The following is a 230,686-nucleotide window of genomic DNA, read 5'->3' as shown; positions in this document are numbered from 1 at the left end:
TACGCATCGGACGCCACCCACCCCTCGCCCAAGGGATCGGCCGTGATCGGCCAATACCTCGCGCAAGGGATCAGGGCGAATTAAAGCATATCCAGTTTACCTTGAATCAAAGGGCATCGCCAATGTCCCGAGAAGGCCGCAGGCCTGGCAGGGTATTGGTGATGCAATAATAACTGGAAACGCTTTAAGGCCTCAGATCGCGGCCTTCAGGCTTTCTTCGATGTAAATCTCGCGCAACCGCTTGGCCACGGGCCCCGGTGTGCCATCGCCCAGCGTCGTGCCGTCGATCTCGACCACCGGCATCACGAAGGCACTGGCCGAGGTGATAAAGCCCTCGTCGGCCTCTTGCGCCTCGTCGATGGTGAAATTCCGTTCTTCCACTTCCATCTGCGCCTCTTGCGCAAACCGCAGCACCGCCGCCCGGGTGATCCCGTGCAGGATGTCGTTGGAAAGCGCCCGCGTGATGATCTTGCCGCCCTTCACGATATAGGCGTTGTTGCTGGTGCCTTCGGTGACATGGCCATCCTCGACCATCCAGGCATCGTCGCACCCGGCGGCCTTGGCCATCATCTTGCCCATCGAGGGGTACAGCAATTGCACCGTCTTGATATCCCGACGGCCCCAGCGCACATCGTCGATGCTGATGATCTTCAGGCCCTTTTCAGCCTGCGGACTATTGGCAAGGCCGGGCTTGGACTGGGTGAACAGCACCACGGTGGGCCGGGTGGTCTCGGCATCGGGGAACACGAAATCGCGGTCGCCATCGCTACCGCGCGTGACCTGAAGGTAAATCAAACCATCCTCGATCCCGTTGCGGGTCACCAACTCGCGGTGAATCTCAAGCAGATCGTCGAACTCGGGCGGGTGCGTCATGTCCAACGCGTTCAGCGAGCGTTCCAACCGCTTCGCATGGCCCGCGAAATCAATCAGCTTGCCCCCCAGCACGCTGGTCACCTCGTAAACCCCGTCGGCCATCAGGAACCCACGGTCGAAAATCGAAACCGTGGCCTCGGTTTCCGGCAGGTATTCGCCATTCACGTAAACGGTTCGGGTCATAATAATCTCTCCTCAGCCCCAGAGCACCGCTTTGGGCGGATGCACCCCGGCCTCATCGAATGTCAAAGCGTTGTCCCGGTCTTCTGCCAGAAGAAGCGGGCCGTCAAGGTCTGTCACCATGGCGCCCTGCGCCACCAATGTCGCAGGCGCCATCGCCAAAGAGCTGCCCACCATGCAGCCCACCATCACCTTGTAACCCTCGGCAAGGGCTGCCTCGCGCAGGGCCAAGGCCTCGGTCAGGCCCCCGGTCTTGTCCAGCTTGATGTTCACCACGTCATATTTGCCCTTGAGATGCGGCAGGCTTGCCCGGTCATGACAGGATTCATCGGCACAGACCGGCACCGGCCGCTCCATCCCGATCAGGGCCTCGTCCTCGCCTGCGGGCAAAGGCTGCTCCACAAGACTCACGCCCAGACGTACCAGATGCGGCGCCAGATCGGCGTAAACCTCCGCCGACCAGCCCTCGTTTGCATCCACGATGATCCGTGCCTCGGGCGCACCGGCGCGCACCGCTTCCAGTCGCGGCATGTCATCCGGCGTGCCCAGCTTGATCTTGAGCAATGGCCGATGCGCATGTTCCGCCGCCTGCGCGCGCATCGCCTCGGGCGCGTCCAGCGACAGGGTATAGGCCGTCACCTCCGGCCCGGGCGCGGCCAGCCCGGCCAAGTCCCAAACCCGCTTGCCCGCGCGCTTGGCCTCCAGGTCCCACAGGGCGCAATCCACCGCGTTGCGCGCGGCCCCGGCGGGCAGCAAATCCTGCAACGCCGCCCGGTCAAAGCTCTCGGGCAGCCCCTCGATCTCTGCCGTCACACTGTCCAATGTCTCGTCATAGCGCGCATAGGGCACACATTCGCCCCAGCCGGTCACGCCGCCGTCACTGATCTTTACCGTCACAACCTCGGTCTGCGTGCGTGATCCCCGGCTGATGGTAAAAACCTGCGCCAGCCGAAACACATCGCGCGTTACTGAAATATCCATGCCCTACCCCTTCTTCTAGCCCAAAATATCCCCGCCGGAGGCATCCGACGGGTCTCCATAGCGCAAAGATCGGATCACAGGGCGGCCAGCGCATCCACCAGCTTGCCCGACCCAAAGCGATAGGGGTCCGTCGCCGGCAGGCCCATGCGTGTTTCGACCTCGGCCAGATAGGCCTTTGCCTCATCTTCGGCCATATGCTGCGTGTTCACCGATACGCCGACCACCTCGCAAGCCGGGTTGGCGATCCGCGCCAAGGGCAGCGCGGTATCGCGCAGCTCTTCCAGCGTGGGCAGGGTATAGTCCGGCAGGCCCCGCATATGGGCGCGGGTCGGCTCATGGCACAGGATCAGGGCATCGGGCTGCCCGCCGTGGATCAGCGCCATGGTCACACCCGAGAAGGACACGTGGAACAGGCTCCCCTGCCCTTCGATCAGGTCCCAGTGATCCTCGTCGTTGTCGGGGCTCAGCCATTCCACCGATCCGGCCATGAAATCTGCAATCACCGCATCCAGCGGGACACCGTCGCCGGTGATCAGGATACCGGTTTGCCCGGTGGCGCGGAAGGTGGCCTTCATGCCACGCTCATGCATGTCCCGCTCCATCGCCATGGCGGTATACATCTTGCCCACCGAGCAATCGGTTCCCACCGGCAGGCAGCGCTTGCCGCGCCGCTTCTTGCCATCGGCAATCGGGTATTCCACTTCGGGCACCCGCACGTCGTGCAAGGTCCGGCCCGTCGCCTCGGCCACCGCCACAAGGTCCGGCTCATCACGCAGCAGGTTGTGCAGCCCGGCAGCAAGGTCAAAGCCGTCCTCAAGCGCCGCCACCAGCACCTTCTTCCACTCCTTGGAAATCACGCCGCCCCGGTTGGCCACGCCAATCACCAGCGTCTTGGCACCGGCGGCCTTGGCCTCTTCAAGCGTCATGTCCGCCAGGCCCAGGTCGGCCCCGCAGCCCTCAAGCCGCAACTGCCCCACGGCGTTGTCGGGCCGCCAATCGCGGATACCGATGGCCACCTTGGCCGCCAACATATCGGGCGCATCACCCAGGAACAGAAGATAGGGGGTCTCGATCATCGACATGGCAGCACCTTTCGAAGCAGGATTCACGGTTTCGCGCGCAGTTTGCGACGCCAAAGGCGCGAAATCCTGCGGAAATCCCCCCATAGTTGGCAATAATCACAAGAACCTTCGAGAATTAACAGACTATTGCGAAGATTCTTCATCCGTCTCGGCCTGATCCTCGACGGCCATGGTTTCAGCACTCCAATATGCCGTCTGCGGCTGACCGAAGTTGCCGACCGTCACAACCTTGCCGGTCTCCTCGGGGACCTGCCGCTGCACCCGGCGCACCGCCGTCACCAACAGCGTTATCGCGAACAGCGACAGCAGGTAGATCATCAGCCCGGTACGTCCTGTCAGGTCCATCACCGTCGGCCCCGAGAACACCCCGATGAACAAGCCGATATTCAAGGAAAACGCCATCGCGCCCCCGGCGGCCACCACCTGCGAGCGGCGCAACTGGTCGTTCGCATGGGCCAGACAGACCGAGTAGACCGGCACACAGGCTGCGGACATGATGGCAAACCGAAGGGTCAGGGCCCTCTCCTCGGCCAGGAAAAGCGAAACGAACGCCACCGCCGCACCGATCACGGCCAACCCGATCAAGGCGCCGCGCCGGTCAAAACGGTCCGCGACAAAGGCGGCCGGATACTGCGCCACCGCCCCCGCCAGCGTCAGCGCCACGGAAATTCCCGCCGCCTGCGCGCGCGACATCCCGATATCCAGCCCATACAGCGGCCCCGACGCAAACAGCGCCCCCATGGTCACACCGGACAGGACCGAGCCGATCACGGCGATGGGTGAAATCCTGAACAGGGCGCGCATCGGCATCCGTTCCGGGGCTTCGTATTCCGGCGGGTCCCCGGCCGTCAGCAGAAGCGGCACGATGGACAAGGAAATAAGGATCGAAACGGTCCCGAACAAAACCATGACAGGCGCCCCCGGCAGCCCGATCAACGAGGTGCCAAAGGCCTGCCCACCGAACTGGGCAAAGAAATAGACCGAAAGAACCTGCGCCCGCTGGTGGTTTTCGACCTGGCCGTTCAGCCAGCTTTCGGTGATCACGTAAAGCCCGGGAAAACAGAACCCCGCCAGAACCCGCATCGCCGTCCATGTATAAGGGTCTTCGGTCAACAGGTGCACGATCGCCGAGATCGAACATAACGAGGCCAGCGCCGCGAAGGCCCGCACATGCCCCGACCCTTCGATCATCCGCGGCGCTATCACCGTCCCGATCAGCGCCCCGGCCGGATACCCCGCCTGCATGATCCCCACCACGGTCGAGGAAAACCCCAGTTCCGATCCCCGGATCGTCAGCAAGGTCATCATCAGGCCGTTGGCCACCATCAACATCAGGATACCCGCGAACAGGGCCCAGTTATCAATCAGTGCACGTCGCATACCTCTGGGGTCACACGAACCACCCACGATAACCCCTCACTTTGCGACAAAGAATGTCGTTTACCGTGCAGATGTGCTGTTTGTGCGCCTTGTGCGTCGCGACGACGGTTATCCGGCACAATTGACCGCAGGGCCGGGGAGTACGCTGCGTCGCCGCATCAAGTACCGACCCGAATCCGACAGCATGCCGGCGACTCAAAAGAATCAATTAAATCGCGAAATCAGTATGTTAACCACAATCCACCCAACGGCTTGCGCTCTGGTCATGCTGCACTGCGTCACAAAACCGGGTTGCAGGCGGGCATGTAATTATATACCGCGGACACAACCGTTCTTGAAACTTTTGAAAAGGTGTATGACATGAGCTTCCGCCTCCAACCCCCTGCCCCCGCACGTCCCAACCGTTGCCAGTTGTTCGGCCCGGGCTCCAACACCAAGCTGTTCGAGAAGATGGCCGCCAGCGCCGCCGATGTGATCAACATCGACCTCGAAGATTCCGTCGCCCCCACCGACAAGGACGTGGCTCGCGAAAACACCATCCAGGCGATCAACGATGTCGACTGGGGCAACAAGTATCTCAGCGTCCGGATCAACGGGCTGGATACCCCTTATTGGTACCGCGACGTGGTCGACCTGCTTGAAAAGGCCGGCGACCGCCTTGATCAGATCATGATCCCCAAGGCAGGCTGCGCCGAAGATATCTATGCCGTCGACGCGCTTGTCACCGCGATCGAGGCCGCCAAGGGCCGCGCCAAGCGGATCAGCTTCGAGGCGATCATCGAATCCGCCGCTGGCATCGCCCATGTCGAAGCCATCGCCGCCGCCAGCCCCCGGATGCAGGCCCTCAGCCTCGGCGCGGCTGATTTTGCCGCCTCCATGGGCATGTCCACCACCGGCATCGGCGGGACGCAGGAAAACTACTACATGATCCGCGAAGGCGAGAAATACTGGTCCGACCCGTGGCACTGGGCGCAAACCGCCATTGTCGCGGCCTGCCGCACCCATGGCCTCCTGCCCGTCGATGGCCCCTTCGGCGACTTCTCGGACGATGACGGTTTCCGCGCGCAGGCGCTACGCTCCGCCACCCTCGGCATGGTTGGCAAATGGGCCATCCACCCCAAGCAGATCGCCCTTGCCAACGAGGTCTTCACCCCCACCGCCGAGGCCGTTCAGGAAGCCCGCGAAATCCTGCAGGCCATGGAAGAGGCCAAGGCCCGCGGCGAAGGGGCCACCACTTACAAGGGCCGCCTTGTCGATATCGCCTCGATCAAGCAGGCCGAGGTCATCGTCAAACAGGCCGAGATGATCGAAACCATGTAAGGCACGGAGATAGAACGGAAAAACCCGGTGAGTTCCCACTCACCGGGTTTTTTCATGTCTCGCCCCGGGCGTGACCCGGGGCCTCCCGGCTTGCAACGAGGTCCCGGGTCAAGCCCGGGACGCCCAGCGCATTATTATGCCGCGGTCGGCAGGATCACGATTTCGACCCGGCGGTTCTGGCGCTTGCCTTCATCCGTCAGGTTCGACGCCACGGGCTGGTTCTCGCCCCGGCCATAGGTCTGAATGCGCCCGAAGGCCACGCCGCCATTCATCAGGACATCGGCCACGGCATTCGCCCGGCGCTCGGACAGCGCCTGATTATAGCTGGCAGAACCGGAATTGTCGGTATGGCCAATCACCTGCACCGTCGAATCCGGGTAGGACCGCAGGTTCTCCGCCACCGTCAACAGATCCGAGCGCAGCCCCGGATAGACGGTCGAACTGTCGACATCGAACAGGATGTCCTGCGGCATGGTCACGATCAGGCGGTCACCCGTGTTGGTGATCTGCACGTTGTCGTTGTCCAGCTCTCGGCGCAGCTCGGCCTCTTGCTTGTCCAGCGCATTGCCGACAGCGGCCCCGCCAGCCGCGCCAACCGCACCACCGATGACCGCGCCCTTGGCCTTGTCATCGCTGACCAAAGCGCCCAGACCGGCCCCGATCACACCACCAAGAACCGCACCGCCCTTGGTGTTCTTCCGCTGATCATTGCCCAGGTGCGCCGGATCGGTACAGGCCGTCACGGCCAGAAGGGACAGGCCCGACAGGGCCAGAATGGATTTCTTCGCTCGCATAATGTTCGCCTCGTGAAAATGGTGCCCGAACGCTCGGGCTTATGCGCAAAATAAGCAATCATCGCGCGTTCCCCAAGGCGAAACAGAGGGGAAATCGGCAGCATTTCGCGCATTTTCCGGGGTCAGGCCTCGGCGCGGGCACTTTCCCAGGCCAGAATCGCCCGCTTGACCGGCAAACCCCAGTGATAGCCGCCCAAGGCCCCTGACTTGCGCAAGGCGCGGTGGCACGGGATCAGGAAACTCACCGGGTTACGCCCCACGGCCGTGCCCACCGCGCGCACAGCGCGCGGGTTGCCGATGGCCTCGGCAATATCGGAATAGGTGGTCACATGGCCCGACGGCACCTGCAACAGGGCCTCCCACACCTTGATCTGAAAAGGCGCGCCGATCATGTGCAACGCGGCCTCGCCTCGCCCGGCGAAACTGGCCTCCACCCAAGGGGCGATCGCCTCGGGCGCCGCCTCGTAGGCGGCGGCGGGCCAACGCCCGGCCATATTTTCCCATGCCCAATCGCGGCCGAACTCCTCGGTAAAGGCAATGCCGCACAACCCGCGATCCGTCCCCATGGCCAGGGCCTCGCCAAAGGGGCTGTCGAACCAGCCATAGCGGATGGTCAGGCCCGCCCCCCGCCGGGCAAACTCGCCCGGGCTCATCGCCTCCCACCGCAGGAACAGGTCATGCAACCGCCCGGTCCCCGAAAGCCCCGCCTCGTGCGCGGCCTCCAGAACGGTGTGCCGCTCGGTCAACAGCGCCTTGGCATGACCCAGGCGCAAGTACTGCTGATAGCGCTTGGGGCTGACGCCGACCCAGGCCGAGAACAGCCGCTGGAAATGCGCCGGGCTCATCCCCATCCGCGCCGCCAGGTCCTCAAGCGATAGCGGCGCGTCGGCCTCATCCATCACCGCAAGCGCCCGGCGCATGACGTTGTAATGGTAACTTTGCTCTGCTGATGCCTCTGACATGGCCGATCCTTATCTGTCCGACCTCCATATTAAGCCCCCCGCGCCGCAACCGCGACCCGAATGTTGCGCATACCCGTCTTTCGGGGCATACGGTTTCCCATGGCCAAGCAGCTTGATTACCATACGATCCGCGCGATATTCACCCGCTTCCACGAGGCCGAGCCCGAACCGAAAGGCGAGCTTGACCACGTCAACGCCTATACCCTTGTCGTGGCGGTCGCCCTTTCCGCACAGGCCACCGATGCGGGCGTCAACCGTGCCACGCGCGAGCTGTTCAAAATCGCCGACACCCCGCAGAAAATGCTGGACCTGGGCGAAGAGGGGCTGATCGAACATATCAAGACCATCGGCCTTTACCGCAACAAGGCCAAGAACGTGATGAAGCTGTCGAAAATCCTCGTCGAGGACTACGGCGGCATCGTTCCCAACTCCCGCGCCGCCCTGCAATCGCTGCCCGGCGTGGGCCGCAAAACCGCCAACGTGGTTCTCAACATGTGGTGGCACTATCCGGCGCAGGCCGTCGATACCCATATCTTCCGCGTCGGCAACCGCACCGGCATCTGCCCCGGTAAAAACGTCGACGCCGTGGAACGCGCCATCGAGGACAACATCCCGGTGGATTTTCAACAACACGCCCATCACTGGCTCATCCTGCATGGGCGCTATCACTGCAAGGCGCGCAAACCGATGTGCCCCACCTGCATCATCCGCGACCTGTGCCAATTCGAGGACAAAACCATATGAAGAAATACCAAGCCGTCGGGATCGGCAATGCCGTGGTCGACGTGATCTCCCAGGCCGGCGATCATTTCCTAACCCAAATGGGCATCGACAAGGGCGTCATGCAACTGGTCGAACAGGAACGCGGAGAGTTCCTGTTCGACCAAATGCAAGACCGCACCCAGATGCCCGGCGGTTCGGTCGCCAATACCATCGCGGGGCTGGGGGCCATGGGCCTCAAGACCGGCTTTATCGGGCGCGTGCATGACGATGAACTGGGCCACTACTATGCCAATGCGATGACCGACGAGGGCATTGATTTCGTCAATCCGCCCGTGCCCAACGGCGAATTGCCAACCTCGCGCTGCATGATCTTCGTGTCGCCCGACGGCGAACGCTCGATGAACACCTACCTCGGCATCTCCTCCGAACTCGGCACCGACGATGTGAACGATGATGTGGCAGGCGCCGCCGAACTGCTGTTCCTCGAAGGCTACCTGTTCGACAAATCCAAGGGCAAAGACGCCTTCCAAGCCGCGGCGCGCGCCTGTCGCGCCGGGGGCGGCAAGGCCGGGATTTCCCTGTCCGACCCCTTCTGCGTTGACCGCCACCGCGGCGATTTCCGCAAATTGCTGGGCGAACTGGATTTCGTCTTGGGCAACGAACACGAATGGAAATCGCTGTTTGAAACCGATGACCTGGGCGCGGCACTTGAACAGGCGGCCAGCGAAAGCGGCCTTATCGTCTGTACCCGCTCGGGCCATGACGTGGTGATCACCGAGGGCGACGACAGCATCAGTATCCCGGTCAGCCCGATTGCCCCGCTCGATACCACCGGCGCGGGCGATCAATTCGCCGCCGGCTTCCTCTTTGGCATGGCCAGCGGCGCGCCCCTGGCCGTGTCCGGGCGCATGGGCTGCATTGCCGCCGGCGAGGTCATCACCCACTACGGCGCACGCCCGCAGGCGGATGTGAAAGCCCTCTTTTCGGCGGAAGGGCTGATCTGAGCAATCTCAGTGCCCGAGGCACCTGTCGGATTCGGGTATTTTGACCAAGAAAAAACCAAAAGATGCGCCCTTGCCCCATGACAGGGGACAAAGGGCGCACCGTGAAAGCATGCCTCGCCCGGCGGCGTCGTTCGGACCTTTGCCGATGCAAACCGAACCAGGCGCGGCGGCTTTTCCTTGGGCGGTCATCGGCTCCCCAGCCTGTACCGCATCCCCAGCCTAACCCCAGCATGGTTAACAAAGCGTAAGTGGCTTTTGCTTGGTGAAAATACCCCGGGGGAGTCGTTGAAAGCCGCAGGGTTTCAACGGCGGGGGTAGCGCCCCCGAATTCGGCGGAGCAAGCCTTACTCGCCCAGCTTGGCATGCACCTCGTCAAGGTCGATCTCACCGATCGGCATCTTGTTCGAAGGGTCGTCGAAGTCGTATTTGAACAACTCAAAATCGCGGTGATAAATCTCTTTCACCAGGTGCATCGACAGGTCGTCGAAATAATCTTCCACCGGATGCGCGCGCTTGGGCCCGTGCCCTTCGCTTTCGTTGAAACGCGGGATCGCCTGCAGATCGACATCATGTTTGGTCTTGATCGCGCCCAGAACCTCGCCCATCCCGTCATTGAAGGCTTCGGTCCAGAAAATCTTGTCGTAGGTGCCGCCATTCGCAATGAAGGTCGAGACATGGCCCGACATCGCCGACCAGTGGATATCCGGGTCCATCGGGCGCCGCCAGCGGATGGTATCGCGCGCAAACAGCAAGAAGCGGCGGAAACTCTGGATCTGGTCGAACTCCTGCTTGCCATCCTCGCCGCCCACTTCGATCCCGTATTTCTGGATCAAAAGCGGCACCAGCTTCCCGCGATAGCGTTTGCCGTTCCGCTGGATCCCGCAGATCTTGTCGAAGAACGATGACAGGATCCGGGTATAGGGGTTGCGCACACAGGTGAAGGCATAGGAGGTATGGGTTTTCACATTCGCCTTGATCAAAGGCTGGCTGTCTTCCCGGGCCCATTTGTGAAGGCCGGTTTCGGCATCGTGAATGTCACCGTCGAAAAACGCGCCATGATCTGAATAATACATGATCTGGCCGATGGTCGAACAGGCGCACTTGGGCACCACGCGGTAGACCACGCTTTCACTTTCGGTCATCCATGTTCCGGGAAATCCCATGCTCGCTGCCTCCGCGATAAAATCCCTTTTTCCGGGTTGATTAGTGTTTAACCCTTTAAAAAATACAAAGAAACCCTGTTTCTTCAGGGTCCATTCAGGACTATCAATGTAAACAACAGCGCAAACTAGGGTAAATTGTTTCGATAATGGCGAAAATCGCGTTCATACTTCTGTGCCACAAGGATCCGGACGCGATCATCAAACAGGCCAATATGCTGACCGCTGCCGGGGATTACATGTCGATCCATTTCGATGCCCGCGCCAAGCCCGAGCATTTCACCAGGATCCGCGACAGCCTTGCCGAAAACCCCAACGTCACCTTCGCCAAGAAGCGCATCAAATGCGGCTGGGGGGAATGGTCGCTGGTGCAGGCCACGCTTAACGCGGTCGAGGCGGCTGTCGATCAATTCCCGCGCGCCACGCATTTCTACATGCTGTCGGGCGATTGCGCGGCCATCAAATCGGCCCGCTATGCCCATGATTTCCTTGATCGCAACGATGTCGACTACATCGAAAGCTTTGACTACTTCGAAAGTGACTGGATCAAGACCGGCATGAAGGAAGAGCGGTTGATTTACCGTCATTTCTTTAATGAACGCACCCAGAAACGGCGCTTTTACACATCCTACAACCTGCAAAGGCGCCTTGGGCTGACCCGCAAGATTCCCGGGGATATACAGGTTCAGATCGGCAGCCAATGGTGGTGCCTGCGCCGCCGCACCATCGAATGGATCATCGACTTCACCCGCAGCCGCCGCGACGTGATGCGGTTTTTCCGCACCACCTGGATTCCCGATGAAACCTTTTTCCAGACCTTGGTGCGCCACCTTGTCCCGGCGGATGAAATTCGCCCCCGCACCCTGACCTTCCTGATGTTCACCGATTACGGCATGCCGGTGACCTTCTACAACGATCACTACGACCTGCTGCGCAGTCAGGATTTCCTCTTTGCCCGCAAGATCAGCCCCGAGGCGACGGAACTCAAAACCCGGCTTGGCGCGCTTTACGCCGACGACGAGGCCGAGTTCCAGATCTCGAACGAAGGCCGCAGCCTGTTCAAGTTCCTCAGCGGCCGGGGCCGCATCGGCCGCCGCTTCGCCACCCGCTTTTGGGAAACCGAAAGCACCCTTGGCCGCGATCGCGAATTGATGATCGTGATCTGCAAGAAGTGGCACGTCGCCAAGCGGCTGCTCGATAGAATCCGACAGCTCACCAATATTCCCACCGTTGAATACCTGTTCAACGAGGAATCGACGGCGTTGCCCGACCTGGGGGGTATTCAGGCCACGCTTGGCAAGCGCACGCGCCACCGCCGCGCCCTGATGCGGATGTTGTTCGATTACTACGGCACCGACCGCCTGATCGTCTGCATGGACCCCGGCAACCTTGATCTTTTGCAGGATTTCTGCGGCGACCGGTCCACCGTCAAGCTTCTGGAAATTCAGACGCAGTTTTCCGACGACTACTTGATCGGCCATGCCATGCGCGTGGGCCTTGCCGGGGAACAGACCCCGGAAGAAACGCTTGAACGGCTGTTGCCCACGATCCGCGCCGACCTGGTTTTCGAATCCGACCGTATCCGCGACGCCGAGTTTGAGAACCATAACATCCTGCGCGAAGGCAACGACAGCGATCAACACGCCCGTGCCATCGCCCCCTTTCTTGATGTTCCCCACGACAAGGCGCTAAAGATCGCGCAAACCGAACATCTCTTTGCCGATTAAGGACAGCCCGATGCCCTATACCTACGACGATCAGAATATCTTTGCCAAAATCCTGCGCGGCGAGATTCCCAATGACACCGTGCTTGAAACCGAGCACAGCCTCGCCTTCAACGATATCCAACCGCAGGCCCCGGTGCATGTGCTGGTCATTCCCAAGGGGCCCTATGTGTCCTACGATCATTTCGCGCAAAACGCCTCGGATGCCGAGATCGCCGATTACACCCGCGCCATCGGCGAGGTCTGTAAACTCAAGGGCATCGAGGATGGCGGTTTTCGGATGATCTCGAACGCCGGTGAAAACGGTGTGCAGGAGGTGCCGCACCTGCACGTCCATATCCTTGCCGGGCGGCCGCTTGGCCGGATGCTGGACAAGGCCTGACGCGTCCGGGCCCCCTCACCACATCTTGCCCGATACCGTCGGGCAAGACATCGGGCCTCATGGGTCAGGCGGCGCGCTTCTGTTTCGACAGCTGCACCGCCAGAATACCGCCCATGATCACCGCCACGCCCAGACCCTCGCGCAGGCCCAGTTGCTCGCCAAGGATCACCGCGGCAATCGCCACCCCAAGGAACGGGTTGAGAAAGTGGAAGGTCGCCGCCTTCACCGCCCCGATCCGGTTGACCAGCATGAACCACACCAGTGTCGCGGCCAAACCGGGAACAAGGGTGGTATAGGCAAAGGCGGCGATCAACGGCCAGCTCCAGTCGACGACAACTGTCTCCAGACTCACCGCCGCCACGCCAAGCGCCGCACTGCCCACCAGCATCTGCAAGCCCACGATCATCAGGAAATTCCCCCCCGACGTGGCCCCGCGCACCGCCAATGTGGCAAAGGTCAGGGCGATCACCCCGGCCACACACAGCGTCAGCCCGTACATATCCACCCCGCCGCTCAAACGCGCGCCCATGATGATGACGACCCCCAGAACCCCGGCCAAAAGGCCGACCATGCCCAAGCCGCCGATGCGCTCACCGAAAATCAGCCACCCGGCCAGGCCCACCAACAAGGGCATGGTCGAGGCGATAATCGCCGCAAGCCCGGCTTCGATGGTCTGCATCGCGACGAAATTCAGGCCAAGGTAAAGGGCATTCTGGCAAATCCCGAAAATCACCGTCGCCCGCCATTGCGCCTTGGTCAGGCGCCAGCTTTGCCCAAGCATCCGGGCGATCAGCACCCCCAGAAGCCCCGAGATCAGGAACCGCAGGCTCAGCGCCGTCAAAGGCGGCGCGGCGGCCACGATGATCCGCGCCGAGGTAAAGGCGCTCGACCACATCACCGCAAATGCGACTCCCATAACGACTGCGCGAATATCCATTGCTTGCCCTCACGTCCCGTAAGACGGGCTTGCCACAGCAGTCAGGGAATGGAAAGCCGTCAAACCACGGCGCGCAGCGCCAGCACGGCAAGGATACCCGCCAGCATGGTCAGCGGCAGATTACGGGTCAGCAAGGCAATCAGAACCGCAATCAGCGCCGCACCCCATTCCGCCGGTCCGCCCTGCAAAAGCTGAACCGCCACAAGCGACAGGATCAGGCACCCCGGCAAGGCGCTCAAACCCTGCGCCCAACCGCCCGTAGCCGGCAACCGACGGCCCAGCCAATACCCGCCAAGCCGAATGGCGAATGTGCCCCCGGCCAACATCAAAAGGACCAACCCGAAATCAGGCATTACCGCGCACTCCTGCAAATCCGGCCCCCAGACCGGCGGCCAGAACCAAGGCCCATGACGGTTCGATCCGCACCACCGTCACCAGGACCACGACCGCACCACCGGATATCAGCCAAGGCAGCAGGTCCGCCCGTGGCCCGCGCCAAAGACCGCGCAGGATAGCGATGAATGCTGCCGTAAAGGCGAAATCCATGCCCAGCGCGCGCGGCTCGGGCATGGCTTGGGCCAAGACGGCACCAAGCGTTGTCGAAGAAACCCAAACAAGCAACAGGCACAGCCCACCGCCGACAAGATACCAATAGCCCACCGCATGGCCCTGCCTCCGCGTGGCATGCATCAAGGCCCAATTCTCGTCGCTGGTCAGGTGAACGCCCAGCATCACCTGCCACCACGGGCGCGCCGAAAGATCCTCTCGCAGGGCGGCCGTCATCATCAGCAATCGCAGGTTCAAGGCCAACCCGGCCAGCACGGCGGTCATCGCCCCGGCCCCCGCCACGATGCGCTCGACAACCACGATCTGTGATGCCCCGGCAAAAACCAAGGCCCCCATCATGCCGGTCTGCAATCCGTCCATGCGCGCCTGTGCGGCAAGCAGGCCAAAGGCAAGACCGTAAATCGCAACCCCCACGGCCAAAGGCGCGATATCGCGAAACCCTTGTTGAATATCACTTTTCCAAGGCATGGGTGTTCCTTTCGCTCAAGGTTGGCTTTTCAGCCTCGTACGATATAATGAACACCCGTTCGTTCGTCAAGCCGAACAAGTGTTCGTTAAAGTGGACCCATGCAACCAAACCAAATGATCGCCGCCGCCATCACCCGGGAACGCACCCGCGCGGGCCTCAGCCTTTCGGCGCTTGCCACCCGGGCCGGAATCGCCAAATCGACGCTTTCGCAACTGGAATCGGCGAAGGGCAATCCAAGTATCGAAACGCTGTGGTCCCTTGCCACGGCGCTGGATGTGCCCTTCAGTTGCCTTTTCGAAACCCCGCAACCCGCCACAAGGCTGATCCGGGCAAGCGAAGGCACGGCCCTGCCATCCGATCAGGCCAACATCGCGGCAACGCTTCTGTCGGCCAACCCGCATGCCGCCCGCCGCGATATCTATCGCATGGCGCTTGAACCGGGCGAGGCGCGGCATTCCTGCGGGCATCCGACAGGCAGCATTGAACATGCGGTTGTCTGCACAGGGCGCGCCCTGATCGGGCCAGAGGGCAACGAAGTCGATCTTGCGCCCGGCGATTACTATGCCTTTCCCGCCGATACCGCCCACAGTTACGCGGCCCGCGCCCCCGGAACGGTCATATGCCTGATCATGGAAACGCGCTGAACACGGGACCGCGCCACATGAAAAGGGCCACCCACCGGGTGACCCTTTCGAAAACTCTCATGAAAGAAAGATCAGCCGTTCACGCTGTCCTTCAGTGCCTTGGCGATGGTCATCTTCACCACCTTGTCGGCCTCTTTCTTGATCTGTTCGCCGGTGGCGGGGTTGCGCACCATGCGCTCGGGGCGCTCGCGGCAATAGATCTTGCCAACACCCGGCAGGGTCACGGCACCACCGCCCGACACTTCGCGGGTAATGATGTTTACGATCGAATCCAGCGCGCCGCCGGCGGTTTTCTTGTCAGTGCCCATTTCTTCGGCCAGGGCCGCAACAAGCTGGGTTTTGGTCATCGGTTTTGCCATTTTCTGGTCTCCTGTTTCTGCCCGTTTCTTGGGCCTCATGCGCGTGATTTAACTGTATCTAGCGATTAAACACAACGAATAGTGGGCAAAGGCAACCCGATTTCATGCATTTTGTCACGATTTTCTTGGGATTTTCCCCTATAAAAAGGCCGTTTCCTCGAAACTCCGCAGTTTCCGGCTGTGAATCCGCTCCAACGGCATGGTGGCCAAGGTCTCCATGGCGCGGATTCCGATCATCAGGTGCCGGGCCACCTGCGCCTTGTAAAAATCGCTCGCCATGCCCGGCAATTTCAACTCGCCATGCAGCGGCTTGTCGCTGACGCACAACAGTGTCCCATAAGGCACGCGAAAGCGAAACCCGTTGGCCGCTATCGTGGCGCTTTCCATGTCCAGCGCGATCGCCCGGCTCTGGCTCAAGCGCTGCACCGGGCCGGTATGCTCGCGCAATTCCCAGTTGCGGTTGTCGAAACTGGCCACGGTGCCGGTCCGCATGATCCGCTTCAGGTCATACCCCTCAAGCTCGGTCTCATGCGCCACCGCCTGCTCCAGCGCGATCTGGATTTCCGCCAAGGCCGGGATCGGCACCCAGGCGGGCAAATCGGCATCCAGCACCCGGTCCTCCCGCAAATAGGCATGCGCCAGAACGAAATCGCCCAACTGCTGCGAATTGCGCAGCCCCGCGCAATGCCCCACCATGACCCATGCATGCGGGCGCAACACCGCGATATGATCCGTCGCCGTCTTCGCGTTCGACGGCCCCACCCCGATATTGACCAGCGTAATCCCCGACCCGTCGGCGCGCTTCAGGTGATAGGTCGGCATTTGCGGCAGCTTGGCAGGCACCCGCAAATCCCCGTCCGGGGCGGCGATCTCGGCATTCCCGGTCCCCACGAAAGAGGTATAGCCACTGTCCGGATCGCCCAGCACCCGCCGGGCATAGGCCTCGAACTCGCTGACGTAGAACTGGTAATTGGTGAACAACACGTGGTTCTGGAAATGGCCGGGGTCGGTGGCCGTGTAATGCTCCAGCCGCGCCAGCGAATAATCCACCCGCTGCGCGGTAAAGGGCGCCAGTGGGCCCACACCATCCGGCGCCGCCTGGAATATACCGTTGACGATGTCATCATTCGTCGTCGCCAGGTCGGGCACGTCGAACACATCGCGTAGCGTGAATTGCGCCGCGCCCTCCTGCGGGACGGTCATGCCCGGCTCATTGGCCACCGCGAAATGCACCGGCATCGGCGTATCCGACACGCCGATCTCGACCGGCACACCGTGGTTTTTCACCAAAAGCGCGATCTGCTGCTCAAGGTAATTGCGGAAAAGCCCCGGTCGCGTCACCGTCGCCGCATGGGTGCCGGGGTTGGCCACATGGCCGAAACTCAACCGGCTGTCGACCTGCGCATGGCTTTGCGTGGTGATCCGTATCTCGGGGTAATAGGCCCGCACCCGGGCCTGCGGCACATCCCCGGCCAAGGCCTGACGAAAGGCTTGGCACAGATGCTCGACCGCGCGGGTATAAAGCAACTCCAACCGCGCCACCGCCGCGCCCGCATCGCTGAATCCCTCGCGCGCGGGCACCTCGGGCACCAAAACCTGTGGATCGTCGCTTGCCATTCGTTTTCCTCTCGAACCCTGTCGCAAACCCACGTTGACACGCCCCCAAGGCGCAATCAACCTGACCGCGACAGGACAGCGGAGATCGCCATGGATTATGACACCGTCAGCCCCGAGGATTTCGGCGCCTCCCTGCGCGGTTTTGGCTTCAACATCCTTGTCACCGATGTCCCCCGCAGCGCCCGGTTTCTGGAAACCGTCTTCGGCATGACGGCCCACCGCCTCAGCCCGGATTTCGCCATCATGACCCATGGTGCGAACATCCTGCAATTGCACGCCGATGGCACCTATGCCGAAAACCCCTTGCTGGGCCTTCTGCCGGAAAACCCGCCGCGCGGGGCAGGCATCGAAATCCGGCTCTACGATTGCGACCCCGAAAAGGCCGCCCAGAAGGCAGAAGACGCAGGCGGCACCATCCTGCAACCACCGACCGACAAACCCCACGGCCTGCGCGAATGCTTCATCCTGTGCCGGGACGGGTACTGCTGGGTGCCGTCACGGCCGAAGGCATAGCCGCGCCGGTCCCGGCACCAAGGCTCAGGCCCCATTGACTTCCCCCGCGCCCTCCCCGACCCTTTCGCCAAACCGCGAAAGGAAACACCCATGAACGCACCGAAACAAACGGCCAACCTCACCCACTGGAATGAACGGGTCGATCTGGCCGCCGCTTTCCGCTGGACGGCCCGCCTCAACATGCACGAAGGCGTCGCCAACCACTTCAGCCTGTCGATCAACGACGATGGCACCCGGTTCCTGATGAACCCCAACCAGATGCATTTTTCCCGCATCAAGGCCTCGGACCTGATCGAGGTCGACGCCAACGATCCCGACACGCTGGACAAACCCGGCGCGCCCGATCCCACCGCCTGGGGATTGCACGGCGGGCTGCACCGGCATTGCCCGCACGCCCGCTGCGCCATGCATGTGCATTCCATCCATGCCACGGTGCTGGCCACGCTGGCCGACAGCAACCTGCCCCCTATCGACCAGAATTGCGCCACCTTCTTCAACCGCTACGTGATCGACGATCACTATGGCGGGCTGGCCTTCGAGGATGAGGGCGAACGCTGTGCCCAGTTGTTCGACGACCCCAAGAAAAAGGTCATGATCATGGGCAACCACGGCATCATGATCATCGGCGACACCGTGGCCGAAACCTTCAACCGCCTGTATTATTTCGAACGCGCCGCCGAAACCTACATCCGCGCCCTGCAAACCGGGCAACCCCTGCGCGTCCTGTCGGATGAAGTGGCCGAGAAAACCGCGCAAGAGTTGGAAAGCTACCCTGAACAGGACGAACGGCACTTGGCCGAACTCAAGGCGATCCTGGACGAGGAAGGCGATAAATACGCCAGTTGAACGAACTGGGCTAGGAGCCGCGCCATGGGCGGGCCGCGGCGCGGCGATCCGACGAACGGTATATAGCACTTTATCCTCGAACTGGCGCGTGACTGTCAGGTCATACAACAAAAGGAACCCAATCGCCGGGCCGTGGGGGCGGCCCGCCGATGGCGCGGCGGCGCTGCGCGCCTTGATTCCACGCCGGCGCAATTCAGACTTGCCGCTTCCCCCTTGTCTTTCGCCGCCAACTGCCCAATTCATCGCCCATGACCAAAACACTTCTCTCCTTCGGCCATGGCTATTCCGCCCGCGCCCTTGCCCGCCGCCTTGTTCCGCAAGGCTGGCGCATCTACGGCACCACCCGCAGCGCGGAAAAGGCCGAGGCGCTGCGCGCCGAAGGCGTAACAGCCGTGCTCTGGCCCGATGGCGACCTCGGCCAAGCCTTCGATCAGGCGACCCACCTGCTGATCTCCGCCGGACCAAGCGAAGATGGCGATCCAACCCTTGCACAATACCGCGACAAGATCACCGAAATCGCCCCCCGGCTGGAATGGGCAGGCTACCTTTCCACCACCGGCGTCTACGGCGACCACCAAGGCGACTGGGTGGCCGAGGACACCCCCCTTACCCCGTCCACCAAGCGCGGCAACCTGCGGGTCAAGGCCGAGGCCGATTGGCAATCCATCCCCGGCCTGCCGCTGCATACCTTCCGTCTTGCCGGCATCTACGGCCCCGGTCGCGGCCCCTTCGCCAAGGTCCGCCAAGGCAAAGCGCGGCGCATCGTCAAACCGGGGCAAGTCTTTAGCCGGATTCACGTCGATGACATCGCACAGGTGCTTGAGGCCTCGATCATGCGCCCCAACCCCGGCGCGGCCTACAATGTCTGTGATAACGACCCGGCCCCGCCACAAGACGTCATAGGCTACGCCGCAAAGCTTCTGGGCGCGCCCCTGCCCCCCGAAGAAGATTTTGAAACCGCCGAAATGACGCCCATGGCCCGCAGCTTCTATGCTGAATCCAAACGCGTCGATAACACCCGGATGAAAGACGAACTGGGCGTTAACCTCATCTACCCGGATTACCGCGCAGGGCTAAAGGCCCTCCTCACCGCAACCGCCGAACCCTGAGCGAGAAAGCCCGTCAGGGCTGCCAAGCACGCCTTACCATAGCGCGTGGAAATGATGCACCGGCCCATGGCCGTGCCCCACGTCCAGACCATCCGCCGCGCCGATGGCGCCGCTGATGTAATCCTTGGCCTTGGCCGCCGCTTGGCGCAGGTCATCGCCCCGCCCCAACCACGTCGCCAAACCCGACGACAGGGTACAGCCCGTGCCATGGGTATTGCGAGTCTCGTGCCGGGGCGCGCGCAGGCGGGTCATCCCCTCGCCTTCGCACAACAGGTCAACGGCCTCGCTGTCGCCCATATGGCCACCCTTCAACAGAACCGCCCGCGCGCCCATATCCAACAGCGCCCGCGCTTGGCCTTCCATCGCCTCCAGATCCTGCGCCTCACCTTCGCCCAGCAAATCCGCCGCTTCCGGCAGGTTCGGGGTAATCACCGTGGCGCGCGGCAAAAGCACATCGCGCAGGGCCGCCACGGCTTCGGCATGCAACAACCGGTCACCGCCCTTGGCCACCATCACCGGGTCCAGCACCACGGGCGCCGCCAAGCCCTCCAGCGCCCCGGCCACCGCCTCGATAATCCCGGCGGTGCCCAGCATCCCGATCTTCACCGCGTCCACCCGGATATCATCGCGAATGGAATTGACCTGCGCCGCCACGAACTCGGGCGAGATCAGTTCAACCCCCTGCACGCCTTGGGTGTTCTGCGCCGTCAGCCCGGTCAAGGCCGCCATGCCATAGCCGCCATTGGCCGAAATCGCCTTCAAATCCGCCTGTATACCCGCGCCGCCCGACGGGTCCGACCCGGCAATCGACAGGATATTCGCCACACGCTCGCTCATGCTTGCTCCCATTCCTCCAAAAGGCTCCGCGCCGCCGCCTCGGGGTCGTCCGCCCGCGCGATGGCCGACACCACGGCCACGCCCTCGGCCCCGGCCAGTTTCACCTGCCCCGCATCGCCCGGCCCGATCCCGCCAATCGCCACGGCGGGCAGGCCCGCCGCGCCGATGATCCGCGCCAACCCGTCAAATCCGATGGGGGCCGCATGGTCCGGCTTGGTCGCCGTCGCCCGCACCGGCCCCACACCGATGTAATCCACATACCCCGTCGGGATCGCCGCCACCTGGCTTTCGCGCTCGATCGACAGGCCCAATATCCGATCCGGGCCCAGCCGCTTGCGGGCGGCCACCACATCGCCATCCCCCTGCCCGATATGCAGCCCGTCGCACCCCGACCAGACCGCCACATCGACCCGGTCGTTGACGATCAGCTTCACGGCCTCCGGCAATGCCTCACGCAAACCGCGCGCAAGCTCCAGCATCTCGTCGTCGCTGGCCGCCTTGTCGCGCAACTGCACCACGGCGGCCCCTCCCCGGGCCGCCGCCATGGCCTGTTCCTCAACCGGCAAACCCGCGCCGGGGTCGGTGATGAAATAAACCGGCCCGATCATGCCGCACGCACCCGCGCCCCGGCGCTCAAGCCTTCGGGCGTCATCCCGTGCAACTCGTCCAGAAAGGCCACGGCAAAGCTGCCCGGGCCATCCGTCCGCGCGCCCGCGCGCTCCCCGGCCAACCCGTAATAGGCCAGCGCCGCAACCGTGCCCTCCAAGGCGGGTTGCCCGGCCACGAAGGCCCCCACGACCCCCGTCAGGGAACAGCCCAGCGCGGTGACCTTCGGCATCACCGCATGGCCGTTGTCCACACGATAGGCCCGCGCGCCATCGGTCACGAAATCCACTTCGCCCGTCACGGCCACGACCCCGCCGGTCTGCTTGGCCAAACCGCGTGCGGCCTCCTCGGCGGCCTCTACCGCATCGCCTGCATCGGCCCCCTGGCCAGCAGCCTCGGCACCCGCAACCGCCATGATCTCCGAAGCATTGCCGCGAATGACCGTCGGCTTCAACGCGACCAAACGGGCAACCGCCTGACGCCGAAACCCCGTGGCAAACACCGCCACCGGGTCCAGAACCCAAGGCTTGCCCGCCGCGTTCATCACCTGCGCGGCCTCTTCCATCGCCGCCGCCCACTCGGGGTCCAACGTGCCGATATTCACGGTCAGGGCACTGGCGATCCCGGCAAATTCCGCCGCTTCCTCGCGCGCATGCACCATCGCGGGCGAGGCCCCAGCGGCCAACATCACGTTGGCCACCACGTTCATCGCAACATAATTGGTGATATTCTGCACAAGCGGCGGCGCGGCGCGCATGGCCTCAAGATAGGTGCCGATCTTTTCCATCGTCATTCTCCTCTCCGCCGGTGGACGGCGGGGCAGCAGAACGCGACACGCGAAAAAGGCTGATCGGTCCCGCAACTTCCTCCGCCGGTATAATCCGGGTCAGGTTCAAAGGGTCCATCTCAGCCCCGTCCGGGGCGCCCCTGCCGCATCTCTAACCTATGGGTCCTGCCCGCAGCGTCAACCGCAAAGGCGCGCGATCAAAAATCAATCGCAAGGCCCTTTTTCTCCCAATCGCCATAGCGCACAGGCTCCAGCCCCTCGCGCCGTCCGCCCAATTCCTTGGGCAATGCCTGCGCCTCGGCCTTTTGCCGCCGTTCCTCGGCCTCGGCCAAGGCCCGCTTGGCCGCCTCTGGAAGGTCCTTTTGCTCGTCTGTCATGGGTTCTTCCTTTGCATCTTTCCCCCTGATATACGCCGCGCCACGCCCATGTCCAAGGAGAACCCATGCCGCAGCCCGCGCCAAACGCCCGCCAAAGCGCGGTTTACCTTCTCGATCAGGTGATCGGCGAAGGGCGGCTCATGTCCGATCTCATCGCCGCCGGCAAACTTGACCGCCTCGACCCCGCCGACCGCGCCCGCGCCCAGCGCCTTGCCAACGATACCCTGCGCGGCATCGACCGGGCCGACCGCTTGCTTAACCGTCACCTGCGCAAGCCGCCGCCGCTGCATGTGTTCAACATCCTGCGTCTTGGCACGGTCGAACTTTGCATGGGCGGCGATGCCCATGGCGTGGTCAACGATCTGGTGGGCCTTGTCGGGCGCAACAAGCGCTATGGCAACCTCAAGGGGCTGGTGAACGCCGTGCTGCGCAAGGCGGCCGAGGATGGCGCCCGCTCATGGAATGACCTGCGCCTGCCGCGACTGCGCAAATGGCTGCGCGATCCGCTGGTCGCCGCTTGGGGGGCCGGGCGGGTCACCGCGATGGAGCGCGCCCATTTCAACGGCGCCCCGCTGGATATCACGCCCAAGGGCGACGGCGCCCTTTGGGCCGAGAAACTGGGCGGCGCCTTGCTGCCCACCGGTTCCATCCGCCTGACCGACGCGGCCCAGGTCTCAACCCTTCCCGGTTTCGACACCGGCGATTGGTGGGTGCAGGATGCCGCCGCCGCCCTGCCGGTCAAAATCCTCGCCCCGCAACCGGGCGAGAAAATCCTTGATCTGTGCGCCGCACCGGGCGGCAAGACCCTGCAACTCGCCGCCGCCGGGGCCGATGTCACGGCGCTTGATCTCTCGCCGCGCCGGATGGAACGTGTCACCGAAAACCTCGCCCGCTGTGGCCTCAGTGCAAATTGCATCACCGGCGATGCCCTCGAACACACCGGCGGCCCCTATGACGCCATCCTGCTCGATGCGCCCTGTTCGGCCACCGGCACCATTCGTCGCCACCCCGATTTGCCCTTCGCAAAGGACGGCTCGGAATTCGGCGAGCTTATCGCATTGCAATCGGCCATGCTCGATCATGCCCTGACCCTCCTCAAGCCCGGCGGGCGGTTGGTGTTTTGCACCTGCTCGCTTTTGCCGGACGAAGGTGAATGTCAGGTTGACGAAGCGTGCGCAAGTCACCCCGACCTTACCGTCGACCGCTCCGCACTCGACCGCCCGGGCATTGACCCCGACTGGATCACCGAAGAAGGGGGCCTTCGCCTGCGTCCCGATCTCTGGCCCGATCTGGGCGGGATGGACGGGTTCTATATCGCCTGCCTGCGGCGCTGAATGGGGCAGGTTTCGTACGACTCGTACGAAACACATTTGCCGCCCCCCGATTTTCGTACGAAAATACCGGGGTAAGCGTACGACTCGTACGAAAATCTACCGTCGATCCGGCAATGCCACCAATCCAGCGGTGACTTGCGCGGCTCTGCGCGGTATAGTCCCTGCCAAACAGCGCCAAGAAGAGCGTCCAGAGGCAAGGCATATGTCACACCCCGCAAACCTGTCTGCGCGGCTCTCGCGCATCCTTGATCGTATCGAAGCCAAGCGCGCCACGCTCTCGCGCCCGGCCACTGCCTTTACCTATAATCCTGATCCCCGGACCATCGGCAGCTTTGCCCGTGGCCGGCAGCTTTGCGCCGGTAACTTCTTGTTTTCGGGGCATCTTTTACAAGAGCCCGAGACCAATATATGGGATCTGGACGCCCCTGATATCGACTACGCCGAGGCACTGCACGGCTTTGGCTGGCTTGATGACCTGGCCGCCGTGGGCGACCTTCCGGCCCGCACCCGGGCGCAGGATTGGCTATGGACTTGGATCGCCCGTTTCGGCCCCGGCCGCGGCCCCGGCTGGACACCCGACCTCACCGGGCGCCGCCTGATCCGCTGGATTTCGCACGCCCTTTTCCTGCTTCAATCGCGTGACCGTGAATCCTCGGACGCATTCTATAAGTCCCTGGCGCAGCAGACAATTTTCCTCTCACGCCGCTGGAAAGGCGCGCATCCCGGCCTGCCCAGGTTCGAGGCGTTAACCGGTCTTGTCTACGCCGGACTGTCTCTTGAGGGAATGGAAAGCCATGTTGCCCCGGCCCTGCGTGCCCTGTCGCGCGAATGCGAGTCGCAAATCGACTCCGAAGGCGGCATTCCAACCCGTAACCCCGAGGAATTGTTGGAAGTTTTCACTTTGCTGACATGGGCCGCCATGGCCCTCAGCGAAGCGGGACGTGCAGCCAGCGATGCCCATTGGGCTGCCATCGAACGTATCGCCCCCACCCTGCGTACCCTGCGTCACACCGATGGCGGCCTTGCCCGGTTCCACGGCGGCGGCCGCGGGTTGGAGGGCCGGTTGGATACCGCGCTTGCCACAAGCGGCGTCAAATCCCGGAAAACGGGAAAATTATCAATGGGTTACGCCCGTATCGGCGCAGGTCGAACAAGCCTGATCATAGATGCGGCACCGCCTCCAACCGGCAGCGCCTCGATCAACGCCCATGCCTCTACCCTTGCATTTGAACTCACCTCCGGCCGCCGCCCCTTGATCGTGAACTGCGGTTCCGGCGTCAACTTTGGCAAAGAATGGCGCCGCGCAGGCCGCGCAACGCCGTCGCACTCCACCTTGATGCTGGACGGACGGTCAAGCGCGCGCTTGGGCCAATCACGTAAAGATTTGGATTTGCTGGCAAAAACACCCACCGAGGTTCCCATCCAAATGGTGAAAGCCAGCGATGGGTTACGATTTGAAGGCGGGCACAACGGCTATGTCGGGGCCTATGGCCTGACCCATGCGCGCATCATCGACTTGACCTTCGACGGACGGGCGGTAGCAGGCGAAGATATACTGGCCACGGTGTCCGCCAAGGATCAAAAGCAGTTTGATAAGGCCATGGATATCAAGCGCTTAGAGGGCCTGCCCTTCGAGATTCGCTTTCATCTTCATCCCGAAGTCGACGCCTCGCTCGACATGGCAGGCACCGCGGTGTCCCTGGTACTCAAAAGCGGTGAAATCTGGATTTTCCGAACCGATGGCCGAACCAGGATCGCCCTTCAATCCAGCGTCTATCTTGAACGCACACGCCTCAAACCACGTGCGACCAAACAAATCGTTCTATCCGGGCGCACAATGGAGTATGCGACGCGCATACGCTGGTCACTGGCCAAGGCTCAGGATACGCCAATCAGTATCCGTGACCTTGCTCAAGATGAGCTTGAGCCCGACCTGATGACCGCCGACGACTGAACAGACAACCAATGCCAAGGATCCGCTGCCGATGACCGATCTCGCCCCCGTACGCCGTGCCCTTCTTTCCGTTTCCGACAAGACCGGACTGGTCGACCTTGGCCGCGCCTTGTCAGAGCGGGGGGTCGAACTCCTGTCCACCGGCGGAAGCGCGAAAACCCTGCGCGATGCCGGGCTTACCGTGCGCGATGTAGCCGATGTCACGGGTTTTCCCGAAATGATGGATGGCCGCGTCAAAACCCTGCATCCCATGGTTCATGGCGGGCTTCTGGCGCTGCGTGACAACGACGATCACGTCAAGGCCATGACCGATCACGACATCAGCGCGATCGATCTTCTGGTGGTCAATCTCTATCCCTTCGAGGAAACCGTGGCAAAGGGTGCCGATTATGACACCTGCATCGAAAATATCGACATCGGCGGCCCCGCAATGATCCGTGCCGCGGCCAAGAACCACGCCTTTGTCAACGTGGTCGTCGATGTCGAGGACTATCAGCCGCTTCTCGAAGAACTGGCCAATAACGACGGTCAAACCACCTATGCCTTCCGTCAGCACCTTGCACTGACGGCCTATGCCCGCACAGGGGCCTATGACGCGGCTGTCTCGGGCTGGATGGCCAAGGCACTTGATGAGGCCGCTCCGCGCCGCCGTGCCGTTGCGGGCCAGCTTGCCCAAACCCTGCGTTACGGTGAAAATCCGCACCAATCGGCGGCGTTTTACACTGATGGCGCCGCCCGCCCCGGCGTGGCCACGGCCCAACAGCATCAAGGCAAGGAGTTGAGTTATAACAACATCAACGACACCGACGCGGCCTTTGAACTGGTCAGTGAGTTCGCAACTTCGGATGGCCCGGCCTGCGCCATCATCAAGCACGCCAACCCCTGTGGTGTGGCCCGTGGTGCGACCCTGCAAGAAGCCTACTCCAAAGCCTTTGATTGCGACCGCACCTCGGCCTTTGGCGGAATCATCGCGCTGAACCAGCCGCTTGACGGCCCCACTGCCGAGGAAATCTCGAAAATCTTTACCGAGGTGGTGATCGCCCCCGGTGCCGATACCGATGCCAAGGCCGTGTTCGCCGCCAAGAAAAACCTGCGGCTTCTGACGACCGAAGGTCTTGCCGATCCTGCCGAGGCGGCACTTATGCTCAAACAGGTCTCGGGTGGATTTCTTGTGCAGGACAAGGACAACGGGCACCTGACAAAAGATGATCTGAAGATTGTCACCAAACGTGCCCCGAGTGAGGCCGAGATGACCGATATGCTGTTTGCCTGGAAGGTCGCGAAGCATGTGAAATCCAACGCGATCGTCTACGTCAAGGATGGCGCGACCGTTGGTGTGGGTGCCGGTCAAATGAGCCGTGTCGATAGCTGCCGTATCGCCGCCCGCAAGGCACAGGACATGGCCGATGCCTTGGGCCTTCCCGCACCGCTGACCCAAGGCAGCGTCGTCGCCTCGGATGCTTTCTTCCCCTTCGCGGACGGTCTATTGACAGCAGCCGAGGCCGGAGCGACAGCGGTTATTCACCCCGGCGGCTCAATGCGCGACGACGAGGTGATCGCGGCAGCGGACGAGGCTGGGCTTGCCATGGTCTTGACCGGCATGCGCCATTTCCGTCACTAAGCGTCGCATCATAAGCATAAGCGCGGTGGCCGGTCCCGGCCACCAGAGGCAGGAGAGCACAATGCGCACGGTATTCTGGGTGGCGGTCGCCACCTTCTTGGCCGATCAGGTCGTGAAGTACATCGTTGTTCACATGCTCGATCTGCCGCGTGTCATGGCAATTGATGTCTGGCCACCGTATTTGAACCTGCGCATGGCTTGGAATTATGGTATAAATTTCGGCCTCATGGCGCAGGATAGCCCCCTGACCCGCTGGACTTTGATTATAGTGGCCTTGGTTATCTCTGCCGCGGTCATCTGGTGGGTTCGGGTGGACCCGGCGGGCCGCTGGCAAAAAATCGCCGCCGGTCTTTTGGTCGGTGGGGCACTTGGCAATGTCGTTGATCGCCTGATCTATGGGGCGGTCGCTGATTTCATCAACATGTCGTGCTGCGGTATCGACAATCCCTACGCCTTCAACATTGCCGACATTGCCGTTTTCGTCGGTGCATTCGGAATGGTGATCTTCAACAGCGACAGAAAAAACGCCTCGTGACCTTGCCGTTCGGATGCGTTAAGTCTGTCGCGTATTCTTTCGGAGAGGGACGATGGTCTTTTCGCGTGTAACAATATTGGTCGTTGTTCTTGGGGTTCTGGCTGGATGTTCGAACCGCGGTGACGATATTCAGCTAAGGCGGATCGACAAACCCGGCGAAGGTCCCGATGAATTTGCGATTCTACCGGGCAAGGAACTTCAGGCTCCCGAAGATTACGCTTCGCTTCCGGCCCCCACACCCGGGTCCGCGAACCTGTCGGACCAAAACCCAAAGGCTGACGGCGTCGCCGCCTTGGGCGGGAACCGTGCCGCGCTGGCGGTAGGTGCCGCCTCGCAACGTGATGCGGGGCTGGTGCAACATACATCGCGCTACGGCGTCCAATCGGGCATTCGCCAAACCCTTGCGCAAGAGGACAAGGAAGTGCGCCGCCGACATGGCCGCGTCAATATCCTGCGCCTTGGCCCGACCGATGACTATACAGATGCCTACAAGCGCCAATGGCTCAACAGTCACGCCGAGCAACGGCGCCTGCGCCGACTAGGCATTGAAACACCGAGCGCCCCGCCTCCGGCAACGGAATAAGCCGGGCGTTCACGGCTCCGTCAAGACGCTTGAAACTGGTCAGGTTGACCGTATTTTGATCACAAACCCCAGCTACGGAGTGTTTTCATGCGTCTGCTTCTTGCCGTGCTCATGGCAATGTCGACCTTCACCCTGCCATTACATGCCGATGACCAAGTGACCGCTTTCACCTTGGACAACGATATGGAGGTCGTGGTGATCGAAGATCACCGGGCACCTGTCGTCGTACATATGGTTTGGTACAAAGCCGGGTCCGCCGATGAAAAACCCGGTGTTTCGGGTGTTGCACACTTCTTGGAACATCTGCTTTTCAAGGGAACGGAAACGCTTGACCCCGGTGAACTATCCGCCACCGTCTCGCGCAATGGTGGCAGCGACAACGCCTTTACCAGCCACGATTATACCGCGTATTTTCAACGGGTAGCGGCAGACAGGTTGGAATTGATGATGCGGATGGAAAGCGACCGCATGGTCAACCTGCAACTTGATGAAAGCGATATCGCAACCGAACGCGATGTCATTATCGAAGAACGCAATCAGCGGGTTGAAAACAACCCCGGCGCATTGTTCAGAGAACAAAAAAGCGCTGCGCAGTATTTGAACCACAGGTATGGCGTACCCATCATCGGTTGGCAGCACGAGATGCAGCAGTTGGATCTTGCTGATGCGCTCGAGTACTACGAAACCTATTACGCGCCCAACAATGCCGTCCTTGTGGTCGCCGGTGATGTTCAGCCCGGCGAGGTCCGCAAACTTGCCGAGACCTACTATGGCGCGATTCCGGCCAACCCCGAATTGCCCGAGCGCAGCCGCGCAAAAGAACCAAGGCAAATGGCCGAACGGCGGCTGGCCTACGAAGATTCGCGTGTTGCACAGCCTTATGTCACCCGTAGCTATCTTGCCCCGGAACGTGACAGCGGTGCGCAGGAGAAAGCAGCGGCTCTCACATTGCTGGCTGATATCTTGGGTGGTGGCAGTACGTCGGTCATGGCTGAAAAGCTTCAATTCGATGACCAGATCGCCGTCCACACCTCCGCCTATTACCGGGGCAAATCACTCGACCAGACAACCTTGAATTTTTATGTCGTGCCAGCACCGGGTGTGACACTTGATCAGGCCGAAGACGGCTTGGACCGGGTCCTTACCGAGTTTCTGGAAACCGGCGTCGACCGGGCGCAATTGGACCGTATCAAGATGCAGGTGAAGGCTTCGCAAATTTACGCGCGCGACGACGTGAATGCGCTTGCCAACCGTTATGGTCGCGCCTTGACCCAAGGTTTGACGGTCGAGGATGTGCAGGCTTGGCCCGAGATTCTTCAAGCGGTCACGCCCGAGGACATCATGGCCGCAGCGCATGACGTTTTGGATCGAAAAAATTCCGTCACCGGCAGATTGATGGCCCCGGAGGTAACCCAATGATCCGTTATGTTTTCGCCATATGTCTGGCGCTCTTTGCGCTTCCCGCACAAGCTGAGCTTGACGTAGAAGAGATCACGACACCCAACGGCATTAACGCGTGGCTTGTCGAGGACCACAATATACCCTTCGTGTCTTTGGAGCTGCGGTTTCGCGGTGGTGCCTCGTTGGATGCACCGGAAAAACGCGGTGCTGTCAACTTGATGGTGGGCCTTTTGGAAGAAGGCGCCGGCGAGATGGATGCCCGGGCGTTTGCCAAGGCCACCGAAAGTATTGCCGCTTCATTCAACTACAGTGTGGATGATGACACTGTAAGTATCTCCGCGCGCTTCCTGACAGAAAACCGTGATCAGGCGGTGGACTTACTGCGCAAAAGCCTCGTTGATCCACGCTTCGATGATCAAGCAATTCAGCGCGTTCGCGCGCAGGTGCAATCCAACATTCGCTCTGCCCTCAAGGATCCACGTGATCTGGCCGGAATGGCGTTTGATAAGATTGTCTATGGGGACCATCCCTATGCCTCGTCTCTCATGGGGACGCTCGACAGCGTCGCAAACCTGACGCGCGATGATCTTGTTGCGGCACACGACGCCACTTTGGCCCTTGATCGCCTTCATGTAAGCGCCGTTGGCGATATCACGGCAGGGGAACTGAAAACGGTACTCGATACACTCCTTGCAGGATTGCCCGAACACGGGGCGCCGCTTCCCGGGCCGGCGAAGCCGAATCTTCCTGGGGGCGTCAAGATCGTTGATTTCGAGACACCTCAATCGGTCGCCATGTTTGCTCAGCCGGGAATCGATCGCGATGATCCTGATTTCTTTGCAGCTTATATTCTGAACCACATCTTGGGGGGCGGCTCTTTCGAAAGCCGTCTTATGAACGAGGTTCGGGAAAAACGCGGATTAACCTACGGTGTCTATTCCTATCTCGCTGACAAGGACGGCGCGCAACTTTGGATGGGTTCGGTGTCATCCGCCAATGATCGGATTGCCGAAGCCGTCTCCGTGATCCGGGACGAGTGGAGCCGCATTCGCGAAAACGGCGTAACTGACGAGGAACTGCAGGACGCCAAGACCTACCTGACCGGGGCGTATCCCTTGCGGTTCGACGGGAACGGACCAATCGCAAAGATCACCGTAGCGATGCAGATGGAAGACCTGCCTACCGACTATATCCTGAACCGCAACGATATGGTTGAGGCGGTCACCTTGGAAGATGTGAACCGCGTCGCCAAGGAACTGCTTGATCCTGAGCGCCTGACCTTTGTGATCGCGGGTCAACCCGAGGGCCTTGAAGGCACGATAAATTAGTGGAACGCCGCCCCAACGAAGGGAGGAGCGACCAGTTTCAGGACACCGCGTCGTTTGGTGCCGCCTCATGCGGTGGTTCTTGGCCGAGCGCGTCACCGTAAACGACTGGTGCAATCTACAGCCAGCATTTCAACAAAACCGGATCGGTGCATTTGCGTGATCGTGCCACGCAACACGGATGAGAGGATTCGCGCCATCATTCCCGGGCACCATACCTTGGCCTTCGAAGGCCGGCGCGGTTTTTCTGATGATTTCGGGATGCGATGCATCGCGATGGGTTGCAGCGTCAGTCGTATCAAACTAAAACAGTCAAGTAATTTGAGACAGCCACGCACCGCTTCTTACCGGGCGCAGCCATCGGACCACACTCCAAACTCCGAGGACGCCCATGACACAGCACCCCGCTGTCAGCCCTTTCGACATCCGTGCCTTTCAGGCTGAAAACCCCAAGATGCGTGCGCGCGATGCGTCGGATGCCCTCGGCATATCCGAGGCTCAACTGGTTGCTGCCAGTGTCGGCCATGGCGCCACGAGAATCGGCGCCCATCCCGACGGGATCATCCCCGCCGCCGAAGCGCTTGGCGAGGTCATGGCGCTGACGCGTGTCGGGGCCTGCGTACATGAAAAGATCGGTGAATACGGCAACTATCATCCCGGCGAGCATGCCGCGATGACCTTGACCGAGAATATCGACCTGCGCATTTTCCCGTCACATTGGGTCCATGCCTTTGCGGTCGAGTCCGAAACCGAGCAGGGTCCGCGTCGTTCGTTGCAGGTTTTCGATGCAGCGGGCGACGCGGTGCATAAGATTCACCTGCGAGACGCGTCAAACCATGACGCCTGGGCCGGGATTGTCGCAGATTTGGCCGTGGCGGACCAGTCAGACAGTCAGGCGGTCGAGGCGCGCAAACCGGTCGAAGGCCCTAAATCCCGAACCGACAAGGTGGATATACTGCGCGAGGAATGGGCCAAGCTGACTGATACGCACCAATTCCTGCGGCTGTGCTCGAAACTCAAGATGAACCGTCTGGGCGCCTATCGGATCGCAGGCGGCCCATGGGTGCGCCAGCTGGAGCCTGACGCCGCCGATGCGATGCTTCAGGCCATCCGCGATGCCGGGATCGAGGTCATGATCTTCGTCGGCAATCGTGGCTGCATCCAGATCCACACCGGACCAGTCCACACACTTAGGCCAATGGGGCCGTGGCAGAACGTGATGGACCCGGGGTTCAACCTGCACCTGCGCCTCGACAAGGTTGCCGAGGTTTGGGCCGTGGAAAAACCCACGCAACGCGGGCCTGCCGTATCGGTGGAAGCCTTCGATGCCGAGGGCGGGTTGATCTTCCAAGTCTTTGGCGTCGGCAAAGAAGGCCGGGATTCGCGCCCTGAATGGGGCCGGATCGTCGAAGCCCTGCCAACACTTGCGGAGGTCCCAGCATGAATTTCTGCCGCAAGAAATCCGGGGCCTACGTAGGTATATGGGCGGCAACGTTCAGTGCCATCCTCGCCCTGGCCGTCAGCGCACAGCAAAGCGCAGAGGTGCCGAACCCACATGCCGATGTCCTGTCGATCGGGGGATCCACGACGGAAATAGTTGCGGCCCTCGGTCAGCAGCACCGCCTGAAAGCCCGGGACACCACCTCGACCTACCCGCCCGAGGTGACCAACCTGCCCGATGTCGGCTACATGCGGTCCCTTTCACCTGAAGGCGTGTTGTCAGTTGGCCCGTCCCTGATCCTTTCACAGGAAGGGGCCGGACCACCCGAGGCACTGGAGGTCATCCGCGCGGCGGATGTGGAGTTTGTCGAAGTACCCGACGCGCTCAGCACCGAAGGCATCCTGCGCAAGATTGAAATCATCGGCACAGCGCTTGGCGTGCCGGAACGTGCCGATGCGTTGATCAACGAAGTCAAGGTAGACCTGTCCGGGGCGCTGGCCGATGCAGAGCGCCCGCAAGCCAACAAGACACGTGTGCTTTTCGTGCTGTCAACGAAAGGCGGGAAAATCAATGCGTCCGGCACCGGCACTGCCGCCGATGCGCTGATCCGCATGGCCGGCGGGGTGAATGCAATTACGGACTACGAGGGTTACAAGCAACTGTCCGACGAAGCCGTCGGCCTCGCCGCGCCTGAGGTTATCCTGATGATGGATCGAGGCGGCGATCATGACGTCGCAGATGACGAGTTGTTCGCGATGCCCGCGATAAAGCTGACACCGGCCGCGAAGACGCGTTCCGTGGTGCGCATGGACGGATTGCTGATGCTGGGCTTTGGGCCACGCACCGCCGAAGCCATACGCAAGCTGAACGACGAGCTTTATGATCAGGAAAGCTGAGTCTTGGCCGAGGCGGTAAATATCGAGGACGCCCCGAATGACCGGATGTCCCGCACGCGCGCGTTGCACTGGGGCCTTGCGGGCGCACTGGCGTTGGGCTGCATCGCAAGCCTTCAGGTAGGCGCAACGGACGTGACCTTGTCAGCGATGCTGGTAAAGCTGGTACAGGGCGAAGCGTTGAGCCAGATGGAACGCGTCGTGCTGTTCGATATCCGTCTGCCCCGACTTGCCATGGGTCTACTTGTGGGCGCGGCTCTGGCAGTTTCTGGTGCAGCGATGCAGGGGCTTTTCCGCAATCCGCTGGCCGATCCCGGCATCGTCGGTGTCGGTGCCGGTGCCGGCCTCGGCGCGATCCTGGCCATCGTGCTGGGCGCGCTTTTACCCTCTGCGATAATCAATATTGTGGGCAATCAGCTTGTTCCCTTTGCAGCGTTTCTCGGGGGCTGGGGATCGACCCTCCTGCTCTACCGTGTCTCAACCCGCCATGGTCGCACTTCGGTGGCCACGATGCTTTTGGCCGGGATCGCGCTTGGGGCACTCGCGGGTGCCCTGTCGGGCATCCTTGTCTACATTGCCGATGATCAGCAACTACGCGACCTGACGTTCTGGGGGCTTGGGTCGCTGGCCGGGGCAAGCTGGGCCAAGGTTCTGGCCTCCGGCCCGTTGATCCTGCTGTCCATCGGTGCGGCGCTGTTTCTGGGCCGTGGTCTCAACGGGCTCGCCCTAGGCGAAGCGACCGCCGCGCATATCGGCATCAATGTGCAGCGTATGAAATCCGTGGCCATCCTCGCCGTCGCCGGCGCCACCGGTGCGGCCGTCGCTGTTTCGGGCGGCATCGGCTTTATCGGCATTGTCGTGCCTCATCTATTGCGGCTTGCAACCGGCCCGGATCATCGCAGCTTACTGCTCAATTCTGCGCTGCTGGGTGCGCTCCTGCTGATCCTCGCGGATGTGATTGCCCGGGTGGTCATAACACCTGCGGAACTGCCCATCGGGATCGTAACGGCCGTGCTTGGTGCGCCCGTATTCCTGTGGATTCTATTGAAACGTCAGGGATTGGTCGAACTATGAGCCTGATCGCTGAAGACATCCGGGTCTTTTACGGCAAACACGAGGCCCTTCGCGGCGTAAGCCTGACGGCCCTGCCCGGAGAAGTCACCGCCATCGTCGGCCCGAATGGATCGGGCAAATCAACCCTGCTTGGGGCAATCACGGCCTCTCTGCCATTCAGGGGCAAAGTCAGCCTTAACGGGAAAGACATCGGCTCCATGAAGCCATGGGAGCTGGCCGCGCAACGCGCGGTCCTGCCACAAGCGTCGCGTCTGGCCTTCCCGTTCACCGTCATCGAAGTCATTCGTCTCGGATTGCAATCGGGGACCGCCGGGGACAGGCCCGAGGTGCCCATGCAGGCCTTGGCCCGGGTCGGACTGGCGCATTACGCAAACCGGACATTCCAGGAGCTGTCGGGCGGCGAAGCCCAAAGGGTCATGCTTGCCCGCGTCCTGGCGCAAGTCTGGGCCCCGGTCGAAGACGGTCAGCCGCGATGGCTTTTACTGGACGAACCGGTTTCCAGCCTTGATATTGCGCATCAGCTGCAAGTCATGGAAATCGCCCGAGACTTTGCCCGCGCAGGCGGCGGGGTGATCGCCGTCATGCATGACTTGAACCTTACCGCACTTTTTGCCGAACGTGTTGCAGTGCTGGCCGAAGGGCAGCGCCTTGCCTTAGGTGCGCCAGGCGATGTTCTGAACGACGACATCCTGTCGCGCGCCTATGGCTGCGCCTTGCGCGTTTCTGCCCCGCCGCCCTCGGGCATACCCTACATCCTGCCCCACGCGGCAACCATCTGAAAGGAAACCAATGCGACTTGTGAGCCTGTTCCTGGCCCTTGCCCTGCCCGCTTCAGCAGAACCCACGGCCGACATCGTCATTCTGGGCGAGGTACACGATAACGCGGACGCACATTTGGGGCAGGCCGCCGCTGTGCAGGATTTACGCCCCACAGCCGTCGTCTTCGAGATGCTTACCCGTGAGGAAGCGGAACGCGCCGATACTGACCGCAGCCAGACCGCCGCCGCATGGGAAGCCAGCGGCTGGCGCGATTTCCCGATCTACGCCCCGATCTTCGACGCCCTCGGAGACGCGCGCATCATCGGTGCGGCAGCCCCGCGCGAGGCGATCCGCGATGTTTATAGCGAAGGCGCCGCCGCCCTGTTCGGCACAGGAGCAGCGCGTTTCGATCTTGATAAGCCACTGGGAGAAAAGCAGCGGCAGAAACGTATGCAACTGCAGTTCGAGGCGCATTGCGAAGCCATGCCAATGGAGATGATGGTCGGCATGGTTGCTGTCCAACGCTATCGCGATGCGGTCTTCGCCCGCGCGGCACTCGAAGCGCTTGAAAACTACGGGCCGCCGGTTGCCATGATCGTCGGGAACGGGCATGCGCGCAACGATTGGGGTGTGCCCGCGATGATCGCCAGAGCCGCCCCCGAGATCACAACCCATTCCATCGGCTTTGTAGAAGCCGACACCGGTGTTCCTTTTGATGAAACTCGACTCGTCCCTCTGGCCGAGCGGGACGACCCCTGCCAATCGCTTGAATCCAACTGAGGAGCTGAAAATGTACCTTGCTATGAACCGTTTCAACGTACCTTTGGAACACGCCGCCGAGTTCGAAGAGCTTTGGCTGACTCGCGAAAGCAAGTTGCAGGACATGGATGGTTTCGTGTCCTTCCACATGCTGAAAGGTCCCGAGGAGGACGGGCGTATCCTCTATGCCTCACACACTGTTTGGCAGACCGAGGAGTGTTTTCGCGCCTGGACGACAAGCGAAGAATTCCGCGTATCCCATGCCCGTGCCGGTCAAAGCCGCAAGTTGCACGAAGGTGCACCGCGCTTTGAAGGTTTCAAAGCGATTCAAAAGATCGACGCCCTGCAATCGGCGTGACACCGGTTGCCAAGCGGACAGCGCCCGCCGCTCTATGCGTTTCTCGGGTTGGGTGGCTTTGAGGTGTCCCCGAGCGCGCAGCATGACAATGTCACGCCGGAATCAACAGTGATCATTTAATCGAGCGCTTGCAGGATTGGCACCGGCCCTTGTCGGCTTGTCCAAACATGCGGTCAAGATTCTTGACTGAATTTGTCGGATTGATGTAAGCAGATGGCATTATCCGACTCATTTGATCGGAATTTGCCAGTGCATCGTCTTGATGCCCGTCCAAGCCACCGTGAACGGCAGCCCGGATGTTAACCGAAAGGAGCAGACGTGATGACAGCCGAGTCCGAGGCACAAGACGGTAGGCACCTGCCAACCAGCCCCGCTTGGCGCGAGATCATTATGTCCGGCGCAGACAGCGGGCAGATCGAAAAAATCGCCTACAAGCATCTGCTCGACGTTCAGCGCGACCAAAAGAACGTATCCGGAAAGGGTAGATAAGGCTGATGCAGAAGAATCCGAAACCGTCATCTACGTATCAAAGCGATGACGCGGTCATCTATGACGCGCGTGACTTGATTCCGAATGGTGTCAAAGCCGACATCGTCCTGGATGGCCAAACCTACAACCTGCGCATCACCCGCGCCGGCAAATTGATCCTGACGAAATGACGAATGCACAGCACACCCCGGGAACCAGCGTGGTCGGCAAGCTGACAGACATTGCGCCGTGGGAAGCGGAATTGATTCTGTCGATGCGGTTCTGGATGGATGGCCCAGAAGGCCAAGCCGAAGTTTGGGGCGGCTTTGCCCGCTGTTTTGGTGCCGCCGAAGGGCGGGCTGAGATGCGTGGCTTTGAATCCCTCTTCACAAGCATTTGCACCCACGCCCGTCGACCACTTGTCCGGCACGGGCTCGGCTGTAACTGCATCGGATCGGACGAGGCGATCCTACGAACACTGGTACGAGAAGCAGCGCGCGGAGATCTGGCCGAGGCCGCCATGATCGCAAGCTTGCTTGTTCCCGCCTGCAACGCCGAGCAAATCGCGCTTCTGGCAGCACAGGTCGGCAGGGCGATGCAACGCATGGCACAACGGACACCCACCCAGAAACCGACCCGATCACAAACTGGAAGCCGCATCCTTCATTGAACAACGCAACCAAGCCAGAACAGGCTTCGTGCCCAGAACTCCAGCGAGGTAACATGCTCAAAGTACCCAGCCCCTGCATCAGCGTCTGCAAGTTCAAGCGCGAAGGCCATTGTATTGGCTGCTCCATGACCAAGGCGCAAAAATCAGCCTTCAAGAAACTGAAGAAGAACGCCCACCGCAAAGCCTTTGTCGAGCTGGTAATCGCACAGCAAGCCGTGATGGGGCACTACAAACACTGGGAACAGGCATATGAAAAGCGTTGCCGCAAGAAGAATGTGGCACCGACGGTGATAGATGGCGGCAAAGCTGCCTGAAGACAGGATGACCCGAATGCCAAGGAAAAGGATCAACTAAATATGACCGCAGCCCTGCGTCAGGTTTCAGATGAATATAGTTTCGGTACGACGGAAGCCGTCGACTCGGATTGCTTTCTTGAGCATCTGCGCCAAGTGTCGCGCGTCAATCGGTGCAAAAGTTATATAGACATGTTCGGCGCTTGCGCCGCCTTGTCGGGAAACAACCACGTCGCCACGCAGGCGGCTTCCGAAGTGCTCGTGCGGTGCCTGTCCCAGGCGCTGGGCCGTCGGCCGGTGCTTCTGCGCAGGGGCGAGCGAGAAACCTCCTTTGACGAAGACTGGCTGATCGCGGTGGCGCGCAGCCTGAAAACCGGTGACGACGCCAGCACCACCTTCCTTTTGAATTCGCGCGTACCAAAACACGCCCGCCGAAATCTGATCTTTCTCCTTCGCCACTTAGTTGACAACTTCTCTCGGATTTAGAATTATTCTAAAAAGACTTGCTCTTGCTTTTATTGGCTCATAAGCTGCTCCCGCAAGCCAGCCACATGCCAGCCAGCATATAAACGCTTGACGCAGGAGGCCCCCTTGACACAAACCGCCCAAACGCTCTCAATCGACGCAACCACGCAGATCGCCGAAGCGCTTAACCAGTGCGTTGCTGAAACAGCAGTAACCACCATGCTCGCCCAAAACTTTCACTGGAACGTAACCGGGATAGCTTTTGGCCCGCTGCACGATCTGTTCCAAAAAATCTACGAGGACCATTTTGTCGCGCAAGACGATCTGGCCGAACGGATCAAGGCACTTGATTCCCATGCGGAAGGCACCCTCGCCGGGATGCTGAAGCGGTCGAAAGTGACCGAGGTGGATGACGTACCCAGTGCCGAAGAGATGATCCGCCTCATGAAAGAAGCACAGGAAACGCTTGCTGAAACCATTGCGGGCGCCGGTGAACTCGCCGCTGGCCACGGCGACACCTTGACCGAGGATATGTGCATTGCCCGTGGTCAGGTTCACGAGAAATTCGCCTGGATACTGCGGGCGCATCTGGCCTGAAGCAACAGAACTGCGGGCCATCCTCCTGCGATCGCCAGAAAGACATACTGATTTAGTTAGGTATTGAAGCCAGACTTGCTGGGTGGTAACACGTTGCCGTCCAGCAAGGGATTATTTCCCCAGCCAGATGACGCCCCTAGAAATCGAAGGCTGGAGATATGTTCAAAATCAAACTGGATCGTGCAGCCATCTGTCTGGCTGCTTGCTTGATGGGTGCCCCTGTTCTCGCGCAAGAGGACCAAGGCGCTTATGTATCTATCGAACTCAATGCCGCGCAGCCTGTCGAAAATGGCTGCCGGATCAGTTTCTTGGTACAGAACGGACATAATCTCGACATCGAACAGGCGGTATACGAAGCGGTCCTCTTCGACACGGAGGGCCGTGTTGACCGGCTGACCCTCTTCGATTTCGGCGCCCTGCCATCTGCACGTCCACGTGTTCGCCAATTTGTCGTGCCCGGCCTCGCGTGCCCGTCGTTGAGTCGCCTGCTCATCAATGGCGCTGAAACTTGTGCCGGCGACAACGTACCGGACAGCGCTTGTAGTACAGATCTAGAACTGCGCAGCCGCACCGATATCGAGGTGCTGGGATGATCGTCAGCATTCAAGAAAGCATCCTGCGTATCGCCGAACTTGGTGGACCAGTCGTCTTGCTGCTTTGCGCGCTCTCTGTACTGGTTCTGACTGTTGTCCTTTACAAGCTCTGGCAGTTCAATGCTGCGGGCGTTGGACGCCACAAGGCCCTGCGGGATGCCATCTCGGCTTGGGATTCGGGGGATCGGACGGCCGCGCGCGATCACCTTGGACAATCACGCAGCTACCTTGCCCCCGTGGTTGCCATGGCGCTTGACGGCCAGACCGATGCCGCCCGCCTCGAAGCCGAGGCCGAGGCGCGTTTTGCCCGGTTGGAAAGCGGTTTCCGGCTACTCGACTCCGTGGCGCAGCTTGCGCCGCTGCTGGGTCTGTTCGGTACAGTTCTAGGTATGATCTCCGCGTTTCAGGCCCTTCAGGAAGCTGGCAGCCAGGTCGATCCGTCGATCCTCGCTGGTGGCATTTGGGTTGCCCTTTTGACCACTGCGGTCGGCCTTGCCGTGGCCATGCCTACTGCCGTGATCCTGAGTTGGTTCGAGGCACGCATGGACGCCGACCGCGTTCTGGCCCAGAAGGCCGTGCACACGGTGCTTTCGCCGGAAGGTCATAGCGCCACTACGAATCCGCAGGGAGCCCCCGTCCATGCGTAGCATGCGGCGGAGGCGCAGGCTGTCAATGACGTCCTTGATTGATGTCATCTTCCTTTTGCTCCTGTTCTTCATGCTGTCCTCGACCTTCACCCGTTTCGCCGAAGTCGAATTCATTTCAGCGCGCTCTGGCGGCGCCGCAACGACCGAGCGTCCCGTTTTCCTGTCACTTGCTGCGGAAACATTACGCGTGAATGGATCCGAAACGGCTTTCGACAGCTTACCGGGATCACTGGACGAGCACAGAAGCGGTGATGCGCCGCTTAAGGTTCTCGTCTCGACCGGGGCCAACGTCACCGCGCAGCGCCTGACCGACCTGCTTGTCGCGTTGCGCAAAATTCCGCAAGTCACCGTCACCGTGCTGGAGGCGACATGAGACGGCACCACCCAAGAGCCGAACGCGAACCGACCATCCCACTGATCAACATCGTTTTCCTGATGTTGATCTTCTTTCTTGTGGCGGGCACGCTGGCCGTCCCGCTCGACAAGGAGTTGCGGCTGGTCAGCACCGGTGACGTAGAGGGAGCCGCCCCCGCCGACGCGCTGTTGTTGCATGCCGACGGGCGCATGACAAACCGTGGAACTGAGGTCACCTCGGCCGGGGCATTCATCGAGGGTCTTCCCGAGAATATGCGCACCCGTATCCGGATCGTGCCCGACCGCGACCTGCCCGCGGCGTCATTGGTCGCACAGGGCCGCGCCCTGCGCGAGGCAGGCGCGGAAAGCGTGGTGATCGTCACCGAACGGGGGTTGGAATGATACGCCACGCCGGCCTCGCCAAGCTTGTAGCCCTGTCTGTTGCACTTGTACTGCACGGCGCCTTCGTCGTTGCGCTGGTATCGCGCGAATCGATTGAAATTGAAGGCGCCGATGGCGCCGCCGAGGTGCGGTTGGGCAACGCCTTTGCGGATATGTCTGCCGGAACGCTGAGCGCCGAACACCCAGAGAAGGCCGAGGTCGCCACATCACCTGAAACCACCGACTCTTTAGACGTGGACCCCGCCGAGACGACACCGCCCGAGAACGCCCAGGAAACGGTTCAACCCGAGCAATCCGAGAGCGCGCAGCCAGCGCAGGTGGAACGCCTGTCGTCTGAGCCGACCGCAGCAACTGTCGATAGTGAAACGCCCGAGCAGGTCACGACCGCACAAGCGGTGCCCGTTGCACGTGCAGAGGCATCCGCGCCGGATCAGGCAGCGGCCAGCGCGCCCTCGGAGGCAGAAGCCCTTAAACCGGCATCAGTTTCGGATCGGGTTGAGGGGGAAGCACCGAAAAGCGCTGCTGTGACTCGCTCGTTGCGGCCCAAACGGCGCAGCACGGAGTTCGAAGCCACGCACAAGCCGGTACGGGAGGCCAAACCCAAGCCGCAGCCTAAGACAAAACCCGCCGAAAAGGCGAAGTCCGCGCCCGGCAATGCCAAACGCAATGCCCGCGCAGGCGATGCGAAAGGAAAGCGCGACGCCGAAGCGCGGCAAAGCGGCACGCGCGGCCGCAAACAAGCCGTGGGCAATGCCGCCGCCAGCAATTACCCCGGTCTGGTCATGCGCAGACTGTCACGTGCGGGAAAACCGCGTGTGAACGCACGCGGTGCCTCTGTCGTCGCCTTCAGGATCAGCGCCAATGGCGCGCTTGGTTCAGTGTCACTGGCGCGCAGTTCCGGTTCTTCCGCCCTCGACAGGGCCGCACTGCGCCTGGTGCGCCGCGCAGCCCCATTCCCCAAACCGCCACAGGGGGCACGGCGAAGTTTCTCGATTCAGATCAAGGGAAGATGACCAACACAGGCGCCGCCCCAAATCCGACTATTTAAATCGAGAATTGCAAATCCCTACTGTATCTGTCAGAAATTCATCAAACGGTTTCGCACTCTCCTGCGCCGACCGCTGTCAATGATACCATCAGAAAGGAACTTGCATGGCTCGCTTTTTCATCACCACAACGGCGTTCGCGCTTGGCTTGGCGGGCGTGTCTCAGGCGCAAACCGCCAACGAAGTGCTCGAAACCTATGCGACCATCGCGGAAGCAAAGTACGAAGACAGCCTTATCGCCGCACAGGCACTGGAAAAGGCCATTGCCAACCTGACGGAAAACCCGTCGGCCGAGACGATGAATGCCGCGCGCGAGGCTTGGCTGGAATCTCGCGTCCCCTACCAGCAAACCGAGGTTTTCCGCTTCGGCAATGCCATTGTCGATGACTGGGAGGGCAAGGTGAACGCATGGCCATTGGATGAGGGGCTGATCGACTATGTCGACGGCGCTTATGGCGGGCCGACCGACGCAAACCAGCTTGCCGCGCTAAATGTCATCGCCAACCCGACCTTCACCCTGTCCGGCGAAGAGATCGACGCGTCCCGGATTACATCCGATCTGCTGGAAAACACCCTGCACGAAGTCGACGGTATCGAGGCAAACGTGGCAACCGGCTACCATGCGATTGAATTCCTGCTTTGGGGGCAGGACCTGAACGGGAACGGCGATGGAGCCGGCAACCGCCCCTGGACCGACTACGCGCAGGGCGATGCCTGTACCAATGGCAATTGCGACCGCCGGGCGCAATATCTGGAGGCGGCAACCAAGCTGCTGGTGTCGGATCTGGAATGGATGACCGCACAATGGGCGGAAGGCGGCGAGGCCCGTGCCAACCTGATGGCAGACGAAAAAGCAGGTCTTTCAGCGATCCTCACCGGTATGGGCAGCCTTTCTTATGGCGAGACAGCCGGCGAACGCATGCGCCTTGGCCTGATGCTGAACGATCCGGAAGAAGAGCACTCCTGCTTTGCCGACAACACCCACAATGACCACTACTACAACAGTGTCGGCATCCAGAGCGTTTATCTGGGCAGCTACACACGCACCGACGGCACCACCATCAGCGGCCCGTCCCTGTCGGATCTGGTCGCCGCCACGAACCCGGAACTGGACATGGAGATGCGGGTTCGTCTGGCGGACGCCGTCCTTGCACTCGGTCGAATCAAGACCGCCGCCGAGGCGGGCTTCGCTTATGATGAGATGCTGGCGCGAGGAAACGACGGCGGTGAAGCCCTCATCATGGGCGGCGTCGAGGGGCTGATTGCCCAGACCCGTTCCATCGAACGGGTGGTTACCGCGCTTGATCTTGGCGGAATCGAGATCGAAGGGTCCGACAGCCTCGACAATCCCTCCGCCGTGTTCCAGTAACACGGTCTCGCGGGAGGCGCCATTCGGTGCGCCTCCCGCGGTTTCGAAGAACCGGGTACTGCCATGAAAAAACTTGCTCTTCTGTCGCTGCCGCTTGCAGCGGCTTTTGCATTCCCGGGCACCGGCCTGACCGATAGCGATAGGGCCACGCCATGGGCAGAGCTTCGGGATATCCATCTTGATATCGTGCCCCGCACCGCTGACGAGAGCGCCCGCATCGCTGCGGTGACTGCCCTGCCAAGCGATTTTTCCGCCCCATGGGCCTTCGAGGAGAACGCAGGCGGCTCCCAGACCGTACGGGCGCGCGATACGGCAGATGCCTTTTCCCAACCAGCGGCGAACCTGACCTTCGAGCAAGAACTCGATTTCCGCGTCGGCAACGGGATGTTCCGCCGAATCTGGGTCTCGGCCCCCTCCTCCACGATTGCCTCTGACGGCCTCGGCCCACTCTACAACGCGCGTTCCTGCCAGCGTTGCCACTTGAAGGACGGCCGCGGCCATCCACCCGAGGGCCCGAGCGACACCGCCGTGTCGATGTTTCTGCGCATCTCGATCCCGGCACCCAACGCGGACGAGATCGAACGCTACATCGCCGGCACCCAGCACACCGCACCCGAGCCGACCTACGGCACACAGCTTCAGGACTTCAGCTTACCAGGGCACGCGCCCGAATACCGTCTGCAAATCGACTACGAGGAAGAAGTGATCCCGCTTTCGGGGGGCGAAACGGCAAGCCTGCGGCACCCCACCTACAACGCATCCGATCTTGGCTATGGGCCCCTGCACCCAGACGCCATGCTCTCCCCTCGTGTCGCACCACAGATGATCGGGATGGGTCTGCTGGAGGCAATCCCGACGGAGGACATACTCGCTTGGGCCGATCCCGACGATGCGGATGGCGACGGGGTTTCGGGCCGCCCACAGATCGTCCTGAGCCAAGTATATGATCGCCCAATGCTGGGGCGTTTCGGATTGAAGGCCGGGAAACCAACCGTTCAGGAACAAACGGCAAGCGCATTTGCAGGCGACATCGGCATTTCCAATCCCATCCACACTGCGGGATCGGGGGAGTGTACCGATGCGCAGACCGATTGCACCGCCGCGCTTGATGGAGGCGACGCCGAACAGGGCGGTTTCGAGATCGACCAGGTCGGGCTTGACCTTGTGACCTTCTACAGCCAGACGCTGGCTGTGCCCGCGCGTCGCGACGTGGACTCACCAGAGGTATTGCGCGGGCGCGAGGTCTTCTTCGAGACGGGTTGCGCCGCTTGCCATTGGCCCAACTACGTCACACACCGGTTGAAGGGGAATGACCCCGCCAGTTTCCAGTTGATCTGGCCCTACTCGGACCTGCTTTTGCACGATATGGGGCCGGGGCTTGCCGACAACCGCCCCGAAGGCCGCGCCAATGGACAGGAATGGCGCACGGCGCCGCTCTGGGGCATCGGGATGACCGAGACGGTTTCGGATCACACGTATTTCCTACATGATGGTCGCGCGCGGTCGCTGCTTGAAGCGGTGCTCTGGCATGGCGGCGAAGCGCAAGCCGCGCGTGACCGGGTCGTCGAGATGTCGCCGGGAGACCGCAGCACCCTGATCCGCTTTCTGGAGAGCCTATGAAACTGATTTCTGCCGCCTTACTGAGTTTCATCCTCGCTCCGCCGGCTATGGCCGCCGTGAATGACGCGCTCAACGATCATATCCTGCCAGGGTACGCGGGGTTTGCAGAGGCGACAGAGGATCTCGCACAGACCGCGAGGGAGGATTGCCGCGCGAAAGCCCTGAAACCTTCGTTCCACACGGCCTTCGACGCGTGGATGCCGGTAGCTGACTTGCGGCTCGGCCCTTCCGAGACCGGCGCGCTCTCCATAGCCTTCTGGCCTGATTCGCGCGGGTTCACCCCCCGCACGCTTGGGCGCTTCATCGCCGAGGAAGACGCGGTCGCAGGAGACGTGGACGGGTATGCCGACGTATCAATCGCGGCGCGTGGGCTCTTTGCGCTGGAGATGCTGGTTTTCGACTCGGAATTTTCCGGCTACGCTCGGGGCAGCTATACCTGCCAGCTCGTCGAGACCATTGCCGCTGATTTGGATCGACAGGCAAATGCACTCGCCACCGCGTGGAAGACCGCATATGCGGATACGCTCAACACGGCGGGCGAAGCGGGTAACGCCACCTACCTGACCGAGGAAGAGGCGGTCCGGGCGATCTATACCCAGACCCTCTCGTCGCTGGAATTCACCGCCGACCGGCGGCTTGGCGCACCGATGGGTACGTTTGACCGCCCGCACCCCACCCGCGCCGAGGCCCGGCGCTCTCAGCGCAGTCTGCGCAATGCGATTTTGGCCGCCGAGGCCGCCCGTGATCTGGCAAGCGCGCTCGTGGAATGGGACCTGCCCGAGACCGACGCGGCGCTGGACCACGTCCACGAAACCGCGACCCGAATCGAGGACCCGGCCTTTCAGGATGTGACCGACCCGCAGGCCCGTCTGCGTGTCGAGGTGCTGCAACAGGCAATTCGTTCTCTGAACGAGGCGATCCAGATCGAGGTCGGCGCACGGCTGGGCATCGCACCAGGCTTCAATTCACAGGACGGAGACTGAAACCATGATCCATCGCCGTGGCTTTCTTGCTTCTCTTCTCGCTGCCGGTGTCGCGCCGGGCCTTGGCTGGGCTGCGGCGGGCAACCCGTCATACCTTGCTGCGGCCCGGGAATCGGACGGCGGCTTCGCACTCCATGGCCTTGATGCACAAGGCGCATCGACCTTCCGTGTTCCTCTTCCGGCACGCGGCCACGCAGGGGCCGGCCACCCCTCCCGCGCTGAAGCGGTGGCCTTCGCGCGGAGGCCGGGATTGTTCGCCCTCATTCTGGATTGCACGCGCGGGGACGTGCTTCATCAACTCACGCCCCCTGATGGTCGACAGTTCAACGGTCACGGCGTCTTTTCAGACGATGGAGCCACACTCTTCACCAGCGAACAACGCAGCGACACAAGCGAGGGCATCATCGGTGTCTGGGATGTGGCACCGGGCTATAACCGCCGTGGTGAATTTCCAAGCGGCGGGATCGGTCCCCATGAGCTGCGCCTGATGCCAGATGGCAAAACACTGGTCGTCGCCAATGGCGGTATCGCCACAGATCCGACCGACCGCCGCAAACTGAACCTGTCAACCATGAGGCCGAACCTGACGTATCTGACATTGTCGGGACAGATCTTGGAACAGGTCGAACTGACGCCGGATCTTCGGCAAAATTCCATCCGACACCTCGCAGTACGTCACGATGGCCTCGTCGGCTTCGCAATGCAATGGCAGGGCGAGTCCGGCGCCGCGACACCATTGTTGGGATTGCACCGGATGGGCAATGCACCTGCCCTCGCACAAGCACCCCTCGCCGATGAACTCGCGATGCAAGGATATGCTGGCAGCGTCGCCTTCGGCGGCAACGGCAACGAGATTGCCATCACCTCACCCCGAGGCGGCCGGATGCACAGGTTCACTGACAAGGGCGACTTCCTGCAAGCCGTGTCTCGCGCAGAAATCTGCGGTCTTGCGCCGATGGGCCGCGGGTATCTTGCAAGCGACGGGCTGGGCGGAATTATATCAATCAATGCAACGGCTTCGGCGCCGCTCACAAAGGCCCATTGTGCATGGGACAATCATATCGTTTCGCTATGAGCCAACCGGGCTTTTCTGCGGCGCAGCTGCAGCGACCGTGGCAGGACCCCGTTTCCCGTGCGTTCATGCATAACGCCGCGCATACCTCATACTAGCCCTTTCAATCGTTGTATCTCATGCGCGTCTCATGGGTACGGCCAGTCTCTACCCAAGCAAGTGCTAATTGGAATGAAGCAGCTTCTGTCAGGATGATCCCCGCCCATTGCGGAAAGATGATAATTCACAAGCTCAACGAGTTTTCCCGCGTTCTTCATGTGTGGCCTTGTCAGCAGGTTTTGCACCACGACCGGATTGCCGAGACCGATTGCAATGAAGCGGACAGGCATGCGCATTGGCAACGCCTGTCAATCAATCGAATAGCTTCAGGCCCCGAACAATACTGCGTGCATGGTTCGTCCGGGGATCAGAGTGAAGGCACCTGCAAGCATCAGCGCCGTGATATAAAGGGCGAGCATCGCAGAGCGATGTGCTTTTATCCTGCAGGCCCGTGCCGCGCGGATTGCATACCAAAGCGTGACCAGCGTGATCACCGACAGAATGTGTATCGGCGAATAGGGTCCGATCATCTTGAACTCGTGAATCCAAAAGCTGGACCCGGCGACAAGGGCCATCACCCCTACCCAGCTATAACCAAGCACCAGATGGACCTTCGTGCCTTTCGGCATCGCGAACTGCACCGCGCCAGCGCCCATCGCAACGAGTGCAGCAAGAGCATGGGCGGAAACGATCAGCCCATCATTCCACAGCGGTTGCCAGGTCACTGCGGCTCCTTCCGTAGATGAACGAAAGCACCAGGCCTTCCGCGAGCACAACGAATGTCCAGAAGAAAAGCTCAAGGCCCACGAGGATGAGCGGTTCACGGAACATGTTGAAGGGTGTGTGAAACTCGAAGTAAAGCGCCATCAAAGCCCAGAGCACCAAGGCGAACCGCAGCCCGCGCTGCAGCCGGGTCTGACCCAGGGCCGGCTCGATCATCATGAAAACTAGCCCGTGGATCGCACCGACCACGAGACCATAGGCCATGTAGAGCAGCCCGTTTTCGAACATCAGCGGACGCGGCTTCATCTGAAAGAGCACATCGATAACCTTGGCGGACTGGATGTCCGGATCGAACAGGATAGGTGCGCCAAGCTGGAAAAACAGCAGGTTGCTCAGGACATTGGCGAGCGTGAAAGCAACCAGCCCGGCGATGGGGGCAAGAAGAATCTTGGGCATCTGGATTTCTCCTTTTCTGCATGCGAACACCAAAGACTGGCGGCAGTCAGGTCATCGCGCGGACCGGGCCTGTTGTGCAAGGCCACTTGTGGAGTGATTGAACCGTCAGCAGCGCAGAACTTGATGGAGAGGATGCCCCACTCCATCAAGATCAAGGCGAAGCGCTTTAGGCTGATCACACGGGCTGAACGGTCGGACGGAACAGGATTTCGTTCACGTCCACGTTCTCGGGCTGCGATACGGCAAACGAGACCATGTCGGCCATGGTGCTGGCAGGAACAGCGATCTGGCTGACAAAATCGCGCACATTGTCTCCGAGTTCGGGTTCGGTGATGTGCTGGGTCAATTCAGTGTCAACGGCGCCCGGCGAAATGACCGTAACACGCACGTTGTAATCCTTGACCTCTTGTCGCAACCCTTCGGACAGAGACCGGACAGCGTGCTTGGTCGCGCAATATACCGCACCGGAAGCAACAGTGATGTGGCCGTAAACAGACGACACATTGATCACTTGCCCCGATTTCTGTTCCTTGAAGATCGGCAGCGCCGCGGCGATACCATACAGCGTGCCTTTCATATTCACATCGATCATCTGGTCCCATTCATCGATCCGCAGGCTTTCCAGCGGTGAAAGCGGCATCAGACCCGCGTTGTTGAAGATCACATCAACCCGACCGAAGCTGTCCCTCGCAGTGTCGACAAGCGCCTGAACATCCTCACGCTTGGTAACATCCGTGGCGACGGCAATCGCTTCTCCGCCGGCATCGGTGATGTCTTTCACGATACCATCGAGCCGGTCCAAACGCCGTGCACCAAGTGCAACCTTCGCGCCTTTCGCAGCAAGATCGCGGGCGGTTGCCTCGCCCATGCCGCTGGAGGCGCCAGTGATGACGATGACTTTTCCTTTGATGTTTTCGGACATGGTTTTTCCTTTCGGATTGGACAAGGTTATTTGACGACGACCAATACCTGGTCACCTGAGAATCTGCCTGAAATCGGCGTTTCGGATCAGTCGACTGGCTCGATACGAACCCGAATGGACCCATCCTGAATCAAAGCGTCGATAGGCCCATCGAATTCACCCAGACGGACAAGGCCGCGAGAGGCCTGGAACGGCTTGTAGAAAATCGCGAGATTGCCCCACGGCGCGTATAACGTGATGTCGCCCGTCTCGGGCTTATAGCTGGCAGGCGCACCGGAGGTATCAAGTTTGCGCGGAAGGTCCGCGACCTTCTCGATCCCGTGGTAATCCGAAAGCGTCAAGTCCAGCGGAAGCATCGCGGCAAAGTCCTGCCCTGCAGTAGTGTCCTCAAGTGTGGCGAACAAGACGTCACCACCGACGATCATCTGGATTTTGGTCATGGCGGGTTGGTCCTTGGGTTTTGATATGGTTTCGGCCAGCGCCGGACTGATAAGGGAAAGTACTGACGATATCGCCAAAGCCATGATCTTGGTATTGGGCCGCTTCATCATCCAAATCCCCTCGGTCATAATTGAAATAACCCGATATGCCGTATCTTTAATCCACAGTTTCATACTACCTCTCATGAGGGGGATTCATCAATTCTCCCGTGATACCTGCGCTTTGCGCGTAAGAATCTGAACTCGATTGATGAATTGGGCTTATGGGCGCATCCCGGAAACCACCCATTTTCCGGTGATCGGGACATGTTATTTCCGGGTTTCGTCGGGGCAGGCCAACAGATGGTCGCCCGAAGGCTTCAAAGCAAGGAGACGACCTGACATGAAACAAACGCTTGGGTTCTCACTCATACTTACCTTGACCGCCCCTGCGGCACTTGCACAATCAATGGAAATCACCCGTTCCGCAGACCGGGAAGGGTTCATTGGCAGTGAGGAGGTTTTTACTGGAACCGCCTACATCGAGCCGGTTTTCCCGGCCAATGATCCTTTCGCCGTCAACGCCGGACAGGTGAGCTTTCTTCCAGGGGCCCGGTCGGCCTGGCACACGCACCCGGCAGGGCAGATGTTGATCGTGACGTCCGGCACAGGCTGGGTGCAGGAACGCGGCGAACAGAAAGAAATCATGCAAACTGGCGATGTCGTGTGGTGTCCGCCCGATGTCGAACATTGGCACGGCGCGACCGATACAACGGCGGTAACGCATGTCGCCGTGCAGCAGTTCAAAGGCGGCGAGAATGTCATCTGGGGTGAGCACGTCACGGATGCAGAGTACGGCGCAGACTGATTGACAAAACCGCGGCCCGCCCTGACGGGCTGCGTGAAACCACGCCCTCTCCTTAAGCAATTCGGCACAATCAATCGACACATGAGGTATACGCATATATCGTGAGCATGGCGCAATGATCCCAGTGCGGCAGATCAGGGGGTTCCACATGCTCAGAGAAAACATTCAAGACCTGATCGCACTTGCCGCGGTCGCAGAGGAACGCAGCTTCACCCGCGCCGCCGCACGCCTGAATGTTTCGCAATCCGCGTTGAGCCATACCATCAAGGCACTGGAACAACGGCTTGGATTGCGGCTTCTCACACGAACAACCCGATCGGTTGCGCCTACGCTGGAAGGCGAGGACCTTTTGGCAACTTTGAACCCGTGTTTCGCGAAAATCGAGTCACGACTGCAGGCTCTTAACGACTCTCAGGGCCCGCCTTCGGGAACAGTTCGGATCGCCGGTGTGGAATACGCGATCGAGTCTCTCCTGTGGCCCAAACTCTCGCCGATCCTGAAGCAATACCCGGACGTCAAGGTCGAGTTCGTCATGGACTACGGATATACCGACTTGGCCGAGGCGCAATGCGACGCGGGCGTGCGCTATGGCGACCAAGTGAGCGAAGGCATGATCGCCATGCGTATCGGACCTGACGAGCGCATGGTCTGCGTGGGCGCACCATCCTATTTCGAAACGTACGGGACACCCGATACACCACACCACCTTGTAAATCATCAATGTATCAATCTGCGCCTGTCGAACCATGGCGCGCTTTATGCGTGGGAGTTCGAGGATACCGACGGAAACGAAATCCGCGTGAAAGTACAAGGGCAGGCAATCTTCAACACGATCAATCCCGTGCTGAGGGCGGCGAAAGACGGCCACGGTCTTGCACTTGTCCCCGAAAGGCTGGCACAGGAGCTTCTGGACAAGAAAGGTTTGCGGATCTGTCTCGGCGATTACTCGCCCCATTTCCCCGGATTTCATCTCTATTATCCCAGTCGGCAGCGGCCCTCGTCGGCGTTCGGGGTGGTTCTGGATGCACTGCGAGAGCGGGGTTGAGCATTTATTAGCCTTGATCATCAATGTAGTGAGAATTTGGGCTATTATTCACGATACTGGGCAACATCATATTGGCGGTGATTGATTTGATCTCGCCAAAGGAGTTCCCGATGAAGACCTACATCACCGCCTCCGCTCTTGCCTTGATGGCCACCACTGCCACGGCGCAAGATGTTTCGCAAACATTGCCGGGCGCCGTTGGCCGTGTTGCCCCAGCGCTGGAAGCCTTGTCCAACGAGGATCTTTTCGGGTCGGTCTGGGCCGACGAGGCGCTGTCGATGCGCGATCGTGCGCTCGTGACCTTCGCCGCTCTGGTAACGCGCCACGAAACCGGAAACCTGGGTGCGCATGTTGCTCTTGCGTTGGACTCGGGCGTGTCGGCGGCGGAAATTTCCGAAACGATTACGCATCTTGCATTCTACACAGGCTGGGGAAATGCCACGGCAGCAGCCGAGGCCGCCGCCCCGATATTCGAGGAACGGGATATCAATATCGAGACGTTACCAACGGCGACTCCCGATTTGCTACCATATGACGAGCAAGCGGAAGCAAGCCGTCAAAAGTTTGTGCAAAGCACATATGGCAATGTAAATCAGGGCGTCGTCGACAATACAGAGCAACTTCTTTTCCTCGATCTTTGGCGCCGTCCGGCTCTGGAACCGCGCGACCGGAGCCTGATAACCGTTGCAGCCCTGATCGCCGCTGGACAGCCCGAGCAGATGACATTCCACCTGAACCGGGCGATGGACAATGGCATGACCCAAGGTGAGGCCGGGGCGATGCTCTCGCATCTGGCATTCTATGCCGGATGGCCCAAGGTTTTTTCGGCAATGCCGGTGGCAAAGGACGTATTCGAGAGCCGCGCAGAGTAAGATAAGACACCGGGGCCTTCGCGCCCCGGCCGAGATGCCGAAAAGGAGACAAGCATGAAGATCGGAATCCTTGGCTCGGGACTGATGGGGAGTAAGCTCGGTACGCTATGGGCACGAGAGTGTCACGAGGTAACCTTCTCATATTCTCGTAGCGCGCAGAAGCTCGAACGCCTCGCGCGGGAATGCGATGGCTTTCATGGTTCTGTTTCCCATGCTGTGGACACATCGGATGTTTTGTTGCTCTCCGTTCACTGGTCCCGAATCCAAGATGTTCTGGAGCAAGCGGGCGATCTGTCCGGAAAAGTCGTTCTGAACTGTTGTGTTCCCCTCAACGAGGCCAATAGCGAGATCATCGTGGGTACGACGACCTCGGGCGCCGAAGAACTGGCCCGGTTGCGGCCAAAGGCGCGTTGGGTGTCGTGTTTCAACACGGTTCCATCCGAAGCCTTCGGGCCGGTATATTCCCGCAAGAGTGGCAGCCGGCGCCCGCAGGTATTGATACATGGCGACGACACGGGCGCGAAAGACGTCGCAGGCGGCCTGATCCGAGAGATTGGCTTCGAGCCGCGTGAGGCAGGCCCCCTGCGAACGGCGCGCTTCGCCGAGCCCTTCGCCATGATCACCGCCGAGTTGGCCTATTCACAGCCCGGCGGCCCGGCCCTCACTTATCGTTTTGACAAACTGCGCTGACTGCGCGGGAAGGAATGACATGAAAATCACGCGATCCGGTGCAAACCCGTCCAATCCCGGTCCCGAGGACTATTTCACAGGCACCGTCCGCATCGACCCGTTGTTCACCGCCGAATCTCCGGGCCGCACCAGTGGCGCCCAGGTCACGTTCGAGCCCGGTGCGCGAACCGCATGGCATACGCACCCGGCGGGTCAGACGCTTATTGTCACGTTCGGAAGGGGCCGGGTTCAGCGAGACGGCGGCCCCGTCGAAGAGATTCGGCAGGGCGACGTTGTCTGGTTTCCAGCAGGCGAGAAACACTGGCACGGGGCCTCGCCGGATACGGCCATGAGCCATATCGCCATTCAGGAAAGCATTGATGGAACACCCGTCACCTGGATGGAGAAGGTTTCGGATGAAGACTACGGCGGTTGAAATCCGCCGTGGCTTTGCCGCAGCATGGCACTATCATTCTGGGAAACACATCGAAGCGCCGACGCGCCAGCCCCACCGCGCCACAATTCCGCAAGGAGGTCTTATGCAGCTTAATGTCAATGGATCGACCCATGAGGTCGATGTCGAGCCGGATACCCCGCTTTTGTGGGTCATCCGCGAAGAGATCGGTCTGACCGGCACGAAATTCGGCTGTGGGATCGCGCAATGCGGGGCCTGTACCGTTCTCGTCGACGGTCAGCCCACCCGGTCTTGCGTGACCCCGGCCGAGGGGCTGGAAGGGGCAAAAATCACCACGATCGAAACCGTTGAGGACGATCCGGTCGGCAAAAAGGTGGTCGAAGCCTGGGTCGATCAGCAAGTGCCCCAATGCGGCTATTGCCAATCCGGGCAGGTGATGGCCGCGACCGCACTTCTGACCCAAACCCCGAATCCAAGCGATGCCGACATCGACGCCGCGATGACCAACCTTTGCCGCTGCGGCACCTACAACAAGCTCCGCGCCGCCATTCGCAGCGCTTCGGAGGGCTGAACCATGAAGGACCTGACACCAGACCCCAACCGCCCGCTCAACGTCTCGCGCCGTGGCTTTCTGGCCGGAACGGGCGCGCTTGTCCTCTCGGTCAGTCTTCCTACACGGAACGCCCGCGCGCAAGGAGAGGCTGCGCCTGTCGACGCGTATCTGGCGTTGAACACCGATGGCACCGCCACCCTGCAAAGCCCCTTCATCGAAGGCGGGCAGGGCGTGTTCTCGGCACTGGCGCAGATCGTCGGTGAAGAACTCGATCTTGAGCCTTCGCAGATTGCCGTGGAATGTGCCCCGCCGGGCGACGCCTACAAGACGATAGACGGGGCCCGCTTTACCGGCGGCAGCTTGTCGATACGGTCCAGCTATACCCTTATGCGGACGCTCGGCGCCTCGGCCCGCACGATGCTGGTACAGGCAGCAGCCGACGCATGGGGCGTGGAGGCCGGCGAAGTCACTACCGAGCCGGGCACGATTTTACACGAGGCCAGCGGCCGCCAAGCTGGTTTCGGTGACTTTGCCGAAGCAGCGATGGATATGCCCGTGCCCACGGGTGTCAGCCTGCGTGACCCGGTCGAATTCCGCTGGATCCGCCAACCCCTGCCCCGTTACGATGTAAGGTCGAAGTCAACCGGGCAAGCGGAATACAGTATTGATGTCCAGATCGACGGGCTGCTGAACGCCGCTGTTCGCCACGCACCGCGCCTTGGCTTGACACCCAGCTCGGTGGAAAACCTCGACGAGGTCGAAGCGATGCGCGGCGTGCACTCCGTACATATGCTGGACGGTGCCGTCGCCGTAGTGGCCGATAAATTCTGGCAGGCCCGGCGCGCGGTCGAGTCCGCGAAGATCGCGTGGGAGGCAGGCGATTCCAACTACCCGATGCCCGCCGACTTCTCGTCGACGGAGTTTCGTGATGTCCTGCGGGCCGAGGCCGGACCCGGCGTCGAAGTAGAAGCCGAGGGCGATGCGCCTCAAGCGCTGGAAAACGCCGAGACCGTGATCGAAGCCGAGTATGATGCACCCTTCCTTGTCCATGGGCAGCTTGAGCCGCCCTCGACAACCGCGAGGTTCAACAAAGACGGGACGCTTGATCTGTGGCTGCCCAACCAGGCGCCGGAAATGTTCCAAGGTGCAGCGGCGGGCGCCGCCGGTATTCCCGCTGAAAACATCCGCATCCATTCCCAGCTTCTGGGTGGCTTTTTCGGGCGACATTTCCTTTACGCCGATGCAAGCCCCTTCCCGCAGGCGATCCAACTGGCCCGCGCCACGGGCCGTCCGGTCAAGGTGCTTTGGACCCGCGAGGAAGAGTTCCTGCGCGATGCGAACCGGCCCATGGCGGTTGCCCGGTTCCGCGGTGCGGTCGATGCGAACGGCCCCGCCGCACTGGCGATCGAGGCGGTCGGCGAAGCCCCCATCGGCCGCTGGTACGGGGCTTCGCCGGGTCAGGACGGCTCGGCACATGAAGGCCTTAGTGGCAAGCCCTACGCCATCGGCAACAGGCGGGTCGGACATGTCTTCGTACAGAACCCCGCGATGATCGGTTTCTGGCGCTCGGTCGGGCACTCGATGAACGATTTCTTTTATGAATCGTTCCTTGACGAATTGGCCGAAGCAGCGGGCCGCGATCCGTTCGAGATGCGGCATGACTTGCTGGAAGGGTCGAACCGGCACCGCACGTTGCTTGAGACCGTCGCGGACCTGTCCGGCGGCTGGCAGGGCACAGCCTTCGATGCCGAAGGCGGCGAGCGCCGGGCACGGGGTGTGGCCATGGCCTCGCCCTTCGGCTCGGAGACCGCGACCATCGCCGAGGTCTCGCTCGATGGCGGCGCGGTACGCGTGCATCAAGTCTGGGTCGCGATCGACCCCGGCCAGATCGTCAATCCGGCGGTCATCGAGGCACAGGTTCAATCCGCGGTCGCGCTTGGCGTGTCGCAGACACTGGTCGAGGAACTGGTCTACGATGACGGCGAACCGCAGGCGCGCAATTTCGATCTCTACCCCATCCTGCGACCGGATCAGATGCCCGAGGTCCATGTCAGGATCGTCGAAAGCGGCGCCACGATGGGCGGGGTCGGAGAGCCCGGTCTGCCCGGGGTCGCTCCGGCAATTGTTAATGCCGTGGCGAATCTGACGGGGCAACGCGTGCGTAGCTTGCCGTTGTCCAAGTACGATTTCGGATAGGCAGATCAACGAACAGCCGCCGCATTGATTGCGGCGGTGAGACCCGTTGGCAAGCCTAAACCTGCACAAGCATTAAGCCGGTGCGCCCCGAAAGGCCCCGGCTTTTTCGATGCCGATCACAGTTTAGAAATCAAGGTTCTCAACGCTAAGCGCGTTTTGCTGGATGAATTCACGCCGCGGCTCAACCACATCACCCATCAGCTTGGTGAACAGGTCGTCTGCCTCGGCCACGTCATCCACCTTTACTTGCAACAACGTGCGCGCTTCGGGATCCAAAGTGGTTTCCCAAAGTTGGTCCGGGTTCATCTCACCCAGACCCTTATATCGTTGAAGAGTCAGACCTTTTTCGCCTTCCTTGAGGATCGCATCCAGAAGGTCGAGGGGGCCGTATATCTGTTGCACGCGCTCTTTTCTGACAAGGGTGGCGGGCTCTTTGTAGGTGTCGCGCAGGCCTTCGGTCATCTGGCCCAGTTTGCGCGCCTCGCCACCGCGCAGGACGGGGCCATCAAGCGTGCGGACCTCTTCCACGCCACGCAGCATGCGGGTTAGGCGCATGCCTTGATCTTGGGTGGGGCGGCCTTGCCAGCCGCGTTCGTATTCAAGTGCAATAAGGTCAAGGCGGGTGGCCACAGCATTGGCGACGCCCTGCAAATCGGCATCCGCGCGCCCCGGCACAAATGCCTCGGCAATTGCGGCCTGCTCAAGGATGTGACGCGGGTAATGCGTTGGAAAGGCATGCAAAATTCGCTTTGCCTGCCGGGCCTCTTCGACCACGCGTACCAGATCCTGACCGACGATTTCTTCGCCCGAGCCAAGACGCAGAACCGCGTCAACAGTCCCCTGTTGGATCAAATAATCCTCAAGCGCGGGCTCATCCTTGAGGTAAACCTCTGATTTTCCTCGCATAACCTTGTATAGAGGGGGCTGCGCGATATAGAGGTAACCGCCTTCGATCAACTCGGGCATCTGCCGGTAGAAAAAGGTTAACAGCAGGGTCCGAATATGCGCGCCATCGACGTCGGCGTCGGTCATCAGAACAATCTTATGATAGCGCAGTTTGGAAATATCGAACTCATCGCGGCCAATGCCGGTGCCAAGCGCCATGACCAGATTGCCGATTTCCTGGCTTGAAAGCATCCGGTCAAAACGCGCGCGTTCAACGTTAAGAATTTTACCCTTGAGCGGCAGAATCGCCTGCGTGCCACGGTCGCGCCCGGTTTGGGCCGAGCCCCCGGCGCTGTCACCCTCGACGATAAAAAGTTCGGTCTTGGCCGGGTCTTTTTCCGAACAATCCTTGAGCTTCCCGGCGAGGTAATTCACATCCATCGCCGTCTTGCGGCGGGTCAGTTCGCGGGCCTTGCGGGCAGCCTCGCGCGCGAGGGCGGCTTCGATGATCTTGCCGACGATCTGCTTGGCCTCATTGGGGTTTTCTTCGAACCACTCGGACAGCTTTTCGTTAACCAACCCCTCGACCGCTGGCCGCACCTCGGAACTAACAAGCTTGTCCTTGGTTTGGCTGGAGAATTTCGGATCGGGCACCTTGACGGACAGAACACAAGTCAGGCCCTCACGCGCGTCGTCACCGGTGAAATTAACCTTTTCCTTCTTGGCGATCCCGCTTTCCTGCGCGTATTTCTGAATGGTCCGCGTCAGCGCCCCACGAAAGCCCGCCATATGGGTGCCGCCGTCCCGCTGCGGGATGTTGTTGGTGAAGGGCAAAACCGTCTCGTGGTAGCTGTCGTTCCACCACATCGCCACCTCGACACCGATGTCGTCACGTTCCCCGGTGACAAAGATCGGCTCTTCGAACATCGGGGCCTTGTGGCGATCGAGGTACTTGACGAATTCCTTAACGCCGCCCTCGTAATGCAGCTCGGTTTCAAGGGGTTCTTCGGGGCGTTCATCGCGCAGGATGATGCGCACACCCGAGTTCAGGAAGGCCAGTTCGCGCAGGCGTTTTTCGAGAATTTCGAAACTATAGTCGAGGTTCGAAAAAGTGTCTGTCGAGGCAAGAAACCGCACCTCGGTGCCCTTTTTGCCATTGGCATCACCGACGACTGTCAGGTGTTCCGATGTCTCGCCGCGTTCGAACTTGGCATAGTGTTCTTTGCCGTTGCGCCAGATGCGCAGCTCCAGCCAATCGGAGAGGGCGTTCACGACGGACACGCCGACACCGTGCAACCCCCCGGAAACCTTATAAGAATTGCTGTCGAACTTACCACCGGCATGCAGTTGGGTCATGATGACCTCGGCGGCGGAAACGCCTTCTTCCTCGTGCATGTCGACGGGGATACCACGGCCATTATCACTGACCGAAATGGAAGAATCCTTGTGAATCGAGACAGTTACGGCATCGGCATGACCGGCAAGCGCTTCGTCGATGCCGTTATCGACCACCTCATAGACCATATGGTGCAAACCAGAGCCATCATCGGTATCGCCGATATACATGCCCGGCCGCTTGCGGACAGCCTCTAACCCTTTGAGAACCTTGATAGAATCGGCGCCATAATCTTCGGGAGATGGGACTGCTTCGGCCATGCGTTTTTATCCTTGTCACGTTTGCGATTTTATACGCTTTTCTTGCGGCAATGTCACGTGATCACCACAACAGAATGTGGTTTTAGGCTCAATCGAGTCTTCCCTGAGAATCAAAGGGTTAACAGGGCGTGCGAACGTACGAGTCGTACGCAACACCCGCCATTTTCGTACGAAAATCCGGGGGTCTGGAAAGACTGTCGTACGAGTCGTACGAAACTTCGCTAACTGAGCACGATCAGGCCTGCCACAAGGATCAGCAAAACGCCCGACACGATGTTCGTCCGGCGCAGGGCCACAGGCGACGCCAGAAGGCGGCGCACACGGTCGATGAACAGCGCCATGGTCAGGTTTCCGGCCAAGGGCACCACGAAGGAAATCGTGACGATGGCCGCAATGTCGAGCGGGGTGACCGCGGTCAAATCAAAGAAGCCCGGCAACATACCCATGTAAAAGAGAATGGCCTTGGGGTTGCCAAGGATCACCGCCAACCCGGCCATGAACCCCGCCCAAGCGCCGGGGCGGGTGAGACGGCTGTCGGCAGCGATGGTGCGGTCAGCGTTTCGAATAAGCAAAACCCCCATGACGGCGAACATGACAACGGCGACATATTTCAGCACCACCATCAGGCCATCGAAGGTTGCGGCAACCCATGTGACACCAAGCACCGCCAAGAGCGGCCATAGAACATCACCCACGGCCACGCCAAGCGCGAGGGGCCATGCGGCGGGAAAGCCGCCGCTCAGCCCGCGCGCCATAAGCGCGAGCCAAACCGGGCCGGGCGTGAAGAACAACACCAGCATCGCGCCGGCATAAAGCCAGAGATCGAACGGCGTGAGGCTCATTCCGGGGGGTCCGGCAAAGTGAGGCTGCCATCTTGGGCCAAGGGCCAGAAGGGGTTCATCGCAACCTCCCAGACATGGCCATCCGGGTCGGCGTAATAGCCGGAATAGCCGCCCCAAAACACCTTTTCCGGGGCTTTGAGGGCGGTGGCCCCGGCGTCGAGCGCTTGGGCAAAGGCGGTATCAACCTCGGCCTCGGTTTCGAAGTTCTGGGCAAGGGTCATCGCGCCGGTACCAAGCGGGGCGTCAGGGCGGCCTTGGTCGGCGGCGAGGGCCGCGCGCCCGAAGAGGCCAAGAACCTGGCCGTTCAACTGGTAAAAGGCGATGCTTTCGGTTTCCTCTGCCGGGGTCCACCCGAGGGCGGCGTAAAAAACCTTGGCGCGGCTCAGGTCGTTTACGCCAAGGGTGATCAGGGTAACGCGCTGTGGGGTCATGGGGCGGGCCTTTCATGGGTTGTGCTGATGCCGTGGGTTTCGGTCACCTCAAGGTACTGCGCCCGCTCACCCAGTTCGGCGAAAAGTTCGGGGCCCGTGCCTGTCATCCAGGCCTGCGCACCAAGCGCGCAAATCTCGTCGTAAAGCGCGGCGCGGCGGGTGGCGTCGAGGTGGGCGGCGACCTCATCCAGAAGCAAGATCGGCGGGGCGCCGAAATCCTGTGTCAGGGCGCGGGCATTGGCAAGGATGAGCGAAACCAAAAGGGCCTTTTGTTCACCGGTGGAACAATCGCGGGCGGGCACGCCCTTGGCGGCATAGACGCCGTAAAGATCCGAACGATGCGGCCCCACCAAGGTTCGCCCGGCAGCCAGATCGCGAAAGCGGCTTTCCGAAAGGGCATCGCGCAGGTCCGAAACGGTTTCGGGCATTTCGCCCTCGGTCGTGGTCAGTTCCAGTTCCGCCGCCGGGAAGGCGGTTTCGGCCTGTGCCTGGGCGGCTTGCAACTGCTCAAGCGCGAAAAGGCGATTGGCGTGGATCGCCGCCCCCGCCTCGGCCATCTGCCGTTCAAGGGCGATGTACCAATGCCCGTCGCGCACCTGATCCTTGAGCAGGCGGTTGCGTTCGCGCATGGCTTTTTCATAGGCCAGCGTCACGTCAGCGTGGTCGGGCCGGAAACTGAGCGTCATGCGGTCAAGGAACCGGCGGCGGCCTTCGGTCCCTTCGATCCAAAGCCTGTCCATCGAGGGGATAAGCCAGAGGACACGGGCGATACGGCCAAGGGCGGTTTGGCTGGCGGTTTTGCCGTCGATCCGGGTTTGGCGGGCGGCCCCCTCCTCGGACCATGTTTCGACCTCGTGCAGCTGATGGAGGGAATGAAGATGGCCGGTAACCTTCCAGCCCAGGGCCTCGGGGCGGCGCGCCATGTCCTGTGCCGCGGCCCGGCGCAACCCGCGACCGGGCGAGATCAGCGAAACCGCCTCGATGACATTGGTCTTGCCCGCGCCGTTGGGGCCATGAATGGCCACGGGGCGGGCATCCAATGACAGCCGCGCGCCCTTGTGAGAACGGAAATGCGACAGTGTCAGGGAGGAGAGGTAGAGGCCGGGCATTCACGCCCTTTCATCTTTCCAAAAATACTCCCGCCGGGGGCGTCCTGCCCCATGTCACACGCGCATCGGCATGACCACATAGACGGCAGAGGTATCATTGCCTTCGCGCATCAGGGTTGGATCGCCCGAGGAGTTGAAGAGGAACACGGCGTTTTCGCGGTCGACTTGGCTGGCGATTTCAAGCAGGTACTTGGCGTTGAAACCGATCTCCAACCGCTCGTCGCCATAGGCCACGGCCAGTTCCTCCTCGGCGGCGCCGCTGTCGGGGGCGTTGACCGAAAGCACAAGGCGGTCTTCGTCCAGGGCCAGTTTCACCGCGCGGGAGCGTTCGGAGCTGACGGTGGCCACGCGATCCACGGCTTGGGCAAATTCGGCGGCGTCCACTTCCATCTTGCGGGTGTTTCCCTGCGGGATAACGCGGGTGTAATCGGGGAAGGTGCCGTCGATCACTTTGGACGTAAGCGTGATGTCGGGCGTTGCAAAGCGCACCTTGGTTTCCGAGACCGACACGGCGATTTTCATATCGTCGTCGTCCAGCAGCTTGCGCAGCTCACCCACGGTTTTGCGCGGCACGATCACGCCCGGCATGTCCTCGGCCCCGTCGGGCAGGTCGGCGTCGATCCGGGCAAGGCGGTGGCCATCGGTGGCCACGCAACGCAGGACTTTGCCGCCTTCGGACTCGGAGACATGCATGTAGACGCCGTTGAGGTAATAGCGGGTTTCCTCGGTCGAGATGGCGAATTTCGATTTGTCGAAAAGGCGGCGCAGGGTCGGCGCGGGCGCCGAGAAATTGGCGCTGTATTCCGACGAGGCCATGACCGGGAAGTCTTCTTTCGGCAGGGTCGCGAGGTTGAAGTTCGAGCGGCCCGCCTCGACCGTCAGGCGCCCTGATGCGCCATCGTCGGTCAGGGTGACAAGCGCGCCATCGGGCAGCTTGCGGACGATCTCGTGCAGGGTGACGGCGGATACCGTGGTGGCACCGGCGCGTTCGACCTGTGCCGGGGCCTTGTCGACCACTTCGATATCAAGGTCGGTGGCGCGGAAATGCACGGCGTCGCCTTCGGCTTCGATCAGCACGTTGGCGAGGATCGGAATGGTGTTGCGGCGCTCGACCACCGATTGGGCCTGTGCCACGGCCTTGAGCAGCGTTCCGCGTTCGATGCTGAGTTTCATAACCCTCGCTCCCTAGTCAGGTGCCGACCCTCTGGCCGGGGGAGCACGTTAGCAACTTCCCCTTTGGCCTCAAGCCTTTTGTTGTGTTTTCGGGTTTATTCACATGCGCGTCAAGAGCGGCCCTGAAGTTGTGGGCCGCTCTGACGCTTTGTGGCGCGAAAGGCGCTTAACCTTCGAGCGTACGGCGCAGCATTTCCAGATCGTCGGCAATCTGGGCATCCTGGTGGCGCAACTCGTCGATGCGTTTGACGCCGTGCATGACGGTGGTGTGATCACGCCCGCCAAAGCGGCGGCCGATTTCCGGCAACGAGCGGCTGGTCAGTTGCTTGCACAGGTACATGGCCACCTGTCGCGGGCGCGCGAAGCTGCGCAGGCGCTTGGGGCCGATCATGTCCGAAAGGCGGATGTTGTAGTGATCCGAGACCTGCCGCTGGATTTCTTCGACCGAAACCTTGCGTTCGGAGGCGCGCAGCACATCGGCAAGACAATCCTGTGTCAGTTCCAGCGTGATTTCGTGACCCACCAGCGAGGCGAAGGCGAACAGCCGGGTCAGCGCCCCTTCGAGCACCCGCACATTGGTGGAAATGCGGTGCGCGAGGAACTCAAGCACGCCATCGGCGATTTTCAGGCCCGGGTACTGGGCGCTGTATTGTTCGGTTTTCGATTGCAGGATGCCGAGACGCAATTCGTAATCGGTGGGGTGCAGATCGACGACAAGGCCGCATTGCAGGCGCGATTGAATGCGTTCCTCAAGGTTGGCGATTTCACCCGGGGCGCGGTCGGCCGAGATGATGATTTGCTTTTTCTGGTCGATCAGCGCGTTGAAGGTATGGAAAAACTCTTCTTGCGTGCTTTCCTTGCCAGCGATGAATTGCACATCATCCACCATCAGAACGTCGACCGAGCGGAACATTTCCTTGAAGTCCATGGTCTTGCGGTCGCGCAGGGCCTGCACGAAGCGGTACATGAACTGTTCGGCGGACAGGTAGATCACGCTGAGGTCGGGGCGCCGGGCCTGAAGTTCCCAGGCGATGGCGTGCATGAGGTGCGTTTTGCCAAGGCCGACACCGCCATAGAGAAACAGCGGGTTGAAGGTGACAGGGCCGCCTTCGGCCACACGTTTCGCCGCGGCATGGGCCAGTTCGTTGGGCTTGCCGACGATGAAGCTGTCGAATGTGAAACGGTCATCCAGAGGGGCGGTCGGGAAAAGACCTTCACTGGCCGTGGTTGTCTTGGCGGCGGGCGCGGGATCTGTGCCCTGATCGGCGGCCGCCGTTCCGCTGCCCGCGGACTCGGACATCGGGCGCGCGGCGCTGTTGGCCGCGACACTGAAGTTGATCCGGCGGACATCGCCGTTGATATGGCCCATCTGATACAGGATCAGATCGCCAAAGTTCTGCGATACGTAATTCCCCAGAAAGCTGGTGGGGGCCGCAAGGGTGGCAACCCCGTCTGAGACGCCCTGAAGCTCAAGCGGCTCAATCCATGTTTTGTAATTGTTACTGCCGACAGTCTTCAGAAGCTGTTGTTTGACTTGGCCCCATTGTTCTTGTGTCATGACATCCCGTTCCACAAATCCACATTCCGCAACCGCGACAAGCGGCGAATGCGACACAAGCCCAGAGGCGTTTTGGCATAGCCTTTTCGCGCCGCTGAAACATCAACGGAGGAAGGGCTGTCGCCAAATCAATACTCTCAATGCGTCAGCGGACCAGTTGGCGCAGAAATCCCCATAACTGCAAAATCAACAAAGCCTGCTGCGTGTCTACTTGTTGGACGACCGGGACATCAGCCCCGGATACAGCATCGCACACCCATGATGATCAAGTTGATCAAGCTGTGCCATGCTGCAATTGCCTGTCCCCCCAAGCGTGAATCGCAGGAACGAAGCTAGCAATTTGCAGGGTGCTGCGGCAACTGTTCTTAGCGCTTGACTCTGTGTTTGGTGAAAAAGAATCTCTATCCCTTTGGGTAGACCCGGACACGGAAAAAGACGCCACAGGAATGGGGCGTCTTTTGAATTCAATAGCTTAGGCTTGTATTTAGCCGAGGGCCTTCACGCGGGCCGCGAGACGCGAGATTTTGCGCGATGCGGTGTTCTTGTGAAAGACGCCTTTCGAGACGCCGCGCATCAGCTCGGGCTGTGCGACGCGCAGGGCGTTTTGGGCGGCGTCCTTATCGCCCGAGGCGATGGCCTCTTCGACATTGCGCAGGTAGGTACGGATGCGCGAACGGCGGGCTTTGTTGACGGCGAAGCGGCGTTCGTTCTGACGGGCGCGCTTTTTGGACTGGGGCGTATTTGCCATTTTGAATCAAACCTTTGTTTCGGGTTCTGTCTGTTAACTGTGGTGCACGTGGACAACCCGAACCGGCATTGCATCAACCGGGGTGATTCTGGCCAGAGCGGGCCGCACGCGCATGTATGACGCCCGCCTATACAACAGTTTGCCACGATTGCAAACGAGAATTGCCGAAGGGCGAAACATCGAATGTGAAAAAGGCGCGCGATGAACGCGCGCCTTTTGGGGTTTTCGATTCGTTGTGCGGCCTCCGGATCAGGATTTCATCGAATCCCAGAAGCTTTTGACCGAAGAGAAAAAGCTTTTGCTTTCGGGGTTGTTATCCTCCGACATCTGCTCGAACTCGCGCAGAAGCTCTTTCTGGCGGCCGGTCAGGTTAACCGGGGTTTCCACAGCCAGTTCGATGAACATATCGCCCGCACCACCGCCGCGCAGGGCGGGCATGCCCTTGTTGCGCAGGCGCATCTGGCGGCCCGATTGAGAGCCAGCGGGAATCTTCACCCGGCTGCGGCCACCGTCGATGGTGGGCACCTCGATATCGCCACCAAGGGCGGCGGTGGTCATCGAGACGGGAACGCGGCAGAACAGGTTGCTTTCCTCGCGTTCGAACAACTCGTGCGGCGAAACCTCGATGAAAATATAGAGGTCGCCCGGCGGACCGCCACGCATCCCGGCCTCACCCTCGCCGGCAAGGCGAATACGGGTGCCGGTTTCGACCCCGGCGGGGATGTTCACGCTGAGCGCGCGGTCTTTTTCAACGCGGCCTTGCCCATGGCAGGTTTTGCAGGGGTTCTTGATGATCTGGCCCAGCCCAGAGCAAGTGGGGCAAGTGCGTTCAACGGTAAAGAATCCTTGTTGCGCACGTACCTTGCCCATGCCCGAACAGGTGGGGCATGTGGTGGGTTCGGCACCGCCTTCGGCGCCTGAGCCGTCACAGGCATCGCATTGCACCGAAGTGGGTACGTTGATGGTTTTTTGCAGGCCGCCAAAAGCCTCTTCCAGAGTGACGCGCAGGTTGTAGCGCAGGTCCGAGCCACGCGCGGCGCGTTGCCGCCCGCCCGGGCCACGCCCGCCGCCCATGAAATCACCGAAGAGATCATCGAAAACATCCGAGAAGGCCGAGGCGAAATCGCCCTGACCGGGATGCCCGCCAAAGCCACCGCCCGGTCGCGCGCCCGCGCCGGTGCCCCCATCGAAAGCGGCATGACCATAGCGGTCATAGGCGGCTTTCTTTTCGGGATCCTTCAGAACATCATAGGCCTCGCCCGCTTCCTTGAACTGCGCCTCGGAGTCGGGGTTGTCCTTGTTGCGGTCGGGGTGAAGTTCCTTGGCCTTCTTGCGGTAGGCTTTCTTGATCTCGTCGGCCGAGGCGCCCTTGGAAAGCCCAAGCACTTCGTAATAGTCGCGTTTGGCCATCGGGGATCTCCTTTTTATGGAACACGCGGGGCCGGCCCAAGGATCGGACCGGCCCCGTTGGTCCCGTCAGGCGCCTTACGAGCGCTTGTCGTCGTCGAGGTCCTCGAAGTCGGCGTCGACGATATCATCGTCGGCCGGGCCAGCCGCGTCATCCGAAGCGGCGGGGCCGTCTTCGCCTTCCTCGGCTTGGGCCTTGTAGATCGCCTCGCCCAGTTTCATGGCGGCCTCGGTCACGTTCTGGATGCCACCTTTGATCTTGTCAGCGGTCGCATCATCCTTTTCGAGGTCATCCTTGAGCGCGGCCACGGCCAATTCGATGGCTTCAACCGTGGTCGGATCAACCTTGTCGCCGTGTTCTTCAAGCGATTTCTCGGTCGAGTGGACCAGGCTTTCGGCCTGGTTCTTGGCCTCGACCAGTTCCTTGCGCTCCTTGTCGGCCTCGGCGTTTTCCTCGGCTTCCTTGACCATGTTCTCGATGTCTTCGTCGCTCAGGCCACCGGAGGCTTGGATCGTGATCTTCTGCTCCTTGTTGGTGCCCTTGTCCTTGGCGGAAACCGAAACGATGCCGTTGGCGTCGATGTCGAAGGTCACCTCGATCTGGGGCATGCCGCGCGGTGCCGGCGGGATGTCTTCGAGGTTGAACTGACCCAGAAGCTTGTTATCGGCGGCCATCTCACGCTCACCCTGGAACACGCGGATCGTCACGGCGCCCTGGTTGTCTTCGGCGGTCGAGAAGATCTGGCTTTTGTTCGTCGGGATCGTGGTGTTGCGGTCGATCAGGCGGGTGAAGACACCGCCCAGAGTTTCGATACCAAGCGACAGCGGGGTCACGTCGAGCAGGACAACGTCCTTGACGTCGCCTTGCAGAACGCCGGCCTGAATGGCGGCACCCATGGCGACGACCTCATCGGGGTTGACGCCTTTGTGCGGCTCTTTCCCGAAGAACTTGGTCACTTCCTCGACCACTTTGGGCATACGGGTCATACCACCGACGAGAACGATCTCGTCGATTTCGTTGGCGGCAAGGCCCGCGTCCTTCAATGCGGCCTGGCAAGGCTTCATCGAGGATTTGATCAGGTCGCCCACAAGGCTTTCCAGCTTGGCGCGGGTCAGTTTGATGACCATGTGCAGCGGCTGACCGTCCGAACCCATCGAGATAAACGGCTGGTTGATCTCGGTTTGCGAGCTGCTGGACAGTTCGATCTTGGCTTTCTCGGCGGCTTCTTTCAGGCGCTGGAGGGCCATCTTGTCCTTGGTCAGGTCGACGCCGTTTTCCTTTTTGAATTCATCGGCGAGGTAGTTGACGATGCGCATGTCAAAGTCTTCACCGCCAAGGAAGGTGTCGCCGTTGGTCGACTTCACCTCGAAGAGGCCATCGTCGATCTCAAGGATGGTCACGTCGAAGGTACCGCCGCCAAGGTCATAGACCGCGATGGTGTGGGTATCTTCCTTGTCGAGGCCATAGGCCAGCGCGGCCGCGGTCGGCTCGTTGATGATGCGCAGCACTTCGAGGCCGGCGATTTTGCCGGCGTCCTTGGTGGCCTGACGCTGGGCGTCGTTGAAATAGGCGGGCACGGTGATGACGGCCTGCGTCACCTCTTCGCCAAGGTAAGACTCGGCGGTTTCTTTCATCTTGCCGAGGATGAAAGCCGAGATCTGGCTGGGCGAATATTTCTCGCCGCGGGCTTCGACCCATGCATCGCCGTTGCCGCCGTCGATGACGTTGAACGGCATGTTCTTCTTGTCCTTGGCAAGATCGCTGTCGTCATTGCGACGACCGATCAGGCGCTTGACGCCAAAGACGGTGTTCTCGGGGTTGGTCACGGCCTGCCGCTTGGCGGATTGGCCGACGAGGCGTTCATCTTCGGTGAAGGCCACGATGGAGGGCGTGGTACGCGCCCCTTCGGAGTTCTCGATCACCCGTGCCTGGCTACCGTCCATGATAGCAACGCAGGAGTTGGTGGTGCCGAGGTCAATACCAATGACTTTGGACATGTTTTTCGATCCCTTCTGTCTCAAGGCGATTGTGCGGACGCCCGACCCGTTTCGGCATCAGGCCCCCGGTTTCGAGGCGGAGGGCATCGCCCGTACCGCGCTTCGTGGCGTATATAGGCAGGGGTCACGGAGCCTGCAAGCGCTTGGGCTACCCGGAATTTGCAATTTTGCGGTTAATCGCGGGCGGATTTTAAGCGAATCTGGCATGGTGAGCGGCATGGATATTCTGGAAATACGTGGATTCCGCATTTATCGCGGGTTTTTGGACGCAGATGCGCAGGCGGGCCTGGTCGGGGATTTGCGCGCCGTTGCAGCGCAGGCACCGATGTTTTCGCCGATGACGCCTTATGGCAAGCCGATGCGGGTCAAGATGACATCGGCGGGCAAATATGGCTGGATGTCGGACAGGCGCGGCTATCGCTATGTCACGCAGCATCCCGATGGTGCCGATTGGCCACCGATTCCCGAGCGGGTTCAGGACATTTGGCGCAAGCTGGTGAGTGACGAACGCGCGCCCGATTGCTGCCTTGTGAACTACTATGGCGAGGGCGCGCGGATGGGCATGCACCAGGATCGCGACGAGGCGGATTTTTCCTGGCCGGTGCTGTCGGTGTCGCTTGGCGATGAGGGGCTTTTCCGGATCGGCAACCAGACGCGCGGCGGCAAGACCGAATCCATCTGGCTTCGGTCGGGCGACGTGGTGGTGATGGGGGGCGACGCGCGGCTGACCTATCACGGGGTGGATAAAATCAGGTCAGGATCCTCCAGCCTTTTGGAGAAGGGCGGACGAATCAACCTGACATGCCGGGTGGTGGATTGATCCTTTGGTGGGGGTCAGTTGGGCGCGAGAGTGCAACAGCCGGTGTAATGGGTCGGCTGCCCGATGAAGGGAAAGATCGTCAGGTCAGCGGCAAGGCCATAAGTGCGGTCGGACATCCCGTCAGAGCAGAGGCGCGTGCTGGCAAGAAGCAAGGCGCCGGTGCGCGATCGACCGGTGTAAAGCCGCGCGAATTTGCCCAGAACACCCGGTGTCGCCACGCTTTGGTAGCTGTCAAAGGTGATTGGGGCCTCGCCGATCCATTCAAATTGTGCCCCGTCGGGATGGATCGACATGCCCCAAAACGGTTCGGTCCCGAAGCAGCTAACCTGACCGGTCAAGGCATCGTCGGACTGCCCGGATTGTCGCGCAAGAAACGACAGCGACGCCCAACCCGACCGCTCATTCGTGTTGACCTGCGCCCAGTTCCCTTGCACGCGGATCACTTCGATATCCGTGGCGCCGGGGGCGAGGGTTCCGACCACCTTCCCCGAAGCAGCGGGTGCGTCGCGGACGTTGAGAACATCATCGGCCGCTACGCCAGACACATCGTAGAGTGCCGGGTAGGTTTGTGCCCAGGTCACAGCAGGCAGCAAGAGTGACAGCAGAAAGGTAAGGACGCGGATCATCGGCGGGCGTTCCAGCTGCTTGAGGCGTATTGCCGGGTATAGAATTCGCCCATCAACCCGATCATGAGCAAGGCAAGGCTTACGTAAAGCGGGTATTCCCATGAAGAATTGCGTGGAAAGTAGTTGCCGAACGTAAAGCCGCGGCATTGGTCGATGGTATGGAAAAGCGGATTCCAGTCGAACATGGCAAGCATGGAGGGCGGCAGGGAATTGGCCACGAACATCTTGCCCGAGGCGATCATGTTGACGCGCTGGTAGACGGTGGTGAAGATTCCCACGACCGTTGGAAACCACGGCTTGATCGCCAGCAGGCAAAGGCCGATCACCACACCCGCGAACCATGACAGCAAAAGCATGCCGATGGCCGCCAGGGGCTCGTCCACCTCGAACGGGGTGACAGCCACGTGGTAGACAAACAGGATCATCGCCATCGACAGGACCTGAATGTAAAGCGAGGCCAGTGCCGTGGAGGCGATCGCGATGATGGTGTTCATCGGCGCGTGCTGCATCATCGGCGATGACGGCCCTTCCGCCCCGACGACAGCCCCGAGCGCTTTCACATGGGTCATGAACAGGAAAATGCCGGACATCATGTAAAGCAGGAAGTCACCGCGCAGGCGCGCGCCCTTCAGGCCGAGGATCGAGAACATGACATAGAAGGCCATGACGAAAATAACCGCCTGCATCATGTTGCTGCCCAGCGCCCAAAGCGCGTTGCCATGGGATTTCCGAACGCTTCGAACGGTGGCGTGATAGATCAATTCGACCAGCGCGATGGCCGAATGAAGCTTGGATTTTGGCCTAACGTTCTGGAACATGTCGTCGCTGCCCGGCTGCCTGCTGGATTTATTGCACGGATTTCTTGCTGTCCGGTTACCCAAGTATCATAAGGGGCGGCAGGCAATCTCGCAATATGCGGAGTTTTTACCGCGCCATTAGACTATCGGAGAGTGACATTGGATTACGAAAAACTTGTGGCCGTGATGCGCCGCTTGGCCCTGGAGGCAGGCGACAGGATCATGGAAATTTACAATTCCGACGATTTCGACGTGAAGGTTAAATCGGATGACAGCCCGGTCACCGAGGCCGATGAGGCCGCCGATGCCCTGATCTCGGCGGGATTGCGCGCCGAATTTCCCGATGTGCTTTTGATCACCGAAGAGCAGGCCAATTCGCACAGCATGACCGGCGAGACCTTCCTGATTGTCGATCCTTTGGATGGCACCAAGGAATTCATCAACCGGCGCGGCGATTTCACGGTCAATATTGCTTATGTGGAAAACGGCGTGCCGACCCGGGGGGTTGTCTATGCCCCGGCGCGCGAGCGGATGTTCCTGACGCTGGCGGATGGCCGTTCGGCGGAAGAAGTGGCCCCCTTTGTTGCCGATACCATGGGGGTTGTGCACCCGATCGAGGTGTCGAATGCCGATAACAGCGCCCTGATGGTGGTGGCCAGCAAATCGCACCGCGATCAGGCCACCGAGGATTACATCAACAAATATGCCGTCAAGGACATGAAAAGCGCGGGGTCGTCGCTCAAGTTCTGTTTGATCGCGACAGGCGAGGCGGATGTCTATCCACGGGTCGGGCGCACGATGGAATGGGATACCGCCGCAGGCCATGCGGTGTTGCATGGCGCGGGCGGTCGCGTGGTGCGTTTCGATGATCACAGCCCGCTGACCTATGGCAAGGAAGGTTATGCCAACCCGTTCTTCATTGCCTATTCGCCTTCGGTGGAGTTGAAATCGGCGTAATGTCGGTTCTGGTTGTCATTCCCGCCCGCTATGCCTCGTCCCGCTATCCCGGCAAACCGCTTGCCGAGTTGCGCGGGGCAACCGGCGAGTCGAAAAGCCTGATCCGCCGTTCGTGGGAGGCCGCGCAGGGTGTTGCGGATGTGGAGCGTGTGGTTGTCGCCACCGACGACGCGCGTATCAAGACCGCCTGCGCGGCCTTTGGCGCCGAGGTTGTCATGACCTCGGAGGCCTGCGCCAACGGAACGGAACGCTGTGCCGAGGCGCATGAGGCGCTGGGCGGCGGGTATGAGATCGTGGTGAATTTGCAGGGCGATGCCCCGCTGACCCCGCATTGGTTTATCGAGGATCTTGTGCGCGGTCTTCGCGAGGACGACCAGGCCGACCTTGCCACACCGGTCTTGCGCTGTGACGGTCGGGCGCTGAACGGGTTCCTGGAAGATCGGGCGAATGGCCGTGTCGGCGGCACGACCGCCGTTTTCGGCACGGGGGGGCATGCGCTGTATTTCTCGAAAGAGGTCATCCCCTATACCGGGTCGTATTATGCAGATACCGATGAAACGCCCGTGTTCCATCACGTCGGCGTTTATGCGTATCGCCCCGATGCCCTGTCACACTATCCGACGTGGCAGGCCGGCCCGCTGGAGGGCCTTGAGGGGTTGGAGCAACTTCGCTTTCTTGAACGCGGGCGGCGTATCCTGTGTGTTGAAGTGCAATCGCGCGGACGACAGTTTTGGGAGTTGAACAACCCCGAAGACGTGCCGCGACTGGAGGCCATGATGTCAGAAATGGGCATGCCCTGAAGCGGTGCGCGAAATGCAGGTCAAAAGCCAAGCGATACACGCGCTTCGCCTTTCGCTGATGGACCGGGTTAAAGGCGGAACGCGTCAGTACAATCCAGAAGCGTGGTTTATGGGCCAATTTCCCCAAAAAAACTACAATTTGCACCTAAATTTCTTCACCTTTCGGTCCTAATCATTGAGGGTGAGGACAAAGATCTCCGTTAAACGGTATGTGAACGAGGAACAGGTAGAATGCGAAGCAAGGTAACGAAGGCGATCTTTCCCGTGGCGGGCTTGGGAACACGGTTCCTGCCGGCGACCAAATCGGTGCCCAAGGAAATCATGACCCTGGTCGATCGCCCCTTGGTGCAATATGCCATCGACGAGGCCCGCGAGGCAGGGATCAAGGAATTCATCTTTGTCACCTCGCGCGGCAAAGGCGCGCTTGAGGATTACTTTGACAGCGCGCCGCAGCTGGAACAGGAATTGCGCAAGAAGGGCAAGGATGAACTTCTTGAGATCCTGAAAAACACCAACATGGACAGCGGCGAAGTGGCTTATATGCGGCAGCACAAGCCCCTTGGCCTTGGACATGCGGTTTGGTGCGCGCGGCGCTTGATCGCGAATGAACCCTTTGCCGTGATCCTTCCCGACGATGTGATCGCCGCCGAGCAATCCTGTCTTGCGCAGATGGTCGAGGCCTACGAGGAGACCCAAAACAACATGGTTGCCGCGATGGAAGTTTCCGACGATCAGGCCTCATCCTATGGTGTGCTGGACATCAAGGAGGACATGGGCCGGATCGTTTCGACCAAGGGCATGGTCGAGAAGCCGCAGAAGGGGACCGCCCCGTCGAACCTTGCCGTGATCGGGCGCTATATCCTGACGCCGCAGATCCTGCGCAACCTCAACAAGAAGAAATCGGGGGCGGGTGGCGAAATCCAACTGACCGATGCCATCGACGAGGCCCGCGAAAGCGGCGAGGAAGTCTATGGCTTTCGCTTCGAGGGCCAGCGGTTCGATTGTGGCTCAAAGGCCGGGTTCCTGCAGGCGTCAGTTGCCTTCGCCCTGGACCGCGACGATCTGCGCGACGATCTTTGGGCCTATCTGAATGACGTGGTTCATGCACGGAAGGCAGCCCAATAAGCGCCAGCCGCAATCGGGGTGTTTTGCGTGAACGGGCCGAAGGCTGAACACGGAACACCATGGCGGTTTTGAACGATCCGATACTGGCTTACAGGCTGCGGTGGAAACGCCGCCGCCTGTTGTTTCGCGCGCTGCGCAAACGCCCTCAGCTTCGCAGCGTGATCAATCGCACCGACCAGATTGCCAAGGGGGATATCCTGGCGGCGGTGACGGTTCGAAACGAGATGGTTCGCCTGCCCTATTTCCTTGAGCATCACCGGCGTTTGGGCGTGGCGCATTTTTTGTTCGTGGACAATAACAGCAACGATGGCACGCCCGAGTTTCTGGCCCGGCAACCCGACGTCTCGCTTTGGGGCACGCCGCACAGTTACAAGCTGTCGCGGTTCGGGATGGATTGGTTGACCGCCCTTTTGGCGCGGCATGGTCATGGGCATTGGTGCCTGACCCTGGATGCCGACGAGATTTTCATCTATCCGCATCACGACACCCGGCCCTTACCCGCATTGACCGATTGGCTTGAGCGGGAGGGCCGGGATTCGTTCGGGGCGCTGATGCTGGATATGTATCCAAAGGGCCGATTGAGCGAGCATGCCTATCACCCGGGCGATGATCCGTTTTCGGCGCTGTGCTGGTTCGATGGCGGCAATTACATGATCCAACGCAAGCCGGATTTGCAAAACCTGTGGATTCAGGGCGGCGTGCGGGCGCGGTGTTTTTTTGGGGACGAGCCGCGCCGCGCACCGACCATGGGGAAAATACCGCTGGTCCGGTGGAACCGCAGGTTTGCCTATGTCAGTTCCACGCATTCCCTGCTGCCGCGCCGGTTGAACCATGTCTATGCCGAAGACGGTGGCGAGATGGCCTCGGGTATCTTGATGCACAGCAAGTTCCTGAATGTCATCGTGGACAAGTCTGCCGAAGAAAAACGACGCCGTGAGCATTTCGCGAACAGCGATCTTTACGACACCTACTACGACAGCCTTATCGAAGACCCCGATCTGTGGTGCGGGGCATCGACCAAGTACATCAGTTGGCGGCAGCTTGAAGCCATGGGGTTGATGTCAAAGGGAAATTGGATTTGACGGCAGGCGGTTTCAAAACGATAAACAATCCAGATCAAAAACAGGGTTTGTTTTCAATAGAGAACGAGATTGTGTTAAGGTTTGGCGGGGTAGAGTCGAGCATGACAAACATGGCGAAAGGCAGGGGGTAACCGGTGCGGCCGTTGCAATCATATCGCATGCGGCTGAAGCGTAGGCGCGCCAAGGTGCGCGCATGGCGAAAACATTTTTCGCTGTTGCCGGTGCAAAACCGCACCAGCAAGATCAAACCGGGCGATGTTCTTTTGTTCTCGACCTTCCGCGACGAATACGTGCGCCTGCCCTATTTCATGAAATACTACCGTGATCTGGGCGTGTCGCATTTCATTATGGTCGACAACAACAGCCAGGACGGCGGGCGCGAATACCTTGCGGGACAGGAGGATGTCTCGCTCTGGACGACTAAGGCCAGCTACAAGAAGGCGCGTTTCGGTGTTGATTGGCTGAACTGGCTTCAAGGGAAATACGGCCATGGACATTGGACGCTTGTTGTCGATCCGGATGAATTCTTTATCTACCCGTTCTGTGACACCCGCCCCATCCGGGCGTTGACCGATTGGCTGGATACCTCGCAGGTGCGATCCTTTGGCGCGATGTTGTTGGATATGTATCCCAAGGGCCGGATCGACGCGGTGCCCTATCGGCTTGGGCAAGACCCGCTTGAGATCGCGGCGTGGTTTGATCCGGGCAATTACGTGATCGAGAAGAACAAGGCCTTTGGCAACCTGTGGATTCAAGGTGGCCCGAGGGCGCGGGTTTTCTTTCGCGAAAATCCAAAGAAGGCCCCGGCCCTGAACAAGACACCGCTGATCAAATGGGACAAGCGAAACGCCTATGTCAGTTCGACCCACATGGTTTTGCCGCGTGGCCTGAACCTGACGTATGACGAATGGGGCGGCGAGAAAGCCAGCGGCATCCTTCTTCACACCAAGTTTCTGGATACCTTTACCGCCAAGGCGGAAGAAGAGTTGGAACGCGGACAGCATTACGCGGCAAGCATGGAATACAAGGCCTATGCCGAAAGTCTGCGCGACAACCCCGACCTTTGGTGCAAATGGTCGGAGAAATATATAAACTGGCGTCAATTGGAAATTCTTGGGCTGATGTCCAAGGGAAACTGGGCTTGAGGAAAGGGCGGTCACGGGTGAGTGTCGGGATTGTCATGCTGGTGCATACGGCCTTTGACAGGGCCGAGCAGGTGGCGCGCCATTGGGCCGCCGCCGGGTGCCCCTTGGTGATCCACGCGGATAAATCCGTACCCAAAGCCACCTATGATGCCTTTGTGAAATCACTGTCGAATTTGCCGGATGTTCGCTTTTCCAAGCGGCATCGCTGTGAGTGGGGCACTTGGGGCCTTGTGGCGGCGACGCAGAGTGCATCGCAATTGATGTTGGATCAATTTCCCGATGTGCGGCATGTTTACCTTGCCTCCGGTTCGTGCCTGCCGTTGCGCCCGGTGCAGGAATTGATCGATTACCTAGCCGAGCGGCCCCAAACCGATTTCATCGAATCCGCAACCACCGCGGATGTGCCTTGGACAATCGGCGGGCTTGACCAAGAAAGGTTCACCCTGCGGTTCCCGTTTTCATGGCGCAAGCATCGCTATCTGTTTGACCGCTACGTCGCGCTGCAACGTGCCGTCGGGTACAAGCGACGTATCCCGAATGGCATTGTCCCGCACATGGGAAGCCAATGGTGGTGCCTGACCCGGCAAACCCTGTCGGCCATTCTGTCGGACCCCGAACGCGAGACCTATGACCGTTATTTCAAAACGGTGTGGATTCCCGATGAAAGCTATTTCCAGACGCTGGCGCGACAATATTCGCGGCAGATCGAAAGCCGTTCCCTGACCCTGTCGAAGTTCGATTACCAGGGTAAACCGCATATCTTTTACGACGATCACCTACAGCTTTTGCGCCGGTCCGATTGTTTCGTGGCGCGCAAGATATGGCCTTTTGCCAACCGGCTTTACGATGCCTTCCTGACCGACAAGGCCGGCGCGATGAAGCAGACCGAACCGAACCCCGGCAAGATCGACCGCATTTTCGCAAAGGCGGTTGAACGGCGGACGCGCGGACGGCCCGGCCTTTTGATGCAAAGCCGCTTTCCGGTGGAAGGACGCGAGAACGGCCTGACCTGCGCGCAGTATTCGGTGTTCGAAGGCTTCAGTGACCTCTTTGAGAATTTCGAGACCTGGCTGGCGAAGGCCACAGGAACACGCGTACACGGCCATCTTTTTGCCCCCGGGCGCGCCGAGTTTTCGGAAAGACAGACGGTTATGAACGGGGCCCTCAGCGACAGTGCGAGCCTGCGCGATTACAACCCGCGGGCCTTTTTGACGAGCCTGATCTGGAACACACGCGGCGAAAGGCAATGCTTTCAAATGGGGCCGCGCGACCATGTCAAGAAGATCGAATGGTATATTGCAAAAGACCCCAATGCGCAAATCTCGGTGATTACCGGTGCTTGGGCCGTGCCGCTGTTCAAGTCCAACGCCAATTTCTCGGACATCCGGCAGGAGGCCGCGCGCCTGCAACAGACCGAAAGCAAGCATTTGGAGGTTCTGCGCTCGCCTTGGACGAAAGCGCGGGTGCGCATTTGGACCATGGCCGAATTCATCGAGGCCCCGATGGAGCCGTTGCAGACAATTATCGACGAGATCGGCCAGCAAAACCTGCGCGGGCTGTCCGAGGTTCCGCGCATGTCGGACCTGAGCGGGTTCGGGCAATTCCTTCAAAACCTCAAGAACCAAGGGATGCACCCCTATTTGATGGGCGATTTCCCGGTGGCGCACGACCCGCATGAACCGCAGCAAAACAAACCGAAACCCTATCTGGTGCAATGATCCCGCATGTCTGGCCCCTTTGACTATTTCGTGGTGTTCGCCGAAATGCGCACCGGATCGAACTTTCTGGAAAGCAACCTGAACGCCTTTGACGGCTTTCAATGCCATGGCGAGGCATTCAACCCGCATTTCATCGGCTATCCGAACAGAACCGAGATACTGGGCGTCACGCAGGATATGCGAGATGCCGATCCGGCCCGCCTGATCAACACTATCAAGGAACATTCCGACGGCATGGGCGGCTTTCGGTTTTTCAATAACCATGATCAGCGCGTTCTGGATATCACCTTGGACGATCCGCGCTGTGCCAAGATCGTGCTGACGCGCAATCCGGTGGACAGCTATGTGAGCTGGAAGATCGCGCAGGCCACGGGGCAATGGAAGCTGACCAACGTCAAGCGCCGCAAGGACAGCAAGATCGCCTTTGACGGCGAGGAGTTTCAAAAACATGTCGGGCGGCTTCAGGAATTTCAGGTGATGCTTTTGAACCGGCTGCAAACCACCGGTCAGACGGCGTTTTACGTGGCCTATGAAGATTTGCAGAACCTTGATGTGATCAATGGCCTGGCGCGGTTTCTGGGCAGCGATGAACAGCTTGAGACGCTGGATGGATCGCTCAAGAAACAAAACCCAAGCGGACTTGAGGACAAGGTTTCAAACTTTGACGAGATGGAGCGCAGCCTGTCAGGGTTGGACCCCTTCAACCTGACGCGGACCCCGAATTTCGAACCGCGCCGCGGCCCCGGTGTGCCGGGCTATGTGACGGGGGCCAAGGCCCCCATTCTATACATGCCGATGCGCGCCGGCCCCGAGGCCGAAGTGCGGGCGTGGATGGCGGCCTTGGATGGTGTGCCCGAGGAAACCCTGCCCACCAAGATGCAACAGAAGGGCCTGCGACAGTGGAAGCGGCGCAACCGCAAGCACCGCAGCTTTACCGTGTTGCGCCACCCCTTGGCGCGCGCGCATCACGTGTTTTGCACGCGGATATTGATGCGGGGGCCGGGCACCTTTTCGGATATCCGAAAGACCCTGCGCAATTTCCACAAGCTGCCGATTCCCGGTGGCAATCCCGAGGCCGATTACGACCGGCGCGCCCATCGCGCGGCTTTCGGTGCCTTTCTGGAGTTTCTGAAGGCCAATCTTGCCGGGCAGACCGGGATCAGGATCGACGCCCATTGGGCCTCGCAAACCTCGGTCATGCAGGGGATGGGGGAGTTTGCCCTGCCGGATATGATTATCCGCGAGGACGAAATGGACACACTTTTGCCAGTGCTTGCCAAGCAGGTGGGATATGCCAAGCCACCGCGCCCGGCCAAGGCGCAAGACGACATCCCCTTTGCCTTGTCCGAAATCTATGACGAGGACCTCGAAGCCCTGGCAAAAGGCGTTTACCAGCGCGATTACATGATGTTCGGATTTGGAAAATGGGGCGGTTGACCCGCTTTGTGACTCAGGCCGCCTGCACGGCCTGAGCTTCGGTAACGATGGTATAGAGCGTTGCCGGATCGCTGTTGGAGCGCAGTTTCGCACAGACCGAAGGATCGCGCAGGGTGCGCGAGACCAGCGCCAATGCCTTGAGGTGTTCAACACCCGCGTCCCGCGGCGCGAAAAGGGCGAACGCCAAGTCGACGGGCTGCCGATCGACGGCATCGAAATCCACCGGCTTTTCCAAGGTGACGAAGGCGCCGACGACCTCGTCGATGCCGTCGATCCGCGCGTGTGGAAGGGCGACACCATGGCCCACACCCGTGGGCCCAAGGCTTTCACGTTCCTGCAAGGCTTCGACAGCCGCGGCATGGTCGATACCGTAGGCGGCCTCGGCAATACCGCCAAGCTCATGGAGCAGGCGCTTTTTGCTGGATGCAGCAGACAGTACGCGGACGGCCTCAGGCTTGAGGATCATTGACATTTCCATCTGTTCAGCGTCGCTCCGACAGGTTGGCGCAGACGCGCCGTGCTTCCTGATTTACGGATCGATCCAGCCGATGTTTCCATCGTCGCGGCGGTACACCACGTTCAACCCGTTGTTTTTTTCGTTCCGAAAAACAAGAACGGGTGCCTCGGCCAGTTCCATCTGCATGACCGCCTCGCCAACCGAAAGAGAAGGAATTCTGGTTTCCATCTCGGCCACGATCACGGGTTGCAGGTTTTCAGGCTCTGATTCCGCATCCTCGCTTTCCGAGGCGAGGATATAAGAGGATGCGCCCAAGACTTCAACCGGCTGCGCGCGTTCGCGGTGGTGGTCTTTCAATCGGCGCTTGTACCGCCGAAGCTGCTTTTCCATTTTCTCGCAGCATTTGTCGAATGCGCCGTATATTTCATGCGCATGCGCCTTGGCCTGCGCGGTCAGACCCGTGGACAGGTGCACGATGGATTCACAGACATATTCACTGGCGCTTTTGGAAAAGATGACATGCGCGTCAGTGGGCCTTTCGGCATATTTGGCCACCGCTTCGCCCAGTTCCGTCTTGACGTGAGTTTGGAGGGCTTCGCCAACATCGATTTGCTTTCCACTGATTTGGTAACGCATCTTTTCTCCTTCATTTGAACACTCCGAATCCCTGCATAGACGCCTTGGTGCGCTTGCAAAATTCAGCTTCGGATGTGGAACCACGACATTTGATCAGTCTGCCACTGACTTGGCCCTGACAATGGAGCCATTTGCGAAGTCGGCACGGAGATATCAAATGTCATACCCCTATTTGAGGCCCTTTGGCGAGGTCTTGTCAATGACATTCGAATGACAGTTGTCGTGATCTGCCTCAGGAGATACGGAAACTATCACCAAGGTAGACGCGGCGCACGTTTTCGTTTTCCACCACCTCGGAGGGGCTGCCGGACATAAGCACCTTGCCGTCATGCAAAATATAGGCCCGGTCGACGATTTCGAGGGTCTCGCGAACGTTGTGATCGGTGATCAGGACCCCGATACCGCGCTTTTTCAGATCGGCAACAAGGTGCCGGATATCGCCCACCGAAATCGGATCGACCCCGGCAAAGGGTTCGTCCAACAATAGGTACTTCGGATCGGCGGCCAGACAGCGGGCAATTTCCACTCGGCGCCGTTCCCCCCCTGACAGGGCGAGGGCGGGGGCGCGGCGCAGGTGTTCAATCGAAAAATCCGACAGCAATTCTTCCAGTCGTTCGCGCCGCTTGTGGCGGTCGGGCTGCGAGATATCGAGGATCGCCATGATGTTATCTTCGACCGAGAGGCCGCGAAAGATCGACATTTCCTGCGGCAAGTACCCCACGCCCATCTTTGCACGGCGATACATCGGCAGGGTCGTCACGTCGCGCCCATCCAGAAGGACATGCCCGCCTTCGGGATAGATCAGCCCGGCGATGGCATAAAACGTGGTCGTCTTGCCCGAGCCGTTGGGGCCAAGAAGCGCCACGACTTCACCCTGTTGGAGGTCAAGCGAGACGTCGCGGATCACCACGCGCTTGTTATAGCTTTTGCGCAGGTTCTTGATCTGAAGCCCGTTGTTTTCATGGGCGATATGAAGCTCGGGCTTGGCCATCGTTCAATTCTCGGAGGGCTGAAGGATGGTTTTGACCCGGCCACTGACGCGGGCCGTTCCGGCGCGGGTATCGACATACATACGGTCACCTGTCAGGGCTTGCGGACCTTGAACTAACAAGACATCGCCCTGCATCTCGATCACGCCGTTGTCCATGTTGTAATCGGCCTGCCGCGCTTCGGCGGCGTCTTCGCCACTGACGAGGGTTACACCGCCGGTGGCCTCAAGCCGCCTGATGCGGCTTTGATCCTCGTTGTAGACGACCAGAACGCGAGGCGCCGAAAGGCGCATCTCGCCCTGCCCGATCAGCACATTTCCAGTGAAAACCGCCGTGCCATCGGCCTGATTGACGTCCAGGTTTTCGGCGGTCACCTCGACCGGCAGGTTTGAATTCTGCTGTGTATTGCCAAATGCCACTTGTGCGCCTTGGGCTGACAAATGCACCGGTAGCATGACAAACAACAGGAAGACGGCAAGCCGTGGAAATCGGGACACAGGGTTTATTCCTCAGGATTTTGCGGAGTGTATAACAGCTTGACCCCATCGGTGAAAAGTAAATGTGCCTCACCTGTCGTCTTGTCGGTGTCCAGACGCATGCGCCCGGCCTCGATCGTGCCGACAGGTGCCGCCCCCTGCACGGGGCCCGGTGTCTCGGCATAAAGGCTATCGAGCCGGGTATCGAGCTTCTGTGTCGTCAGATCATAGCCGTTGGTGGTGACCACATGCACATCACCCTCAAGATTGGCGGTAAGCCTGCCTTGATGCATTTCGGCGTGGTTCGATGTGATATCAATCACCGTGCCGGATGTCAGGCGTAACTTTGCAGTAACGGTTTCTGCCAACAGGTGTTCGGGATCTTGGGCATTGGGCTTGGCTTGCCTGGCGCGGATCGAGACCTGATCCCCCCGGTTGGTCACCCCGGCAAATGACGGGTTGGTCGCCCCCAGATCATCGGCCCGTTGTTCAAGGTCGATCCCGGTGATCGCGACATTCTTTGTTGGATCGACGTTGCGGGAGATCAGGAAAAGCGTCGACAACAGGCCAAGCGCGATCAATGGCAGGATGATTTTCATCCAGGCCACAAGGCGCGAATGGAAATTGTCGGCGCCCGTCATCATCAGTGCGCGAAAATATCGATCTCGGGCCAGCCGGCCAGATCGAGTTTGGCACGCATTGGCAGGAAATCGAAACAGGCCTGCGCCATTTCGCTGCGGCCTTCGCGGGCCAGCATGCGGTCAAGCTCATCGCGCAGGCGGTGCAGGTAAAGAACATCCGACGCCGCATAGTCAAGCTGTGCATCGGTCAGGTCAGGCGCACCCCAGTCCGAGGATTGTTGTTGCTTGGAAACATCCACGTTCAGCAGCTCTTGCAGCAGGTTCTTGAGGCCGTGCCGGTCGGTATAGGTGCGGACCAGTTTGCTGGCGATCTTGGTGCAATAGACCGGCGCGGTCAGTGCGCCAAAGGCGTTGTACATCGCCGCGATATCGAAGCGGCCAAAGTGAAACAGCTTCAGCACATCGGGGTTTTCCAGCATGGCGCAAAGGTTGGGCGCCTCGGTCTGGCCCTTTTCGACCTGAACAAGATGAGCGTTGCCATCGCCGCCAGACATCTGGATCACGCATAGCCGATCACGGTGCGGATTAAGGCCCATGGTTTCACAGTCGATTGCCACGACCGGCCCCAGGTCAAGCCCATCGGGAAGGTCATTCTTGTAAAGGTGGTTTGCCATGTTGTCTTTCCTTGGCGGGCCGCTTCTGTTGGCCCTTATCTTGGATCACGTCGTGTAGGGCCATGCCACAATGGGGCAAGTATGCCATGCGATTCGGGGTTCAAGGTGCTTTTTGCGGCAGGCAGGCGCGCAAATGAAGGGGGAATCTGCCCAATGTCAGGCCAACCGTATCATATGGCCCGCATCAGGCCTTGACCTTCCTGTAACTGGAACCCTTATGTGAGGGTGGACGATGAAGGAGGTCCACCATGTCGCGCCGTGTAACTTTGAATATCGAGGGCATGTCCTGTGCCAGTTGTACGGGCCGCGTCGAACGCGCCTTGACCGCCACGCCGGGGGTCGAAAACGTGTCGGTCAACCTTGCCAACGAGCGGGCACAGTTTGACCTGACCGAGGGGGGGCAGCTTTCGGATGCCGTCGCCGCCCTGGACGAGGCGGGTTATCCGGCGCGCACCGAAACTGTTGTATTGAATGTCGAGTCGATGTCCTGTGCCTCTTGCGTGGGGCGGGTGGACAAGGCGCTTGAGGCCGTGGACGGGGTCTTGGACGTCAACGTGAACCTTGCCTCGGAAACGGCAACAGTGCGATTTGTGCAAGGTGTGGCGACGGTGGGCGATTTTATGGCCGCCGCGCGCGAGGCGGGCTATCCGGCGACCGCGGCAAGTGAGGACCACGCCACCGAAGAGGCAAGCGAACGCAAAAGCACCGAAGCGCGGGATTTGTTCCGCAAAACCGCCATTGCGGCGGCGCTTACCCTGCCGGTCTTCATCATCGAAATGGGCGGGCATGTCTTTCCCGCGTTTCATCAGTTCGTCAACGCGACCATCGGCCAACAGACAAGTTGGATCTTGCAGTTTGTCCTGACCTCCCTTGTCCTGATCGGGCCGGGGCGAATTTTCTATGCCAAGGGCTTTCCCGCGCTTTTCAAGGGCGCGCCGGATATGAACAGCCTTGTGGCAGTCGGCACCTCGGCGGCCTTTCTGTATTCCTGTGTCGCGACTTTCCTGCCCGGGTTGCTGCCCGAAGGGATGCGCGCGGTGTATTTCGAGGCGGCGGCGGTGATTGTCGTGCTGATCCTTCTTGGCCGGTCGTTGGAGGCCCGTGCCAAGGGGCGTACCGGTGCGGCCATTCGCAAGCTCATGGGCTTGCAGGTGCGCACGGCGCGGGTGATCCGTGACGGCACGCCGAACGACGTCGATATTGCCGAGATCGCGGTCGGTGACGTGATTCTGGTCCGCCCGGGTGAGCGGATTGCCGTGGATGGCGAGGTGACCGAGGGCAGCGCCCACGTAGATGAAAGCATGATCACGGGTGAGCCGATCCCGGTGGAAAAATCCCCCGGCGACGAGGTGACAGGCGGCACCGTGAATGGCGCAGGCAGCTTGCAGTTCCGCGCCACGCGGGTGGGCCGCGATACCACGCTGGCCCAGATCATTCGCATGGTCGAAGAGGCGCAGGGTGCCAAACTTCCGATCCAAGGCATGGTGGACAAGATCACGCTTTGGTTCGTGCCTGCGGTTCTGGCCCTGGCCGTTCTGACGGTGGTTGTGTGGTTGATCCTTGGGCCTGATCCGGCGCTGACGCTGGCGCTTGTGGCCGGGGTTTCGGTTCTGATCATCGCCTGCCCCTGTGCCATGGGCTTGGCCACGCCTACCTCGATCATGGTGGGGACAGGGCGCGCGGCGGAACTGGGCGTGCTGTTCCGCAAGGGTGATGCGCTGCAGCAGTTGGCGACGGTCGATGTGGTGGCGCTGGACAAAACCGGCACGGTGACCGAAGGGCGGCCCGATCTGACCGATCTGGAATTGGTAGACGGGTTTGAGCGTGGCGAGGTCTTGCGCCTTGTCGGCGCGGTCGAGGCGCAATCGGAACATCCCATTGCACAGGCCATTGCCCGCGCAACCGAAGGCAAGGCCCTGCCCGGTGTCGAAACGTTTGAATCGATCACCGGCTATGGCGTGCGCGCCAAGGTGGCCGGGCACGACGTTCTGGTCGGCGCGCGGCGTTTGATGGAGCGGGAAGGTGTTGACCCTGCCCCGCTCGCCGAGACGGAAACTAGCCTGTCGGCCAAGGGCCGCACCGCGCTGTTCGCGGCAATCGACGGCCAGTTGGCCGCCCTTCTGGCGGTCTCGGACCCGGTGAAAGCCACCAGCGCCGCCGCCATCAAGGCCCTGCACGCCCGTGGCCTGCATGTGGCGATGATCACCGGTGACAAGGAAAGCACCGCCAAGGCGATTGCCAAGGATGTGGGTATTGATCAGGTGGTGGCCGATGTCCTGCCCGATGGCAAGGTCGCCGCGCTTGACCGTCTGCGTGAGGGCGGGCGGCGCGTGGCCTTCGTGGGTGACGGGATCAACGATGCCCCGGCCCTTACCCATGCCGATATTGGCGTGGCCATCGGCACCGGCACCGACGTGGCCATCGAAAGCGCCGATGTGGTCTTGATGTCGGGCGATTTGCAGGGGATCGTCAATGCCGTCGAAGTTTCGCGCCAGACGATGCGGAATATCAAACAGAACCTCTTTTGGGCCTTTGGCTATAACGCGGCGCTGATCCCCGTGGCCGCCGGGGCGCTTTATCCGGCCTTCGGTGTTTTGCTGTCACCGATGCTGGCGGCCGGGGCCATGGCGCTGTCTTCGGTCTTTGTTTTGTCCAATGCGCTGCGTCTCAAGCGCATGAAAGCGGTGCAGGAAACCGGGGCAGATGACGCCGGTAACACCACAGCCCTTGAACCTGCCCCAGCGGAATAGGAGGCCATCATGAATATCGGAGATGTCGCCAAGCACGCGGGGCTTCCGGCGAAAACCATCCGCTATTACGAGGATATCGGCCTGATTCAACCGGATCGCGGGACCAATGGCTATCGCGATTTTTCGGAGAATGACCTGCACAAACTGCGGTTCTTGGGGCAGGCGCGCTCACTGGGGTTTTCGATTGAGGATTGCCGGGACCTGCTTGCCCTTTACGAAGACAAGGACCGCGCAAGCGCCGACGTCAAACACATCACCGAGGAACATCTGGAAAAGATCGACTCGAAGATAACCGAGCTTCAGGCGATGCGACGAACTTTGGCGCATCTTGTCCAGGCCTGCGCCGGGGATGACCGGCCCGACTGCCCGATACTGGCCGATCTGGCAACCGCACGCGCCGATCCGGCCTAGCGGACCTGGCGCCAGAATATCGGGTAAGTAATGCCCGGAAGAAACATGAGACCATTGCCTTTTGGTTTTCCAGTTTGTTCTTGTACGGTCTTTCCCCTGGCTTTCTTGCACGAAGCCTTCCGCCGCTAGCCATGCTCGCGCCCGGCGAAGGCCATGGCGCGGGCCTCGTGGGTTTCGGCGGCCACGGTATCGCGCCGCCGGGCGGCTGCCGTACGGTCGGCGCGCCATTGCATCGCCCGCCGCAAGAGGGCAACCGCCATACGGTCGGGCAGCGGACGCAACACCGCCTGAAGGCGCGGCACCAACCGCGCGAAAAGCGGGTCGTCGCGGGCCACGATATCCTCGGTCGAACCCGGGTCGCCCTGTCGTCCGGCGCGGCCATAAAGTTGCCGGTCGATGCGCCGACTTTCGTGATACCCGGTCAGGATCACGTGCAACCCGCCCGCCTTGGCCACGCCCGGCCCCAAGGGAATATCGGTGCCGCGCCCGGCCATGTTTGTGGCCACGGTGACGCGGCCCGCCTGACCGGCCTCGGCGATCAACTCTGCCTCGCCTGCATCCTGCCGGGCATTGAGCACCCGGTGCGCCACGCCCTGTTGGCCCAAGACCTTTGACAAGGATTCGGACGCGGCCACCGTGCGCGTGCCGATCAAAACCGCGCGCCCCCGCGCGGCCATGTCGGCGGCGCGCGCCCCCACCGCCCGATGTGCCGCCTTTTCATCAGGCAGGCAGCGCAGGCCCAGATGGCGCCGCCGCGATGGACGGTGCGGCGGCACCGGAACGGTCGTCAGATCAAAGAACGTGTGCATTTCGGGCGCAATTTCGAGGCCCGTGCCCGTCATCCCCGAAAGCCGAAGGTACTGACGGAAGAAGCGCTGATAGGTGATGCGCGCGATGGTTTGCCTCGGGGCGGTCGGCACCAGCCCTTCCTTGACCTCGATCATCTGGTGCAGTCCGCCTTCCCAACTGCGGTCGGGCATCGTGCGGCCGGTGAATTCATCGACGATATGGATGGCCGGGCCATCCTCTGTCTCGGCGACGATGTAATGCGTATCGCGAAGATAAAGGTATCGTGCGGCCAGCGCTTGTCGCACGCGGTCTTCGCGCGCTCTGGCCACTTGCCAGATCCCGGTGAACGGGGCGCAGGCCTTGGCCAGACGGGCCTTGCCAGCCGGTGTCAGCCGGGCCCGACGTTCGTCTTCGACCAAGACGAAATCTTGCAGCGCCGTCAGACGGCTGGCCAGATCGAGCGCGCGCAGGTACTGCTCGGGGTCCTCGGGGCCGGAGGTGGCCGAGATGATCAGCGGGGTGCCCGCCTCGTCGGCGAAAATGCTGTCGGCCTCGTCCACTATAGCAAAGCGCAGCCCGTCAAGGATCGGTGGCGCCACCAGCGCGCCCGGATCGTCGGCAGCACCATAGGCCCGGCGCAGGGTGCTGCGGGCGGCAGACCGCGCGCGCCCCGCCGCAAGCCGATCCTTGAGGTAGTCGAAGGCCACCTCCTTGTTGTCCACCCAGGTGACATCCGCCGCGTAGGCGACACGCCGCGCCTCGGGCGACAGGTCCCCGGTGACCAGCCCCGCACTAAGCCCGAGCCGGTCCAGAACCGGGACAAAGGCATCACGGTCGCGCCGCGCCAAATAGGCGTTCACCGTGATGACATGCGGCGAGAGCCCAGCCAAGGCCGCCACGCTTGCGGCAAGCAGTGCCGTAGCACTTTTGCCTTCGCCGGTGCCCATTTCCAATAGCCGACCGCGCAACAACAAAACCGCGCCCAGCACCTGAACCGGGCGATGCGCGATGCCCAGTTCCCGCGTCGTGGCCACCCGCGCCAACGCCAAAGCGCGGATCAGGGAACCGCCACCCAGCCCTTCACGCAAGAGCCTGGGGCGGAGCGCCTGCGCGGCATCGCGCAACGCACCGTCCTCAAGCGCCTCGCAATCGGCCACCTCGCGCGCGACTGCCGCGATCAGCCGCCGTTCACTCAGGCGGCGCGGGCGCAGGGCCAGGGCCAACCGCGCCGCACCTGCCCGCAGGACACGGTCGGTCCAGTTCATCACCGGCACGCGGCGTTGCGGGTACGGCTGGAACAGCCAATCGCCGCGCATCGCCCCCCGCCCCAGCACCCGGTCAGACATCGAAGCCCCCCAGAAAACCGCGGCGCAAGGCATCAAGCGCCTGCAGCCCCAAGGGCCTTGCGTCGTGGATCAGGCGCAGGTGAACGCGTTGTCCGAAGGGGGCGTCATTCTCTGGCGGCAGGTCGGTCTCGTACTGGAAAAGCCGGGTCATGCTGCGCAGGCCCTCGCGGTCGGACGGGTCCGTGGCGATGGACCCGCCCGCGCCCAGCCCCAAGGCCGGCGACGGCAGGCGAAAGGCCCCAGCCTCGACCGGCCGTGGCAGCGTTCCAGGCATCGCATCACCGCCGGTTCCGGGCAAAACGATCTCGACGGCGCGAACCCCGCGCTCCACCGCGTCGACATCGGCCTGTGTCACCACAAGCCGCACCTTTCGCGCCCGGGCCGGCAGCACATGACCCAGCAATTCGCCGGCTTTGACGTAACGCCCGGGCATGTCTTCGACCGGGCGCACCGGCCGGAAATACCCAGTTCGCCCTGCCCTCAGCAGCGCCGCATCGTGCTTTTGCCGCTCGCGGGTGAGGTTGCGACGGGCGGCCTCAAGCTCCAGCCGGGCAATGACGACGGCGGCGGGCTCTGACACCTCGTAGCGGCGCACGCTCTGGCGCAATTCCTCAACCCGCCAGCGCAGCGCCTCCAACCGGGTTTCGGCCAGGGGATTGTCAAGCATCACGATCGGCGCGGCCTTCCGCACCCGGGCACCGGCGGCGGCCAAGACCCTGTCAATACGACCGGGTTCTTCCGCGCGCAGCGCAGCGTCGGGCGGCATCCAGACAACGCCCGTGGCGCGGGTCACATCCGGGGTCGGCCACAGGAAAAGCCCCCCGAGGATCAGGGCAGTAACGCCCCCCGTGACCGCCAATGCACGGCCCCGCACCGGACGCAGGACAGGCGCGGTGAAAAGGTGCCAAAGCGCCTTGCCCACGGGCCGCCCCAGAGACAGGGTCAACGACCAGATGGCAAGGATCACACCGACGATGAACAGCATCGACGACACCAGCAAGGCGATGGTGATGGACAGGACCACGCGATACGCAAAGGCCAGTGGCGCATAGATCGCGAAAACCACCCGTTCATAGGGGGTCGAGGGCGACCGGCGCACCCCTTCGGCGCCGAAAAGCCGTGCCTGCACCATTTCGCCCCACCACTTGGTTGCCCGCTGGGCCAGATTGGGCACGCCGATCACATCCGAGAACACAAAGTACCCGTCGAATTTCAACAGCGGGTTACCGTTGACAAAGAGCGTCGAGATACCGCCGATCAGCATCACGTTGTAAAGGGCGGCGCGCAGCGGCCCCGGTTCCATGTCGCGCCACAGGAAAAATGCCAGCGCGGCCAGCGTCGTCTCGACCACGATCCCGGCCAGCGCCACCGCCGCGCGCTGCCACCGCGACGGTAACGCCGCCGAGGCCGAGGCATCGACGTAAGGCACGGGCATGAAGACGAGGAACATGATCCCGAACTCGTGCACCGGGGTGCCGAAGCGGCGCGCGGTCCAGCCGTGCCCGAACTCGTGCAGTATCTTCATAAGGACGTAGGTCACGGCGATAATCGCGAAGCTGGAGGCGGTCCAGACCATATCGGCAAAGGCGGAACTCAAGGTCTGCCACTCGGCAAGTGCGCCGGCGCCGGCCCATGTGATCAGCACCAGCCACGCCACGAAACCCGCCGCCGAAACCAATGGCCGCACCAACGGCAACGTCGCCCGGATCAATGCATCGGGATCAAAAAGCGGAATGCGAAACGACATCGGCCCCATGACGTTCTGACGTAGCAACGCGCGGTCCTGCTTGCCCCGCCGTTCGGCCAGTTCGGCAAGGTCCGGCGCCTCGTGGGAATCCAGAAGGTCGGCATGGTGCAAGGCCGCCAGAAGGTCGACCACGTCCTCCTGCGACGGGGCCTCGGATTCCAACCGGTCCATCAGTTCATCCCAGATGTCGGCCACGCTGCGGCGGCCATTGAGAAACCGCAGGAACAATGCGCCCGCCGGATCGACACGGTGGGTCCGGCCGGTCAGCGGGTCGGACAGGACATAGAAAACCAGCCCGCCGATGCGCTGTCGTTCAATGCGCAACCCGTCGCGCAGCCGAGGGGCGAGATCGGCCACACGATACCAGCGATCCGAGAAGAACCGCTCCATCTCAGGGGCTCCACCGCCAGATGGTCAGGCCCGCCCAGTCCCGCAAGCGCCGGGTCAGGATCGCGGCATAACTTGCCTCGCCGACGGTGACGCGCGCCACGCCCTCCATTCCGGGCAGAAGTTCGGCCTCGCCCGGCTGGAGCCGCGCCTCGGCGCGAAAGCCCGTTCCGTCAGGCCGCGCCTCGGCGACGGGCACCACCGCCGAAACCTCGAGCGGCAGGCGAAGCCCGGGGCGCGCCGCAAGCGCCAGCGTTCCCTCTTGCCCGGCCTCGACCAGCGCCACGTCGCGTTCGTCCACGCGCAGGGCCGCGCGCACCGCGTCTTCAGGCGCGATCTCGTACATCAGTTCGCCCTGCTCGACCGGTGCACCGATACGGCCCGCATGATCGCCCGACAGGATCACGCCCGAGATCGGCGCGTTGATGCGCGTGCGTTCAAGCTGTGCCGCGGCCAGCGCCAGTTGCGCTTCGGCCTGGGCGACCTGCGCGGCGATCAGGGTGCTTTCGGCCCGTTCGCCCCCGGCCAGTGCCTGACGCTCCTGCTGGCGCAGCTGCGCCAGTTCGCTGCGCCAGCGTTGCGCCTCGAGCCGCAGGTCACGGTCGTCAAGCTGCAGCAACAGATCGCCTTTTTGCACCTTGTCGCCCGCCCGTAGCGGGGCCTCGGCGATAAAGCCCGCAACCGGCGCGGTCGCCGCCTGCTGACCAATGCCTTCGAGAACGGCGTCGGCTGTCACCCGCAGCGGTCCATGGATCACGAAGGGCGCGATGAGCAGAGCCAGAATCACCACCGCAGCAAGGCGATAAGACGGCCGGTGCCGCCCGAAAAGCGCCCTCAGGCCCCGCCCGGCCATGTCGGCCCCGCGCCCGGCGATCCAGGCATTCTGCCGCCGTTTGAGACCCAGAACCGGCCCGGCGAGTGCGGCCACCGCTTCGATACGGGTCAGCGTTTCATCGTTCAACGGCGCGTCGGCCTCGACGGTGATGGCCCCGGCCGGGATATCGCCGTCGTACAACAAGACCGTCGCCAGCCCTGCCGCGCCGGTTTCATCACGCAGGTCGCCATGGGCCGCATCGACCATGGTGCGCCGGTTATCGGGTTGCGGCAGCACCACCGACTCGAACTGTTGCAGGGCCTCCTCCATGGCGTTTTCGAAACTGCGGGCCAACTTGCCCCGCCGACGGAACCACGCGGCGCGCGAGACAGCCGCAAGCTTTAGCCGCGCGGTTTTGCCCGGACGCCCACGCACGAAGGCGATACTGGCGCGGGTGAGGTCAAAACGCGAGACGAGCTCGTTGACCAAGGCCGCCGCCGCATCGGGCGCACGTCGCTCGGCGGCCAGCACGGCCAGCGAATCGAGTGCCACCACCGCCTGCCCATGCCGCGCGCCAAGATCGCGCGCGCGCCCTTCCCAAAGCCGCGCCGCCAGCCAGCCCGCGGCCATCTCCAGGACGGGGGTAAGCGCGCGGACCTCCTTGGCGGTTTCTCCGGCAACGATGGCGGCAAGGCCGTTTTCGAAATGCACCGGAACCGCCACGCAGGGTGCGCCACTGGCTGCGATTACCGCGCCTTCGGCATCCGCCGCCGCGATGATCACCTCGCTCAGCCCCGAAATATCGGCATCTTCCTCGGGCCAGACCGAGACCGGACGAAACGCACCGCCGCCTTCATCCTCGGCCATGACCACCAGACGGCGCAGACCGGGATGGGCCTCGGCCACGAAGGCCGACCATCCGCGCAGGAAAGCCGCCTGATCCGTCGCGCGGTAAAACGCGCCACGCGCGCCGTCGCGCCCGGCATGGTCGGACAAGGCCGCCTCGGTCGTCTTCTGAAAATTTCCGTCAGACATCGGGTGGTGCCGACCCCCGGGATGTGGGTACCCGTAGCATGGCCGCCCGACCGCTCAGACCGGCGGCAGCCTGCGCCTTTTTCTGCGGTGCCCTCCGTAGCGCAGGCCCATCGCGCAACGCGAACCGGCCCATGGCCGGGGCAAGCGCAGCGAAGGTCAGCAGCGCGTCGTCCATTCCTTGCATCTGTACGCCAAGAGTGGCCGGGGTAAGCGACAGCCCCTCTGGCGGTGTGGCGGCAACCTCGACCTCGGCACCGGCGTTGACCGCCATTTCGATCGCACCATCCCCGCGCGGGAGGGCCAATGCCCCATCGGCCCGCGCGTGGCGCAACACCGTCCCGCTGGCCTCGACACGCAGGACACCGTCCCCGGGCGCGGCAAAGCGGAAGGTTCCCGGCGCTGGCGCCTCGGCCTCTGCGACGCCTTCCAACGAAACCTCGGGCGCCATCGCCGTGTCCGACACCGGCAATTCAACCGAGAAAGTCCCGCCGGGCCGACCGTCGCCATCGCCATCGAGACGGCAGCCCAGTATATCCTCGACCGCGCCCGATGACCCGATCCTGAGACGGGCCCCCGGTTGCAGCATCGTATCGGTATCGGAGGGGAAGAATGTCAGCGTGTCGCGCGTCGGGCCTGGTTTGAGATTCCCGGGCACCGGCACGCCTTGCGGATCGACAAGCACGACAGCGTCTTCTGCAAAGGCGGCCATGAGGTCGAGATCATGCGAGAAGCGGATCAAGAAGCTGTCCGATTGTGCCGTAACATCCGCCACCGTCAAAGGTGGCCGTGGACCGACCACGACCATCAACACGGTGGACATGATGCCCTCATCCGTCATCAGCCGCACGCGGACGCGGTAAATCCCGTCCGAGTCATAGGTATGATCCACCGACCTTGCCCCCGGCTCAAAGTTTTCCGGGGTGCTGCCATCGCCCCAATCGACCACCACGCCGCTGATACGCGGCGCGCTGCCATGCACAGGTGAAAGCGAAAGTGTCATCGGCGCGCCGGCGTCGGTTTGCGCGGGCAGCGACACCGCGTAGCCCGCGGCACGCCCGACCGAGCGCGCGCCACAGCCGTCGGGCGGGATATCCGCGATGCCAAGGGCGTTGAGGCCCAGATCGCCAGCGATAACCGCACCGCCCGTGGGCGCGCGCGGCTGGCTGGCCTGTGGCGACAGCGAGACCTGTGGCAACGATGCCTGCGGCGCGCGGGCAGCGGGGGCGCCGCCGCCTCCGCCACCACGCGCAGGGGGCGCGACCGGTGGCGCAACCGTCACGGCGATCTCGGCGGGGGCGCTTTCGCCTTCCCCGTCGCTGGCCACGTAGGTAAAGCGCGCGGTGCCCGTGAACCCCTGCCGGGGCGTGAATGTAAGCGTGCCATCCGCATTTTGGGCAACCGTCCCGTTCTGGGGCCGCGAGGTCAGCCGCATGCTCAGCGCGTCACCGCCCGGGTCACTGTCATTGTCGAGCGGTGACAGGGTGACCGGCGTGTCATGCGCGGTGCGCACCGCATCGGGCTGCGCCTGTGGCGGGGTCATCCCGGCGGTGATGCGCAGGGGCAAGACCGCGTCGCCACCAGCAACGCCATTGCCATCGCCGTCCAGTGCCACGCCCGCATCCGAAAGGATCACAGGTGCCGCCGGGGATTGCGCGCCGTCCACGCCCCCCGAAAGTGTCAGTGCATACCGCCCGGCGCCCAGCGCGCTATCGGGCCGGAACTCCAATGACAGGCCATCCGCCGCGAGGGAAACCGCGCCATCCACCACCGCGCCACCCTGACGCAGGATCACGCTCTGGCCAGTCACCGACGCCGGGTCGATCGCCCGATCGAACCGCACGGTCAGCGCATCGGGCGCCGATTCGAAGCCGGTGATCTGGGGTGCGTTTGCCGCCGGTTGACGCACCAGCACGGCAAGCGGCGCGGCGTCATGAACGCCATCCTCGTCTTGCAGGGTCACGCCAACCTCGAACGCGCCGGGCGCGGTATATACATGCTGTGCGCTGCGCCGGTCACCCGGCAGGGTTTCGGGCGGTGTTCCATCGCCCCAATCCACGACGATCTGTTGCGGTGTGTCGTCACCGGGGTCGGCGTGGGTGATGTCGATGCTGTAGGTTTCCCCCGGCCGCACCGTATCCGGGCCGGTGACGCCAATATCCGGTGCCACGTTGCGAACCTCGACAGCAAAATCGAGAAGATCGCGGTTGCCGTCCGGGTCCGTCACCGAGACTTTTACGTCATGCCGCGCCGGGCCGTCCGGGGCCATCCAGTCAATCGCGCCGGTGGCGGCATCCACCTGCATCCCCGTCGGGCCATCGACAAGCGCAAACCGCAAATCCTCTGGCGGCGTATCCGGATCGGTGGCCGCGAGGCGCAACGCAAGCCTGTCGCCCTCCCGCAGGCGCACCTCGGGTTGTTGTTGGAACTCGGGTTGCGCGGCAGCCATGCTGACCAAGAGCGGCGCGGCGTCAAAACGTCCATCCTCGTTCACCGCGGTGAGGGTAATACTGCGCGCCGAAGTGCCGGAATAGACATGGCTGGCCCGGCTTGCGTTACCCGGCAGCATTTCCAATGCGCTGCCATCCCCCCAGTCGATGAGATAATCCTGAATCGTGTCGGCCCCCGGGTCGGTGACGCCGAAGCGCACCTCGTAGGGCTGTCCGGCGGTGGCCGTGGCCGGCCCGGTGAGCATCACCCGGGGCGCCACGTCGGTGACGCTGACCCGGAAACTCTGCTCAGAGGAAGCCCCCGCCGCGTCGGTCACACGCACGGTCACGTCATGGCTTGCCGGTCCGTCGGGCGCGGTCCAACTCAGCGCGCCGGTGGCGGCATCGGCCTGCATCCCCGCCGGGCCACTGACCACTCCGTACCGTAGATCGGCAGGCGCATCGTCCACATCCGAGGCAGCCAGCCCGAGGTTGAGCGTTTCGCCTTCGGCGAGGGTCTGATCCGCGACGGCGGTCAACTGTGGCGCATCATTGCGTGGGGCCACGTCGATCACGACCCGCGCCGGGGCCGAAACATCCGTGCCATCCGACACGGTATATTCGAAATCGACCTGTCCCGAGAAGTCGGGCGCGGGGACAAAGCGCAGCGTGCCATCGGCCAGCGGCGTCAGGGTGCCGGACCCCGGCGCCCGGGTCACGGTAATGGACAGAGCGTCGCCGTCGGCATCGGTATCGTTGACGCGCGGATCGAATTCGAGCGGTGTATCCTCGACCGCCGCGATCCGGTCATCCACGGCCACCGGCACAGCGTTGTCAGGCAAGACAACCTGCACATCGTCCACCCGATAGGAACTGTCCTGCGCGCCGAAACCCAAGAGGTCGAACCCGAGGTGAAGGGCATTGCCCACCGGCACCGAGGAAAGGTCGACCGTGACCTCCAGCGGTTGGGACAGATCGGCCATATCGCCCGATGCCGCCACCCCCGAAACACTGACGCCCGGCCCGAAGAACACCCGTCCGTCGACCTGGACCGACAATAGCGCGTCGGTTCCGCCCAGGCCCTGCACCTGCGATACGACCGCCGCCGCGGTATCGTCGCGCAGCATCACCTCAAGCGCGTCGGGCGCCCGGCCCGCCTGCGCGCCCAGCGTGATATCCGAAAGCGTGAAGGCGATGCTGTCTGCCCCGGCGGCACGCAGGACCGACTGTGAAAGCCCCGAGAAGCCACCCGACCCCTCGTCGACCACCCCCGTGCCGTTGTCGATGCGCGCAGCACCGGCCAGGTCCCAGCCTGCCGAAACACCAGCGGGCACCGAGAAATCGCCATTTACAAAATCCATGTTGGTCGGTGCCCCGCGCGCCGCCTGCAATCCGGTCGCGGTGAGATCAGGCATCACGCCCTGCGCGAAATCCGCCACTGAGGGCAGGCGCCGGGTGCCTGTCTCGATCACGCCCGACATCAACCGCTCAGGCGCCTCTGCCAAAGGTATGTCGGGCAGGCCAAGGGCATGGCCCATCTCGTGCGCCAGAACGGTCAGAAGGTCATGGCCCATCCCCGCCTCGCCGCGCATGAGCCAGTCATCCGCGTCGCTGGTGAACTCCTCGTGCGCTTGCGGCGTGGGATCGACGAACCAGCCCGCCCCCGCGCCATCGCTGTCGATTGTCAGAACCTCGCCCTCGACCTGTGCCAGAAGCGTACCCGGCAGATCGGCCACCACGAGGCGCAGGTCATCTAGCGCCGAAAGCGCGGTATCGGTGGTCAACCCGCTGTCTGCCCACAGATCGCGGGCCCAGCCGGCCAAGACCTGCGCCTCGGTCTGCGTGACCGTCCTACCGGTTCCCGCACCGGCGCGCGCGGCCTGTTGCGCGGCTTCCGCCGCTGTCCCCAGAAGCGTGATGTCGTCGAGGAAGAAAATCTGGCTGATCGTGTCGGCGGCGGTCTCGACGGCATCGCTGGCGTTTTGCACGAACTGCGTGATGGCATCGGATTCCGCCGAGCCATCCTGCGGTGGCAGAACCGAGGCAGAGCCGTCGGGCGCCTCGAAGCCGACTTGCCGGAACATGAGCGTATAGACGCCTTCATCGACCGCCGAGGACAACTGAACGATATGCTGCTCACGGGAGAAGACACCGGGATCAAGCGTCACCGTATCGTGGTCCACCACCCCGGGGCTGTTGCCATCCACAACACTGTCGGGGTCCGTGCCCTGCTCAATCAGGAAATACTCAAGCTTGGCGTCGGTCAGGATCAGCGGCGCAACGGTCTCGAAACTGATGTAGTTCGCGCCGGAGGGCGGCACGTAGAAGCGGTTGTGCACGATCCGGTCAAACTCTGCGACCTTGTCCACCACGGCATCAATCAGCTTGTCGGTGTCGAAGAAATTGCCGAATAGCTGCGCCACGGGGTTGAAATCGTCAAACGATTTGAGCGCCGTCTTGAGGATCGTCTGTCCACCCATCAAGAGCGCCTTGTCCGACTGGCCAAAGATCGACCCCTTGCCAGTGGTGTAATACTTGATCGCCTCCTTGACATAGGCACGCGCCGCTTCCACGCCGAAGGGGTTGGCCTTGCCATTTTCACCGATCTTGACCAAATCCTCGAGGCTGACCTCCTTGGACGGGTCGACGTAATCCGGGAAGACCTTGTTCTTGAGGAACGCATCCTTCAGCCCCGGTTGTTGCAACAACCCATCGACCAGTTTGTAGGCATCGCCCAAGGCCTTGGCCCGCTTGTTGGCCACCGTACCCTCATCATTGGCCTGTTGGACCAGGGCCTGATAACTGGCCCAGTTGGGATCGTTGGGAATGTCGTAGTCGCGCAGGACAAGACGTGTCTGGATTTGTTTGAAGGCCGCGTCGAACAGTTTGTCGGCCAGCACGTCGCCGACCTTGTTCATCAGTTGGCCGAAGACCGCCCCGGCCGAGGTTTCGGTAACGAACAGCCCGGCCACGTCCGCCGACAGGTCGAAGGGCACATCCTCCAGCTCGCCCAGGCCGATGGTAAAGCCTTCGCCGCCATGGAAGGACCAGCCCGGAAGCTCATAGGACAAGGGGAACCGGCCGAACCCGCTAGCCGTCCCGCTGACCAATGCCTTGAGCTGTGCACGTTTGCCGGGGTCGTCGCCCGCGCGCTCGTCGAGGAAGCTTTGCAGGTCGATCTTGGACAGGAAAAGGTTGAAGAGCGACTGCTTGGTGCCGTGCTCGAAATTGCCGTTGAAGACATCCGGCACCGGCTCACCGACGATCTTGCCTTGCTCGGAATTGTCGTTGGTCACCGGTTCACGGACGGCGGAACGGGTACCGGGTCGCCAGACGTCGCCGCCGCCGGAGACCGAATAGAACCAGCCTTGCCCGGTGCCCTCCTGAATGACGCCGGGCACCGTGGTGTTGTCGGGGGCTGCGCGCACCACTTCGTTGCGCATTCCCGAAAGCGCCGTGCTGTTGGACAAGGATACGGGGCGCACCGCGTACCAGCCCTTGGCATCGAACCGCTGATCGGTGACATAGCCCATCGAGGTGATGCGCTGCCCGATCGACCTGTCGGTGCGGGGGATGGCGCTATCGCCAAAGCGGGTGATCCCGGTGTGGATCGTGCCCGCGTACCACGACAACACCCGGTCGGTGGGTCCGCCGAAGCCAAAGGAAATCCCGCCTGGCAGGGTGATGTCGTCCTTGTCAAAGCCGGTGGCCCCCTTGGTCAGGTCAAGGTCGAAATTCCAGTTCTGGCCCGTGCCGCGCCCGTTGGCCGAAAAGGTGAAGGGGCCCGGCACTTTCAACTTGTCGAGAATATTGTTGATGACCGTGCTGCCGGTGCCCACGATATCGAAGTCCGCATTGGGATCGAAAGAGGTATCACGCTTCACCTTGGCGGCCGTCTGGTAATAGTTGTCCGCAAAGCCTACGTTGCCCCAGCGCTTGATATCGGGGTCCTTGAAATCGTCCCAGTCGATAGTGCTGATCTTGATGCCGAGGGTATCGGCGACATCGATCACCTTTTCGATGGCTTTGGACAAGGCGCGCTGCTTGACGATGGCCGTCAGGCCCGCACCCGCCGTGACCGCGCCGCCGCCCGCGACAGTCGACACGGCGGTCGCCGCGGCAGTGGCGGCGGTAATCGCGTCATTGATGTTCTTGCCAAGCAGGACAATGTCCTTGAAGGGAATCTTCAGGCTCGCCTGTTTCTGGTCGAACGGGTCGAGCGTCGTCATGTGGATGTCGGTCACATCGGGCCGATGCACGCCCAGCCGCTGGATCATCTCGCTGTTGACGACCGCGCCACGGTTGTGGCCGATGAAGTGCAGCGGACTCTTGAGCAGCTCGCCATTGGTTTCCAGATCAAGCGCCATCAGCGATGCAAAGATCGAATCCGCCGCCGCCTCGGCAAACCCCTCGTCGGTGATGTCGGCCTCCTTGACCCAGTCCGACAACAGGATCACCGGCTTGCCGGGCTCAAGCGCGTCGCTGTTGCGCTTGCCCGTCACGCGATTCACCCAATCGCCACTTGCCTTGTCATAGGCAAGGATCGTCGCCCCACCCGAGGACCGCGCGATAAGCCGGGCAAGGTTCTCGATCTCCTCGGGCTGTTCCAGCGCGCCGTCGAGGAAGGTATCGAGCGACGAGGGCCAGAATTGGAACCCGTGGCTCAGCACTGTGACTGGCCCATAGGTACCCTCGGCCGGGCGCGCCGCAGTCTGGAAGGTGCTTGAGGCGCGCTCGGTCGAGTTGGCGATCTGCACACCCCAGTAATACACCTGCCCCGAGGTCAGCACCTCGTTGAAACGTGCGTCGAAGGTCACCTCGACGCGGGTGTCGTCAATACGCCCGGTCTCAACCAGCTTGCCCAGTTGGTTCACCCGGTAACTGTATCCGGCTTTCAGTGGATCGCCTTCGGGCGTGGTGAAAATGCGGCCCGGGTTCCAATCCGGGACTTGCTCGTCGAATTCCCCCTCGCGGTCGACAAGCGAAGGCGCGTCGATTGGAAAAAGCCCCTGACCATTCGTCAACTGGCTCAGGAAAAGCCGGGCCGTACGTTTGTCCAGTGGCAGGTCGCGGGCATTGAATTCAAACCCCAGCGTCAGTTCCTCGGAATTGTCGCCATGCACAACAATCGGCTGTGGCGGTTCGTCAAGCGTGAGCGTGGCGCGCTTGTTCAGTGCGATCTGCCCCGGCTTGTTGCTGTCGATCCCCGGCAGGTTGACCTGCACCCCTGCCAAGGGATTGCCAGCGTTGTCCTGATGATCGACCGGGAAGCGCCGCAGGTCGATGTCATTGCCGGAATTGTTGGCCGCAAGGATCAGGTTGGCAACATCGTAGACCAGCACGTTGTCGGCATTGGTAACCGAGACATAAAGCCGTGTGCCATCGTCTGACAGGGCGATCTCGCGCAGCCACTGGCGGGGCAGCGGCGTGGTCGAACCAAGGAACCGTGGCCCGGCATTCAAGCCCAGCGGATCCTGAATGATACCGATCTTGCCACCGACCTGTGTCTGGTTCTCGATCTGGATTTGCAGCTCATTCGAATACCAAGGCCGCGTGCCCGCATCGGCCACGAAAGCATAGGAGGCATCCGGCAGGATCACCATGTCCGTCGCCGTCTGGATATCGAGGTCGAAGGGCTGGCGCGATGTACCGACTGTCGGGAAGAAGCGGAACACGCCCTCGGCGTTCCAGCCCCATGCGTTGAACTGGTTGCGGACGAGCCCGCGGTTCATCTCCTCGAGTTCCTGGTCCTGATACGGCTCGATCGTGGCCATGACCCGCTCCAGCCGAAGCTGGAAATTCTCGGGGTCGTTCTCGACGATCCGCAGCCGCTTGAGCCCGTCGGTGGAATTTCCGAAGGCGGTCATCAGCATCACGTCGTTCTCGCCGGTCCGCCCAAGGTATTTCGGGTTCCATTGCACCACGAGGTTGCCGCGCTCGGAAAGATAACCGCCCTCTGTCCGCTGACCCCCGTCGGGCGGCAGGGCCTCCATTTGCAAGCGGCGACCGAACGCCGGCAACTGGGCTCCGTCAACTTCGACCATCTCGCCCATTTTCGCGGGATCGACGTCAAAGACATAGATTTCGCCTTCGGTCTCGCGGTCCGTGAGGTTGGGCGACGCGCCCTCGGGATAAATCGGCGCCAAGGCGAAAAGGCGCGTACCATCCGCGTTCAACTCGATCTCGTGGATCTGGTTGAACGGTTGCAAGCCAACGTTTTGGAACAGGGAATCAAGATCGCTGTAAGACGCGTTGACGCTGCCGATGGCCTTGGCCTGCAGGTAATCGGGCTGCCCGCGCCGCAGCTCGATCCGGTACACCTTGTCGCGCGCCGCAGCATAAAGCGCCGAGCCGTCCGGCGCCGCGGTGAAATCCGCAACCCGCCCACCGGGGATACCGACGAAATCGAAGGGGCCGTCACTGCCATCCAGATCGACAAAGCGCATGGCGATGGTATCGAAAATCCGCACCCCCGAAGGTGTCAGCACGTAAAGCGCCGCGTCGCCCTGCGACGCCACCATATCAATGATCCGGTCGCCCTCGATATTGCCGGGCAACGGCACGCGGCTCACCACACGGTCCGCCGTGCCTTGGGTGATCGAGCCACGCTCGATCACGTCGATATAGGCCGAGGCCGCCTCGCCCGGGCGAGGGCGCGAACTGACAAAGGCCAAGCCCCCCGCGCTCGACAGGCGCACCGGGTGCGAGCTGACGTATTGCGCGTCCTCGGGCCATGGCCCTTCCGGCGGGTAGCGCCCAGGATTGACCAGCCGCTCGACATAGATCGAGGTTTGACCGATCAGGATGTCGGTGGGCAGCTTGGCCTCGATCACATTGGTGAAACGTTGGCTGTTACTTGCCGCCGTGAGGGCCACATCGACGAAGTCCGCGCCATAAATGAACCTATCCTCGCCCTGGAACCGCAGGCGGATACGCGAATCGCGGATATCCTCGGCCGAGAATTCGCCGTCGCGCGCCTCCAGTTGGACGTCGTCCATGAACAGCGTGCCTTCCAGTCGAATGGAACTGAACAGGTTGGTCGAATCCACCAGCCCGGCCTCGGTTATCTCGGGGCGCTGCGCGTTGGTGAAGGGCCCGGCGGCCACCTGATCGTCTATCACCCGGGGCTCCAAGGGGTCGTCGACCGTATCGAATTCCACGAAGGTGGGGCCAAAACCGGGGTCAAGCTCGGTGTATTGCGGCACCGACGTGATCTCGCGGTTCGCGAATTCCTGATAAATCTCGTAATTCGCCGCCTGCGCCGCCGCCGGAACGAGCACCGCACTGGCCGAAAGCGTGCCCGCGACCGCAAGGCCGACCATCAACCCGGGCAGGCCCAGCGCGGCAAAGGGCACGGCCATGGCCAGAAGCCCGATGGCATCGGCGGCAACCGCCGGCTGCAGGACAATGGGTTTCATCGGCATGCCCTGCCGGGCCGCCAGAACCTGGCCGCGGTCGGTGAGTCCCGGGAACGGCGGCGAGGCCGAGCGCGCCACGCCATCGGCGCCGACGCGGCCGGTGTCGAAGACCCCCCAATGCACCTCCATCTCACCGTTGGGGCCGGTGGGCAACTCGATCTTCTGGAAGAAGGCGACCTCGTCGCCTTCTTCCAGGCCGGGCGCTTCGACGGCGATCTGCACCGGCGCGCCCGGATCGGCGTTCAGATTCCCGTCATAGTCGAAATCGAAGGCGGCGAAGGGTTCGAACACGTCCGGGATTTGCGCGGTGGGCGCGGTCGCCGTGGCATCGAGCGCCTGAACCGTCACGTCGGTTTCTTCGGCAAAGGCCCCCGGCGCAAAGCCGAGGCTGACACCGCCCGGCGCTTCGACGATACCGCCCTCTTCATCCACCTTGGCCTCGGCCAGCGGGGCGGCGACACGCACCGTCAGGGTTTCCTCACCGTAGGCATGGATCACCGTCACGGTCGTCTCGCCGGGGGCCAGCGCCGTCATCAGGCCATCTTCGTCAACCGACAGAATGCGCGCATCACCCACCTGATAGCGGGTTCCCTCTGCAGCATCGCCGACAAACCGGCGGCCAAGTGTGCCCAAGGAGGTCACGATCTGTCGCGTGCCGCCCGAAGGCAGCAGCGTCACCGCGTCCGGGTAGGCATCAATCCCGCCGACAAAGGTGATAAGCGCCTCGCTGTCCTGCGGGTCAAGCAGCCCCACCGCCGTGGCCGCGCCGATATCACCACGCTGCGCGCGCAGCACGTCATGGCCAGGCGCCACCGCTGTCAGGCGCCCATCTTCCAATGTCACGGTATCGCCGTCATCCAGCGTCAGACCAGCCCATCCGCCAGACACGCGTATATCCTCGGCATCGGCGAAATCGGCCAGAAGCGAGATATCGGCAAATTGGCCTTCGGCGTCGAAAACAATCTCGCGATCCTCGAAATCCAGCGACAATAGCGCCGCATCGGATATCTCCACCGGCAAGGCCAGTTCCCGCAGTGGACCATAGCCGTCGGTCACGCCAAGCCGGATCGTCGCCGTCTGGGTCCGTCCGGTTTCGGGGGTGAAAACCACCCCGTTCGATCCCGTCATTTCCAGTGCACCGCCCTCGGCCCCGAGCACGGTGAAATAGACCGCGTCGCCGTCAGGGTCTGAAATCTGCCCCGAAAGATCGATATCAACCGGCAGGTCCACCCATGTCTTGAGCGCATCGCGCGCCGGGTCGAGACTGGGCGCGCTGTTGGCGGCCAGCCCGAACATCGCGTTGAACGCCGCACGGTCCGCACGGTCGACCGCGCCGTCGCCATTCACATCCCGGCCCGCACCGAAGGCGGCACTGTCATCACCGTCAACATCGCGGTCACCGTCGATGTCGCCCACCGGCGCCAGTTGCAGGGTCACGTCCCCGTTTCCGTCCAGCCGCAGCGCCGACAGGCCAGCGCGTGTTACCTCGAACATGACGGTCCGGCCCGAGGCGGTGACGGTCTCGGCCACCGGAACACGGCCATTGAGCGTCATCGTGGCCTGCCCTTCAAGTTCAGCCCGCAGGAAAACAGAACCCGAGGCGGTCGACTCCAGTTCCCCGGGCGTGAGCGACAGCGCCACCACGCCACCGCCATCCAGCGTCAGGCTCCGGGGAGCCAGATCGCTCAACCCGCCCAGATCGGTCAGAATCGGCTCGGGAGCACCGTTTAGCCAATGGGTGCCGGTGCCGTCGCCCGCGACACTCAGGATCATCCTGCCCTCGGCGTCATAGCCATAGCGCGCCGCCTGCCCGGTTTCGAGATCGAAGGCCAAGTCAAGCCTGCCCCCGGCGCCGAAGCGGTGGACGCGTGACACGCCTGCCCCCTCGATCCGCTCGATGCGGTCGGCGGCATCCCGGGTAAACTGAACGGAACTGCCATCAGATCCATAAAGCCCGCCATCGGACACATAGAGCACCTGGCCATCCGGTCGCTCAATGCGCGTCACGCCGCGCGACGAATCGATGCTCCATTGCGTGCCATCCGGGCCGGTCAGGCGATAATCGTCGCCATCGCTGCCGGGGGCGGCGGGGTTATAGGGCACGTTGCTGCCGCCCACATAGAACCGCCCGCCCTTTTCAATCAGCCGCGCCTCGGCCGTCTCGAGGCTCCAGCCCTGTGCCGCCGGGTCGGGACGCCACTCGGGGCGCAATACGTCCTGACCGGCCAGCGTTTCGACCCTAGGGACAAAGGTAAACCCGGCCCGCGTGCCGTCCGGTAGATCAACCTGCACCCGCGTCCCGCGCGGCAGCGGCGCGAAGAGGCCATTGCTTTCCTGCCCGGTGGTCGGTGCCTCACTGACCAGCCGCAGGTCAACTCCGCGCAAGCGCCAACCCTGCGCAACACGGTCCTTGGCCGGATCCGTGCCAAGGTCCAAAGCGTCGTAGGCCTGCACCAGATCGAAATCGAAGCCATCCAGATCGACCTGCCCCAGCGGCACGGTAAGTTGCGGGCGCGCAGCCTTGTCCGGGGCCAGAACCTCCAGCGCCGCTTCACGGATCGCGCGGCGCCCGCCCATGTCGGTTGCCGTGACGCGCAACGCGTGGAAACCGTCGGGCAGGCTGGACGGGTCAATGCGGGCCAAGGTGCCATTCGCCGGCCCCGTGCCCTCGGCCAGGCGCCGTACCGCGCCGGAGGCCCGGTCGATCAACTCGATCCGCCAGGTATCTAGGTTGCTATCGTCGATGCGGCCCGTCAGGTCGAAAGCCTCGGTCACCAAGCCACCGCGCGGCAACGGGTCAAGCGCCACCTCGGGCGCAGCCTTGTCCGCCGGGTCACGCACCTTGAGGACATGCTCCAACCGCGTCTCGCGCCCGGCCTCGTCCACAACGCGCACCTGCGCGGTGAAACGGCCCGGCGTCTCGGGCGTCCAGACGAACCGGCCCAGCGCATCACGCTCCAGCGTCTCGCCCTCCACGGTGATTTCCGATAGCGCGACAGGGTCCAGCCCCGAGACCACCGGCCGGATCAGCACCGGCAAGCCCGGCTGCGCCGGGAAGCCCGGTGTCACCTCGACCCGAACTTGCGGCGTGACCGGAAGCGCGGCCACCCGATAAACCGCCGCCACCTGCGTGGTGGCCTGTCCATCGGTCACGGTGAACACGGCAAGATGCTCACCCGCCTGTCCGGGTACCGGTGTCCAACTGATTTCGCCCGTCGCGGGGTCAAGCGTCATCCCCGCGGGCCCGTCGCTCAACTCGTAACTCAGGGTATCCCCGTCCGGATCAGTAGCCTCGAGGTTAAGCACGCGCGCCTCACCCACGGCGAATGTTCCGTCAGGAGCATCCAGCGTCGGCGCACGGTTGACGTCCGTCACGGTTAGCGGCAGCGTCAGATCGGCGCTCAGCCCCGCCGCATCGGTGGCGCGGAAGCGTAGTGTATAATTGCCGGCATCCTCGAAACCCGTCAACCACTCGACCAAGCCGGCATCGGGGTCAAAGCTTACCCCCTCTGGCGCGTTCAGCATCTCCAGACGTAGCGGATCGCCCTCGGGGTCAGCCGCCGAAACCAGTGCGCGCAGTTCGTTCCCCTCGCGCACAACCTGTGGCAGCACCGGCGTAAAGACCGGCGCGCTATTGGGCGCCGTAACAGTCAATGTCACGGTCTCGCTGGCCGCCTTCAGCCCGTCCGACGCGGTAAACGTCACGCCATGCGGCCCCGATTGCGACCGGTCGGGTGTCCAGCGGAACACCCCGGACTGCCGGTCAAAGTGCGCCCCGTCCGGTAGGTTCGAGGCCATGAAATTCAAAATATCGCCGTCAAGATCCTGTGCCGGAACTTCAAAGCGCAGCTCGCTTCCTGCCGCGACCTCCCTGTCGCCGATAGGGCCGATCACTGGCGCGTCGTTGGCCGCGCGCACCTTGAGATGGAAACTGCCACGCGCCTCAAGGCCATCGCCGTCACGGGTCAGAATTTCGACGTCGTAATCCCCCGCATCCCCGGCGCCCGGTGTCCAGTTCAGCGCATACTGGCCCGGCCCCGCCGCGTCGAGCGTGGCGGCGGCAGGCAGGCCAGAGAGTGTCAGATCCGGGATCTCGCCATCCGGGTCCGAGATGGGCAGCAACAGCGACAACGGGTCGCCCGTGGTGGCCACCGCATCGAACAGCGGGCCGATCCGCGGCGCAAGGTTGTCTGCCGTAACTTCGATCCCGAATACGGTGTCGGCATAACCACCCTCGGCATCCTCGGCCACGAGGCGAAGCTGGATCACACCACGATCCTCGGGCGCGGGGGCAAGCGTGATCCGGCCGGTGCCATCACCATTATCGACCAGCGTCACGAAATCGGGCGGCGGTCGTCCGGTGAAGGAATCGGCAAGATAGAGCGTCACCGCGCCACCCTCGGGGTCGGGCGCCGCGATATCTATGCTACGGGTCGTGCCCCCCGCCAGCGTCGTGCGCGCAGGCGCTTGCGGCACCGGCGCGACATTCGCCTCGGTCACGACCAGCGTCAGGGTATCGCGCACCGTGATCGGCTGTGGCCCGCCGGTATCCACCGCCTCAAGCACGATTTCGTATTCCCCGGCCTGCAAATGCCCCGGCGTCCAGCGCAATTCCATCGCCTCGGTATCCAGCACCGCCCCCTGAGGCAGGCCCGACACGGCCCGCACTTCGACCGTTGGTGGGATATCCACCTCGCTCAGGCTGCCGTCGGGCTGCCGGTCGGGCGGGCGATAAAGCGGATTGTCGGGATCGTAGGCGAATACCGGAATGGCAATTGGCTGCCCTTCCGCGACTTGCCAGCCATCAAGATCAAGAAACACCGGTGGCGCCTCCGCTGCGGCGACGGTCACCGTCATCTCGCGCCGCACCGTCGCCGTACCGTCCGTCAGGCCCAGGACAACATCGTAGGCGCCCGCCTGATCATAGCCCGGCGTCCATTCCAGAACCCCTGTCCGCGGGTTGAGTTGTGCGCCACTGGGCAGCGAGTTCTCCAGCGCGAGGAAACGAAGCGTCTCGCCCGCGCCGCCACTGCCACCAAGCCGGATGGCGACTTTGCGCCCTTCCTCGGCGGCCACGTCGCGCGGCGCGGTCAGTTCGGGCGGCGCCGCCCCGACAGTCACCCGGATCGGCAACCGGTGGATCGTGCGCCCTGCCCCGTCCTCGGCGATCAGACGCAGATCGCCGTAAAAGCCGCGCTGACCCTCCTCGGGTGTCCAGCGCAACTCACGCGTGGCGGCATTCCATTCGGCACCCGGCGGCAGGCCATCCGCAACCACGGTGACCCGGTCGCCGTCGGCGTCATTGACCGGCACCTGCAGGCCAAAAGGCTGCCCCTCGCGCAGTACAACCTCGTCCGGGAGTGTTCCGAAGACCGGCGCGCAATTGCCGTCGGCAACCTCAAGCGTGAAACGGTGCAGGGTGGTGGCGCCCAACGGATCAACCACCTGAACGATGACCGGGGTTTCGGCCAGCGCCTCGGCCCCGGGCGTCCATGACATGGCGCCGGTCACCGGGTCGATTTCCATGCCCTCCGGCCCTCGGAAAAGGGCGTGCAGCACCGGCTTGCCCTCAGGGTCCGAAGCGGAAAGATCATAGGACCATGCCTCGCCCACCCGCGTCACAAGCGGCGGGTCGGAGGTGATCACCGGCGCATCGTTCGGTCCGGCATCGCCAGCAGCACCTACCCGGAAATCCTCGCGCTGGCGGCCATTCGTCGATAGCGAGATCGTGCGCGCCGTGGTGGTTTCACCGGGGTCAAGAATACCCGACTGCGGCAGCGCGCCCGACAGGTCGACAAGATAACGACCATCCTCGGTGCTGCCCGGCGTGGCAACGGGCAGGGCGCTGCCATCCTCGGGGTCAAGCGTCAGCAACAGCGGCAAGCGCAATGCCCGATCCGAGATGTTGTGGATCGAAACATCGAAACTCACCTCGCCAGTGGCCCGGTCCCAGCGGGTATTGGTGGTTTCGATGTCCAACAGGGCCCCAAGGTCGACAACAAGGTCGAAGGGGACGGTCTCGGGCGCCTCCATCGGCACACGATAGACGTTTTCCAACCTATCCGAGACCTCAAGGGTAAAGGCCCCGTTGACCAAGGAACCAAAGGCAAGATGCGCGGTGCGCGTCTCTTCCGACCAAACCACGAAATCGGGCGAAATCGCATTGCCGTCCTGATCGGTAAGGGTGTAATTTGCCGGGTTCAGCACCGAGCCCGGCTCGCTTGCATCCATGGCCAGCATACGTTGATCGAAGGTCAGTTCCACGAAGGCCAAGGGCGCCACCGCAACACCCTGCGCCGCCGGCCGCGTTTCCTCCAGAACCGGTGGGAACACAGGCTCGACCCGGTCCACTTGCCCCGATTGGCTGACAAGGATCTCGCCCTCGGCGGTCGTGGTCACGGCATCGCCCCGCGTGCCTTCACCGGCCACCGGCGCGACGCGTCCGGACCCCGGATCAAGCAGCAGAAGTTGCCCGCCCCCGTCCGCGCCATCGTCATTCGTGCTGATCACCAACAGGTTTTCCAGCGCGGTCCCCTCCTGCCCGAAGGCTAGCGAATCCAGCGCCTTGGCCGATTGATACACCGTTTCGGCCCGCCCATCGTCAGCCAGACGCACGACGCGGCCACGGTCGGGGTAACTGATCGCCCATAGAGTGCCCTGATCATCGTAATCAAGCGAGGTGGCGCGCAGGTCCAGATCGCGGCTCAGGCGGGTAAACTCACCGCTTTCCGGATCAAAGCGATAGATGCCGTCGGGGCCGGCCACGGCCAAGGTACCATCGGTGGGATGCACCGCCAGCGCGGTACCCAGCCCCGCACCATGGCGTGCGATGATCTCGCCGCTTTGCGGATCGAGTTCCACAAGCTCCTCGCCGGTCATGCCCCAGACGCGCCCCTCGGGCCCTTCAGCAAGGGAAAAGAGCGGCGCATCGAGGGTGCTCAGCGGCGCGCCCGGTGCGCCTCCTCCGTGATCGGGATCAAGCGCCCAGAGACGGTTACGCGCCTCGCCCCCCGAGACCCAGATCGTGCCATCCACCCTCTCAAGCAGCGCCAGGGGGCCCAAACCGCTTCCGGACCCTGCAAAACCCGTCGCCACCGCCTCGGCGGCGAAGGGCGCGTTGATACGCCCATATTCCGAGGCCGCCAGATCGGTGAGGAAGGGCGTTTCGCGCCCTTCCAGCGCGGTCAGGAACAACGGGTTCGTCGGCGGTGGACCAGGCGGAACAACAGGCAGATCGGTAGAAGTCTGCTCCTGTTCGGTGAGCGCGCCCAGATCGACCGCGCCGCCATCCAAGGGCGCCTGCGCGCCCAGTGGCGGCGTCTCGCGGTTGCCCGCGCGGTCGGTGGCCAAGGCCAGAAACTCGTAAGTGGCGCCTTCGTCACCTTGGAAGAACAGCGTGCCTTCGGCCTCGGGTGTGCGGCCTTCGATGATACGGAAAGCGCCGCCATCCTGCGCCGCGTAAAGCGTGACATGCGCAAGCTCAAGATCGTCCGAGGCTTGCCAATCGAGGCGATAGCGGTCACCGTCCAGCGCGGTCACATCCAGCACCGTGTCGGGCGCGCGTGCATCCAGTCGCGTGGTCAGCGCCGTTGCGTCCTGCGGCACGCGATCGTTCATCAATACGCGGGCACTGGCCTCGATATCGGCGCCCGACAGGTCGGCCGGTGCCGCCCGCAGGCTCCAGTCCATTTCGGCGGTCTCGCCGGGCAAAAGAAAGCCGATATCGGCATCCTGGGTGACTTCGCCAGTTGCCGGATCGATTGCCTGAAAAAGCCATGTCGCCGCGGTCGACGTGTCATCGGCCAGGTCCACGGCGGCGCTGACCCGCAGGATGAAGCCGCGGCTTTGCGTGAAATCATAATCCCGCTGGAAGTTGCTGCGCCCGGTCGGCAGGTCAAGCGACAGGCTGCCCAGACGAATATCGCCCAAGGCAAGGCTTGCCGGATCAAGGGCCGCGTCAACCGGCGCCACGACACGCATTTCACGGACCGCCTTGCCATCGTTGACGATCCCAAGACGATAGGGCAGCGCCCTGTCCGCAGGCACAAGCCCCCCGGTCTGTGACCTGTCCGGCCCGTTCAGTACCACCTGCCCTGTCGACAGTCCCGCCTCGACGAGGAATTCGCGCAGGTCCAACGCCTGCTGGCTGTCTCCGGCCAACGACCCCGGGCCCAGACGGTTGACCAGTGCCTCTTGCTCTTCGGTCAACGCGCCGCTGCCGGAGCCGTTCAGATCAATGCCTGTTAGGCTGTCCGGCCGCATGAAGAAATTTACAACACGTAAGGCCGCGTCGGCCGATGTCCCAAGGTCGTATTCCGACGCATCAGGCTTGGGCGGTTCAAAAGGCTCGTCATCGACCTCTTGCACGACAGGGCCGGGATCTCGGGCATTTTCGAGCGCGGCCTGCACACCCTCATCACCACCGTAATAGCGCAGCAGGTCGTCGAAAAAGCCCCGCGCGCCGCCTTCTGTCACCGCCCCGGCGCCATAACTGTCGCCCACCGGGCCAGCAATCGCGCCTCCGGCCACCACCGCCAACAGCGAGGCGACCAAGGGATTCTCACGCGCTTGCGGTACCTCGCCTTCGGGGCGCAACAAACCGGCCTCTTCCAAACCGGCAAGGTAGACCTGCGTGAATAGATCCTCATCGCCCGCCAGTGCGGCCAGCCCCGGATCGGCGGTGTCGTCGGCCACGATCGCCTCGGCCAAAGCGCGCGCCACACCGGTTTGGTATTCGACAAATTCCGCCCGGGTAAGCGGCGTGGCCGAGATACCCAGCCATGAATCGAACGGCATGGCGGCGATTTCACCCTCCGTGGGGTTCATCACGTCCTCGTAAACGACGAGGGACGTGCCAAAAGCCGCGCTTTCACCCGGAGCCAGACCATAAACCATCCCGGTGGCGACATGCCGCCCCTTGTGCAGAACATCGGGGTCGAGAACCGGCCAAGCCAGATCATCGGGCCCCGGTTGCCCGCGCACCCCGGTCTCGGGCGTGAAATATCGTTTGCCTTGCACCTCGCTATTCGTTCCCATCTCGGGCGCAAAGGTCTGGAAGACGACATAGGGCGCATCCAGATTGGACAGGTTGCGCACCCGCATGCTGAAATCATAGGCCGTATCCCAAGCCGGAAGAACCCGCGCACCCGAGATACCGGCGGCAACCTCGGGCTCGATCGCCCGCTCGATCAGCACCCGGTAAGGCACCGAGGCGCGCGCGCCGTCCGGGTTGGTCACGCTGAGATCATAAAGACCATGCGGCGCATCCTGCAAATCGAAGGTGGCGGTGATGCGTCCCGAATCCGGACGGCTGATCGCCACCGGCTCGAAGGCGGCAAACCCCGGCCGCGTCAGCCGCACGGTCGCACCCTCGGCCAGTTGCGCGCCCTCTATACGCGTCGTGACATAACGCCCGGCACCCAGCCGATCGGTGGTCACGCGGTCGATGGAGAGTGGCACCAACCGCGCGGAAAGCTCGACCTGCTCGGCCCCGCCCTCAACACCACGCAGCAAGACATAGTAACTGCCCGGCTCGGTCCCATCGACGCGCGCTGCCGCCCGGCCCTCAACGCGACGCTGGTCGGCAGCGTCGAACTGCGCGGTGTCCGGCGCCTTGAGATGGCGCAGGAAAAGATCGCCCGCGGGCTTGCCCTGCTCCCCTTCCATGGTCACGTCGAGCGTCTGGCCAAAGGGCGCATCGACCCTGAACAACCGCTCTTGCCCCGGTTCCAGATTGACCGTCACAGGTTGATCCAGCGTCAGCACGTCCACATCGACCCGCAGCGCGTCGGCCCCGATTGCAAGATTGTTGGTCTCACCCGCCTCTTCGCTGATTTCGCCAAATATGTCGCTACGGACCAGGATGCGCCACTGTCCGGCGTCCAGCCCCGGAAGCGTCGCATCAAGTTGCGAGGCGCGTGTATCGCCCGGTTCTAGCGCGCCGGTCTGGCGCACCTTGCCCAGAAGCACGTCCTCAGCCGGGTCAAATATGCTGTCGCGCGAAAGATAAACCGCATCGGTCCAACCGGCACGCCGCGTGGTCGAGCCGCCCAGACCCGAGATCACGATAACGCTGCCGTCGGGCGAGGTGACAGTGACGGAATCCTCGTCGCGCCCCTGCAACTGCTCGGGCGTGCCGCTTGCCCCCTCGTTGCGGGTTGTCCAGCGGATCGTCACCGGATCGCCGACGCGCGAGGTGGTTGGCCCGGTGATGTCATCCGCCGTAAGATCGGCGGGCGGCTGCGGCTCGATCACCACATCGCGGCGCGCGATGTTGTTGGTCTCGCCCGCCGGTGTCTCGATCACGCCGCCATCTGTATCGCCGGTGCGCGCGTAATCGGCGGTCGCGATCAGGGTCCAGCCACCCTCGGCCAGATCGGGCGGTATACGCCGCACGCCCTCAAGCCGCAGCTTTTGACCAGCATCAAGCGGCTTGCGCGTCATGTTGGCCAAAAATACGTCTTGGCTTTCGTCCAACACCCCGTCGCGCGACAGATAAACCCGTGCCGTCCAGTCGACCTGCTGCGGGTCCATGTCGCCGCCTTGGTTGGTGACTTCGAAATCCAGCGCGAACTCCCGGCCCGCGACGATCCGGTCCGGCGCGTTCAAATCGGTGACCACCAGATCGGGGCGCGGCACCGGCGTGACATTCAGGGGGGCGGCCCCCACGTTGTCGGCCTCGCCGGTATATTCGTTGACGCGTCCCGACATATCACCGGGAAACACCCCCTTGAGCGAGGGGTGGATGAAGGACTCGCCACCCACCCTGAAGCCCTCGAAATACTCGCCCCGCGCGTCTGTGAGCACCAGCAGTTGCATCGGCCCCTCGGCCAGCGCCGGCATCCGGACCCGCACCGAGGCGCGATAGCTTTCGCCCGGTGCCAATGGGTCTTTGCGTAGATATCCGGCGAGGCCCAATACCCGGTCCGGTCCGCGCGGTGCATAATCGCCACGATCCAGCGTGACATCGGGCGACAATACCAGACGGTCGATCCACGTCAGATCCTCGGGCGTCGGATCGACCCCGGTGTTGGTCACCGTATAGCTGACGATGAAATCCTCGCCCGCGTTGACGTCGGCGGGCACGTCTATGTCGGAAATACTCAGGTTCGGTCCGCGCACCACCAAAGGCAATGGCGCGCGCGCCTCGTTGACCGGGAATGGCTCGTAGGCGCTGCTGAAATAGTTTTGTGCCAGTCCTGACGGCAGTCCCCGCTGTGAAGGTACCGGATCGCCGGTTTGCGGATCGAAGTAACCGACCGTGTCACGGTTGAGCGGCTTGGACGGGCCGCGATTGGAAAGAACGGTCACATAGTAATCGCCCGGCAGAAGCTCGGGGACGTCAAAAGTCACTTCCTTGGTGTAGCTTTCACCGGGGGCCAGCGGCGCGTCAAGCGCGTGCACCGCGCGGCCCAAGGCCACCTCCAGCCGCGAAGGATCACCCGGGGTGGCCGTGTCGGTCAGGCCGAACTGATCATAGAGGAATTCGGTCGCGGTCCCGGTGGATTCACTGCCCTGATTGGTGACGGTATAGCGGATCGTCAGTTCACCACCCACGACACCTTCGGGCGGCAGGGTGATATCGGTGACCTCAAGGTCGGCGACCTGCGGCACCACGGTGTCCTGAACACGGGCGGCATTGTCGATCGGTGTGGGGTCGCCCTCGGGGATGGTGGCGCGCAGCACGAAATGACTGCCGTTTGCATGCGGGCCCAACACCACGCGGCGCTCGAAATCGTAACTCTCGCCGGCGGCAAGATCGGGCGAGGTATCGGTAGCGAAATACCCGCCCACGGAATAGAGGTCAAAGGCGCTCTGCGTGCCGGTCGGCCCTTCCGACAGGGTGATGTCAAAGCCCCACTTGCCGCTTTCGAAATCCTCTTGTCCGGCATTGGTCACCCGTCCCGACAGGATGTAGGTACGGTCTTCTCCCGCCACCGGCGTGGCGGCAAAATCATCGACCCGCAGGTCGGTGACACCTTCCACCCGGCCCACCACGGACACCGGGGCCGAGGCACGGTAGTTGTTGCCATCCAGTTCCGCCGGATCGTCCGGATTGACGTTGTCGGACAGCGTCACCTCGCGCTCGACATCGAACACATCGACCCATGGCATAACATACCACACGCCGCTTTCGATCTGCTCAGGCACGGTGAAGGTGACGCTGCGGTCATAACCCGCCAATTCGCCCAGTTGCTCACCGCTGCGCGTCAGCGTCTTGACAAGGATATCGCCCTCGGCACCGGGGCGCGGGCGGTTCTTGTCTCGGGTCAGCCAAACCTGCTCGGTCCAGTCGCCGCCATCAGTTGGACCGTCGCCAAGGTTGGTGACAGTATAATCCACGTTGGCCGAAGCCCCCCAGACCAGTTGCGACGGGGCCGAAACCTCGGACACCACCAGATCGGCGGCGGGCAAGGGCGCCACCTCGATGGGTACAACGAGGGCATTGTTGACCTGTCCCGCGTCGCCCTCGTCCAGCTTGTCGCCGGTATCGGCCTCGGCGATCAGGTAGAGCGTCCCGCCTGCGTTGCGCGGAATGGTCAATTCCATGGGCCCCGTGCGGTAGCTCTCGCCGGGGTCAAGCGCGGTCACGTTCTGGGATTGCGCCGACACGACCCTTCGTTGGTCGGGGTCGTCACTCGCCGAAAGCGAAACCCGGTCGATCCAGCGATCGTTGCCGAATTTCGTCGCCAGTTCGGCGGCAGCGACACCAAGGTTCGCCACGTCGAACTCCACTTGGATCGTATCGCCCGCCGTGGCCGTGTCGGGGGCGACGATATCAGTGACTTGCAAGTCAGACCGTGGGCGCGCCGTGATCTCCAGTGGTGCCGTCGTCACATTGTCGGCAAGCGTGGCATCGGCCTCGTAGACCAGATTACTGCGGCCACTCGAAAATTCATACGTTTGCGCCTCAAGCAAAGCGGTGACGGGGCCGGTCAACCTATCGGGCAAGGTCACCGTCTCGCGCCGCACGACGCTTTCGCCCGGATCAAGGTCGATTGAAAGTATGTTTTTCAGGCTCTGGCCTGATGTGCCGTCGGGCGCCTCGAACCGCAGGATTTCGCGGATCTCACCCTCGGCGCGCACCGGGCCATTGTTGCTCAGCGTCCATTCGACGTTGACCGTACCCTCCTCCTCGGCCTCCTGCGGCAGGATCAGGCCGCTAACGGCAAGGTCGGGCGCGGGCACCGCGGCCACATCCAATGACAGCGCGCGCTTGTTGTTGGCCGTCGCGGTATGCTCATAGGCGTCGCTTTGGATTTCCGCCTCGACCCGGATATTGCCGCTGATCTGTACCGGCAGGTCAAAGGCCACCTGCCGCTGCTCACGCGCCCCGGCATCCAATGCACCGCCGAGCGGAAACAGTCGACCGCTCAAAGGCACGCGCGAGCCCGAGGCCGCGTCGTACAGTCTGACATAGATGCTTGCGGAACTGCTTGGATCGGCGTTCTGCGCCCCGGTCAGCGGGATCACCGTTTCGCCGACATTGGCCACCTCCATCGAAAGCTCAAGCCGCCCGCCGGCCTCCACCTGCGCCGGTCCCTCCAGCCGCGTCAGAGCATAATCGCCATGCGGGCGAAGTTTTACTGCCAGATCCGCATATCCATTGTTGGGCGCGACATCATCCCCTTCAAAGACCGCATCCTCGGCATCGATCACCACCTCCACACGGTAATCGCCCCAACGCAGGTCCAGGTTGAAGGATTCCGTGCGGGTGGCGCTTTCGCCCACGGCCAAGGTGCCCTGACGTTCGAAACGGCCCAGGTCCTGGATCACCCTGCCTTCGGCATCGACGATCCGCACTGTCTCAACGCCGGGTTGCGCCGCCTCGGCGGCACCATCGTTGCGCACCGTCCACGAAACAGTAAGCGGCGCTGTCTCACCGAAGACGATCTCCGGCACACTGATATCGGCGACCGTCAGGTCAGGCGTGGCCGCCGGGCTGACATCCAGCCCGCGCGAGGCCGTATTGTCACCGTGGAAGGTATCCGGCGTATCGAGGTCGCTATCGATTTCGACAAAGAGCGTATAGCTGCCATCCAGTTCCAGCGGCAGGGCGATATCCGCCCCGCGCGTGACCGAGCCACCACCCGCCAATTCCGTCACATCATCACGGGTGATATCGGCCAGACGGATGTCATCCTCGGGATCCAGACTGTCGTCACGGCTCAGCCATATCGTGTCGGTCCAGCCGCCGGCGACCCGGGCGGTACCGTTGTTGGCAACGTCCCATTCGACGCGCAGCGTCTCACCCGCCGTTGCACTGTCCGGCGCGCGCAATCCATCCGGTTCCAGCCGCACCTGTCCCACCCGGCTGACGTTCTGCGCTTTGCCAAGGTTGTTCGCTTCCAGTCCCGCCTCGAACACCGCGTCACCGGCATCGCTACGCACCGCGATGCGCAACCGGTCGTCGCCCAGCGCCCGCGAAGTGGCGACTGTCAGGGTCCCGGTATAGCTTTCGCCCGGCAACAGGTCGAAATTACGCCGCACCACGGGGTCCAGATCATCGCGCACATCGCCGGTATCCGCGTCCAGAAGTTCCACCCGGTCAAACCATGGCGCGCGTGCCGCCACCGACCCGGCATTGGTGACGGTGTAACTGACCGTGAAGGGCTCACCATAAGCGAATTGCGCCGGGCCTTGCACTTCCGACACCACCAGATCGGCCCCCGAACGCGCGGCGATCTGCAGCGGCTCGGCGGCAAGCTGTGTATTGTCGGCCTCATTACCGTCCTCGAACACCACGCCATCGGCATCAGTCACGACGATGATACTGTATTGGCCAGTCAACTGCCCCGGTAGGTCGATCGCGATCTGTCTCTGCGCCGTCGTCCCGGCGGCCAGTGCCCCTTGCTGCGCCACCGCCGCCACTTCGATTGCATCGGCATCCAGCACCCCGGACGCGCTGAGGAACACGCGGTCGGTGAAGCCCTGCGCCGCGTCCGGGCCGGCATTGCTCACGCTCCAGGCGATATCGACCGTGCCCCCTGCAAACAGTCTTGTCGGCGTGCCGGTAATCGGCCCCAGCGACAAATCGGATTGCGGCGCACTGACCGACAACGACGCCGACGGTCCGGTGTTGTCGGCGCGGGTGCCCGGCTCGTCCAGCGTGGCATCGGCATCGGTGACGACATAGACATGATAGGTGCCGTCCAACGCGGCGGGAAGGGTCACCGTTGCCTGGCCCTCATAGCTTTCCCCGGGGCCAAGTGCCGCGCTGCGCGGCACATCGGCCAACACCACCTCGTCCGGGCCACCCGGCGTGGCATCGGGCGACAGCACGATACGATCCACCCAAGCGTCGTTACGCGTTTCAACCGGACCCGCGTTCGTGACCGTCCAATTCAGCGTCACCGGCGCACCCGCGATGGCATCAGACGGAAGGATAGGCGCACCAACATTCAGATCGGCGCGCATCGGCGGCAGGGCCATCTCGGTCAGACGCGCATCGTCATAACGACCAGCGCCGCCGTTCTGGGCGATCTCGTCAAATCCACTCTGACCCGCCGCATCGCGGTTGAGGTCAAGCTCGAACTCCAGCTCACCCGCGGCATTCAGTGGCAGGTCGATTGTCACGCTGCGCTCTGCGCTTTGACCAGCGGCCAGTGCCGCACCCGGCACCTCGGTCACCAGCAGGTCGTTGCCCGCGGCATCCTCTACCACCAGCCGGTCGGTATAGGCCGGCGCATCGGTCGACCCGACGTTGCGCACCGTCCAGCGCAGGGTCACAGGATCGCCCGCCCGCAGTTCTCCGTCGATGCGGAAATCCTCGGGCAAAATATCGGGGGCATAGATGCGCCCGGTGCTGCCGGTATTGTTGGTCTCCCCGGTGCCGCCGGAGTTGACCTCTTGGATCACCCCGCCGACATCGGTAAGCACCTCGAAACTATACTCGCCCGTCGCCGGGTCCGGGACGGTCAGGCTGGCGCTACGCATGGCGCTGCCATCGACCGGCAGCGGCTGACTCACCGCGATATCCGAACTGCTGACAGTGCGCCCGCGATCGTCTTTGAGGATCACCCGCTCGGTCCATGGCGCGTGGGTCTCCGCCAACCCCGCGTTTCGGCTGCGCCATGTCACGGTGACGGTCTGGCCCGCCTGCCAATCGACAGGGTCGGGGGCGGTCACCTGATCGACCACCAGGTCGGCAAAGCGCGGCAACGCCGAAGTGACGGTGACCATCGCGCTATTGTTCTGTTCGGCCTGCCCGTCCGGTGCCACCTCGGCGATGGCATTGGCCTCGTCCGTGGTCAGCACAAACTCCAATTCACCCGCCCCCGCGTCTCCTTCTGGAAGGACGACTGTCAGGCTACGCGACATGGTACCGCCCGCCGCCAGCCCCGTCGACAAATCAAGCGCCAGCGACTGGTCAAGCACAAGCGCGCCGGTATCCGCGTTGCGCACCACCAAACGGTCAGCCGCCTGCCCCGAGGCGGGTTCAGTGCCACGGTTGCGCAGGGTCCAGCGCAGGGTCGCGGATGCGCCCGCCGTCAGGTTGGCCGGATCATCAAGCGCAAGGTTTTCGACCACCAGATCGGGGCCGTCCGTCGCGCCCGCCTCGGGTATCGGCACCGGCGCGGAATCAAGCGCCGCATACAGCGCCAACCGCGCCGAGCGGGTCTCCTCGGCGGCATCGCTCGGCCCCCGGATCACCAGCGTATAGCGCCCGTCCTGCGGCAGCACGATTCGCCCGCTGTCCTCCAGCTGGCTGGCCGTGATACGCTCGCGGTCGGGACCGTATATTTCGTAGAACAGGTCGTTCGGGGCCTGCACCACGTCGAGGGTCACCGCCTCCCCGGCGCTTCCGTCGAAACCGTAGAGCAACGCCCCGCTGCCCGGATCCAGACGTTCGTCGCGCACCACTCCGGTGGGCAGTTCCGGCGCCGTATCGGCATCGTGCAGGCGGAAGGCCACATCGCCGCCCGTGGTCCCGCCGGTGACCCGCAGACGGTACTCCCCCGCCGGCAACGGCAGCCACGTGGCCGAATTGCGGAAACTGCCCGTGCCTATCTCGCCCGCAGGCCCTTCGATACTCCAGCCCGCACCAGTCAAGTCGCGCTGACTGTCCAGCACAAGGGCCGTCGCCTCATCCAAAGTGAAACTGTAGTCACGCACCGACCCCGCGGCCAGGGTCGCGGAAACGGGATCACCCGGCGCGATCTGGATGGCTGGCGCACGGGAGGTCATCAGAACTTCGCGCGTGTCGGTGCTGTTACCGAAAACCGAGTCGTCCGGCTCGATCAGCAGGTAGTGTGCGTCCGCATCCGGCGCCTCGATCCCGGTCAACACCTCGTCAAGGTCCTGCGACCGGGCCACGATCCTCCCGCGCGCGTCGAGCAGCATCCTGTAACCGTCAGCATTCAAAGTCGACAAGTCGATTTCATGCGTCCGTCCCGGCACCGGGTCGAGCCTGAGAAGCGTGGCCTCCAACGGGTCCGCGGGTGTCACGGTCAGGGCTGCATCCGCGCTAAGCACGGGCGCATCGGCGAAATCCAGCAACCGGATACGCGCAGTGCCCGCGTCAGGGTCTTCGCTGACCAGGTCGAGCGAATAGTCACCGGCCGCCAGGCGCAAACTCGCCGGATCACGGCCAAAACCCGCCGAGGTGTCGCGAAACTCGCGCGTCATCAGCGCGCCCTGCGCGTCACGCAATGTCCAACGCCCCGAGAGGTCGGTTTCCAGCGCATCGACAAGAACCGTCGTCGGCGCATCGATTGTAAAGTCATAGCGATGGACACGACCTTCAAGAGCCAAAGCGGCCTCGATGGTCTCTCCAAGGGTCAGGTCCGACTCGACGGGTGAGGCATCCCGCACCCTGTAATCGAAGGTGGCGGGCTCGGCTCGGCTGATCGGCCCTTCGGACAAGAGAATGTATGTCCCGGTATGGGTCACGGTATGATAGCCGATGTCGCGGTCGATCCGGGAACTTGTGCCAAGGATCGGTTGGCCAAAGGGGTCCAGCAGACGCAAGACGGTGCTTGTATCGCTGGTCGCCGTGGTATCGACGTAAATCTGCTGCCCCTCGGTCAGGGTGATCTTGCGCGCGACCGCCGCGCTACCGGGGTCAAGCGTGACCTGTACATCCTCCTCCAGCGCGATCTCCGGCGCGGCCTGCAGATCGTGCAGCCGAAATTCGTAAGAGCCAGTGCCGGAATAGGGACTCTCGATGGTAAACTCGTAAGCCCCCGGTCCCAGCGCCAGAACCGGCCCCCGGTCGGTCGAGCCGTAGTTGAACGAACTGTAATCGGTCGACCGCAGGTCTTTGCCATTGTGCTGCAGGCCCGGGCCACTGATCCGCCAATCCAGCCCGCTCACCCCCGCAGTGATATCGACGAAAACCAGCCTCTCCTCGGTCAACTCGAAACGGTAGCGATCCGCGCCGCCCGCTTGGGTGATGGCACCGCTGACCAGATCGCCCAGCGCGAAACTGTCGCTGCCGGGCGTTCCGGTCAGCGAGATATTGTCAAGGTCGATATCCAGCGTGTCACTATCGCTGCTGCCGTAAAAGGCCATGCGGCTGTCGCCCGGCGCATACCCCGGCACATAAACATCATCCAGCACCGTTACCGCCGCGCCCCCTTGCGGGGTTACCGTCAAGCTCAGGCGCGAGCCCCCCTCGGATGCGGTCAGGCTCAGGACGGCGGTTTGGAAATCTTCCTGCGTGAGGTCGACACCGGGGCTATCAACACGCGCAATAACGTCAGAACCCACCCGCAACACCACGCCGTTATCGCCGACATCATTGCGAAAGTCGGACTTGGCATCGAAGGTCAGCGATAGCGTGTTGTCATCCACATCGAACGGTGAGAAAAACTCCGCCGGTCCCCCATCTCCATAGCTTCGCGCGGGCAGCAGTGCGAACACCATCTCATCACCCTGCCCCGGCGCGCCCGTTTGCGGGCGCATGCGGAAATCAAAGGCGATCTCCTGTGTGGCCAAACCGGCGGCCTGCGTCCTGTCAAAGAAGATCGCGTTCCGGCTGTTGGGCGAGGTGCCGTTGATCAGGCGCATGAAACGGTCGCCACCGCCCCGGTCCACCAGCGCCGATGGCAACCCTTCGTCGTTCAGCGTCACGTAAGGAATGCCGGGGGTGTCGAAATCTACCGCGGTTTCGCCCAGTGACGGCCCCTCGCTCAGATCCTCGACGACCACCTCGTAATCGCCGCGCGTGACGGGATCGCCGGTCTCGAAATTCGACCCTGCAAAGATCAGGCGATAGGTGCCCGGATGTTCGAGGACCAAGGGGGCATACCGCCCAGAAGCATTCTCTTCCGAAAGCACCTCCACGCCGCCGGGACCGATGAGAGAGACATCGCCGGCAAACCCGTCGCCACTGGATGTGTCGAAATCCAGCGCCACGGTCTTGCGCCCCGTCGTGGTAAAGCTGCGCACGGCAATCCCGTAACCCGCCTCCGGAACACTGCCCGTCACGGTCTGATCCAGCAGGATACCGGTTTCCACGGTCGCCACATCGCGCAACACGAAATTGTAGTCCAACGCAGAATCGTCGGCGCGAAACTTTTCAATTTGAAGCAGGTAGTCGCCCGCCGGCAGGTCCAGCAGCCGCTCGGCCCCGCGCCCTTCGATCCCCGAAAGCGAGCGTTGCAGCACCTCGCCCTGCAGCCCCGTCAGGGTCATGCGGCCCGAGCCATGTTGCGCCAAAAGGTCAAACGCATAAAGCCCCCGCGCGTTCAGCGTGAAGGCATGGCTGTGCGTGGCTCCGTTCGCCTCCGGAACGGTCCCCGTGACTGGCTCGCCGGGTGTCAGATCGAACCGCGTATCGGTGCCACGCCGCAGATTGACGTCAAGGCTGCGCGCCCCCGTCCTGTCAAGCCGCCCGTCGATATAGATGTAATAGGTGCCATCCGTGGGCAAGGCACCCTCCACCGGCACACGGCCCAGCGGCCCGTCGGCTGGCCCTTCCGAGAACACCGTTACACGCGGGTTGCCGCCCGTCACATCGACTATCGGATCGTCCCCCGCACGGCCTTCGAACTTCAGTAGCGCCCCGGCCCGCGCATCCGGCAGTGTAACCGTGGCCGGGGTGCCCGGTACGATATCGGTCGCGTCCTCAAGCGTCAGCATCCGCATATGTACCGGCCCCAAGGCGCTGAACCCGGATACCTCGACCGTGTAATCCCCGGCCGGTAAATGGCGGGCAATGTCGTCGTAACCGTCGGCACCCCAGAAATACTCGGCCACCTCACCGCCCGCGCCCCGCAAGGAAATGCGCGCATTGCGGCTTAGCAAAGGTTCCAGAAAAACGAACTGCGGGCTGTCCAGCGTAAAGCTGAACTCTGCCATGTCGCCCTGCGCCGTGATCCGCGCGCTCGCCGCACCCGGTAGGACGCGCCGGATGTCATGGGCGGTCCCGCCCGCATCCGTCGTCGTGGGGCCACCAGACTCCAGCATCGGAAGGCTCAGCGCCAGGCCCGGCGTGCTTGCCACGGCAGTTCCGGCCAGCTCTCCGGGTAACAGTGTACGCGACCATACCCGCGCCTCCTGCATCCGGCCCTCGAAACCGGCGCTTGCCCCTGTCGGTAAGCCGACTGTCAGCGGCCCGTCAAGCGCAAAAGCCGCCGCGGCTACGGCCTCCCGATCAGTCTCACGGCCATCCAGATAAAGCCGCATCTCACCTTCGGTCCGGTCCAGCATCACCGCCACGTGATGCCAGCGCCCCGCCTCCAGTTGACCGCCCGCGACGCTGTCCTCCATGCCGCCGGGTTCAGTCAGTTCGGCCCGCAGCGTCTGGCCCCCCAAATTGAGCGTCAGTGCGCCACCGCCCTGCCCCCGCAGCGTCATCAGGTTCGCAGGCCGCTCAGGCTCCTGCGCAATCCGCACCCATGTCTCCAAGGTCACCGCATCGCCCGAAAGCGCACCAATATCGGCGCCGGGAATATTGACCCCCGACAATCCGTCGAACTGCAAGGCACGCTGCCCATCGCCGCGCCCCTGCCCGCGCTGCGGCGCAAAGGGTTCTGGCGCGTCAAGGTCAGCACCGGCCACGGGCCGCGCCCCGGTACGCAGCCGCGCACCCAGAACCGGACCCTCAAATATCAGGTAAAATCGCCCGTCGCTCGGCACCTCGACATCTGTCAATTCGTCACCCGAATCGGCCCTGGCAACGAAACCGCCCTCTGCATCGCGCAGTACCCAACTGGCCCGGTCGGCGCTGTCGCGATCAAGCGTCCAATCAAGGTTCAGACGCATGCCAGCCGTCAGATCCAGGGCATGGACCAAGGGCGCGCTTCCCGGTGGCACTACCGCCTCCAGAACATCGCCCGGCTGCACCACCGGCGCCAGCTCGTAGTCCTGCAGGCGCACGGCATAGTACCCGGTCGACAAGTTGGAATTCGAGAACGACAGCGTGTAATCCCCGGCCTCCAAATGGGGCCCCGAGACGAAGTTCCCCTCGGCGTCAGTCAGCCGAACGCCAACACCGTTGACGCGCAACCGCTCAAGGTTCAACAGGCGCGGTCGGTCCAGCGTGAAGTGATAGCGATCAATGCTTCCGGTCGCGGACACGGCCCCGGTGATCAGGCCCGGCTGTGCGGGAAGTGGATCAGCGAAGGCCGCCATAGCGCCATTGCCACCCGAAAGCCAATCGACCCCGTCAAACCCGAAATCAGCGCCCAGCCCCGTCGCACCGTCCGCCGACTGGGACAGGCCGGCGGCCATATCCGTATCACCGCGCGCCACACTCCACAGACGCAGCGCATCGATCGCCCCGATAAGGCCATTCCCGTTCGTCGATACCCGACGTCCGATCTCGATCCGCTCGGTCCGGCCTGTCACCGCCCCCGTTGCAAGGCTGTCGCGCGACGCCACCTCGACACCATCGAGGAAAAGTTTCATCGCCCCGTTGTCACGGTCCACGACCATGCCGATCTCGATCCATTCGCCGCGCCGCATCGCGTCGTCCGACGTGAAGATCGACCAGCTCGAACTACCGAAATCCGCCTCGAGTCGTAGCTGCCCATCCTCGTCCAACCGCAGCCTCTCGGTGCCGCTGTTGTAAAGCCAGACATTGGTTCTTTCGTTGAAACTGTCGACAATACGGTCGGCCCGCAGGCGCATCTCGATCGTTACGCTGCCGGTGTGATCCTCCAGCGCCGGAACATCCAGTTCCAGATGCGTCTGCCCGGTCAGGGCCGCCGCTTCGCCGCTCACCCCGCGCGCCTGCTGGCGGCCATCCCCGGCCCCGGCGGCCACGTCGAGGGCGAAATCGCGGTCCGGCAAATCCGTCAGGCTGGCAGTCACGTCCCCGGCGGTGTCATCTTGGCTCCACGCCATGACGAAAAGCGGCCCCTCCGTGGGCTCGACGCGCCACGCGCCATCACCGATCCGGTCGGTTTTGTCGAAATTGCCCTCGATGTCCCGGATACTCGTAAGAACGTCATGCCCCTCAAGGCTCAGAAACCGTGCCTTGTCGGAGGCGGGTAGACGCAACAAGATCGGCGAAATCGCCGGGATACTGACGACTGAGCCGCTTTCGGACGGCATGGGCATGGCATTGGCCTGAAAAACCGTGAGGCTTTCATTCAGCGCCCGGGTGGTTTGCGATGTAATGGTGACGTAATGGCGCCCGGGCGCCAATGTCACGACTTCAGGCCGGGTCTGAAAACTGGTTTCGGCCACGGTCACGCCATCGGACCCCTGTACTCGCCAGTGCATCGAGTACTGTCGGTCCGACGCACCAATCACATAGGTACCCGCCTCCGTCACATCCAAGGCAAAGGTCTTGCTGTCCTGCCCGGCGAAGTCCACTTCCATCGGCTGGCCCAGAGTCGCCGTTTCGGGTGCAGGCAGGCTTTCGGAGGCAAGCAGCAACGTCCCGCTGTTCTCGCTTGAGCCAGAAGACCTGTCCAGCACAACAAGGTACGTCCCATCCGCGAAGGCATCTACAACCGTCTGGCCCGATCCGCTTCCGCGAGCGACTTCCACGCCATCCGGCCCAATCACCCGCATATCCACCGAGTATCGACTGCCGTCGAAATCGGGCATCGACAGGATATGTCGGGTTTGCGCTTGCGCGGTAAACGAGAAAAGCTGCGCCTGCTCCTCGTCTGCAGGCAAGGTCACGGGGCTCGCACTGCCGGGCGTCAATGCCGTTGCCTCCGCTTCACTTGCAAGCCGCAACGCCCAGTCGCTGCCCTCCGGCGCGTCGACAAGCAACCGCCAGTCACCTGCCTTCAATCTCAGCCCGGCAAGCCCATCGAAATTGACATCCTGTCCCGACCGGTCCGTAATGATCTCCCCGGTCGGACCTTCCAGCGACCAACGCAGCTGCGAAGGCACATTCAAACGGTCGTAGACCACCGTTGTATCTGTGTTAAGCGTGAACTCCAGCACGTCGATCACATCGGCACCGGCATCGGTTCCGCGGGCCGTGTCGCCCAGAGTATAGGACCGTTGTTGTTCGCTCACGCCGCGCAGCGCGAAACTCAGGGATTTATCCGCGGTGGCGTCTTCCTCCCCTTCGATCAGAAGGGTATGTGTCCCATCCATTGCCAGCGACGGAATCGCAACATCCTGAAACCGTTCGGCAGAAAGCAGAATGTCGCCCGCCGGATCGATCACGGTTACCCGTGCATCCAGCAGCGTCCCGGCCTCGGCATCGAGCCAAAGCCTCTCCCCCGCCTGCCCCTCGAACGAGAACACCTCGGTCGCCCGACCCTGTGCGCCCAGCACGGTATCTTGCACAGTGTCCAGCGTCAGGCCGGTACCGGTTTCAAGGTCGATGAGGCGGAAGCCGTAGGCCCCGGTTTCCGTGCCACCCTCGACTACGAATTCATGCTCACCGGCCTCCAACTCGATGACCGGGGCGCGGTTCCACCTGCCATCGGATCTCTCGAAATCGCGCCAGTCGGGGGCCGCATCGCCCGGCTCGTCGATAAACCAGCGCGCCCCGGATGGTGCGCCGTGATTGTCGAAAACGAATTGGCGCGTCTCATCGAGTGTAAACTGATAGACATCGCGCTCTCCGGGCAAATCAAGACGCGCCTCAACCAGCGCGAAGTCCGCCGAGAGAAGGATACGTTGCTCGAAAGTGTCCAGACGGAACCCGTTGGTCAACGCGGAACTGCCGAGGAAACGGGCACGCTTCCGCTTGGCCGGTGTGGCCGTGGGGTCGCAAACAAAAAGCGCCCAAGGGTTAGGCCCATTATCGAAAGGAGGTCCCATCTGTAGTAGGTTAACTACACGTAAGGGAGTATTGCCAAATGATTCTTTTCCGAAAAACACCGATAACTCGAGTTTTTTGGCGTAAGACTCTCATGCGGCTAAGGCGGGTCACAACCGTGGCTTGTACCAGCCTGACCATGGCCTTGCCCCTTTGCGCACAGCAATCTGATGCGGGCGAATCGGTGCCTTGTCTCATAAAGGCGTCAAAGCAAATCGACGTTGCGGTCGAAGTCGCTGGCCGGGTCGAAGAGGTCTCGGTCGAACCCGGGCAAACTGTGGACAAAGGCGACCTTCTGGTACGCCAGAGCGCCGCGCCCGAACGCGCCGCGCTGGCGCTGGCCGAACGGGCGGCCGCCGACACCTCGACCATCGAGGCCGCCGAAGCACGACTCGACCTGCTGAATGCGCAGGAGTCGCGCATGTCTCAACTGATCGGCAAGGACCTTGTCGCCCAAAACACCTATGACAGCCTGCTGGCCGAGCAGGTGACCGCGCAGGAACAGTTACAGCGCGCACGCGAAGACCACATCCGCGCCACCCTTGAACGCGACAGGGTTAAGGCCGAATTGGCTCAGCGCGTTATCAAGGCCCCGATATCGGGCCTTGTCACAGAAGTCGATATCGAGGCCGGCGAACTGGGCGATCCGCAGGTGCCACTGCTTCGGCTTGCGGTGCTTGATCCGCTGCTGATTGCCGCTTATTTACCGATCCGCTTGCACGGGACGCTTACACCCGGGCGTGAACTGACGGTCAAGCCCGAGCCGCCGGTAGGTGGCACGTATCAAGCGCGCATCGAAGTGATCGACAAGGTCTACGATCCCGCCTCGGGCACGTTCGGTATCCGACTGTACATGGACAATCCGCAAAACACCCTGCCCGCGGGCATCCATTGCACCCTCGAAGTTCCCGGCTGACCAGTCTCGGGACATTTGTCTGCAAGGCAGCTTGAAGACCACAACCCCTGCAAAATCCCGAAAAATTTGGACTGTTGAACATAACTGGGGTTGGCTCGAACATATGAGCGAAGCACCTGCAAACACCCCTCAGAGTATAGGGAGGATATCTGCCTTAAAACCGATGTTCTAGAAAGGGGAATGGTGCCCAGGAGAGGACTCGAACCTCCACGTCCATACGGACACTAGCACCTGAAGCTAGCGCGTCTACCAATTCCGCCACCTGGGCAGGTGTCGTGAGGCAGGCGTTTATCCCTGCCCCATCGCACTGTCAACGGAGATTTTACAACAAACCCCGCATTCGTCATATCGTCTTGTCCAATCGGCACTTCAAGGGTAGGAAAGTGGGCGAAAACGCACCAAGCGCCGGAGGCCACCCATGTCGAAACTTGTCACCATCTATGGCGGATCGGGATTTGTGGGACGCTACATCGCGCGGCGGATGGCACAGGCGGGGTGGCGGGTTCGCGTGGCTGTACGCCGCCCGAACGAGTCGATGCACGTCAGAACCTACGGCGTTGTCGGCCAGGTCGAGCCGGTATTCTGCAATATCCGTGACGATGAAAGCGTCCGTTCGGTGATGCTGGGCGCGGATGCGGTTGTGAACTGCGTCGGCACCTTTGATCGCAAGGGTCGCAACAACTTCGATGCCGTGCAGCACGAAGGCGCCGAGCGGATCGCCCGCCTTGCGACCGAAGAAGGCGTTGAAAGCTTGGTTCATATTTCGGCCATCGGGGCCGATGCCGAATCCGACAGCATCTATGCCCAGACCAAGGCACAAGGCGAGGCAGGTATTCTTGAAGCCTTCCCGAAGGCCGTAATCCTGCGCCCCTCGGTCATCTTTGGGCCCGAGGACAACTTCTTTAACCGCTTTGCGGGCATGACCCGGTTCAGCCCCTTCCTGCCGGTCGTGGGCGGCAACACGAAGTTCCAGACAGTTTACGTGGATGACGTAGCCCATGCCGCCGCCAAGGGTGTGATGGGTGAGGCCGCACCGGGTATTTACGAACTGGGTGGCCCGGATGTGAACACCTTCCGCGAGTTGATGCAACAGATGCTGCAAGTGATCCGTCGTCGCCGGATCATCGTCAACCTGCCTTTCTGGATGGCCAGTATCATGGCCGGGGTCATGGAGTTTGTCCAAACCATCAGCCTTGGTCTGATTCCGCCGCAGATCACCCGTGATCAGGTGCGTAGCCTGAAGGTGGATAACGTGGTGTCCGACGACGCCAAGGACTTTGCCGACCTAGGGATCGAACCCACGTCGCTTGAAGCGGTGCTGGAAGATTACCTGTGGCGTTTCCGCCCGGCGGGCCAATACGAGGCGATCAAGGAATCGGCCAGTAATCTGCGCGCCAATTAACTGTAGGCAATAAACAAAAGCACCACGCCCAGCACGATGCGGTAGATCACGTAGGGCGTGAAGCTGACGCTGCGCAACAGCCGCATCATCAGGGTCAAAGCCAAAAGCGCCGAGACAAAGGCAAACCCGGCTGCGATTGCGCCATCGCGCATGACAGCTGCGTTGGCTTGCAATGCAGCCTCCCCTGCCAAAAGCGTACCGCTTTCGATAATCACCGGGATCGACATCAGCATCGACAGGCGCGCGGCATCCGACCGGGCATAGCCCATGAAGCGCGCACCGGTGATGGTGATGCCCGAGCGCGAGGTGCCGGGTATCAGGGCTATCGCCTGCCAGACGCCCATGACCATCGCATCGCGCATCGACCAATCCTTGGCCTCGCGCGTCGTCTCACCGGCTTGATCAGACCAATAAAGCACGATGCCAAAGACAAGCATCGTCCATCCGATCACCGCGATTGAACGCATCTGATCATCCAGGCCCGTCATCTTGAGCAGCAGGCCAAAGGCAACGACCGGGATCGACGAAACGATCATCAAGAAGGCAAGCTTGGACCCTTCGGTGTCCACACGCCCTGCAAGCGCCCGTGGCAGACCTGTCAAAGCCAGCTTCACGTCGCGCCAGAAATACAGGATGACAGCAAATAATGTGCCGACGTGAACCGCCACATCAATCGCCTGTCCCTGATCTTCAAGGCCCGTGAGGTTCGGTAAAAGAATCAGGTGGCCAGAGGACGAAACCGGCAAGAATTCGGTCACGCCCTGAATGATGGCAACCAGCAATAGATGGAACAGGGGCATTGACCAGATCCCGCAAGTAAAGCTGAAGTAGCTATAACCGATTGAGTTTATGAGAAAAGTCATCATTTATGTCCGATTCGGACCTAAGTTTTTAAGATTTCCCTACCACGTCGTTCTCGGGTGATGGAAATTTTTAACATTAGGTAACTCTTTCTGACTTTAATTTCACAGAGGCTTGCTTTAGACAGACTCGGCACAAGTCAATTCCGGAGGCCATGCCGTGGCAAAGCAACCGATGCTGAAATTCGTGAAAGTTGAGCGCGTCATGCCCGAGAAACGGGCGGCGGACGCGCGCAACAAGGATTTCCATGAAATTTACGCTGAATACGCCGACGAAAAGGCCAAAGAGCAGGCCAGCCGGTGTAGCCAATGCGGCGTGCCCTATTGCCAAAGCCATTGCCCGCTGCACAACAACATCCCCGATTGGCTGCGTCTGACAGCGGAGGGGCGTTTGCAGGAGGCCTATGAGGTCTCTCAGGCGACCAACACCTTCCCGGAAATCTGTGGTCGCATCTGCCCGCAGGACCGTTTGTGCGAAGGCAACTGCGTGATCGAACAATCGGGCCACGGCACCGTGACGATCGGCGCGGTCGAGAAGTATATCACCGATACAGCCTGGGAAGAGGGATGGGTTCAGGCCATCGCGCCCAAGGCGGAACGTATTGAATCCGTTGGTATAATCGGCGCTGGCCCCGGTGGTCTTGCCGCCGCTGACGTGCTGCGCCGCGAGGGCGTGCAGGTGACGGTTTATGACCGTTACGATCGCGGTGGCGGGTTGATGACCTACGGGATTCCGGGGTTCAAGCTGGAAAAAGACGTGGTCATGCGGCGGATGGAGCAGCTTGAGAAAGGCGGCGTTGAGTTCGTGATGAATTGCAACGTGGGCGAGGACATCTCGTTCGAGGACATCCGCAACAAGCACAACGCCGTGCTGATCGCCACGGGCGTTTACAAAAGCCGCGATTTGCAGGGGCCCGGCTCGGGTGCCGATGGCATCGTGCGAGCCTTGGACTACCTAACTGCAAGTAATCGCTTGTCTTTTGGCGACAGCGTCCCCGAGTACGACAGCGGCGAGTTGAACGCCGAAGGCAAGAACGTGGTGGTTGTCGGCGGTGGTGATACCGCGATGGATTGTGTGCGGACGGCCATTCGCCAAGGGGCGAAATCGGTCAAATGCCTGTATCGTCGGGACCGGGACAACATGCCGGGGAGCCAGCGCGAAGTGCAAAACGCCGAGGAAGAAGGCGTTGTTTTTGAATGGCTTAGCGCGCCCAAGGGCTTTGTTGGCAACCCGGTGAGCGCAGTCAAGGTGCAGCAGATGCGCCTTGGACAACCCGACGCCACAGGCCGCCAAAGCCCCGAACCCATCGAAGGCGCAGAGCATGACGAGCCTGCCGATCTGGTGATCAAGGCGTTGGGCTTTGAGCCGGAAGAGCTGCCAACCCTTTGGAATCAAAAGGAATTGGAGGTCACCCGCTGGGGCACCGTCAAGGCCGATTTCGGCACCGGCAAGACCGCGATGGAGGGCGTTTACGCCGTGGGCGACATCGTGCGCGGGGCATCCCTGGTGGTTTGGGCCATCCGCGATGGGCGCGACAGTGCCGCGGCGATCCTTGACCATCTGAACGCGGCGCAGACCGTCGCGGCGGAGTAACAAAACGTACAACTTGTACAGAATGTACGCGAGTTTTGTACGAAAATCGGGGGTCACCCCGAGAGAAACGTACAAGTTGTACGAAACGCGCCCCAAGCGGCGCAAAGAACAGCAAACAGGGCAACAACCCTGACCCACCGAATGAAGGAAGGGTTAACGATGACGAAACTGGATCTGAACTGGAAAGCCGCCGAAGAAGCCAAGCGCCAATGGCTGGCCGAGAACGGCATGTACCACGAAAGCGAGGAACATTCCTCCTGCGGGGTGGGTCTTGTCGTGTCGGTGGATGGCAAGCCCAGCCGCAAGGTCGTGGATGCCGGGATCGAAGCGCTGAAAGCGATCTGGCACCGCGGCGCCGTGGACGCCGACGGCAAGACCGGCGATGGCGCGGGTATCCATGTGCAGATTCCGGTGTCGTTCTTCTATGATCAGATTCGCCGCACGGGCCACGAGCCGCATCAGGATCAGTTGATGGCGGTTGGCCAGGTGTTCCTGCCGCGCACCGATTTCGGCGCGCAGGAAACCTGCCGGACCATCGTTGAAACCGAAGTGCTGCGCATGGGGCATTCGATCTATGGCTGGCGACATGTGCCGGTGGATGTGTCCTGCCTTGGGGAAAAGGCCAATGCGACGCGCCCCGAGATCGAACAGATCCTGATTTCGAATGCCAAGGATATCGAGGAAGAAGAATTCGAGCGCGAACTTTACGTGATTCGCCGCCGGATCGAGAAAGCCGCCGCCGCGCAGGGCATCAACGAGCTTTATATCGCGTCGCTGTCGTGCCGCAGCATCATCTACAAGGGCATGATGCTGGCCGAGCAGGTGGCGGTGTTCTATCCCGATTTGCAGGACGAGCGGTTCAAAAGCGCCTTCGCGATTTATCACCAGCGCTATTCGACAAACACTTTCCCGCAGTGGTGGTTGGCACAGCCGTTCCGGATGTTGGCCCATAACGGCGAGATCAACACCCTGAAGGGCAACGTCAACTGGATGAAAAGCCATGAGATTCGCATGGCCTCCAGCGCCTTTGGCGACATGGCCGAGGATATCAAACCCATTGTGCCGGGCGGGTCGAGCGACTCGGCCGCCCTGGATTCGGTGTTCGAAGTTCTGGTCAGGGCCGGGCGCAGTGCGCCGATGGCCAAAACCATGCTGGTGCCTGAAAGCTGGTCCAAGCAGGCCGAGGAACTGCCCGTTGCCTGGCGCGATATGTATTCCTATTGCAACTCGGTCATGGAACCGTGGGACGGCCCCGCCGCCCTTGCGATGACCGATGGCCGCTGGGTTTGTGCCGGGCTGGACCGGAACGGGTTGCGCCCGATGCGGTACGTGGTGACGGGCGATGGTTTGGTCATTGCCGGGTCCGAGGCCGGGATGGTTTACGTGGACGAGGCCAGCATCGTCGAGAAAGGCGCGCTTGGCCCCGGCCAGATGCTGGCCGTGGACATGAAAAAAGGCATGTTGTTCCACGACACCGAGATCAAGGACAAGCTGGCCCGCGCGCTGCCCTTTGGCGATTGGGTTGGCAAGATCAACGATCTTGACGAGAAGCTATCGGGCATCGCCGAGATGCCCTTGTTTACGGGCGCCGACCTGCGCCGCCGCCAGATCGCGGCGGGCTATTCGGTGGAGGAACTGGAACAGATACTTGCGCCCATGGCCGAGGACGGCAAGGAAGCGATTGCCAGCATGGGTGACGACACGCCCAGCGCGGTTTTGTCGAAAACCTATCGTCCGCTGAGCCATTATTTCCGCCAGAACTTTAGCCAGGTCACGAACCCGCCGATCGACTCGCTTCGCGAATTCCGGGTGATGAGCCTGAAAACGCGGTTCGGCAACCTGAAGAACGTGCTGGATGAATCAAGCGCGCAGACCGAGATCCTTGTGCTGGAAAGCCCCTTTGTGGGCAATGCCCAGTGGGACGAGTTGATGCGCCAGTTCCAAGGCGACGTGGTTGAGATAGATTGCTCGTTCGAGCCGGGCGAAAGCGCGCTGAAAGCCGGGCTTGAGCGTATCCGGGCCGAGGCCGAGGACGCCGTGCGCAGCGGCGCGGGGCATCTGGTGCTGACCGATCAGCATTTGGGCGAGACCCGCGTGGGCATGCCGATGATCCTGGCCACCAGTGCCGTGCACAGCCACCTGACCCGCAAGGGGCTGCGCACCTTCACCAGCCTGAACGTGCGCAGCGCCGAATGCATTGACCCGCATTATTTCGCCGTGCTGATCGGGGCGGGCGCGACCGTGGTCAACGCCTATCTGGCCGAAGACAGCCTTGCCGACCGGATTGATCGGGGCCTGCTGGACGGCACCCTGACCGAGAATGTCGCGCGTTTCCGCACCGCGATTGATCAGGGTCTGCTGAAGATCATGTCGAAGATGGGGATTTCGGTGATCTCGTCCTATCGCGGTGGTTTGAATTTCGAGGCCGTGGGCCTGAGCCGGGCGATGTGCAACGAGTATTTCCCGGGCCTGACCAGCCGGATCAGCGGCATCGGCGTGAGCGGCATTCAAGGCAAGTTGGAAGAGGTTCACAAACAGGCCTTCCAAGGCGGCAAGGATGTGCTGCCGATCGGCGGCTTTTACAAGATGCGCAAAAGCGGTGAGACCCACGCGTGGGGCGCGCAGACGATGCATATGATGCAGATGGCCTGTAACAATGCCTCTTACGAGCTGTGGAAACGCTATTCGACAGCAATGCAGGCCAATCCGCCGATTCACCTGCGTGATCTGATGGCGATCAAGCCGATGGGCGATGCGATCCCCTTGGAAGAGGTGGAAAGCGTCACCGCGATCCGCAAGCGGTTCGTGACACCGGGCATGAGCCTTGGCGCGCTTAGCCCCGAGGCGCACAAGACGCTGAACGTGGCGATGAACCGGATTGGTGCGCGCTCGGACAGTGGCGAAGGCGGGGAAGACCCGGCGCATTTCGTGCCGGAACCCAATGGCGACAACCCCAGCGCCAAGATCAAGCAGGTGGCAAGCGGCCGGTTCGGCGTGACCGCCGAGTACCTGAACCAGTGCGAAGAGCTTGAGATCAAGGTGGCGCAGGGTGCCAAGCCCGGTGAGGGCGGGCAGTTGCCGGGGATGAAGGTGACCGACCTGATCGCGCGGCTGCGCCATTCGACCAAGGGCGTGACCCTGATTTCACCGCCGCCGCACCACGATATCTATTCGATCGAGGATCTGGCGCAGCTGATCTATGACCTCAAGCAGATCAACCCGACGGTGAAGGTTACCGTGAAACTGGTGGCGCAATCGGGCGTGGGCACGATTGCCGCCGGCGTGGCCAAGGCCAAGGCCGACGTGATCCTGATTTCGGGGCACAATGGCGGCACGGGGGCCAGCCCGGCCACCTCGATCAAATATGCCGGTCTGCCGTGGGAGATGGGCATCACCGAGGCGCATCAGGTTCTGTCGATGAACAAGCTGCGGGATCGGATCACCCTGCGGACCGATGGCGGTTTGCGCACCGGGCGCGATATCGTGATGGCGGCAATGATGGGGGCCGAGGAATACGGTATCGGCACCGCCGCGTTGATCGCCATGGGTTGTATCATGGTGCGTCAGTGCCAATCGAACACCTGCCCCGTGGGCGTATGCACGCAGGACGAAAGCCTGCGCGCCAAGTTCACCGGCAATGCCGACAAGGTTGTGAACCTGATCACCTTCTACGCGCAGGAAGTGCGCGAAGTGCTGGCCAGCATCGGCGCGCGGAGCCTGGACGACGTGATCGGGCGGGCCGACCTGTTGACACAGGTCAGCCGCGGCTCGGCGCATCTGGACGATCTGGACCTCAACCCGATGCTGATCACCGTGGATGGGGCCAAGGACATCACATATGACCGGGATCGCCCACGTAACCCGGTGCCCGATACGCTGGACGCGGAAATCGTGCGCGATGCGCAACGCTTCCTTGAGGACGGCGAGAAGATGCAGTTGCACTACGCGGTGCAGAACACGCACCGGACGGTGGGCACCCGCCTGTCGAGCCACATCGTGCAAAACTTTGGCATGCGCAACAACCTGCAACCCAACCACCTGACGGTGAAACTGTCGGGGAGCGCCGGGCAATCACTGGGCGCCTTTGCGGCACCGGGCCTGAAGATCGAGGTCAGCGGCGACGCCAACGACTATGTCGGCAAGGGCCTGTCGGGGGGCACCATCGTGGTGCGCCCGCAGCAATCCAGCCCGCTTGTGGCATCCGAGAACACGATCATCGGCAACACGGTACTTTACGGCGCGACCGGTGGCTACCTGTTCGCCGCAGGCCGCGCAGGCGAGCGTTTCGCGGTGCGAAACTCGGGCGCGAAAGTGGTGGTCGAGGGCTGTGGCTCGAACGGGTGTGAATACACGACCGGGGGCGTTGCCGTGATCCTTGGCAGCATCGGGGCCAACTTTGGCGCGGGCATGACCGGCGGCATGGCTTACCTTTATGACCCAGAAGGCGCCGCGGCGAACCTGATCAACATGGAATCGCTTGTTACCTGCCCGGTGACACAGGCCCATTGGCTGGCCGAGCTGGAGGAACTGGTAGAGCGCCACGCCGCCGAAACCGGCAGCCGCAAGGCACAGGAAATCCTGCAATACTGGGATATCGAAAAGGGGAACTTCCTGCAGGTCTGCCCCAAGGAAATGCTGGATAAACTGGCGCATCCGCTGGGTATTGAAGAGGGTGCCATCCCGGCCGAGTAAGACACTCCCCCGCGCGGCAACCACAGGCCGCGCGGGAACTTTGACGGATGCGGCGCGTTTTCCAAGAGCAACATTGCCGGAAAACCACCCATGTCCGATCTGTTCATCATCGCCTTTGACGATAAGGACGCCGCGTTCGCAATGCATAACCACCTGGGGGCATTGCGCGCCGAACAACGTCTTGAAACGCAGGACACCACCATCGTCACCCGCGATGGTGAGGGTACGCCCACCATGCACCGGCCCCTGAACGTGCCACTGGCGCAAACACTGGGCGGTACGATCTGGGGGCTGGTTCTGGGTGCGGCCTTCGTTGCGCCGGTTGCCGGGGCCGCGGTGGGCGCCGCCACGGGCGCGCTTTTGGGCCGTAACCGCGACCCTGGCGTGGACAGCGGTTTTCTGGAACGTATCGCCGAAAGCCTGCCGCCGGGCGGCTCGGCCCTGTGCCTTCTGGTGCGTGACCTGGACCATGACGCGGTAATGCAGACCATCGCCGATTTTCCCAAGCGCGGCACGCTGATCCAATCCCCGATGGACGACGCCGAGGAAGCCCGATTGCGTGCCCTGGTGAATTCAGAACCGACCGAGTGAGCGCATAGACCCTTTTGCAAAAGCCGCGCCAAGGCTATAGCTGAGCGGGATGGCAAAGGGCAGGCGCAAATCCACCAAACGCCGCACCGACGGGTTTCGACCGCTGCGCTGGTTGCGGCGGTGGGTGTTGCGCCTGTTTCTGGGTTTTGCGGTTTTCGTGCTTCTTGCGGTGATCGGTTATCGCCTGCTGAACCCGCCCACGACCTATTACATGCAGCAGGAAAAATGGCGGCTGGGACAGGTTGATCACCAATGGGTGCCCCTGGATGCGGTGGCCCCGGTCATGGCGCGGTCGGTCGTGGCCGCCGAGGACGCCAATTTCTGCAATCACTGGGGATTCGACATGTCGGCCATTCGCAATGCGATTGCCGATGGCGGCAACCGGGGGGCATCGACCCTGAGCCAGCAGGTGGTCAAGAACGTCTATCTCTGGCATGGTCGGTCATGGCCGCGCAAAGCCTTGGAGGCGGCGATTACGCCGCTGGTCGAGGCGGTTTGGCCCAAGCGGCGGATCATCGAGGTTTACCTGAACGTGGCCGAGTTCGACGAAGGGATTTTCGGGGTGGAAGCCGCCGCGCGGCATTACTTTGGCATCGGCCCCGAGGCCCTGAGCCCGGTGCAGGCGGCGCGATTGGCCGCCGTTTTGCCCAACCCGAAGGAGCGCAATGCGGCCAAGCCCTCAAGCTGGTTGCGCAAGCGGGCGGCGGGAATCATGGATGGGGCGGCCACCATTCGCCGGGACGGGCGCGCGGATTGTTTTGAGTGACAAAGCCAAGCGGAACATCCACGATGGGTTTGATTGACCTTTCGATACGATTTTCAGCATGAATGATTCCGACCCTGCATCCCCGAAACAAACGCAGCCCTTGCGTAGGCTAATAGGCTCTATTCTTGCTGGACTGGGTGGATTGCTAACCATTTTGGCGGGGTATGAATTGATCGTGAAAGACCGCGCGCTGCCCTATGCCTCGGCCAATTTTAACATGTGCGGTGCCGATCAAGTCGCCGCCTACGGCGACCAGGGCTTCGCCTCATTTCAAGAGTTTTTCAGCGCACTGCATGAAACACGCGAAGGGGTTATTTTTCTTGATGTCACCTTTTCCCATCTCTGCCTTGATGAATTGATGAGCCTTCGCGAGATAGACTATGACGATGGCGGATATCAGAACCTTGATCTTGTCCAACAGGTCGTCTGGTCCGGTTTTCATGGGCCACGAAAACCCGGTGTTGGTTTCGAACTGAACGAGGGTGAACGGCGAGCTACTCTTTACAAGGACCCGGAACTTTTGATGTTGTCGCTCAGCGAGGGGGCTTTGAACATCGGAACCGAGATCAAGTTTTCCCACCTCCGCGACAAGGCGCTGTCACGCTACTATGTGGCGGAAACCGAAACCTCGGTTGAGCGATTGCGGGGGGTGTTTTTCGTCTCAAGCGTGCGGGACGCGGGCTATGACCAAACGCGGCTGTTGCCGGTGGGGTATAGTGATGGCCTTTGGGCGAAATACAATTGTTCGCACGGCTTGTCGCGGGGTGACGGAACGCTGGACCTTATCGGGCGGTATTGGCGGCATTGCCTGCGCGGAGTGCAGGTTCCATTCCTACCAGAGTAAATGAGGGACGCGCGTTCCCTTGCCGAGAGGTCGCCAGATGGGTCGAAGCACAGTTGAAACCCGCGCGCTTTCGCGGCATGGAGGGGTATCCCTTTAATCGCGCAAGGTTTCACTGACGCATGGCCAAGCTCTATCACGTCCCGTTGTCTCCGTTCTGTCGCAAGGTGCGGTTGAGCCTTGCCGAGAAGAAGATCGAATGCGAGTTGGTGGAAGAGCGGTATTGGGAGGCACACCCCGATTTCCTGCGTCGTAACCCGGCGGGCAAGGTGCCGGTCCTGAAGATCGACGGCAAGACCATGGCCGAGAGTGCCGCGATTTGCGAATACCTTGAAGAGAAATACCCCGAGCCGAGCCTGATGCCCAAAAGCGCCGATTCGCGCTACGAGGTGCGGCGGCTGGTATCGTGGTTCGACGACAAGTTTCATCACGAGGTCACCTCGAAACTGCTGTACGAGCGGGTGAACAAGAAGGTGATGAAACAGGGGTTCCCGGACAGCACCAACGTCAAGGCCGGGGCCAAGGCGATCAAGTACCACCTGGATTACATGGCGTGGCTGCTGGACCATCGCCGGTGGCTGGCCGGGGACGTGATGACGCTGGCCGATTTTGCCGCCGCGGCGCATCTGAGTTCGCTGGATTATATCCGGGACGTGGATTGGAACCGCAGTGATACGGTCAAAGACTGGTACGCCAAGATCAAATCGCGCCCGGCGTTCCGGGGGATTTTGGCCGACCAGGTGCCCGGGTTCCCGCAACCGCCGCATTATGCCGATCTGGATTTCTGAGTTAGGGGGCGTTGCCCCCCGGCCTGCGGCCTCCCCCCAGAGTATTTCGGGAAAGATGAAATGGACGGGTTGAAGGACAGATTGGTGGCGCGCGCCCTTGAGGAAGGGTTCGATGCCTGCCGCATCTGTCGTCCCTGGGACGTGGGGCATGTGCCGCCGCGGTTGGCGGATTTTCTGGACAAGGGGTATCACGGGCAGATGGGATGGCTGGCCGAGCGGAGCCATTGGCGCGGCGATCCCAGTGTTCTGTGGCCCGAGGCGCGATCGGTCATCGTGTTGGGTGAAAGCTATACCCCCGAGGATGACCCGATGGCGACGCTGGATCGCGGGGATCTGGCGACCATCTCGGTTTATGCGCGCAACAAGGATTATCACGACACGGTCAAGAAGCGGCTGAAGCGGCTGGCGCGGTGGTTGATTGCGGAAGCCGGCGGCGAGGTGAAGGTGTTCGTGGATACGGCACCTGTGCCGGAAAAGCCGCTGGGGCAGGCGGCGGGGTTGGGATGGCAGGGCAAGCATACCAACCTGGTGAGTCGTCAGCTGGGCAGTTGGTTTTTCATCGGATCGGTCTTTACGACGCTGGAAATAGACACTGATCCAGCGGAAATTGACCATTGCGGCTCGTGCCGGGCCTGTCTGGACATCTGCCCGACGGAGGCCTTTCCGGCGCCGTATCAGTTGGATGCAAGGCGCTGTATTTCCTATCTGACGATCGAGCATAAGGGGCCGGTGGACGAGGAATTGCGTTCCAAGATGGGCAACCGGATTTATGGCTGTGACGATTGTCTGGCGGTTTGCCCGTGGAACAAGTTTGCCCAAGAGGCCCGCGAGGTGAAGTACCATGCGCGCGAAGATCTCAAGGCGCCGAAGCTGGCGGAACTGGCCGCGCTGGACGATGCGGGGTTTCGGGCGCGGTTCTCCGGCAGCCCGATCAAGCGGATCGGGCGGGACAGGTTCGTGCGCAATGTGCTGTATGCGATTGGCAATTCTGGTGATCCCGCATTGATGCCTGTAGCGCAGGAATTGTGCGACGATCCCGACGCCACCGTCGCGGATGCGGCGCGTTGGGCGGCCCTGCGACTGCGCCATGCCGCAAACGGGATGGAATAGGCCCTGAAACACGCTAAACCCGTGCGGAACGCAATGAGGAGTGGCGCGCATGGCTTTGCTGTTGGGGGTGGATACCGGGGGCACCTATACCGACGCGGTGTTGATCCGTGACGAACGGGAGGTGGTGGCAAGCGCGAAATCCCTGACCACGCGGCACGATTTGGCCGAAGGCATCGGCAAGGCGGTGGAGGCCGTGTTGCAGACCAGCGGCGTGGACGTGGGCCAGATCGGCATGGCCTCGCTTTCCACCACTTTGGCCACCAATGCGCTTGTCGAAGGGCAAGGCGGGCGGGCCGGGTTGGTCTATATCGGGTTTCGTGAGGGCGATTTGGTCGCGCATGGCTTGCAGGAGGTTTTGGCGGGCGACCCGGCGCTGGTGATTGCGGGCGGGCATGGCCATGCCGGGGCAGAGGCAGCGCCTCTGGACGAAGAGGCACTTTTGGCATGGTTAGAGTCTAAACCGGAGGCATCAGCCTATGCCGTGGCGAGCCAGTTCGCGACCCGCAACCCGGCCCATGAACAACGCGTGGCCGAGGTGATCCGCGAGGTGACGGGGCGGCCGGTGTCGTGTTCTCATCACCTGTCGGCCAAGTTGAACGGGCCGAAACGGGCGCTGACGGCGCTTCTGAACGCACGGCTGATCGGGATGATCGCAAGACTGATCGAGAAAGCCGAGGGCAAGCTGAGGGAGTTGGGGATCGACGCGCCGCTGATGGTGGTGCGGGGCGATGGCGCGCTGATTTCGGCGGAACAGGCCCGCGAAAAGCCCATCGAAACCATCCTGAGCGGCCCGGCGGCCAGTATCGTTGGCGCACGCTGGATGACCGGGGCGGATCATGCATTGGTTTCGGACATTGGCGGGACGACGACGGATGTGGCCGTGCTGCGCGATGGGCGGCCAATGATCGACCCGGCAGGCGCGCAGGTGGGGCCGTGGCGCACCATGGTCGAGGCGGTGGCGATGCGCACCACGGGCCTTGGCGGCGACAGCGAGGTGCATGTGAACGACGAGGGGCTGCAAGGCGGGGTCACGCTTGGCCCGCGCCGGGTGGTTCCGGTGAGCCTGATGGCGCAGGAGGCACCGGGCGTGGTGCATGCCATGCTGGACGAACAGCTGCGCAACTCGGCGCCGGGCGAATATGACACGCGGTTCGTACGCGCCGTGCCGGGGATGGAGGCCGGGGGCCTGCAACCCCGTGATGCGGCGCTTTTGGAGCGGATTGGCGATGCGGTGCAGCCGCTTGGCAAGGTGCTCAAGACCCGGATGGAGGCGGCGGCGCTGAAACGCTTGGTGGCGCGGGGCTTGGTGCAGGTGTCGGGCGTCACGCCGTCGGACGCGGCGCATGTTCTGGGGCGGCTGGACGCCTGGGATGCCGAGGCCGCGCATAAGGCGCTGGAGTTGATCAGGCGCAAGCGGACGGGCGCGGGGACGCGGCTATGCCCCGAGCCGCGCGACATGGCGCAGATGATCGTGGATCAACTGACACAGCAGACGAGTTTGGCCTTGTTAGAGACTGCTTTTTCCGAGGAAGACAGCGATTTTGGCCTGCCGCCTGCCGATCTGGCGCGGCATGTTCTGATGCAACGCGGGCTGGAGGGGCATCGCGGTTTGGTGCGGCTTGAAACCGGGTTGAGTGTACCGGTGGTGGGGCTTGGCGCCTCGGCGCCCAGTTATTATCCGGCGGTGGGTAAGCGCCTTGGATGCAAGATGATCCTGCCGGAACATGCGGGCGTGGCCAATGCCATTGGTGCGGTTGTCGGGCGCGTTACGATCCGGCGGACCGGCACGGTGACCTGCCCCGCCGAAGGCACGTTCCGGGTGCATACCGATGGGGAACCCAGCGATTTCGCCGATGCAGAGATTGCCATGGGGTTCCTGCGCATGGTGCTGGAGGATGAAGCCCGCACCGGGGCCACGACAGCGGGGGCCGAGGACGTGCAAGTGAGCATCGCGGAAGACATCAAATCGGCGCAGACGGAGGCGCGCGAGGTGTTCCTTGAAGCGGTGATCACGGTTGAGGCCACGGGGCGGCCAAGGATCGCCGGATAGACACGAAAAAGGGGGCCGTATGGCCCCCTTTTTATTCCTGTGACGGTTACGCGATCAGTCGAGCTTGCGCTCGATCTCCTCGCGCTCGAAAATCTCGATGACATCGCCCGGGCGGATATCTTCGTAGTTCTCGAAGGCCATGCCGCATTCCTGACCGGACTGCACTTCGCTGACTTCGTCCTTGAAGCGCTTGAGGGTCTTCAGGGTGCCTTCGTGGATCACCACATCGTCACGCAGCAAGCGCACGCCAGCCGAACGGCGGGCGATACCTTCGGTGACCAGACAGCCGGCCACCTTGCCGACACCGGTAACCTTGAAGACTTCGCGGATTTCGGCGTAGCCGATGAATTTCTCGCGGATCTCGGCACCCAAAAGGCCGCTGGCCGCCGCTTTGACGTCATCCACGAGGTCGTAGATCACGCTATAATAGCGAATCTCGACACTCTTCTGGTTGGCGCTGTTGCGGGCGGGGGCGTTGGCCCGAACGTTGAAGCCCAGAACCGGCGCGCCGGAAGCTTCGGCAAGGCCCACGTCGGATTCGGTGATGGCACCGACGCCCGAGTGCAGCACGCGCACGCGCACCTCGTCGTTGCCGATCTTTTCCATCGCCTGAACGATGGCTTCGGCAGAGCCCTGAACGTCGGCCTTGACCAGAACCGGCAGTTCCTTGACGTTCTCGTCTTCCTTGGCCTTCGCCAGAAGCTGTTCCAGCGAGGTGCCGGCACCGGCAGCCGCGCGTTTTTCCTTGGCCGCTTTTTCGCGGTACTCGGCGATTTCGCGCGCCTGACCTTCGGATTTGACCACGTTCAAAACGTCGCCCGCTTCGGGTGTGCCGTTCAGGCCCAGAACCTCGACCGGGACCGAGGGGCCAGCCTCTTTCACGCGTTCGCCACGGTCGTTGATCAAAGCGCGGACCTTACCGTATTGTTCCCCCACGACGAAAATATCGCCTTGGTGAAGCGTGCCGCGTTGCACCAGAACGGTTGCAACCGGGCCACGGCCAACATCAAGCTGTGCCTCGATCACGGCGCCTTCGGCGGCGCGGTCGGGGTTGGCCTTGAGTTCGAGGATCTCGGCCTGAAGCGCGATGGCCTCAAGCAGTTCATCAAGGCCGTCGCCGGTGACGGCAGAGACTTCGACATCCTGCACATCGCCCGACATCGCCTCGACGATAACCTCGTGGCGCAGCAGATCGGCACGCACCTGATCGGGGTCGGCCGCGGGCAGATCGCACTTGTTGATGGCGACGATCATCGGCACTTCGGCGGCCTTGGCGTGGTTAATCGCCTCGATGGTCTGCGGCATCACCGCGTCATCGGCGGCGACCACAAGCACGACGATATCCGTGACATGGGCACCACGCGACCGCATCGAGGTAAAGGCGGCGTGGCCGGGTGTATCGAGGAACGACAGAACCGAGCCGCTATCGGTGGTCACCTGGTAGGCGCCGATATGCTGGGTAATTCCCCCGGCCTCACCGGAGACAACCTTGGCGTCGCGGATCGCATCCAGAAGCGAGGTTTTACCGTGGTCGACGTGGCCCATGATGGTGATCACCGGCGGACGCGGTTTCAGGTCTTCTTCCTTGTCCTCGACCTGATCGATCACATCCTCGACGTCCGAGTCGGAGACGCGCACAACCTTGTGGCCGAACTCTTCGATGATGAGTTCGGCGGTATCGGCGTCAATCGTCTGATTCTGGGTGACCATCATGCCGTTGTTCATCAGCGCCTTGACGACATCGCCCACGCGCTCGGCCATACGATTGGCCAGTTCGGAGACGACGATCGCCTCGGGCAGTTGCACGTCGCGCACGACCTTTTCGCGCTGTTCAGTGCCGCCCATGGCCTTTTGGCGGGCGCGCTCTTGCTTGCGCTTCATCGCGGCCATGGATTTCTGACGGCCGCCTTCGCCGCCCGAAAGCGCCTGATTGAGGGTCAGCTTGCCCGAACGGCGGCCATCGTCACCCCCACGGCCGCGGCCCTTGCCACCGCGCGGTTGCTGTTGCTCGCGCTCTTTTTCCTTGCGCGGCGCAGCTTTGGGGGCGGCGCGCTCGGGTTCGGGCGCGGGCGCTGCCGCCGCTTTTTGGGCGGCTTCCTCGGCCTCGCGGCGCTTGCGTTCTTCTTCTTCGGCCTTGGCCTTGGCGCGTTCCTCGGCCTCGCGTTGTTCGCGTTCCTTGGCCTCGGCCTCTTCGCGGCGGCGCTGGCGCTCTTCCTCGCGGGCCTTTTCCTCGGCGGCGCGCTTGGCGGCTTCTTCGGCCTCGCGTTCCTTGGCGGCCTGAAGTGCCTTCATCCGGCGCTCCATCTCGGAGTCGGAGATACCGGCGGGCCGCTTGGAGGGGTCGCCCACGGGGGTATTCGGCTTGTTGCCCGAAGCCCCAGCCGCACCATGTTTAGCGCCCGGTTTCACGATGCGCTTGCGTTTCGTCTCCACGACGACGTTCTTGGTCCGGCCATGGCTGAAGCTTTGCTTCACGTTCCCAGACCGGGGACCGCCACGCACACCCAATGTTTTCTTACCGTCGTTGTCGCTCATCAGCTTCTACTTCCTTTCCGGCGGGTCTTTTCGCCGTTCAAGACGCGCAGGCCCTTCAACCTTGCCGCCTCCTCTACAACACGTTGGGCCAAACCTCCAGCGTGCAGTGCCGCGTGCACTGCAGTTTGTCGCCCAAAAGCCCGCCCCAGTTCTTCTGCTGTCAGCCAGCCGATGAAAGAACCGCCATAAGGCGTGCTCAATTTCGATTTTCCACGCTCTGATCCATCACTTGCCTGGATCAGAATTTCGGCCTCGTCCTTGGCAAGCCAATCCTTGACCTTTTCATACCCCGACACCGCGTGCCCGCCTTTGCGGGCAAGGCTGATCAGGTTCACAACACGCGCGGCCAACTGCCGTTCGACAAATGCGGGCAGATCATCGGGCACCTTGACCGCCTGTTTCGCCGCGCGAGAGAACAGGCCCTTGCCCGCCGCCTTGGCCAGTGCCGCCGGATCCGCCGAGACCCAGATACCACGACCCGGCAGTTTGCCCGCGATGTCGGGGGCGATCTGCCCGTCGGGTCCGACCACGAAGCGGATCAGCCCCGACACAGGCCGTACGTCACCCGTGGCAATGCACTTGCGTTCGGGACCATCCGCGCGGTCCTTGGGTTGCCCAGCGCGACCCATCAGGTGCCTCTCGGGGCCTGACGGATCAGGCCCCGGCCTCCTCGGATGCGAAGACGGTTTCGGCCTCGTCGGCCTCGACCTCTTCTTCGGGTTCCAGCTCGGACGGATCGACCCAACCCAGCATGACACGTGCGGTCATGACCATGTTCTGGGCCTCGTCCAGCGAAACGTCGAAGGGTTCAAGCAGGCCTTCGTCCTTGACGCGTTCGCCATCGACAGTCGTCCAGCCGCCGGCAAGCTCCCAGTCGGCGCAGGTGGCGAAATCTTCCAGCGTTTTGACGCCATCTTCGGCCAGTGCCTGTACCATCTGGGGTGTCAGGCCCTCGAAATCAATAAGGCTGTCCTCGGCCCCCAGTTCACGGGCCTTTTCAAGCGCTGCGGTGGCCTGCGCTTCGATCACGTCACGGGCGCGGGCCTGCAATTCGTTGGCCGTGTCCTCATCCACACCGTCAATCACCAGCAGCTCGTCGATCTCGACGTAAGCCACCTCTTCGAGGTTGGTGAACCCTTCGGAGACCAGAAGCTGGGCAAAGAATTCATCAAGGTCCAGGGTATCCATGAACAGCTTGGTGCGGGTTTCGAACTCTTTCTGGCGGCGCTCGGAATCTTCGGCCTCGGTCATGATGTCGATGTCGAGATTGGTCAACTGGCTGGCCAGGCGCACGTTCTGGCCCCGGCGACCGATGGCCAGCGAAAGCTGTTCTTCGGGCACGACCACCTCGATACGCTCGGCTTCTTCGTCCAGAACCACCTTGGCGACCTCGGCAGGTTGCAGGGCGTTCACAAGGAAGGTCGGCTGATCTTCGTTCCAGGGGATGATGTCGATCTTTTCGCCCTGAAGCTCGTTCACCACGGCCTGCACGCGGCTGCCGCGCATACCCACGCAGGCGCCCACCGGGTCAATCGAGCCGTCGTGCGAAATGACGGCAATCTTGGCGCGGCTGCCCGGATCGCGGGCCACGGCCTTGATCTCGATGATGCCGTCATAGATTTCCGGCACTTCCATCTTGAACAGTTCGGCCATGAATTCCGGCGCGGTGCGGCTCAGGAAAATCTGCGGGCCGCGGGCCTCGCGGCGCACGTCCTTGATGTAGCAGCGGATACGATCGTTCGGGCGATAGCTTTCGCGGCCGATTTTCTCGTTCCGGCGCAGGATGGCTTCGCCACGGCCCACATCGACGATGACGTTGCCGTATTCCTCGCGCTTGACCACGCCGTTGATGATGGTGCCGACACGATCCTGGAATTCTTCGAACTGGCGGTCACGCTCGGCCTCGCGGACCTTTTGCAGGATCACCTGCTTGGCCGATTGCGCGGCGATCCGGCCCATATCGACGGGCGGCACTTCTTCGACGAACTGATCGCCGACCTTGGGATCGTCGAGGTATTGCTTGGCCTGTTCGACGGTCATCTCGGCCTGATAATTCTCAACCTCGTCATCCTCGACCACGGTGCGCACGCGGGTAAAGGTGGCGCGGCCTGTCTTGCGGTCGATGCTGACGTGAATATCCATCTCGGCGCCGTAGCGGGATTTCGCGGCGCGGGCGAGGCTTTCTTCCATCGCTTCGATGACGAGCGACGGATCGATCATCTTTTCGCGGGCCACGGCCTCGGCGGTTTGCAACAGCTCAAGCTGGTTTGCAGAGGTAATTGCCATTTTCAGTCCTCCTCAGACTCGGACCCTGCGGTCTCGATCTCGTCAAATTGGTCTTCGTTCAAAGTGCCGGCTTCCTTGCGGGCCTTCAGCATGTCCTTGATCAGTTCGTCGGTCAGCACCAGCTTGGCGTCGGCCAGCCAATCGAATTGCAGGCCGACGGTGCCTTCCTCGATGTTGATCAGCACGTCACTGTCTTCGACCCCGGCCAGAACGCCCTTGAAGCGCTTGCGCCCGTCGATCATCTCGGATGTTTCCAGCTTGGCCTCGTAGCCCTCGAACTCTTCGAAATCCTTGAGGCGGGTCAGGGGCCGGTCGATCCCGGGGCTGGAGACCTCCAGCGTATAGGCATCGGTCAGCGGGTCTTCGACATCCAGAACCGCGCTGACGGCGTTGGAGATATCGGCACAATCATCCACCTCGATACCGCCCTCGGGCTTCTCGGCCATGATCTGAAGCGTGTTGGTCTTGCCACCCATCAGGCGCACGCGCACCAGTTCATACCCCAAGTCCTCGATGACAGGGGTGATGATCTCGGCCATGCGGCGATCAATGGCTGTCTTGGCGATCAGGTCGTTGCTCATCAGTCTTTCAAACACAAAAAAACGGGCGCGCGGCCCGTCGATATTTCCCGGTGGAGCGCCGGGTTTGGACCCCAACGCGCCGCTGTTGAAAAGGGATATACGCCTTGCCGGGTGAGTCTGCAAGGGGCCTATTTTTTCCCACGCGTTTTCGGCAACGATTTTGCCTGTTTGGCCAGTTCCGAAATCTTCTGGTCTGCCTCTTGATGACGCTCCAGCTTTTTTACTTCCTTGAACTTCTCGTACTCCGTATGTGCCTTTGAATCCGCGATGGTCTTTTTGACGCGCCCACCATCGCGCAACACCACCCGCCCAAGATTGGATAGCTGCTGATCCAAGAGTTTTTCGGCATCTGACATAACGATCAGTCGACCTAGGTCCAGTTGGTCTTCGAAAATATCCAGCAAGATGGTTGTCAGACGGTTCAGCTCTTTCAGTTCAACCTTGGTCAGGTAGTTTTTCGAAACTGTGGTGTCGGCCTTGCGAATATTGTCGTTCGGCCATGTTTGCAGGCCCATGTTTGGCTCCGAGCTATCCGCCCGCGAGTGTACGACTTCGGCTGGTGTCATCGACACAACGGCATGGATCAGTTTGGCCTGCGTATGTTGATAGAATTGCTGGGCAACTGTCGATCCAGGCTCGTAATCCTGACACATTGCACAAATATTTTTCAGTTCTCTGAAAACATTGGCTTCGTCGGACCGGATGTCGCGAATGATCTCGCGCAGTTCACGAACCCGGTCGGCGTTTTCAGGGTCTTTCAGCCGGACCTTGTCTACGACAAAGCCGCTTTTTGCATATTGGACCAAAACACTTGTTGCCCAGCGCCTGAACGTGGTGGCTTGAACAGAGGACACCCGATAGCCCACCGAAATTATCAGGTCCAAACTGAAGATCGAAACAGGCTTGGCCGATTGAGCAATGTGCATTTTTTGCACATTGCTATTTTCGTCCAGCTCCCCCTCGGCAAAGACATTGCCAATATGTTTGGAAACCACGCTGCGATCGCGGCCAAAAAGCTCTGCAATTTGTGCCTGGGTCATCCAAAGCGTGTCGCCTGCAAATTTGATATCGAGGCGCATCCCGTCTTGTGAGCCATAGACCAAAAACCGGTCACCGGTTTCGCCATCTTCAACCAATTGAATTGGTTGTACATCCGTTTCTTTCATATGAAAGCACCTCAAGAACCCCGGAACATTCTAGCAACATTTAGATTGATGAAAAGATCGAAAGGTTGAAACTGCATCGACGTTGTGCAGGCGAGGTTTCCGGCGGCCTAACCGCCACGCCCCAAACGGTTCATGACCTTGACAAGTTCCGAGCTGATTCCCGGTTCGGACAGGGCATGGCCGGCCACGGGGATCATGCGCAGGCTGGCTTTGGGCCAATGCTGTGCCAGGCGCCACGCCGAGGCGGGCGGGCAGATCATATCGTAGCGGCCTTGCACGATCGTGCCCGGGATATGGGCGATCTTGTGCATATCCTCGTGGATTTGCCCATCGCGTTCGAGGAACCCGCCATTGAGGAAATAGTGGTTCTCCAGCCGCGCGAAAGCATGGGCATATTCGGCGGGGCTGTCGATTGTGGCGCCGTTGGAATGCACCGTGGCCAGCGCGTTTTCCCAGGCCGACCACGCCTTGGCATGGCGGATTTCCTCGAGGCGGTTGCCGGAAAAGAGGCGTCGGTGATAGGCGGCGATCATATCGTCGCGCTCGTCTTCCGGGATCAACTCGCAAAACCGCGCCCATGTTTCGGGCCAGAATCGCCCGGCCCCGCCGCCATAGAACCAGTCCAGCTCGGCCTGCGTCATGGTAAAGACCCCGCGCAGCACCAGATGCCGCACCGGGCCGGGATGCGCCTGCGCATAGACCAGGGCAAGCGTTGCCCCCCAACTGCCGCCGAAAACGATCCAGTCATCTATTTTCAGGGTTTTGCGGATGCGTTCGATATCCGCGACCAGATCCCAGGTGGTATTCGCCTCGACGCTGGCATGCGGTTTGGAGCGGCCACAGCCGCGTTGATCGAACAGGATGATTCGATAGACGTTGGGATCAAAATAGCGCCGCATCGCCGGGCTGCATCCGCCGCCCGGACCGCCATGCAGCACGACCACGGGCACGCCATCGGTGCGACCCGATTGTTCAACATACACTTCGTGACCATCGCCCACATCCAACATACACCGATCAAAAGGCTCGATCGGGGGGTAAAGATACTGGACTGCGCTCTTTTGGCCTGAGAATTTATCCATGACCGTCCTATATAAAGGGGCCGGACCACATGAGCATATGGAGAGCAGAATGCAAGCCGCTCAAACCACGATCGACCCAACCGAGGTTGCCAAATTCGAGGCCATGGCCGCCGAATGGTGGGACCCCAACGGCAAATTCAAGCCGCTGCACATGCTCAACCCCTGTCGTCTGGACTATATCACATCACAGATCGCTGCCGAGTTCGAGCGTGACTTGACCGGCGAAAAACCGTTCACCGGCCTGCGCATTCTCGATATCGGCTGTGGCGGTGGGTTGCTGTCAGAGCCGATGGCGCGGCTTGGGGCCGAGGTGGTGGGCGCCGATGCCGCCGAACGCAATATCCCGGTGGCGCAAGTTCATGCCGAACAATCCGGCCTGACCATTGATTACCGTCACACCACGGCCGAAGCCATGGCCGAGGCCGGTGAACGATTTGACGTGGTGTTGAACATGGAGGTGGTGGAACATGTGGCCGACCCGCTGGCCTACCTGACCGCCTGTCAGACGCTTTTGAAGCCCGGTGGGCTGCATATCTGTTCCACGATCAACCGCAACGCCAAGAGTTTTGCCATGGCCATCGTGGGCGCGGAATATGTTATGCGGTGGCTTCCCAAGGGCACCCATGAATGGAACAAGTTCATCACGCCGGATGAGCTTTATTCACTGATCGAGAACGCGGGCCTGACACCGGTGGATCGCAAGGGGTTCGTCTTTAACCCTGTGACATGGCAATGGTCTTTGTCGTCCAAGGATCTTAGCGTCAACTACGTCACCGCCAGTGTGAAACCAGCCTAAAGCGTTCCGCCTTTAACCTGATGCATCAGCGAAAGGCGGAACGCGTGCAACGATTGAGCGGAGCACTGCGTTTCGCGAAACGCTTTAGTCGGTTTCCAGCTTCGCGCGCAACTCTCGCAACACGGGCAGCGTGGTGCGCACCTTGTCTTCGCCCACTTCGCGGACAAGTTCGGTAATCATCGGGGTAATTGCCGCAATGGCCGCTTCGCGGGCCTGCCGTCCTGCGGGGCTGATCGCCACCATCTTGCGGCGGGCATCGTCCCAATCGGGGCGGATATGCACGTAGCCCGCCCATTCCAGTTTATTCAGGGTGTTGGTCATTGCGCCGCGGGTGACGTGAAAACTTTTGGCCAATTGTGCCGGGCTGCGTTCGCCGCCCGCGCGGGCCAGTTGGTTGAGCACCGAAAAATGCGAAATTTCCATGCCTTTGGGCAACACACGGCTAAGCCGGTTCCTGATCAATTGCTCATCTGCCAGAATCTCGCTGAACAAGGCGACGGCAAGGGAATTGATCGAAGAGTCATTCATTCACGGACCATGGAATTGCGGGGCTTGTTGCAACGACGGGATGCGTTGACGAGCTTGTGCCACTTTACCTAGGTCAAGATCAACGTAAATGACACCCGGATCGGTGCCGCCCTCGGCAATCACCTCGCCCCACGGGGCCACGGCCATGGAATAACCATAGGTTTCGCGAGACTTGCCCCGACTGGCCTTATGCGTCCCGGTTTGCGCCGGGGCCAAGACGTAAGCGCCGGTTTCAATCGCCCGGGCGCGCAGCAATACCTCCCAATGCGCCGCCCCCGTCACCGGGGAAAAGGCCGATGGTACAGTAAGTATGTCAGCCCCGGCTTGGGCAAGGGCGCGGTAGAGGTAGGGAAAGCGGATGTCGTAACAGACGGTCATGCCGATGGGCGCGAAATCCGTTTGCGCCAATATCGCCGCCTGCCCCGGCCTGTATCCTGCGGATTCGCGGTAGGTTTCAGCCTCGGACACCTGCACGTCGAACATATGGATCTTGTCATACCGCGCGGCGATCTGACCCTTGGGATCAATCAGGAAAGACCGGTTGGCAAAGCGCCCGTCGGCATCGTCGGTCTTGAGTGCAAGCGAGCCGATGAGAAGCCAAACCCTGTGCTGTCTGGCCCGGTCGCGCAGACCCGCAAGGGTTGGATCATCGGCCTCGTGATGCAGCACGTCCTTTTGACGTGTGCGACTGGCCGAGACACAATTTGTCACCTCGGGCGTCAGGATGAACCCCGCGCCGCCCTTGGCGGCCTGATCCACGTAATCGCAGGTGGCCGGCAGGTTTTCTGCCGGATCATCGGTGCTGTTCAATTGTATCAGGGCCGCTTTCATCGCTTCTATCCTTGCAAGAGCGGGTCCAGCTTTCCGGCCCGTTCAAGCGCGTGAAGCTCATCACAGCCGCCGACATGGGTGTCGCCGATGAAGATTTGCGGCACGGTGCGCCCGCCGTTGGCCCTTTGGATCATCTCGGGCTTGCGGTTTGGATCGGTCAGCACGTCGATTTCCGAAAAGTTCACGCCCTTTTGCTTCAACAGGCGCTTGGCCGCGTGGCAAAAGCCGCAAAGCGGCGAGGTATAGATTTCAACAGGTTGCATTCGTTCGTTCCCCTTACTCTTTGCAGGGAACTTAGGCGTCCTTGGCGACGCGTGCCAGTGTCAGAACGTTCACAGTGGCGGCACCGCCGGAAAGACAGGCCTGCGCCGCCGCCGAAAGGGTGGCCCCGGATGTCATGACATCGTCCACGATCAGCACCTTGCGCGCCGCCATCCGGTGGCGGCGCCGGGGATGCGGCGCGATGGCCTGACCGACCGTGGCATGGCGTGCGTCAAAGCCCAGCCCCTCGAGGCTTTGGGTTCGGCGGCGACGGATCAAGAGATCGGGGCAATACTCAAGGCCCAACTCGCGCGACAAAGCCTCGGCCAGCAGGGCGGCCTGGTTGAACCGGCGTTTTAGCATGCGGGTCCAGTGCAGGGGGACCGGGGCGACCACCATGCGCCTGTCGAACAACGGTGCAGCCGCCCGCGCCATCCAAAGCGCCGCAGGCCGCACGATATCGTGGCGATCCCCGTGTTTGAGCGAGAGAACGAGTTTGCGCCCGTGGTCCTTGTAAAGAAGCGCGGCACGGCCCCTTTCCCAGGGCCGGGCAAACCGCAGGCAATCGTCGCAATATTCGGCCTCTCCTTGATCGTCGCCGGGCAAGGGCACGCCGCAGGCATCGCAACACAGGCCCGAGATAAAGGGCGTTTCGCGCCAACAGGGGCCGCAAAGGCCGAAATCGCTGTCCACATGATCGCCGCAGAGGGTACAGCGTGGCGGATAAACCAAGCGCAAGGCGGTTTGAAAAGCCCGCGCGCTCATCCTATTGTTCCTTGCATGAATACCTCCCTCACCGACCGCCCTGCCCTGCTTCGCAACCGTGCCCGTGCCATGGCGGCACCGGCCCTCTTTCTGCACGAAGCGGCGGCGGATGAGATCAAGGATCGGCTGGGGATGGTTAATAAATCCTTTAACGCGCCCGCCGTGGTAAGCGGTTTTTCCGATACGTGGCAGGAATGGTTCCCCGATGCGACCTGTGTTGCCGATGAAGATACCTTGGCCCTTGAAGAAGGTGCGCATGATCTGGTGATCCATGCCATGTGCCTGCATTGGGCCAATGACCCGGTTGGCCAACTGATTCAGGCGCGGCGGGCCTTGAGGCCAGACGGTTTGTTTCTGGGCATCTTCTTTGGCGGTGAAACCCTGCATGAATTACGCGCGTCATTGGCGCAGGCAGAGGTGGACATGACGGGCGGCCTGTCGCCTCGTGTGGCGCCCATGGGTGAAATCCGCGATCTTGGCGCGCTGTTGCAACGGGCCGGTTTTGCCCTTCCGGTGGCGGATTACCTGCCGCTGAAAACCAGTTACGAGTCGCCCTTGCACCTGATGCGGGAATTGCGGGCCATGGGCGAAGCCTCGGCCCTGGCCGCACGACCACGGCATGCCACCCGGCGCAGTGTGATCCTGCGTGCCTGGGAGCTTTATACCGAGACCTTCGGCACCGATGACGGGCGGGTGCCTGCCAGTTTCGACTTGATGGTCCTGACGGGCTGGGCCCCGGACGAAAGCCAACCCCAACCCCTGCGCCCCGGATCGGCCACGGCGCGCTTGGCCGATGCGCTTGGGACGACTGAAAGCCCTTTGAAAGATTGACGGCAGGAACAGAGCCGTTATCTCACACAATGAAACATGAATATAAAAACGAGATTGCCCATGCAGGACGCTAGCCCGACTTCGAAAGTTCCCGAGCACGCCAATGCCGATCATCCCGCGATTCCCAAGGCGAAAACCGGGGTTCTTCTGGCCAATCTCGGCACGCCGGACCACTACGATTATTGGCCGATGCGCCGGTATCTGAACGAATTCCTGTCGGATCGCCGGGTGATTGATTACAGCCCTTGGAAATGGCAGCCGTTATTACAATTGATCATTCTGACCAAGCGCCCCTTTTCCAGCGGCGAGGCCTATAAATCCATCTGGAACGAGGACAGGAACGAAAGCCCGTTGATGACCATCACGCGGGATCAGACCGCCAAGATGGCCGAGCATATGAAAGATCGGTATGGCGATCAGGTCATGGTGGATTTCTGCATGCGCTATGGCAATCCTTCGACCAAGTCGAAGGTGCGCGAGATGGTCAAGGCCGGCTGTACCCGGATCCTGTTTTTCCCGCTTTACCCGCATTATGCAGGGGCCACATCGGCCACGGCGAACGATCAGTTTTTCCGCGCCTTGATGGATGAAACCTGGCAGCCGACCGCACGTGTAGTGGAGCCCTATTTCGAGAATCCTGCCTATATCGAGGCCCTGGCGCAATCGGTTGAGAAAGCCTATGCCGATGTAAAAGAGCGGCCCGATATCCTTGTGGTCAGCTATCACGGCATGCCCAAGCGTTACCTGATGCAGGGCGATCCGTACCATTGCCAATGCCAGAAAACCACGCGCCTGTTGAAAGAGCGGCTTGGCTGGGACGACACGCAGATCACCACGACATTCCAGTCGGTTTTCGGCCCCGAAGAGTGGTTAAAGCCCTACACGGTGGATCACGTGGCCGATCTGGCCCGTGAGGGTAAAAAGAAGATCGCCGTGATGGCGCCTGCGTTTTCGGCCGATTGCATCGAAACGCTGGAAGAGATCAACGAGGAAATTCGCGAAAGCTTTGAGGAAGCGGGGGGTGAGCAGTTCACCTATATTCCGTGCCTCAATGACGACGAGGCCCATATGAAGGCCTTGGCCGGTGTTGTCGAAAACAACCTGAAAGGCTGGCTGGATTAAGCAGAAGCGTCATAGGGCATAAAAAAAGGCAGTGGTCAGACCACTGCCTTTTCTTTTGTTTGTCGGGCGACCGAATTAGTCGGCTGCGACAACTGCTGCAACGATGGCCAGCAGCACCAGCGGAACCCAAACGCCAGCTGCGGACGAGCTTGCGGTGGTTTCTTCAACAACGACGGGTGCTTCCATTACGGGCTCTTCAATGGTGCCAGCAGAAGCGGTCGAAGCGGCGGCTGTCAGGGCAGCGGCGAGAACGAGTTTTTTCATAGTATCCTCCAGATGTTGGCCTGCCGTCATGAAAGCGACGACAAGCACCCAAGACTTACCTCGTGGCGTTTTCTAAGCAGCAATCCGGAGCGATTGCAAACTCATCTTGCAACATCTGGAGCATGATCAGACCAAATTTCGTCAAATTAGCAACACTTGGGTGCCGACTTTGGCCATCGCGAAAAGCTCGGCGATATGTTCGTTGTAGAGACCGATGCAGCCATTCGACGAACGACGCCCGATTTTGCGCGTGTCATGGGTGCCGTGAATCCGGTAATAGGTCCAGCTTAGGTAAAGCGCATGGGTACCAAGCGGGTTATCCGGGCCAGGCGGAACGTAGGGCGGCCAATCGGGGTTTCGCTTGAGCATCGAGGGTGTCGGACGCCAATCGGGGCCTTCGACCTTGCGAATGACGCGGGTCCGGCCACGGCGTGTCAGATCCTCGGTCAGCGGAACGCTGGAGGGATACAGCTTGTAGGTTTCGCCATCTTCCGACCAGTAATGCAGCGCGCGTGAATCGATATCCACGAGAATCGCACCGTTTTTCAGGTTCGAGAAATAGGGCTGCCAGTCCAGCGTGCGGAAGCTGGAAATATTGCGGCGCACGGTGGTGGTAACATCGCGCTCAATCTCAACGGTATCTTCGCCGGTGACACTTTGAGCGAGGGCAGGCGTGCCGACAGCGGCCGCCGTTGCCGCCATAAAGGCCCGTCGGCTCATGCCATTTGAATACTTGATGGCCATGGTCGAACTCCAATCTTGGCTATCTCACTTGGCGCTCAATATATGGCGCGAATGTCGCAGTCGCAATTCAAAGAAACGTCAATTGGCAAAGTCACGCAGATGTGGGTTTGAATCGCCACGACGCTTTGGTTACTTCTGGGGCGCACGAAACAAAACGGGTGGCAGGCTATTATGACACGTATTTTCGGACTTCTTCTTTCGGCGCTGATGGTGCTTTCGGCCTGCGCCACCACCCCACCTGAACCCACACTTGGGCCCGATGGCAAACCTTTGCCCAAGGTATACCGCATCCGGTCCGGGGATACGGCAAAGATTCAATACCGCATGTTGGATTCGGTCAATGCCCTGCGCGAAGCGGCAGGTGTTCCATCGGTTCAGTTGAATGCCAAACTCAATGCCGCCGCCGCCACCCATTCGCGCGATATGTCGATGCAGAATCGTCCGTGGCATTTCGGATCAGACGGATCGTCACCGATCGACCGTGTACGCCGTGTCGGATACTCGGGGCAGCTTGTGGGCGAAACGATTTCGGAAACCTACGAGACCGAAACCGAAACCCTGGCCGCGTGGATGGAGCAGGAAACGACCCGTAATGTCATATTGTCGCCGGACGCGCGAAACCTTGGGTTCGCGTGGCTTCAGGAGGACAACGGGAAAATCTGGTGGACAATGGTTCTGGGCAATTAACCACGAAGGTCACGGATAGATGGTGATGGGCGTGCCGTTTTTCACCATCGCGTAGATATCTTCGATCTCGCGGTTTTTGACCGAAATACACCCGGCAGTCCAATCAGGGTCGGACCGTTCCAGGAAGCCCTTTGCATTGGGCTGTCCGTGAATGAAAATATCGCCCCCCGGGCTTTTGCCTTGTGACGTTGCAAAGGCGATATCCTTGGGATTGGGATAGGAAATGCCGACCGAAAGGTGGAATTCGCTGTTGGGATTGCGGCGGTCGATGACATAACTGCCTTCGGGGGTTTTCCCATCGCCTTCAAATTGCTTGTGCCCGGACGGGGCGAACCCAAGGTCGATGTCGTAATTCTTGAGAACCCGGTTGTGGTGCAAGAGGAACATTTGACGCTCGCCCTTGTCGATGATGACCTGCGTGACCTCGGGGCCATTGTAGGTTTTGAATTTTGAGCTACAGGCGGCAAGGCCAAGGCACAAAACACCCGCCAAAACCAGTTTCACTATCCGCATATCGTCAATCCGTTGTCCCGTTCCATACTGATTCTAACCCGCCGGTCGCGAAATCGAAAACAAAAATCGCGTCCCGAATCAGCCTCGGTGAAAGGCAGCCACCAATTCGACATGTGCCGACCAGCGGAATTGATCGACAACCTGCACTGGCCCCATTTCAAACCCCGCATCCAGCAACCTGCGCGCATCACGGGCAAAGCTTGCAGGGCTGCACGAGACATAGGCAATGACCGGTATATCGGATTGGCATAGCTCGGAGATTTGTGCCTCGGCACCGGCGCGCGGGGGGTCGATGACCGCAGCCTGGAATTTGCCAAGTTCATCGGGCATCAAGGGCCTGCGGAACAAATCCCGTGCTTCATGGGTAACGGCCTTGAGGCCCGCGCCATGCCGCCAACCCGCATCCAAGGCCGCCATCATGGCGGGGTCCCCTTCAACGGCGTGCACTTCGGCGTCTTGGGCCAGCGGCAAGGCAAAGGTACCGGTGCCTGCGAAAAGATCGACGACGCGCTTGGCCCCTTGGGTGATGCGCTTGACCTCATCCCTGAGTTTGGTTTCGCCATCCAGCGTTGCCTGCAAGAACGCGCCGGGCGGGGGAACAACCTTTACCCCGTCGAAATCCTGTTCGGGCGGCAGGCGGGTGGCGATGACTTCATCCTCCCAGGCAAGGCGCGCCAGATCATGCGCCTCGGCCAGCTGTGCCAATTCCATGCGAAGCGGCCCATCCAAGGGTTTACCGCCGCGCACCGCCACATCCAGGCCGTTGCCGGACAATGTAATCGCCACATCAAGGCTGTGTTTGCGGCTGGCCCCGGCCACGGCAAGTGCCTCGGCCACCGGGCGGGCGGCCAAAAGATCCGGGTGCAGAAGCTGACAATCGGGGATTTCGACAATCACGTCCGAGGCCTTGGCATGAAAGCCCGCCATGGCCCCCTTTTTCGTGCGGCGCGCGGCAAAGGTGGCGCGGCGGCGCGATTGCGGCGGTGACACATGGATCGGGGCAAAGGCGGCCTCAATCCCTTGGGCTGTCAGGGCCGTGCGCACGACATCCACTTTCCAATCGGCAAGATAGGCGTCCGAGGCATGTTGAAGCTGACATCCGCCACAGGATTTGAAGTGCCGGCAGGGCGGTGAGACACGGTGTTCCGACGGGGTTACGATTTTCACATCGCGCAGCTGATCCCCCTCACGCCGGGCTTGCACCACCTCGCCCGGAAGAGTCAGCGGCGCAAAGAGGGGGCCTTCGGCGATGCCGTCGCCCAGATGGCCCAAACGTATGATCTGGTAGTTTTCCATCGCCCTATTCCGCCAAAAGATCGTCGCGGGTCAAACGAAACCCGGATTCGATCCAACGCTTTTCCAGTGCCTTCAGTCGCCTGCCCAATTCCGGGCCTTGGTACCTTGGCATAAGATCGCCTGCCTTGAGGGGGAACGTGGCCGCCGCGCCATCGCGGATTTGCCCAAGGTCCGAATTATCCCATGGCTGTTCCAACAGTGCCGCGCGCAAAAGCAAGATATCGCATGCATCAGCTTTGCCGAAGCGATAGCCCAGTTCGGCAGGCCCGCGCATATCCGCCGCCTCGGTGCGTAACAGGTCGGCGCGACGTGCCTGTGATTTGCTCAGGCGCAAACGCTCTTGCAGATGATCCCCGCCCAGCGCGGCAAGGCGGCGCATGCCGTCGGGTGCGGCGGAAATCATGCGTTCCAAATGCACCAAAGGCGCAAGGGCACGATCATCCGCCCCCGGAAGCACCATGTTCAAGACACCAGTGGCCCGCATGGCGGCAACGGCGGGGGCGGGATCGGCGGCGGACAAAAGCTTGACGATCTCGGCCCCGACCCGTTCTTTCGAAAGCCCCGAAAGCCCATCGAGATGCGTGGCAATGGCGCCGATACCTTCAGGGTCCAAGCCGGCATCGGGATCACCATACCAGGCATGAAACCGAAAGAAGCGCAGGATGCGAAGGTAATCTTCGCGAATTCGCTGGTCGGGGTTTTCGATGAACCGGACACGCCGCGCCTTCAGGTCATCCAACCCCCCCAAAGGGTCGATCACAGACCCGTCGGAACGCGCATAAAGCGCGTTCATGGTAAAATCGCGGCGCCGCGCATCTTGGGCAACATCCGTGGAAAACGCCACGGTCGCGTGACGCCCGAAGGTTTCCACATCTTCGCGGAACGTTGTCACCTCATGCGGCAAGCCATCGGAAACAACGGTGATCGTGCCATGATCAATCCCGGTTGGAACGGGTTTGAGGCCCGCGTGTTCGGCAAGCTGAACCACCTTTTCCGGCGTGGCATCGGTGGCGATGTCGATGTCAGCCACCGGCGCACCAAGCAACGCGTTACGCACGCATCCCCCGACGAAAAGCGCCTGATACCCGGCGATTTCCAGCATCTGGCAGACCGCTTGGGTGGGTTTGGCCAATATCCAATCACCGGTGATTTTCATGTCGCCCTCGCCGCATCCGCCAAGGAACGCAGGATACGCGCAGTTGCCCCCCAGATGTAATAGGGCCCGAAAGGAACGGTGTAGTAGAGCCGCGAACGCCCGCGCCACCGGCGCGATTCAACGGTAAAGTTCTCCGGGCGCAAAAGATGCGACAGGGGAACGGTAAACACCTCTTCGACTTCGCCGGGTTCAGGGATGGGATTGAAGGCGGCATGCACACGGGCCACCACCGGGGTTACGGTGAAGCTGGTCACGGTTTCATGGCTGGGAAGCGTGCCCATGACATCGACATTGTCAGGTTCAAGACCGATTTCTTCCCATGCCTCCCGCAGGGCGGCGGCCGTCACATCGGCATCGCCCTTGTCCTGCTTACCGCCCGGAAAGGCAATCTGCCCCGGGTGGTGCTTGAGCGCCGAAGACCGTTTCGTCAGGTAAACCTGTGGGCCTGTCTTGGCTTCGGCAATCGCGACAAGAACGCCCGCAGGCCGAAGCGTCCGGCCCTCGGGCAGCACGATATCGGGGTTCAGATCATAGTCCGAGGTATCAAGGCGCGCCTTTTCCAAGGCGCGCTTCACGTTTGTGATCAGGTCAGCCATCATCACCCGGCGGATTTCCCGCATCGAAGCCCAATGTGCTGGGGTCCATCCGGTAATGCGCCCCGCAGAACTGGCAATCGGCGGTCAGCACGCCTTCGTCCGTGGTCATCTTCTCGATGTCCTTGGCCGAGTAGATCGACAGGCTGTTGCGAACCCGCTCTTCCGAGCAGGTACAGCCAAAGCGCACGGGTTGCATATCAAAGACGCGCGGGGCTTCTTCGTGGAAAAGGCGCACGAGAAGGTCAGTGGGCGCGACGGAAGGGCCGATCAGTTCAAGATCGTCCACCGTATCAAGAAGCATGTTGGCGCGGTTCCAGTTCTCGGCGTCATCGCCATCGACCACATCCGTTGCGGTCAAAAGGCCTTCTTCACCCGACCCGCCCCCTTGGGCGAAGGGCGAGGCCTTGGGCATGTGTTGCAGCATGACGCCACCCGCGCGCCAATGTTCCTGCCCGCCTGCCTCGGTCGATTTGCCGAAGGACAGCGAGAACCGCGTTGGCAGTTGTTCGGACTGCGCAAAGTAGGATTCGGCGCAGGCGCTTAGCCCATCCGCCGTGAGCGGCGTAATGCCCTGATAGGGCGTGGTGCCTTCGCCCTGATCCATCAACACGGCGAAATACCCTTCGCCCACCTGATCGAAAGGCGCGCCCGAGATCCGGTCAGGGTCAAAACTGGCGTAGGCGCGGATGCGCGCGGGCTCTCCTTCGGCCTCGGGCGCGTAGTAATCGGTGGCGATCATGCGCACCGGGCCATTCGATTGCACCTGCAAAGACAGCTTCCAGCGCAGTTTGATGGTTTGTCCGATCAAAGCCGTCAGCAGAGCCATTTCGGCGACCAGGGCCTCAACCGGGGCGGGGTAGTCGTGCTGCTTGAGGATGCCGTCAAGCACACCATCAAGACGCGCGACGCGTCCGCGAATATCCGCATTGTCCAGCTGGAACGGCAGGATCGTGTCGTCCCAAGCGATTTTTTGTCCGAGAGTCATGGGGTTTCCTTGTCTGCCGGAAGTTGGCATATCGCGTCTATATATGACCATCAAGGCAAGGTCCAAGGGGGAGGTGTGGCATGATCCGGCGCTTTGGCGAGGCACCCCGTTCAGATGTGCGATATACGCGGCGGCCAGGCGTCTATGCGATATTGCCAAAAGGCAGGCAGCTTTTATTGACGCATCAGGCCGCGCCAATCCCGGAGTTGCAGTTGCCCGGTGGAGGCGTGGACCCCGGCGAGGGGCCAATCCGGGCGCTGCATCGGGAGGTCTTCGAAGAAACCGGGTGGAAGATTGCGGCGCCGCGCCGTTTGGGGGCCTTTCGGCGGTTCACCTATATGCCGGAATACGACCTGTGGGCCGAAAAGCTTTGCGTGATCTACATGGCCTGGCCCGTGCGCCCGCTTGGCCCGCCATCCGAAAGCGGCCATACCGCCGTTTGGGCCGACCCGAAAATCGCCGCCCGCGATTTGGGCAACTCGGGCGACAGGCATTTCGTCAGCCAACTATTGGGCTTGGCTTGAATTCCAAAAGGACGGCCGAAACATCATCAGTGAAATCGTCGGTCTGCGCATGTTCCACCAGCTTCCAGACAAGCGATTCAAGGCATGCGGTGCCGCGTGTCTGGCGCAACTCTTCAAGGATGCGGCAAAGCCCGCGATCATCCAGCAAGGTGCCCTCCGGATCGGCACATTCGACAACCCCGTCGGAATGGATCATAAGCCGGTCCCCGGGTGACATTGTCACCTCGAAATCCTGATACTCGGCCCCGTCGATCAACCCGACAGGCAAGCCGCCGATACCGATCATCTCGACCTGTCCGGAGGCACGTTGCAACGCCGGATAGGGATGGCCCGCCTGCGCCATTTTCACCTTGCCCGTCGACATGTTCACATCTGCCAGAAGCAGGGTGAAGTAATGCTCGGTCTCCATTTCATTGAGGATCACTTGATTGAGGGCGGCGATGGTTTCCCCCGGGGGTTTTGGGGCAAACTCCCCATTCGGCATGCGGTAAAGCGCCACGTTCTGGTCGGGAGTCACGGCAGAGAGATATCCCGCCAAACGCGCCGTCATCAAGGCAGAGCTGATTCCATGGCCCGACACGTCGATTCCGTAAAGGCCGACGCGCGTTGCGCTGATTGGGAAAAATCCGACAAGATCGCCTCCGACATGGCCACGGGAGCGGAGTAGAAGCGAGACCTCGGCCGTGCCAAAATCGCGAGACCTGTCACTGACCAAAGACTGTTGCAGCTTCTTGGCCTCGATCAGGTCACTATCAAGCGCGTCGTAGAGCGATTGCAACTCATCCAGTGTGGATTTGACCAGCCTGTTCTTCTCGGTCAGTTCCCGCTCCATCCTCAGGATACGGTCACCTGCGGCAATGCGGGCGCGGAGTTCAGAGGCATTGACGGGTTTGGTCAAGAAATCATCGGCCCCGGCGTCAAGGCCATGGGCGATGTCTTGCTTTCCGCTTTTGGAGGTCAAAAGGATGAAATAGCCATAGCTTTCGCGCGGCATGGCCCGGAATTCACGGCAAAAGTCCAAACCATCCATACCCGGCATCATCCAGTCGCTCATGACCAGATCGGGGGGATGGTCACGGCAAACATCCAAAGCTTCGAGACCTGATTCCGCCTCGCGCACCGCGAAACCCCAGCGTTGCAGGGACGCACAGAGAATCCGCCTTTGTACGCGGCTATCGTCAACGATCAGAATATTCCGGATCGCGGAATTTCCGTGCCGCGTCGCGATATGTTCTGCGGTTAGACTGCCCACTTGCACCATCCATTCACACCGGGGTGCCCGAAGCATGGCCTATGGTGATTAACCCGTTATGAAGCCTAAAAGTTTATTATTTCCAATTGCTTGCGCTTAGGTTTCATTAACCGGCCGATGCCAGTCTTCACAGGACTAAAGCGGGACGGTGAAGCATGATCGACTGGGCCAGAGTGCGCGAATTACGCGATGAGATCGGTGCCGACAGTTTCGGTGAGGTGGTAGAGCTTTTTCTTGATGAGGTCGAAGCGGAAATTGCGGTTTTGCGCGCAGGTGTCCCGACAGACAATCTTGAGTCGCGCTTGCATTTCCTGAAGGGCAGCGCACTGAACCTCGGGTTTGCCGCGTTTACAGAAAAGTGCCAAGCGGGAGAAACAGCAGCCGCGAACGGGGCAGGGGAAGCCGTTGATGTCATGGATATCCTCGCCAGTTACGATGCTTCGAAAATCGCGTTTTTGGCTGAAATAGAGACGCTGTCAGTGGCCTAGATCAAGAATTCGGCCAGAACCTCGTCATTGGTAATATCGCGATAATCGAATCCAGCAGCTTCAAGCTTGGTCTGAATATGCTCGAAATTCTCGGGCAGGCTGGTTTCGATCCCGATCAGGACCGACCCAAAGTTACGGGCCGATTTCTTGAGGTATTCAAACCGCGCGATATCGTCTTCGGGGCCAAGGATGTTCAGGAAATCCTTCAAGGCACCGGGGCGTTGCGGCATGCGCAGGATGAAGTACTTTTTGACACCCGAATAACGTTGCGCCCGTTCCTTGACTTCGGGCAGGCGTTCGAAATCGAAATTGCCGCCGGATGTCACGCAAACCACTGATTTTCCGCGAATTTCCTGCGCCATGTCCTTCAACGCATCCACCGCGAGCGCGCCAGCGGGTTCAAGAACGATGCCTTCGACATTGAGCATCTCAAGCATCGTGGTGCAAAGCCGATCTTCGTCAATCGCCAACATGCTGGAGGGGTCGATATGCGAAAGGCGCGCAAAGGTCTTGGCCCCGATCTGCGCCACGGCAGCGCCATCGGCGAAATTATCTATATGATTCAAGCGGGTAGGCTGACCCGCCCTGAGAGCCGCCGCCAAGCAGGCGCCGCCCTCGGGCTCGACCAGCGTAAAGGCGGTACGATCCTCAAGATAGCTGCACACACCAGAAGACAGGCCACCGCCACCAACCGGCATGATGATCCGGTCCGGCATGTGAGACATCTGCTTTTCAATCTCGACACCAACCGAGGCCTGACCTTCGATGACATCCTCATCATCGAAGGGGGACAGGAAATGCCCTTTGATTTCAGTGCAATAAGCCTGTGCGGCGGCGAGCGTGTCGTCGAAGTAATCCCCTGTCAGGCGAATTGAGACCGCATCACCCCCGAACTTCTCGGTTTTGCCAACCTTTTGTTGTGGCGTCGTGACAGGCATGAAGATCACACCCTTGACCCCGAAATGCCGGCACATGAAAGCCACGCCCTGGGCATGGTTGCCGGCACTGGCGCAAACAAACCGCGTAGATTCCGGGTTTTTTTCCAGTACCTTACGCATGGCGTTGAAGGCCCCGCGCAGCTTGTAGGACCGCACCGGCGTCAGATCCTCACGCTTGAGCCAGATATCGGCATGATAGCGATCGGACAGATGATCATTGCGTTGCAACGGCGTGAGGTCGAACACGTCGCGCATCGCGGCTTCGGCGGCTTGGGCAAGGGGGCGAAAATCACTCATAACCCCTTGATTGACGGAATGTTTCGCCCGGGGCAAGGCCTCTGGCCAAAACATACATAAGAATACCGCAAACCTGTCTTATCTTGCCCCTGACGCGAAAACCCGATAAGCGCCGGGCGCATATCCGTAGAGAGGGAAAAGTGATGTCCGCGCCCAAGAAAGTCGTACTGGCCTATTCCGGGGGGCTTGATACCTCGATCATTCTGAAATGGTTGCAAACCGAATATGACTGCGAGGTGGTGACCTTTACCGCCGATCTGGGCCAGGGCGAGGAGTTGGAACCCGCGCGCCAAAAGGCGGAACTTCTTGGAATCAAACCAGAAAACATCTTTATCGAAGACATCCGCGAAGAATTCGTCCGCGATTTCGTCTTCCCGATGTTCCGGGCCAATGCGGTGTACGAAGGGCTGTACCTTCTGGGCACCTCGATCGCCAGGCCGTTGATTTCAAAGCGTCTTGTGGAGATCGCGGAAGAGACCGGGGCCGATGCGGTGTCGCATGGCGCGACCGGCAAGGGCAACGATCAGGTGCGGTTCGAACTGGCCGCCTATGCCCTGAACCCCGATATCAAGGTGATCGCGCCGTGGCGCGAGTGGGACCTGTCCAGCCGCACGAAACTTCTTGATTTTGCTGAGAAAAATCAAATTCCCATTGCCAAGGACAAACGCGGCGAAGCGCCGTTTTCGGTGGATGCGAACCTGCTGCACACCTCAAGCGAAGGCAAGGTTCTGGAAGACCCCGCAGAGATGGCGCCGGATTACGTGTATCAGCGGACAGTGCACCCCGAGGATGCACCGAATGAGCCCGAGATCATCGAAGTGGGCTTTGAAAAAGGCGATGCGGTGAGCATCAACGGTGAGGCGCTTAGCCCTGCTAACCTGTTGACAAAGCTGAATGAATTGGGTGGCAAGCATGGTATCGGGCGGCTTGACCTGGTGGAAGGCCGGTTCGTGGGCATGAAGAGCCGCGGGATTTACGAAACCCCCGGTGGCACGATCCTTCTGGAGGCCCATCGCGGAATTGAGCAAATCACGCTGGACCGGGGCGCCGCGCACCTGAAAGATGAGCTGATGCCGCGTTATGCAGAGCTGATCTACAACGGGTTCTGGTACAGCCCCGAACGCGAGATGTTGCAGGCGGCGATTGACGCCTCACAACATCATGTGACCGGGACCGTGAAACTGAAGCTTTACAAAGGCGCGGTCCGGACGGTTGGCCGCTGGTCGGAGCATAGCCTGTATTCCGAAGCGCATGTGACGTTCGAGGACGATGCGGGCGCCTATGATCAGAAGGACGCGGCCGGGTTCATTCAGTTGAACGCGCTGCGCCTGAAGCTTTTGGCAGCGCGGGAGCGTCGGCTGAAGGGATAAACGTACGGGTCGTACGTTTTACCCCCGAGTTTCGTACGAAAATCCGGGGGTGCGGAAAACCTTTCGTACGAGTCGTACGAAATACGACAGACAAGGCCCGGCCCAGCGCCGGGCCTTACGTTTGCGCGCGGCGCATTAATTCAAATGCAAGGATTGGCGGTCTAACCTTCCCCTACGGCGCGGGCCAATAGGACCGGGCGGTCAACACGGCCTGGGCGGCCTGTTCAAATGACTCTTGCGGAAGGATGACAAGCATCTTGGGCGACGTAACAGAAACCTCGACCGGGCCAAGCGCGGTATTGGAAGTACCGACCCGACCGTCCGGCGCGAAATTCAACCCGTCAATCGGATGCTTCAACCCGTCCGACAACCCCTCGACCGCGCCCATCGGGAAAAGCGACACCGGCGTGCCGCTTTCCAAATCAAGGCGAATGGACGGCGGACAGAGAAAGACAAGTTCCTCAACACCCAGAAGAAGGCAAGGGCGATCGGGATGACGGACAAGGGTATTGTAAGCAGCCAACTGATGATCAAGGCGATTGCCGGAAAACCCCACACCGATCACCAAGGGTGCGTTGATGTTCCCCAGGCATTTGTCAAAATCGGTTGTATCCTGTTCGCTGATAAGGTGCAGGGCATTATCCGGGATCTGATCGCGCGCCCAATCGGTGAGCGAGTCGAAATCGCCAATCACCGCCTCGGGGACAACACCGTTTTCAAGCGCCGCATCCGCCCCGCCATCCGCAGCCACGACAAGAGACCCAAGGGACCGTGCGCGATTCAGCATTTTTTTCGAGATTTCGGCCCCGCCGACCAAGGTTACGGGTTTGTCATGCGATACAATCATGTTCAAATTTTCCGGATTAATCCCTATTTTGGAAACAGATCACATTCTGACCACGAAATGATACGGTAAAATTCTAAGAATCGAACATCTTTGGTCTTGGCTGTGGTGGTAGGTTTACTCCTTAGCATGTAATGCGGAGCGAGCGGAATAATGGTTAGCACAAGTAAAATACTCACAGTCTCATACGGCACCTTTTCGTGCACCCTTGAGGGATTCGACGATTCCTTCGACACGATGAAGGCCATCGCGGAGTATTTTCGCGATCTGGCGGCGGACGACCGGTATTTTGGGGCCGAACCGCCGACACCCGATGCAGAGATGCTGGCCCGGATCGCAGAGCGCGAAGTCGCCCGGCGCGTGGATGCCCACGAGCAGGAAGGCAATATCGTTTTACGTGCCGCAGAGGATTCATCCCTGTCCGCCCCGGCAGACGAGCCGGCAGAGCAGGAGCCAGCCGAACAAGCCGAAGAACAGGCCAAGGATGAGGCCCCCGCCGAGGAAGCCGCTTCGCCCGAGAGTGCCTTGGAAGGGGCACCCGAAGTTGCACAAACGCCCGAGCAAGACAATTCGGCAGATATGCCGCAAACCGAGGTCGAAGCCGCCACGGGTGAGCCCGCAACCGATGAGGCAGAAGAGCCTGTTGCCGCTGCTTGGGACGAAACAGGATCGGATTTGGCCATTACCGGTATCATGGCGCAGGCCGATAATGATGCCGATGCGCCAGCCGAAACCGACACCGCGCAAGAACCCGAGGCCGAAACAGGCCAGGAGCAGCCCGTCGAAGACCTGGCCGTGACCGAGGATCTGGCCCCACAAGATGCGCCCGAGACCAAGGCAGACCCCGTTGCCGACAGCACGGAAGATCACGCCGAGGAAGCACCGGCACCCGCCGAGGCCGCAGAAGAGGGTGACAGTGTGGCCGACCGCCTGCGGCGTATTCGATCGCTTGTGGACGGATCCGAAGCCGGGTTCGAAGACACGGTGTATTCCGAGGACGAGCACGCGCAGGATTTCCTGAGCGAAACGGCCGCCGAACTGGATGATGCCCTGAGCGAGGACGACGCGGCAGAAAGTGCCGCACAAGCCGAAGCGGATGAGCCTGATTTGTCGTCGATTATCGACGCGGCGCAGGGTGACGCGCCACAGCAGGACGCCGGGCAAGCGCCCGAACCCGAGACCGCCCAGAAAACGGCAAAGGCCGAGCCGGTTGACCTGGCCGAGGATACCCTGGCGCAGTTGCTGGCCGATGCGATGCCCGAGGATGCGGTTCAGGCCGAAACCGAGGCTGCGCCTACTGAGGCCGCGGAAGATCGCCCCGAAGACCGCCCTGTGGTTCAGGCCCGCGTGGTCAAGATGAAGCGGAGCGAGTTCGAGGCGGCCCTTTCGGAAGGGTATTTCGAAGAGGACGACGACAAGAGCGTTGACGATAACCTTTTCGGCGATGATTCGGGCCTGAGCGCCGAGGAAGAAGCCGAGCTGCAACGCGAGCTGGCCGAAGTGGAGGCCGAGTTTGGCCAATCCGAGGTCGAGGACTCGACCAAGCCGGAGTTTGAGGCCGAGGAAAGCGTGCCGCTGCGCCTGACCGACGCGGATCAGGTTGAGAACGAGGCCACAGCCGACACGCCCGAAAAGGACGGTACCGCCGAGGCAGCGATCCTGGACACCCCCGAGCCCGAGGCGGACAGCGCCGAAGACGAACAATCGCGGCGTGGGGCTTCGAAACTTCAACGCGCCGAACGTCAGGCCGACTTGGCACGGATTTTCGAAGAAGCGGATACACAGCTTGATGCGCCGGAAACCAACAAGCGGCGCAACGCGATCCAGCATTTGCGCGCCGCGGTTGCCGCGACCCGCGCCGAGAAAAAGGCCGGTGCGACGCTGAAGGAAGATGTCGATGATTCGCCTTACCGGAGCGATCTGGCCAGCGTGGTGCGCCCGCGCCGCCCGGAACCCAGTGAAGGCCGGCCACGCGCCACCCGGCCCAGCGTTGCATCCAGCGGGCCCGCGCCCCTGAAACTGGTGGCCGAGCAACGCGTGGATGTACAAAACGAGCCGGTGCGGCCCCGCCGCGTATCAGCCGCAGTCGTGGAAGAACCCGAGGCAAACGCAGATGGCAGCAATTTTACCGAGTTTGCCGAGGAAATGGGCGCCCGCGACCTGCCCGAACTGCTTGAGGCAGCGGCGGCTTACATGTCGGATATCGAGGGCCGCGCGCAATTCTCGCGCCCGATGCTGATGGGCAAGCTGAAGGAAGTCGAAGGCCACGATTTCAGCCGTGAAGACGGGCTGCGCACCTTTGGCCAGTTGCTGCGTCAGGGCAAGCTGCAGAAGTTGAAGGGCGGACGGTTTTGCGTGACCGACAATACCGACTTTCGGGCCGAGGCCCGCAACGTGGGCTAACCCCTGACGACCCCTATGACTTAAAGCCCCCGGCCGTTTGGCCGGGGTTTTTGCGTTAAAGGGCCACGGCGCGGAGCTTTTCATAGGCGGGCATGGCGGCCTTGGCGAGGTCCGCGCGCTGGCCGTCAAGCGCGGGCAAGGGCCCTTCGGCAGCGGCAAATCCGCTGGAGCCATGCACCGAGGCATACCAATGCGCGGCCCAGACGCCATCGTCAGGATGGCCACCCTTGGGCCAGTGGAGCATGCCGGGATCCCAAGGCAGATCAATCGCGGCACAAAGCCGTTTCAGCATGGTTTCGGGCGCGCGGCGGATATCGGCGGAATCGATCACTACGGGGGTTTGGCCCTGTTCTGTGAGATGATCGTAGAGTTCCGCCTGTTGGATAAAACCGATATCGGCCAGCGTGGGGTTGTCGTATTTCGCCGAGAAACTGGCCGCGACGCGGGCGGGGTGACGGATGAGAAAGACATTGGTGACCTGCGCCACCCAATCGCGCGGCACCCCGTCAATCATGTGCTGCGCCATGTGCTTTTGGTAGAAATGCGGCTTTTGCGCGGGAACAGGGCCTATTAATTGATCCACAACCTTTTGTGGATCGGTCGGCTGCGAGGCGATGATTTCATCGCGCATCGGATGCTGTAGCCCCGTGAGCGCGAGATAGGCGGCATAGAAGGGCTCATCAACCACGGCGAAATCCGACCGCGCGCCGAAGGAATACATCATCGCCGTCGAAAGGTTGCGGGGGCCGGACCACATTGCAAGGCGCATGGGCAGTCTCCTGAAAATAGGGATTTAGGCGCAGTTACGCTGAATCAGAGACTTGTATAGTTCCCTGATCCGGGTTGTGACGGGCCCCATTTCGCCGGTGCCGATGGGGCGGCCATCAATCTCGCCCACGGGGGTTTGCGCACCGAAAGTCCCCGTCAAGAACGCCTCGTCGGCGCCATAGGCATCGACAAGGGAGTAATTCCGCTCAAAAACCGGGATTCCATCCTCGCGGCAGAGGTCGATCACCTTTTGCCGGGTGATGCCGTTCATGCAATAGTCACCCGTCGAGGTCCAAACCTCGCCCTTGCGGACGATGAAGAAATTGCAGGCATTGGTGGTGTTCACGAAGCCATGGACATCCAGCATCAAGCCTTCGTCGGCCCCGGCCTTTTCGGCGGCGATACAGGCAAGGATGCAATTCAGCTTGGAATGCGAGTTCAGCTTGGGGTCTTGCGTCATGGGCAGGCCACGCAGATGCGGCACGGTGGCCAGACGGATCGGCCGGGCGATCCTGGGCTTGGAGTGTTCCATGATGATGGTCATGGTCGGCCCCTGTTGCGACAGCGACGGATGCTGAAACGGGCGCGTTTTAACCCCGCGCGTCACCATAAGGCGGGCGTGCGCATCGGTTTCCATGTCGTTGGCCTTTTGCGTGTCTAACACGGCCTGAAACACCTGATCCCGGGTCATGCCGATATCAAGGTCAATAGCTTTGGCCGCCTCGAACAGCCGGTCGAGATGCTCATCGATAAAGGCCCAGGTGCCATTATAAAGGCGCAGCCCTTCCCACACGCCATCGCCCAGCATGAAACCGCTGTCATAAACGCTGACCTTGGCCTCGTGCTTGGGCACGATGTCACCGTTGAGCCAGATCTTGATGGTTTCGTTCCGCGCATCTTCCTGCGCCTGATGGGTGGTTTGGTGATCTGCCATATGGCCCCCTGTTTGCCGTTCGAGGCGAGGCTAGGCCCGACGGTTTCAAGTTCCAAGCGGTAAATTCAGATCACCACTGCGTGAGATCACACCGGGTTGAATTGGCGGCCGCGTTGAAGACGGGCAAGGTGAGGGCATCGAATTGGAGGGCTTGGCCATGAAACGGCAAATGCGAAACCTGAAAGCGGGGCTTTTAGCGGTTTTGATCACCATTGGATTTGGCGCGCATGTGAAAACCGCCCAAGCCGCCGGTACCGAGGTCATCACCGTTGCGGGGGGCTGTTTCTGGTGCGTCGAGGCGGATTTTGAAAAGGTCAGGGGCGTGCGTGAAGCCGTTTCCGGCTATACCGGCGGGGACGTGGCGAACCCCACCTACAAGCAAGTGGTGCGCGGTGGAACCGGGCATTACGAGGCGGTTGAGATCAAGTACGACCCTGCCAAGGTATCAGCCCGGCAGCTTTACGACATGTTCTTCCGTTCGGTCGATCCGACCGATGCGGGCGGGCAATTCTGTGATCGCGGGATGAGTTATAGCACGGCGATATTCGTTTCTAACCCGGCGCAAAAGCGGGCGGCAGAGGCTGCCAAAGCGGAGGCGGAGAAAACCCTGGGCCAGAAAATCGTGACGCCGGTCTTGCAAGCCAAGGAGTTCTACGAGGCCGAGGATTATCATCAGGACTATTACAAGGGTGACAAAATCGTGCTGACCCGCTTTGGCCCGAAAAGGCAATCGGCGGCTTACAAGCGCTATCGCGATGCCTGTGGCCGGGATCAGCGGGTAAAGGCCCTGTGGGGCGGGGCCGCGCCGTTCGTGAACTGAATAAGGTTCGTTAAAGAGTTTGGGCCGGTCCATCAGGGCCGGCCCGTTTTCTTTGGGTTAGCCCACCTTGCAAGCCGCCAGTACCGCCATGTTCAACACATCGCTGGCGGTGGAGGTGGACGAACAAATCTGAATCGATTTGTCGATGCCTGACAGGATCGGGCCGATGACGGTGGCGCCGGCCATTTCCTGCATCAGTTTCACCGAGATCGAGGCCGAGTGGCGCGCGGGCACCACGAGGATGTTGGCCGGGCCGGTGAGGCGCTGAAACGGATAGCTTTCCTGTGCCAGTTTGTTGAGCGCGACATCGACCGTCATTTCGCCTTCGTATTCGAAATCCACGCCGCGACGCTTGAGCACCTCGGGCGTGAGATGCATTTTCTCGGCCCGTTCGGATTTGGGATAGCCGAAGGTTGAGAAGCTGACGAAAGCGACGCGTGGCTCAAGCCCGAGGTGCCGGGCGACACCGGCGGCACGGGTGGCGATATTGGCGAGGTCTTCCTCATCCGGCCATTCATGCACCAATGTGTCGGCAATCAACACGATACGGCCCTTGTGCAAAAGGGCGGTGACCCCTGCCACGCCGTTTTCGGCGTTGACGTCAAAGACGTGATTGATCCGCTCCATCACATGGGCGGATTTGCGGGTGGCCCCGGTGACAAGGCCATCGCCATGGCCATGGGCCAGCATGAGCGCCGCGAAAACATGCCGGTCGCGGGCGGCCATGCGGTGGATATCCTGCCGGTCGTGGCCCTTGCGTTGCAGGCGTTGGTAAAGGAATTCCTTGTAGTCATCCAAACGGTCGGTTTTCGCGGCGTTGGTGACTTCCAGCTCACGCACGGCATCGCCGAGGCCTGCGGCCTCAAGCTTGGCTTTCACGTCATCGTCGCGGCCGACAACGATGGCCTTGCCCAGGCCCGAGCGCTGATATTGCACGGCGGCACGCAGAACGCGGGGGTCATCGCCTTCGGCAAAGATCATCCGGGCCTGTGCATTGCGGGCGCGGGCGTTGATCGAGCGCAGGATCGAGGCCGTGGGATCCATCCGGGCGGCAAGGGTTTGCTCATACGCATCCATATCCACGATGGGGCGGCGCGCGGCGCCGGTATCCATGCAGGCCTTGGCGACGGCGGGCGGCACGGTGTGGATCAGGCGCGGATCGAAGGGGGTGGGAATGATGTAATCGCGCCCGAAGGCCAGTTTGCGGCCATAGGCCATGGCAACCTCGTCGGGCACATCGGCGCGGGCCAGTTCGGCCAAAGCCTCGGCGCAGGCGATTTTCATTTCGTCGTTGATCGCGCGGGCATGCACATCGAGCGCGCCACGGAACAGGTAGGGAAAACCAAGGACGTTGTTCACCTGGTTAGGATAATCGCTACGCCCGGTGGCGACGATGGCATCGGGGCGGACCTCGTGGGCTTCTTCGGGGGTGATTTCCGGGTCGGGGTTCGCCATGGCGAAGATCACCGGGTTATCGGCCATGGAGGCGACCATATCCTGGGTCACGGCGCCCTTGACCGATACGCCAAGGAAAACATCGGTCTGTTTCATCGCCTCTTCCAATGTGCGCAGGTCCGTGGCGACGGCGTGGGCCGATTTCCATTGGTTCATGCCCTCGGTGCGGCCCTGATAGATCACGCCCTTGGTATCACAGACGATACAGTTTTCGTGCCGCGCGCCCATGGCCTTGAGCAGTTCGATACAGGCGATGCCGGCAGCCCCCGCACCGTTCAGCACGATCTTGCAATCCTCGATTTTCTTGCCCGAGAGGTGCAGCGCGTTGATCAGGCCCGCGGCACAGATCACGGCGGTGCCGTGCTGATCGTCGTGGAAAACGGGGATGTCCATCCGCTCTTTGAGGGTTTGCTCGATGATGAAACACTCGGGCGCCTTGATGTCTTCGAGGTTGATGCCGCCGAAGGTCGGCCCCATGAGTTCCACCGCCTTGATGAATTCCTCGGGGTCTTCGGTATCGAGTTCGATGTCGATGGAATTCACATCGGCAAAGCGTTTGAAGAGGACCGATTTGCCCTCCATCACCGGTTTGGAGCCCAGCGCGCCAAGGTTGCCAAGGCCCAGAACGGCGGTGCCGTTCGAGATGACCGCCACGAGGTTGCCCTTGTTGGTGTAGTCATAGGCCAGACCGGGGTTTTCCGCGATCTCCTCGCAAGGCACGGCGACGCCGGGGGAATAGGCCAGCGACAGGTCGCGTTGGGTGGTCATCGGGACGGTGGCCGTGATCTCGAACTTGCCGGGGGTGGGTTCAAGATGGAAGGCAAGCGCCTCTTCACGGGTGAACTTGGGTTTGGACATGTCGCGGCCTTATTGGGATCAGTCGGATTTGATACTCCATAGCGGGGGTTTGCATAAGCCTCAACCGCAAGCGGGTTTTCGGGTTTCATGCGCGCCCTTGGCTTTGTAATGTCGGCGGCAATCAACGCCGGGGGCAGAGTGACATCCATGAAATCCACCGTGACGCCGATGATGGCGCAATACCTAGAGATCAAGGCGGAGTATCCGGGGGCTTTGCTGTTCTACCGGATGGGGGATTTTTACGAGCTGTTTTTTGACGATGCGGTATCGGCCGCCGAGGCCTTGGATATTGCCCTGACCAAGCGGGGCAAGCATCTGGGCGAGGATATCCCGATGTGCGGGGTGCCGGTGCATGCGGCCGAGAGTTACCTTTTGACGCTTATTCGCAAAGGGTTTCGCGTGGCTGTCTGTGAGCAGATGGAAAGCCCGGAGGAGGCGAAAAAGCGCGGCTCGAAATCCGTGGTCAAGCGGGGGGTTGTGCGGCTGGTGACACCCGGAACGCTGACCGAGGAAAGTTTGCTTGAGGCGCGGCGGCACAATTACCTTGCCAGTTTCGCACAGGTGCGGGGCGAGGGGGCCTTGGCCTGGGTGGATATTTCGACGGGCGCGTTTCACGTGATGCCCTTGGCGCAGGTACGGCTTGGCCCGGAGCTGGCGCGGCTGGCGCCGTCCGAGGTGATCCTAGCCAATGAGGGTGACGCCGATTTGGGTGAAATAGTGACTGAATCCGGGGCCTCGGTTACCGAATTGGGTCGGGCGGCCTTTGACAGTACCGGCGGAGAAAAGCGCCTGTGCGATTTGTTCGACGTTGGTACGCTGGAGGCATTCGGGGCCTTCAACCGGCCCGAAGTGGCCGCCATGGGGGCCATCGTTGAATACCTTGAGATCACGCAGAAGGGCAAACTGCCGCTTTTGCAGGTGCCACAACGCGAGGCGCAGGCGCGGGTGATGCAGATTGATGCCGCCACGCGGCGCAACCTTGAGATCACCCAAGCGATGAATGGCGGGCGCGCCGGATCGCTTTTGGCCTCGGTCGATCGGACGGTGACGGCGGGGGGAGGCCGGTTGTTGGAACGGCGGCTATCCAGCCCCAGCCGGGTGTTGGAGGTGGTGCAAGACCGCCTGCAAGCAGTGGCTTTTGCGGTGGAACAGTCTCGATTCTCCGAAGGTTTGCGTGGGGCATTGCGGAAGGTGCCGGACCTTGACCGCGCACTATCACGGCTTGGTCTTGATCGTGGCGGGCCGCGGGATTTGGCGGCCATTCGCAATGGTCTGACCCAAGCCGCCGAGATTGCCGGGATGGTCGAAAGCGTGGACTTGCCCAAAACCCTGGCCAATGCGGCAGGGGATTTGGCCGGACATGACGCATTGCTTGACCTGTTGGATCAAGCCCTGATCGCCGAGCCGCCGCTTTTGGCGCGCGATGGCGGGTTCATCGCGCCGGGGTATGACGCGGAGTTGGACGAGGTGCGCCAGCTTCGCGATGAAGGGCGCGGCGTGATCGCGGCAATGCAAAGCGAATATCAGGAATTGACGGGGATTCAGAGCCTGAAGGTCAAGCATAACAATGTGCTGGGCTATTTCGTGGAAGTGACCAGCACCCATGCCGACAAGATGTTGTCGGAACCGTTGAACGAGACCTTCAAGCATCGGCAGACCACGGCCAACCAAGTGCGGTTTACCACCGTGCCGCTAAGCGAGATGGAAACCAAGATTTTGAACGCCGGAGGCCGGGCGCTTGAGATTGAAAAGCGGCTCTATGACAGCCTGAAAACTGCGATTTTGGAAAACTCGGCAGAGGTTTCACAGGCCGCGCGGGCCTTGGCCGAAATGGATTTGACCACCGGCTTGGCCGATCTGGCGCGGGGCGAAAACTGGTGTCAGCCGCAGGTGGACGACAGCCGCGCACTTGAAATCGACGCAGGGCGGCATCCGGTTGTGGAACAGGCGCTTCGCAAGGCGGGTGAGCCATTCATCGCCAATGATTGCGCCCTTGGCGGTGACAGCGATATTTGGCTGCTGACCGGGCCGAACATGGCGGGTAAATCGACGTTTCTTCGGCAAAACGCTTTGATTGCGCTTTTGGCGCAATCGGGGAGTTTCGTGCCCGCCGCAAGCGCGCATGTGGGGTTGGTCAGCCAATTGTTCAGCCGGGTTGGCGCGAGTGACGACCTAGCGCGCGGGCGCTCGACCTTCATGGTAGAGATGGTCGAAACCGCCGCGATTTTGAACCAGGCGGACGATCATGCGCTGGTGATCCTGGACGAGATTGGGCGCGGCACGGCCACCTATGACGGGTTGAGCATCGCCTGGGCCACATTGGAGCATTTGCATGATGTAAATGGCTGCCGGGCCTTGTTTGCCACGCATTACCACGAGTTGACCAACCTGAGTGACAAGTTGGGTCGGGTGGATAATGCCACGGTGAGCGTCAAGGAACATGAAGGCGAGGTTATTTTCCTGCACGAGGTCAAGCGTGGGGCCGCCGACCGGAGCTATGGCGTGCAGGTGGCCAAACTGGCCGGGTTGCCATCGGCCGTGGTTGAACGGGCGCGCGTTGTTCTGGATGCTTTGGAGAAGGGAGAGCGAGAAGGCGGCACGGCGCAAAAGGCGTTGATTGATGATCTGCCACTGTTTTCGGCCACGCCGCCGCCACCGCCCGCGCCGGTGAAGGACTCGGATCTGGACAAGCGCATGGCCGAGATCCTGCCCGATGACCTGACCCCGCGCGAGGCGCTGAACTTGATTTACGAATTGAAAGGGTTGGCGGATAAGCCGGGGTGACCCCGGCCTATCGTTAGCCTTGGAAGGACGACACGCCGACCTGCGCGGGGCGCAGGATACGATCATGCAGCATGAAGCCTTGGGCAGAGACCTGAATGATCTCGCCCTGCTTTGTGCCGGGCAAGGGGGCCTCGAACATCGCCTCGTGGTGGTTGGGGTCGAATTTATCGCCTACCTCGGGCGAGATCAGGGTGATTCCGTGCTTGGAAAAGACATTGAGCAATTCGCGCATCGTAAGCTCGATCCCTTCGATGAGGGCAGCGGAAACCTCTTTCTGCTCATCGGTGGCGGCCTCGAGCGCGCGCTTCAAGTTGTCGTAGACAGGCAGCATATCGCGGGCGAGCTTTGAGCCGCCGTAGTTTTCCGCCTCGCGGCGGTCTTTCTCACTCCGCTTGCGGGCATTCTCGGCGTCGGCGAGGGCGCGCATGAACTTATCCTGAAAGGCATCACGTTCAGCGCGCAGGGACTCGATCTCGGCCTCTGTGTCGTCGATGTCATCCGCGTGATGGGCTTGTTCCTCGGCCTCGGCCTGTTCGAGGTCATCAAGGAAGTCGTCGTTTTTCGGCTCTGCCATAATTCACCTTTAGCTGCGGTCAGCAATCAGCTTTCCAACAAGTTGTGCCGTGTAGTCCACAATCGGCACGATACGTCCATAGTTCAGGCGGGTCGGGCCAATCACGCCCACCGCGCCAATGATCTTTCGGTCTGCGTTCATATAAGGAGAGACCACCAGAGAGGAACCCGAAAGTGAGAAAAGTTTGTTCTCGGAGCCAATAAAAATGCGCACACCTTCGCCTTCGTCGGCCAGTTCAAGGAATTCGGCGATGTCACGCTTGCGTTCGAGATCGTCAAAGAGCGTGCGGATGCGATCAAACTCTTCTTCCTCGGTGTCCGAGTTCAAAAGATTCGCGCGGCCACGGACGATGAGGCGTTCGTAATTGTCGCTGTCACCGTCCCAGACGGCCAGCCCGCTTTCGACAAGCTGGTGGGCCAGTTGATCAATCTCTTGCCGGCGGTCGCTGATCTGCCGCGCGATCACGGTTTGCAGGTCAGAGATGGTTTTGCCTTCGATCAAAGCGTTCAAAAAATTGGCCGCCTCGCGCATCGAGCTGGGCGTCTGGCCCGGGGGCGGGTGGAAGATGCGGTTTTCCACGTGGCCATCGGCAAAGACCAAGACCACGAGCGCGCGATCGTGCGACAGGCTGACAAACTCGATATGTTTGATCGGGGCCTCGTGCTTGGGCGCAAGGACAAGCGACGCGCCCTGCGTTACACCCGACAACGCGGAACCGATACGATCCAGCGCGCCGGTCATATCGTCGGAGTTTGACCCAAGGGTCGCATCAATCATCTTGCGATCGGTATTTTCAAGATCGCCCACTTCGAGAAGGCCATCGACGAACATACGCAGGCCTTCCTGCGTTGGAATGCGGCCCGCGCTGATGTGTGGGCTATCCAGCAGACCGAGGTACTCAAGATCCTGCATCACGTTACGGACGGTGGCAGCCGAGACCTTTTCGCTCATGTCGCGGGTCAGGGTGCGGGAGCCGACAGGATCGCCCGATGCAAGATAGGATTCGACCACGCGGCGAAACACCTCGCGCGAGCGGTCGTTCATCTGTTCCAGAATTTTACCGGCGTTGCTCATATTTCCCATATATCCCGTATGATCCGCCATTAAAGACGCTAAGCGGAAAAGGTCAATCGGGGTTGCTATCCGACCGGCGGCGCATGTATCCCCGGCACAAACAAAATGAGGAATACACCATGCGTCCGTCGGGTAGAGATTTAAGCGAAATGCGCGCCGTTTCAATCGAAACGAATGTCACGAAACATGCCGAAGGGTCGTGCATGATCAAAGTGGGCGACACGCATGTTTTGTGTACCGCCACGATCGAAGATCGCGTGCCGCCATTCATCAAGGGTTCGGGCCTTGGCTGGGTAACAGCGGAATACGGGATGCTGCCCCGCTCCACCACGAGCCGCATGCGCCGGGAGGCCACGGCGGGCAAGCAAGGCGGGCGGACTGTTGAGATTCAACGGCTGATTGGCCGGTCGTTGCGTGCCGGGGTTGACCGCGTGGCCCTGGGCGAACGTCAAATCACCGTCGATTGTGACGTTATTCAGGCCGATGGCGGGACGCGCTGTGCCTCGATCACCGGGGGTTGGGTGGCCCTGCGGCTTGCGGTTCAGAAACTGATGAAAATCGGTGACGTGATCAGTGACCCGATGGCTGATCCTGTGGCCGCTGTCAGCTGTGGCATTTACGCGGGGCAGCCTGTGCTGGATCTGGATTACCCCGAGGACAGCGAAGCGGGCGTTGATGGAAATTTCATCATGACCGGATCAAAACAACTGATCGAAGTGCAGATGAGCGCCGAAGGATCGACCTATAGCCGTGATCAAATGAACCAGCTTATGGATTTGGCCGAAAAGGGCGTTTCCGAACTGGTTGATGCACAGAAGGCGGCGGTTAATGCGTAAGTTCGAAGGCGACACGCTTTTGGTGGCGACGCATAACGCCGGAAAACTGGAAGAAATCGCCAACTTGATGGAGCCGTTCGGCGTGCGCGTGGTAGGCGCCGCCGAGAAGGGCCTTGTCGAACCGGAAGAAACCGAAACCACCTTTGTCGGAAATGCGCGGATCAAGGCCCACGCCGCCGCGAAGGCCACCGGGCTTCCGGCGTTGTCGGATGATTCAGGCATCGAGATTGATGCGCTTGATGGGGCGCCCGGGGTTTTTACCGCGAACTGGGCGGAAACCGACAAGGGCCGCGATTTTATCATGGCCATGGGCAAGGCGCATGACAGGCTTTTGGAAAGTGAAAGCCCCAAGCCCTGGACGGCGCGGTTTTGCTGTACCCTGGTTCTGGCATGGCCCGATGGGCATGACGAAGTATTTCCCGGCACCGTCGAAGGGCAAATCGTCTGGCCCATGCGGGGGCATGAGGGGCATGGGTATGATCCGATTTTTCAGCCCGAGGGCCATGATCAGACCTTTGGCGAAATGGATCGTTGGGAAAAGAACAAGATCAGCCATCGCGCCGATGCCTTCGACAAGCTGGTGAAGGGCTGTTTTGGCTGAGGATTGGCAAAACGGGGGCTTCGGCCTTTATATCCATTGGCCGTTTTGCGAGGCCAAATGCCCCTATTGCGATTTCAATTCCCACGTTGCGCGCAAGATCGACCAAGATGCATGGCGCGAGGCTTACCTTTCAGAATTGGATCGTTACGCGGAACGAGTGCCTGATCGCGTTGTGAATTCGGTTTTCTTTGGCGGCGGTACACCCAGTTTGATGGAGCCCGACACCGTCGCCGCAATCCTTGAACGTGTGCGTGAACTGTGGCCCGCTGCCAACGATCTTGAGGTGACATTAGAGGCCAACCCCGGATCTGTGGAGGCTGGACGGTTTCGAGATTTTGCGCAGGGCGGTGTTTCAAGGGTGTCGATGGGCATTCAGGCGCTCAATGACGCGGACCTTCGGCGGCTTGGGCGTATTCACACGGTAGAGGAAGCAAAGCAAGCCTTTGATATTGCACGAAAAAACTTTGATCGGGTGAGTTTTGACCTGATTTACGCCCGGCAAGACCAGACACTCGCAGCATGGCGCAACGAACTTTCCGAAGCCTTGACCATGGCAGTGGACCACCTGTCATTGTACCAACTGACGATCGAGCCCGGAACAGCCTTTGGCGACCGCTATGACAGGGGCAAGTTGCGCGGCCTGCCCGAAGAGGATTTGGCCGCCGATATGTACGAAGCAACACAAGAGCTTTGCCAAGCTGCTGGCCTTGGGGCTTATGAAGTCTCTAATCATGCCAAACCGGGGGCTGAATCGCGGCATAACCTGATTTATTGGCGCTATGGGGATTATGTGGGGATCGGGCCCGGCGCGCATGGGCGAGTGACGCTGAATGGCCGGCGATATGCAACCGAAGCTTGGTCAAATCCCGACCGATGGTTGCAGGCTGTCGCGGAGGGGCGCCCCGAAAAGCGATATGATGCCATTCTACCGAAAGATCAGGCGGGTGAATACCTTATGATGGGCCTACGCGTTCAAGATGGGATTGACCCGGATCGCTATGCCCAATTGGCGGGTAAACCCTTGCCGCAGGATCGGTTGCACTATCTTCAGGACTTGGGGTTGATCGAGTTTTCCACAAGGTTGGTCAGGGCCACAGAGCAGGGGCGGATTGTTCTAAACTCGGTGCTTGTTGAGTTGATAGGGGATTAAGTCGTGCGCTTTCTTTGGGCATCCTTGGGACTTGTCTGTGTCGGCCTGGGGATGCTTGGTGTGGTCCTACCTTTACTTCCGACAATGCCTTTCATGCTCTTGGCGGCATTTTTCTTTGCCCGATCATCCGAGCGTTTGCATAATTGGCTACTATCTCATCGCCAGTTTGGCCCCGCCATTGCCGATTGGCACGAACGTGGCGCAATAAATCCGCGCGTCAAACGGATATCGACCATCGCAATTGTCGCGGTTTTCACCCTGTCGGTTGCGATGGGCATTAAACCACTGGTTCTGGTGATTCAGGCACTGGTTCTTGCCTGTGTTCTTGTGTTTATCTGGACTAGGCCGAACTGCTAGACGTCAGAATGCGGCACAAACTGTCCAGTTGATCCAAGGTGTCGTAGCTGATCGTGATCTGGCCATTTTCGCGGCCCGGCTTGTGATTCAACGAAACCTTCATCCCCAAATTCGCGGCCAGATCGCCCTCCAACGCCTTGGTGTCGGCATCTTTCGCGGGCGCCGATTGCTTCTTGGCCTTGCCGTCATTGGAAACGGCATTGCCCATCGGTTTCTTCGCGAGCTTTTCAGTCTCGCGGACCGAAAGGCCCTTTTTGATCACTTCACGGGCAAGCTTTGCAGGGTCGTCAGACGTGATGAGCGCGCGCGCGTGGCCCGCAGAAAGCTTGCCTTGCCCAAGATATGTCTGCACCTCGTCAGGCAGGCCCAACAAACGCATGGAATTGGCAATGTGACTACGGCTTTTACCAAGGGCTTCGGCGAGTTTTTCCTGCGTATGGCCGAATTTATCCATCAATTGCTGGTATCCAGCCGCCTCTTCAACCGGGTTGAGATCTGCGCGCTGAATGTTTTCGATGATCGCAACTTCGAGAACCTCGGTATCGTCGAAATCACGAATAAGCACGGGAATCTCGTGAAGCTTGGCCTTTTGGGCCGCACGCCAGCGGCGTTCGCCTGCAACAATCTCGAATTCACCGTCACTGTTGGGCTTGGGCCGTACGATCAACGGCTGAATGATGCCCTTTTCCTTAATCGAGGCCGCCAGATCATCCAGTTTTTCAGCATCAAAGCTTCGGCGCGGTTGGTCCGGGTTAGGAGAAATCAATTCGATCGGAACCGCACGGTCGGCCGGTTTGGCAATCTCGCCGGCAGGCGCACTATCTTCGGCCACATCCGCCATCAAGGCCGACAGCCCCCGGCCAAGCCCGCGTTGTTTTGATTTTTTCTCGGCCATTCCCGATTCCTTTCGTTAAGCGGCTACGCGCGCCTGATTTTGCATGAGTTCCTGTGCCAACTCACGATAGGCCTGTGCCCCTTTAGAGGTGGTATCATACTCAAGAACCGAGGTGGAGTAAGACGGTGCCTCGCTGACGCGAACGTTTCGGGGAATTCGCGTTTGGAAGACAAGATCGCCAAGATTATCGCGGGCGTCCTGTTCAACCTGTGACGATAGGTTGTTGCGAGCGTCGTACATCGTCAGGACAATCCCCTCGATCCGCAAATTGGGATTGGCGGATTGGCGCACCTCGCGGATGGTCAGCATGAGCTGCGAAAGGCCTTCAAGTGCAAAAAACTCGCTTTGAAGCGGCACCAGGACAGAATGAGAGGCCACCATGGCGTTCACTGTCAAAAGATTGAGCGAGGGCGGGCAATCGATCAGGATATAGTCAAGCGCATAGGTATCCATCGCATGCTGTCGCAGGGCATCATGCAAAAGGAAACTCCGCTTTTCATTGGAGATAAGTTCGATATCGGCGGAACTCAGATCAACGGTCGCGGGGATAATCATGAGGTTTTCAGGATTCGCGGGGCGAATGACTTCTGAAAGGTCAATATCCTCCAAAAGCAACTCATATGTCGTGAATTCGCGCTCATCCGGTTCAACCCCAAGACCCGTGGAGGCGTTTCCTTGAGGATCAAGATCGACGATCAGAACACGCTGCCCCGCTTCGGCCAAGGCCGCACCGAGATTGATCGTTGTGGTCGTTTTCCCAACTCCGCCTTTCTGGTTTGCGACGGCAATGATTTTCGGGCCGCGAGGGCGCGTGGGATCAGACACGGGAGACTCCTGTTATTGCAAGAATGGCGGGGCCGTCTTCTGTTTTGCTTTTAGCAACACGGTATCCAAAGTTCCACTGACTTTGAGCATCTTGCAGCTCTTTCTCCCATGACGCGCCCTTTGGAAACAGGGCGGTGCCCGAAGCAGACAGATGCCGATCAGTAAATGCCAAAAGTTTTGGCAGATCTGCAAGGGCGCGGGCCGAAAGAACATCGGCTTCCAGCGGGGGAATGTTTTCGATTCGATCATTTACAACCTCGGCAGGTGCGCCGGTTTCGCGAATAACCGTTCGAAGGAATGCAGATTTCCTGACATCGCTTTCAACAAGGGTAACTTTTCTTGGCGACTCCCGTTCTAAACCAAGCATTGCAATGACAAGGCCCGGAAACCCACCACCGGCGCCAAGGTCAACCCAATGGTTCACAGGGTGGGGGGCAAGCTCATAAATTTGTGCAGAATCAAGGATGTGCCGCGCCCAAACATCATCCAGGCTATTACGCGAAACCAAATTGATCCTTGGGTTCCACTTCAACAGAAGGTCGGCAAAATACTTTAGCTTTTCCAATGTTTCACGTGAAACATCAGAGGGCAGCCCCGCACGCATCATGCGGATTTTTCCCGTTTATCCCTACGCAAGCGCGCTAAAATGAGTGTCAGCGCCGCGGGCGTTACGCCGTCGACTCGCGCTGCTTGAGCAAGGTTCGATGGTTTTGTCGCGGTAAGTTTGTTCTTGAGTTCGTTTGACAGGCCTTCGATGCTTTGAAACGGGAAATCCTTTGGGATTTCCTGTGCCTCGTCGCGTTTCATCATCTCGACATCCTGCTTTTGGCGCGTGATGTAGTTGGCGTAAAGCGCATCTTTCTCAAGCTGTGTGCGGGTTTCGGAATCCACTTCGCCCAAGGCTTCGTTCAGACGCACCAAGGTGTCAAAATCAACATCGGGGAACGCCAAAAGCTGAAACCCTGTCCTTTTCGTTCCATCCTGATTGATCTTCAGCCCGCAGGACGCCAGATACTTTGGCGTATACTCTTCAGATGTAAGCAGATTTCTGGCCACATCGAGGCGCTCCATCTTGTCTTCAAAGGCCCTCTGACGGTCTGCACCAACACATCCGGCCGCTATTCCAATAGGGGTAAGCCGCTGGTCCGCGTTGTCCGCACGAAGAGAAAGGCGAAATTCGGCGCGCGAGGTAAACATGCGATAGGGTTCGGATACACCACGGGTGATAAGATCATCAATCATCACGCCGATATAACTATCGGCGCGGCTAAAGATTACCGGGTCTTTTCCCTGCACGGCCCGGGCCGCGTTCAAACCGGCAACAAGCCCTTGGGCCGCAGCCTCTTCATAGCCTGTTGTTCCATTGATCTGCCCCGCAAGATATAGCCCGGACACGGATTTCACCGCGAGCGTTGCATCGAGGTTCCTCGGATCAACATAGTCATATTCAATCGCATAGCCGGGCTGTAGGATCACCGCGTTTTCCAGGCCGTGGATAGAACGAACGTAATCTTCCTGCACTTCCTCGGGGAGAGATGTTGATATGCCATTCGGATAGATCACGCTATCCGATAGGCTTTCCGGCTCAAGAAAAATCTGATGCGACGTCTTATCGGCAAACCGGACGATTTTATCTTCGATCGATGGGCAATAGCGTGGCCCAACTCCATCGATATGCCCGCCATACATTGCCGAACGATCCAGATTCTCCCGGATAATGTCGTGGGTTTTTTCATTGGTATGGGTGATCCCGCAGGACACCTGCGCCGCACTGACGCCTTTCGAAAGAAAGGAAAACAGAACCGGATCATCGTCACCCGGTTGTTCATCCAGGCCATCCCAAGAAATCGTATTTCCATCCAGCCGCGGAGGTGTACCCGTTTTCAAACGGCCAAGCGTCAGGCCGAAGGAATCTACGCGCTCTGCCAGTTTAACCGATGGCTTATCCCCCATGCGGCCGCCAGCACGAGAGACATCACCAATATGAATAACACCGCGCAGAAATGTGCCGGTCGTCAGAACAACCGCTTTCGCGGATATTTCCGATCCATCCAGTAGGCGGATACCGGTGACACGCCCGCCGTCCATCAGGAAATCTGCGGCCTCACCCTCGATGATTGAAAGGTTCGGCTGGCGCTCGATCTCCTGAAGCATCGCCTCGCGGTAAATTTTCCGATCTGCCTGTGCACGGGGGCCTTGAACCGCTGGACCTTTGCGGCGGTTCAATAGACGAAACTGAATCCCAGCCTTATCCGCCACCCGGGCCATTACCCCGTCGAGCGCATCGATTTCACGCACAAGATGGCCTTTGCCAAGGCCACCAATCGCCGGGTTACAGGACATCACCCCAATATCGCGACGCGACAAAGTAACCAGCGCAGTTTGTGCGCCGGCGCGGGCCGCCGCATGCGCGGCATCAGCGCCCGCGTGACCACCCCCGATAACGATGACATCAAAATGTTTCACGTGAAACACTCCTCATTTGCCCAGGCAAAAGCTGCTGAAGATTTCGTCGAGCACGTTCTCGACATCTATGCGTCCTACCAAAGAATCAAGGGCACGAATAGCTGTTCGAATTTCTTCGGCGGTAATGTCCGCCGTTTCTTCGCCACCCGGCAAAAGGTTTTTCGCCGACTGCAAGGCATCGAGCCCCTTGGCCATTGAAATACGATGTCTTTCGCGCGTCGCAACCGCCGCATGAGAGGCCCGATCTGACAGGATTTCCGTGATTCGGCCAATCAATGCTGCAAGGCCATGGCCTGACACTCCTGAAACGGCATTGACGGGATCGTCCAAAAGATCGGCCTTGGCCTTGACCACGATGTCATCTGTTCGCGGCGCCATATCTGGTGTTTCATCACCTTCAACAAGGAAAACGCGCAGGTCTGCCAGTTCAGCCCGCTGTTTGGCGCGGTCGATACCGATTGATTCGACCTTGTCATCGGTTTCCCGCAGGCCAGCCGTATCAAGTATGGTCACCGGTAAACCCTTCAAATCCATGCGAACCTCGATCACATCCCGTGTCGTTCCTGCGAACTCGGATGTTATCGCGGCATCCCGGCCTGCAATGGCATTGAGCAGGGTAGATTTTCCGACATTCGGCGCCCCGACAATAGCAACTTCGAACCCCGTTCTGATCCGCTCGGAGATTCCCACGCCCTCGATTTGGTGCTCCAAGGCGGAAATGACGCGTTCAACAAGCTCTGTCACCTCGGGCGCAACATTGACTGGAACCTCTTCATCCGCGAAATCAATCGTCGCTTCAAGCAGGGCTGCCGCACGGATCAAATCGCGGCGCCAGCTTTCAGCCAGATTTCCAAGATCACCTGACAGGACGCGCAGGGCCTGACGCCTTTGTGCCTCGGTTTCGGACTCGATGAGATCGGCCAAACCTTCGACCTGTGCCAGCGAAAGCTGCCCGTTTTCCATAGCCCGGCGCGTGAACTCCCCTGGTTCCGCCGCGCGAAGCCCCTTGATGTTGCCAAGGCTGCGCAAAATCGAGGCGATGATTGCCGTGCTTCCATGGCTTTGAAACTCGACCACGTCCTCACCAGTAAAACTGGCATTCTGCGAAAACGTCAGGACAAGTGCATCGTCAAGATGAACCCCCTCGGAATCCCGCAAGGTCCGCAATGCGGCCTGACGGCGTTTCGGAACATCGCCCGACAAAGTCTTGCACGCCTGGAATGCAAGCGGGCCAGACACACGGATCACGGCGACGCCCGCTTTGCCTTGCGCCGTCGAAAGAGCATAGATCGTGTCCATGGGAATGGCCCCGCGCGATGCCCTTTAGGTGTTCATTGAATCGAAAAACTCGGCATTCGTCTTGGTCTGCTTGAGTTTCGACAACAGGAACTCGATGGCATCGGTTGTCCCCATCGGATTCAGGATACGGCGCAGGACATAGGTTTTCTGAAGGTCCATCTTGTCGATAAGAAGATCCTCTTTCCGGGTGCCGGACTTGAGGATGTCGATGGCCGGGAAAACGCGCTTATCCGCGATCTTGCGATCAAGGACGAGTTCAGAGTTACCTGTGCCTTTGAATTCTTCAAAGATCACTTCATCCATCCGGCTGCCGGTATCTATCAGGGCCGTCGACACGATGGTGAGAGAGCCACCCTCTTCGATATTCCGCGCCGCACCGAAGAACCGCTTGGGACGTTGCAGCGCATTCGCATCCACACCACCTGTCAGAACTTTACCCGAGGAAGGAACAGTTGTGTTGTAAGCCCTACCAAGTCTTGTGATTGAATCGAGAAGAATTACCACATCTCGTTTATGTTCGACCAAACGCTTGGCTTTTTCGATGACCATCTCGGCGACGGCCACATGTCGCGCGGCAGGTTCGTCGAAAGTTGAGCTGATAACCTCACCTTTCACGCTGCGCTTCATGTCTGTCACCTCTTCTGGGCGTTCGTCGATGAGCAAGACGATAAGGTAACACTCGGGGTGGTTTTTCTCGATGCTGCTGGCAATGTTTTGCAGGATGACGGTTTTACCCGTCCGCGGCGGGGCCACGATCAAAGACCGCTGGCCTTTTCCGATAGGCGCCACAAGGTCGATCACACGCGCCGAACGATCCTTGATCGTCGGGTCATCGACTTCCATGTTCAGTCGTTCGTCAGGGTAGAGAGGCGTCAGGTTGTCGAATGCAATCTTGTGGCGCGCGCGCTCGGGATCTTCATAGTTGATCTGAGTGACGGAGGTTAGCGCAAAATACCGTTCGTTATCGTCGGGTGCCTTGATTTGCCCTTCGACGGTATCTCCAGTGCGCAAAGAGTGTTGGCGGATGGTGTCAGGCGAGACGTAAATGTCATCGGGCCCGGGCAGGTAGTTTGCCTCGGACGACCGCAGGAACCCGAACCCATCTTGCAGGACTTCGAGAACACCGTCGCCATAGACTGTCCAGCCCTCGTCAGCGCGTTCGCGCAGAATCTGGAACATCATCTCGCCCTTGCGCATGGTCGAGGCGTTCTCGATCTCAAGCTCTTCAGCCATGGCAAGAAGGTCTTTGGCGCTACGCGCCTTGAGATCGGACAGGTTCAAGCGATCATCGGACATGGGGGTACCTCGGGACAAAGCGGCGGTTGCGCCGTGTCGATATGTGTCTCAGGAGAAATAACCACCCGGACGGGTGTTTGCGCGGTCATACTTGGCCAGCCCGCACGAGTCAATGTCTCTCAGAAACGAACGACAACCGACAAGACGATGACGACCATGAGAACCGTGGGAACCTCGTTCATCATCCTGAACTGCCGACCCGACAGGGTATTCGAACCCGAAGCGAAATCTTTTCGTCTCAGGGCAAGCCAGTGGTGGAACCATGTCATAGCCAGAATCGAAGCCCCCTTGGTGTAGGGCCATATGGCTGCCCAATCGACAATCCCAGGGGTAAACACCAGGGCAAGCCCAAAGATCCATGTCGCGATCATTGCTGGCGTCATGATCACGCGAAGCAGTTTTTCTTCCATGGTTTTGAAAACTTCATCGCGGCTGTCGCCAGGTTCGGATTGCTCGGTGTGATAGACGTACAGGCGGGGCAGATAAAAGATCCCTGCCATCCAAGAAATAACGGCCATGATATGTATGGCCTTGTTCCATGGATAAAGCGTGATCAGGATATCAGTCATTCAGCGCCCCTTCTGGTTTCCTTCTCTATAAATAAAAAAGAAATTAAGAAAGATGATGATGATTTAGGAGAGCGCCTTGGTTGTGGATTAACCGCCTGTCTACAGTGTTTTCAACACGCAAATGAACATGTTGATAAGGTTGTAGATAAAAATGGAATTATCAGTGGCTATCTAAAATTTCTTATATAAAACAGATACTTAAAATCTGTTTCCTTAAATGAAAGGTGTTGATTGATTTCCGTGTCTATCAGGGATTGAATGATTTTTTCTCTGCGTGGATTTTTCCTTTTCCACCATTGGACATTCTTAGAAAACCATTGGATTTATCCCTGTGTCCAAGTCGTGTCCCAAGGACACTGGAAATTTCGTTGAAGGGTTCATAGAACGTTAACAAACTTATGCCGCGAGTTGTCCACATGACACAGCAAATCATTTTGGCGTCTGGCTCGGACATTCGGGCAACCCTCTTGCGGAATGCAGGGGTGAAATTTGATGTCAGCGCTCCGCGCGTCGATGAGGTGATGGTGCGCGACGCTCTTTTGTCGGATGGCGCGCCCGCGCGGGATATTGCAGATGCCCTCGCCGAGTTGAAAGCTCAGAAAGTCAGCGCGAAACAGCCCGGCGCGCTTGTGATTGGCTGCGATCAGGTGCTGAGTTTCGACAAAGCCCTTTTATCCAAACCCGCAACACAGGACGAAGCGCGCGAGCAGCTAAGGCGGTTACGCGGAAATCGACATGAACTTTTGTCAGCGGCCGTGATCTGTGAGGGTGGAAAGCCAATATGGCGGCACATCGGGATCGTTCGGATGGCGATGCGGGATTTCTCGGATGATTATCTTGACGCTTATCTGGATCGTAACTGGAACAGTATTCAGCACTCCGTCGGAGGATATAAGCTTGAGGAAGAGGGGGTTCGGCTTTTCACCCAGGTGCAGGGCGACTATTTTACGGTTCTCGGGCTGCCTTTGTTGGAACTGTTGAACTACCTGACGGTGAGAGGAGATCTTCCTGCATGAGTGAAAACCGCATTCCCCTTGCCGGTGTCATCGGGTCGCCGATTGCGCATTCCAAATCCCCGCAACTTCATGGGCATTGGCTCAAGACATATGGTCTGAGGGGTCATTACATCCCGATGGATGTCAGCACAGACAACCTTGGTCAGGTATTGGATGCCCTGCCGAAAATGGGGTTTGTTGGTGTCAACATAACGGTTCCGCACAAGGAAAAGGTTATGGAATTTGCAGATCTGGTGACGGATCGTGCAACGCTTATTGGCGCGGCGAATACCCTGACCTTTCAGAAAGACGGGAAACTGCGTGCTGATAACACTGACGGGTATGGCTTTTTTGAAAACCTTCGGCAGAATGCACCGAATTGGAACGTAAAGGCGGGCCCGGCGGCGGTTTTGGGGGCTGGCGGCGCGGCGCGTGCGGTGATTGCATCGCTTCTTGATGCGGGTGTTCCTCAAATTCTTTTGTCGAACCGGACTCGTGTTCGTGCCGAGGCTTTGCAATCCGAATTCGGCAAGCGGATCGAAGTGGTAGAGTGGGTTCAGGCCGGGAACATGCTGGAAGAGGCAACGACGGTGGTAAATACCACCTTTCTTGGTATGCTTGGAAAGCCGCCCCTCCGGGTGCCATTGGATGGATTGCGCAAAGATGCTGTTGTGACCGACCTGGTCTATGCGCCATTGAAAACCCACCTTTTGGCCGAGGCCGAAAAGATGGGATGCACAACGGTTGATGGGCTTGGGATGCTTTTGCATCAGGCCGTGCCGGCATTCGAGCGTTGGTTTGGCGTTCGTCCCGAAGTGGATAGCGCCACGCGCGCCGCGGCCTTGAGATGAGCTTTCTACTCGGGCTGACCGGCTCAATCGGAATGGGCAAATCCACCACGGCCGAAATGTTTGCTCAGGAAGGGTGTGCCGTCTGGGATGCGGATGCTGCGGTGCATCGGCTTTATGCCAAGGGGGGCGCGGCGGTAGAGCCTGTGGCCTCGGTGTTTCCGGAGGCGATCGAGGAGGGCGCGGTATCGCGTATGCGCTTAAAGGAGATCATTGCGCGTGATCCGGCCGCGCTAAGTATCATTGAAAGCATTGTGCATCCCCGTGTTGCCCAGGATCGGGAGGCGTTCATCGAAGCCTCTGCCAATGCGATCATTGTTCTCGATATCCCGCTTTTGTTCGAGAATGGGTTTGAAAAGAAAGTGGATGCCGTGGCCTGTGTTACAGTTTCACCAGAAGTGCAAAAACAAAGGGTCTTAAAGCGCGGTACAATGACCGAAGAGCAGTTCAAGGGCATCTTATCCCGTCAAATGCCGAACGAGGATAAAGCCGCGAGGGCGGACTTCGTTATTGAAACGGATACGCTTGAGCATGCCCGCGCGCAGGTTCATGATATCGTGGAACAGGTCAAAAGCAGGCTGGCCAATGCGTGAGATCGTACTTGATACAGAAACCACGGGATTCGACCCCGAACAAGGTGACCGGATTGTCGAGATCGGGGCAATCGAGCTTTATAATCACATGCCCACAGGGCGGACGTTTCATGAGTACATCAATCCGAAACGCGGGATGCCGCAAGACGCTTTTGAGATACATGGAATCGGGCCTGATCTATTGGATGTGCCACGCCCGCCAAAAGACGGCGAAGTCACACTGAAAGACAAGCCCCTTTTTGACCAGGTCGCACAAGCCTTCGTGGATTTCGTAGCCGACGCGAAACTGGTCATTCACAATGCAGCCTTTGACATGAAATTCCTGAATGCGGAATTGAGATGGCTGAATTATCCGCAACTTCCGTGGGAACAGGCCGTGGATACGCTGGCAATTGCACGCAAAAAGTTTCCGGGGTCCCCGGCGTCATTGGATGCCTTGTGCCGACGGTTCAGTATCGACAACACCACGCGGACGCTGCACGGGGCTTTGCTCGACTCCGAAATCTTGGCCGAGGTCTATCTTGAACTGATTGGTGGGCGGCAGCCTGACTTTGCGTTGAAGGTGTCGTCGAACACCGGATCAGAGCAGGCCAATACCGCGGAATCCGCGTGGCGCCCACAGCCAAGGCCAACGCCGCTCCCGCCGCGTTTGAGCGAAAAAGAAGCCGCCGCCCATGCCGAGTTTGTCGAGGCGATGGGCGACGGCGCGCTTTGGAAGAAACTGGGCTGACTCAGGCGTCAGGGGTTTCTTTTTTCTCGGCTTCTGCGGCGGCTTGGCGGCGTGCAATTTCGTTGCGATAAAGCTGAACGAAATCGATGTTTTCAAGGTTCAGCGGTGGGAAGCCACCATCGCGGGTTACGTCGCTGACAATACGGCGGATGAAAGGGAACATCATCCGCGGGCATTCAATCAGAAGGAAAGGATGCAATTGATCGTCGGGAACGCCCTCGACGTGGAACACGCCAACATATTCCATTTCGAGTAAAAACAGAGATTCTTCATTCTCTTTATTCTTGGAATTAACCGAGAGTTTCGCGACCACTTCATACTGATGTTCTGTTGATCGCTTCTTTGCGTCAAGGTTCACACCAACCTGCACGTCAGGTTGGACGTCGCCACTGCCGCCGCGTTGCGAAAGAATATTTTCAAAAGACAGATCTCGCACGAACTGGGTGAGAGCGTTCATCTTGATCTGTTGCTGGTCTTGTGCGCCGGCTGTTTCTTCGGCCATTTTTCGATCTCCAGAAAGGTCAATATTGTTGCTAAGTGGCTTAGCAGCATGGTTCGAGTGTCTCAATGCCTTGTCCAGCCGGAATCACCCCTGGAGTGTGAATCCTTTGCATCAACCTCATGATAGTCGGTTTCGATGATGTCGGGGTGTCGTGGACGGCGTGGGTTTTCCGGGCCCATCTCAAACTTTTGAACATGAACACGCTTGCGAAGATAATTGTAAACCGCATGTCTTACCGGCGGTGCGAGCAAGGCAAAACCAATACCATCCGTGAAAAACCCCGGTGTCAGAAGCAATGCACCTGCGATCAGGATCATCGCACCGTGCGCCAGGGGTTCTGTCGGGTCGTCCAGCTCTGAAAAGGACCGACGCAGATTTCCCATGGCCATTAAGCCCTGTGTCCGCACCAACCAAGTGCCGAGGATAGCTGTCAAAATAACGATCCCCAAGGTCGGCCAAAGACCGATTGCGCCGCCGACTTGAATGAAAAGCGCGATCTCGATCAGCGGAACAAGTAGAAATGCCGCGAAAAGCCACATTGGCGAAACTCCGTTATCACTTGGCCCTTGTGGTAGACTTGGGCCGGTCAGTCACCTACATAAGTGCGGAATGGTTTTCATACCATGCCCTGCACAAAAAGAGGTGCCCATGAATTCGCCCATCATTCAGCTTCTGGTACTGGCTGGTATCGCGATTTTTCTCATTCTGAGGCTGAAAAGCGTTCTGGGAACGCGCGACGGTTTCGAAGGTTCATCGCAGGATACGCGCCGCGAAGGCCCATCTGATACACGTCGTCAGGACTTCGAGGTCATCGAGGGCGGCCCGGATTACGACATCATCGACAACGTCCCCGAAGGATCCGACAGCGCCAAGGCCCTGGCCGAAATGAAGCGGGTCGAGACATCTTTTGGTGTCGGAGATTTTCTGCAAGGTGCGCGTGGTGCCTATGAGATGATCCTGATGGCTTTCGAGAATGCAAAACTTGAAGAGGTCGCGCCATTCCTTTCGGAAGACGTTTTCGAAGCCTTTGCCCAGGTCGTGGACACACGCGAGGAACAAGGCCTGTCGGTCGAAGCCGAGTTTATCGGCGTGCGGGAGACCGTGTTGAAGGAGGCCAGATTTGATACCGAAACCCGCCGTGCGGAATTGACCGTGCGCTTTGTGGGGGAGCTTGTGTCCGTCGTACGGGACAAGGATGGTGAGATTATCGAGGGCAAGCCGGGACAGCCCAAGCGCCAGAAGGACAGTTGGACCTTCGAGCGTATCATGGGATCGGATGATCCCAATTGGCGGCTTGTTGCAACGGGCGAATGATCCGCGCGCTGCGGTTTTTTCTGTGTCTGTTGCCGTGGTTGGCCCTGCCCGCCACGGCCGAGGAGGTTACGCGCAAGGTTTTGCGCTTTGAGGATTTGCAAGGCTGGCAGAAGGACGATCACGCCGCCGCCTTGCAGACCTTCGTGAATACTTGTGCGGATATGAATGACCCGGATTGGCGATCGCTTTGTGCATTGGCCGGGCAGGGGCCTGATGCAAAAACGTTTTTCGAATTGTTTTTTCGCCCCGTGCTGATCGAGAATGGGTCTCGTCCTCTTTTCACCGGCTATTTCGAGCCCGAGTTGAATGGCTCTTTGGAGCCGTCGGCGCGCTATCGCTACCCACTTTATCGCGAACCGAATGTATCGAAGGTGTCCAATCCGTGGTTGACCCGGCGCGAGATCGAAACCGGGGATTTCATGGCCGACAAGGGCCTTGAGATCGCTTGGGTCGACGACCCGGTCGAATTGTTTTTCCTGCAAATTCAAGGTTCGGGGCGTATACAATTGCCGGATGGTCGGATGATACGTGTCGGTTATGGCGGGTCGAATGGCCATGACTACAGGTCCATCGGGGTCGAATTGGTGCGACGGGGTATCTACAAGGCGCATCAAGTGTCGGCACAGGTGATCAAGAACTGGGTAAGGCGCAATCCCGACGCGGGCCGCGAACTGTTGTTTCATAACCCGGCCTATGTCTTTTTTCGACGTTTGGATAAGGTGCCGGCCCATGCCGGGCCGCTTGGAGCGATGAACAGGTCGATCACGACAATGCGTACGGTTGCCGTTGATCCGAAATACACGCCTCTTGGTGCGCCGGTGTGGATTGAGAAGGGCGGCAAGACCCCCATGCGTCGCCTGATGGTGGCGCAGGATACGGGCTCGGCGATCAAGGGGCCGCAGCGGGCCGATATTTTCTTTGGAACCGGTGATGCCGCGGGGCGTGCCGCCGGAAAACTGCGCGACCCTGGCCGGCTGGTTGTACTGATGCCTATTCAACGTGCCTTTGCCATGGCGACGGATCTTTTACCGTGACCCGCAGGCGCCTGAAGCCCGAGGAGCTTGAGCTGTGGCGTAAGGTTGCGCAAACGACCGAGAAGCTTCATCCCGAGGGAAGGCATGTGGATACCCCCCTTCCCAAACCGTCGCCGCGAAAAACGCCCAAGGCGCGGATTGATGGGTTCGATCTGGGTCAGGATTCGAAATTCAAAGGCAATGATCACGATATTGCCCCCAGTGTGTCAGAGCGGATCAAGTCTGCGCCGGTCCATATGGATCGTAAGACCTTTGGCAGGCTAAAGCGTGGTAAACTGGTCCCGGAAGGGAAGCTGGACCTACACGGGATGACGATGGATCGGGCGCACCCGGCGCTGACGGCTTTTATTCTGCGGGCGCATTCGCAAGGCAAGCGCCTTGTTCTGGTGATCACGGGAAAGGGCAAGGACCGTGATCAGGATGGGCCGATCCCGGTGCGCCGTGGTGTCCTGCGCCATAATGTGCCGCATTGGTTATCGACGCCGCCCTTGGCGCAGGTGGTGCTGCAGGTCAGCGAAGCACACCTGAAACATGGTGGCGGTGGGGCCTATTACGTGTATTTACGTCGCGCCCGATAAGCTAGGGCGGGCGCGGGTAATCCCGATGCCCATCATGACAGAGGTGAAGACGAAATAGACGGCGACAAGCAGGTATTGCGACTCGATCCCGAGGCCAAGGTCGATGCCCAGCCCTGTCAGACCGGGGCCAATGGCCGACCCGAAAACCATGATCGCCGCTGCCATGGCCTTGATCGATCCTATATGTCCCGTGCCATAAAACTCGGCCCAGAAGGCATTGGGCAGGGTGGTGTTTGCCCCTGTCGTGATGCCGAGAAAAACAAAGCCGAGTAGGGTGGTGATCGGCCCGTTGGCAATGGAAAATAGGACGAATGCGATGACCATCGGCAATTGCATGTAGGGGATCAGGCGGGCGGTGCCCAAACGATCCAGCGCCCAGCCGGACAAGACCATCGAGCCGATGCTGACGCCCGTATAAAGCGGGAACATCGCCACCAGTTCCACATGCGCGATCTCCTTTACCTCGGCAAAGTGAACTTGGTGAAAGAAGAACGCGGTATTGAAGGCGGCAGGCCCCAGAAGGGCCGGGACCATGAACCAGAAAAGGAAATGTCCTAGCGTCTGCTTCCGGGTCCAATGGCGGGACAGCATGCCAAGGGATTGGTCGGATTTGGCCCAGGATTGCGGGGTGCGTTCCTGACGTAAAAGCAACAATAGAACGGGGATTCCGACTACTGCGATCATGGCTGCCAAGATCCACAATGCCCGCCAGTCCCATGTCAGCATGAGGGCCACAAAGATCAGCGGCAAAAGCGCCTCACCCCCGGCGAACCCAAGAGTTGCGATGGACAGCGCCTTGCCCCGTGTGGCGATGAACCAGCGCGACATGGCAACGACGGCGATGTGACTGGTCATGCCCTGACCGGTAAAACGCAGGGCAAAGACCACCGCGGGCAAAAGCCACCACACGGGGTTTAATGCCATGAAAAGGCAGGCGCCCATGAGCATCAACAGGATCACGGTGCCAAGGGCACGGACGCGAAAACGGTCGGTCAGTCCTCCGGCCCAGACCATGAGTGCGGCCGAGGCTGTGGTGCCCAAGGTGTATATCCCGCCCCATTGCCCGTGGCTGAGGCCGAAATCTTCCATGATCCTGCCGGCAAAGATCGAAATGAAAAACGTCTGGCCAAAGCTGCTGAGGAAGGTCAGCAGGACACCGGCGGCAAGCCAAGGTGCGTTGTCACGAAGAAAGGCGAGAATCGGCATATGCCTTTGGTCGGATGAAATGACGAGGAAGGAAAGGGTTTTTCATCAACGCCGCGTGCGGGTGCGCGCGGCCTTGTTTCCGAAAACCTTTCGAATCGCCTTGTGAACAAGGCCGAACTGCGAACTTCGGCGCATCGGTAAAACATCGGCGGACAAGTGGCCAACAGGACGCGTGGCACGTTTTCGGTACAAGGGGCCGCCCTTATGACGGGCGCGGTTTTTCCATGACGAGGAAGGTCATCATGCCCACCGGCGGGAGCGAGTTTTTCTGGGTCACGTCAAGATCGTCGCGCAGGACCGTGTCGATCCGGAAATCCGAATGCCAGCCAAGCACATTGGCAAAAGGTGCGGCGACCCTTTCGAGGAAGGCCATGAAGCCCTTCTCGCGGACGAAATGGTTGGTAATGATCACACGCCCACCCGGTGCACAGACGCGGGCGATCTCGGCCATGACGCGCTCGGGTTCGGGGACGACGGAAAGCACATGCATCGCCGCGACGGTTTCGAAACTGTTGTCAGGGAAATCAAGGTTGCGCGCATCCATCTGGCGCAGGGCCTTGACGTGCGACAGGTCATTCTCGGCCACGCGGCGGCGGGACTTTTCAAGCATGTCTTCGCTGAAGTCGATGCCGGTCACCTGGCAATCTGGGGCATAATAGGGAAGGGCAAGGCCGGTGCCGACACCGACCTCCAAAACCGTGCCGGGGTTCTGGTTTATCAGGGACACGGCGCGACGACGCCCGACATTAGTGATCCTGCCGAAAGTCGCATCATATACCGGCGCCCAGCGGGCGTAGGACGATTCAATCGCTTTGAGATCCATTTTCGTTACTCGTTGTCTTGGATTTGCAATCCGTATGTCATCATGGATTTGATCACCATGGCCAAATAAACAGCTGCGATCGCCACCAGCGTCACCCATTCAAACATAACTAGCGAAACTATCAGGAGGATGACACCAGAGATCAAAACCGCCTTGTTCTCGGGTGATATCTTGAACGCTTTCAATGAAATGGTCGGTATGCGACTGATCATGAGCAGGCCGACAAACAGCATGTAAAGGCAAATGATGACGCCGGGCAAAACTGGCCTGTCCGAGAAGGAGAAAGACAGGAACATGGGCGCCAGGGCAAGGAAGGCACCAGCGGGGGCAGGGACGCCGGTGAAATGAACGCCGCACTGACCCGAGGTGTCCTGCCGGGATGAGACATTGAACCGGGCAAGTCTTATGACGCAGCAAAGCGCAAAAACCAGAACCGTGCTCCAACCAAAGGCACCCATGCCTTCGAGTGCCCAGAAATAAAGGATCAGTGCGGGCGCCACGCCAAAGTTGATGGCATCAGCGAGAGAGTCGAGTTCGGCACCTAGTTCGCTGTCACATCCCACGCGGCGGGCGAGACGCCCGTCGAGTCCGTCGAGAACAGCAGCGAACAGGACCAAAAGAACGGCGGCGGTGTGATGATCCTGAATGGCAAAACGTATAGCGGTAAGACCCGCACAAATCGCGGCAAGGGTTACGGCGTTGGGCAGAACCCTCAAGACAGGAGAGAGGGATTCTGATTTATCGCGGTAGTCAGCCATGCGCTTACGCTTGATCATCCTTTGCCAATTCGGCGATCACCGTTTCCCCGGCGATCATGGTTTGCCCGACGCGAACATGAGGTTTCACACCATCGGGCAGGTAGACATCGAGGCGCGATCCAAAGCGGATCAGCCCGAACCTGCCCCCCGCTTGTACATGATCACCCTGCTTTACGAAACAGACAATCCTCCGGGCGACTAGGCCGGCGATCTGAACGACTGCGATATCCTGTCCATCGTCCATGCGGATCACAAGACTGTTTCGTTCATTATCCTTGCTGGCCTTGTCGAGCGAGGCATTGAAAAACTTGCCCGGACGGTAAGCGATGGCAGTGACCCTGCCCGGAACCGGGGCGCGATTCACGTGGCAATTGAACACCGACATGAAGACACTGACCCGCGTGAGCGGCGCATCGGGCAGGCCCAGTTCCGCAGGGGGGGTGGCGGGTTCGATCAGTGAAACGATGCCATCCGCGGGGCTGAGAACAAGGCCATCGCGGGCGGGGGCGAAACGCTCGGGATCGCGGAAAAAGTAGTAGCACCAGATGGTCAGGCCAACACCAACCCACCCCAAGACATCCCAGATCAGGAAAAGAACAAGAGTGATCGCGGCAAAAACGGCCACGAACTTGCGGCCCTCGGGGTGCATCGGTTTGACGAAGGTGGAAAGCATGTTCATGAGAGGCCCCGCTTGGCTTGGATTACGCGGGAATACGTCATAACCCATGCTTTGCAAAGAGTGATGACTCGAGACTGGTTGCGACGCTTCCGCCATCTCAGTTTCATCATCTCTTCTCTGAAGGCTTCAGTCGGGGTTCGCCATCCGAGGCACTTTCTGGGTGGGCGCCGTTCAGGCGGTCTATGTGGGTCATTGATAACTCGGATTAAACCAACTATCAGTCCTTCAAGCAAATAAACCCGGCTGTTGGGGCGAGTAAGTTCATTTGTTTGCAAAGGTATATTTCATATGAAAATCGCAATGATCGGAACCGGGTACGTAGGCCTTGTATCCGGAGTGTGTTTCTCGGATTTCGGTCATGATGTGACTTGTGTCGACAAGGATCTGGACAAGATCGCATTGCTCGAACGCGGGGAGGTTCCGATATTCGAGCCGGGGCTGGACAGGCTTATGGCCAAGAACGTTGAGGCCGGGCGCCTGAACTTCACGACCGATCTGGAACAGGCTATCGATGGTGCCGGAGCGATCTTTATTGCCGTTGGCACGCCGACGCGGCGCGGGGATGGGCACGCTGACCTGACTTATGTGATGGCTGCCGCCGAGGAAATTGCCCGGGTGGCCAAGGACTATGTGGTGATCGTCACCAAATCGACCGTGCCAGTGGGCACCAATCGTCAAGTAAAACAGGTAGTTAAGAAGGCCAACCCGGATCTGGAATTCGACGTGGCCTCGAACCCCGAGTTCCTGCGCGAAGGGGCGGCAATTGATGACTTCATGAAGCCTGACCGCGTGGTTGTGGGGGTTCAGACAGAGCGCGCGGCGGATGTCATGGCAGACATCTACAGGCCCTTGTATTTGCGGGATTTTCCGATCGTGACAACCGATCTGGAAAGCGCCGAGATGATCAAATACGCGGCCAATGCCTTCTTGGCGACCAAGATCACCTTTATCAACGAGATCGCCGCATTATGCGAACGCACTGGCGCGGATGTGAAGAAAGTGGCCCAAGGCATGGGTCTTGACGGGCGCATCGGCAACAAGTTTCTGCACGCCGGGCCGGGATATGGCGGATCATGTTTTCCAAAGGATACCAAGGCCTTGGCCCGCATCGGGCAGGATCACAGCCTGCCCTTGCAGATCGTTGAAAAGGTCATCACCGTCAATGAAGAGGTCAAGCGGCGGATGATCGACAAGCTGCTGGATCTTTGTGAAGGAAGTTTTAACGGCAAGACGATTGCGGTGTTGGGGGTGACGTTCAAACCCAATACGGACGATATGCGCGATGCGCCCAGCTTGACGATCATTCCCGCGCTTGTGGGTGGGGGGGCCAAGGTGCGGGTGGCGGACCCGCAAGGGCGCCACGAGGGCGAGGCCCTGTTGCCCGGTGTCGTCTGGCAAGAGGACCCTTATAAATGCGTTAACAACGCGGATTTATTGGTTATTTTGACCGAATGGAACGAATTCCGCGCGCTGGATTTGAAGCGTCTGGCCAAGAAAATGGCGGTGCCCAGACTGGCGGACTTGCGCAACATCTATTCCGTCAAAGACGCCAAACAGGCCGGGTTCGAGGCCTACGAAAGCATCGGTCGCGCGGGGTTTACCCGCCAAAACACCACCTGACCGGTTTCGGTGCGAACTTACCTGACGCCACCTAGGGCCTTGCCAAATGCTCTGTCAGGAAGTTTTTAACTTCTGGGTATATGATCTTGAGTTGCAGCTCGTTCTTGACCAAGCGGTGACCGGCATTCGGACGCACGAGCAGTTGGCTATCTGGCTGTGATTTCTTTGCGAAATCCATAAACAGCTTGGCCCGTGCCAGTGGCGTGGTCTCGTCCTTGCCGCCTTGGACCAGAAAAACAGGTGCCAAGAGTGATTTTAGTTGTTGGCTAAGGGCGTGGAGCGGTGAAAGGTCTGGCCGGGGCTTGCCCCGCATCGCGCGGTTGCAAAAGCCCTTTGGGCCAAGGTCGACCACCGGAGACACGAAAACCATGCCTTTCAACCGACCTTTTGCAAGATCCTGAGCCCAAAATGCAAGCGGCGCCCCGGCACTGAAGGCACAAAGGACGACGGGCCCGGTTCGGTGTCGTTCGAGAATCTTGGAAACGGCCAGCTGTCCCCTTTCCATGACGGCTTCAAGTGGCTCGGGCATTGTCATGCGATACTCAGGCAAGGCAAAACGGCAGGCCAGCGGGGAAAGAGTTTCAACCAATGGCGACAGTTGATCGGGCTTACCACCGCCGAAACCGCCACCGTGAAAACATATGAAAAGCGGCCCGTTTTCATTCTGGCCCCGGCGCTCAATGATTTGGCGGCCGCCTTGATATTCATAAACAGTATCGGGCATGAAAGGCGCCTCTTTCAAATATGCGCATTCTTCGACCAGACTATCGCGCCGCAATCGTCAAGAAATGTTTTTGACGGGTGACACTCTGGAATGTCGTTGCTATCCAGACGGCAAGTTTGGTTCATCCGGGGTATAGACTTATGCAGATTGAACATACAGCGCTTGAGGGCGTTTTTTTGATCACGCCACCACGATTTGGCGATCATCGGGGGTTCTTCTCGGAAAGTTACAGCCGTCAAAAATTGGCCGATCACGGTATCGATCTGGAGTTTGTTCAGGACAACCATTCATTGTCGCGCGAAGTCGGCACGGTGCGCGGCTTGCATTTTCAGGCCCCGCCGCACGCTCAGGACAAGCTGGTGCGCTGTGGTCGTGGTGCGCTTTTCGATGTGGCGGTGGATATCCGCAAGGGAAGCCCGACCTATGGTCAATGGGTGGGGTATGAGCTGAGCTTTGAAAACGGTCGGCAGCTTTTGGTGCCAGCAGGTTTTGCGCATGGGTTCATGACGCTGCAACCTGATACCGAGATCGTCTATAAATGCTCGGATTACTATGCGGCGGAAACCGAAGGTGCCTTGCTTTGGAATGACCCGGACATCGGGATTGAATGGCCACTGTCGGGGATCACGCCGGTGATCTCGGACAAGGATGCCAATGCACCCGGTGTCGGGGGATACGACAGCCCTTTTGCTTGGGAGGCGGCACAGTGAAACTTTTGGTAACAGGTGGGGCCGGATTTATCGGATCGGCCGTGGTACGGGCCGCGATCGCGCAGGGCCATGAGGTGGTTAATCTTGATGCGTTGACCTATGCGGCCTGCCTTGAGAATGTTGCCTCGGTGGCAGATGACCCGAAATACAGCTTTGTGAAGGCTGACATTCGGGATCGTGCGGCATTGGATCAGGCGTTTGCCGAGCATCAGCCGGATATCGTGATGCATCTGGCTGCAGAAAGCCATGTGGACCGGTCGATTGATGGGCCGGGTGATTTCATCGAAACCAATATCACCGGCACCTACAACATGTTGGAAGCCGCACGCAGTTATTGGGTGAATGCGGGCAAGCCGGAGGGATTTCGGTTTCACCATATCTCGACCGATGAGGTTTTCGGATCGCTTCCGGCGGATCCTTCGGTGCAGTTTACCGAAGATACGCCGTATGACCCGCGCAGCCCGTATTCGGCCTCCAAGGCCAGTTCCGACCACTTGGTACGGGCGTGGCACGAAACCTATGGCTTGCCGGTGGTCCTTAGCAATTGTTCAAACAACTACGGGCCGTACCACTTCCCGGAAAAGCTTATCCCGGTGGTGATCCTGAATGCCTTGGCCGGTAAAGATATCCCGATTTACGGCGATGGCTCGAATGTGCGCGATTGGCTGTACGTGGAAGATCACGCTGACGCGCTTTTGGTGGTGGCCGCGAAAGGCGAGCTTGGCCGCTCATACAACATTGGCGGCGAGAACGAGCGCACGAACCTTGAACTTGTGAAAACCATTTGTGCGATCCTGGATGAAAAAGCGCCGCGTGAGGCGGGTTCATACACTGATTTGATCACCTATGTGACGGATCGCCCGGGTCACGATGCCCGCTATGCTATTGATCCCACGCGCATTCGCGAGGAACTGGGCTGGAGGCCTTCGGTGACGGTCGAGGAAGGGCTTGAAAAAACTGTGCATTGGTATCTGGACAATAAGCCGTGGTGGCAGGCGCTCCAGAACCGCCAAGGTGTTGGTGAGCGTTTGGGGAAAGTTTGATCTACGATGGATAGCCCCTATGAGAATTCGGATTTCGTACGCTCTAAATTGAATTCAGGTGAGCATCGCGATGTTATCGGTGGCTTGTGGGATGAGGTTGGCAAGTGGCAGTTCAACTTATTGAAGAAAGCTGGCTTGAAACCTCGGCATCGACTGGTGGATGTTGGATGCGGATCATTGCGGGGCGGAGTTCATTTCATCCCTTACCTTGAACGTGGTAATTACTTCGGTACCGATATCAATGGATCTCTCGTCGAGGCTGGTTTGAACAATGAGTTAAGCCCAGACGATAGAAACCGGGTTCCATCAGAAAATTTTTGCGTAAGCGATGATTTCAGTTTTAATTTTGAAGACGTCAATTTCGACTATGCAATAGCGGTTTCCTTATTCACGCATTTGTCACGCAATAAGATCGAAATGTGTCTTTCGCAATTGCGCCCCAAAATGAACGCATCACATGGGAGGTTTCTGGCGACATTCTTCTTACCCAAAGAAGGCGCGCCTACTTTTGGCCGGCATCCCCAGAAGAGCGGAATTCACACTTTTTCTTGGCATGATCCCTTTCACTATACGGTTCAGACGATTGAAGACATGGCGTCAAACACGGGGTGGAAGGTTGAGTCTGTTGAGGATTTAGGTCATCCGCGTGGTCAGATTGTTGTAATGTTTTCGGTTAACCAGAAAGTTGGAGAGGGCATGATGAAACCAGAAATTGACCCTTCGGGAACCCGCCGACGGTTCGACAAGCTCTTTTTAAGTGTGGGATCCATGAAGGCGGGTACGACTTGGCTTCATCAACAATTGGCCGGTCATCCGGAGATTTATTTTTCGCCGGAAAAAGAGATCCATTACTTCGCTGACCCGCACGCCAAGAGTTACATGTCTTTAGAGGGACGTATTTCACGTTATCAGCGCGTTGTCGGTAACCTGAAAGCTGAGCGTATGAATCCGCATGTCCAGCGCAACCTGGCATGGTATGCGACGCGCTATCTTGCCCCGGTTGTTGACGATGACTGGTATTACAGCCTTTTCGACGACCGACCACCGCAGAAGAAAAACGCATCTTATCCTGCTGATTTTAGTAATCTTTATGCAGTAATGGATGATGCGGATTGGTCGCGAGTCCTTGGTCTGGCAGATGATGTTCGAGTGATTTACACGATGCGCCACCCGGGCAAACGGCTGTGGAGCAATTTCAAATTTTCCTATGAGTTTTCAGGCCAGGGGCATGTTCTGGAAAGTTTGTCAGAAGCTGACTACGCAGCTTTTTTCGATGACCCGGGAACCAAATCACATGCGGATTATGCAAGCATTATCGAAAGTCTTCATCGCAATTTGTCCGATGCCGCCGTTCAGCTGCTCTTCTTTGAAAATATGAGGCAGGAGCCTTTGCAGACACTCAGGTTGATTGAGAGCTTTCTGGAAATTCCGGAGCATAGTTATCGCGAGCAAGCCCTGCAGAGAAAAGTAAACCCATCAAGTGCGATAGAGGTCCCGGCGTATTTCGCTGAAAGGGCGGATGAAATTTGCGTCAACCAAATTGCCCAACTTCAAAAGTTGGGTGTTTCGGTGCCTGAAGACTGGCATAAGCCTTTGTCTTCCGCTCTGGGAAATTGAGGCCGCTTGGCCTCAGAAAATAAGGGTGCAGTAAATGAGAATCTTGGTTTTTGGGACGTCGGGTCAAGTCGCCACGGAGTTGCAAGACCTCGCCGATGTCATGGCGGTGGGCCGCGATGTGGCTGATCTTGGCAAGCCGGAAACATGTCGTGCGGCGATTGTGGAACGTCAGCCGGATGTTGTGATCAACGCGGCAGCCTATACCGCCGTTGACAAGGCCGAGGAAGAAGAAGACCTGGCCAATTTGGTCAATGGAGAAGCGCCTGGTGTTATGGCGCAGACTTGTGCTGAGCTTGGCATTCCTTTCGTGCATATTTCCACTGACTATGTCTTTGATGGTAGTGGCGTCGCGGCTTGGCGGCCCGATGACGATGTTGGGCCGCTTGGCGTATATGGTCGTTCGAAACTGCTTGGTGAGAAGAAAATCGCCGAGGCGGGGGGCACGTGGGCGGTTTTGCGTACTTCCTGGGTGTTTTCGCCGCATGGTGCGAACTTTGTCAAAACCATGCTTCGGTTGGGCAAGGAGCGTGACAAGCTGACCATTGTGGCCGATCAGATTGGTGGCCCGACCCCGGCCCGCAAGATTGCCGAGGCGTGTCTGCAAATGGCCAAGTCATTGAAAGAAAAATCGAATCTTGGCGGGATTTACCATTTTTCGGGTGCGCCCGATGTAAGTTGGGCTGATTTTGCACGCGAGATTTTCGCGCAGGCCGGATTAGAGGTTGAGGTCGAGGATATCCCGACATCCGCCTTTCCCACCGCGGCAAAGCGGCCCGCAAATTCGCGCATGGACTGTTCTGCGACGGAGGCGGCCTTTGGCATCAATCGGCCGGATTGGCGCGAGGAGCTGCCGCGTATTCTGGGCTGACAGTGTTTTTCGATCTTGGGACTCGCATTTCAAGGTGCGGTCTGGTTTAGGCAACTTCAAGTAATTTGGACGATGGGGGCATTTCAAAATGACCGAACGTAAGGGTATAATTCTGGCTGGTGGATCGGGGACGCGGCTTTATCCGATTACCCTTGGCGTATCGAAGCAGCTTTTGCCGATCTACGATAAGCCCATGGTTTATTACCCTTTGTCGGTTTTGATGCTGGCCGGTATTCGGGAAATCGCGGTGATCACGACGCCGCATGATCAAGAGCAGTTCAAGCGCACCCTGGGGGATGGTAGCCAGTGGGGTCTGGACCTGACGTTCATCGAGCAGCCTTCGCCGGATGGCTTGGCGCAAGCCTATGTTCTTGCAGAAGAATTTCTTGATGGTGCGCCTTCGGCGATGGTCTTGGGGGACAATATCTTTTTCGGGCATGCCTTGCCCAAGATGCTGGCCGAATCGAGTGCGCAGACCGAGGGTGGCACGGTCTTTGGCTACCATGTGTCGGACCCTGAGCGATATGGTGTGGTGGGCTTCGACGAAAGCGGCAATGCCACGCAAATCATTGAAAAACCTGAAGTTCCACCATCGAACTATGCGGTAACCGGACTTTATTTCCTCGACGGTAGCGCACCCGAACGGGCGCGCAACGTGACCCCATCGGCGCGGGGTGAGCTGGAGATCACCAGCCTTTTGGAAAGTTACCTTGACGAAGGTAGTTTGAGCGTGAAGCGCATGGGGCGTGGGTATGCCTGGCTGGATACAGGGACGCATGAAAGCCTGTTGGATGCAGGTAACTTCGTGAGAACATTGGAAAAACGCCAAGGCATGCAAACCGGATGCCCGGATGAGATTGCCTTTGAGCAAGGGTGGATCAGCCGCGAGGACCTGATTGCGCGGTCCGAGAAGTTTGCCAAAAACCGCTATGGCACGTATCTGGCCGGGCTTTTGAAATAAGCCGGTCAGATTTTTGTACAACTTGTACATCTACCCCGGCAGTTTTGTACAAAAATCCGGGATGCGTTGAAGGATTCTGTACAGATTGTACAAAACGGCCAACCGATAAGGGCGCTGCAACGTGGTTAACGCCGACTAACGGGCAACGCGCGGTCCACTTTCCAATCGTTAACTTTCATTGGTCAGGTTCTCCCGGCGAAACAATGCTTGGGGGACCAGCCGATGTCAGACCAATCAGCGATCTTGTCGCTGCCCTATATCCTGCCGTCGCAGGCACAAAAACATGTCACGCATAACGAGGCGCTGCGCCTGTTGGACCTTGTGGTGCAACTGAGCGTCAAGGACCGCGACCGCACAGCCCCGCCCGCAGCACCGGAGGCTGGCGACCGCCATATCGTGGCCAGCGGTGGCAGCGGCGACTGGGCCGGGCAAGACGGTGCCGTGGCGCTTTATGCCGTTGGCGAGGGTTGGGTCTTTATGCCGCCCTTGCCGGGATGGCGGGCCTATGTGGAGGCCGAGGCCGCCATGGCGGTGTGGGATGGCAGCGCTTGGCAGAGCCTTGCGCCGGAGTTCCAGAATCTGGATGGTGTCGGGGTCAACACCGGGTCCGATGCGGTCAACCGATTGGCTGTGGCCTCGGAGGCGAGTTTGTTCAGCCACGAGGGCGCCGGCCACCAGATGAAGGTGAACAAGGCGGCGGCGGCCGATACGGCCAGTTTGTTGTTTCAGACCGGTTGGTCGGGGCGGGCCGAGATGGGCACCGCCGGAAGCGATGGTTTTTCGATCAAGGTCAGTGCCGACGGCGCGACGTGGCATACTGGTCTGTCGGTATCTGGAACCTCGGGGGTGGTCACCGCGCCGCAGGGGCTTTCCGCGGACTCTGTGACAGGGCTGGCGGTGCAGCAAGACCCATTTGACGCGACCCCTGGACGGTTGATGACATCGGGTGCCTTTGGCTTGGGAGGGACGCTTGCTATCTGTCCAGGCGACGACCTTGATCAAGCGCCGCCAGGTTCATTTTGCCGTTTTGGCGTTTCGAGCATCAACAAGCCGGGGCCGGCAAACTCGGCGGGTGTGGTGATTACAAGCGAGTGGTCATCCGGGGTAAGATCGCAAATTTCCCATCTGTTTTATCCAGCGCCTTACCGGAACCATGTGTTCACGCGTGTCATGGATGGGGGTTCATGGCTGCCGTGGCGTGCGCAGTTGGGGCAACTGAATCTTGTCGGTGCCGTCACGCAAGACGCCGGGATACCGACCGGGGCAGTGATCGAACGTGATGTGAATGCCAACGGTGAATATGTCCGGTTTGCGGATGGTACCCAGATTTGCAGCCATGCCGTGACAGTACAAAGCACGGGCGCGACCGTGTGGAATTTTCCGGCGGGTTTTGGAGCATCGCCGCGTGTTTCTGCAACCCCGAATGCCTTGGATCCTCGGTGTGTATCAGTTGCGGGCATTGGCCCCAGCGGCGGGTCGTTTCGCGTTTGGGATCTTGGCGGTTCGCGCGTGGCCGCGAGTGTTGAAATCTCTGCTATTGGCCGCTGGTTCTGACAAGGAGGTGCATGATGAAAATTCGATTTTCCCCTATTCGATCGGATGAGCAACTTTGGCTAAGCAAGTCCGGTGATGCCGTCACGGTCAACGATTTAACGTTGGATTTCACCAGTTTGCCTGACGACAGCCTGCTGCCGCGTGATTCCATCGACTGCCCGTGGATCGCCGGTGACGTTAGCCGTATCGACGGTGTCGTGCACCTTGCGTTGTTTCTTCCGCATGGTGCGAATGCGCCCACGGACCGCCGGTTTCCACCGGAGGTGTCGGTCAGTGAAGATGGCCCAATTGCCCTACCAATTGCAGAGGAGGAGGTTAACGAATGACCGCGATTGATTTCAGCCGGGTGATTACATCCGACGACAAGCAGGACGCCGAAAATCGCAAGCATGCGCAACTGGTCAGGGAGGAGGCAAGGCGGCGTATTCTCGAAGCTTTGCCTTTCGAGGAGCAGCTTAATATGGTGCGCGCCTTGAGTGTGGCCGCCTTGCGCGCGGTGATTGACGAATCGGAAACGAAGGTTGCCGGGTTGACGCCCCTTGCCGGTGATGAATTGAAATCGATCCTGGGTGCATGTGATTGGATTGATCAAATGCGCGATACTTGCCACGAGAAGATCAAGCAGGGCGCAAGCCGGGACGTTCTGACACAGGATTGGCCACCCTTGCCCACCGAAATCACGCGCTTGAAAAGGTGATGTTGCGGGCGCTGTTTGCGAGGATCGTCAGCTTATGGTGCCGAAGATTTCCTTGGCGCCATATGCAACTTTTCAGGCCCGGGGCAATCTTGGCTTTTCGAAAGGAAAATTGCCGATTGCACAAGAGCTTTCCCGCTTAGTATACCCGGGGTATCTAGATAGGGGCTTTGCATTGCTTTTTCCGTTTTTAAGGCCAGTCGTTCCTCAGCCGGACACATGGGTTGACCGGTTGGCAACGTGTTATGAACACCGGTATTTTTCCAACTTTGGCGCGCTTGCGACAAGTTTGGCGTCGCGCATGTCGAAAGCCTATTTGCAGGATGGCTATGCGGGTGCTTTGTGCTCTAGCAATACGGCAGGGCTTGTGGCTGTTATTCAGGCTTTGGACCTTTATGGCAAAAAGATCGTCCTTCCGGATTTTACATTTGCGGCGACTGTTCAGGCGGCATTTGCCGCGGGTGCCAAGCCGGTTATCTGCGATATTCGTGCCGACACCTGGGAATTGTGCCCCGATAGTTTGAAGGCGGCGTTGGCGGAGCATCCGGATATTGCCGCCGTGGTGCATGTGCGTCCCTTCGGCCTGCACCGTGATCTGAGCCCCATACGTGATATTTGCGATGATCGAGGGCTGCCTTTGATCGTTGATGCGGCCGCTGCTTTGGGCGCGCCGGAAAACAGCATGCGTTTTGGTTCGGATAGCGGGGAGATCGAGGTTTTTTCGTTGCACGCCACCAAGACTTTCGCAATCGGAGAAGGTGGCCTTATTGCAGCGCCAGAGGAAATGCTGCCCAAGATAAAATCCGCCATGAATTTCGGATTCAATTCGGACCGTACATATGGCGAAGGGCAGAATGCAAAACTCGACGAGTTTCGCGCGGCGATTGGGCATGCTGCAATGGACAGCATGCAGGAGGTTACAGAAGGCCGTATTCGGCACGCCGAGTTCTATTATGATTTGTTCAAGAGTTTCCCCTTTCTAACTCTTACCGAGTCGCCCGGCAGCACGCCTTGGTCCACCTTTCCAGTTGTCTTTCCAGAACCGGTGACGTCCAATGTTCTGGGGGCGTTTTCGGATCAAGGGATTGAGATAAAACGGTATTATTGGCCCGGTGTCATCAAGGGCTACACTGGTCCACGCGAGATTTTGAGTGTCGAGACACCCAACAGTTTTGACCTTCAAGACCGCTGTGCCTGCTTCCCGGTCTATTCTGATTTTGAGCAGATAAACGTATCGCTGCTGAAAGAGCGCATTCATATGGCGTTGGGCCAATTGTTTTCCTGAATGGTGGAGAAATATTTATGCCCCCATTGGGCTTGGCAAAAGTTAAGGTGGCTCAGTAGCGGAGAGTTTCATACCACCCTGGCTTTAGTGACTGAAGATGAGAACTGTTGACCTGCGCTAGCAATTTTATTTGCCCTAGGCCCCTATCGTTTAAGCGCCTTTAAAATTTTGGAAGCGGATGTGCTCTTTCAGATAAAAGAGCCTTTTCTTGCTCCAGAAGATCTCTTTTTCTATCCTTTAGCCTTTTGGCAGGTACGCCCGAATACACCCCCCAAGCGTCTAAGTTTTTGCTGACAAGTGATAGGGCGCCAACAGAAGAGCCCTCATTGATTGTTACGCCAGGTAGAATTACACTACCGGACCCGACTATTACATGTCGGCCAATTTGTACTAACGCCTCGTTCACATTGAGAAATTTAGATGGGACGGTTGGATTTGTAAGCGATGAGCCTGAATAATCATCCGAAGTGGAATAAATTTTAACGCCTTGAGATAAGCCACTAAAGTCATGCAGTTGAATACCAGCACCACAGGCGAGATAGCAATGAGCACCGATGTGTACGTAGCTTCCAATGTGGAGTTGACCATTTGCGCAGGCGAGCGTTGTACCTCCGTCAATCCGAACGTTGTCGCCAATGGAAATATTCTCTAGGCCGATAATCGTGCAATTTTTGGCAACCTGAACGCTTTGTCCAACGAAAGCGAAGCCCATTTCACTGAGCTCATGTGAATCATAATAACCAGCTGTGAATACGTTTGTTTTTTTCACTTCAGTCTCCAACCTAGGTTCGGACTCAATGGGAGTTTGGGTGCAAATATGGTTTACTCAAGTCATACTAGACCTTGCCACTTTACTTCAAAATCCCATTATAAATTTTTACCAAATCCTCGACCTGTTCATTTACCGAACGCAGCTGTGGTATTTCCTGCGGGCTCTCCAGGTATTTTTCAGCGTTGTCATTCACCTGCCAAAGGCAATTGGCCAAGCCTTCATAGGTGGATACATCAACGAGATGCCCATTCACGCCTTCTTTGACATCGGCGCCGATAGCGCCTTGGTCAGAGGCAATAACCCAAGTGCCGCAAGTCATCGCTTCCCGGGTTACAAGGCCATAGCTTTCCGGCCAGATGGACGGGGCCAAGAGGATATCGATTTGCGCATAGAGGCTGCTGACCTCTGATTGCGGAACCTTGCCTTTGATGGTGACCGGGGTTGTGCCCCAGACCTCGTGCCGTTCCGAGCCGCTGGGCATGGCGTGATCAATCAGGAGCAATTCCAGATTAGAGTAATCGTTTGCCGAAAGCGCGTTTCGGACGTGATGGATGCCTTTGTGACGGGAGGCGCCGCCGATATGTGCAAGGCGCACCCGGCCAGTGGATGAAGGTTGTTTGGGGAGTGCCTTTAGCGGTGAAACCCCGTTTTCAACCGTGATCACGTTCTTCAGGTTACATGCGCGGTGCAATTCTGCGAATTTCTCGGACACGGCAAGAAGCCCGGAGGCGGATTTGAGGGGGCGGGCCAAGGCCCGGGCGCGGTCTGGGAAATCGGGCTGATCCTGTTTCGCGTAATCGTAGTACTCGGCCACACCATTTTCATCGATCACGAACTGGTTGGGGGAAATCCACCAACTGTCATGCAGCGTGATGAAGTATGGAATATTCCTGTAGCGTACCGTGTTCACGACCGAGCTGGTTAAGCGTTGGATGCAGTGAAAATGAACGATGTCGGGCTGAATCTTATCGAGCAGGGATTCAAACACGGTTGAAAGCCGGGCGTCCGCGGCTGTCATGTCGCCGTTTTCCATACTTGGCGCGGTGATCGCGTGGACGCGCACCCCCTCATGGCCATATGTCGTGACGTCCAGGGGTGTGTGCCCGCCTTCCAAGGTGCAGACCACTTCAACCTCAAAACGATCCTTGTAGTTTTCGTGTATGAGTTTGACGTTGTCGTGCACAACACGCGTCGCCCCGCCAATTGCCTGGGGTGGGTAGAACACGTTGACAACCAAGACGCGGGTCGTGTCGGATTGGCCGGGCCTGATATCGTGAAACGCGTCACGAAGGTTCTGGCCCATGGATTCAATCGAATACCGCGAAAGGATAACCTCGCGGGCCGCTTCGCCGATCTGTTTTCTGAGGCCCGCGTCACTAACGAGCATATCCAGCGCATTCGTAAAATCTTGGGTTGTGCGGCACAGGAAGCCGGTTACGCGATCTTCTATGGTTTCGCGGTGAGTTGCCGTAGCGCTGACCACCGAGGGCGTGCCGAACATGCCCGCTTCCATCCATTTGATTTCAGATTTCGCATCTGTGAGCAGAGAGTCCGTGAGAACCGACAGATTGATATCGGCTTTGGCGACCATTGCGCAGAAATCTTCGAAGTCCCAAACCGGCTCGATGATCGTGACAGGATCAGATTCCATGTCCAAATGCTTGAAAGTGCCGAAGTACCCGACCAAGCGGATTTCGACCTTTCCGGGGTACCTTTTGACTATTTCCGCCAAGGCAGGTTCGAGGATGTCATGAAAATCTTCTTTGTGCGCTTTGGTTCCGGAACCATAAAAGATAACGAGAGGGCGATCTTCGCCGGGTTCTGTCCGCGATCCTGCGTTCTCGCGGATTGCGGTCATGTGGAGTTTGCCCAGGGCGTTATGGTGCTCAATCACCTTTCCGGTGCGCACCTTTTCTTTCATTAATTCCGAGATGGTCGCGGTTGATGCGATACCGTAGTCGCACAGGCCCATCGCGTGTTCGAAGAGGGGGACACCACATGCCATTTGGGCATAGTGCTGCTTATCAATCGTGCCGGCATAACTTTCGAAACTTGGCGGAAAGTGTTCGGTGTCAAAGACGACATCGTCGATTTCGTAGAAAGTCGTAACACCGTTTTGATTGGCGCTGATAATGGCGTCGATTATCGGCGGGAATGCCGGTACGCGGAAGAAAATTGCCGCATCGAAATTGGAAAGATCACGTTTGAATTCGGCCAGCCCATGACTGGGCGAGATAATTGTCACATCATAGCCGGCTGCGCTTAGCTGATCGGCTTTCTGGTCAACGCGGTATAATTTGCACTGATACAGGTCTTCGTTTCCGATAAGGGCAACGCGCTTGATGACATGCGAGCGTTCGGTTGATGAAAACTCGGGCGTGCAGGCAGACAAAGCTTTGCGAATGATGTTTTGGGTTTCGCTGATACCGAACAGATCAAGGTATCCATTAAGATTGCCCCAGATTGTGTGGAACAGCCTATTGGAAAGCTCGGACTTCTTTTTTGCGATGGAGATGTCTTTTAGAAATTCAACTGGGAAATCAAAAAGCCGGTTTGCAGCTTCATGCACCCGATTGTTATCCAACTCCAATTCTGCCAGCGCCAATGTGTTCCAGCCAGAGTCTTGCGATTGCGGCACTTGTTTTCGCAAGATTTGAGCAATGTCGGAACGACCCTTGCGTTGCAACAAATCAGACAAATGTCGCTTGGCGCGGTTGTTGTTCTGAGCTTGATTTAGAATTTGCCAATAAAGCCATTCGGCTTGATCTTGCCTGTCCGTGATAGCAAACCGGTCTGCCATTGCCACAGTGAATTCCGCAGCGGCGTCCGGGGTGATATCAATTGCGGCTAAACCAGCACGCGGATCGAGCAACAGTTGATCCAGCACCTCACGTTGTGTTGCCTCGGACGGCAATTTAGCGGCGACGCGATACAGAGGCAGCTGATCAATAATTTCCGACGGAACGTCGATAGCATGGTACTTCTTGGCCCATGCTTTGAGATTCGGGGTCAGCCCCAGGCGCAGGCCCCGCGACAGCCAGTGGCGATACAGTTTGGATTTTATCTGTTCTGACGTGTCGCCGTTTTGGAAATTCTCAAGCTCTTCTTCGGAGTGATCCTGCAGGAGTGACGTGAGAAGAGTGTCGTCGATCTCATTGCTGTAGAATGTTGCGTCGAATTCAGCTTCTGGATTGATCGAGCGCGTCGCCGCGATGCCGTGATTTATGAAATGCGCGATACATGTTGGCCGATCAAAATCTGCCGGGGGCATTCCATCATGGTTTGCCATGGCGTGATAGTGTTCATGGTCGAACATCTTGCACAGCTCGGTGCCGTATAGACCGGAAAGTTCCCATTGTTGCGCTTCGGTCAGGGCGATCTCCAAAGGATCATGACCCTGCGCCAAAAGACCAGACAGAACCTGTACCACCTCTGTGCCATCCGGATCGAAGGAAAGCCCGTAACGCTTTTCTATGTATTCTGCATCCCAGTCATCCGAGTGTGCTTTGCGCGCTTCTTCCAAGCCTATTTCGAGAAAGTGAAACGCCGCAAAAAGCGGGTCTTCGATGGCGGCGGCAATATCACCGTGTTCCGACAAATAACCGCTTAATGTGAAGCCCGACCAAAGCCACGCCGCGCGCGGATGATTTTCGACGATCTCATCCAACGGTGTCTGTTCGGACATCTCGGCCAGTTCTTCAATCCAACGGGTGCGTTGATTTGACGAGAGCATGCGGCTTTCAGGGTGCTTGAGCCCTGTGTTTTCGGGTAAGAGGGTACGAAGCTCGGATCGACCGTACTCAAGATAATGCTGCGCGCCATCGGTGATGCCCGCGTCCGCCACATCCTTGTTGATCTGTAAATAGACGTCGCTGTCAAATCCGGCGGGGAGGTCGCCTGACCGAGTGGTCAGGCCGTCGTTTTGCTTTTTGTTGCGCGTGTTTGAATGGGTTTTTGAAGGATTATTCTTTTCGGAAATTGCCATGAGACACCATGTTGAGTTTCAAGTCAGCGGATAGATGATCAGGGGTGGATTTTCAACGAAGCAATAGATCGGGGATGAAAAAAGCGGCTGGTGAATTGTGAGTGAAAAGTTTAGAGAGGCAAAGGTCGAAAAAGAGGAATAGGACCGGAAAATGCGCCCAAATTTCCTAGTCTGTGGACTTGAACACACGGGAACCACCTTGATCTCGGATCTTTTTCGACAAATCCCGAATTTGGACTCTGGTTTTGAATGCGGCGTGTTGTTGTGTGAAAGCCCCGAGGCGTTTCAAGACTACCAGCCTTTTGCAGATAACATGCTGGGGGGTTGGGGCATCACCGAGGACCAGTTCGCGGACTGTTGTTCGTCAAAAAGCTTTGATCAGTTCTATGAAAAGCTGTTCAAGGCAAGTACGGTTCTCGAAGAGGGGACAGCGGAGTTTTTCGATAAAACCCCAAGATACCTTGCGCAATTGTCCCGTGTGCTTGAGCGTTGCGACGCCCCGGTGATTATAAGTTACAAGGATCCCCGCGCCATCGTGTGTTCAGATTTCAAGCGCGCCAAGACCGATGATTTTGCCGGATGGTATGAGCAATACGTAAAGGGTAAATTGCGCTATGCGAGCAATTGCTATGCGCAATACGTGGAACACAAGGATGACCCGAGGGTCGCAATAATTGGCCTTGAAGACCTGGCCATGAACGCGCGCGCAACGATGGAGCGGATGTTTGCCCACGTCGGCCAGGCATTTCGGCTTGAGTATTCCATCATCGAAACGCTGCGATACGAAAATGTCAAAAATCACACCGTTTCGGCGGACATAGCGTTTGAGTACAAAAGGATACTTTCCAAGGACGCGCAAAGCAAAATTCGCGAGGATTTTGCGCATCTTGATGCGTGGTTTTACGATTGACCGAAAAGATTTTTTATAAGGCTTGGCAGAATGCGAGAAACCAGTCTCATCCTTAACCCAGATATCTATCAGGATGTCGAGAACAGTCATCACCGTACGACGGTGTGTATCGGAACCCCCAGAGGCGGGACAAGCATGGTGGCCGGCGCAATGGTCGGCCTGGGCGTGCCTATGGGTGACGACCTGCCGGTCAATATCGAGGACCGATCCTTTAACCCCGATGGTCGTTCAGAGGGGTTGGACGAGTTTTTGCAGACCCTTCCCGAGGCCATCGCCGAACGGAATCAGAAGTTTGACCACTGGGGCTGGAAGTATCCACGCGCCGAGCGTTACCTTGAAAAAATTGCCGATGATTTGCGCAATCTTCACCTTGTTGTCGTGCTGCGCGATCCAGTGCCAGCGTGCCTGCGCACCTTGAAGCGGGGAGAGCATGACCCGATGGATGTTGTGCGCAAACGTATCAAGATGGAAGCGCGCAACATGGCGATGGTCGAAAGGCTTTGTTGCCCAACGCTTTTGGTGTCGTACGAACGCGCAGCCAGCCGCCCCGAAGCCTTTCTGCAGGAATTGGCCGCATTTCTTGAGGTCCAGATGCCGCAGGATATCTCGGCCATTCTCGAATTCATGACACCGGGACAATACAAGAAGCCGCCGCAGGCCTAGTTCTGGATTTCCAAAGACCGAAGAGGAAAGATTATTGTCTGATTGCATCAACAAACGAGAGATTATGGTAAATTCAATGCAGCGAAGCGCGCATCATGCATTTATTATGGAGTTGCTCGGCTCCACAGATCGTCACTGTTTTTTGAATTGTATTTCAGATTCCTCTTTGTTCCGCAGGAAGTTTATTCAAAGCAATCCTGAAAAAAGGTTCATCAATGATCTAAATTTGAATCTGGATGATGAAATCACGGGTAACCTGACACCAAAAGAACTCTTGGTTTACAGTGTCGAGATGCTTTTGACTGATAAGGCACTGGACATATTTCACGACGAAAAGACGAAAAAGTCGGCTGGTAAAAGCGCCTCTCGTTTCTATGTGACTTGGCTAAGAGACCCTATCAACAACCTTGCCAGCCACTTTAATCGGGCAAAGAAAAATGCTGCTCGAACGGGTGATGCAAGTTCTATGAAAATAGAAGAAAACGAAAAGTTAAAGGCCGCAACCGAGGTTTGGGTTGATCACTGGCAGCAAGTAAAGTCTCAGGACGCTGGAATAGGCATCGTCGCCAACCTGTGGTGGCGTGACGATGAATATCGTACTCAGATCTTTGAGAAGCTCGGCCTTGCCGTGCCTCACAGAAATCTCAAAATGACGCAATGGGGTGGTGGAAGCTCTTTTGAAGGATATCACGTAGACCAAGCAGCACCTTCGATTGAAGACTTGGAGTCCAGATACGAGCTTTATCTCGATGATGAGGACTTTTTGGCAATTTTCCGAGACCCCGAATTCCGAAATGCCGTTGAGGATTTCTTTAGCTCGTTTCCGGAGCTTGGTAATTTATCAAGTGTTTGGAATGAAATTAAACAAAATTCATAATGTCATGACAGATGGCATTCGTTCTGGAGGCTTGGATGCTGCCTAGTTTAACGGATTGCTTGGGTCAAAGTGATTTGCGCCATGAAAAATTCGCGGCTTATGTTATCGAGAACCGTGGAAGGTTCCTCGACTTGTCGCCAGAGCACGAGTTCGTTTGGGCATTCATTTTCGTCTGTGAAAAAGAAGAGGCTTTTCTGGGTCTTCTAATGCGCAAGCTTGTCCTTGCGCGCGATGATATCAGTCGCGATGAGCAACAGCTTCTTCTCCGGGCAAAGAAAACACTTATAAAGCATATTGAAAATCCATGGAGGCTTTGTGTTGCACTCCTGATTTGGGATTGGCTTTGTGACTTCAGCGATACAGCAGCTTTCCAGAAAGCTTTAGCCGATGCATCGAAGAGTCAATATAACGCGACTGATTTGCCAATCCTTTATCCTTTGGCGATCAAATTCAAACGCGAGTACGTCGGTTCCGTAAGGGAGGCCGTCTTCACCAGTTTTGAGACCGAGGAAATAAAAAGTCTTTCCGAAAGACCGACGGGCCCCAAGCGAACGGCGACGTTTTTCCTTAATCGGGTGCCTGTTCGCTCTAATGCCTCGCATATTTCGCAAGTCGCCTCTTATGCTCTTGCTGCTTCAACGACGTTTGACCACGTCCGTATCGTTTTCACCAACGAGCGGAATCCTGACTGTGCCTTCTTCAATGCATCCCAAAGAGGCTATGAGAATGTAGCCAAAGAATACCTAAAAGACAGAATTGGCGAAGGCAGCGATAAAGTTGAAATATGTTTCGTGTCGGCGCCATCCGAAAAAGACGCGCTTATCGAGGCACTAGCCAACGAAACAAGTGTTTGTTTTTTCTTCTTGGGTGTTTTTGAGAATCTTTTTCTTCGAAGCAGAGTCGCTCAGGTTTCGCCGGTTGTTGAGATCCAATTTGCCTCTGGTAACCGAACATCGCCTTTTGCGTCACGAGTATTGCCGCAAGGGCGACCTCGCGCCGGGACTACTGATAGTCATGGAAGAACACTCGAGTTTTTTCCCATTCCAATCAAAACTTTGAAACTGCAAGCGCCTCGTGCTCGTGACATAGCCTTGGAGGGTGTCGAGGGTGAATTCAAAGGCCGTATTGCGGTCACCGTTCTAAGCAACGCGAGGATTGAAGAGGCGTTCAGCACATATGACCATGCTTTTCTAGATCGACTTATCGGCACTCTGCGCGCTCATAAGATCGGTTGGATCATGGTCGGCGTGAAGACACCGGAGGCGATCTTGAACGCGTCCCCTGTCGTGCGGGCCTATTATGAGGAAGGCGGCCTTGTTATTCGCCCCTTCGATGACGATTTGCCCGCGCTTTACGAACACTGCGATATGTTTCTCCAATTGCCGGGAACGTCCGGTGGGGGTATGGGAACCGTTTCATCCATTACAAGCGGATGCATCGCATTGATTGAGGTGGCAACTGATGCCGCAAACAGTGTAAGCCCAGACACCCTCTATGATGGGCAGGAGGAATTCCTGTCAATGCTCGAAGATTTTGCGATTTACCCTGAAAAAGCGAAGGAAGTACAAGAACAACAAATAGCTACCGTTATTCGACATGGAAATGAAGAATTTATAGGTAAACGTCTCTTCGAAGTTTTCGAAGACCTCACCCAACCGGCGTAATATTGGGTTCGGCCTATGTCCGCCACCCGGCAGGCAGCGTATCGCCGAAGCGTTCACGCATGAATTTATACTGCTTGTCAAAGGCGGCGCGAAACTTGTCGGCTGTTTCATCCGGGATCGGCAGGTTCATCCCCTCGTTTACGCGTTTCGAGGCATTGAAGGGGATTTCCGGAATCTCGAGAAAATCCAGAATTTCTTGTGGTGCGCCACCGCCAAACAGGTTTTCGTAGAAGATATACTTGATGCGATCCGGGGGTACGGCGGCCTCAAGCTCAGTGATCGTTCGCGCATAATCGGCACGTTCGATGTTCTTGAGGCGCCCGCTGTTCATCAGCATATCGGCGCGTTCCTGACAGGCGCTTGCAAGTTTCTCGCGATCGGTTTCATCGCGGTTTTGAACCTTAACCGCCATGCGGATCTGTGACCACATTCGGCTGACCGGGTCGCGCATGATGAACATGAAACGTGCCTTCCCTACGCTTGCCATATCTGCAAAGCCTTCACGATTCATGACGGCATAGCCGGGGGTAATGTCCGCGACGACGGGCTGATTGGCCCGGCCCTTTAGCAAGTAGTCCAAATATGGTTTGTGCCGGTTAGGCCCCTTGCCCTTGCCGGAATAGATACGAAGAAGATCCAGGGCTTCTTGGAGGCGGGCGATTTGATTGGGGGGCAGGCTTCCGTTGGAGGGGTCCATACGCTCGGAAATTTTCTTCACAATATCTATGCGAAGCTTAAGCGCCTCTTGGGCGTAGCCTGCGCGGACATTGAAGTAATGCAATTCCTTGTTGGCGCAAAAGTGAACATTTTCAGATTGCGAAAGGTACTCATAGAGCCATGTGGTGCCGGCTTTCTGCGCCCCGATGCAAAAGAACATCTGCGCATCCTTGGGAAATGGCGTTTCTGGAAAGGTCGGAGCGGGCGCGGCGCGACGCAGACGAGAGAGCATATTCAAACCTTTCAGGCGCGTTGCTGGCGAAGGAGGCGCATATTTTGTTCGTGGTGTGCGATGGCGTCATTGATATCGTCGTAGTAGGTCAATTCGCCACCCTCAAGAACGGCCCCGGCCTCGCAAAAATCACGCATAAGACCCATGGAATGGCTGACAAAAAGAGCGCCGGAATTTTGCATCCGTTGCTTGAAGACGATGCTACTTTTGTCTTTGAACAAAGCGTCGCCTGCGGCGGTGACTTCGTCGATCAGGTATGTGTCGAACTGTAGCGCCATGTTGATGCCAAAGGTGAGCCGCGATCTCATGCCCGATGAATAGGTTCGAACGGGGAGGTGAAAGTGATCCCCCAACTCGGCGAAATTTGCGACGAAACGCGCCATCAAATCGGTTTCAGCGCCATAAATCCGCGCTACGAAGCGGGTGTTTTGTGCGCCGGTCATGTCCGGGTGCATGGAGCTGGCCAACCCCACAGGAAACGAGATATTGCCATCGGTTAGAACTTCACCCGATGTGGGGGCCGAAATGCCGGCAATGACCTTTAGCAAGGTCGATTTCCCGGCCCCGTTGCGGCCCAGAATGCCGACCGAAACCCCGGTGGGAAAAACCACGTTGATATTGTTCGCCACCACCTTTCTGGTGTCGTTGAAATCATAGATCTTCGTAAGGTTCCGAAGAACGATCATCGTCTATCCCGAAGTGCGTAGGCGGCCAGAACCAGAATGGCCCATGTCAGGAAAGAAAAGAGCGCGGTCAGCCCGAGAATGGAAAACCGATCAGGTCGCGTGGGGGATTGCGCCAGCGTCGGATTGACATGTGCGGCAAGATAGCGGCTTTGGCGCTGGGCTTCGGCCAATGCGCTGTCATAGGCGGCAAGCGCGGCGGTGTAGGATTGTTCGGCAAATTCCAGATCGACCGCAAGGCTTTCGTATTCACCCACGAGGTTTGCAAATGCATTCGGATCGCCGTTGTTCTCGGTATCCGAGCTGCTACCGATACCGAGCTTGCGGCGCTCTTGTTCAATTCGGTTTTCAATCACCTCGGCCCGCCGCTCGTTTTGGGTGATACGAGGGTCATTCGGGCGTGACGTCATTTCCAGAATATCGAGTTCGATCAGCGTTTCAGCCAGTTGTTGTTGCAGGGATGTCAGAATGCCCATCTGACCCTGGATAGAGGCCGATGGATCGACGATCTGAGATTGGTTGCGGAAGCGCGTCAACGCAGAACGCGCCACTTTGAGCCGCTCTACTGCTTGGTCGAGTTCTTCGCGCGCATAGCGAGTGGCGTCTTCGCGCGCGATGGCCGAGAGGCGGTTAATCATCGCCGAGCTTTCATCATAGATCAGCTGGGCGATGGCCTGTGCCTCAGGGGCGGTGAAGGCCTCGACCTCTAGGTCGATCAGACCTGTACCGCTGTCGGAATAGACATTGACCATCCGTCGCCAATGATCCGTCAGATCCTCGATGGATCCCCCGGCAGGTTCATCCGGCGGCGACAGAATGCGGGAATAGGCCCCGGTTGGATTGTACGCGAAAACCGGGTCGTGATCAGCATTGGCCCATGTCCGGCCCGGGCGCGACCAGATCGCGCGCAGGTCGATCTGATCGTCGATCTTCTGCACCAGTTCCTGACTTTGGATAAACTTGTAAAGGATATCGGTATCCGAGGAAGAGGAGCCCGAAAGTTCGGCCACGCCGCCCAAAAGCTCCAAGGCCGAGCCGACCTCTTCTGTTCTGACGGAAAATCCCGTGTAAGAGACATACCGATCATGTGTGCGGTTCCAAAGATACCAAGCGGTCACGAGGGTCGGCAGCAGCACCAGAACCAAGAAGCTGGCCAAGGTAAGCCAATGGCGTTTGCGGGGGCGCGCGTCGGGGACAGGCGTAGGCCCTTTGGGGGACGCGTCTTTGCCCATGGCGGCTGCTCCGGCGGCAGCGGCGCCTTGCTGGCCATGGTCGGCCGCAGCTTTTGTTTCGGTGTTGGCCTCTGCGGCGGCTTCGGCTTCAAGCTCTTCCAACTCCTTGCGAAGTTTCTCGTTCTTGAGCATCCCGATCTTGGCCGCCAAGCGCTTACGCTCGGCCATGACCGAATTGGCTGCAGTGGCCTTGGAGGTTTCATCGGGATTGGAAGATGATTGATCGCGAGAGTCTTCGGCCTCCACATTAGCCGTAGCATCTGTGCGTGCCGGGGTCGGTTTTTGAGCTGTCAATGGATGCCTCAACCCGGAAATTGTTCTATGAGCATCAATATACAGAAGATCACGGGGCAACACCAGTGTTCGACGGACACTGAATGAAGAGGCAAACCACCCTTGGCAGAGAAAAGCCTACATATTCGCATCTTGCTGGCAACGCGGAACGGCGCCGGCTATTTGCCAGCCCAGTTGCAGAGTTTTGCCGATCAAAACCATTCTGATTGGTCGTTGGACGTGGGCGATGACGGCTCCACCGATGCCACCGCCGATCTGGTGGCCGAGTTTGCCAATAGGCATCCCGGCCGCGATGTGCGGTTTCTCAATGGGCCACGGGCGGGATCGGCTAGCAATTTCCTGACGCTGCTGCAAGGCGCGGTCAAAGATAACCCTGATGCCGCGATAGCCTTTTCGGATCAAGATGATGTCTGGCTTCCTCAAAAACTGGAGCGAGCGGCGGCTTGGATGTCTTCTCAGGGGGCGGACCGCGATATTCCTTTGGTCTGGGTCAGTCGCACCATCCTGACCGATGCCGATCTTCGACCGATGGGCAAAAGCCGCAGTTTTCCGCGCCCGGGGCGGTTTGGCAATGCGCTGGTACAGAACATCCTTGCTGGGAATACTATCGTGCTGTCCTCTGCAGCCGCGCGTGTGGTGGCACGGACCACGCAAAGCGCGATCAAAGCCGGGGTTCCGTATCACGATTGGTGGATTTACCAGGTCACGACGGGCATGGGTGCAATCATCCGGCAAGAGCCTGAGCCGCTTGTCCTGTATCGCCAGCACAGGGGCAATCTTTTGGGGCATCATGGGCCGGTGCGTGGGCGCCTTCGGCGTTTGGGGCTGATCGCGCGGCGCAACTATTCAGACTGGATTACGGCGAATACCACGGCCCTGTCGGAGCATCCTGACTTGCTGACGCGGGAAAATCGGCGTTTACTTGAAGGGTTCATGGCCGCGCGCAACCAAGGCGGGCGTACATTGGCGGCGGCGCTGCCGTCCTTGGGCGTTTATCGACAGACACCGATGTCGGACAGGCTATTGCTTATCATGGCGCGGTCGGGCCGGTTGTGATGGGGGCTAATCAGAGCCGGTTTGCCGTGGCTCTAGACGCGGTGGCTTTGGCCCAAGCCCAAGGCGATGCATCAAGACCTGATCGGCGCGGGCGAAGTCCATAAGGCCGTCGCGTGTTTCGTCGCGTTCGATCAGCTTTTCAAGCTGTGGCCAGCGCTTGGTGTTCTGGCCTTTGGGGGCTGCGTTCACAAAGCGGCCGGTCAAATCAACGTTGATGCCAAGTTGGGCTTCAAGATCGCGCTCAAGGACATCAAGGCGATCCACACTGTAAATCGCGTTCAGCTTTTCGGCAGCTTGCACCGCGCGGTTTACCAAACGCTTGCGTGGTTGCCTGGCGACCGAGGAAAACCCCCGGATCTTTCCGGTTACCAGATAGGCGCAATAGGGGCTGTTATAGTGATCGTTTATGAATTTCTTCCACTGTGGATTACCGCCGAAGAAATAGTCATCCACGCTGTTGTCCATGATCATTCGCATGCCAACGCGGCTTGGTTCGGCCCGTTGTTTTTCGGTCATGTCCTGCGCCTGTCGCAGTAGGTAGAAATAGAAAGATGCAATACGCTCAAGCGGGTCGCGCAGAACGGTAAAGACGAATCTTGGCTGCGGCACCTTGTCCAGCGCGACCCAGTCGATATGCCCGGAATAAAGCCTGTAGCCTTCGGGAAACTGTTCTTCTGGGGTTTTCGCCTGCGTGTGCACCCGGATGGGCGACACCTGCGTTTCACCCATGACGCGGGCAAGTTCCGAATGGATTGTCTGGCCCGCGGTTTTCGGGATGTGCAGGAAAACGATACTGGTTTCAGACGCGACCATCTCAGGTATTCCGCAGGTCGATGACATCGGGCTTGAACGGTTCGGCGTCCAGTTTGTGCAGGCCACGAATGAATCCACCGATGTCTGACGGGTCCAGATGGTCCAACTGCCATGGCGCATATTGCCACCACTTTGTGCGCAAAAGCGGCGTGATGGTCATGGGCGGAACCCGCCATTTCTTGATGACCGCCGGATTACCCGCGACAACCGCGTAGGGTGGAACATCCTTGGCCACCACGGAATTGGCCGCGACGATGGCCCCATCCCCGATGGTGACACCGGCCTTTACATGCGCGCCGTGACCGATCCAGACATCGTTGCCGATGGTGGTCACCTGCATCTTTGTTGCAGGGCCTTTGAAGTCGAATTTATACTCGTGGTACTTGTCCGCTCCTTCAAAACCGCCGTCCAGATTAAATAGTTTGTCCCCAAGGTAGAACGCCGGGCTTGTCGAAATCCACGAGGTCGGGTGGTTTTGCCGCCCGATCTGCACGTCTTCGCCAAACGAGCAATAGCGCCCGATTTTGGCGGCGAAACAATAGCCCGAGACCTGATAGGAAAAGGCGCCCATTTCGATCAGTCCATCGTATGTTGTCCACTTCAGGCTACAGGGGGCCTCAAGGATCGTACGCTTGGGCAGTGGTACTTTTCCGCCGGGTCGATTGAGAACTTCGACACCGCGTGACTTCAGCCAGGAAATGGAAACATTTTCGCTCATGAAAAACCTTCAGCGCCCTTTGCGCACATTCTTGAGGGATTGGGCGACTTCATGCGCCAGATCGGCATCGGGGTCAAAGGGTATCTGGTATCCATTCGCCGCGTCGCGGACGGCATCACCCTGCGCGCCGATATCGAACGCGAATACCGGCAGGCCCGTGGCGAGTGCCTCGTGGACGGTATAACAAAAGGTTTCCGGCCAGATGGACGGTATGACCCAATGGGTGATTCTGTATCGCTTTGTAATAGTTGGTAAATCACGCACGGCATAGGACCCGTGGACGGTGACGTGCTCCGGCAGGGCGAAGGTTGGGTCGATGTTGCCGACAAGTATCAGCTTTGCCTCGCGGCCATGATTGTCGAACAGGCGCTTGGCCATGTCGCGCACCACGCCGGCGCCCTTCTGTTGGCCGATATTGCCCAGAATGCCGATCACCATGGGCGCGTTCGGGTCCGGTGTGGGAAGTCGCTCAAGGCCATGGGGAAGGGTATGGGGCACAACGTCAATCGACGCGGCCAGATCGGGCCAAACCGCCGCGACCTGTTTGGCGCTGTTTTGGGAAAAGGTAACGATCTGCGCCTGCATCGCGAAATCAAGCCAAGCATCTTGCCATGTATTCAGGTCAGTCACCTGCCCGTCGTGGGCCCTGAAGCTATGCGCCTCGTCATGACGTGGGGGCACCACCGGCCCGCGGTACACCCCGTCACGATCCAGCAAGGTATAGCTGGGCGACAGCGGGAGATAGTCGTGAAACAACATCTCGGCGCTGTCTGTGGGGGACATCAGATCAAGCAAGTGTTTGGGCAGGGACAAGGGGTCTGTATCCCCCACGCCGCATGAATAGACCACGTGCTTGGCGGGCAGAATATCCAGAAGCCTTTTGACCGTGTCAAAGTCTTCGGTCACGCCTTGATGACGACCTGCGGCGGTGACCAGTTCCAATGACCAGCGGTGCGGCCCGCCCACCCGCAAGACCACCGATGGCCTGCCATTTTCAAGGTCATTGGCCATCCGGTGTTCAAGATAGTGATCGGCGCCACCCCCAAGCGAATGCGCCAGATAGACCGGCACGGGGGTTTTGGCTTCAAGGCTTCCGGCCCATGCCAAGCCCAGCGCCAGCCGCGCGGTCAGAAGCGGATCGGCGGCGATGAAATCCTGTACCTCGCGGTCATAGTCCGGATAGCGTTTTGAAATCACCGCGTTGTTGCGCGCGACAAGGGCCAGCTTGTCTTCGCTACCGAAACTTTCGCCGCCGCGGTGTTCGACGAACAAGCCGGACAAGGCCAAGTGCTGCCCGCCCTGCGCGATGACCTTTTGACACCAGTCAACTTCTTCGCCGTAGCCGCGGCCGAAAGCGGTGTCGAAACTGGGGGCCTTGGCCAGCCAATCGCGACCCATTGCCATGCAAAACCCGACCCCGGTGGGTGCAACGGATAGCAAGGCCTCGGGGTGGAATTCTTGGGCCATGGCGTCGATCTTATCGCCTTGGCCCGCAATAAGTGGCGTGCGTTGGCAAATCACCGGCACCGACATGATCTCGGCATCATTGGACATCGGCGTGACGCTGGCAACGTCGCTGTGCGTCTGGAAGGGGCGGATCAGGCGGCTGGCCCAGTTTTCCGGCACGAAGGCATCGGAGTTGAGCAGAACGATAGGGCCGTCATCTTGGTTGGCTTCGTCAAGGGCAACGGCAAGGCCCCGGTTGACCGAGGCGATGAACCCCTTGTTGCCGTCATTTTCCAGTAGCCGAACCATAGGGCGAGACATGGCCCAGTCACGCAGAAAGGGGCGTACCCTGTCATCGGTTGACCCATCTTCGATCAGGATCAAGCGATAGGGCAGGTCGGTGTGGCGCTCGACCCGATTAAGGCATTCGGCCAACAGATCGAAGGCATTGTAGACCGGCAAGACAATGGTAATCGACACCGGTTCGGTATCGGGAATTGTGTCGTTCGGCGTGATGAAAAGATTTGCCGCCAATGGACCCGTCTGCAATTGGGTTGTCAGACGCAAGCGGCTTTTCACCCGGGCGCGATACATGGGATTGCGCGTGGTGTACCATCCGATGATCGCGGGAAGGGCAAGCGCCACATCGCGCAGAAAACGGGCGCGTATCGCCAGGCGTGACCGTTTGCCGAAGCAGAGTGGAAGAGGCATGGGGGCAATCGGCGGTTCCCCCGGCTTTTCAGAAATGATCAAGCCGGGTGGGGCAGATTTACACAAATCATCGGGTTTCGAAGGCAGCGATAAGTCAAAGCCGACATTTTCGGGAAGCCCAAGCGCAGCGGCCACATCAAGGCGCTGTTTGTTCGGGACGCAATCGGCTTCAAGCCCATTCATCACCAAGCGCACTTTTTCCCCTGTGACCCAACCGGCCACCTGAAGGCGTCCAGATTCGTGACGAATCCGGTCGACGTATCCAACGTTTTGACCGCTACCGTCGGTAATTGGGCGTCCTGTGCCTTCTACAATAGCGTGCGTTGACTCATAGCGCTTGTAGAAAGCACGCAATAAGTTGATCACCCGGCGTCTCCTGATGGCCTTAACCTTCTGGGTACCAAATCAAAGTTCTCGACGTAAAAAATTGGCCTTTTGGTACGCTTTGGCTTTTACCATCATGTGTGACCGGCTTATGCAAGCCGAAAGGCGTTGGAGGCAGTCAATGGGCAATTCTGGCGTAGCTGTACCGGATTTGGGGTTACATCATGACGATAGACATCACCGACAAGGGAAAAAACAACCGGATCGAGATTCACAAGTCGGTCGAACGGTCGGGCAATCTTCGTATCGAGATCCTGGGAAACAACAACCGGCTTCGGATCGGGCCGAAGACGCGATTGGCGGCGGGCCTCATTGAAATTCGGAACCACGAAAGCGAGATGACCATCGGTGAAGGCTGTGTCATCTCGGGGCAGCTTCGCCTGCGGGCAGATGACACCCGGCTGATCATCGGCGACCAGACCACCATGATGGGTGCGCAAATCACTTTGCACGAGGCTGGCACGATCCGGCTTGGCAGGGATTGCATGTTGTCCGGCAATATCACGATGGATGTGTCGGACATGCATTCCATTCTCGACGCGAAGACCGGCACCCGAATCAACCCTCCCGAGGATATCGAGATAGGCGATCATGTTTGGATTGCGCAGGGTGTGCAGATCCTGAAAGGCGCGCGCATTGGATCGAATTGCATCATTGGCGCCAAGTCGTTGGTATCAGGGGATACACCAGAGGGGAGTCTTGCCGCTGGTGTACCCGCACGGGTCATGAAATCCGGCGTTACATGGGATCGCCGGAGGCTTCCTGTGGAAAAATGAAACCGGCACATGTGCTGAAAATTCTTAACGTGCTCGTAATCGTCATGCGGCGGCGCCATTTGCCGGGAATGCCAATCAGCACCTCGTGCCGCCAGGTCGAAAGGGTGGCGATCTCCTCAGCATGTTGACGGTTAAGGCCACCCGCTACGCTATATGAGGGCTGCGCAGGCGGCCTTACCTACCAATAGCCCTTCGTCACGACGTGCTATGGCCCCGAGATCGGTGCCCGGGCAGTTCAAGACCGGATTGCAGCCTTTGGCGCCGCAATCCATCGTCCCGGTGGACCAACGGCCCATGATGCACTAACAATCAAAACGGACCACCCGATGGGGCACGCCAAGGATGATCGTCTGTGCGCCGGAAGTCGGCGGGCGGGGCATTGTGGCTTGACCTTATGTGGTCAAGCGCAGAGACAAGGCATAGCCATGACCTCACAAGATCCATCGTCAATGCCGGAACTCAAAAGCGTCCACAGACATGTGCCGAGCTTTGCCAGCCTGCGCACGATTGCGGCGTTGATGCTGCGCGAAATGACCTCGACCTATGGCCGTAGCCCGGGTGGATATATCTGGGCAGTGCTTGAGCCAGCACTGGGCCTTCTGGTGATCACGCTCATCTTTTCAATCGGCTTCAGGTCGCCGAAACTTGGCACGAATTTTGCTATTTTCTATGCCAGCGGACTTTTGCCATTCTTCATGTTTATGAATGTGAGTATGAAGGTGCAGCAGTCTATCAATTTTTCGAAACAGTTGCTGTCATATCCAAGGGTTACCTTCGTGGATGCCCTGCTTGCACGGCTGTTTCTAACCATCATTATTCAAAGCATTGTCGGCGTTCTCATTTTTACTTTTATTCGGACAATGTACGAAACGCGGACGATCCTTGACCTAGGCCATATTCTCAACGCTTATGCCATGGCCACCGCAATTGGTATGGGCGTTGGAATGCTAAATTGCGTTCTTGTATCTCGACAGGCGATCTGGGCCAGTATTTGGAGCGTGATCACACGTCCGCTTATCCTGATTTCGGGTGTCATTATTTTGCATGACACGATTCCGCAGCCGTATCGTGATTGGCTGTCATGGAATCCGCTTGTTCATGTCGTTGGAGAGTCTCGGCGTGGCTTTTATTACAGTTATTCTGCGGATTATGTGGATGTCGCTTATGCCTATGGTTTTGCATTGGTGACGGCCATGATTGGGCTGCGATTTCTCAAGACATATTACCGTGACCTTCTGGAACGCTAAGGACTTCACAAAATCCCGAAGTCTTGTAGGCTCAGGACGGATGGGTCTAGCCCTTCCAGAACCAGGATATGCCCACCCCCGAAATCAATGACCGTGTCGCCATTTTGCTCCGTAGCCTGCTGTTTCACCTCGTTCAGATCCATGCCTTGGATTTCGAGCAACTCTGAGGCAAAGAAAATTGCATCGATTCCGGTTTGGAAATCCTCGATCACCGTTGTCCCGTTACCGCGAAAGATAAACCGGTCTGCGCCAATCCCGCCGAACAGGCGATCCTGATCGCCGCCGCCATCAAGCCAATCATTGCCCGCGTTTCCTTCAAGGCTGTCATCCCCTAGGCCCCCAAGAAGCGTGTCATACCCATCCATGCCCAAAAGGTGATCGTCGCCATCGCCACCGATCAGTGTGTCGAAATTGATGCCCCCGTTCAGGGTGTCATTCCCGATCCCGCCCTCGATGCGGTCGGCCCCGGCGTTTCCAAAAAGCCGGTCCGCACCCGGCCCCCCCAGAAGACTGTCGAACCCGGGCGATCCCAGAATTAGGTCAGCACCCTCGCCCCCTTCAAGCGTATCGGGCCCAAGTCCCCCTTCAAGGGTATCGTTACCGGGGCCTCCGAACCCATGGTCGAAACCATAGTTTCCGATGATCCAGTCATCCCCGGCGTTCCCGTGAAGATCGTCAAAACCATTGCGACCCAAAAGCACATCGTTTCCGGCGCCACCAATCAGCGTGTCCCACCCGACTCCGCCGTCAAGCCGATCGGCTCCTTGCGATCCGTCAAGCCGATCGGATCCTGCTCGACCCGTCAGCGTGTCATTCCCACCAGCCCCTTGCAGACTGTCGTCGTCCGGGGTGCCGATCATGGTCTTGGGCGTCGAGTCGAACGCCTCGCCACTGTCCGAAAGCCCTTGCCACTCTGGTATTATCCGGTCGGGTCCGTTGGCGATGGCGGCCTGTATCTCGACAGGGTCAAGTGGCGAGCCATCAACTGATGAAATATACAGAATCTCGCGCCCCATCGGACCGTCAAAAACAATTTCCGCGCCATCTGAGCGGGTATTGACCGATAGTTGCGACCAGCCTCGGTAAAATGCCCAGGCGGACAAATCCAAAACATCCTGTGCCGGATCAAAACCTTGAATTGTGTCTGCGGTGTTGTCTGCGGCCAACAAAAAGTAATCAGAACCTTCACCGCCCTGCATGGTGTCTGCGCCTGCGCCGTCAAAGAAGGCATGGCCCCCTGACCCTGCGACAAGCACATCATTGCCTTCAGTGCCGATACGTTGGTTGCTGTATCGCACCTCGGGGGTGTTCTGAAAAATACTTATCCCTTGCTCGCCTGTAGCCAGTGCCGCGATCACGAGTTGCTGCCCCGCGCTGGCCAGGTCGATGGCCTCTATACCAGACAGGGCAAGCCCTGGTGTGTCGGCCTGTTGGCCAAGATGAATCAGGCGCCCATTGGACAAAATCTGGAACAGACTTATGCCATCGTCGGCGCCCGCCGCCACCAGATAGGCCACGCCGGCATGGGAAACGACAGCCAAGTCCACCACATCTGCAAACCTGCTGTTTCGGGTGTCGATCACGTGGTCGGTCAGTGCAAGATCACCCTCTGCCGTGATGTGCCAAAGACTGATGCTGCTGCTGCCCGATGCCCCTGCAATCACGTAGGATTGCCCGTCCATCGTTATGGTGTCCAAAGTAATCTTACCTGAAATGCCCGGATTCTGATCACCCTCGACCCGGGCCAGTTCCTGAAGTGTCCCATCCTCACCACGTGCAAACAGGAGGATCGGGGCATCGCCGTGCCCCCCGGCCACAAGGTTTGGACCAATTGCCGAGATATCGGTCAACCCGTCGGTTCGAATCCCGTTGATCGCTGAAAAACGGTGTCCGGCTGCAATCAGGTTCAGCTGTCCCTCGGTCGTCATTTGCCAGACACTCGGGCTCTGGCTGCCCTGTTCCAACCCGTAAACAAAGGTCGCTGACGCGCCCTCGACGACGGTTAAACTTTGCAAGGTCACACCCTCGGCGCCGGTGGAAAAAGAGCTTTGAAACCGACCTTGGGTATCGGTCCAGACTCCGGAAAGGCCACCCGGCCCGGTGCCCGGCAAGAAAACAAAGGTATCCCCCGCAAGGGTTGTGCCGGATGCAAAGCCTGGCGTGAGTCCGGCCTTGGCCGACCCTTCGATATAGGCCAGGTCCACGGGCTCTGGCGTGCCTTGTATCGACCACGCCGAGAGCTGAAAGCCCTCGTTCGGACCGGAGACCACATGGGCAACCAAACCTGCCTCACCCTGCGAAAGCGACAGGTTCCGCATACCGTAAAGAACATTATGCTGCTCTGCCCAAAGGCTTGAACTGTATGTAAAAATTCCGGGCATGAGACCCCCCGCCATGATGTGCCAAGGGGTGTTACGCTTCGGGTGAGGTTTCGGTGGTCAAAGAATGTGACAGTCCAATGGCCTTTCACTCGGTTTTTCATCAAACAGGGGCATTCCCCGGCCAAGGTGCTCCCAAGCCCGGACCGGCGCGCAGGGGATGGGGGCCGAGAAACGTACAAGTTGTACGTTTTGTACGCGCGTTTTGTACGAAACTCGGAGG

General features: G+C 60.0%; 193 protein-coding genes, 1 tRNA gene, 1 pseudogene and 1 riboswitch (1 of these 196 cut by a window edge). Of the genes and pseudogenes, 103 read left to right on the top strand and 92 right to left on the bottom strand.

The annotated features are described in order from the left end of the window. On the top strand, positions 1–84 hold the 3' end of the coding sequence (locus tag RBB32_RS03770; protein WP_306151346.1) for an SGNH/GDSL hydrolase family protein. It extends 585 nt beyond the left edge of the window; the window shows 84 of its 669 coding nt (coding positions 586–669); the start codon falls outside the window, past its left edge; its stop codon occupies positions 82–84. 108 nt (positions 85–192) lie between these two features. Here RBB32_RS03770 and RBB32_RS03765 read toward each other — a convergent pair whose 3' ends face one another. The 4 genes from RBB32_RS03765 to RBB32_RS03750 all read right to left on the bottom strand — a co-directional run bounded on the left by RBB32_RS03765 (position 193) and on the right by RBB32_RS03750 (position 4,496). Beyond that, complete coding sequence (locus tag RBB32_RS03765; protein WP_306151345.1) at positions 193–1,056, bottom strand: D-amino-acid transaminase; 864 nt, start codon at positions 1,054–1,056, stop codon at positions 193–195. A gap of 12 nt (positions 1,057–1,068) precedes the next feature. Next, a complete protein-coding gene (gene dgcA / locus RBB32_RS03760) occupies positions 1,069–2,034 on the bottom strand; it encodes an N-acetyl-D-Glu racemase DgcA (RefSeq protein WP_306151344.1) in 966 nt (321 codons plus the stop codon). Between the two features lie 74 nt (positions 2,035–2,108). Then, positions 2,109–3,110: an N-acetyltransferase DgcN gene (dgcN, locus tag RBB32_RS03755; RefSeq protein WP_306151594.1), complete on the bottom strand. Its 1,002-nt coding sequence runs from the start codon at positions 3,108–3,110 to the stop codon at positions 2,109–2,111. 129 nt (positions 3,111–3,239) lie between these two features. Next, positions 3,240–4,496, bottom strand: a complete 1,257-nt coding sequence (locus RBB32_RS03750) for an MFS transporter (RefSeq protein ID WP_306151343.1) — start codon at positions 4,494–4,496, stop codon at positions 3,240–3,242. Positions 4,497–4,856: 360 nt separating this feature from the next. Between RBB32_RS03750 and RBB32_RS03745 the strand changes: the two genes are divergently transcribed. Beyond that, positions 4,857–5,816: an L-malyl-CoA/beta-methylmalyl-CoA lyase gene (locus RBB32_RS03745; protein WP_306151342.1), complete on the top strand. Its 960-nt coding sequence runs from the start codon at positions 4,857–4,859 to the stop codon at positions 5,814–5,816. Between the two features lie 134 nt (positions 5,817–5,950). On the opposite strand, the gene RBB32_RS03740 is transcribed toward RBB32_RS03745, so the two are convergent. Together RBB32_RS03740 and RBB32_RS03735 are read right to left on the bottom strand one after the other, a co-directional pair. Beyond that, positions 5,951–6,610, bottom strand: coding sequence for an OmpA family protein (locus RBB32_RS03740; protein WP_306151341.1), 660 nt, complete (start codon positions 6,608–6,610; stop codon positions 5,951–5,953). 122 nt (positions 6,611–6,732) lie between these two features. After that, entirely contained in the window at positions 6,733–7,572 is an 840-nt protein-coding gene (locus RBB32_RS03735) for a bifunctional helix-turn-helix domain-containing protein/methylated-DNA--[protein]-cysteine S-methyltransferase (RefSeq protein WP_306151340.1), read from the bottom strand. A 99-nt stretch (positions 7,573–7,671) separates the two neighbouring features. Here RBB32_RS03735 and nth point away from each other — a divergent pair, with 99 nt between their 5' ends. Next, positions 7,672–8,316, top strand: a complete 645-nt coding sequence (gene nth / locus RBB32_RS03730) for an endonuclease III (protein ID WP_306151339.1) — start codon at positions 7,672–7,674, stop codon at positions 8,314–8,316. Then, on the top strand, positions 8,313–9,299 hold the full coding sequence (locus RBB32_RS03725) for an adenosine kinase (RefSeq protein WP_306151338.1): 987 nt from the start codon (positions 8,313–8,315) through the stop codon (positions 9,297–9,299). The genes nth and RBB32_RS03725 overlap by 4 nt, the downstream gene beginning before the upstream one ends. Before the next feature lie 344 nt (positions 9,300–9,643). On the opposite strand, the gene RBB32_RS03720 is transcribed toward RBB32_RS03725, so the two are convergent. Next, on the bottom strand, positions 9,644–10,462 hold the full coding sequence (locus RBB32_RS03720) for a sulfotransferase family protein (protein WP_306151337.1): 819 nt from the start codon (positions 10,460–10,462) through the stop codon (positions 9,644–9,646). Between the two features lie 146 nt (positions 10,463–10,608). On the opposite strand from RBB32_RS03720, the gene RBB32_RS03715 reads away from it, so the two are divergent. Together RBB32_RS03715 and RBB32_RS03710 are read left to right on the top strand one after the other, a co-directional pair. Beyond that, entirely contained in the window at positions 10,609–12,186 is a 1,578-nt protein-coding gene (locus RBB32_RS03715; RefSeq protein ID WP_306151336.1) for a DUF5928 domain-containing protein, read from the top strand. A gap of 10 nt (positions 12,187–12,196) precedes the next feature. After that, positions 12,197–12,565, top strand: a complete 369-nt coding sequence (locus RBB32_RS03710) for a histidine triad nucleotide-binding protein (RefSeq protein ID WP_306151335.1) — start codon at positions 12,197–12,199, stop codon at positions 12,563–12,565. 64 nt (positions 12,566–12,629) lie between these two features. On the opposite strand, the gene RBB32_RS03705 is transcribed toward RBB32_RS03710, so the two are convergent. The 3 genes from RBB32_RS03705 to RBB32_RS03695 are packed head-to-tail and all read right to left on the bottom strand — an operon-like array spanning position 12,630 to position 14,537. Continuing rightward, positions 12,630–13,502: a DMT family transporter gene (locus tag RBB32_RS03705; RefSeq protein ID WP_306151334.1), complete on the bottom strand. Its 873-nt coding sequence runs from the start codon at positions 13,500–13,502 to the stop codon at positions 12,630–12,632. 59 nt (positions 13,503–13,561) lie between these two features. Continuing rightward, entirely contained in the window at positions 13,562–13,855 is a 294-nt protein-coding gene (locus tag RBB32_RS03700) for an AzlD family protein (protein ID WP_306151333.1), read from the bottom strand. Further along, on the bottom strand, positions 13,848–14,537 hold the full coding sequence (locus RBB32_RS03695; RefSeq protein ID WP_306151332.1) for an AzlC family ABC transporter permease: 690 nt from the start codon (positions 14,535–14,537) through the stop codon (positions 13,848–13,850). The genes RBB32_RS03700 and RBB32_RS03695 overlap by 8 nt, the downstream gene beginning before the upstream one ends. 99 nt (positions 14,538–14,636) lie before the next feature. Here RBB32_RS03695 and RBB32_RS03690 point away from each other — a divergent pair, with 99 nt between their 5' ends. Then, positions 14,637–15,182 carry a helix-turn-helix domain-containing protein gene (locus RBB32_RS03690; protein WP_306151331.1) on the top strand — a complete coding sequence of 182 codons (546 nt, stop codon included), beginning with the start codon at positions 14,637–14,639 and terminating at the stop codon, positions 15,180–15,182. Positions 15,183–15,253: 71 nt separating this feature from the next. Here the strand turns inward: RBB32_RS03690 and RBB32_RS03685 are convergent, their stop codons facing one another. Together RBB32_RS03685 and RBB32_RS03680 are read right to left on the bottom strand one after the other, a co-directional pair. Beyond that, positions 15,254–15,541 carry an HU family DNA-binding protein gene (locus RBB32_RS03685; RefSeq protein WP_306151330.1) on the bottom strand — a complete coding sequence of 96 codons (288 nt, stop codon included), beginning with the start codon at positions 15,539–15,541 and terminating at the stop codon, positions 15,254–15,256. 138 nt (positions 15,542–15,679) lie between these two features. Further along, complete coding sequence (locus RBB32_RS03680; RefSeq protein WP_306151329.1) at positions 15,680–17,158, bottom strand: AMP nucleosidase; 1,479 nt, start codon at positions 17,156–17,158, stop codon at positions 15,680–15,682. 90 nt (positions 17,159–17,248) lie between these two features. On the opposite strand from RBB32_RS03680, the gene RBB32_RS03675 reads away from it, so the two are divergent. From RBB32_RS03675 to RBB32_RS03665, 3 genes are all read left to right on the top strand, one after another. After that, positions 17,249–17,671: a VOC family protein gene (locus RBB32_RS03675; protein ID WP_306151328.1), complete on the top strand. Its 423-nt coding sequence runs from the start codon at positions 17,249–17,251 to the stop codon at positions 17,669–17,671. 90 nt (positions 17,672–17,761) lie between these two features. Beyond that, positions 17,762–18,517, top strand: coding sequence for a class II aldolase and adducin N-terminal domain-containing protein (locus RBB32_RS03670; protein ID WP_306151327.1), 756 nt, complete (start codon positions 17,762–17,764; stop codon positions 18,515–18,517). Between the two features lie 248 nt (positions 18,518–18,765). Further along, positions 18,766–19,626 (top strand): SDR family oxidoreductase, encoded by an 861-nt coding sequence (locus tag RBB32_RS03665; protein WP_306151326.1) that lies wholly within the window; start codon positions 18,766–18,768, stop codon positions 19,624–19,626. Between the two features lie 33 nt (positions 19,627–19,659). Here RBB32_RS03665 and thiD read toward each other — a convergent pair whose 3' ends face one another. From thiD to RBB32_RS03645, 4 genes are all read right to left on the bottom strand, one after another. Continuing rightward, entirely contained in the window at positions 19,660–20,463 is an 804-nt protein-coding gene (gene thiD / locus RBB32_RS03660) for a bifunctional hydroxymethylpyrimidine kinase/phosphomethylpyrimidine kinase (protein WP_306151325.1), read from the bottom strand. Further along, a complete protein-coding gene (gene thiE / locus RBB32_RS03655; protein ID WP_306151324.1) occupies positions 20,460–21,071 on the bottom strand; it encodes a thiamine phosphate synthase in 612 nt (203 codons plus the stop codon). Before thiE ends, thiD begins: the two co-directional genes overlap by 4 nt. Next, positions 21,068–21,856, bottom strand: coding sequence for a hydroxyethylthiazole kinase (gene thiM / locus RBB32_RS03650; protein ID WP_306151593.1), 789 nt, complete (start codon positions 21,854–21,856; stop codon positions 21,068–21,070). The genes thiE and thiM overlap by 4 nt, the downstream gene beginning before the upstream one ends. Before the next feature lie 59 nt (positions 21,857–21,915). Next, positions 21,916–22,008, bottom strand: a riboswitch (TPP riboswitch). Positions 22,009–22,053: 45 nt separating this feature from the next. Beyond that, entirely contained in the window at positions 22,054–22,233 is a 180-nt protein-coding gene (locus RBB32_RS03645) for a DUF1674 domain-containing protein (RefSeq protein WP_306151323.1), read from the bottom strand. 65 nt (positions 22,234–22,298) lie between these two features. Between RBB32_RS03645 and RBB32_RS03640 the strand changes: the two genes are divergently transcribed. The 28 genes from RBB32_RS03640 to RBB32_RS03505 all read left to right on the top strand — a co-directional run bounded on the left by RBB32_RS03640 (position 22,299) and on the right by RBB32_RS03505 (position 46,852). Then, positions 22,299–23,567 (top strand): RsmB/NOP family class I SAM-dependent RNA methyltransferase, encoded by a 1,269-nt coding sequence (locus RBB32_RS03640; protein WP_306151322.1) that lies wholly within the window; start codon positions 22,299–22,301, stop codon positions 23,565–23,567. Between the two features lie 202 nt (positions 23,568–23,769). After that, a complete protein-coding gene (locus RBB32_RS03635) occupies positions 23,770–25,521 on the top strand; it encodes a heparinase II/III family protein (RefSeq protein WP_306151321.1) in 1,752 nt (583 codons plus the stop codon). Positions 25,522–25,552: 31 nt separating this feature from the next. Then, the gene (purH, locus tag RBB32_RS03630) at positions 25,553–27,142 is read left to right on the top strand and encodes a bifunctional phosphoribosylaminoimidazolecarboxamide formyltransferase/IMP cyclohydrolase (protein WP_306151320.1); all 1,590 of its coding nucleotides are present in this window, start codon (positions 25,553–25,555) and stop codon (positions 27,140–27,142) included. Between the two features lie 61 nt (positions 27,143–27,203). Next, a complete protein-coding gene (lspA, locus tag RBB32_RS03625) occupies positions 27,204–27,677 on the top strand; it encodes a signal peptidase II (RefSeq protein ID WP_306151319.1) in 474 nt (157 codons plus the stop codon). Between the two features lie 52 nt (positions 27,678–27,729). Further along, a complete protein-coding gene (locus tag RBB32_RS03620; RefSeq protein WP_306151318.1) occupies positions 27,730–28,260 on the top strand; it encodes a DUF3035 domain-containing protein in 531 nt (176 codons plus the stop codon). An 87-nt stretch (positions 28,261–28,347) separates the two neighbouring features. Beyond that, entirely contained in the window at positions 28,348–29,679 is a 1,332-nt protein-coding gene (locus RBB32_RS03615; RefSeq protein ID WP_371931008.1) for a M16 family metallopeptidase, read from the top strand. Then, positions 29,676–30,989: a pitrilysin family protein gene (locus tag RBB32_RS03610; RefSeq protein ID WP_306151317.1), complete on the top strand. Its 1,314-nt coding sequence runs from the start codon at positions 29,676–29,678 to the stop codon at positions 30,987–30,989. The genes RBB32_RS03615 and RBB32_RS03610 overlap by 4 nt, the downstream gene beginning before the upstream one ends. A gap of 388 nt (positions 30,990–31,377) precedes the next feature. Beyond that, on the top strand, positions 31,378–32,430 hold the full coding sequence (locus tag RBB32_RS03605; protein ID WP_306151316.1) for a hemin-degrading factor: 1,053 nt from the start codon (positions 31,378–31,380) through the stop codon (positions 32,428–32,430). Further along, entirely contained in the window at positions 32,427–33,323 is an 897-nt protein-coding gene (locus RBB32_RS03600) for a hemin ABC transporter substrate-binding protein (protein WP_306151315.1), read from the top strand. The genes RBB32_RS03605 and RBB32_RS03600 overlap by 4 nt, the downstream gene beginning before the upstream one ends. A 45-nt stretch (positions 33,324–33,368) precedes the next feature. After that, positions 33,369–34,394 carry an iron ABC transporter permease gene (locus RBB32_RS03595; protein WP_306151591.1) on the top strand — a complete coding sequence of 342 codons (1,026 nt, stop codon included), beginning with the start codon at positions 33,369–33,371 and terminating at the stop codon, positions 34,392–34,394. Next, positions 34,391–35,173 (top strand): heme ABC transporter ATP-binding protein, encoded by a 783-nt coding sequence (locus tag RBB32_RS03590; protein WP_306151314.1) that lies wholly within the window; start codon positions 34,391–34,393, stop codon positions 35,171–35,173. Before RBB32_RS03595 ends, RBB32_RS03590 begins: the two co-directional genes overlap by 4 nt. 10 nt (positions 35,174–35,183) lie before the next feature. Next, positions 35,184–35,933 carry a ChaN family lipoprotein gene (locus tag RBB32_RS03585; RefSeq protein ID WP_306151313.1) on the top strand — a complete coding sequence of 250 codons (750 nt, stop codon included), beginning with the start codon at positions 35,184–35,186 and terminating at the stop codon, positions 35,931–35,933. A 10-nt stretch (positions 35,934–35,943) separates the two neighbouring features. Then, positions 35,944–36,270 (top strand): antibiotic biosynthesis monooxygenase, encoded by a 327-nt coding sequence (locus RBB32_RS03580; protein ID WP_306151312.1) that lies wholly within the window; start codon positions 35,944–35,946, stop codon positions 36,268–36,270. Between the two features lie 321 nt (positions 36,271–36,591). After that, on the top strand, positions 36,592–36,759 hold the full coding sequence (locus RBB32_RS03575; RefSeq protein WP_306151311.1) for a hypothetical protein: 168 nt from the start codon (positions 36,592–36,594) through the stop codon (positions 36,757–36,759). A 5-nt stretch (positions 36,760–36,764) separates the two neighbouring features. Continuing rightward, positions 36,765–36,929, top strand: a complete 165-nt coding sequence (locus RBB32_RS03570; protein WP_306151310.1) for a hemin uptake protein HemP — start codon at positions 36,765–36,767, stop codon at positions 36,927–36,929. Then, on the top strand, positions 36,926–37,408 hold the full coding sequence (locus RBB32_RS03565) for a hypothetical protein (protein ID WP_306151309.1): 483 nt from the start codon (positions 36,926–36,928) through the stop codon (positions 37,406–37,408). The genes RBB32_RS03570 and RBB32_RS03565 overlap by 4 nt, the downstream gene beginning before the upstream one ends. A gap of 53 nt (positions 37,409–37,461) precedes the next feature. Next, the gene (locus tag RBB32_RS03560; protein WP_306151308.1) at positions 37,462–37,722 is read left to right on the top strand and encodes a DUF1289 domain-containing protein; all 261 of its coding nucleotides are present in this window, start codon (positions 37,462–37,464) and stop codon (positions 37,720–37,722) included. Between the two features lie 42 nt (positions 37,723–37,764). Next, complete coding sequence (locus RBB32_RS03555) at positions 37,765–38,187, top strand: hypothetical protein (protein ID WP_306151307.1); 423 nt, start codon at positions 37,765–37,767, stop codon at positions 38,185–38,187. Between the two features lie 105 nt (positions 38,188–38,292). Next, entirely contained in the window at positions 38,293–38,763 is a 471-nt protein-coding gene (locus RBB32_RS03550) for a Dps family protein (protein WP_306151306.1), read from the top strand. A gap of 158 nt (positions 38,764–38,921) precedes the next feature. Then, positions 38,922–39,356: a hypothetical protein gene (locus tag RBB32_RS03545; RefSeq protein ID WP_306151305.1), complete on the top strand. Its 435-nt coding sequence runs from the start codon at positions 38,922–38,924 to the stop codon at positions 39,354–39,356. Continuing rightward, positions 39,353–40,003, top strand: a complete 651-nt coding sequence (locus RBB32_RS03540) for a MotA/TolQ/ExbB proton channel family protein (protein WP_306151304.1) — start codon at positions 39,353–39,355, stop codon at positions 40,001–40,003. The genes RBB32_RS03545 and RBB32_RS03540 overlap by 4 nt, the downstream gene beginning before the upstream one ends. Continuing rightward, entirely contained in the window at positions 39,996–40,376 is a 381-nt protein-coding gene (locus RBB32_RS03535; protein ID WP_306151303.1) for a biopolymer transporter ExbD, read from the top strand. The genes RBB32_RS03540 and RBB32_RS03535 overlap by 8 nt, the downstream gene beginning before the upstream one ends. Then, positions 40,373–40,759, top strand: a complete 387-nt coding sequence (locus RBB32_RS03530) for a biopolymer transporter ExbD (RefSeq protein WP_306151302.1) — start codon at positions 40,373–40,375, stop codon at positions 40,757–40,759. The genes RBB32_RS03535 and RBB32_RS03530 overlap by 4 nt, the downstream gene beginning before the upstream one ends. Beyond that, positions 40,756–41,772 (top strand): TonB family protein, encoded by a 1,017-nt coding sequence (locus RBB32_RS03525; protein WP_306151301.1) that lies wholly within the window; start codon positions 40,756–40,758, stop codon positions 41,770–41,772. Before RBB32_RS03530 ends, RBB32_RS03525 begins: the two co-directional genes overlap by 4 nt. A 139-nt stretch (positions 41,773–41,911) precedes the next feature. Continuing rightward, the gene (locus tag RBB32_RS03520; RefSeq protein WP_306151300.1) at positions 41,912–43,174 is read left to right on the top strand and encodes an imelysin family protein; all 1,263 of its coding nucleotides are present in this window, start codon (positions 41,912–41,914) and stop codon (positions 43,172–43,174) included. A 63-nt stretch (positions 43,175–43,237) separates the two neighbouring features. After that, the gene (locus RBB32_RS03515) at positions 43,238–44,794 is read left to right on the top strand and encodes a di-heme oxidoredictase family protein (protein WP_306151299.1); all 1,557 of its coding nucleotides are present in this window, start codon (positions 43,238–43,240) and stop codon (positions 44,792–44,794) included. Next, entirely contained in the window at positions 44,791–45,777 is a 987-nt protein-coding gene (locus RBB32_RS03510) for an imelysin family protein (protein WP_306151298.1), read from the top strand. Before RBB32_RS03515 ends, RBB32_RS03510 begins: the two co-directional genes overlap by 4 nt. A 4-nt stretch (positions 45,778–45,781) precedes the next feature. Further along, positions 45,782–46,852: a DUF1513 domain-containing protein gene (locus RBB32_RS03505; RefSeq protein ID WP_306151297.1), complete on the top strand. Its 1,071-nt coding sequence runs from the start codon at positions 45,782–45,784 to the stop codon at positions 46,850–46,852. A 362-nt stretch (positions 46,853–47,214) separates the two neighbouring features. On the opposite strand, the gene RBB32_RS03500 is transcribed toward RBB32_RS03505, so the two are convergent. From RBB32_RS03500 to RBB32_RS03485, 4 genes are all read right to left on the bottom strand, one after another. Beyond that, positions 47,215–47,613: a DUF2306 domain-containing protein gene (locus RBB32_RS03500; protein WP_306151296.1), complete on the bottom strand. Its 399-nt coding sequence runs from the start codon at positions 47,611–47,613 to the stop codon at positions 47,215–47,217. Further along, the gene (locus RBB32_RS03495) at positions 47,588–48,067 is read right to left on the bottom strand and encodes a hypothetical protein (protein ID WP_306151295.1); all 480 of its coding nucleotides are present in this window, start codon (positions 48,065–48,067) and stop codon (positions 47,588–47,590) included. The genes RBB32_RS03500 and RBB32_RS03495 overlap by 26 nt, the downstream gene beginning before the upstream one ends. A 175-nt stretch (positions 48,068–48,242) precedes the next feature. After that, on the bottom strand, positions 48,243–48,989 hold the full coding sequence (locus RBB32_RS03490; RefSeq protein ID WP_306151294.1) for an SDR family oxidoreductase: 747 nt from the start codon (positions 48,987–48,989) through the stop codon (positions 48,243–48,245). Positions 48,990–49,075: 86 nt separating this feature from the next. Then, positions 49,076–49,558 (bottom strand): cyclophilin-like fold protein, encoded by a 483-nt coding sequence (locus RBB32_RS03485; RefSeq protein ID WP_306151293.1) that lies wholly within the window; start codon positions 49,556–49,558, stop codon positions 49,076–49,078. Between the two features lie 253 nt (positions 49,559–49,811). Here RBB32_RS03485 and RBB32_RS03480 point away from each other — a divergent pair, with 253 nt between their 5' ends. The 7 genes from RBB32_RS03480 (at position 49,812) to RBB32_RS03450 (ending at position 56,026) form a co-directional block, all read left to right on the top strand. Continuing rightward, a complete protein-coding gene (locus RBB32_RS03480) occupies positions 49,812–50,276 on the top strand; it encodes a cupin domain-containing protein (RefSeq protein WP_306151292.1) in 465 nt (154 codons plus the stop codon). Between the two features lie 148 nt (positions 50,277–50,424). Beyond that, positions 50,425–51,321, top strand: coding sequence for a LysR family transcriptional regulator (locus RBB32_RS03475; protein WP_306151291.1), 897 nt, complete (start codon positions 50,425–50,427; stop codon positions 51,319–51,321). Between the two features lie 110 nt (positions 51,322–51,431). After that, positions 51,432–52,193: a carboxymuconolactone decarboxylase family protein gene (locus RBB32_RS03470; protein WP_306151290.1), complete on the top strand. Its 762-nt coding sequence runs from the start codon at positions 51,432–51,434 to the stop codon at positions 52,191–52,193. 54 nt (positions 52,194–52,247) lie between these two features. After that, the gene (locus RBB32_RS03465; RefSeq protein WP_306151289.1) at positions 52,248–52,883 is read left to right on the top strand and encodes an NADPH-dependent F420 reductase; all 636 of its coding nucleotides are present in this window, start codon (positions 52,248–52,250) and stop codon (positions 52,881–52,883) included. A gap of 19 nt (positions 52,884–52,902) precedes the next feature. After that, the gene (locus RBB32_RS03460; RefSeq protein WP_306151288.1) at positions 52,903–53,298 is read left to right on the top strand and encodes a cupin domain-containing protein; all 396 of its coding nucleotides are present in this window, start codon (positions 52,903–52,905) and stop codon (positions 53,296–53,298) included. A gap of 103 nt (positions 53,299–53,401) precedes the next feature. Further along, entirely contained in the window at positions 53,402–53,848 is a 447-nt protein-coding gene (locus RBB32_RS03455) for a (2Fe-2S)-binding protein (RefSeq protein WP_306151287.1), read from the top strand. A 3-nt stretch (positions 53,849–53,851) separates the two neighbouring features. Beyond that, positions 53,852–56,026, top strand: a complete 2,175-nt coding sequence (locus RBB32_RS03450) for a molybdopterin cofactor-binding domain-containing protein (protein WP_306151286.1) — start codon at positions 53,852–53,854, stop codon at positions 56,024–56,026. A 123-nt stretch (positions 56,027–56,149) separates the two neighbouring features. Here RBB32_RS03450 and gyrB read toward each other — a convergent pair whose 3' ends face one another. The 9 genes from gyrB to dnaK form a co-directional block, all read right to left on the bottom strand. Next, on the bottom strand, positions 56,150–58,567 hold the full coding sequence (gene gyrB / locus RBB32_RS03445) for a DNA topoisomerase (ATP-hydrolyzing) subunit B (protein WP_306151285.1): 2,418 nt from the start codon (positions 58,565–58,567) through the stop codon (positions 56,150–56,152). 221 nt (positions 58,568–58,788) lie between these two features. Continuing rightward, the gene (locus tag RBB32_RS03440) at positions 58,789–59,409 is read right to left on the bottom strand and encodes a LysE family translocator (protein WP_306151284.1); all 621 of its coding nucleotides are present in this window, start codon (positions 59,407–59,409) and stop codon (positions 58,789–58,791) included. Next, a complete protein-coding gene (locus RBB32_RS03435) occupies positions 59,406–59,840 on the bottom strand; it encodes a VOC family protein (protein ID WP_306151283.1) in 435 nt (144 codons plus the stop codon). Before RBB32_RS03435 ends, RBB32_RS03440 begins: the two co-directional genes overlap by 4 nt. Further along, positions 59,837–60,949, bottom strand: a complete 1,113-nt coding sequence (gene recF, locus RBB32_RS03430; protein WP_306151282.1) for a DNA replication/repair protein RecF — start codon at positions 60,947–60,949, stop codon at positions 59,837–59,839. The genes RBB32_RS03435 and recF overlap by 4 nt, the downstream gene beginning before the upstream one ends. Positions 60,950–61,003: 54 nt before the next feature. After that, entirely contained in the window at positions 61,004–62,122 is a 1,119-nt protein-coding gene (gene dnaN, locus RBB32_RS03425; RefSeq protein WP_306151281.1) for a DNA polymerase III subunit beta, read from the bottom strand. Positions 62,123–62,288: 166 nt separating this feature from the next. Next, the gene (gene dnaA / locus RBB32_RS03420; RefSeq protein ID WP_306151280.1) at positions 62,289–63,680 is read right to left on the bottom strand and encodes a chromosomal replication initiator protein DnaA; all 1,392 of its coding nucleotides are present in this window, start codon (positions 63,678–63,680) and stop codon (positions 62,289–62,291) included. Positions 63,681–64,164: 484 nt separating this feature from the next. Beyond that, positions 64,165–64,428: a 30S ribosomal protein S20 gene (rpsT, locus tag RBB32_RS03415; RefSeq protein ID WP_306151279.1), complete on the bottom strand. Its 264-nt coding sequence runs from the start codon at positions 64,426–64,428 to the stop codon at positions 64,165–64,167. A 249-nt stretch (positions 64,429–64,677) separates the two neighbouring features. Next, positions 64,678–65,838 carry a molecular chaperone DnaJ gene (gene dnaJ, locus RBB32_RS03410; protein ID WP_306151278.1) on the bottom strand — a complete coding sequence of 387 codons (1,161 nt, stop codon included), beginning with the start codon at positions 65,836–65,838 and terminating at the stop codon, positions 64,678–64,680. A 75-nt stretch (positions 65,839–65,913) separates the two neighbouring features. After that, on the bottom strand, positions 65,914–67,833 hold the full coding sequence (gene dnaK / locus RBB32_RS03405) for a molecular chaperone DnaK (RefSeq protein ID WP_306151277.1): 1,920 nt from the start codon (positions 67,831–67,833) through the stop codon (positions 65,914–65,916). A 217-nt stretch (positions 67,834–68,050) separates the two neighbouring features. Between dnaK and RBB32_RS03400 the strand changes: the two genes are divergently transcribed. After that, positions 68,051–68,653 carry an alpha-ketoglutarate-dependent dioxygenase AlkB gene (locus tag RBB32_RS03400; protein WP_306151276.1) on the top strand — a complete coding sequence of 201 codons (603 nt, stop codon included), beginning with the start codon at positions 68,051–68,053 and terminating at the stop codon, positions 68,651–68,653. A gap of 14 nt (positions 68,654–68,667) precedes the next feature. On the opposite strand, the gene RBB32_RS03395 is transcribed toward RBB32_RS03400, so the two are convergent. Together RBB32_RS03395 and RBB32_RS03390 are read right to left on the bottom strand one after the other, a co-directional pair. Next, entirely contained in the window at positions 68,668–69,279 is a 612-nt protein-coding gene (locus tag RBB32_RS03395) for a COG3650 family protein (protein ID WP_306151275.1), read from the bottom strand. Then, positions 69,276–70,097: an ABC transporter permease gene (locus RBB32_RS03390; protein ID WP_306151274.1), complete on the bottom strand. Its 822-nt coding sequence runs from the start codon at positions 70,095–70,097 to the stop codon at positions 69,276–69,278. Before RBB32_RS03390 ends, RBB32_RS03395 begins: the two co-directional genes overlap by 4 nt. 138 nt (positions 70,098–70,235) lie before the next feature. Here RBB32_RS03390 and cysQ point away from each other — a divergent pair, with 138 nt between their 5' ends. From cysQ to RBB32_RS03355, 7 genes are all read left to right on the top strand, one after another. Further along, complete coding sequence (gene cysQ / locus RBB32_RS03385; protein ID WP_306151273.1) at positions 70,236–71,033, top strand: 3'(2'),5'-bisphosphate nucleotidase CysQ; 798 nt, start codon at positions 70,236–70,238, stop codon at positions 71,031–71,033. Next, complete coding sequence (locus RBB32_RS03380; RefSeq protein ID WP_306151272.1) at positions 71,033–71,833, top strand: 3-deoxy-manno-octulosonate cytidylyltransferase; 801 nt, start codon at positions 71,033–71,035, stop codon at positions 71,831–71,833. Before cysQ ends, RBB32_RS03380 begins: the two co-directional genes overlap by 1 nt. Before the next feature lie 231 nt (positions 71,834–72,064). After that, the gene (gene galU / locus RBB32_RS03375) at positions 72,065–72,958 is read left to right on the top strand and encodes a UTP--glucose-1-phosphate uridylyltransferase GalU (RefSeq protein ID WP_306151271.1); all 894 of its coding nucleotides are present in this window, start codon (positions 72,065–72,067) and stop codon (positions 72,956–72,958) included. A gap of 59 nt (positions 72,959–73,017) precedes the next feature. Continuing rightward, positions 73,018–74,040, top strand: coding sequence for a glycosyltransferase family 2 protein (locus tag RBB32_RS03370; protein ID WP_306151270.1), 1,023 nt, complete (start codon positions 73,018–73,020; stop codon positions 74,038–74,040). Positions 74,041–74,198: 158 nt separating this feature from the next. Beyond that, complete coding sequence (locus tag RBB32_RS03365; RefSeq protein ID WP_306151269.1) at positions 74,199–75,185, top strand: glycosyltransferase family 2 protein; 987 nt, start codon at positions 74,199–74,201, stop codon at positions 75,183–75,185. Between the two features lie 17 nt (positions 75,186–75,202). After that, complete coding sequence (locus RBB32_RS03360; RefSeq protein WP_306151268.1) at positions 75,203–76,903, top strand: beta-1,6-N-acetylglucosaminyltransferase; 1,701 nt, start codon at positions 75,203–75,205, stop codon at positions 76,901–76,903. 6 nt (positions 76,904–76,909) lie between these two features. Further along, positions 76,910–78,340: a nodulation protein NodH gene (locus RBB32_RS03355; protein WP_306151267.1), complete on the top strand. Its 1,431-nt coding sequence runs from the start codon at positions 76,910–76,912 to the stop codon at positions 78,338–78,340. A 13-nt stretch (positions 78,341–78,353) separates the two neighbouring features. Here RBB32_RS03355 and RBB32_RS03350 read toward each other — a convergent pair whose 3' ends face one another. The 6 genes from RBB32_RS03350 to RBB32_RS03325 all read right to left on the bottom strand — a co-directional run bounded on the left by RBB32_RS03350 (position 78,354) and on the right by RBB32_RS03325 (position 82,153). After that, positions 78,354–78,818: a PTS sugar transporter subunit IIA gene (locus RBB32_RS03350; RefSeq protein ID WP_306151266.1), complete on the bottom strand. Its 465-nt coding sequence runs from the start codon at positions 78,816–78,818 to the stop codon at positions 78,354–78,356. Between the two features lie 51 nt (positions 78,819–78,869). Then, entirely contained in the window at positions 78,870–79,433 is a 564-nt protein-coding gene (hpf, locus tag RBB32_RS03345) for a ribosome hibernation-promoting factor, HPF/YfiA family (protein ID WP_306151265.1), read from the bottom strand. A gap of 232 nt (positions 79,434–79,665) precedes the next feature. Beyond that, positions 79,666–80,424: an LPS export ABC transporter ATP-binding protein gene (gene lptB, locus RBB32_RS03340; RefSeq protein ID WP_306151264.1), complete on the bottom strand. Its 759-nt coding sequence runs from the start codon at positions 80,422–80,424 to the stop codon at positions 79,666–79,668. A 3-nt stretch (positions 80,425–80,427) separates the two neighbouring features. Beyond that, the gene (locus RBB32_RS03335) at positions 80,428–80,877 is read right to left on the bottom strand and encodes an LptA/OstA family protein (RefSeq protein ID WP_306151590.1); all 450 of its coding nucleotides are present in this window, start codon (positions 80,875–80,877) and stop codon (positions 80,428–80,430) included. 47 nt (positions 80,878–80,924) lie between these two features. Further along, positions 80,925–81,542 carry an LPS export ABC transporter periplasmic protein LptC gene (lptC, locus tag RBB32_RS03330; protein WP_306151263.1) on the bottom strand — a complete coding sequence of 206 codons (618 nt, stop codon included), beginning with the start codon at positions 81,540–81,542 and terminating at the stop codon, positions 80,925–80,927. Continuing rightward, entirely contained in the window at positions 81,542–82,153 is a 612-nt protein-coding gene (locus tag RBB32_RS03325; protein WP_306151262.1) for a ribonuclease D, read from the bottom strand. The genes lptC and RBB32_RS03325 overlap by 1 nt, the downstream gene beginning before the upstream one ends. A 248-nt stretch (positions 82,154–82,401) precedes the next feature. On the opposite strand from RBB32_RS03325, the gene RBB32_RS03320 reads away from it, so the two are divergent. Next, a complete protein-coding gene (locus RBB32_RS03320; protein ID WP_306151261.1) occupies positions 82,402–84,903 on the top strand; it encodes a copper-translocating P-type ATPase in 2,502 nt (833 codons plus the stop codon). 9 nt (positions 84,904–84,912) lie between these two features. After that, complete coding sequence (gene cueR / locus RBB32_RS03315) at positions 84,913–85,314, top strand: Cu(I)-responsive transcriptional regulator (protein WP_306151260.1); 402 nt, start codon at positions 84,913–84,915, stop codon at positions 85,312–85,314. A 125-nt stretch (positions 85,315–85,439) separates the two neighbouring features. On the opposite strand, the gene RBB32_RS03310 is transcribed toward cueR, so the two are convergent. Genes RBB32_RS03310 through RBB32_RS03295 form a run of 4 tightly spaced genes read right to left on the bottom strand, consistent with a single transcriptional unit; the run spans position 85,440 to position 125,459 of the window. Beyond that, on the bottom strand, positions 85,440–87,449 hold the full coding sequence (locus RBB32_RS03310) for a translocase (RefSeq protein WP_306151259.1): 2,010 nt from the start codon (positions 87,447–87,449) through the stop codon (positions 85,440–85,442). After that, positions 87,442–89,586 (bottom strand): PqqD family peptide modification chaperone, encoded by a 2,145-nt coding sequence (locus RBB32_RS03305; RefSeq protein ID WP_306151258.1) that lies wholly within the window; start codon positions 89,584–89,586, stop codon positions 87,442–87,444. Before RBB32_RS03305 ends, RBB32_RS03310 begins: the two co-directional genes overlap by 8 nt. A 1-nt stretch (position 89,587) precedes the next feature. Then, complete coding sequence (locus RBB32_RS03300; protein WP_306151257.1) at positions 89,588–91,432, bottom strand: HlyD family secretion protein; 1,845 nt, start codon at positions 91,430–91,432, stop codon at positions 89,588–89,590. Further along, the gene (locus RBB32_RS03295; RefSeq protein ID WP_306151256.1) at positions 91,425–125,459 is read right to left on the bottom strand and encodes a putative Ig domain-containing protein; all 34,035 of its coding nucleotides are present in this window, start codon (positions 125,457–125,459) and stop codon (positions 91,425–91,427) included. The genes RBB32_RS03300 and RBB32_RS03295 overlap by 8 nt, the downstream gene beginning before the upstream one ends. A 137-nt stretch (positions 125,460–125,596) precedes the next feature. Here RBB32_RS03295 and RBB32_RS03290 point away from each other — a divergent pair, with 137 nt between their 5' ends. Then, a complete protein-coding gene (locus tag RBB32_RS03290; protein WP_306151255.1) occupies positions 125,597–126,373 on the top strand; it encodes an efflux RND transporter periplasmic adaptor subunit in 777 nt (258 codons plus the stop codon). A gap of 181 nt (positions 126,374–126,554) precedes the next feature. On the opposite strand, the gene RBB32_RS03285 is transcribed toward RBB32_RS03290, so the two are convergent. After that, positions 126,555–126,641: transfer RNA gene (locus tag RBB32_RS03285), tRNA-Leu, on the bottom strand. Positions 126,642–126,791: 150 nt separating this feature from the next. Here RBB32_RS03285 and RBB32_RS03280 point away from each other — a divergent pair. Then, positions 126,792–127,775 (top strand): complex I NDUFA9 subunit family protein, encoded by a 984-nt coding sequence (locus tag RBB32_RS03280; protein ID WP_306151254.1) that lies wholly within the window; start codon positions 126,792–126,794, stop codon positions 127,773–127,775. Here RBB32_RS03280 and RBB32_RS03275 read toward each other — a convergent pair. After that, positions 127,772–128,575, bottom strand: coding sequence for an undecaprenyl-diphosphate phosphatase (locus tag RBB32_RS03275; RefSeq protein WP_306151253.1), 804 nt, complete (start codon positions 128,573–128,575; stop codon positions 127,772–127,774). The genes RBB32_RS03280 and RBB32_RS03275 overlap by 4 nt on opposite strands. A 220-nt stretch (positions 128,576–128,795) precedes the next feature. Here RBB32_RS03275 and RBB32_RS03270 point away from each other — a divergent pair, with 220 nt between their 5' ends. The 8 genes from RBB32_RS03270 (at position 128,796) to RBB32_RS03235 (ending at position 141,067) form a co-directional block, all read left to right on the top strand. Next, a complete protein-coding gene (locus RBB32_RS03270; RefSeq protein ID WP_306151252.1) occupies positions 128,796–130,229 on the top strand; it encodes an NAD(P)-dependent oxidoreductase in 1,434 nt (477 codons plus the stop codon). Between the two features lie 159 nt (positions 130,230–130,388). Further along, positions 130,389–134,921, top strand: coding sequence for a glutamate synthase large subunit (gene gltB, locus RBB32_RS03265; protein ID WP_306151251.1), 4,533 nt, complete (start codon positions 130,389–130,391; stop codon positions 134,919–134,921). A gap of 90 nt (positions 134,922–135,011) precedes the next feature. Continuing rightward, on the top strand, positions 135,012–135,512 hold the full coding sequence (locus RBB32_RS03260; RefSeq protein WP_306151250.1) for a DUF1269 domain-containing protein: 501 nt from the start codon (positions 135,012–135,014) through the stop codon (positions 135,510–135,512). A 49-nt stretch (positions 135,513–135,561) separates the two neighbouring features. Further along, positions 135,562–136,278 (top strand): monofunctional biosynthetic peptidoglycan transglycosylase, encoded by a 717-nt coding sequence (gene mtgA / locus RBB32_RS03255; RefSeq protein WP_306151249.1) that lies wholly within the window; start codon positions 135,562–135,564, stop codon positions 136,276–136,278. Positions 136,279–136,420: 142 nt separating this feature from the next. Continuing rightward, entirely contained in the window at positions 136,421–137,122 is a 702-nt protein-coding gene (locus RBB32_RS03250) for a hypothetical protein (RefSeq protein ID WP_306151248.1), read from the top strand. Between the two features lie 119 nt (positions 137,123–137,241). Beyond that, the gene (locus RBB32_RS03245; protein WP_306151247.1) at positions 137,242–137,907 is read left to right on the top strand and encodes a glutathione S-transferase family protein; all 666 of its coding nucleotides are present in this window, start codon (positions 137,242–137,244) and stop codon (positions 137,905–137,907) included. A 60-nt stretch (positions 137,908–137,967) separates the two neighbouring features. Further along, on the top strand, positions 137,968–139,017 hold the full coding sequence (queG, locus tag RBB32_RS03240; RefSeq protein WP_306151246.1) for a tRNA epoxyqueuosine(34) reductase QueG: 1,050 nt from the start codon (positions 137,968–137,970) through the stop codon (positions 139,015–139,017). 49 nt (positions 139,018–139,066) lie between these two features. Next, the gene (locus RBB32_RS03235) at positions 139,067–141,067 is read left to right on the top strand and encodes a hydantoinase/oxoprolinase family protein (RefSeq protein ID WP_306151245.1); all 2,001 of its coding nucleotides are present in this window, start codon (positions 139,067–139,069) and stop codon (positions 141,065–141,067) included. Between the two features lie 54 nt (positions 141,068–141,121). On the opposite strand, the gene infB is transcribed toward RBB32_RS03235, so the two are convergent. The 6 genes from infB to pip form a co-directional block, all read right to left on the bottom strand. Continuing rightward, complete coding sequence (gene infB, locus RBB32_RS03230) at positions 141,122–143,602, bottom strand: translation initiation factor IF-2 (protein WP_306151244.1); 2,481 nt, start codon at positions 143,600–143,602, stop codon at positions 141,122–141,124. Then, positions 143,602–144,231 (bottom strand): RNA-binding protein, encoded by a 630-nt coding sequence (locus RBB32_RS03225; RefSeq protein ID WP_306151243.1) that lies wholly within the window; start codon positions 144,229–144,231, stop codon positions 143,602–143,604. Before RBB32_RS03225 ends, infB begins: the two co-directional genes overlap by 1 nt. Positions 144,232–144,256: 25 nt before the next feature. Next, positions 144,257–145,888 carry a transcription termination factor NusA gene (nusA, locus tag RBB32_RS03220; RefSeq protein ID WP_306151242.1) on the bottom strand — a complete coding sequence of 544 codons (1,632 nt, stop codon included), beginning with the start codon at positions 145,886–145,888 and terminating at the stop codon, positions 144,257–144,259. A 2-nt stretch (positions 145,889–145,890) separates the two neighbouring features. After that, the gene (gene rimP / locus RBB32_RS03215; protein ID WP_306151241.1) at positions 145,891–146,469 is read right to left on the bottom strand and encodes a ribosome maturation factor RimP; all 579 of its coding nucleotides are present in this window, start codon (positions 146,467–146,469) and stop codon (positions 145,891–145,893) included. Positions 146,470–146,597: 128 nt separating this feature from the next. Then, positions 146,598–147,635 carry a RhuM family protein gene (rhuM, locus tag RBB32_RS03210; RefSeq protein WP_306151240.1) on the bottom strand — a complete coding sequence of 346 codons (1,038 nt, stop codon included), beginning with the start codon at positions 147,633–147,635 and terminating at the stop codon, positions 146,598–146,600. Between the two features lie 107 nt (positions 147,636–147,742). Continuing rightward, the gene (gene pip / locus RBB32_RS03205; RefSeq protein ID WP_306151239.1) at positions 147,743–148,717 is read right to left on the bottom strand and encodes a prolyl aminopeptidase; all 975 of its coding nucleotides are present in this window, start codon (positions 148,715–148,717) and stop codon (positions 147,743–147,745) included. 49 nt (positions 148,718–148,766) lie between these two features. On the opposite strand from pip, the gene ubiG reads away from it, so the two are divergent. Continuing rightward, a complete protein-coding gene (gene ubiG / locus RBB32_RS03200) occupies positions 148,767–149,513 on the top strand; it encodes a bifunctional 2-polyprenyl-6-hydroxyphenol methylase/3-demethylubiquinol 3-O-methyltransferase UbiG (protein WP_306151238.1) in 747 nt (248 codons plus the stop codon). An 84-nt stretch (positions 149,514–149,597) separates the two neighbouring features. Here the strand turns inward: ubiG and RBB32_RS03195 are convergent, their stop codons facing one another. The 4 genes from RBB32_RS03195 to RBB32_RS03180 are packed head-to-tail and all read right to left on the bottom strand — an operon-like array spanning position 149,598 to position 151,898. Beyond that, positions 149,598–150,041, bottom strand: coding sequence for a MarR family winged helix-turn-helix transcriptional regulator (locus RBB32_RS03195; protein ID WP_306151237.1), 444 nt, complete (start codon positions 150,039–150,041; stop codon positions 149,598–149,600). Continuing rightward, complete coding sequence (locus RBB32_RS03190) at positions 150,042–150,872, bottom strand: carbon-nitrogen hydrolase family protein (protein ID WP_306151236.1); 831 nt, start codon at positions 150,870–150,872, stop codon at positions 150,042–150,044. 5 nt (positions 150,873–150,877) lie between these two features. Further along, complete coding sequence (gene grxC / locus RBB32_RS03185; RefSeq protein ID WP_306151235.1) at positions 150,878–151,135, bottom strand: glutaredoxin 3; 258 nt, start codon at positions 151,133–151,135, stop codon at positions 150,878–150,880. 31 nt (positions 151,136–151,166) lie between these two features. Beyond that, positions 151,167–151,898, bottom strand: a complete 732-nt coding sequence (locus RBB32_RS03180; RefSeq protein ID WP_306151234.1) for a ComF family protein — start codon at positions 151,896–151,898, stop codon at positions 151,167–151,169. Between the two features lie 15 nt (positions 151,899–151,913). Here RBB32_RS03180 and RBB32_RS03175 point away from each other — a divergent pair, with 15 nt between their 5' ends. Together RBB32_RS03175 and hemH are read left to right on the top strand one after the other, a co-directional pair. After that, positions 151,914–152,729 (top strand): methyltransferase domain-containing protein, encoded by an 816-nt coding sequence (locus tag RBB32_RS03175; RefSeq protein ID WP_306151233.1) that lies wholly within the window; start codon positions 151,914–151,916, stop codon positions 152,727–152,729. Between the two features lie 60 nt (positions 152,730–152,789). Beyond that, positions 152,790–153,851, top strand: coding sequence for a ferrochelatase (gene hemH / locus RBB32_RS03170; RefSeq protein WP_306151232.1), 1,062 nt, complete (start codon positions 152,790–152,792; stop codon positions 153,849–153,851). A 75-nt stretch (positions 153,852–153,926) separates the two neighbouring features. On the opposite strand, the gene RBB32_RS03165 is transcribed toward hemH, so the two are convergent. Continuing rightward, positions 153,927–154,115: a hypothetical protein gene (locus RBB32_RS03165; RefSeq protein ID WP_306151231.1), complete on the bottom strand. Its 189-nt coding sequence runs from the start codon at positions 154,113–154,115 to the stop codon at positions 153,927–153,929. Between the two features lie 141 nt (positions 154,116–154,256). After that, positions 154,257–154,859 (bottom strand): L,D-transpeptidase, encoded by a 603-nt coding sequence (locus RBB32_RS03160; protein ID WP_306151230.1) that lies wholly within the window; start codon positions 154,857–154,859, stop codon positions 154,257–154,259. 171 nt (positions 154,860–155,030) lie between these two features. Between RBB32_RS03160 and RBB32_RS03155 the strand changes: the two genes are divergently transcribed. Then, positions 155,031–155,546 carry a CAP domain-containing protein gene (locus tag RBB32_RS03155; protein WP_306151229.1) on the top strand — a complete coding sequence of 172 codons (516 nt, stop codon included), beginning with the start codon at positions 155,031–155,033 and terminating at the stop codon, positions 155,544–155,546. 9 nt (positions 155,547–155,555) lie between these two features. On the opposite strand, the gene RBB32_RS03150 is transcribed toward RBB32_RS03155, so the two are convergent. The 5 genes from RBB32_RS03150 to RBB32_RS03130 all read right to left on the bottom strand — a co-directional run bounded on the left by RBB32_RS03150 (position 155,556) and on the right by RBB32_RS03130 (position 160,092). Beyond that, the gene (locus RBB32_RS03150) at positions 155,556–156,059 is read right to left on the bottom strand and encodes a murein L,D-transpeptidase family protein (protein WP_306151228.1); all 504 of its coding nucleotides are present in this window, start codon (positions 156,057–156,059) and stop codon (positions 155,556–155,558) included. 78 nt (positions 156,060–156,137) lie between these two features. Beyond that, positions 156,138–157,355, bottom strand: a complete 1,218-nt coding sequence (locus tag RBB32_RS03145; protein ID WP_306151227.1) for a class I SAM-dependent RNA methyltransferase — start codon at positions 157,353–157,355, stop codon at positions 156,138–156,140. Positions 157,356–157,359: 4 nt separating this feature from the next. Beyond that, positions 157,360–158,511 (bottom strand): CCA tRNA nucleotidyltransferase, encoded by a 1,152-nt coding sequence (locus RBB32_RS03140; RefSeq protein ID WP_306151226.1) that lies wholly within the window; start codon positions 158,509–158,511, stop codon positions 157,360–157,362. Continuing rightward, positions 158,508–159,110, bottom strand: coding sequence for a CoA pyrophosphatase (locus RBB32_RS03135; protein WP_306151225.1), 603 nt, complete (start codon positions 159,108–159,110; stop codon positions 158,508–158,510). Before RBB32_RS03135 ends, RBB32_RS03140 begins: the two co-directional genes overlap by 4 nt. Continuing rightward, entirely contained in the window at positions 159,100–160,092 is a 993-nt protein-coding gene (locus RBB32_RS03130) for an Hsp33 family molecular chaperone HslO (RefSeq protein ID WP_306151224.1), read from the bottom strand. The genes RBB32_RS03135 and RBB32_RS03130 overlap by 11 nt, the downstream gene beginning before the upstream one ends. Before the next feature lie 80 nt (positions 160,093–160,172). Here RBB32_RS03130 and RBB32_RS03125 point away from each other — a divergent pair, with 80 nt between their 5' ends. After that, a complete protein-coding gene (locus RBB32_RS03125; RefSeq protein WP_306151223.1) occupies positions 160,173–160,616 on the top strand; it encodes an NUDIX hydrolase in 444 nt (147 codons plus the stop codon). Here RBB32_RS03125 and RBB32_RS03120 read toward each other — a convergent pair. Continuing rightward, on the bottom strand, positions 160,591–161,868 hold the full coding sequence (locus RBB32_RS03120) for a PP2C family protein-serine/threonine phosphatase (protein ID WP_306151222.1): 1,278 nt from the start codon (positions 161,866–161,868) through the stop codon (positions 160,591–160,593). The two genes, RBB32_RS03125 and RBB32_RS03120, sit on opposite strands and share 26 nt — an antisense overlap. Positions 161,869–162,023: 155 nt before the next feature. On the opposite strand from RBB32_RS03120, the gene RBB32_RS03115 reads away from it, so the two are divergent. Continuing rightward, positions 162,024–162,356, top strand: coding sequence for an Hpt domain-containing protein (locus tag RBB32_RS03115; RefSeq protein ID WP_306151221.1), 333 nt, complete (start codon positions 162,024–162,026; stop codon positions 162,354–162,356). Here RBB32_RS03115 and ilvA read toward each other — a convergent pair. Then, a complete protein-coding gene (gene ilvA, locus RBB32_RS03110) occupies positions 162,353–163,591 on the bottom strand; it encodes a threonine ammonia-lyase IlvA (RefSeq protein WP_306151220.1) in 1,239 nt (412 codons plus the stop codon). The two genes, RBB32_RS03115 and ilvA, sit on opposite strands and share 4 nt — an antisense overlap. A 143-nt stretch (positions 163,592–163,734) precedes the next feature. Here ilvA and RBB32_RS03105 point away from each other — a divergent pair, with 143 nt between their 5' ends. After that, the gene (locus RBB32_RS03105) at positions 163,735–164,961 is read left to right on the top strand and encodes an argininosuccinate synthase (RefSeq protein ID WP_306151219.1); all 1,227 of its coding nucleotides are present in this window, start codon (positions 163,735–163,737) and stop codon (positions 164,959–164,961) included. Positions 164,962–165,133: 172 nt separating this feature from the next. On the opposite strand, the gene RBB32_RS03100 is transcribed toward RBB32_RS03105, so the two are convergent. Then, positions 165,134–165,808 carry a thiamine diphosphokinase gene (locus RBB32_RS03100; protein WP_306151218.1) on the bottom strand — a complete coding sequence of 225 codons (675 nt, stop codon included), beginning with the start codon at positions 165,806–165,808 and terminating at the stop codon, positions 165,134–165,136. A 150-nt stretch (positions 165,809–165,958) separates the two neighbouring features. Here RBB32_RS03100 and RBB32_RS03095 point away from each other — a divergent pair, with 150 nt between their 5' ends. Then, positions 165,959–168,208 carry a hypothetical protein gene (locus tag RBB32_RS03095; protein WP_306151217.1) on the top strand — a complete coding sequence of 750 codons (2,250 nt, stop codon included), beginning with the start codon at positions 165,959–165,961 and terminating at the stop codon, positions 168,206–168,208. 55 nt (positions 168,209–168,263) lie between these two features. Here the strand turns inward: RBB32_RS03095 and RBB32_RS03090 are convergent, their stop codons facing one another. Further along, positions 168,264–168,977, bottom strand: coding sequence for an HAD family hydrolase (locus RBB32_RS03090; RefSeq protein WP_306151216.1), 714 nt, complete (start codon positions 168,975–168,977; stop codon positions 168,264–168,266). Positions 168,978–169,001: 24 nt separating this feature from the next. Next, positions 169,002–169,910, bottom strand: a complete 909-nt coding sequence (locus tag RBB32_RS03085; protein ID WP_306151215.1) for a D-amino acid aminotransferase — start codon at positions 169,908–169,910, stop codon at positions 169,002–169,004. 157 nt (positions 169,911–170,067) lie between these two features. Here RBB32_RS03085 and msrA point away from each other — a divergent pair, with 157 nt between their 5' ends. Beyond that, a complete protein-coding gene (gene msrA, locus RBB32_RS03080) occupies positions 170,068–170,730 on the top strand; it encodes a peptide-methionine (S)-S-oxide reductase MsrA (protein ID WP_306151214.1) in 663 nt (220 codons plus the stop codon). 57 nt (positions 170,731–170,787) lie between these two features. On the opposite strand, the gene RBB32_RS03075 is transcribed toward msrA, so the two are convergent. Beyond that, the gene (locus tag RBB32_RS03075; protein ID WP_306151213.1) at positions 170,788–173,043 is read right to left on the bottom strand and encodes an NADP-dependent malic enzyme; all 2,256 of its coding nucleotides are present in this window, start codon (positions 173,041–173,043) and stop codon (positions 170,788–170,790) included. 168 nt (positions 173,044–173,211) lie between these two features. Between RBB32_RS03075 and mutS the strand changes: the two genes are divergently transcribed. Then, complete coding sequence (gene mutS, locus RBB32_RS03070; RefSeq protein ID WP_306151589.1) at positions 173,212–175,827, top strand: DNA mismatch repair protein MutS; 2,616 nt, start codon at positions 173,212–173,214, stop codon at positions 175,825–175,827. A gap of 13 nt (positions 175,828–175,840) precedes the next feature. On the opposite strand, the gene RBB32_RS03065 is transcribed toward mutS, so the two are convergent. Beyond that, entirely contained in the window at positions 175,841–176,401 is a 561-nt protein-coding gene (locus RBB32_RS03065) for a nucleotide exchange factor GrpE (RefSeq protein WP_306151212.1), read from the bottom strand. 9 nt (positions 176,402–176,410) lie between these two features. Further along, positions 176,411–177,475 carry a heat-inducible transcriptional repressor HrcA gene (gene hrcA / locus RBB32_RS03060; protein ID WP_306151211.1) on the bottom strand — a complete coding sequence of 355 codons (1,065 nt, stop codon included), beginning with the start codon at positions 177,473–177,475 and terminating at the stop codon, positions 176,411–176,413. A 119-nt stretch (positions 177,476–177,594) separates the two neighbouring features. Between hrcA and rph the strand changes: the two genes are divergently transcribed. From rph to RBB32_RS03040, 4 genes are read left to right on the top strand one after another with little or no spacing between them, the layout of a single operon-like run. After that, complete coding sequence (gene rph / locus RBB32_RS03055; RefSeq protein WP_306151210.1) at positions 177,595–178,311, top strand: ribonuclease PH; 717 nt, start codon at positions 177,595–177,597, stop codon at positions 178,309–178,311. After that, positions 178,304–178,912 carry an RdgB/HAM1 family non-canonical purine NTP pyrophosphatase gene (gene rdgB / locus RBB32_RS03050; RefSeq protein ID WP_306151209.1) on the top strand — a complete coding sequence of 203 codons (609 nt, stop codon included), beginning with the start codon at positions 178,304–178,306 and terminating at the stop codon, positions 178,910–178,912. The genes rph and rdgB overlap by 8 nt, the downstream gene beginning before the upstream one ends. Next, on the top strand, positions 178,905–180,062 hold the full coding sequence (hemW, locus tag RBB32_RS03045) for a radical SAM family heme chaperone HemW (RefSeq protein ID WP_306151208.1): 1,158 nt from the start codon (positions 178,905–178,907) through the stop codon (positions 180,060–180,062). Before rdgB ends, hemW begins: the two co-directional genes overlap by 8 nt. A gap of 3 nt (positions 180,063–180,065) precedes the next feature. Continuing rightward, entirely contained in the window at positions 180,066–180,419 is a 354-nt protein-coding gene (locus RBB32_RS03040; protein ID WP_306151206.1) for a YbaN family protein, read from the top strand. Here RBB32_RS03040 and RBB32_RS03035 read toward each other — a convergent pair. From RBB32_RS03035 to hemJ, 7 genes are all read right to left on the bottom strand, one after another. Beyond that, the gene (locus RBB32_RS03035; protein ID WP_306151204.1) at positions 180,403–181,314 is read right to left on the bottom strand and encodes a ParB/RepB/Spo0J family partition protein; all 912 of its coding nucleotides are present in this window, start codon (positions 181,312–181,314) and stop codon (positions 180,403–180,405) included. The two genes, RBB32_RS03040 and RBB32_RS03035, sit on opposite strands and share 17 nt — an antisense overlap. A gap of 15 nt (positions 181,315–181,329) precedes the next feature. Further along, positions 181,330–182,139: a ParA family protein gene (locus RBB32_RS03030; protein WP_306151203.1), complete on the bottom strand. Its 810-nt coding sequence runs from the start codon at positions 182,137–182,139 to the stop codon at positions 181,330–181,332. Further along, positions 182,132–182,746 (bottom strand): 16S rRNA (guanine(527)-N(7))-methyltransferase RsmG, encoded by a 615-nt coding sequence (gene rsmG, locus RBB32_RS03025; RefSeq protein ID WP_371931007.1) that lies wholly within the window; start codon positions 182,744–182,746, stop codon positions 182,132–182,134. Before rsmG ends, RBB32_RS03030 begins: the two co-directional genes overlap by 8 nt. After that, the gene (gene mnmG, locus RBB32_RS03020; protein ID WP_306151202.1) at positions 182,743–184,605 is read right to left on the bottom strand and encodes a tRNA uridine-5-carboxymethylaminomethyl(34) synthesis enzyme MnmG; all 1,863 of its coding nucleotides are present in this window, start codon (positions 184,603–184,605) and stop codon (positions 182,743–182,745) included. The genes rsmG and mnmG overlap by 4 nt, the downstream gene beginning before the upstream one ends. A 12-nt stretch (positions 184,606–184,617) precedes the next feature. Next, a complete protein-coding gene (mnmE, locus tag RBB32_RS03015) occupies positions 184,618–185,904 on the bottom strand; it encodes a tRNA uridine-5-carboxymethylaminomethyl(34) synthesis GTPase MnmE (protein ID WP_306151201.1) in 1,287 nt (428 codons plus the stop codon). Between the two features lie 24 nt (positions 185,905–185,928). Further along, on the bottom strand, positions 185,929–187,200 hold the full coding sequence (gene rho / locus RBB32_RS03010) for a transcription termination factor Rho (RefSeq protein ID WP_306151200.1): 1,272 nt from the start codon (positions 187,198–187,200) through the stop codon (positions 185,929–185,931). A 119-nt stretch (positions 187,201–187,319) separates the two neighbouring features. Then, on the bottom strand, positions 187,320–187,769 hold the full coding sequence (hemJ, locus tag RBB32_RS03005; protein WP_306151199.1) for a protoporphyrinogen oxidase HemJ: 450 nt from the start codon (positions 187,767–187,769) through the stop codon (positions 187,320–187,322). 416 nt (positions 187,770–188,185) lie between these two features. Between hemJ and RBB32_RS03000 the strand changes: the two genes are divergently transcribed. Genes RBB32_RS03000 through dnaQ form a run of 4 tightly spaced genes read left to right on the top strand, consistent with a single transcriptional unit; the run spans position 188,186 to position 190,935 of the window. Next, positions 188,186–188,785 carry a nucleoside triphosphate pyrophosphatase gene (locus RBB32_RS03000; RefSeq protein WP_306151198.1) on the top strand — a complete coding sequence of 200 codons (600 nt, stop codon included), beginning with the start codon at positions 188,186–188,188 and terminating at the stop codon, positions 188,783–188,785. Continuing rightward, positions 188,782–189,615, top strand: a complete 834-nt coding sequence (locus tag RBB32_RS02995) for a shikimate dehydrogenase (RefSeq protein ID WP_306151197.1) — start codon at positions 188,782–188,784, stop codon at positions 189,613–189,615. Before RBB32_RS03000 ends, RBB32_RS02995 begins: the two co-directional genes overlap by 4 nt. Beyond that, positions 189,612–190,205, top strand: coding sequence for a dephospho-CoA kinase (gene coaE / locus RBB32_RS02990; RefSeq protein WP_306151196.1), 594 nt, complete (start codon positions 189,612–189,614; stop codon positions 190,203–190,205). Before RBB32_RS02995 ends, coaE begins: the two co-directional genes overlap by 4 nt. Further along, positions 190,198–190,935, top strand: coding sequence for a DNA polymerase III subunit epsilon (dnaQ, locus tag RBB32_RS02985; protein ID WP_306151195.1), 738 nt, complete (start codon positions 190,198–190,200; stop codon positions 190,933–190,935). Before coaE ends, dnaQ begins: the two co-directional genes overlap by 8 nt. Before the next feature lies 1 nt (position 190,936). Here dnaQ and secB read toward each other — a convergent pair whose 3' ends face one another. Together secB and RBB32_RS02975 are read right to left on the bottom strand one after the other, a co-directional pair. Continuing rightward, complete coding sequence (gene secB, locus RBB32_RS02980; protein ID WP_306151194.1) at positions 190,937–191,437, bottom strand: protein-export chaperone SecB; 501 nt, start codon at positions 191,435–191,437, stop codon at positions 190,937–190,939. 62 nt (positions 191,438–191,499) lie between these two features. Continuing rightward, positions 191,500–191,976, bottom strand: a complete 477-nt coding sequence (locus tag RBB32_RS02975; RefSeq protein ID WP_306151192.1) for an FxsA family protein — start codon at positions 191,974–191,976, stop codon at positions 191,500–191,502. A gap of 109 nt (positions 191,977–192,085) precedes the next feature. Between RBB32_RS02975 and RBB32_RS02970 the strand changes: the two genes are divergently transcribed. The 3 genes from RBB32_RS02970 to RBB32_RS02960 are packed head-to-tail and all read left to right on the top strand — an operon-like array spanning position 192,086 to position 194,363. Next, the gene (locus tag RBB32_RS02970; protein WP_306151190.1) at positions 192,086–192,751 is read left to right on the top strand and encodes a Tim44/TimA family putative adaptor protein; all 666 of its coding nucleotides are present in this window, start codon (positions 192,086–192,088) and stop codon (positions 192,749–192,751) included. Further along, complete coding sequence (locus RBB32_RS02965) at positions 192,748–193,785, top strand: murein transglycosylase A (RefSeq protein ID WP_306151189.1); 1,038 nt, start codon at positions 192,748–192,750, stop codon at positions 193,783–193,785. Before RBB32_RS02970 ends, RBB32_RS02965 begins: the two co-directional genes overlap by 4 nt. Then, positions 193,782–194,363 (top strand): Smr/MutS family protein, encoded by a 582-nt coding sequence (locus RBB32_RS02960; RefSeq protein ID WP_306151188.1) that lies wholly within the window; start codon positions 193,782–193,784, stop codon positions 194,361–194,363. Before RBB32_RS02965 ends, RBB32_RS02960 begins: the two co-directional genes overlap by 4 nt. Here RBB32_RS02960 and RBB32_RS02955 read toward each other — a convergent pair. The 5 genes and pseudogenes from RBB32_RS02955 to RBB32_RS21320 form a co-directional block, all read right to left on the bottom strand. Then, complete coding sequence (locus RBB32_RS02955; protein ID WP_306151187.1) at positions 194,346–195,569, bottom strand: MFS transporter; 1,224 nt, start codon at positions 195,567–195,569, stop codon at positions 194,346–194,348. The two genes, RBB32_RS02960 and RBB32_RS02955, sit on opposite strands and share 18 nt — an antisense overlap. Before the next feature lie 202 nt (positions 195,570–195,771). After that, entirely contained in the window at positions 195,772–196,392 is a 621-nt protein-coding gene (locus RBB32_RS02950; protein WP_306151186.1) for a class I SAM-dependent methyltransferase, read from the bottom strand. 5 nt (positions 196,393–196,397) lie between these two features. Further along, positions 196,398–197,150 carry a CDP-diacylglycerol--serine O-phosphatidyltransferase gene (pssA, locus tag RBB32_RS02945; protein ID WP_306151185.1) on the bottom strand — a complete coding sequence of 251 codons (753 nt, stop codon included), beginning with the start codon at positions 197,148–197,150 and terminating at the stop codon, positions 196,398–196,400. Positions 197,151–197,154: 4 nt separating this feature from the next. Beyond that, entirely contained in the window at positions 197,155–197,829 is a 675-nt protein-coding gene (locus RBB32_RS02940) for a phosphatidylserine decarboxylase (protein ID WP_306151183.1), read from the bottom strand. A 95-nt stretch (positions 197,830–197,924) separates the two neighbouring features. Next, positions 197,925–198,010, bottom strand: a pseudogene (locus RBB32_RS21320) (integrase); the annotation flags it as partial. Between the two features lie 107 nt (positions 198,011–198,117). On the opposite strand from RBB32_RS21320, the gene RBB32_RS02935 reads away from it, so the two are divergent. Continuing rightward, positions 198,118–199,449: a UDP-glucose/GDP-mannose dehydrogenase family protein gene (locus RBB32_RS02935; RefSeq protein ID WP_306151182.1), complete on the top strand. Its 1,332-nt coding sequence runs from the start codon at positions 198,118–198,120 to the stop codon at positions 199,447–199,449. 31 nt (positions 199,450–199,480) lie between these two features. On the opposite strand, the gene RBB32_RS02930 is transcribed toward RBB32_RS02935, so the two are convergent. Beyond that, entirely contained in the window at positions 199,481–200,173 is a 693-nt protein-coding gene (locus tag RBB32_RS02930) for an alpha/beta hydrolase (protein WP_306151181.1), read from the bottom strand. A gap of 140 nt (positions 200,174–200,313) precedes the next feature. On the opposite strand from RBB32_RS02930, the gene rfbC reads away from it, so the two are divergent. The 9 genes from rfbC to RBB32_RS02885 all read left to right on the top strand — a co-directional run bounded on the left by rfbC (position 200,314) and on the right by RBB32_RS02885 (position 208,905). Further along, on the top strand, positions 200,314–200,883 hold the full coding sequence (gene rfbC / locus RBB32_RS02925; RefSeq protein ID WP_306151180.1) for a dTDP-4-dehydrorhamnose 3,5-epimerase: 570 nt from the start codon (positions 200,314–200,316) through the stop codon (positions 200,881–200,883). Continuing rightward, entirely contained in the window at positions 200,880–201,926 is a 1,047-nt protein-coding gene (gene rfbB, locus RBB32_RS02920) for a dTDP-glucose 4,6-dehydratase (protein WP_306151179.1), read from the top strand. The genes rfbC and rfbB overlap by 4 nt, the downstream gene beginning before the upstream one ends. A 6-nt stretch (positions 201,927–201,932) precedes the next feature. Next, the gene (locus RBB32_RS02915) at positions 201,933–203,543 is read left to right on the top strand and encodes a sulfotransferase (protein ID WP_306151178.1); all 1,611 of its coding nucleotides are present in this window, start codon (positions 201,933–201,935) and stop codon (positions 203,541–203,543) included. A gap of 34 nt (positions 203,544–203,577) precedes the next feature. Further along, positions 203,578–204,411 carry a dTDP-4-dehydrorhamnose reductase gene (gene rfbD / locus RBB32_RS02910; protein ID WP_306151177.1) on the top strand — a complete coding sequence of 278 codons (834 nt, stop codon included), beginning with the start codon at positions 203,578–203,580 and terminating at the stop codon, positions 204,409–204,411. 88 nt (positions 204,412–204,499) lie between these two features. Further along, on the top strand, positions 204,500–205,372 hold the full coding sequence (gene rfbA / locus RBB32_RS02905; RefSeq protein WP_306151176.1) for a glucose-1-phosphate thymidylyltransferase RfbA: 873 nt from the start codon (positions 204,500–204,502) through the stop codon (positions 205,370–205,372). A 222-nt stretch (positions 205,373–205,594) separates the two neighbouring features. Next, positions 205,595–206,926 carry a DUF2793 domain-containing protein gene (locus RBB32_RS02900; protein WP_306151175.1) on the top strand — a complete coding sequence of 444 codons (1,332 nt, stop codon included), beginning with the start codon at positions 205,595–205,597 and terminating at the stop codon, positions 206,924–206,926. Between the two features lie 14 nt (positions 206,927–206,940). Next, entirely contained in the window at positions 206,941–207,252 is a 312-nt protein-coding gene (locus RBB32_RS02895; RefSeq protein ID WP_306151174.1) for a hypothetical protein, read from the top strand. Further along, positions 207,249–207,623: a hypothetical protein gene (locus RBB32_RS02890; RefSeq protein ID WP_306151173.1), complete on the top strand. Its 375-nt coding sequence runs from the start codon at positions 207,249–207,251 to the stop codon at positions 207,621–207,623. The genes RBB32_RS02895 and RBB32_RS02890 overlap by 4 nt, the downstream gene beginning before the upstream one ends. A gap of 34 nt (positions 207,624–207,657) precedes the next feature. Then, a complete protein-coding gene (locus RBB32_RS02885) occupies positions 207,658–208,905 on the top strand; it encodes an aminotransferase class I/II-fold pyridoxal phosphate-dependent enzyme (protein ID WP_306151172.1) in 1,248 nt (415 codons plus the stop codon). Between the two features lie 160 nt (positions 208,906–209,065). Here RBB32_RS02885 and RBB32_RS02880 read toward each other — a convergent pair whose 3' ends face one another. Together RBB32_RS02880 and RBB32_RS02875 are read right to left on the bottom strand one after the other, a co-directional pair. Beyond that, on the bottom strand, positions 209,066–209,674 hold the full coding sequence (locus RBB32_RS02880; RefSeq protein ID WP_306151171.1) for an acyltransferase: 609 nt from the start codon (positions 209,672–209,674) through the stop codon (positions 209,066–209,068). 82 nt (positions 209,675–209,756) lie between these two features. Further along, positions 209,757–213,662 carry a glycosyltransferase gene (locus RBB32_RS02875; RefSeq protein ID WP_306151170.1) on the bottom strand — a complete coding sequence of 1,302 codons (3,906 nt, stop codon included), beginning with the start codon at positions 213,660–213,662 and terminating at the stop codon, positions 209,757–209,759. Between the two features lie 151 nt (positions 213,663–213,813). On the opposite strand from RBB32_RS02875, the gene RBB32_RS02870 reads away from it, so the two are divergent. The 4 genes from RBB32_RS02870 (at position 213,814) to RBB32_RS02855 (ending at position 217,776) form a co-directional block, all read left to right on the top strand. After that, a complete protein-coding gene (locus tag RBB32_RS02870) occupies positions 213,814–214,572 on the top strand; it encodes a sulfotransferase (protein ID WP_306151169.1) in 759 nt (252 codons plus the stop codon). 135 nt (positions 214,573–214,707) lie between these two features. After that, positions 214,708–215,235 carry a hypothetical protein gene (locus RBB32_RS02865; RefSeq protein ID WP_306151168.1) on the top strand — a complete coding sequence of 176 codons (528 nt, stop codon included), beginning with the start codon at positions 214,708–214,710 and terminating at the stop codon, positions 215,233–215,235. A gap of 34 nt (positions 215,236–215,269) precedes the next feature. Next, positions 215,270–216,112, top strand: coding sequence for a hypothetical protein (locus RBB32_RS02860; protein WP_306151167.1), 843 nt, complete (start codon positions 215,270–215,272; stop codon positions 216,110–216,112). Positions 216,113–216,123: 11 nt separating this feature from the next. Beyond that, positions 216,124–217,776 carry a hypothetical protein gene (locus RBB32_RS02855; RefSeq protein WP_306151166.1) on the top strand — a complete coding sequence of 551 codons (1,653 nt, stop codon included), beginning with the start codon at positions 216,124–216,126 and terminating at the stop codon, positions 217,774–217,776. Between the two features lie 13 nt (positions 217,777–217,789). Here the strand turns inward: RBB32_RS02855 and RBB32_RS02850 are convergent, their stop codons facing one another. The 3 genes from RBB32_RS02850 to RBB32_RS02840 form a co-directional block, all read right to left on the bottom strand. Further along, entirely contained in the window at positions 217,790–218,653 is an 864-nt protein-coding gene (locus RBB32_RS02850; protein WP_306151165.1) for a sulfotransferase, read from the bottom strand. Between the two features lie 83 nt (positions 218,654–218,736). Beyond that, entirely contained in the window at positions 218,737–219,411 is a 675-nt protein-coding gene (locus RBB32_RS02845) for an ABC transporter ATP-binding protein (RefSeq protein ID WP_306151164.1), read from the bottom strand. Further along, complete coding sequence (locus tag RBB32_RS02840; protein ID WP_306151163.1) at positions 219,408–220,886, bottom strand: capsule biosynthesis protein; 1,479 nt, start codon at positions 220,884–220,886, stop codon at positions 219,408–219,410. Before RBB32_RS02840 ends, RBB32_RS02845 begins: the two co-directional genes overlap by 4 nt. A gap of 150 nt (positions 220,887–221,036) precedes the next feature. Between RBB32_RS02840 and RBB32_RS02835 the strand changes: the two genes are divergently transcribed. Beyond that, on the top strand, positions 221,037–221,990 hold the full coding sequence (locus tag RBB32_RS02835) for a glycosyltransferase (protein ID WP_306151162.1): 954 nt from the start codon (positions 221,037–221,039) through the stop codon (positions 221,988–221,990). Positions 221,991–221,996: 6 nt separating this feature from the next. Here RBB32_RS02835 and RBB32_RS02830 read toward each other — a convergent pair whose 3' ends face one another. The 3 genes from RBB32_RS02830 to RBB32_RS02820 are packed head-to-tail and all read right to left on the bottom strand — an operon-like array spanning position 221,997 to position 225,678. Then, complete coding sequence (locus tag RBB32_RS02830; RefSeq protein WP_306151161.1) at positions 221,997–222,803, bottom strand: sulfotransferase family 2 domain-containing protein; 807 nt, start codon at positions 222,801–222,803, stop codon at positions 221,997–221,999. A gap of 1 nt (position 222,804) precedes the next feature. Then, positions 222,805–223,521 (bottom strand): CatB-related O-acetyltransferase, encoded by a 717-nt coding sequence (locus RBB32_RS02825; protein ID WP_306151160.1) that lies wholly within the window; start codon positions 223,519–223,521, stop codon positions 222,805–222,807. 9 nt (positions 223,522–223,530) lie between these two features. Then, positions 223,531–225,678, bottom strand: a complete 2,148-nt coding sequence (locus RBB32_RS02820; protein WP_306151159.1) for a glycosyltransferase — start codon at positions 225,676–225,678, stop codon at positions 223,531–223,533. A 548-nt stretch (positions 225,679–226,226) separates the two neighbouring features. Between RBB32_RS02820 and RBB32_RS02815 the strand changes: the two genes are divergently transcribed. Together RBB32_RS02815 and RBB32_RS02810 are read left to right on the top strand one after the other, a co-directional pair. Then, positions 226,227–226,838, top strand: a complete 612-nt coding sequence (locus tag RBB32_RS02815) for an acyltransferase (protein ID WP_306151158.1) — start codon at positions 226,227–226,229, stop codon at positions 226,836–226,838. A gap of 449 nt (positions 226,839–227,287) precedes the next feature. Further along, complete coding sequence (locus RBB32_RS02810) at positions 227,288–228,085, top strand: ABC transporter permease (RefSeq protein ID WP_306151157.1); 798 nt, start codon at positions 227,288–227,290, stop codon at positions 228,083–228,085. Positions 228,086–228,090: 5 nt separating this feature from the next. On the opposite strand, the gene RBB32_RS02805 is transcribed toward RBB32_RS02810, so the two are convergent. After that, positions 228,091–230,466 (bottom strand): calcium-binding protein, encoded by a 2,376-nt coding sequence (locus RBB32_RS02805; protein ID WP_306151156.1) that lies wholly within the window; start codon positions 230,464–230,466, stop codon positions 228,091–228,093. Positions 230,467–230,686 lie beyond the last annotated feature (220 nt).

Source organism: Roseovarius sp. MMSF_3281 (assembly GCF_030733685.1).
GTDB lineage: Bacteria > Pseudomonadota > Alphaproteobacteria > Rhodobacterales > Rhodobacteraceae > Roseovarius.
This window is presented reverse-complemented; position numbering and strand designations above follow the sequence as displayed.

Coding starts and splice junctions, on each gene's coding strand:
- ubiG (WP_306151238.1), top strand. CDS start 148,767: ATGCAAGCCGCTCAAACCACGATCGACCCAACCGAGGTTGCCAAATTC.
- RBB32_RS03600 (WP_306151315.1), top strand. CDS start 32,427: ATGAATTTCTGCCGCAAGAAATCCGGGGCCTACGTAGGTATATGGGCG.
- RBB32_RS03740 (WP_306151341.1), bottom strand. CDS start 6,610: ATGCGAGCGAAGAAATCCATTCTGGCCCTGTCGGGCCTGTCCCTTCTG.
- gltB (WP_306151251.1), top strand. CDS start 130,389: ATGACGAAACTGGATCTGAACTGGAAAGCCGCCGAAGAAGCCAAGCGC.
- dnaK (WP_306151277.1), bottom strand. CDS start 67,833: ATGTCCAAAGTCATTGGTATTGACCTCGGCACCACCAACTCCTGCGTT.
- RBB32_RS02940 (WP_306151183.1), bottom strand. CDS start 197,829: ATGAACATGCTTTCCACCTTCGTCAAACCGATGCACCCCGAGGGCCGC.
- RBB32_RS03685 (WP_306151330.1), bottom strand. CDS start 15,541: ATGGCAAAACCGATGACCAAAACCCAGCTTGTTGCGGCCCTGGCCGAA.
- RBB32_RS02815 (WP_306151158.1), top strand. CDS start 226,227: ATGACGATAGACATCACCGACAAGGGAAAAAACAACCGGATCGAGATT.
- RBB32_RS03590 (WP_306151314.1), top strand. CDS start 34,391: ATGAGCCTGATCGCTGAAGACATCCGGGTCTTTTACGGCAAACACGAG.
- RBB32_RS02935 (WP_306151182.1), top strand. CDS start 198,118: ATGAAAATCGCAATGATCGGAACCGGGTACGTAGGCCTTGTATCCGGA.
- RBB32_RS03350 (WP_306151266.1), bottom strand. CDS start 78,818: ATGGAAATGTCAATGATCCTCAAGCCTGAGGCCGTCCGCGTACTGTCT.
- RBB32_RS03745 (WP_306151342.1), top strand. CDS start 4,857: ATGAGCTTCCGCCTCCAACCCCCTGCCCCCGCACGTCCCAACCGTTGC.
- RBB32_RS03635 (WP_306151321.1), top strand. CDS start 23,770: ATGTCACACCCCGCAAACCTGTCTGCGCGGCTCTCGCGCATCCTTGAT.
- RBB32_RS03545 (WP_306151305.1), top strand. CDS start 38,922: ATGTTCAAAATCAAACTGGATCGTGCAGCCATCTGTCTGGCTGCTTGC.
- RBB32_RS03515 (WP_306151299.1), top strand. CDS start 43,238: ATGAAAAAACTTGCTCTTCTGTCGCTGCCGCTTGCAGCGGCTTTTGCA.
- RBB32_RS03295 (WP_306151256.1), bottom strand. CDS start 125,459: ATGGGACCTCCTTTCGATAATGGGCCTAACCCTTGGGCGCTTTTTGTT.
- RBB32_RS03395 (WP_306151275.1), bottom strand. CDS start 69,279: ATGATCCGCGTCCTTACCTTTCTGCTGTCACTCTTGCTGCCTGCTGTG.
- infB (WP_306151244.1), bottom strand. CDS start 143,602: ATGAGCGACAACGACGGTAAGAAAACATTGGGTGTGCGTGGCGGTCCC.
- mtgA (WP_306151249.1), top strand. CDS start 135,562: ATGGCAAAGGGCAGGCGCAAATCCACCAAACGCCGCACCGACGGGTTT.
- RBB32_RS03570 (WP_306151310.1), top strand. CDS start 36,765: ATGCAGAAGAATCCGAAACCGTCATCTACGTATCAAAGCGATGACGCG.
- coaE (WP_306151196.1), top strand. CDS start 189,612: ATGAGCTTTCTACTCGGGCTGACCGGCTCAATCGGAATGGGCAAATCC.
- RBB32_RS03675 (WP_306151328.1), top strand. CDS start 17,249: ATGGATTATGACACCGTCAGCCCCGAGGATTTCGGCGCCTCCCTGCGC.
- RBB32_RS03565 (WP_306151309.1), top strand. CDS start 36,926: ATGACGAATGCACAGCACACCCCGGGAACCAGCGTGGTCGGCAAGCTG.
- RBB32_RS03535 (WP_306151303.1), top strand. CDS start 39,996: ATGCGTAGCATGCGGCGGAGGCGCAGGCTGTCAATGACGTCCTTGATT.
- RBB32_RS02810 (WP_306151157.1), top strand. CDS start 227,288: ATGCCGGAACTCAAAAGCGTCCACAGACATGTGCCGAGCTTTGCCAGC.
- secB (WP_306151194.1), bottom strand. CDS start 191,437: ATGGCCGAAGAAACAGCCGGCGCACAAGACCAGCAACAGATCAAGATG.
- cueR (WP_306151260.1), top strand. CDS start 84,913: ATGAATATCGGAGATGTCGCCAAGCACGCGGGGCTTCCGGCGAAAACC.
- RBB32_RS02865 (WP_306151168.1), top strand. CDS start 214,708: ATGGTGGCCGGCGCAATGGTCGGCCTGGGCGTGCCTATGGGTGACGAC.
- RBB32_RS03765 (WP_306151345.1), bottom strand. CDS start 1,056: ATGACCCGAACCGTTTACGTGAATGGCGAATACCTGCCGGAAACCGAG.
- RBB32_RS03105 (WP_306151219.1), top strand. CDS start 163,735: ATGTCCGCGCCCAAGAAAGTCGTACTGGCCTATTCCGGGGGGCTTGAT.
- RBB32_RS03510 (WP_306151298.1), top strand. CDS start 44,791: ATGAAACTGATTTCTGCCGCCTTACTGAGTTTCATCCTCGCTCCGCCG.
- dnaA (WP_306151280.1), bottom strand. CDS start 63,680: ATGACACAAGAACAATGGGGCCAAGTCAAACAACAGCTTCTGAAGACT.
- RBB32_RS03670 (WP_306151327.1), top strand. CDS start 17,762: ATGAACGCACCGAAACAAACGGCCAACCTCACCCACTGGAATGAACGG.
- dnaQ (WP_306151195.1), top strand. CDS start 190,198: ATGCGTGAGATCGTACTTGATACAGAAACCACGGGATTCGACCCCGAA.
- RBB32_RS02875 (WP_306151170.1), bottom strand. CDS start 213,662: ATGGCAATTTCCGAAAAGAATAATCCTTCAAAAACCCATTCAAACACG.
- RBB32_RS03355 (WP_306151267.1), top strand. CDS start 76,910: ATGTCTGGCCCCTTTGACTATTTCGTGGTGTTCGCCGAAATGCGCACC.
- RBB32_RS03085 (WP_306151215.1), bottom strand. CDS start 169,910: ATGGCAGATCACCAAACCACCCATCAGGCGCAGGAAGATGCGCGGAAC.
- rhuM (WP_306151240.1), bottom strand. CDS start 147,635: ATGAAAGAAACGGATGTACAACCAATTCAATTGGTTGAAGATGGCGAA.
- RBB32_RS03140 (WP_306151226.1), bottom strand. CDS start 158,511: ATGAAAATCACCGGTGATTGGATATTGGCCAAACCCACCCAAGCGGTC.
- RBB32_RS02830 (WP_306151161.1), bottom strand. CDS start 222,803: ATGGTCGCGTCTGAAACCAGTATCGTTTTCCTGCACATCCCGAAAACC.
- RBB32_RS03150 (WP_306151228.1), bottom strand. CDS start 156,059: ATGCGGATAGTGAAACTGGTTTTGGCGGGTGTTTTGTGCCTTGGCCTT.
- RBB32_RS03180 (WP_306151234.1), bottom strand. CDS start 151,898: ATGAGCGCGCGGGCTTTTCAAACCGCCTTGCGCTTGGTTTATCCGCCA.
- RBB32_RS03470 (WP_306151290.1), top strand. CDS start 51,432: ATGAAGACCTACATCACCGCCTCCGCTCTTGCCTTGATGGCCACCACT.
- RBB32_RS03100 (WP_306151218.1), bottom strand. CDS start 165,808: ATGATTGTATCGCATGACAAACCCGTAACCTTGGTCGGCGGGGCCGAA.
- lptB (WP_306151264.1), bottom strand. CDS start 80,424: ATGGCCAAGCCCGAGCTTCATATCGCCCATGAAAACAACGGGCTTCAG.
- RBB32_RS03710 (WP_306151335.1), top strand. CDS start 12,197: ATGCCCTATACCTACGACGATCAGAATATCTTTGCCAAAATCCTGCGC.
- RBB32_RS02890 (WP_306151173.1), top strand. CDS start 207,249: ATGACCGCGATTGATTTCAGCCGGGTGATTACATCCGACGACAAGCAG.
- RBB32_RS03690 (WP_306151331.1), top strand. CDS start 14,637: ATGCAACCAAACCAAATGATCGCCGCCGCCATCACCCGGGAACGCACC.
- RBB32_RS03480 (WP_306151292.1), top strand. CDS start 49,812: ATGAAACAAACGCTTGGGTTCTCACTCATACTTACCTTGACCGCCCCT.
- RBB32_RS03400 (WP_306151276.1), top strand. CDS start 68,051: ATGGATATTCTGGAAATACGTGGATTCCGCATTTATCGCGGGTTTTTG.
- RBB32_RS03075 (WP_306151213.1), bottom strand. CDS start 173,043: ATGTCCAAACCCAAGTTCACCCGTGAAGAGGCGCTTGCCTTCCATCTT.
- RBB32_RS03305 (WP_306151258.1), bottom strand. CDS start 89,586: ATGGAGCGGTTCTTCTCGGATCGCTGGTATCGTGTGGCCGATCTCGCC.
- RBB32_RS03035 (WP_306151204.1), bottom strand. CDS start 181,314: ATGGCCGAGAAAAAATCAAAACAACGCGGGCTTGGCCGGGGGCTGTCG.
- RBB32_RS02845 (WP_306151164.1), bottom strand. CDS start 219,411: ATGATCGTTCTTCGGAACCTTACGAAGATCTATGATTTCAACGACACC.
- queG (WP_306151246.1), top strand. CDS start 137,968: ATGGACGGGTTGAAGGACAGATTGGTGGCGCGCGCCCTTGAGGAAGGG.
- RBB32_RS03585 (WP_306151313.1), top strand. CDS start 35,184: ATGCGACTTGTGAGCCTGTTCCTGGCCCTTGCCCTGCCCGCTTCAGCA.
- RBB32_RS02870 (WP_306151169.1), top strand. CDS start 213,814: ATGCGCCCAAATTTCCTAGTCTGTGGACTTGAACACACGGGAACCACC.
- RBB32_RS03605 (WP_306151316.1), top strand. CDS start 31,378: ATGACACAGCACCCCGCTGTCAGCCCTTTCGACATCCGTGCCTTTCAG.
- RBB32_RS03160 (WP_306151230.1), bottom strand. CDS start 154,859: ATGGCCATCAAGTATTCAAATGGCATGAGCCGACGGGCCTTTATGGCG.
- RBB32_RS03435 (WP_306151283.1), bottom strand. CDS start 59,840: ATGACCCCACAGCGCGTTACCCTGATCACCCTTGGCGTAAACGACCTG.
- RBB32_RS03540 (WP_306151304.1), top strand. CDS start 39,353: ATGATCGTCAGCATTCAAGAAAGCATCCTGCGTATCGCCGAACTTGGT.
- RBB32_RS03475 (WP_306151291.1), top strand. CDS start 50,425: ATGCTCAGAGAAAACATTCAAGACCTGATCGCACTTGCCGCGGTCGCA.
- RBB32_RS02820 (WP_306151159.1), bottom strand. CDS start 225,678: ATGCCTCTTCCACTCTGCTTCGGCAAACGGTCACGCCTGGCGATACGC.
- nusA (WP_306151242.1), bottom strand. CDS start 145,888: ATGGCAATTACCTCTGCAAACCAGCTTGAGCTGTTGCAAACCGCCGAG.
- RBB32_RS03000 (WP_306151198.1), top strand. CDS start 188,186: ATGACACAGCAAATCATTTTGGCGTCTGGCTCGGACATTCGGGCAACC.
- mutS (WP_306151589.1), top strand. CDS start 173,212: ATGATGGCGCAATACCTAGAGATCAAGGCGGAGTATCCGGGGGCTTTG.
- RBB32_RS03390 (WP_306151274.1), bottom strand. CDS start 70,097: ATGTTCCAGAACGTTAGGCCAAAATCCAAGCTTCATTCGGCCATCGCG.
- RBB32_RS03530 (WP_306151302.1), top strand. CDS start 40,373: ATGAGACGGCACCACCCAAGAGCCGAACGCGAACCGACCATCCCACTG.
- RBB32_RS03490 (WP_306151294.1), bottom strand. CDS start 48,989: ATGTCCGAAAACATCAAAGGAAAAGTCATCGTCATCACTGGCGCCTCC.
- mnmE (WP_306151201.1), bottom strand. CDS start 185,904: ATGGACACGATCTATGCTCTTTCGACGGCGCAAGGCAAAGCGGGCGTC.
- RBB32_RS03725 (WP_306151338.1), top strand. CDS start 8,313: ATGAAGAAATACCAAGCCGTCGGGATCGGCAATGCCGTGGTCGACGTG.
- RBB32_RS03715 (WP_306151336.1), top strand. CDS start 10,609: ATGGCGAAAATCGCGTTCATACTTCTGTGCCACAAGGATCCGGACGCG.
- rimP (WP_306151241.1), bottom strand. CDS start 146,469: ATGAGCAACGACCTGATCGCCAAGACAGCCATTGATCGCCGCATGGCC.
- RBB32_RS03640 (WP_306151322.1), top strand. CDS start 22,299: ATGCCGCAGCCCGCGCCAAACGCCCGCCAAAGCGCGGTTTACCTTCTC.
- RBB32_RS03525 (WP_306151301.1), top strand. CDS start 40,756: ATGATACGCCACGCCGGCCTCGCCAAGCTTGTAGCCCTGTCTGTTGCA.
- grxC (WP_306151235.1), bottom strand. CDS start 151,135: ATGCAACCTGTTGAAATCTATACCTCGCCGCTTTGCGGCTTTTGCCAC.
- RBB32_RS03620 (WP_306151318.1), top strand. CDS start 27,730: ATGGTCTTTTCGCGTGTAACAATATTGGTCGTTGTTCTTGGGGTTCTG.
- RBB32_RS03155 (WP_306151229.1), top strand. CDS start 155,031: ATGACACGTATTTTCGGACTTCTTCTTTCGGCGCTGATGGTGCTTTCG.
- rph (WP_306151210.1), top strand. CDS start 177,595: ATGCGTCCGTCGGGTAGAGATTTAAGCGAAATGCGCGCCGTTTCAATC.
- RBB32_RS03665 (WP_306151326.1), top strand. CDS start 18,766: ATGACCAAAACACTTCTCTCCTTCGGCCATGGCTATTCCGCCCGCGCC.
- RBB32_RS03260 (WP_306151250.1), top strand. CDS start 135,012: ATGTCCGATCTGTTCATCATCGCCTTTGACGATAAGGACGCCGCGTTC.
- RBB32_RS03300 (WP_306151257.1), bottom strand. CDS start 91,432: ATGTCTGACGGAAATTTTCAGAAGACGACCGAGGCGGCCTTGTCCGAC.
- RBB32_RS03370 (WP_306151270.1), top strand. CDS start 73,018: ATGGCGGTTTTGAACGATCCGATACTGGCTTACAGGCTGCGGTGGAAA.
- msrA (WP_306151214.1), top strand. CDS start 170,068: ATGAAACGGCAAATGCGAAACCTGAAAGCGGGGCTTTTAGCGGTTTTG.
- RBB32_RS03380 (WP_306151272.1), top strand. CDS start 71,033: ATGTCGGTTCTGGTTGTCATTCCCGCCCGCTATGCCTCGTCCCGCTAT.
- RBB32_RS02915 (WP_306151178.1), top strand. CDS start 201,933: ATGGATAGCCCCTATGAGAATTCGGATTTCGTACGCTCTAAATTGAAT.
- RBB32_RS03680 (WP_306151329.1), bottom strand. CDS start 17,158: ATGGCAAGCGACGATCCACAGGTTTTGGTGCCCGAGGTGCCCGCGCGC.
- RBB32_RS03190 (WP_306151236.1), bottom strand. CDS start 150,872: ATGAAAGCGGCCCTGATACAATTGAACAGCACCGATGATCCGGCAGAA.
- RBB32_RS03335 (WP_306151590.1), bottom strand. CDS start 80,877: ATGCTACCGGTGCATTTGTCAGCCCAAGGCGCACAAGTGGCATTTGGC.
- RBB32_RS02825 (WP_306151160.1), bottom strand. CDS start 223,521: ATGAGCGAAAATGTTTCCATTTCCTGGCTGAAGTCACGCGGTGTCGAA.
- RBB32_RS03735 (WP_306151340.1), bottom strand. CDS start 7,572: ATGTCAGAGGCATCAGCAGAGCAAAGTTACCATTACAACGTCATGCGC.
- RBB32_RS02970 (WP_306151190.1), top strand. CDS start 192,086: ATGAATTCGCCCATCATTCAGCTTCTGGTACTGGCTGGTATCGCGATT.
- RBB32_RS03720 (WP_306151337.1), bottom strand. CDS start 10,462: ATGGGATTTCCCGGAACATGGATGACCGAAAGTGAAAGCGTGGTCTAC.
- RBB32_RS03175 (WP_306151233.1), top strand. CDS start 151,914: ATGAATACCTCCCTCACCGACCGCCCTGCCCTGCTTCGCAACCGTGCC.
- RBB32_RS03275 (WP_306151253.1), bottom strand. CDS start 128,575: ATGCCCCTGTTCCATCTATTGCTGGTTGCCATCATTCAGGGCGTGACC.
- RBB32_RS02900 (WP_306151175.1), top strand. CDS start 205,595: ATGTCAGACCAATCAGCGATCTTGTCGCTGCCCTATATCCTGCCGTCG.
- thiM (WP_306151593.1), bottom strand. CDS start 21,856: ATGGAAAAGATCGGCACCTATCTTGAGGCCATGCGCGCCGCGCCGCCG.
- RBB32_RS03225 (WP_306151243.1), bottom strand. CDS start 144,231: ATGGGTCGCGCTGGGCAACCCAAGGACCGCGCGGATGGTCCCGAACGC.
- rfbD (WP_306151177.1), top strand. CDS start 203,578: ATGAGAATCTTGGTTTTTGGGACGTCGGGTCAAGTCGCCACGGAGTTG.
- RBB32_RS02885 (WP_306151172.1), top strand. CDS start 207,658: ATGGTGCCGAAGATTTCCTTGGCGCCATATGCAACTTTTCAGGCCCGG.
- RBB32_RS03125 (WP_306151223.1), top strand. CDS start 160,173: ATGATCCGGCGCTTTGGCGAGGCACCCCGTTCAGATGTGCGATATACG.
- lspA (WP_306151319.1), top strand. CDS start 27,204: ATGCGCACGGTATTCTGGGTGGCGGTCGCCACCTTCTTGGCCGATCAG.
- lptC (WP_306151263.1), bottom strand. CDS start 81,542: ATGATGACGGGCGCCGACAATTTCCATTCGCGCCTTGTGGCCTGGATG.
- rpsT (WP_306151279.1), bottom strand. CDS start 64,428: ATGGCAAATACGCCCCAGTCCAAAAAGCGCGCCCGTCAGAACGAACGC.
- RBB32_RS03130 (WP_306151224.1), bottom strand. CDS start 160,092: ATGACTCTCGGACAAAAAATCGCTTGGGACGACACGATCCTGCCGTTC.
- rfbA (WP_306151176.1), top strand. CDS start 204,500: ATGACCGAACGTAAGGGTATAATTCTGGCTGGTGGATCGGGGACGCGG.
- hpf (WP_306151265.1), bottom strand. CDS start 79,433: ATGCGTTACCAAATCAGTGGAAAGCAAATCGATGTTGGCGAAGCCCTC.
- RBB32_RS02995 (WP_306151197.1), top strand. CDS start 188,782: ATGAGTGAAAACCGCATTCCCCTTGCCGGTGTCATCGGGTCGCCGATT.
- RBB32_RS02805 (WP_306151156.1), bottom strand. CDS start 230,466: ATGCCCGGAATTTTTACATACAGTTCAAGCCTTTGGGCAGAGCAGCAT.
- RBB32_RS03310 (WP_306151259.1), bottom strand. CDS start 87,449: ATGTCTGACCGGGTGCTGGGGCGGGGGGCGATGCGCGGCGATTGGCTG.
- pip (WP_306151239.1), bottom strand. CDS start 148,717: ATGGATAAATTCTCAGGCCAAAAGAGCGCAGTCCAGTATCTTTACCCC.
- RBB32_RS03555 (WP_306151307.1), top strand. CDS start 37,765: ATGACCGCAGCCCTGCGTCAGGTTTCAGATGAATATAGTTTCGGTACG.
- RBB32_RS03520 (WP_306151300.1), top strand. CDS start 41,912: ATGGCTCGCTTTTTCATCACCACAACGGCGTTCGCGCTTGGCTTGGCG.
- RBB32_RS03450 (WP_306151286.1), top strand. CDS start 53,852: ATGAAGGACCTGACACCAGACCCCAACCGCCCGCTCAACGTCTCGCGC.
- RBB32_RS03695 (WP_306151332.1), bottom strand. CDS start 14,537: ATGCCTTGGAAAAGTGATATTCAACAAGGGTTTCGCGATATCGCGCCT.
- dgcA (WP_306151344.1), bottom strand. CDS start 2,034: ATGGATATTTCAGTAACGCGCGATGTGTTTCGGCTGGCGCAGGTTTTT.
- dnaN (WP_306151281.1), bottom strand. CDS start 62,122: ATGAAACTCAGCATCGAACGCGGAACGCTGCTCAAGGCCGTGGCACAG.
- RBB32_RS03700 (WP_306151333.1), bottom strand. CDS start 13,855: ATGCCTGATTTCGGGTTGGTCCTTTTGATGTTGGCCGGGGGCACATTC.
- RBB32_RS03135 (WP_306151225.1), bottom strand. CDS start 159,110: ATGATGGCTGACCTGATCACAAACGTGAAGCGCGCCTTGGAAAAGGCG.
- RBB32_RS03610 (WP_306151317.1), top strand. CDS start 29,676: ATGATCCGTTATGTTTTCGCCATATGTCTGGCGCTCTTTGCGCTTCCC.
- RBB32_RS03235 (WP_306151245.1), top strand. CDS start 139,067: ATGGCTTTGCTGTTGGGGGTGGATACCGGGGGCACCTATACCGACGCG.
- RBB32_RS03320 (WP_306151261.1), top strand. CDS start 82,402: ATGTCGCGCCGTGTAACTTTGAATATCGAGGGCATGTCCTGTGCCAGT.
- pssA (WP_306151185.1), bottom strand. CDS start 197,150: ATGGCTGACTACCGCGATAAATCAGAATCCCTCTCTCCTGTCTTGAGG.
- RBB32_RS03165 (WP_306151231.1), bottom strand. CDS start 154,115: ATGAAAAAACTCGTTCTCGCCGCTGCCCTGACAGCCGCCGCTTCGACC.
- gyrB (WP_306151285.1), bottom strand. CDS start 58,567: ATGGCCGAAGCAGTCCCATCTCCCGAAGATTATGGCGCCGATTCTATC.
- galU (WP_306151271.1), top strand. CDS start 72,065: ATGCGAAGCAAGGTAACGAAGGCGATCTTTCCCGTGGCGGGCTTGGGA.
- rsmG (WP_371931007.1), bottom strand. CDS start 182,746: ATGATGCGTGCGGGGCTGCCCTCTGATGTTTCACGTGAAACATTGGAA.
- hrcA (WP_306151211.1), bottom strand. CDS start 177,475: ATGAGCAACGCCGGTAAAATTCTGGAACAGATGAACGACCGCTCGCGC.
- RBB32_RS03440 (WP_306151284.1), bottom strand. CDS start 59,409: ATGAGCCTCACGCCGTTCGATCTCTGGCTTTATGCCGGCGCGATGCTG.
- RBB32_RS03460 (WP_306151288.1), top strand. CDS start 52,903: ATGAAAATCACGCGATCCGGTGCAAACCCGTCCAATCCCGGTCCCGAG.
- RBB32_RS02895 (WP_306151174.1), top strand. CDS start 206,941: ATGAAAATTCGATTTTCCCCTATTCGATCGGATGAGCAACTTTGGCTA.
- RBB32_RS03365 (WP_306151269.1), top strand. CDS start 74,199: ATGCGGCTGAAGCGTAGGCGCGCCAAGGTGCGCGCATGGCGAAAACAT.
- recF (WP_306151282.1), bottom strand. CDS start 60,949: ATGCCCGGCCTCTACCTCTCCTCCCTGACACTGTCGCATTTCCGTTCT.
- RBB32_RS03485 (WP_306151293.1), bottom strand. CDS start 49,558: ATGACCGAGGGGATTTGGATGATGAAGCGGCCCAATACCAAGATCATG.
- RBB32_RS03325 (WP_306151262.1), bottom strand. CDS start 82,153: ATGGCAAACCACCTTTACAAGAATGACCTTCCCGATGGGCTTGACCTG.
- dgcN (WP_306151594.1), bottom strand. CDS start 3,110: ATGATCGAGACCCCCTATCTTCTGTTCCTGGGTGATGCGCCCGATATG.
- RBB32_RS02855 (WP_306151166.1), top strand. CDS start 216,124: ATGGCATTCGTTCTGGAGGCTTGGATGCTGCCTAGTTTAACGGATTGC.
- RBB32_RS02950 (WP_306151186.1), bottom strand. CDS start 196,392: ATGGATCTCAAAGCGATTGAATCGTCCTACGCCCGCTGGGCGCCGGTA.
- RBB32_RS03290 (WP_306151255.1), top strand. CDS start 125,597: ATGGCCTTGCCCCTTTGCGCACAGCAATCTGATGCGGGCGAATCGGTG.
- nth (WP_306151339.1), top strand. CDS start 7,672: ATGGCCAAGCAGCTTGATTACCATACGATCCGCGCGATATTCACCCGC.
- thiE (WP_306151324.1), bottom strand. CDS start 21,071: ATGATCGGGCCGGTTTATTTCATCACCGACCCCGGCGCGGGTTTGCCG.
- RBB32_RS02965 (WP_306151189.1), top strand. CDS start 192,748: ATGATCCGCGCGCTGCGGTTTTTTCTGTGTCTGTTGCCGTGGTTGGCC.
- RBB32_RS03595 (WP_306151591.1), top strand. CDS start 33,369: ATGTCCCGCACGCGCGCGTTGCACTGGGGCCTTGCGGGCGCACTGGCG.
- RBB32_RS03645 (WP_306151323.1), bottom strand. CDS start 22,233: ATGACAGACGAGCAAAAGGACCTTCCAGAGGCGGCCAAGCGGGCCTTG.
- RBB32_RS03465 (WP_306151289.1), top strand. CDS start 52,248: ATGAAGATCGGAATCCTTGGCTCGGGACTGATGGGGAGTAAGCTCGGT.
- RBB32_RS03560 (WP_306151308.1), top strand. CDS start 37,462: ATGCTCAAAGTACCCAGCCCCTGCATCAGCGTCTGCAAGTTCAAGCGC.
- RBB32_RS03195 (WP_306151237.1), bottom strand. CDS start 150,041: ATGAATGACTCTTCGATCAATTCCCTTGCCGTCGCCTTGTTCAGCGAG.
- hemH (WP_306151232.1), top strand. CDS start 152,790: ATGCAGGACGCTAGCCCGACTTCGAAAGTTCCCGAGCACGCCAATGCC.
- RBB32_RS03145 (WP_306151227.1), bottom strand. CDS start 157,355: ATGGAAAACTACCAGATCATACGTTTGGGCCATCTGGGCGACGGCATC.
- RBB32_RS03245 (WP_306151247.1), top strand. CDS start 137,242: ATGGCCAAGCTCTATCACGTCCCGTTGTCTCCGTTCTGTCGCAAGGTG.
- ilvA (WP_306151220.1), bottom strand. CDS start 163,591: ATGAGTGATTTTCGCCCCCTTGCCCAAGCCGCCGAAGCCGCGATGCGC.
- RBB32_RS03095 (WP_306151217.1), top strand. CDS start 165,959: ATGGTTAGCACAAGTAAAATACTCACAGTCTCATACGGCACCTTTTCG.
- thiD (WP_306151325.1), bottom strand. CDS start 20,463: ATGAGCGAGCGTGTGGCGAATATCCTGTCGATTGCCGGGTCGGACCCG.
- RBB32_RS03090 (WP_306151216.1), bottom strand. CDS start 168,977: ATGCGCCTTGCAATGTGGTCCGGCCCCCGCAACCTTTCGACGGCGATG.
- RBB32_RS03575 (WP_306151311.1), top strand. CDS start 36,592: ATGACAGCCGAGTCCGAGGCACAAGACGGTAGGCACCTGCCAACCAGC.
- purH (WP_306151320.1), top strand. CDS start 25,553: ATGACCGATCTCGCCCCCGTACGCCGTGCCCTTCTTTCCGTTTCCGAC.
- hemJ (WP_306151199.1), bottom strand. CDS start 187,769: ATGACTGATATCCTGATCACGCTTTATCCATGGAACAAGGCCATACAT.
- RBB32_RS02975 (WP_306151192.1), bottom strand. CDS start 191,976: ATGTGGCTTTTCGCGGCATTTCTACTTGTTCCGCTGATCGAGATCGCG.
- dnaJ (WP_306151278.1), bottom strand. CDS start 65,838: ATGGCCAAACGCGACTATTACGAAGTGCTTGGGCTTTCCAAGGGCGCC.
- RBB32_RS02955 (WP_306151187.1), bottom strand. CDS start 195,569: ATGCCGATTCTCGCCTTTCTTCGTGACAACGCACCTTGGCTTGCCGCC.
- RBB32_RS03455 (WP_306151287.1), top strand. CDS start 53,402: ATGCAGCTTAATGTCAATGGATCGACCCATGAGGTCGATGTCGAGCCG.
- RBB32_RS03705 (WP_306151334.1), bottom strand. CDS start 13,502: ATGGATATTCGCGCAGTCGTTATGGGAGTCGCATTTGCGGTGATGTGG.
- RBB32_RS03750 (WP_306151343.1), bottom strand. CDS start 4,496: ATGCGACGTGCACTGATTGATAACTGGGCCCTGTTCGCGGGTATCCTG.
- RBB32_RS03280 (WP_306151254.1), top strand. CDS start 126,792: ATGTCGAAACTTGTCACCATCTATGGCGGATCGGGATTTGTGGGACGC.
- RBB32_RS03580 (WP_306151312.1), top strand. CDS start 35,944: ATGTACCTTGCTATGAACCGTTTCAACGTACCTTTGGAACACGCCGCC.
- RBB32_RS03495 (WP_306151295.1), bottom strand. CDS start 48,067: ATGCCCAAGATTCTTCTTGCCCCCATCGCCGGGCTGGTTGCTTTCACG.
- rho (WP_306151200.1), bottom strand. CDS start 187,200: ATGTCCGATGATCGCTTGAACCTGTCCGATCTCAAGGCGCGTAGCGCC.
- RBB32_RS03615 (WP_371931008.1), top strand. CDS start 28,348: ATGCGTCTGCTTCTTGCCGTGCTCATGGCAATGTCGACCTTCACCCTG.
- rfbC (WP_306151180.1), top strand. CDS start 200,314: ATGCAGATTGAACATACAGCGCTTGAGGGCGTTTTTTTGATCACGCCA.
- rdgB (WP_306151209.1), top strand. CDS start 178,304: ATGCGTAAGTTCGAAGGCGACACGCTTTTGGTGGCGACGCATAACGCC.
- RBB32_RS02930 (WP_306151181.1), bottom strand. CDS start 200,173: ATGCCCGATACTGTTTATGAATATCAAGGCGGCCGCCAAATCATTGAG.
- RBB32_RS03115 (WP_306151221.1), top strand. CDS start 162,024: ATGATCGACTGGGCCAGAGTGCGCGAATTACGCGATGAGATCGGTGCC.
- RBB32_RS02850 (WP_306151165.1), bottom strand. CDS start 218,653: ATGTTCTTTTGCATCGGGGCGCAGAAAGCCGGCACCACATGGCTCTAT.
- RBB32_RS03065 (WP_306151212.1), bottom strand. CDS start 176,401: ATGGCAGAGCCGAAAAACGACGACTTCCTTGATGACCTCGAACAGGCC.
- RBB32_RS03505 (WP_306151297.1), top strand. CDS start 45,782: ATGATCCATCGCCGTGGCTTTCTTGCTTCTCTTCTCGCTGCCGGTGTC.